Origin of the sequence: Mesorhizobium sp. B1-1-6, assembly GCF_006443035.1 — a bacterium.
Lineage (GTDB): Bacteria > Pseudomonadota > Alphaproteobacteria > Rhizobiales > Rhizobiaceae > Mesorhizobium.
In genome coordinates this window covers 1-230,051 of sequence record NZ_VFWR01000005.1, presented here as the reverse complement: position 1 = coordinate 230,051, position 230,051 = coordinate 1, and the positions used below count along the sequence as shown (strand labels likewise).

Here is a 230,051-nt window from a genome sequence, read left to right as displayed (position 1 = left end):
AACATGTCTATGAGCGGTTTCCCGTCGTTCGCGAGAAACGCGCGCAGCCTGCCGGCCAGCTCTCGGGAGGCCAGCAGCGGCAGGTCGAGATCGCACGCAGCCTGATGGCCGATCCGTCGGTCTACCTGATCGACGAACCGACCGCCGGCGTCGATCCGCAGACCAGCGAGACGATCTACGACATCGTCCGCGATCTTGCCCGCGAACTCGGCAAGGCCGTGCTGCTGGTCGACCAGGATATTCGCGCCGCGCTTGCCATCACCGACTACGTCTATGTGGTCAAGAACGGCACGGTTTTTTCCGAAGGCGCGCGCGCGGATTTCGGTGCCGACACCGACGCTCTTGTCGCACGTTGGCTGTATGCGAGCGGTGAATGAACGGGCAGCTTACGGCGTGGCGTAGCCCGGCGGCTGTTCGAACAGGCCGTCGCGCCGAATCTCTAGCGCCCGCCCGATCCTCAGCGCCAGCGGATCCTGGAAGCGGCGAACCGCGATCTGCAATCCTGCGGGCAGACCATTGACGAGACCGATGGGGACGCTGAGCGCTGCCATGTCGAGGAGGTTCACCATGCGGGTAAACGTCCCAAGCGGCGTCGTTGTCTCATCGATGTCGGCCAATGGCGGCGCGGTAATCGGCGCCGTTGGCGTCAGGAACGCATCGGCGCCTTCGAGATCGCGATGAAACTCGATCTGCGCGGCTCGGCGCCTTGCAATCAACTCGTGATAAGCGGCGAGGCCGATTTCCCTGCCCTTGAGAACCCGCATGCGGATCGCCGTGCCGACGCCGCTGTCCGCGGGTTCCACGTAACGGCCGAGATGATGCCAGGCTTCGACGGCCATGATGTCGCCGGCCAGGGCCTTGTAGGTGTCGTAAGATTGCGGCATCGGCATCCGATCGACATTGGCACCGAGCGCCTCCAGTTCAGCGACGGTGGAGTCGAAGCGGTCCAGGATGCCGGGGTCTACGCCGGCAAGGTCCACGGCCGAGGGGATGCGCAGGCGAAGGCCCGATATGCTCCGCTCGAGCCCGTCGAGCGGCGAGGTCGGCGCCACGCCAAAGGTGGCCGGATCGCCGGGATCGGGACCCTCGAGCGCGGCCAGCAGAAGGGCTGCATCCTCCACCGACCGGGTCATGGGACCGATGCTGTCGAAGGACATGGCAAGCGGCAGCAAGCCGCCGCGCCCGATAAGGCCGAAGGACGTCTTCAGGCCCACGATTCCGCACATGGCGGACGGATTGCGGATGGAGCCCGTAGTGTCGGTGCCGAGCGCGACCGGCACCAGTCCGGCGGCGACGGCCACGCCCGAACCGCTCGACGATCCGCCCGGCGCGCGCGGGATGGCGCTGTCACGCGGGTTCAGGGGCGTGCCGGCGACCGGGTTGGTCCCCCAACTGCCAAAAGCAAATTCCACGGTGTGCACCTTGCCCAGCAGGATCATCCCGGCCGCGACAAGGCGTTCGATTGCCGTTGCCGTGGCGGTTGCGAGTTCGCCCGCAAGCGCTTTCGAGCCTGCCAGGGTCGGATAGCCTTCGACGTCAAGCAGGTCCTTGGCCGCGAAAGGGATACCGTCCAGCGGCCCTTTCGAGACGCCGCGACTGCGACGCTCGTCGGCTTCGCCGGCGGCCTGGAGCGCAGCCCCAGGAAACAGCCGGACGAACGCATGCAGCGAATTGTCATGAACGTCGACACGATCCAGCGCGCGCCGGACGATCTCGGTCGAGGATGTGTTGCCATCGGCGAGCGCGCGGCTGAGTTCGGCGGCGGTGGCGAAGGCGGAAATCCCTTGGGCGGTGGCGTTCATGCTGTCCTACCTGTGCGAGTCGGTGAAATGAAGCATGGAAAACCACGTTGCGGGAGAGCCAATTGGGCCCGGAGATGAAATTGAAGCCGTTGCTGATCATGGTTGCGCCGAACGGGGCGCGCAGAACGAAGGCCGATCATCCGGCTCTGCCGATGACCGCCGACGAACTTGCCGAAACGGCGAGGCAGTGTCTCGCTGCCGGCGCCGCCGCCATCCATGTGCATGTCCGCGATGCTTCAGGCCGGCACACGCTTGACGCCGCGCTTTACCGGGATGCCATCGCGGCGATCCGGGAGCGGACGCAGGGCGTCATGGCGATCCAGATCACGACTGAAGCGATCGGGCTCTATTCGCCACGCGAACAGATGGACCTTGTTCGGGCGCTTCATCCGGTTTCCGTCTCGATCGGCTTGCGTGAGATAATCAGCGATGGCGAGGCGGAGCCGGCCCGCTTCTTCGCGTGGGCCGGTCGGGAAGGCATCGCGGTCCAGCACATTCTCTATGATCGGGCCGATCTCGACCGTTTCATCGATCTGCGGCGGCGAGGCATTCTGGCGGAGCCCACAAGCCCCCGGCTGCTGTTCGTCCTTGGACGCTATGCCGCCGATCAGGAAAGCCGGCCCGAAGACCTCGATGTCTTCCTTGAAGGGCTCGATGCGCATGATCTTGAAGGCGCCGTATGGTCGGTCTGCGCCTTCGGACGGGGCGAGACCTTGGCGCTGACGGCGGCGATCGCGGCGGGAGGGCACGTGCGGGTCGGCTTCGAGAACTCTCTCTGGCACGCCGATGGCAGCCTCGCCCGCGACAATGCCGAACGGGTCGCGGCAATCGTCGAAGCCGCTGGCCGCACGGGGCGCCCGATTGCTTCTGCCGCGCAGGCGCTTGATATTCTCGGAATTGCCCGCCAGCAATGAGGGCCCGCGCGCCTTGTTAGGGGATCGGCCGCGCGCCTGCAAATTCGCCAGGGGAGGACGGGCACGGTCTCGAACGGACCGTCATATCCTTGCATCCAAATCGGGCGGCTTGCCTTGCGAGCCGTCTTCCTTGTGCGTTTTATCGCGGATGGCCCGGAACAATGGCCCCGATGAGGGGTTTGGTCGCGACATAGCGAGCGACGGAGCCAGCGATGTCCGAGCATGTTCCCTCAAACTCCTCCAGTCTCAGCAGACGAAGCTTTATGACCGCGACCGTCTCCGCGGCTGCGGTGACTCCGCTTCTGGCCTCGACAGCCAGGTCCGAGGAGCCTCCGGCTGCTGCCGCCAAGCCAAACGAGCCTGTCATGACAACACTGACCATCAACAAGCAGCCATACAATCTGGCGCTCGACAGCCGAACCAGCCTGCTCGACGCCTTGCGCGACCATGTCGGCCTGACGGGCACGAAGAAAGGTTGCGATCATGGCCAATGCGGTGCCTGTACGGTGCTGGTCGATGGCCATCGCGTGCTCTCCTGCCTCAGCTTCGCGGTGATGAACGAGGGCAAGGCGGTAACCACCGTCGAAGGGTTGGCGTCGACGGATGGCGGCCTGCATCCGATGCAGCAGGCCTTCATCGATCACGATGCGTTCCAGTGCGGCTATTGCACGCCCGGCCAGATCATGTCCGCGATCGGCTGCGTCCACGAAGGACATGCCGGTTCAGAGGACGACATTCGCGAATATATGAGCGGCAACCTTTGCCGATGCGCGGCATACCCGAACATCGTCGCGGCAATCGTCCAGGCCCGCGACCAGATCAGGAGGGCCTGAGATGCATCCTTTCGTCTATGAGAGGCCCGCCAGCCTCTCCGCGGCGGTCGCCGTCGCCTCGCGCTCGGCCACCAGGCATCCGCCGACGCAAGCCCCCGCGCAGTTCATTGCCGGTGGCACCAATCTCGCCGACTATATGAAACTCGGCGTCGCCCGGCCGGAACGCTTGCTCGATCTGAACGGTCTCTCCGAACCGGCATTGCGGCGGATCGAGACCGATGGTGAGGGTCTGCGCCTTGGCGCTCTTGTGCGGATGGGCGACGCGGCCGAGAATGCCGAGATCAAGCGTCGGTATCCGGTGATCGCGGAGAGCCTGCAACTGGCGGCAAGCGGCCAGCTGCGCAACATGGCAAGTCTTGCCGGCAACATCCTGCAGCGCACCCGCTGCGAATATTTCCGCGAAACCTCATGGCCATGCAACAAGCGCGAGCCAGGCTCGGGCTGCGCCGCGATGGACGGGTTCAACCGCCAGCATGCCGTGCTGGGGACCAGTGAGAACTGCATCGCGACCTATCACGGTGACTTTGCCCAGGCCCTGATCGCGCTTGACGCCACGGTTCATGTCCAAGGCCACAACGGGCGGCGAAAGATTCCGTTTGCCAGCCTGCATCGCCTGCCCGAGGACAGCCCTCACATCGAGACCGACCTGGCACCCGACGAGATCGTCACCGCCATAGAGGTGCCCGCCGGCGCATGGACCAGGCGTTCGCGCTATCTCAAGATCCGCGATCGGCAATCCTATGCGTTTGCCCTTGCATCGGCCGCGGTCGCCCTCGACCTCGACGGCGAGACCGTGAACGAGGCGCGCATCGCGCTTGGCGGCGTGGCGACCGTACCCTGGCGGGCAAGAGCGGCGGAGGAGATCCTGCGCGGCAAGGTGCTCGACGAGGCAGCGGCGGCCGAGGCCGCCGAAGCCGCGTTCGCCGAGGCCCAGCCGCGTCGGCACAACGCATTCAAGATAGAACTCGGCAAGCGAACCTTGATCAGGGGGCTGCTCGAAACCCGTGACATGAAGGTGTGATCATGAACGTCGCCGCTCCACAGCCGAAGGAAAACATGGGACAGCCGCTGCCGCGTATCGATGCGCGGCTGAAAGTGACCGGCCAGGCCGAATACGCGGCGGATCTCCCGGCCGCCAACATTGCGCACGCCGTGCTCGCGACGAGCAGCATCGCCAAGGGCAAGGTCGCCAGGCTTTACCTGGATGACGCGCGCTCGGTGCCCGGCGTCCTCGACATCGTCACCTATGGCGACCTCGACAAGGTCGAGACGCCGAAATTCGGAAATACCGGCGCGAGTTCTATCGGGCCGCTGCATGACAAGGCGATCTTCCATGACGGTCAGATCATTGCGCTGGTGGTCGCCGAGACCTTCGAAGCAGCCGAGGAGGCGGCGCAAAGGATCCGCGCGGACTATGCCGAGGAAAAGCCGACCGCCAGTTTCGACATGCCGGGGACAAAGACCATCGACGCCGCCGGCAAAAGCCCGTTGTTCAAGGAGGACGTCAAGGCCGGCGATTTCGATGCCGCGTATGAATCGGCCCCGATGAAGATCGATGCGCGGTATTCGACGCCGACCCAGCATCACAACCCGATAGAGCTGTTCTCGACCACCGCTGTTTGGCATGGCGACCAACTCACCGTTTACGAGCCCTCCCAGAACGTGACCGGCTGGAAGGTCGAGTTGGCGCGGCAATTGAGGCTCGACCCAGCGAATGTGCGCATCGTCTGCCCTAACGTAGGCGGCGCATTCGGCTCGAAGGGGCCGATGACGGCGCGAACGGCCATCGTGGCTGTGGCCGCCAGGCGGCTTGGCCGGCCGGTGCGCTGTGTGGTCAGCCGCATGCAGGCGTTCGGCACCCAGACCTATCGGGCCGAAACCCGGCACCGCATCCGCATCGGCGCCGGCAAGGACGGCCGCATCACTGCTTTCGGCCATGAAGGCTGGGAGGTGACCTCGAGACCCGATTCCTATGTCGTCGGCGGGACTTCGGCCACCGGTCGCATGTATGCTTATGGCTCCGTGCTGACGCATGTCTCGCTGGTGCAGGCGGATCGCAACACGCCCGGTTATATGCGCTCGCCGCCCGAGACGCCCTACGTCTATGCCCTCGAGAGCGCCATGGACGAAATGGCCGTCGCACTCGGCATGGACCCGATCGAATTTCGCCGGATCAACGAGCCCCAGAAGGAGCCGATCGGCGGCAAGCCGTTCTCCAGCCGGTCGCTAATGAAATGCTACGATCAGGCCGCTGATGCCTTCGGCTGGACGAGACGGGATGCGAAAGTCGGCTCGATGCGCGACGGCGACTGGCTCGTCGGCATGGGATGCGCGACGGCAGTCTACCCGACCGCGGCCGCGCCATGCGCGGCCCGCGTGCGCCTGACGGCCGAAGGAGACGTGCGCGTGCAGTGCGGCTCGCATGAAATCGGCACCGGTGTGCGAACCGTTGCCGGCCAGATGGCGGCGGAACGCCTCGGTGTCGATATCGGCAAGGTCGCCGTCGAGATGGGCGACAGTGCCTTGCCGCCGGCACCGGTATCGGGAGGTTCGATTTCCACCGCCAGCGTCTGTTCGGCCGTGCTCAAGGCGTGTGATGCGGTGCGCACGAAATTGTTCGCGGCAGCGGTCGCGGAGAGTGGCCCTCTTGCAGGCTCGCACAATGAGGAACTGGACCTCCACGAGGGACGGATCCTCACCAAGGGCGGGGCGTCGGCAAGCACCGCCGATATATTCAAGGCCATGCAGGTAGGCGCTATCGAGGAATATGCCGAATTCGCGCCGAAGGGCTCGACCCCCGAAGCGCTCAAGAAGCTCTATGCCGGCCAGTCGGAATTCCACGGCGGCGAGTCCGACGCGGATTCGGTGAAATATGCGTTCGGGGCCGAATTCGTGGAGGTGCACATCAACAGCTACACGCGCGAAATCCGTGTGCCGCGCATCGTCGGGGCGTTCGCGGCCGGCCGCATCATGAACACGCGCACCGCGCGCAGCCAGCTGATGGGAGGCATGATCTGGGGCATTGGCCAGGCCCTGCATGAGGCGACCGAGATCGATACCCGCTATGCCCGCTATGTGAACCGCGACCTGCAGGATTATCTGGTCCCGGTGAATGCCGATGTCAGGGACCTTGACGTCATACTGGTTCCGGAGATCGACCATGAGGTCAATCCGGCTGGTGTGAAGGGCCTGGGCGAACTCGGCAATGTCGGCACCGCCGCTGCCGTCGCCAGCGCTGTCTACCACGCGACCGGCAAGCGGATCCGCGACTTGCCGATCAGAATTGACGATCTGATCGTTTGAGGACCGAGACAAAGAGGATTGCTCCGCCGCAACAAGCGTGGGTTTGTCCTCGCCCAGTTTCACTGCCTTGCGGATCGGGATGCTGATGCGTCAGGAACCGACTGTTTCATGCCAGGGTGATCCGGAACAGCCGGAACCCTTCTCGCCCCATCGAACGGAACTGACCGTAGGAGCGCTCAGCCTTGGCCGCGCAGGATGCTGACGACGAGCAGCGTCAGCGCCGTATTCCACAGCGCCGGCTCGGCCCGGTATTTGCACCGGCAGCCACCACGCCCTGCGCCTGGTCGATGGCGTGTCCCAGCAGGCGCGGAATGAAAAGCTGCAGCGTCGCGGCGATGAAGGTCGAGACGATGGTGATGGCGACCTGCCAAGGGTGGCGCAGCGTCATGCGCATGATACGTAGCAAGGTGCCAGGGCCCTTGCCCCAGGAGGCTTGCGCCACATGGGCAAACGATTTGCCGCGCCCCGCCGCGCTGCCGATTGCTTGCGTGTTCAAGGACCTATCCAAACCGATCCGGACTTAGCCCGGACGAATGAAACAGATTCAAATTCAAGTGCCACGATGTTACGCGCCTCCCGCGCGGCCGTTCAAGGGCCAATGACAGCTTCGCGCTGTGCCTGAAATGACACGCCGCTGTTTCGCGCAATGATCGCGCTCATCGTCAGGCTGCCCGCCCAAATAGAAAAATTGTTCGTCCCGGCGGCATCGAAAAGCCGATCGTTCCTTTCCCGGCGCACTGAACTCCGTGAGATTTGGGGCATCGATGGCGGCTTCGGCCGCTGGAAAAGGAGCAGCACATCCACGGGCCCGGGTTTCCGGGCGAAGTTTTCAAGCAGCACCCGGAAAGAACCCGAAAAGGAGCTGACATGCCCAGAATAGTGCCCGTGCTCGATCTGAGCCGTCTCGAACAAGGCGCATCGGAGCGCCGGACGTTTCTGGCGGATCTGCGCTCCGCCTCGCGCGATATCGGTTTTTTCTATTTGGCGGGCCACGGCATCCCATGGGCCGACATCAGCGAGACGCTCGCCGCTTCGCGGCGTTTCTTTGCCTTGCCGGAAGCCGACAAGCTGTCGATAGAGATGGTCAATTCCTCGCAGTTCCGCGGTTATACCCGCGCTGGCGGCGAACTGACCAAGGGCAAGGCCGACTGGCGCGAGCAGCTCGACATCGGCGTCGAGCGCCCGCCCATCGCGCAAGGCCCGGGAATTCCTGCCTGGACGCGGCTGCAGGGGCCGAACCAGTGGCCGTCGGCGTTGCCGGAGCTGAAGCCGGCGCTGCTGGCCTGGCAGGCGAAGGCGACGGCCGTGGCCATTCGTCTGCTCAAGGCCTTCGCGCTGTCGCTCGACCAGGCCGAGGACGCTTTCGATCCGATCTATGGCGGCGAACCCAATCATCGCATGAAGATCGTGCGCTACCCCGGCCGCGAAGCGACCGGCGGCGACCAGGGCGTCGGCGCGCATAAGGATGGCGGCTTCCTGACGCTGCTGCTCCAGGACGACAACAAGGGCCTGCAGGTAGACTATGACGGAAGCTGGGTGGACGTGGATCCGATTCCCGGAACGCTCGTCGTCAACATCGGCGAGCTGCTGGAGCTCGCCTCGAACGGCTATTTGAGAGCCACCGTGCATCGCGTCGTGACGCCGCCCGCCGGCGTCGAACGCATCTCGGTGCCGTTCTTCTTCAGCGCCAAGCTCGATGCCACGATACCGCTGCTCGAGCTTCCCGAGGAACTGGCGGCGCAGGCGCGCGGGCCGGCCAGCGATCCCGACAATCCGCTGTTTCGCGATGTCGGAACCAATGTGCTGAAGAGCAGGCTGCGCTCCCATCCCGACGTTGCGCGGCGTCATTATGCCGATCTGTTTGAGCCCGAGACCCGGGCAGGCTGAGCCATTCGGCAGGTAGAAATTTTTGTAGGGCGGCAAAATTTTAGAATTCTATTCGTCGCCAGCGCGCGAAAATGGGCTCAAGATAAAATTATCGTTCGAGGTTTCCTCCCATTCCTCCGAACGGTGTTCCCCTCTGAAGGTTATGACCTTCTTTCTGGCCGGGCCGTCTTCGCGCCCGGCCATTTTTCTTTGCCGGGAACAGTTTTTGCGGCCTGGGAAGCGCGCCACGACGACACCCCATTTTCTTGGAAATGCTTTCTCTTGCGTTCCACTTGGGAAGGCGCAACCCTGTCCAATCCAGTCACCACCGCGAAAGAGAGATGCTCATGACATCCAATGTCGCCGTCATTGCCGGAGCGGGATCCGGATTGAGCGCCTCGCTTGCGCGCCTTCTCGCAAGGGAAGGTTTTCGTGTCGTGCTGGCCGCCCGCAACGTCGAGAAGCTCGACCCGTTGCTGGCGCAGACCGGCGCCCAAGCCGTGGCAACTGATGTCTCCGATGCCGCGTCGGTGCAGCGCCTGTTCGAGGTCGCTGACAAGGCCGGCCCGCTGTCGCTCGTGGTCTTCAATGCCAGCGGACGCGCCCGTGGCCCGATAGCCGAACTCGATCCAGAGGCTGTCAGGCAGGCCTTGCTGGTGGGGGCCTATGGCGGCTTCCTGGTTGGCCAGCAAGCAGCCAACCGGCTGCTTTTGCAAGGCTCGGGCTCGATCTTCTTCACCGGCGCGACGGCAAGCGTCAAGGGATTCGCCGGCTCGGCCGGTTTCGCGATGCCCAAATTCGGCTTGCGTGGACTGGCGCAATCCATGGCTCGCGAACTGGCCCCCAAGAACATCCATGTCGCGCATTTCGTCATCGATGGTGCCATTGCCTCGACCGTGCCGGGAGAGGCTCCCGACCCGCAGGATCGACGGCTATCGCCGGACGCGATCGCCGAGGCCTATCTCGGCATCCATCGCCAGAACCGCAGCGCCTGGACCTGGGAACTCGAGCTCAGGCCCTGGGTCGAGACCTTCTGATCGGCACGGTGACCTATGCGGCTTTCGCGGGGCTTCCATGCAAGGCGGCGGAGAGAGTCGACATTGCATGGGGATGTCACTATATAGCGGCGGCTTCGATGGCTTGTGCCTGGAAACGGCAACGTCATCGGGCAGCTGTTGTGACAGCCATTGAGATGCAAACGGACCTGAAAACCGTAAGAAGCAAGTAGAAGCAGCCTCTCGAGGCGGGACAGGATTCCCGCCAAACGATACCCGCCCCCCAGAAACAGAAAATGTTCTTCAATCCTCTATTTCCTTTGGCTCTGTGGACCTTGGACGACATCGGCTTGCCGTCCGGTGGCGACTCGGCTGGAATGGGGACATGCATCCTTCACCGGATGCCGACGTTTATGATTACCAACCGGCTTCGCCGCCAGGGAAAAGCAATATGAGTGAGCACGCCATCGAATTCTTGCAGGGATGGATTGGCGAAAAAGTCCATTGCCAGTCCCACGCCAGGATCGAGAAGCAGGCCGAGACGCTGGCCAGGGAATGCGCTGCCAAGGCGGCCGAGGTCGGCATACCGCTGGAGGATATCCAGGAAGAAGTCGGCGATATCCAGGAACTCATCGCCTCCCGGCTCGAGGAAGCGGCCGAGGCCGACGAGCACCAGCAGGCCGCGAGCAAGGCTGCGGAATAATTCAGGAGCAATCCTGTATGAATACGCGGACCATTCGGTCCGCGTATTTGTCTCAGCCGAATTTCTCCTTCAGCCACGCCTTCGGCAGCGCCGGCACGAAATTGCCGTCGCGGCCGGTCATGTCCTCGTTGGCGACCATCGCATTGAGGACGGCTTCCTCGACGCCCTGGACCACGGCATCGAAGAACGGATCGATGTCGCTGTCGGGGATGAACTCGGCGCGAGCGATCCGGCCCGGCGGCGCCAGGGCCGCGTCGGGATTGGCGGTAGAGAAGGCGAGGAAGATGTCGCCGGAACTGTGATAGCCGAAGCCGCCGGTCATGGCGACGCCGAGCGGCACACGGCGGGCCAGCCGCTTCATCTGATGCGGCAGGAACGGTGCGTCGGTGGCAATAACGGCGATGATCGAGCCTTTTTCGGCACGTGGCGTGCCTTCGCGGATCGCGGGTTCGACGAGCTCCGGCCCGGCGCGCAGGCCTCGAAGCGTGAAATTGCGCCGCTTGCCGAAATTCGCCTGCACGAAGGCGCCGACAGTATAGGCACGCCCTTGCCATTCGGTGATGCGCGACGCGGTGCCCGAACCGGCCTTGAAGCCGAAGGCGATCATGCCGGTGCCGCCGCCGACGCTGCCTTCCTCGATCGGTCCGCTGGCGGCACCGTCGAGCGCCTCGGCAACATGCCCTGATGTCACATGGTGGCCGTTGATGTCGTTGAGGAAGCCGTCATAAGTTTCCGCTGCCACCGGCAGTCCCCAGCCGCTGTCGAGTGCGGCTGGCAGCACCTTGCTCATCCAGCGCAGCGTGCCGTCGCGCGAAACGCCGCAGGAATGCGTGTTGGTGACGGTGATGGGGAAGTTGAAGGCGCCGGTCTCCTCGACGATATGCGAGCCGGTCAGTTCGCCATTGCCGTTCTGGCTGAAGATGCCGGCGAAGACCGGTGTGGCAAGGTCGGCCCGCGGCCTGGGCAGGATCGCGGTCACGCCGGTGCGCACCGGTCCCTGGCCCACGACGAGCGGGCCGTCGCCTGAAATCAGCGTGGAATAGCCGACCGACACTCCAGCCACGTCGGTGATCGCGTTGAACGGGCCGGGCGTGCCGTCGAAGCCGATGCCGAAGCTTCGCGCGCGCGGCTTGCCGGAGGGCGTTTTGTGATGATGCGGATTGTCTGTCATGTCACGGTTCAGAATAGGGAGCCCTGGCTGCCGGGCTCCTTGGCCTTGGTCGCGGTTTTGGCGGCCGGTCGTGGCCGCGCCGAGCCGCTGGTCGCGACCGCATCCGCCGTGCCGTCGGCGAACTCCAGGGACAGCGCCATCCCCGCCGACAATTCCGCCGCACGCTTGACGACGGCGCCGTCGGCATCCTTCACCAGGGCGAAGCCGCGTGCCAGCACCGCCTTGTGCGACAGCGTCGCCAGCAAGCGGTCGGCCTGGGCGACGCGACTGCGCAGCCGCTCCAGCCTCAGCGATGCCGCATGCGTGCTGCGCCGCGTCAGCGCGGTCAGGAAATCCCTTTGGGTCCGCTGCCGCCGCGCCGTGGGCTCTATGGTGATGCGGCCCTGCAGCGCCGCCAATTGCTGTCGGAGCCGCTGCAGCGACGCCCGGGCGCATTTCGGCAACTGATCGGCGGCGCGATTGAGTTCCGCGCGCCGGGCCCTCGTCAGCGCGCGCAACGCACCCTGTGCCCGCAGAAGATTGCGCTCGTTGGTCCGCCGCGCCTCGGCAATTCGCTGCGACAGCATTGCCGGCGTCAGTTTCAGGGCGAGGAAGCGTCCCCGCTTGCGTTCGGTCGAAACCATGAGGCCGCGCCCGAGCCGGTTCGCCGCCTCGTCGAGGCGACGCCGTGGCAGCGCCAGCAACTGATCGGGCGAGGGCAGCGCACGCGCCGCCGCGCGCACGGACTGGCGCTTGCGCTCGAAATTGCGCGAAACCGCAGCCTTGAGCCGCGCGCCGAGACTGGCGAGCGTCGCTTCGAGGTCGGCCTTCACCGGAACGGCGATTTCGGCCGCCCCCGTCGGCGTCGGCGCCCTCACATCCGCGACGAGGTCGATCAGCGTCCAGTCGGTTTCGTGGCCGACGGCCGAGATCACCGGAATGGCGGAGGCGGCGACGGCACGGGCCAGGGCCTCGTCGTTGAAGCCCCACAAGTCCTCGAGGCTGCCGCCGCCGCGCGCCACGATCAGCAGGTCCGGGCGCTCGATGGTGCCATCCCTTGCCAGCGCGTTGAAACCGGCGACGGCGGCGGTCACCTCGGCGCCCGCGGTTTCGCCTTGCACCCGCACCGGCCAGACGAGCACATGCAGCGGAAAACGATCCTTGATCCGGTGGATGATGTCGCGGATGACGGCACCCGTCGGCGAGGTGACGACGCCGATGACGCGCGGCATGAAGGGCAGCAACCGCTTGCGGCCCCCCTCGAACAGTCCTTCGGCCTGCAGCCGGCGCTTGCGCTCCTCCAGCAGCGCCATCAAGGCTCCGGCGCCCGCCGGTTCCAGATTGTCGATGACGATCTGGTAGTTGGATTTGCCGGGATAGGTGGTGAGCCTGCCGGTGGCGATCACCTCCATTCCTTCTTCGGGGCGGAATTTCAGCCGGCCCATCGTGCCCTTCCACACCACGGCGTCGAGCCGCGCGCGGTCGTCCTTCAGCGTGAAATAGGCATGGCCGGAGGAGTGCGGCCCGCGATAACCCGAGATTTCACCGCGCACCCGCACGTTGCCGAAGGCATCCTCGACGGTGCGCTTCAGGGCGCCTGATATTTCGCTCACCGTATATTCGGTGGCGTTGCTGCGTGATTCGGATGCTGCTTCGCTCATCGGCCGATTGGGGGGTGGTTGCGCGCCGGCGTCAAGCTGGCTGTTTTCAGGTCGGCGTTCAGGTGCGTCTGATCGCTTACCAGCCCGGCAGGATCTGGTTCGGCTTGGTTCGCCGCATCTTGCTGAAGGCGAGTGCCGCGAAATCGAACGTTCCCGCCTCTTCGCCAAGCGGCACCGAGATGTTGTCCAGGCTTTCGGAAATGTGCCGGGCCAGTGCATCGACGATCTCCGGCCGCGAGGTTTGGCCGCGCATGATGCCGATGCGGCAGTCGGGCAGGGCGCCGAAGCCGTCGGCCTCGCCCAGCACCCGCATGCCGGGCCTGAGCGCGCATTCCGGCAGCACCGAGATCGCCAGGCCCGACAACACCGCGGCGGTGATGACCGTTGCGGAAAAGCTGGTGAACAGGATGCGATAGTCGCGGTTCTGCTGGTCAAGCACGTCGACGGCGGCGCGCCGCCAGATACAGTTTGGCCGGCCAAAGGCCATAGGCAGCGTTTCCTGCTCGTGCGTGGCATGGTTGGCCGAGGTGACCCACAGCAGCGGTTCGCGCCGCACCACCTCGGACTGGCCGCGCACGTCGTTATGCGTCACCAGCGCCAGGTCGAGATTGCCGCGCTTGATGTGTTCGACCAGCCCCGGCGTCGGTTCGCAGACGACGGTCAGTTCGACGCGTGGATTGGAACGCGTGAAGCGCGCCATGATCTCGGGCAGGAAACGGTCGGCGTAGTCGTCCGGCGTACCGATCCGGATCGTGCCTTCGAGCCGCCGGTCGTCGAAGGCGGCCAGCGTTTCGCGGTTGAGATAGAGCAGCCGTCTTGCGTAGGAAAGCAGCTTGTCGCCTTCCTCCGTCAGTCTGTTGCTGCGCCCTTCCTTTTCGAACAGCGGCTTGCCGATCCGCTCCTCTAGCCGGCGCATCTGCATCGACACCGCCGACTGGGTGCGGTGCACCTCTTCGGCCGCCCGGGTGAAACTGCCAGTGTCGGCGATCGAGATGAAGGTCTGCAACTGATCTAGATCGAGCGGCGCTTTCATCGGCATGATCCATCACTAGTGTTGATGCTTAAGATTAGAAACATTCGTTGGATTAATCAATCGAGCAATGGCAAATTACTGATGTCCACATGAAGGCATGTGAATCGAAGCCGGAACGGCCGCTGTCGCCAGCGCCGATCGCCTGGTTTTGCCCGTTCGAGTCTGAAGGAGACCGACATGGTTACGTTTGATTTCGCCACCGAGACCTCGCGCATCACCACGCGTCCGGCCGTTGCGACGCGCGCGATCAATGCGGTCTCCAATGTCTACCAGGCCTGGAAAAACCGCCGTGCCTTCTATCGCCTCGGCGAGATGTCGGACGCCGAGCTTGCCGATATCGGCCTGACGCGCGCCGACCTGCACGTCGCCATCGACGTGCCGTTTGGCCGCGATCCGACGGCGATGCTGCGCGAAATCGCCAGCGATCGCGTCGAAACCATCGAGGACATCGCCCGCAGGGTGGCCTGATCGGTTGAATTTCGGTCCCGCTGAACCTTTTCATCAGTCAGCGCGACCAAGGTTCATGCAGGCTTCCCACTCCCTGCCGGTCCCCCGCCGGCCTGCCTGCACGCTGCCCGGTCCTCCCAAGGACCGGGCTTTCTTTTTGCGCGAGGCAAAAGCCAAAACCTGGGCGACGGCTACCGCCGATCCATGCCGCGCTTGAACTGGTCGAAAATCGACTCCATGCCTTTCTGGTAGTCGTCGCGCTGCTGCGCTCCGGTCTCGAACATCTTGCCAAACAGATCGTCGAACGGGTTCGTCGGCCTGCCGCTCGGATTGGCCTGCGGCTGCGGCGCCTGGGGCTGCCGCCGAGCTTGGGGCTGCGGCGCCGGCTGCTCGCCGCCTGATGCACCGCCACCCTGCCGCAGCATCTCCTCGAAGATCTTGCCTAGCGGACTGTCGCCATAGGGGCTCTGGGTCTGCTGCGGCTGAGGCTGGTCCTGCGGCGGCTGCGCGCCACCGCCGAACATGTCCTGCAGCACCTTGCCGAGCGGATTGTCGCCAAAGGGGTTCTGTGTCTGCTGCGGTTGTGGCTGGGATCGGCTTTGCGGCTGTGGCGCGCCGCCGCCGAACATGTCCTGCAGCACCTTGCCAAGCGGGTTGTCCATCGGGTCTTGCGATGGCGGGCTCGGCTGCGGCGCCGGCGCCTGGGCGCCGCCCAGGCCGCCTCCCTGGCGCATCATCTGCTCGATGATCTCGCCCAGCGGATTGCTGCCGGCGGCGCCGAAGCCGCTGGCCGCCTGCATCTGCCCCCCGGCCAACTGATTGGTGGTCTGCTTGAACAGCCCGCCCATCATCATCGAGGCCAGGGCCGGCAGCATCTGTTGCAGCACCTGCTGGCTGATACCGGTCGCTTGCGCCGCCTGGCCGGCAACCGCGCGCGACAGATCCTTCGAGCCGAACAGATGCCCCAGAATGCCGTTGCCCTCATTGATGCCTTGCGGCGAGAAGGCCCGGGTCGCGTCCTCGAAATACTTGGCGTGCTGACCGCTCGCCATCGCCGTCATGAAGGCGCCGAGCCCATAGGGATCGGCGGTGTTGCGCCTCAGTCCTTGCGAAAAGGCAGGCAGCAACGCCTCCACCGCAGATTGCGTCTGCTGCATCGAGAGCCCGTATTGTTGGGCAAGCGCCTGCATGCCGCTGCCGTTCTGGGCTTGTGCCAGCATGTCGAACAAGGAAGGCATTGGTCTCTCCTCCGGAAATCCCCGCCGGAGAAGCCTAATTCGTTTCCACCGCCGATTGAAGCGGCTTTTGCAGGAGCTCGGCCGCCTCGAAGCCGAGGGTTAATAGGCGTATTCCATGAACACCGGCTCGATCGAGCCGCCCCAGCGTGTGTGGTAGGCCGACAGCATCTCCTCGGCGCTGGTGGTGCCGCGCGCCACGACTTCGTCGAGCGTGTTGAGGAACGAGGTCTCGTCATAGCCGTCGCGGTTCTTCTTGCCGCGGTTCTTCAGCCCCATGCGCGAGGTGGTGAGCACGTCGCGAGCGATGTCGCGCAACGTGGCGTTGCGGAACGGCGCCGAAATGCCTTGTTCGGGCACGGCGTTGCGCATCGCCAGCACTTCCCCGTAGGTCCAGCTCGAGGTCAGCGCCTCCGCCGCATCGAGCGCTGCCTCGTCATAAAGCAGCCCGACCCAGAAGGCCGGAAGGGCGCAGATGCGCCGCCACGGCCCGCCATCGGCGCCGCGCATCTCGAGAAAGCGCTTCAGCCGCACGTCGGGGAAGAGCGTCGACAGATGGTTAGCCCAGTCGCCCATCGTCGGCAATCCGTCCGGGATTTCATTGCGGACGGCCCCGGCCATGAACTGACGGAAGGTGACGTGCGTCATGTCGTGGTACTGGCCGTCGCGGATGACGAAATACATCGGCACGTCGAGTGCCCATTCGACATAGTCGGCAAAACCGAAATCGGGCGAGAAGCAGAATTCGAGCAGGCCCGAGCGTTGGTTGTCGGTGTCGCGCCAGATGTCGCCGCGCCAGCTCTGCAAGCCGTTCGGCCGGCTTTCTGTGAAGGGCGAATTGGCGAACAGCGCCGTCGACAGCGGCTGCAGCTTCAGCGACACCTGCATCTTGCGCCGCATGTCCACCTCGCTCTCGAAGTCCAGATTAACCTGGATCGTGCAGGTGCGGTACATCATGTCGAGGCCCTTGGTGCCGACCTTGGGCATGTAGCGCGTCATGATCTCGTAGCGCGACTTCGGCATTTTCGGCGTCTCGGCCAGCGACCATTTCGGGCTGCCGCCAAGGCCAAGGAAGCGGATGCCCATCGGCTCGGCGATCTCGCGCACCTGCGCCAGGTGGGCATTGCCCTCGCGGCAGGTCTGGTGGATCGTCTCCAGCGGCGCGCCGGAGAGTTCGAACTGGCCGCCGGGCTCCAGCGAAATCGCGCCCTGGCCGGTCGGCTCGACCAGGCCGATGATGCGGCCGTCATCGATGATGGGGTCCCAGCCGAGCTTTGACTGCATGCCTTCGAGGATGGCGCGTATGCCGCGCTCGCCGCCATAGGGCACGGGCCCGTTGCCGTCGACGTAGAACGGGAATTTCTCGTGCTCGGTGCCGATGCGCCACTTCTCCCGCGGCTTGTTGCCCTCGGCTAGGTGCGCGACGAGTTCGTCCATGCCTTCGATCGGCCGGAAATCGGTTGTGTCACGCGCCATCATCAAGCCCCTGCGGCGCAACGATCCCGAAATCGACCTCGATTTTCGAGATATGCGCCAAAATCAAAGTACTACAGCGGCCTTTGCGCGTCGACGCGCGGCACTGCAGGGCGGCCGGACGACCGCCGGCGCTAGATGGACGAAATGTCAGTAGCCGATCAAGCGAAAAATCCTGAGCCAGAGGTCAACAGGAATTGAACGATGCGGCTCTTCCCGTCTCCCTTGTGTGAGAAGGAAGAAACCCTCACCAATCGCCGATTGTGGCCTGCATCACCGCCAGTGCGGCCACGGCGGCCGTGTCGGCGCGCAGGATGCGCGGGCCGAGCGGAATGGCGGTAACGAAAGGCAGAGCGCGCAACACCTTGCGCTCTTCGTCGGAAAATCCGCCTTCCGGCCCGACCAGCAGGCCGAGCTTCCTTTCGCTCACCGCTTGCAGCGCGGGCAGGGGATTGTTGGTCGAAGCGTCCTCGTCGCAGAAGATCAGCCGCCGCTCCTTGTCCCAGCCGGTCAGCAGGCGTTCGAACTTTTCCGCTTCCCGCACCTGCGGCACCGCAAGTATGCCGCACTGCTCGGCCGCCTCGACGACATTGGCGCGCAACCGGTCGATGGAGGGTTTCGCCACTTGCGTGTGCTGGGTAATGACCGGCTGCAGCACGCCGGCGCCCATTTCGACCGCCTTTTGCACCAGATAGTCGAGCCGGCCCTGCTTCAGCGGTGCGAAGCAGTAGACGAGATCGGGCAGCGGCGGCTGCGGCCGTTGCCGCGCCAGCACCCTCAGCTTCACCGCCTTCTTGGATTTGGCCGCGATGGCCGCCGACCATTCGCCGTCGCGGCCGTTGAACAACAGGATCTCGGCGCCCTCGCCAAGCCGCAGCACGTGCAGGAGATAATGGCTCTGCTGGTGGCCGGCGTCGAACTCGATCTCCGGCCCGAGATCGTCGGGCACGAACAGGCGTTGCATCTTGTAGTTGGCGCGCATGGCCGAGGAATGGGCGAGGCGACGGTTGCCGTCAAGCCTTGGCGGAAGGATGCCAGACGGGTTCGTAGCCTCGCCTCAGCACGCCGATCGTGGTCGGCGGCGTCAGCAGCCGCAGCGGCCGATGAGCGAGGTCGTTGAAATCCTGCGCTCCGCAATATCCTGCAAACGACCAGCGCAGCGCCTTGCCGCGACGCAAGGCGTAGGCATTGCCGCCACGGTCGACCATCGTGCCGTCGGGCAGGCCTGCAAGCTCGTCAGCCGCCACCACCGGCGGCTTGCCGCCCGCGGCCAGCCGCTCCTTGTGCAGCCGCTTGTCGACCTGCGGCGCGCGCGGCTCCGTTATGCCGAAGGCTTCGCCGAAGCGACCCACAAAATCCCTGGCCCGTTCGCGCCGGCAGAAGAAGCAGGGCCGATGGCCCGCCGCCAGCGCCGTCACCTCGTCGAGGAAGAACAGTTCCGTCCAGCCCGCCTTGGGTCCCGATAGATCATCACGTCGCCGGTTGCGGCCCATCGGCTCGCGCCGCACGTCGCCGAAGTCGCAGACGCAGATGATCCAGGCGTGAAGCGCCCAGCGTTTTTTCAACAGCGTCCTGGTCTCGGGATCGTGGATGATGCCGCGATTGCCCATGAACAGGCCGCGCTCGGGCACGGCGTGGATAGCGCCGAACGGATCGACCCGGTTTTGCAGTGGCATAGTTTTCTCCGCGCGCCCGCATCTTGGCTGAAATGCCGGCGCCATGATATCGCTCGTCGCATCGTTTTCACGTCAGCAGGGTTTTGCGATGCGGGTGCTGGTGGTCCAGAACTACGACAACACCGGCCTCGGCCAGGTCGGCGCGGCACTTGCGGAAGCCGGTGCCGATCTCGACATCCGCCTTCCTTACAAGGGCGATCCGCTGCCGGATGATGCGAACGGCCACGACGCCATGGTGGTGCTCGGCGGCGGCCAGAACGCGCTGGCCGATGAGGAATATCCCTATTTTCCGGCGCTGCTCGAACTGACCCGCGATTTCGCCGGCAAGAACCGCGCGGTGCTCGGCATCTGCCTCGGCAGCCAGCTGGTTGCCCGCGCCTTCGGCGGCGAGAACCGCATCGGCGGCGCCAACGAATTCGGCTGGCGCGGCGTTTCGCTGACGCCGGACGCCAAGGCCGATCCGGTGCTGGCCGAGCTTCCGGAAAAGTTCCCGATCTTCCAATGGCACGACGACACCTTCGTGCTGCCTGAAAACGCCGTGCGGCTCGCCGGCAATGATGTCGCCGAGAACCAGGCGTTCCGCGTCGGCCGCGCCGTCTACGGCTTCCAGTTCCACTTCGAGGCCGATCGGCCGCTGGTGAAGGACTGGAGCACCTCTTTCGCGCCGATCATTGCAGCGCGCCACCCCGACTGGGCCGGCAAGCTCGATGGCGAAATGGCCCGTAACGGACCGGATGCCGATGCTGCCGGCCTTGCCATCGCCCGCGCATGGGTGGCGACGATCTGAGCATCATCTCTGCGGACCAGGGCGTGGCATAATTGGCACGCGGCGGTGAATCCGCCTGGGGAAAACCGGTTTCGTCCTTGGCTTGTGTACGCCCGCCATCCTAGAAGGCGCGCGCTCTGCATCACCGGTGCAACCGCGATGGACCTTTGTGTGGCCCGTGCGACACACCGCCGATACAGAACGTGCCTAGAAGCGCGAAATCGTCGAAACTTTGAGACGTATTTTCGGTTTCAACGCATTGGTAACCGCCTCGTGCACAGATGCAGGAAGCTCAACAAGAGATGACGTCCGTGAAAGCAGCGCTTCTGTCCTTTGCCATGATGTCCGCCATCGTGATTTGCGGTCTCGGCATCTATGCGGCCGATGCCGCCAACAACCACAACGCCGTCGACGGCTACGGCGTCACCGCTTCGCTGCGCTGAATAGCCGGACCGTTCGCGTCGTTTCCGCGACGCGCGCCACTCAAGCTTCCCTTATTGTCATTGTCAGAATGCGTTTGTCGGCGTCCTCGACAACGAGCGCGCTCAGCATGCCTGATTGCCAGGCGAGCGTATCGACATTGACGCGGTTGGCCATGACCTCCGCCTCGGGAACGGGCGTGTGGCCGTGCACCACGATCTTCGGGAAAAGGCCGGCGTGATCGTGGAAAACGTCGCGGATCCAGATCAGATCCTGCGGATTCTGGTTCTCCAGGGCAACGCCTGGCCGGATGCCGGCATGGCAGAAGAAGAAGTCGCCGAAGCTGATTGAGAAGGGTAGCGAACGCAGGAAATCGATATGGTGTTGCGGTACTGCTTCGAGCAGAGCCTGATGCCCCCGTCTCATCGTCTCCATCCTGCCGAACCAGCCGGCGTCGGCCGCGAGGGGCACACCGTAGGATAGCGCCGTCTGGACCCCGCCATAGCGCATGAAAAGCCCGTCCGGGTCAGGGGTATCGAGAAAATCGAGAAAGCCGAGATCGTGATTGCCGGCAAGCATCAGGTTTCGCGGATCGCGTTTGCGCGCCTCGATCAGGAAATCGACGACGTCCTTGGAGTCCGGCCCACGGTCGACATAGTCGCCGAGGTGGATGACGCGCCAGTCGCGAGCCGGCTTCCATTCGAGCTCGCTCTCGATTCGCTGATGCATGGCGGCCAGCAAATCGAGCCGGCCATGGACATCGCCGATTGCGTAGAGCCGCATGCCGTCCGGTCCGCGCGCGTCCAGGAAATGAATGTCGGGTTCTGCCAACGTATCGCTGTCTCCGTGATCAGGCCGTCGCCGACCTGGCTAGCGCCGGATCTGGTCCTTGCCCATGTCGGTCACCAGACGTTTTCCGCACAGCGCCAGTGTGATGTCCATCTCCTTACGTATGATTTCCAGCGCCTTGGTAACGCCTTCCTTGCCGAGCGCGCCCAGGCCGTAGAGAAACGGCCGGCCGATATAGGTGCCCCTGGCGCCGAGGCACAGTGCCTTCAGCACGTCCTGGCCGGAGCGGATGCCGCCATCCATGTGCACCTCGATCCTGTCGCCGACCGCGTCCGCGATTTCCTCCAGCGCCATGATCGACGAGGATGCGCCGTCCAACTGACGCCCGCCATGGTTGGAAACCACGATCGCATCGGCGCCCGTTTCAGCGGCCATCAACGCGTCTTCCTTGTCGAGAATGCCTTTCAGGATCAGCTTGCCGCCCCAGCGTTCCTTGATCCAGGCGACATCCTTCCACGACAGATGCGGGTCGAACTGCTCCGTCGTCCATGACGCCAGCGAAGCCACGTCGCCGACGCCCTTGGCGTGGCCGACGATGTTGCGGAACGTGCGGCGCTTCGTGCCGGCCATGCCCATCCACCAGCGCGGACGGACCGCGATGTTGGCGATGTTGGCTAGCGTCATCTTGGGCGGCGCCGAAAGCCCGTTGCGGACATCCTTGTGCCGTTGGCCGAGGATCTGCAGGTCGAGCGTCAGCACCAACGCCGAGCATTTCGCCGCTTTTGCCCGGTCGATCAGGTCGAGCACGAAGTCCTTATCGCGCAGCACGTAAAGCTGGAACCAGAACGGCTTCTTCGTCACCGACGCGACATCCTCGATCGAGCAGATGCTCATCGTCGACAGCGTGAACGGCACGCCGAATTCCTCGGCCGCCTGCGCCGCCAGCATCTCGCCGTCGGCATGCTGCATGCCGGTCAGGCCGGTTGGGGCCAGCGCCACCGGCATGGCCACCTTCTCGCCGATCATGGTCGATTCCAGTGAGCGGTTGCTCATGTCGACCAGCACGCGCTGGCGGAACTTGATCTTCTGGAAGTCCTCCTCGTTGGCCCGGTAGGTGCTCTCGGTCCATGCGCCGGAATCGGCATACTCGAAGAACATCCTGGGCACGCGCCGTCGCGCCAGGTCCTTGAGGTCGGCAATGGTGAGAATGTCGCTCATCGTGTCCCCGCTTGATCGATATCGTTCAGGAGCGTTTGCGCGCCGGTTCGGCATCGCCGGCTTCAGAGCGTTGCCTGAGCCTGAGCCGCGATACGCGCTGCCAGTCGCCGCTGCGCTCGGCTTGCGCCATCGACCGCTCGACATAGATCATGTGGTCCATCGCCGCCTGCCGCGCGCCGGCCGGGTCGCCGGCCTTGACCGCGATGTGGATCGCCCGGTGCTGGGCCAGCAGCGCATCGCGCGCGCCGGGCACCGTGAACACCAGCAACCGGTTCTGGAACACGCCTTCCGACAGCAGCCTGTAGCAGGAGCGCAGCGTATGCAGGAGCAGGATGTTGTGCGCGCATTCGCAGATCGCATGATGGAATTCGACGTCGATCTCGGCTTCGTCGTCGAAATCCCCGGTGCGGTGCGCTTCGTCCATGCGTGCCATGATGCGGTCGAGCAGGGCCAGGTCCTCCGGCGTGGCGCGCCGCGCCGCATATTCGGCGGCGATCCCCTCCACCTCGCGGCGATATTCCAGGTAATCGGCCACCGCCTTGCGATGCGTCGAGATCAGGTCCGCCACCGGCTTGGTGAACAGCTGGCCGATGATGTCGGCTACATATGTGCCGCCGCCCGGCCGCGTCGTCAAAAGGCCGCGTCCCTCGAGCGCCTTCAGCGCGTCGCGCAGGATCGGCCGGGACACATCGAACTGGCGTGCCAGCTCGCGCTCGCCAGGCAGCCGGTCGCCGGTGCGCAGCACGCCTTCGAGGACGAGGCTTTCGATCTGCTGCACCACCTCGTCGGCGGTTCGCGAGTGCTCGATTCTGGAAAAAATGTCGCTCAACGGCATGCCTGGGAGTGTTGAACCGGTGTCGCGCAAGATAAAGCCAGCGTCGCCAACTGGTCAAATTATTTATCCAATTGGTCGAAGCGTGTCGGCTTCCCCGCTCGCGCCCCTATCCTCTTCGGCTAAACTTTGCTGTTTGCGTCAGGAGCCTATTGGCTCTAGAGGACGCAACTGCAAGAGGGTTCAAAGAAACCCGGGGAACAAGCCGTGTCGCACGACCCGTCCAATCTCGAATTTCAGCCGCGCGCCAAGGGCAGCGTGCTCGGATTTCCCGCGCATGAGGGACGGCCCGGCGCGCTGGGCGAAGTCCATGCCCGTCCGCACCCGCTGATCGAGAAGCCGCGTGTGCTGATCCAGCTCGCCTTCATGACCGAGGGTGGCGCCGGCGTCGATCATTCGGTGCTTTCCGAGCTGTCGCGCCGGCTCGGCATAGCCGCGCCCGACCGTCAGGCCCGCCATCACGCCATGAGATGGGGCCAGGGCTCGTTGCGCTGGGAGCGGCATACCGAATTCTCCACCTATCTGTGGGAAGGGCCGCTTGCCGAAGGCGGCAAGGGCCAGGAGGATTCGCCGTTCGGCAACGGATTTTCTCCACCCGGAACCGTTATTTCAGGCATCCGGCTCGAGATCCGCAAATGGACGCAGGCGGGCGAGCGGTCGATCGCCGGCTTCGATCCGACCAGCCTCTGCTATTCGCTGGTCGAACGCGGCAATGCTGCAATCGTCACCGATTTCCGCCAGGATGGCGACGGCCTGACCCGTATGCTGATCCTTGACCGCGGCCTGACGCCGGCCAGCACCGGCGCCTTGTCGCAGCGGCTGATCGACATCGAGACCTATCGCACGCTGGCCATGCTCGGCCTGCCGCTGGCGCTGGCCTTGTCCGGCCGCGCCCGCCGTATCGAGGACAGGCTGGCCCAGATCACGCTGGAGATGAAACTCGCCGAGACCCGCGACAGCCAGAAATTGCTTGCCGACCTGACCGAACTCGCGGCTGAGTTGGAAGCCGACGCGGCGTCGAGCCTCTACCGCTTCGGCGCCAGCCGTGCCTATGACGGTATCGTCGGCGAAAGGCTGGAAGCGCTCGAGGAAGAAGCCGTACAGGGATATGACACCTGGGCGGGGTTCCTGCGGCGGCGCATGGCGCCTGCCATGCGCACCTGCCGTTCGGTCGAGGAGCGTCAGGCCAACCTGTCGCGCAAGCTGACGCGCGCCACCACGCTGCTGCGCACCTGGGTCGATGTCGAGGTCGAGAAGCAGAACCGCGACCTGCTCGCCTCGATGAACAATCGCGCCCGGTTGCAACTGCGCCTGCAGCAGACCGTCGAAGGCCTGTCGGTCGCGGCCGTTTCCTACTATGTCGTCGGCCTCGTCGGCTATGTCGCCAAGGGCGCCTCGATCTTCGGCCATGCCTTCGCGCCCGAAGTGGTCACGGCGGCGTGCGTGCCGCTCGCCATCCTGCTGGTCTGGTGGGGCGTGCGGCGGGTGCGGCGCATGCATTCCGAGCCGACGAAACATCCGGGCGAGTAGGCGCGCCTTTACTTCCCACAGGATAAAGCGCACCAGCGGCAGATTGCCGCTACGGAAGGCGTCCGTTGCGTCCGTGTCCGCTCTCGGTCAAAGCGGGGTTTGCAACCGACGCCCTTCACTGGTAAAAGATTTTGACCAGTCACGCGAGATGAGGCTGCCGATGTCCGGCCTTGCCATGCCCAAGCCAGACGACGCCACGATGCGCCGGCGCGGCGAGATCGTCGCCGACATGCGCATTATCGTGCCGGGCGAGGGTGTGGTCGACGCGGCCAACGAAATGCGCGCCTTCGAGAGCGATGGCCTGACCGCCTACCGGCAATTGCCATTGGTCGTGGTGCTTCCCGAAACGGTGGCACAGGTTTCGCGCGTGCTGAAATACTGCAATGACCGCAACATCCGCGTCGTGCCGCGCGGCTCCGGCACCTCGCTGTCGGGCGGTGCGCTGCCGCTGGAGGACGCGGTGCTCCTGGTCATGAGCCGCTTCAACCGCATTATCGAGATCGATTTCCCCAATCGCATCGTCGTCGCCCAGCCGGGCGTCACCAATCTCGGCATCACCACCGCCGTCGAGCAGGAGGGTTTTTACTACGCCCCCGACCCATCTTCCCAGATCGCCTGCTCGATCGGCGGCAATGTCGCCGAAAATTCCGGCGGCGTGCACTGCCTCAAATACGGCCTGACCGCCAACAATGTGCTCGGCATCGAGATGGTGCTGATGAGCGGCGAGGTGGTGCGGCTCGGCGGCAGGCATCTGGACGCGGAAGGCTACGACCTGCTCGGCGTCATGACCGGCTCCGAAGGCCTGCTGGGCGTCGTCACCGAAGTCATCGTGCGCATTTTGAAGAAGCCGGAGACGGCACGTGCGCTGCTGATCGGCTTCCCGACCAGCGAGCAGGGTGGCCAATGCGTCGCCGACATTATCGGCGCCGGCATCATTCCCGGCGGCATGGAGATGATGGACCGTCCGGCGATTCATGCGGCGGAGGATTTCGTCCATGCCGGATATCCCCTGGATGTCGAAGCTCTGCTGATCGTCGAGCTCGACGGGCCGGGCGTCGAGGTCGATCATCTCATCACCGCGGTCGAGGCGATCGCCATCCGCAACGGTTCGACCACCTGCCGCATTTCGCAGTCGGAGCAGGAGCGATTGAGCTTCTGGGCAGGGCGCAAGGCTGCCTTCCCCGCGGTCGGCCGTATCTCGCCCGACTATTATTGCATGGACGGCACCATCCCGCGCAAGGAACTGCCGCGCGTGCTGGCCGGCATGCGCGAGCTCTCCGAAAAATACGGGCTCGGCGTCGCCAATGTCTTCCATGCCGGCGACGGCAATCTGCACCCGCTGATCCTCTATGACGCCAACGTGCCGGGCGAACTCGACAAGGCCGAGAGTTTCGGCGCCGACATATTGCGGCTGTGCGTCAAGGTCGGCGGCGTCTTGACCGGCGAGCATGGGGTGGGCGTCGAGAAACGCGACCTGATGCCGGAAATGTTCAACCAGATCGACCTCGACCAGCAGATGCGGGTCAAATGCGCCTTCGATCCCAATCATCTGCTCAACCCGGGAAAGGTGTTCCCGCAACTGCGCCGCTGCGCGGAGCTGGGGCGCATGCATGTGCATCGCGGACAGATGGCGTTTCCGGACATTCCGAGGTTTTGAGGGTTATGTCAGCGCCTGAACGCCCCCCTCTGTCCTGCCGGACATCTCCCCCTCACGGGGGGAGATTGGCAGCTTCGTCGCTTCGCCCTTCCGCCAACGCTGGAGATTGGCGAGACCCGGCGCGGCATCCAATCTCCACCCTTGAGGGGGAGATGTCCGGCAGGACAGAGGGGGGCGCGAAGGAACGCGGCATTCCCGCATATTGCGCATCGGCGCCATGACCACCTTCACTCCCATCACCCCTTCCGAAGTCCTCTCCACCGTCGCCTGGGCGGCGGCGGAAGGCTCGCCGCTCGAAATCCTCGGTCACGGCTCCAAGCGCGGCATCGGCCGTCCGCTGCAGACGGAGCACACGCTCGACCTGTCGAGGCTCGCCGGGGTCACGCTCTATGAACCAGCCGAACTGGTGCTGTCCGCAAAGGCCGGCACGCCGCTGGCCGAAATCGAGACGCTGCTGGCGCAAAACGGCCAGCAACTCGCTTTCGAGCCGATGGACTACGGCCCGCTGCTCGGCGGCGAGCCGGGCAAGGGCACGCTTGGTGGTGCGCTTGCAGCGAACCTCTCCGGCCCGCGCCGGCTGAAAGCGGGGGCGGCGCGCGATCACATCCTGGGCATCCATGTGGTTTCCGGGCGCGGCGAGGCCTTCAAATCCGGGGGCCGCGTGGTGAAGAACGTCACCGGTTATGACTTGTCCAAGCTGATGGCCAACAGTTGGGGCACGCTGGCCGTGTTCACCGACGTCACCTTCAAGGTGCTGCCGTCGGCCGAGACCGAGGTTACGCTCGCCATCCGCGGCCTGCTCGACGATGCGGCCGCCGCGGCCATGGCCCTGGCGCTCGGCTCCAGTGCTGAAGTATCGAGCGCCGCGCACCTTCCGGAGCGGATTGCCGCACGGGTTGCCGCAGGTGCGCTCGGCAATGATGCGGCCACGCTGCTTCGGGTGGAGGGTTTTGGCCCCTCCGTCGCCTATCGCATCGCCGCGCTGAAGGCGTTGCTCGGAAATGCCGGACCACTGGAGGAGATTTGCAGCGAAGCGTCAGCTGCCCTGTGGCGTGACGTGCGCGATTGCAGGCCTTTCGTGGACAACAACGACAAACCGCTCTGGCGCGTATCGATGGCGCCTGCCCAGGCGCACCAGATGGTTTTGACGCTGCGCATGCAGGTCGCCGTCAGCGCCTTCTATGACTGGCAGGGCGGACTGGTGTGGCTGCGCATGGAGGAGGGTGACCCGGAAGCGACGCTGCTGCGCGGACTTCTGAGAAAACATGGCGGCGGCCATGCGACATTGGTGCGCGCGGCTCCTTCGCACCGCGCCGCCCTGCCGGTGTTCGAGCCGCAGGCTCCCTCACTGGCAGCGCTCAGCCAGCGGCTGAAGCACGAATTCGACCCCAAGAACATCCTCAATCCCGGCCGCATGGCCTAGGACATCAAGAGATGCAGACCAATTTCTCGCCCGCACAGCTTGCCGACCCGCATGTCGCCGAGTCGGAAAAGATTCTGCGCAAATGCGTGCATTGCGGCTTCTGCACCGCCACCTGTCCAACCTATGTGACGCTGGGCAACGAGCTCGATTCACCGCGCGGGCGCATCTACCTGATCAAGGACATGCTGGAAAACGGCCGCCCGGCCGACAAAGAGATCGTCACCCATATCGATCGCTGCCTTTCCTGCCTCGCCTGCATGACCACCTGCCCGTCTGGCGTCAACTACATGCATCTGGTCGACCATGCCCGCGCCCATATCCAGCAGACCTATAGGCGGCCGCTGCTCGATCGCCTGACCCGCGCCATGCTGGCCTTCGTCCTGCCCTATCCCCCGCGTTTTCGCGCCGCGCTCAAATTGGCGAAACTGGGCAAGCCGTTCATCGGCCTGTTCGAGAAGATCCCGGCATTGAAGCCGCTTGGCGCAATGCTCAAGCTCGCGCCGGAATCGATCCCGGGAGCATCGCCGATGGCTTCGCCGGGCACCCATACCGGGCAGGGGGCGAAGAGGGGCCGCGTCGCCATCCTCACCGGTTGCGCGCAATCGGTGCTCGATCCCGCCATCAACGACACGACCATTTCACTGCTGACGCGGCTTGGCGTCGAGGTCGTGGTGCCGCCGGGCGAGGGCTGTTGCGGCGCGCTCGTCCATCACATGGGCCGCGAGCAAGCCGCCCTTGCTTCTGCAAGGCAAAATGTCGATGCCTGGACCCGCGCGATTGAACAAGGCGGGATCGATGCCATCATCATCACCGCGTCGGGCTGCGGCACGACCATCAAGGATTACGGTTTCATGCTGCGGCTTGATGCGGCCTACGCCGAAAAGGCTGCACGTGTCTCCGCGCTGGCCAAGGACATTACCGAATACCTGACCGCTATCGACCTGCCCGAACCGGTGCGCAAGCCGGGCACGGTCGTCGCCTATCATTCGGCCTGTTCGATGCAGCACGGCCAGAAGATCACCCGCCAGCCTAGGGAATTGCTGGCCAAAGCCGGTTTCATCGTTCGCGAGCCGCGCGAAGGGCATTTGTGCTGCGGTTCGGCCGGCACATACAACATTCTGCAGCCGGATATTTCGGCCAGGCTGCGCGACCGCAAGGTGAAAAACATCGAGGCTACCGGCGCTTCGGTCGTCGCCACCGGCAATATCGGCTGCATAACGCAGATCGCGTCTGCCGCGAAGCTGCCGGTGGTGCATACGATCAAGCTGCTCGACTGGGCCTATGGCGGGCCGAGGCCGGAAGGTGTCGCGGAACCCGGCCTGATCGCCGCTGAGTAGGGGCCGCCCCGGCGTTATTCGGCCGCCAGCCTGTCGATCGTGCCGTAGGTCGCCTCGTAGAGCGCGCGCTGGCGGCTGAGCGCCACCATCGTGTTGCGCAGCAGGATCGCAACGGTGATCGGGCCGACGCCGCCCGGCACCGGCGTGATCCAGGAGGCCACGTCCTTCACGCTGTCGGTGTCGACGTCGCCGACGATACGGGTGGAACCGTCCGGCAGCGTCTCGGAATTGATGCCGATATCGATGACGGCCGCACCCGGCTTTACCATGTCGGCCTTGATCAGGCGCGGCTTGCCGACGGCGACGAACAGCGCATCGGCGCGGCGCGCGTGCGCGGCGACCGAGCGCGTCATGTGGTGACAGACCGTGACCGTCGCGCCTTCGCTCATCAACAGGAAGGCGATCGGCTTGCCGACGATCTCGGAGTGGCCGACCATCACCACTTCCAGGCCCTTGAGGTCGAGGCCGGTTTCCTTGAGCAACTCGACCGAGGCGGCCGCCGTGCAGGGCGCCAGATCGAGCTGGTTGTAGACGATGTTGCCGATCGAGGCCGGATGCATGCCTTCGACGTCCTTCAGCGGATGCACCGCCGCCTGCAACGTCCTGATCGGGATATGTGCCGGCACCGGCCGCTGGATGATGATGCCGGTAACGCGCGGATCGGCGTTCAGGCCGTGGATCGCCGCTTCCAGTTCGCCCGCGGTGATGGTGGCGGGAAAGCGCCGTTCGTCGAAATCGATGTCCGCCAGCTCTGCCTTGGCGCGCTGGTTTCGTACATAGACATCCACCGCCGCCGTATCGCCGACGGTGATCGACACCAGTTTGGGCGGGAACCCTTCGGCCCTTGCGATCGCCGCATCCTCGCGCACGGCGGCGATGATGCGCCGGGCAACCGGGCCGCCCTTGAGATAGCGGCTGTCGTCGGACAGTGACATGATCGGACTCTTCTGACCTGAGCGTTGCCTTGCCATAGCAAAAGAACCGCGGCAATGGCAGCACGAATGCGAACCGTCATGCCTTTTGCGCGACGTGCGGGCGCGGCAGTGCTTCGTCCGAAACGGAAAGGGCAGCACGGTTTCCCGTGCCGCCCTTTCTGACCGGCCGCATCCCCATACGGCCCGTCCCCCGTTATTCCTTCCGATCCCGGGAAGCGCTGCGCTTCCGGATCGGGTGATTCGCAGCAACTATTATATCACCTCGACAGTGGTTCCGACATCGACCCGTTCATAAAGGTCGACGACATCCTCGTTGCGCATGCGGATGCAGCCCGACGACACGGCGCCGCCGATCGTCCAGGGCTGGTTGGTGCCGTGGATGCGATATTCCGTACTACCGAGATAGAGCGCGCGCGCGCCGAGCGGGTTCTCCATGCCGCCGGCCAGGTAGGTTGGCAGGTAGCGCCCCTTGGCGGCCTCGCGCTTGATCATCGCGGCCGGCGGGCGCCAGTCCGGCCAGACCCGCTTGTTGGTGATCTTGTGCGTGCCCGACCATTCGAAGCCCGGCTTGCCGGTGCCGACGCCATAGCGCCGCGCCTTGCCGTTCTTTTCGACCAGATAGAGGAAGTTCTGGGTCGTATCGATGACGATGGTGCCCGGCTTCTGGGAGCCGTCATAGGCGACTTCCTGCGGCAGGTAGATCGGATTGATCTGCGGGCGCGCGACCATGCGCTTGGCCGGGGCCTGCACGGCCGCCGTTTGCACGCGGTCGGGCTGCGCATAACGCGGGCGCGGCTGCTGCGCGACCTGCCGGTTCTGCCGCACGATCCCCGGCGCTTGGCCAAGCTGCAGCACCCAGGGGGCGGAAAGGTCGGGGCTCACCATCACCGGCGGTCTGTCGGCATAGCGGTCTCCGGCCGTGGAAGGTGTGACGCCTGCGGCAAACGCAGCCACGGCGCCGAGCACGGAAAACAAAACTCTCTTCATCGGGAAAGCACCTTGATCGTCTGACAAACCGGGTGGAAACCACCTCCCGGTTCAGCGATCATTGGCGCGGGAACAGCAACCGAAACATGAATCGGAATGTGTAAAATGCGGAACTGTCGGTAAACCTTTTGGTGTGGTTACCGCCGCGTTCAGGAATCTGGTAAAGCCAAGGTAAAGCAGCGCAACCAGCGCGTTAACGAATGGAATTCTCGCCATGGACAAGGAAAGAACCGGCCTTCTCGCCGGACCCGACGGTGTCGCGCGCTGCTTCTGGCACGGCAATCTGCCCGACTACCTGCATTACCATGACCATGAATGGGGCCGCCCGGTGGCGGACGACCGCCGGCTGTTCGAGAAGATCTGTCTCGAAGGCTTCCAGTCGGGCCTGTCCTGGCTGACCATCCTGCGCAAGCGCGAGAATTTTCGCGCCGCTTTCGCCGGATTCGATTTCGACAAAGTCGCCGCCTTCACCGACAAGGACGTCGAGCGCCTGCTCGGCGATGCCGGCATCATCCGCCATCGCGGCAAGATCGTCTCGACCATCAACAACGCCAAACGCGCCCGCGAAATGGCCGATGAATTCGGCTCGCTCGCTGCCTGGTTCTGGAAGTTCGAACCCGGCAGGGAGGAACGGCCGCAGGTGGTCGACCTCGCCCATCTGCGCGCCAATCCGACCACGGCGGTCTCGATCCGCATTTCCAAGGATCTGAAGAAGCGCGGCTGGACCTTCGTCGGCCCGACCACGGTCTACGCCTTCATGCAGGCGATGGGCCTGGTCAACGATCATCTCGAGGGGTGTGTGTGCCGCAAGGAGGTCGAGAAGGAGCGGAAGGCTTTCAAACGGCCGAAATAGCCTCAGGCGCCGTTGGCACTTCCCAGGAACAGGCCGGCGACGATCGCGACCACGGTGGCGACGGTTGGATAGATCACCAGCAGGCCGGTCACCAATGCGTCGCGCAGGGAAGGTCCCTTGCCGGTATCGGCGTGTACCTCGAACGGTCCGGCCGGCTGGCCGATCATCCTGGGAGCATGGACATCTGCGGCGCGCAGGCGTGCCGGCATGTCGCCCGCATCCCTGTTGTCGTGAAACTCCACCGCGCTCATCATGTCCCGAACCCCTTCATTGCGGTGTGCTGTATCGGCCTCGATTATGTCGGCACGATGCCGCGCCGATGGCGGGATTGTTTCATTTTCGGTGCGTTTTTGTTTCGGCGAACGCCCGCGTGCCTTCTCGCATGCATGGAGACAGCGCCTGCCGCCGGCCTTGCCCGGTAGGACCTGTTCGGTTAGGACACGCCCGTTGCGAAAATCGCAACGCTGTTGAGTTTTCAGCAACACGAAACACCGGGCGAATCCATGGCCGACAAATCGGAAAAGACGAAAGCGCGGCTGCCGCGCGGTTTTGCCGACCGCAGCGCCGAAGATATCCGCGCCGTCGAGAAGATGATGGCGACCATCCGCTCGGTCTACGAACTCTACGGTTTCGAACCCGCCGACCAGCCGCTGATCGAATACACCGATGCGCTCGGAAAATTCCTGCCCGACCAGGACCGGCCGAACGAAGGCGTGTTCTCCTTCCAGGACGATGACGACCAGTGGCTGTCGCTGCGCTACGACCTGACCGCGCCGACGGCGCGTTTCGTCGCCGAGAATTTCGAGCGCCTGCCAAAACCCTATCGCAGCTACCGTTCCGGCTGGGTGTTCCGCAACGAGAAGCCCGGTCCCGGCCGCTTCCGCCAGTTCATGCAGTTCGACGCCGACACGATCGGCACGCCGGGCGTCGCCGCCGACGCCGAGATGGCGATGATGATGGCCGATGTGATGGAAGCGCTCGGCATCAAGCGCGGCGACTACGTCATCCGCGTCAACAACCGCAAGGTGCTGGACGGCGTGCTCGAGGCGATCGGCCTCGGAGGTGAAGGGAATACGAGTCGTCGGCTGACCGTGCTGCGGGCGATCGACAAGCTGGACAAGCTCGGGCCGGAAGGCGTGCGGCTTCTCTTGGGACCAGGGCGCTGGGACGGCGGCAAGGAAGGCGAGGGCGACTTCGCCAAAGGCGCCGGGCTGAATGATACGCAAGCCGAGGCGGTTCTTCTGGCGACGGCGCGAAACGCGCAGGCCGGCCAGGATGCCAGCGTCGGTGCGAACGCCGTCTACCAGGAGGGCGTTGGCGAGCTCGCGACCATCGAGGCCCTGGTCAGGGCGGCGGGATACGGCGAAGATCGCGTCGCCATGGACCGCTCCGTGGTGCGCGGCCTCGAATACTACACCGGCCCGGTCTTCGAAGCCGAGCTCCTGGCCGAGATCCCCAACGAGGATGGCCAGATCGTGCGCTTCGGTTCAGTCGGGGGCGGCGGCCGCTATGACGGGCTGGTGTCGCGCTTCCGCGGCGAGCCGGTGCCGGCGACCGGTTTTTCCATCGGCGTTTCCAGGCTGATGACGGCGCTGAAGAACCTCGGCAAGCTCGACAACGCCGACGTGATCGCGCCGGTCGTCGTGCTGGTGATGGACAGGGACACCGACAGCCTCGGCCGCTACCAGAAGATGGTGGGCGAGCTGCGTGCCGCAGGCATTCGCTCCGAAATGTATCTCGGCGGCGCCGGCATGAAGGCGCAGCTCAAATATGCCGACCGTCGCGGCTGCCCGGTCGCGATCATCCAGGGCGGCGACGAGCGCGCCAAGGGCGAATTGCAGATCAAGGACCTGATCGAAGGCGCGCGCCTGTCGGCCGAGATCACGGATAATGCCGAATGGCGCGCCGCCCGCCCGGCACAGGTCACGGTGGCGGAAAGCGAGCTGGTGGCGCAGGTGAGAAAGATCCTGGCGGAGCAGGCAGCCGACCGCGCGAAGGGTGGCGCTTGAGCACCCCCCTCTGGCCTGCCGGCCATCTCCCCCGCAAGGGGGGAGATTGGATGTCGCGTATGCTTTCGCCAATCTCCGTCGTGGCAGAAAAGGCGCTGCGCTCGAAGCTGCCGATCTCCCCCCTTGCGGGGGAGATGTCCGGCAGGACAGAGGGGGGTGCCTCGCGCCCATGCGCTCTATGACCTCCCGCTATCCCGCCATCGCGGCCGACATCGCCGGCCTCTTCGCGACCCGCGACACGCATGCGGTGGAGGTCGCCGTGCTGCAGCCGGCCGATCCGTTTCTCGATATGGCCGGCGAGGATTTGCGCCGCCGCATTTTCCTGACCGAAAGCGAGACCGGGCAGACGCTCTGCCTGCGGCCGGAATTCACCATTCCCGTCTGCCTCGATCATATCGCCAGCCAGGCCGGTACGCCGCGTCGCTACTCCTATCTGGGCGAAGTGTTCCGCCAGCGCCGCGAAGGCGGCAACGAGTTCTTCCAGGCCGGCATCGAGGATCTCGGCGACCGCGACACGGCCGCTGCCGATGCCCGTTCGGTGGCCGACGCGCATGCACTGCTGTCGCTGGCGCTGCCGGGCCAGCAGCTCTCGATCACGCTCGGCGACCAGGCCATCTTCGAGGCGGTGCTGGCGGCTCTCGGCCTGCCGCGCGGCTGGCGCATGCGGCTCGCCCGCGCCTTCGGCTCGGCGACGATGCTGGAGGCAGCCCTTGCCGATCTCGCCAATCCGCCGCGCAACAGCCAGCTCTCCGGCCCGGTCGCGGCACTTGTGCTCGACGGTGACCTGGACGGTCTCTCCGCGCATATAGCCGGCGGCATGGAACAGGCCGGCCTGTCGGCTTCGGCCGGACGCGCGCCGGCCGATATCGCGCGGCGGCTGATCGAAAAGGCCGAGCTGCGCAGCGTGCGGCTGTCCAACGAAGCCTTCGCGGCGCTGAAGACCTTTCTGGCGATCGACGTGCCGCTCGACGGCGCGGCCCAGGCGCTCGAGAGTTTTGCCGGTGCCGCCGGGCTATCGCTCGGGGCCGCGCTGGAAAAATTCGCGGCGCGCGCCAAGGCCGTCGAGGCGAACGGCCTGCCGGCGCAAAAGATCCGCTATGACGCCGCCTTCGGCCGCCCGCTCGATTATTACACCGGCCTCGTCTTCGAGATCGCGGCGCAAGATGGTGAAAGGCCGCTGGCCGGCGGCGGCCGCTACGACCGGCTGCTGACGCTGCTCGGCGCCAAGACGCCGATCCCCGGCGTCGGCTTCTCGGTCTGGCTCGACCGCATCGAGGCATTGCGGGAGCACGCGCCATGATCACGCTGGCGATCCCGTCCAAGGGCCGGTTGAAGGAGCAGGCGCTGGAGGTGCTGGCGAAAGCCGGCCTCGCCATCAGCCTGCCCGGTGACGAGCGCAAATATCACGCCCGCGTCGAAGGCATGGACAATGTCGAGGTCGTTTTCCTGTCCGCCTCCGAAATATCGGGCGAGATCGGGCAAGGTGCCGTCGATCTCGGCATCACCGGCGAGGACCTCGTGCGCGAGAACCTCGCCGACTGGGAGGCGCGCGCCGAAATCGTCGCCCGTCTCGGCTTCGGCCATGCCGATGTCGTGGTGGCCGTGCCCGACATCTGGCTCGACGTCGAGACCATGGCCGACCTCGATGATGTCGCCGCCGATTTCCGCCAGCGTCACGGAAGGCGGCTCAGGATCGCCACCAAATACTGGCGGCTGACCCAGCAATTCTTCTCGCAGAAGCACGGTATCCAGGTCTATCGCATCGTCGAGAGCCTGGGCGCCACCGAGGGCGCGCCGGCGGCCGGCCTTGCCGATGTCATCGTCGACATCACCACCACCGGCTCGACGCTGCGCGCCAACCATCTCAAGGTGCTGGTCGACGGCGTCGTGCTGCGGTCGCAGGCGTGTCTTGTCGCATCGCGAAAGACGCGTTCCACGGCCGACGAGACGATGCTGCGCGACATAGCGGCCAGCATGGCCTCGGTGAAGGGATAGCTGGCGGCGGACAAATTTTGTTCTTGCTTTGTGCCGGCCACTATGCTACAAATACCGCTATGGTGATGATTTGCGCCCCCCGCCCTTCGAGGCGGGGTTTTTCGTTCTGCGCCATTCTCACGACCCTGCCATTCTTATGACCGTGGAAGGCGGCGCGGTCCGCCTTCGAAGCTTGGCCCTACCTTCGGCGGGATTTCCACCGTCCCGGCAGGCTGATAGGCTCGGATGTTCTGGGAGGAGAGAGCGATGCCGGTCAATCTCGACGAGCTGAAGAACGCCACCAGTTTGCGCGGACGCGGGGCGCGCGCCGGCAGCGTCTTTGTCGCGCCCGTCGACGGCAAGGCGCACGTCTCGGGCGAGCGTGGCGTGCCGCTGCTCAACAAGACCATTCCCGCACTGTTCTCCGACACGGCCGGCAAATACGGCACGCTCGATGCCGCCGTCTTCGTCGCCCAGGACAAGCGCTTCACCTGGAGCGAGCTGTCCGACACGGTGGATGCGCTGGCCGCCGGTTTCCTGGCGCTGGGCCTCGAAAAGGGAGATCGCGTCGGCATCTGGTCGCCCAACCGCTGGGAATGGCTGGTGACGCAATTCGCCACCGCCCGCATCGGCCTGATCCTGGTCAACATCAACCCGGCCTACCGGCTCACCGAGCTGGACTATGCGCTGAACAAGGTCGGCTGCAAGGCTCTGGTCACCGCGGCCAGCTTCAAGACCTCGGATTATCTCGGCATGATCGAGACGCTGGCGCCGGAGATCGCGACGGCCACGCCCGGCAAGCTCAGGGCACAGAAACTGCCGGCGCTCCGGATCGTCATCCGCATGGGCGAGGAGAACTCGCCCGGCATGTTCAATTTCGCCGATGTGCTGGCGATGGCGGGGCGCGACGAGCATGACAGCCTCGACCGCATCTCCGAAGGGCTGAAGCCGGAGGACGCCATCAACATCCAGTTCACCAGCGGAACCACGGGCGCGCCCAAGGGCGCGACGCTGACCCACAACAACATCCTCAACAACGGCAATTTCGTCACCTCGGCCATCAGGTTGACGGTCGACGACCGGCTTTGCATTCCCGTGCCGCTCTACCATTGTTTCGGCATGTCGATGGGTACGATGGGCTGTGTCACCAAGGGCTCGACCATGGTGTTCCCTGGCGAGGGCTTCGATGCCGGCGCCACGCTGAACGCCGTGGCGCAGGAACGCTGCACCGGCCTCTACGGCGTGCCGACCATGTTCGTCGGCCTGCTCGACCATCCCGATTTCGCCGCCTTCGACCTGTCCAGCCTGCGCACCGGCATCATGGCCGGCTCGCCATGCCCGATCGAGGTGATGAAGAAGGTGGTGTCGCTGATGCATATGTCCGAAGTGACCATCGCCTACGGCATGACCGAGACCAGCCCGGTCTCCTTCCAGAGCAGCGTCGACGACCCCTTGGAAAAACGCGTCTCGACTGTCGGGCGCGTTCATCCCCATGTCGAGGTCAAGGCCGTCGATGCCGATGGCGCAACCGTTGCCGTCGGTGCGCCGGGCGAACTCTGCACACGCGGCTATTCCGTGATGAAGGGCTATTGGGACGACGAGGACAAGACCCGCGAGGCGATCGATGCGGACGGCTGGATGCATACGGGCGACCTCGCCACGATCGATGCCGAGGGCTATTGCAACATCGTCGGCCGGGTCAAGGACATGGTCATCCGCGGCGGCGAGAACGTCTATCCGCGCGAGGTCGAGGAGTTCCTCTATCGACACCCCAAGGTGAGGGAGGTGCAGGTGTTCGGCGTTCCCGACGCCAAATATGGCGAGGAGCTCTGCGCCTGGATTGTGCTTAAGCCCGGCCAGATCGCCACCGAACAGGAGATCAAGGCCTTCTGCGCCGGCCAGATCGCCCACTACAAGGTCCCGCGCCACATCCGCTTCCGCACGGAATTGCCGATGACGGTGACCGGCAAGCCGCAGAAATTCCTGATGCGCCAGGCGATGGTCGAGGAACTGGGGCTGGTGACGCAGAAGACCGCGTGAGGGGAGCGCGGGGCGGGAAGGTGCGGTTGCCGAGACGAGTGTGAATGTCGCATTTCGGGGCCGAAAGCGGACTGGCAGGTTATAGGCAATGCGCCTGCCAAAGTGGACAATCGCTGGGGTGGTTGAATAGCCGATTGCTGCTGCGCCGCGCCGATTTGATCGACCCATATAGCGTGCGAACGGCCGTCCCTCAGCCGGCTTGCAGTCGCCTAGCCGTCTTCCGCGAAGTGGGTGCGAATTTCCGAGCGCGCGAGCCGCTCTGGAAGTTTGCGGTCGGTGGTGGAACCAATTTCTCGGACTTACGTTGCAAATAGCTATTTGCGGCTCTGCCGCGATATCGGGAACTGAGCAGTGGGACTGTCTTGGCAACAAGGTCCTCTCTCGACGGGAGCCGTCGGTCGGTTTCTCGTCCCAGAAGCGTTGCCCAAGAGAATGTTATATGTGGAACGGCTGCGCCGGCGCATGCGCGTATTGTTTGGCGGGGTTTGGGTTGCCGAAAGCGAGGACGTTCTCCTACTGTTTGAACCCGCCCGCTACCCGGTAGCTTATTTTCCGGAGTCCGACATTTCAGCACATGTGTTGGAGCGGACAGAGCAGATCACCCAACATCCTGATCTTGGGTCTACTTCATGGTACACTGTCCGGGTAGGCGAGCAACACGTGGCCGCCAGAGGAGCGTGGCAACACACGAACCTCCCTGCCCATGCAACAGAACTCCAGGGACGATTGGCGTTCGCATGGCGCGCCATGGATGCCTTCTATGAAGAAGACGAACGAATCCTGGGTCATGCTGCCGACCCATACCATCGCATAGATATTCGACAGAGTTCTCGTCACCTCGTGGTCCGCTACAACGACCGCGTCGTTGCGGATACCAGGCATCCATTGGGCCTTTACGAATCCGGGTTCGCTCCACGCTGGTATGTCCCTCGTGATGACATCCACGAGTCCTCCCTCACAGCGGTAAAGCTTCAGACGTTCTGTCCCTACAAAGGGCTCTGCAGCTATTATTCTATTGGCGACGCTCGTCAGGCGGCATGGTCCTACACCGACGCCTATCCCGAAGTCCGCCGCATTGCCAACCTTGTGTCGTTTGAGCCGGACATAGTTCCGGTCTTCCTCGACGACGTTCAGCTTCATCTCGAGCCTGGCCAGACGGTCGTCCCTCACGGTCCTGATCGAAATCTCAATGTGGCCGAGTTGGAGCGGGCACCTGGTGGAGGCCCCGAAATGATTGCCGGCGGCTAGCTACCGGTCGCGATTAAACGGAGCGGAGCATGGCGCGACTATTGTCCGTGAACGTGGGGCTTCCGCGCAACATCTCTTGGAATGACCGCACCGTATACACCGGCATTTTCAAAAACCCGGTAGCCGGACGTTGTCGCGTTGGCCGATTGAATTTGGACGGTGACGGTCAGGGCGACCTCGCCGGGCACGGGGGCGAGCAGCGGGCCGTCTTCGTCTATCAAATCGCATCATATCGCTACTGGCAGAAGCACCTGAACAGGACCGACTTCGTCTATGGTCAGTTCGGCGAAAACTTCACGGTCGAGGGCTTGCCAGACGATGCAGTTTGCATCGGAGATCGATTTCGTATTGGAGGCGCGCTTTTCGAGGTCACTCAACCTCGCGTCACATGCTACCGGGTTGGCATCCGCATGGACGAGCCCCGAATGCCGGCATTGCTGACTTCCAGCGGCCGGCCAGGATTCTACTTCCGAGTTCTGCAAGAAGGCGAGGTAGGAGCGGGCGACGAAATCCTCAAGGTGGGCGAAGCGAATGAACGGGTAACCGTCGCTGAGCTGAATGCACTGCTTTATTCACCGGAACATCCCCGCGTCGAATTGGAGCGCGCGGCGCGGATCAAAGCGCTTTCGCCAGGATGGCGGGGTTCTTTTGAGGCTTTGCTGCGCAGCCAATCGACCGGCGTAGAGAGCGGCAATGCCGGGCTCGCTCCGCCAGCCGCGTTACACCCTGCTGCTCCCGGATTTCAGCCGCTCGCGGTGGCTGATCTAGAGCAGGAGTCCGTGGACGTCGTCTCTCTGTCGATGCGGCATCCCGATGGAAAGCCGCTCCCGCCCGCTCTACCTGGTCAATATATCGTGCTGCGCCTTCGCCCGACCCGTTCCAGTGCTGCGCTATTTCGCAGCTACTCGCTCTCGGGCCCACTCTCGGAAGAGCGCTACAGAATCAGCGTCAAGATCGAACCGCACGGGACGGCCGGCCTTTTTCTGCGGGATCATGTGCGGATAGGCGATCTTGTCGACGTAAGCTCGCCGCGCGGAAGCTTTACATTGCAGCCTGGGCAGAGCCCCGTGGTACTGCTCAGCGCAGGCATCGGCGCGACACCTCTTCTGGCAATACTATACGCGCTGGCGGCAGCCCGGGACACGCGGCAGGTCCTCTGGCTATACGCGGCTCGCGACAGACGGCACCATCCTTTTGCAGCCGAAGTCCGCCGTCTGATGGCCAGTCTCCCCCATGGTCGCAGTTATGTCTGCTATAGCAGGCCAGACCCGGTCGACAGACTCGGCGTCGATTTTGATGCAACCGGCCACCTATCACCATTGGTCTTCAATAGTGTCAGTATCCCGCAGGACGCGGACGTCTATCTCTGCGGACCTGTCGACTTCATGGCAGACATGAAAGAGGCGCTAGCCGCATCGGGCGTCGCCCCGGATCGCGTTCGTATCGAGATCTTCAACGGGAGCGAGCCGCTGAACCCCGGTGTTGTTGCCAGCGAGCGGCGCGCGCCACATCTGCCGGAAGGCGACACCGATGCCGGTCCGCTGGTCTCCTTCGCTCGAAGTGGTGTAGCCGCCCATTGGAACCCTTCAGTGTACCGGAGCATTCTGGAGCTGGCAGAGGCCTGTGACGTTCCCTCCCGGTGGTCATGCCGAACCGGTGTTTGTCACAACTGCGAAAGTGGGTTGATATCAGGCGCGATCGCCTATGAGCCTGAACCGCTTGAAAGGCCGGCCGACGGCAACCTTCTCATTTGCTGCTCGCAACCGACCCGTGATCTAGTCATCGATTTGTAAGCTAATCGAAGGGGACGGACTATGAAGTCTGGCACAGCCGCGTTCGGAATATTATCGCTTGAGGTTGTCACACTGCCGATAAGCGATATCGATCGTGCGCTCCGGTTTTATGTGGACCGGGTCGGCTTTGCGCTCGATGTCGACTATGCGCCGAACACCACCTTCCGTGTGGTCCAGCTCACGCCGCCTGGCTCCCACTGCTCAATACAATTCGGCAAAGGCGTTACGGACGCGCCCGCAGGGTCGCTTCGCAACATCTATCTTGTCGTTACGGATATTGAGACTGCGCGAAGCCGGTTGCTCGAACGCGGAGTCGAAGTCAGCGAACTCAAGCACAAGGCTCCGATCGACGGCTGGGGTGGGGCGTTCGCCCCAGGTTTCGACCCCAACCACCGAGACTATGCCAGCTTCGCGGGCTTCTCGGATCCAGATGGCAACACTTGGGTGCTGCAGGAACGGGGACACCCTGATGTGTGATGCGCGAGCAGCGCTGTGAAATCGCAAAAATGCTGCGGAGTTAGGCCTACTTTTGTCAGTTTCGCCGCGTTTCAGCCATTGGCGGTTCGGGATTCAAATAGCCGAGCAGACAGCAGATGCAGAGACCCAAGCCCGCAAGGGGGTACTTCAGCGCAATCATTGCAGCCACGCCGAAGAGGGCCAAGGTCGTAAAGGATCGGACGCGCATGAGCCTGCGTACTTTGGGCGAAATCTTGACGCTGCTTCGCCGATCGAGCAACTCCCAGATCAGCCCGATGTAGGTTGCATTCACCAGAGAGAAGGCGGCTGCGTAAAAGGCTACGGGCTGCGGCTCGAGTTCGCTCACCGCCATCCAAGCAGTGGATAGCGGAGCAGTGAGATCGAAAACAAATGCGCGAAATTGAACCACATGAGGTGCGGTGTCGTCTCGCGAGCGTAGCGCATGAGGTAGTGGTGATTGGCCCAGACGATGGCGATGAAGATGTAACTCACAGCGTAACTCAGCCACGTCGGCCACAGGGATAGCAACGCAACGAAAGTCGGCTGACCGGGTGGTCTCAACTCCAGCACCAGCACGGTGAGGAGAACGGCGAATACGCCATCAGAGAACATGCTCAGTCGTTTCTAGAGTCGCAGGGCAAGATATTTGCGTCAATTGGCTGTCGACTTACCTATCTCGGCTCGGAGTTCCGGCATTCAGGGTCTTGCGAGATAGCGTCTTCCCGTGCCACTCAAACCAAGCGCCAATCGGGAAGGCAATGAAGATCGATGATCCGCTCGGATCCGGCTCACATCTCTGCCGCCATGAACGCAGACGAAAACGACCACTTTCGGGAACGTTTGAAAGTTTGCTGAATGGCGGGAAAGAGGCGCATAGCAGCCGTCCAACAAACGCGCATTCGCCTTGCGCCGACCTCAAGCCTGAAGGGCACCGCCTCAGCCCCCCACTCCTTCACCGCCCCCTCATAGAGGGGGCTCGACGAAGAATGATAGAGCACCGGCAGCGGATCGATCAGCGCGCCTGCCATTCATAGACGTTCGGGCGCTCGGTAAGCGCGCCAACCGGCACGTCTTGTTTTCGCCTGCCACATCCGCTTCCGAGGCGCTCGCTCCGCGTGAACGGCTGAGCACTTCCCGCGCCGCGTCTAACGCGGGAAGTCTCCGTCTCTCCCGGCCTTACGCCTTGGCGGCGTTGTGTGCAGCCTCGAACACATCGCGTGCGGACGTCGTACCGGCTACGTGCTCCGTACTCGCGACGCCAAGGTCCATCCATCCCGCGTTCACGGCTTCGAACATTTCTTCGGCAGGTCCGGAGTGGCCTTTCGGGATGCCGAATTGCTCGAAGGCTTTCGCCCACCCTGCACGCGGGATTGCAAAGGCTTTCACGTCGCGATTGAGGACTTCACCCAGCTGTCCCGCGACGTCATCGGCGGTGACCATCGAACCAAGCTCGATGACGCGCTGGCCCGACCACGCCGGCCCGGTCAAAAGGGTTGCGACCTCCGCGCCGATGTCGTTCGTCGCGACCATGGTCGATTTGCGGTTTGTCGGATTGTAGTAGACCGGTAGCGTTCCGCCCTGCGCGACCTGCAAGCCGTAGAGGAAGTTTTCGAAGAACCCGCCGGCGCGCACAAATGCGATTGGCGATTTCAGGTCGCGAAAACCTCGCTCCAGAAGCGACAAGGCCGTGATCACTCCGTGTCCGCCGGTTCTGTTCGCGCCCATCGACGAAAGCGCAACCACGCGCGGCGGCGCTGCCTTGGTGAGCGCCTCGACATAATTTGTAATCACGCCCTTTGCTTCCTTGTAATCGGGCGAGGGCGCCCAGACAGGGGGCAACATGACGAACGCGCCTTCGACGCCTCCGAGCGCTTCCTCGATGGCTGCCGAATTATTCCAATCGCCCTCTACCAGCTCCACGCCCTTGCTCGCCCAGTTGGCTGCCTTCTCGCGATTGCGGACAAGCGCGCGTACTTCCTTGCCGTGCGCCAGCAGATGTTCTGCCGTTGCGCCGCCAACTTTTCCCGTGATTCCCATGACTAGAAACATGTGTTTTCTCCTGATGTTGAGGGACAGGGCACTGCCCCGGTTGGTTCAATGGATGAGTGGTAGAATGGCCCGGACTCGGGGATCGCGCAGATAGAGGCCGCCCCATGCCAGCGCGCCCAGAAGCAGGGAAATGATCTCCGGCGGCGACCCCAACTCACCAATGCGGACGTGGGCGCAGATGGCACCGCCCAAAAAGCCCGTCACCAGGATCGCGCCGAGGACGGCGGTGGCCGGAATGGCGTAGAGGATGGCGCAGGCGAGTATGATGGGACCCACGACACGGGTCAGGTCCAGCGCGAACCCGGTTTCCTGCAACATGCTCGCGATCTGTGCCGGCGCAAAAAGCTGGATGGTGCCGTCTGCCACCAGAACGATAACGACAAGCGCGCTCATGATCCGGCCGGTCCACAGGGCGCGATGCAAGGTCACGGTTTCGGCTGTCTGACGCGGGTTCATGGTTTCGGACACTTGTCGTTCTCCGATGGGGAGATCCCATATCCGAAACTTACTGTGCCTCCTGAGTGTGATAAACACCGAGGAAATGAACCAACTGTTCTCTTTCTGGAAAACAATACGAGGCACGAATGCAGAATCTCGAGCACGTCCTCATTTTCATAACGGTCGCGGAAATGGGCAGCTTCACCCGCGCGGCCGATAGCCTGGGCATCCAGAAGGGGAGGGCCTCGACGGCGGTCCGGAAGCTGGAAGAAGATGTCGGTGCCAGGCTCCTGCACCGGACGACGCGCAGCGTGCGGTTGACGGAGGACGGGCGCGCATTTCATGCCCGTGCCCGCGATCTGCTGGCTGAAGTCGATGATCTGCACTCGATGTTCGCGGGCGATCGCGTGGCGCTTCGCGGGCGTTTACGGGTCGATCTCCCGACCGAAGTGGCGCGCACGACGATCGTTCCGGCCTTGCCGGATTTCATGGCGGCTCACCCAGAATTAGAGCTGGAGATGTCGAGTACCGACCGGCAAGTCGATCTGGTTCAGGAGGGGTTTGACTGCGTCTTGCGACTTGGTCCCATCGGGGACGAGACGCTGATTGCCCGCCCGCTGGGCCTGTTGCGCATGGTCAACGCCGCCAGTCCCGCTTATCTGGCGCGCTATGGCGTCCCTCGGTCGCTGGACGACCTCCAGCGCCAGGAACATCGGACAATTCATTTTTCGACGATGCTGGGCGCGAGACCGCATGGATGGGAATATCCGGACGGCGACGGCTACGCGACGCTTCAGTTGCCAGGCGCGCTACACGTCAACAGCGCGCAGACCTACGACGCTGCTGCCGTCGCCGGCCTTGGCCTGATTCAAGCGCCACTCCTGGGGATTGGCCAATACTTGAAGAGTGGAGCGCTGGTGGAGATCATGCCCGATTTGCGTCGCCGGGCGATCCCCGTGTCCTTCGTCGTAGCACATCGCAGCAATCTGTCGCGCCGCGTCCGCGCATTCATGAAATGGATCGAAGATGTACTGGCGCCGTATCTCGAATAGCGGGACGAACATCTTCGTCCCGCCCGAAATTGCCATCCTGAGTATGTCTGCCGGTCGGCGGTCGCGGGCCAACAGAATGCGACACTGAAAACAACCGGGTTCGACATGAGATCTCGCTGCTCGCAGCCTATCCGGAGCCGCCCGTCTGGACGAAATCGAGGAGAGAGGAACCGTCCTCTCTCCCCCAAGTCCTCACGGGCGAACACGGATGACCGTTTTCCCCGCGCGTCGTTCGGTCGAGTTGAAGGCCGCGATCGCCTCGTCGAGGGTCGCGACTTTGCCGATGTTTGTCCGCAGCCGTCCGTCCCGCACCCGCTGGACGATTTCGCTCAGCTGGGCACGATCGGACTCGACGACGAAGTCGACCGCCAGGGCATCCACGGGCCGCGTCTCGGCCGGGCCGACGACGGTCACGAGCGTGCCTCCGGCTCGGATCAGGCCCGCGGACCGCTTCTGGATGTCGCCGCCGATGACATCGAACACCAGATCGACGCCGCGCACGTCTTCCAGGGTGTCGTTCTCGAGGTCGACGAATTCATTCGCACCGAAGTCGAGCGCCTTCTGGCGGTCGGCAGGGCGGCCCGTGCCAATGACGTAGGCACCGGCCTCTCGTGCGAGCTGCGTCACCATCGACCCAACGGCGCCGGCCGCACCATGCGCAAGGACGCTCTGCCCCGCCTGAAGACGGCCGTGCTGAAACAGTCCCTGCCACGCGGTCAGGCCCGAGATCGGCAGGCTAGCGCCCACCGTGAAGTCGACATCGCCCGGCAGTGGCGCGAGGTTGCGGGCCTCGATGGCGATATACTCCGCCAGGGTGCCGTCGCGATACCAATCGGCGAGGCCGAACACCCGCTGGCCTACCGAGAGCCCGGTCGTGCCATAGCCGAGGGCGGTGACCACTCCGGCCAGCTCGTGCCCGGGGATCGATGGCGTCCGGTCGCCGTCGACGCGATCGGTCCAGGTCGAGGGCCACGTCAGCTCGGTCGGGACGAACCCCGACGCATGGATCTCGACGACGACATCGTTTATCGCCGCCTGCGGCTCGGGCCGCTGCACCAATTTCATCCCGGCCGTTCCTGCAGCCTGGTCCGTCACTACGATCGCTTTCATGGGAATTGTCTCCTCAGACATTTGTTGGTTCGGGGTAATTTACGGGCGTGGAAGGTCTTCAATCTCTCACGCAATCAGCCATTGGCGCGGCGCCTTCCACGAGAGCGGCAGTTCTTGCCATCCTTGTCTCCGTAAGATCTGGAGTTGCCGGGGATTATGCAAAGTCCAGGACATCGGCCACCGGCATGCGCGGCTTCTGCGGCCAGTTGCCGGCTCGCTCCGGCCCGACGGTCAGCAGCATGACCGGCACTTCGTCTTCGGCCAGGCCGAACTCGCGGTGCACCGCCTCGGCGTCGAAACCGATCATCGGTGTCGAACCCATGCCCAGCGACCGGGCCGTGTAGATGATCGCCGCGGTGCCGAAGGTCGCGGAGCGTACCGCCTCGTCGCGCTGGCGCTGCGGCTGATCGTCATACAAACCGCGAGCGGGGATCTCCCATTCCGGCACCAGGTGCGCCGGCATGATGCCGGCCTCCACCACGGGCGCCAGGCGGGCTGGGACGGTGCTGGCATCGGCCAGCCTGCCGATGATGATGAAGGTCACGGCCGCATCGGTGATCGCCGGCTGATTCCAGGCGATCGGGCGCAGCCGTGCCTTGGCTTCCGGCGAGCGTACGGCGATGAAGCGCCAGTTCTGCAGGTGGAAGGAGGTTGGCGCGGACGTGCCGATACGCACCAGGTCGCGGATTTGGTCGTCGCTCAGGGTGGCAGCGGGATCGTAGTACTTGGCGGCGCTGCGGCTCAGGATCGTTTCGATGACGGCATTCGTCGCGAAAGCGTTTTCGCTCTTCCCGGTTTGCGCGAAGATCTGGGCGGCTACGCGGGTTGCGGGTCCGGTGGTGGCGAGGCAGTTCATTGGATGGCTCCCTTATCAAGTGATTGCGGAGCCTAATCTACGGGGAGGAGTGATTATCTCGAGACTGAATAAGCTCAATATGATGCGTGAAAGGATCAAATTGCCTTCCAGATACCGAACCGCGCATCTTACTCGCCCTTGTGCACCAGTCGCCGCCACTCCCCCGGCGTCATCCCCATCCTTTCGGCGAAGACACGCCGGAATGCCGAGACGGATTGATACCCGACGGTCTCGGCCACGGCCTCGGTGCTGATCGCCGGCTTCTTCAACTCGTTGGCGGCCAGGCTCATGCGAAGATCGGTCAACAAATCGAGGGCGGAGCGACCCAGCTTGTCCTGGAACTGGCGCATGAACGTAGCGCGCGACATCCCGCACAAATCGGCCAGATAGGGCAGTTTCCAAGGCCGTGCCGCATCGGCGAACATCGCGGAAATGGCTGGAGCAAGCCGTGGATTGCCGGCCAGGGCCAACAAGCCTTCGGGGGCTTTCCCGGATTGGCTCGCCGCGCGCAGTACCAGTGTGAACAGGGCCGAAGAAAGCGCGTTGAGAATGGCGCGTCCTCCGGCTCTGTCACCGGCGGACTCCATTCGCATCAGCGTCACCAGACCGGCCAGTTGGCTGGAGGCGGAGCCGATGCCGTTTTCTTCATCGCCGTCCATGGACCGCGCCACCAGATCCGCAGGCAGGTAGTTGCGGACCAGCCGATCATGGGGCGGTGCGATAAAAAATCGCCCACACAGCAGATCCAGCTGCTCGCCCCGGCCATCATTCTCGCTCAGCATCCATCCGGCAGCCCCCCGGCGTTGCTGGGTAGGGATTGGTATTTGCCCGCTGCCGTCGTGCAGCACATGCGCCGCGCCGTGAGGCAGCAGCACAATATCCCCGCTCACCAGCTCCCTTGCTGCTCTCGTGTCCGGATCCTCCAAAATGGCCCGGCCCCTGACGATGACATGGTAGGGAATTTCGTTTGCGGCAGCCTTGCTCCAGGCAATGCGCCACGGCGCACCGTAGGCGCAGCGGACCTCGAGCTGGCCGGTAACGGTGATGATTTGCAAGAGATGGCTGAGCCAGTCCACTTCAGACATTGGACCTCGAAAACCGGAAATGGTGAAGCATCTTATCGCAATTGTGCACTGGTTCTATCTGTCGCTCACATTTCCAAACCCGGCTACGCTCGCGCCTGGATCGCGAGCGAGCCACCGAGCGCCGCACGATCGGAACAGGGGGCCTGTATCAGGCGCCGCGGCCAAGTGCAGTTTCTTTCGCCTTTCAAAACGGATGCACGACCCAACCGCGCAGGCTATATTGTCGCATCGGGCCGACGTCATCGAAGGGGAGGGCATGACATGCAGGCAATGCCGATAGCGCACCACGTCGCCCAACCCGAGGTCGTGCCCTCCGTGACCGGCTATCCGGCCGCCGTCCTGTGCTGGCTGCTTTCGGCTGGCGTCTATATCGCGGCCAAATGGGTGGCGCCTGAAATGCCGCCCTGGGGCCTCTGCTTCTGGCGGCTGACGCTTGCCTGCGCCATCCTGCTGCCGATCGTGCACCGTCATCACGACGCGATGATCGGACTGTTGCGAACGCGCGTCGTGGAGGTCGTCGCGGTGGGGGCGATCGGCCTCACCCTGTGCCAAGGTATGATCTACCATGGCCTCAACGACACCGACGCCACCACGGCCGGCATCATCATGGCGCTGTCGCCTGTCATGACGATGGTGCTCGCCCGTTTCGTGCTTGGCGAGCCGCTCGGGCTGTGGAAGTCGCTAGGCGCGCTGGTTGCGCTCGCCGGGATGATTTTCATCGTTGCCGACGGCAACCTGACGGCGCTGCTGCAGCTCAAGTTCAACGCCGGCGAGCTGTGGATCGTCGGCAGCGCGTTCTGCTGGGGCCTGTACACCGTGCTTTTGCGCCGTGCCAAATTCGGCATCGAACTCCTGCCGATGGTCGTGCTGCTGCTCGGCGCTGGTGCGCTGGTCGCCTTGCCGTTCCATGTGTGGGAATTGTTCAACGACGAACGCTCCGCCATGGACGTCCACAGCATTCTCGCGCTCGCCTATCTGGCAGGTCCGGGCGGCGCCTTGATGTACTATCTCTACAACAAAAGCGTGGAAACGCTCGGCGCGAGCCGAGCGAGCATGCTGCTCTACCTGCAGACGGTGTTCGTCGCTGTGTTAGCCTATCTGCTGCTCGGCGAGGGCTTGCACGATTACGATCTGGTCGGCGCGGCCTTCATCGTCACCGGCATCGTACTCGCCACCGTGGTCAAACCCAGGCCAGCTCAACCACGCGTGGCGTAGATAAATCGAAGGTCAGGACGGTTCACTGTCGAAACAGGCGCGCAGCAAATGCAACCCTTCTTCGATGCGGGGCGTCGGAATGGCGCCATACCCCAGCATGATGCCGGCTCGCGGTATGGCGTTCACGGCGAACCGTGACAGGATCTGGACGGCGACGCTCCGATCGGCTGCGCGGCGCGCGACCTCGGCGATCTGGTCCGCCGACATTTTCCGGGCAAGAGCGGTGAGATGGAGCCCCGTTGTCGATCGGATGAGTTCGAGATGATCGGCAAAATCATTGGCGATGGCGTTCGCGATGATCTGGTGCCGTTCCCGGTAGATTGCGTTCACCCGACGGATGTGACGCGCAAAGGCGCCCTCATCGATGAAGCGCGCGAGCGCTGCTTGCGCCGGGGTCGATGAATGCCAGTCGCTGACGAATTTCGCTTTGTGCACGGCCGCTCGCAGCGATGGCGGCGTCAATATGAAGCCCAGCCGAAGCGTCGGCAGCATTGTCTTCGAGAAGGAGCCGACGTAGATGACCCGGCCTTTTGCGTCGAGCGTCTGCAACGGCTCGAGGGGACGGCCCCCGAAACGGAACTCGCTGTCGTAGTCGTCTTCGATGATGGCCGCGTTATTTCGCTCGGCCCAGGCCAGCAGCGCCTGCCGGCGCGGCAGCGTCATCGTCACCGAAAGCGGAAATTGATGAGACGGCGTGACATACACGGCTCCGACTCCGCGCGGTAGCGCATCAACGACCAGGCCCTGGCAATCCACCGGTACACCGACCACACGAATACCCAAGGCCTTGAACAAATGCCTCGGAGGACCGTAGCCCGGATCTTCAATGGCAATTGCATCGCCCGGTGCCAGCAGGACGCGGGCCAGGACATCCAGTGCCTGCTGCGTACCGTTTGTGACAATGATGTCGTCCGCAGCCGCCCCGATCCCTCGGGAGATGCCTATGTGCCTGGCGATTGCGACCCTGAGATCGTGATGTCCGGCGGGATGCTCGTAAGTGCCGGCGGTCGCTTCGCCCGAACGCAGCGCCCAAACCACCGACCGCCGCCACGCCCCGTGCGGAAACAGCGAAGCATCGCAAAACCCGGCGTGAAAGTCGAACCGAACCGGCTCGAATGCGGGTGGTGGGCTATCGCCTCCCAGATCTGGCGTGGCTGGAGCACGCCGGTAGATCGGCGTCCGGTCTTTTCTCGCCCGGCCGGCACGACCAATTCGCTGATGAACGTCCCAGACCCCTGCCGGGATGTCACGAACCCTTCCGCGGCGAGCCGTTCATAAACCACGGTCACGGTGGCACGCGACACGGCAAGCGTTCGCGCCAGTTCGCGGCCAGGCGGCAGAGGGTCGCCGGGCCGCAGCCGTCGATCCAGAACGGCGCGCCGTATCTGACGATAAATCTCGCCGCTGAGATTCTTGCGCCCGACCAGGCTTATGTGAAAGGTGGTCATTGTTCAGCAACTGGAATTGGTCTGACGCAGGCACTGGAATTCAGCCTGCCACCAGTCCTCCTGCGTCCTGCCGGCTTAGCGGCAGCGCCTTGCAAGTGTCGTCATGCCAATTGGAATTGGACTGGCCAAGAATCCATGAATTGGCACTTCTATCGGTCCTCTAGCCTCCTTACCATTGCTTCGGCGGCAAGGGAAGAAGCGGATGGCTGGCTATGGGAGGCTGAAATGCCTCGAGCGGAGACTCGAATCCATCACCCGTCGAGCGTGCGACTACCTTGGTCTGTGCCGAAAACCACAGTCGCGGCCCTCAAGACTTGGCAATTATCCGTCTCAAGAGGTCGGGCAATCGCGGATTTGTCCCCCGAGCTGTTGAGGGACATTCGGGTCCATGCCATCGATCTGCCGGACCACGGGGCCGATCCTACGCCGGTCGCCAGGCTGACCCTATTGCGCCCCATCGGCGCGGCCTTGCGAGCACAAGGCCGCCGCCGCGTGCTGGTGGACCATTCGATCGGCGGCATTTTCGAAACCCGCGCCGTCGAGATCACCGCGCGGCTCGGAAGCTGCGGACCAATCGTCAACATTTGGGGAGAGTGCCATGCCCAACCATCAGCGCTCTGCTACGCGCACGACAACACTTGCCCACCAGCCCGGTTCGATCCCGGGCGAGACAGGGCTGCGCGCGGCCGACCGACCAATCGTCACCAAGCAAGAGCTTCCTTCCGCTGTCCCACTGATGGCGCTTTCGACCGGTTTCTGGGCCTTCAAGACTCTGGCCGCCGCGCACGAGTTGGACCTCTTCAGCCGCCTTGCGAGCGGCGCCGCCATCACGGTTGCCGGTTTGGCGGAAGCGCTCGGCCTGCATCAACGACCGGCCGAGATGCTGTTGACCGGCTGCGCTGCACTTGGGCTCCTGGAGAAAACGGACGGCCGCTATCGCAACACGCCCTTAAGCGAAACTTATCTCGTGAAGGGTAAGCCGTATTACTTCGGTGGCTTCGTGCAGATGGCCGACAAGCGACTCTATGCGGGCTGGGGAAGGCTTGCAGAGGCGCTGCGCACGAACCGGCCAACCACATGGGATCCGGCAGTGCAATCCTCGATGTTCGAGGGCGAGGATCCTACGATGCTGGCGCTTTTCTGGGAGGCGATGCATTCGCTTTCCACGATGACCGCGCGCAAGCTCGGCGAAGCCGTGGATCTCAGTCATTTCCGCCGCCTCCTGGACATCGGCGGCGGATCGGGCGCGTACGACATCGAGCTTTGCAAACAATATGGGGCGCTGCGTGCGACCGTGTTCGACTTGCCGCATGTGGCCGCGATCGCCGCGGGAAAGATCGCCGAGGCCGGCTTGACCGACCGCATCGAGACCGCGGACGGCAATTTCTTCGAACAGCTTCCCGGGGATCACGACGTGCATCTCCTGTCGATGATCATGCACGATTGGGACGAGGCGAAGAACCGCGCCCTGCTGCGCCGATCCTTCGAGGCTTTGCCAAGCGGCGGCGCGGTCGTCATCAGCGAGCTTCTCGTCAATGATGAAAAGACCGGCCCGGCGCCGGCCGCGCTGATGAGCCTCAACATGCTGATCGAGACGGAAGGACGAAACTACACCCCGGCCGAGTATTCGGCGTGGCTCGAGGAAGCCGGATTCAGGCACGTCGAGACGGTCTGGTTCGATGCTCCCGCCGCGAACGGCGCCGTGATCGGCCGCAAACCGTAAGGCGCAACGTAGAGCGGATCAGGTGCGCCGCAATCGGCTGGCCGGGCTGCGTAACGGCAGCCCCCGACGGGAGCACGACAAAGGGCATAGGAGAAGCCAAGAACAACCAAGGGAGAAAACCATGTTTCCAGCGTCAGTTCGTCTCGCATTGCTCACGGCCTCGGTCGTCGCCCTTCCATCATACGTCGCCGTGGCCGACGACGCGCAGGTCGCGCGTGGCGAGTACCTGGTCACGATCGCCGGCTGCAACGACTGCCACACGCCCGGCTACTTCTTCGGCAAACCCGATATGTCGCGCTTTCTTGGCGGCTCGGATGTGGGCTTTGAGATACCTGGCGTCGGTGTCTTTCCCGGTCGAAACATCACGCCCGACAGGGAGACCGGCATCGGCAGCTGGACCCCGGAGCAGATCGTCGCTGCGATCCAGACTGGCCAGCGGCCGGACGGCCGCACCCTGGCGCCGATTATGCCCTGGCCTGCTTTTGCGCATCTCACAGCGGACGATGCCATGGCCATCGCGGCGTTCCTGCAAAGCGTGAAGCCGGTAAGCAACAAGGTCCCGGGCCCGTTCAAGCCTGGCGACACGGTGTCGACATCCAGGATGCGGATCATCCCGCCGGGCGGAACCGCTGCCGCTGCACCGAAATAGGCCGAAAACCGGCCTTCCACCGGACGTCGTGTTCGACGCCGCCCGGCGTCGTCCCGGAGCATGGCCAAAATGGCATCCGCGCCGGCCTCGCCATTCGCGGCCAGTCCCCACAACCATTTGCACACGCGGAACTGACGGCGGCAGATGCCGCATCCGCGCATCAACTGCTTCGTGCAAGCGCGCCGATGCTGTCGAGCAGCGGCTGTTGGTCGCCGACCCAAAACCAGTGGTCGTCACCGGCGATCTCGATGAACCGCGCGCCCGGGATCCCGGCGGCCAGGAGCCGCCCTGCCTCGACGCGCACGGCGCGGTCGCCGGACCGGTGCAGGACCACCGTCGGGGCCGAGACTTTTGCGAGCAGGGAACGGACATCGGTATCACGCAGCGCTTCGAGCAGACCCGCGACCGCGCCGGGGCTGGAGGCTGCCCTGAGCAATCCCGCCCACCAGGTCTCCGCCTGGCGGTCTCCGGAGAGGCTGGGGGCGAAGGTCTCGATTTCCGCCGGGCCGCCCCAGCCGGCGATCAGCCGCTGCTTCCACAGATCGTATTGCGCGGCGGTCAAGGCGAAGGGATAGTCCGACGCGCGGCTGCCTTTCGCGAGCGAGCCCCACAGGACAAGGCCGATGAGCCGATCCGGATGATCGATGGCGAAACGGACACAACCCGGCCCGCCTTCCGAGGCGCCGATGAGCAAGGCCCGGCTGCTGCCGGCCGCGTTCATGACTGCCAGAATATCCTGCGCTGTCGTTTCGACTGTGGCACGGACACCGACACGGTCGGAAAGTCCCATGCCGCGCCGGTCGAACAGGATCAGGCGGCCCAAGCGCGAAACCGCTGATATCCAGGCGCGGCAGCGTCTGTCTTCCCAGATACGCTCGACATGCGAAATGAAGCCGGGAACAAGCACGATGTCCGTCGGTCCGCTGCCGACGATCTGATAGCCGAGATGGATGCCGTCTACTTCGACGTAGCGCGTCCTGGGCACGTCCAAAGTGACATCTTGAGTTGGCTCCCGCACCAGGGCAAGCGTGGCCGGGTCCGGCGCTACGCCGAGTTCGTCTCGTAACAGCCGGACACAGCTTTCGGCCTGGCGCTCGGCTGCCGCCCTGTCCCCGGCCGCCAGGTGGGCGCGGATCAGGTGACGGTGCGCACTTTCGCTCAAGGGGTCGAGTGCCGCCAGGCGCGTCGCATGCACCACCCCGCTGCGTGGTTCGCCGCCGGCGATCTTCGCTTCGATGGTACGCTCCAGCGTCTGCACCAGTCGGCTACGCAAGGCCTCGCGCCTGAGACCCATTCGTCGAATTCCGGACAATCCGGGAGTGAGAAGCCGCCGAGATAGTCGCCCTTATAGATGTCGGCCGCCTCGTCGAGCGGGCCGACATTGCAGGCATGCTCGAAAATCTTGGAGTCGAGCTCGACGAAAAGCGCCGGGTGTAGGCTGAGGGATGCCCCCGTGGCGGCGATGACCTCCGTGCCGAACGCGATGCGAATTTTATGCAGTGTGCGCCGAAGGCGTGCTCGTGCGGCTTCTTCGTCGGTTTCGGGCCACAGAAGCGTGGCGGCGACCTCGCGCGCCACGGGCCCGCCGGCCTCGGCGACATAGATGAGGAGCGCGGCCGCCTTGCGCAAGGCGAGCTCCACCGGCTGCCCGTTCAGACGGAACTCCGGAAACCCCAGAAGTCGGAACTCCAATCTTTCCATCGACCCGTACGCGGCCGAGCGGGGACGTTCAGGGGACGCCGGCCTTCTATCCATCCCACGACGTCGGGCCGATCGGGCCCGATCAGGAGACTCCTTGGAGCGAGGAATGTCACCGGTCAATACTCTCAGCCAGCATTGCACGTCCGAGGCCATTGCCGGGGGTGGCGTTCCCATCGGCGTCAAGAACGCAGGGAAAGGAGGCTGAGACATGTGCCAATCCTGTCTCTCCTGGTACGCACGCTGCATTGCTCCCTACCTCGTCCACGCCGGCTGTTCGGCAAACGTGTTCGCGCGCATGCGAAGGCGCCTGATCCCGCGGGCGCAGGGCATTGTCGTCGAAGTCGGCTTCGGGTCCGGCCTGAACCTTCCCTATTACGACGCCGCCAGGGTGGAGCGGCTGGTCGGCATCGATCCCGACGGCACAATGCTTGGCCTGGCCGAACCGAAGATCCGTTCCCTGCCGTTCGACGTCGACTGCATCCGGGCCAGCGGCGAAAGGCTGCCCTTGATCGATGACCTCGCCGACACGGTCGTCGTCACCTATGCCTTCTGCACCATTCCCGACCCTGACGCGGCGCTGACCGAGATCCGCCGCATATTGAAACCTATGGGCCGGCTGATCTTCATCGAGCACGGCCAGGCCGAGGGGCCGCGCGGCCGCAGATGGCAGGAGCGGCTGAACAAGCCGTGGGGACAGATCGCCGGCGGCTGTCATCTCAACCGCCAACCGCTGCACTTGATCCGAGAGGCGGGCTTCCGCATCGTTGAAGAGGAGCGCGGGCGGTTCCCGCTGCCCTTCTGGCAATTGGGAAGCCACTACGCCGGCGTCGCGGTGCTCCGACAGGGTGACGGGCCATCACCCCAGGCCAGATCGTGCATTACGAGGTCCCACGCACATCCGCTTCCGCGCGGAATTGCCGATGACGGTCGTCGGCATCCCGTTCCTGATGCGCGAGGTCACAGAAGATGGCGTGAGGGACAGCTTCTCGCACCGGAGTTAGCCGACATTCAAACCGGGTGCATCCACGTCTCAGATGGGGCTTTGCAACCCTTCTGTTATCAGCGTTCCGATCATTGAATCATAAACCGCGAGCTGAACGGCAGGCTGGCTGCGCCGACGGCTTTCGGGCTGATGGTCACCCGCGCTGGCAACGCTTGGACAGCGGCAAATTCCCGGCCGATATCGGCGCACAAGGCCTTGGCGATTTTCTGCGGCGCATAGCTGGACAGGAGGACCGTCCTGAACTCGACAAACTGGGTCAGCGCCGAGATCGATGCTTTCAGGCGGTTTGAGCATTCCCCCAGCCATTCGGTGTAGGCCTCTCCAAGATCAGGCCACTCAGGGCTGCTGCTCCAGATGATTTCGGACGAGCGTCCGCGCATGGCCAGTTCGCTTTCCAGGCGCATGAGGCCATGATCGAAGCTGGCACTGGAGTTTCCCTTATAGATCTGGTGGTTGAGGATGAGCCTGCTCTGCAGCCTAGCTCCGAGATAGAAGAACAAATAGTCGTTCAGCGGCTTTGCGACGCCGAACATGCTCTCGCCGCCGGCCGCCGCGGTGATGTCGTTCTGGACGAAGACCGGCAGCTTGATCTGCTCTTCGATCTCGCTTTGCAAAGCCTTCAGGGACGTGCTCGATCCGTTGCCGGTTGCAGCCATGGCGTCGACCTCATCGGGAACGGCCAGCCCGATACCCGCGACCCGGCTGCGCGCCTCGACCGGCAGGCTCGTCATGGCTTGCCTGATCGTCGCAAGCAAATCGCTGCTTTGCGGAAACGGATTGGCTTCATCCGCGGGCAACTGCGTGTGGAAGCGCACGGTGCCGATGAAGTCGATGAGCGCGATGTCGATCCTGCGCCGGCTGAAGCCGACGCCGACCGCGTAGGCGCCTTCCGGGTTGAGTGAAAGCGGGATGGTGGGGGGCCCGACACGGCCGCGCTGCGCCTCGCCCTGCGAGACCAGCCCTTCCTGTTCGAGGGAGCGGACGATGACCGAGGCCGTCTGCGCCGACAGACCGGTCTTCTCGCCGATTTCCATCCGCGATATGCCCTCGTTCTGAAGCAGCAGCGACAGCACCAGACGCTCGTTGTAGCTGCGCACGCTCAACGCGTTCAGCCCGCTCGCACGATCGGCGATGCGCAAGGGATTGGGTGGTGCAAACCTCATGTCAGGCAAGGGTCGCCCCATCGGTAAGAGCGCATTGCCGGGCGGCGGTATGGTTGCTCATGTCGAGCGGCTCCAGCCGATCGCATCGACCGCGCGGGCGAGTGCGATGCCAAGCAGTCTGTGCGCTTCGGCATCGATGTGAAATCCGTCCGCTTCGCTGCAGGACACCACCGAGCCAGCATCGAAAAAGTGCAGTTCGAGCGAATCCGCCAGCACCTCGAACTCGAGCGCCAGCAGCCGCGATTTCTCCGGTGCGCCGGCGAAGATGGACTTCCACTCCTTGACGTCGTCCTGCATCGGCGGCGGTGCGACGATCATGATTTCGGGTGTGGTGCCGCCCGGACCGGGCGCCAGTTCCTTGATGTCGTAGACAAGGCAGCCGATGCCCATAGCCACTTCCGACGGCGGTTTGTTGAAGCGGATCTTGAGGTCATTGGTGCCGAGCATGATGATGACGAGGTCGAGCGTCGCATGGCTCTGCAGACAGGGGCGGAGATAGGTTCTACCGTTCTTGTGTGTCCCCTCGATCGGATCGTCGTGGACGGTGGTTCGACCGCTCAATCCTTCCTCGATGACATACCAGTCGGGGCCTAGCTGAGCGCGCAGTATCCCCGGCCAGCGCTCAGCCGGGCCATAGCGCTCGAGCGGCCCCTTGCCGGGGATCTGGCCGTGCGTGTTGGAGTCGCCGTAGCACAAGACTGATCGCATGATTTTCCCGCCGGGACTGACCGCGCGCCGGTGCAGGACGAGCGCTCTTCATGATGAATAGCGGAGTGGCGAAAGGCAAGCAACGGAATAGTCATTCAACATGACTAACTATTGACAGGTCAAACCCACTATGCTTCTAAAGTGCCCGGAGGAGTTCTCGACCGTCATCATTGTCCAGCCGAAATTGGGCCTCGACACACATGTGTTCGGGGGCGGGAGAATTGCGTGCATAGGTCGGTTCGCGACGACAAGCATGCATCGGGAGAGCGTCTCGCGGCCCGTGCGCGTCCGTACGGCCGGAGCAACCACAAGGAGGAGTTCAATGTTAGGATTGCTGAAAACCGTCGGGCTGGGGATGCTCGTTGTATCAGCGCTTGCCGTAACGTCCCTGGCGCACGCGGAAGATGTCAAGCTGATGGACGGCGTCGCGCCGCGCCCCGACGACACGCGCATGACCGAGGCCGGCGCATTCAAGAAGGATCCCCCTTGGGTCATCGGAATGAGCGACTTCGGCGTCAACGCCAACACCTGGACCGTGCAGGTCGCGCATGAGGCGGAAAATGCCGCGGCAAAGGACAAGCGCATCTCGAAGTTCATCCTCCTCGATGCCGGCTTCGATCAGAAGAAGCAGGTAGCCGATATCGAGGATCTGATCGCCCAGCATGTCGACGCGATCATCGTTCAGCCGGTGACCAGCACGTCGGCCAACGCCAGCATTGCCAAGGCGGTCGCCGCCGGCATCCCCGTCATCCTTCACACCGGCCGCATCGATTCCGATGCCTACACCACCGAAATCCAAGGGGGAGCCGAGCACTTCGGCAAGGTAATGGGCGACTGGCTGGTGAAGACCGTTGGCGACAACGGCAAGATCTGGGTCCTGCGCGGCCTTGCCGGCCACCCGGAAGACACCAACCGCTACAATGGGCTACTGGAATCGCTCAAGGGCACACATGTGCAGATCATCGCCGAGGAGCATGGCGACTGGCAGTATGACAAGGCCAAGAAGCTGTGCGAGACGCTCTATCTGAACAATCCGCAGGTCGACGGCATCTGGTCGTCCGGCGCCGACATGACGCGCGCCTGCGTCGATGTCTTCAAGCAGTTCGGCACGCCGATCCCGCCGATTTCGGGCGAGGGCAACAATGGCTATTTCGGCCAGTGGATCACGGATGGATTCAAGTCGATCTCTCCGGAATACAGCCCGGCCCAGGGTGCTGCCGGCGTGCGCGCCGCTGTAGCCCTGCTCGAGGGCAAGCAACTCTACAAGCGCTATGTCTACAACCCTGATGGCTGGGACAAGGACAAGGCCGCGAAATACTATCGCGACGACCTGACGGCCAATGTCTGGTGGCCGAGCGAACTCCCCGAAGACAAGCTCAAGGAATATTACGGCAAGAAGTGACACGCCGTGGCCGGCGGGGAGTGGACAAGCGTCCCCGCGGGCCCTTCCAGTGGTGAAGCGAGGGTTTAGTGGCCAATCTTATCGAGATGTCGCACATTTCGAAGGCATTCGGGGGAAGCAAGGCGCTCCACTCCGTTTCCCTCGATCTGAAGGCCGGCAGCGTTCACGCCCTGATGGGCGAGAACGGCGCCGGAAAATCGACCTTGATGAAGATCCTGGCGGGCGTGTATCAGCCCGATTCCGGCGGGATCTTCATGAATGGGGAAAAGCTCGATCTGAAGTCACCGCGCGCCGCGCTCGATGCCGGCATCTCGACCGTTTTCCAGGAACACTCGCTGCTGCCTAATCTGTCGATCGCCGAGAACATGTTTCTCGGCCGGGAGCCGACGAACCGGTTCGGCTCGATCGACTATTCCGCGATGAACAGCCGAACCGCCAAGGCACTCGGCGAACTCGGTCTCACGCTAGACTCCTCGCAACTCGTTTCCAACCTGACCATTGCCGAGCGGCAATTCGTCGAGATCGCGCATTGCATCCAGGCCGACGCCGGCGTGCTTATTCTCGACGAGCCGACAGCGGCGCTCAACGCGGCCGATGTCGATGTGCTCAACCGCAATATCCGCCGCCTGCGCGATAGGGGAAAGGCAATCGTCTACATTTCGCATCGCATGGAGGAAATCTTCGAGCTGTGCGACACTGTGACGGTGCTGAAGGACGGCGCACTGGTCGGCACCAGAACGGTGTCCGAGATCACCGCAGACGAACTCATCGCCATGATGGTCGGGCGCGAACTCCAGGACCTGTTCCCAGATCGCACGGGCGACAGGGGCGGCGAAATCCTGCGCGTCGAGAATCTCAGGATCACCGAGACATCGCAGCCTCTGTCGCTGACGTTGCACAAGGGCGAGATCGTCGCCCTCGCCGGGCTTGAGGGACAGGGCCAGCAGCGCTTCTTGCGCTCCCTCATCGGCCGCTACCATCCTTTTGCCGGGACGATTTCCATCAACGGCAAAACGCTCGACATGCCGCTCTCGACATCATCAGGCGTTCGCCATTTGCAGCAGCTGAAGGTCGGTTTCGTCCCCGAGGACCGCAAGGAGGAGGGGCTCTTTCTCGCTTTGCCGATCGCCCACAACATCGCCATCGGATTGCATTCGAGGCGACGCGAACTTGCGCCGGCGCGGCCCTATCGAAGCGTCATCGCCCGCATGATGGATGTCATGAACATAAAGGCGACAGGGCCGTCCGCTCCGGTCGGTTCGCTGTCGGGCGGCAATCAGCAAAAAGTGCTGCTCGGCCGCTACCTCGCCGCGGATCTCGATCTTCTCCTGGTGGAAGAGCCGACCCGTGGCGTCGACATCGGCGCCAAGTCCGAGATCTACCATCTGCTGCGCGACTTCACCCGCAAGGGTGGCGCGGTGCTGGCGCTGTCGCGCGAGACGATCGAACTGATCGGGCTGTGCGACCGCATCTATGTCGTCCACCACGACACAGTCGTGGCCGAAATGCCGGCAGCACAGGCGACGGAGCACAAGATCCTCGACGCGGCCCTGACGGGCGGCTCGGCGCGCCGGCACTAGGGGCCTTCCATGTATCGTAGCCTGTCCAACATCGTGAGTGGCCGGAACACACGGCAGGGCCAATGGGGCCTGCCATTGTTGGTTGCCTTGCTCATTTCGCTGTGGCTGTCGGTTCAGACGACGCAGTTCGCAACGGCCGAAAACCTTTTCAACCTGGTTGCGCAGGCGATGCCGCTGGTCATCGCGGCGGCCGGACAACTCGTTGTCGTGCTCGTCGGCGGGCTCGATCTATCGGTCGGCTCGGTCATCAGTTTCACGACGGCGGTGCTGGCGCTCGACCAGCCGGCGATCGTGCTGATCCCGGCGGTCTTCGTGCTGGCCGCATTCATCGGGCTGATCAACGGCCTGGCGATCACCCGTTTCAACGTCCATCCAATCATCGCCACGCTATCGACGCAGTACATTGTCCTTGGCATCACGCGCATCTTGCGTCCCGTCTCCGGCGGCACCGTTCCGGAGATCGTCATTGCTGCCGTCTCAGGCAGTTTCCTCGGTATTCCTTATCCGGTCTTTTGGGGAATCGTCGTGATGCTGTTGGCCTGGAAGCTGCTCTACGGATCGCGATACGGCCTGCATCTGTTTGCGATCGGCGGCGGCATCGCGTCGGGGGCCGAAAGCGCTGCCCGCAATTTCGGCGTCTCCGATCGCCGCAACATCATCCTCGCCTATGTGGTCTGCTCCTGTTTCGCGGCCGTTGCCGGTGTCTTCCTGGCCGGGCGCATCGTGTCGGGTGATCCAAATGTCGGGTTGCTTTTCGAACTCGACACGGTCACCGCCGTGGCACTTGGAGGCACCCAGCTTTCAGGCGGAATCGGCAGCCTGCACGGCACGGTGATCGGCGCGCTTGTGATGGCACTGCTGGCCAATGGCATGAACCTCGCCAACGTCTCGCCCTTTGTCCAGACGGCGATCAAGGGCGGCATTCTCTTGGCCGTGGTCGGGCTGCAATCCCGCAAGAAGATGGGGCTCTGAGCGATGACTGCCGTTCTCGCAAACCCGATCGCCCGGCGTCTGCTTCGCATACCGCCGTCCTACTTTGTCTTCCTCGTGCTTCTGGCCACGCTGTGGGTCGCACGGCCGAACATGCTCAACCTCAACATCATGGGCATCTTCATCAGGCAGATCGTTCCGCTCGGCATTCTCGTGCTGGGGCAGCTCGTCGTCATGCGCGTGAAGTCGATCGACCTCTCCGGCGGCGGCATCATCCTGCTGATCAACTATTTCATCTCGTCGGGCAGTTTCCCGGGCGCGTCGCTGCCCTTCTTCGTCGTACTGGCGCTCGCCACGGGCCTCGTCATTGGCCTGTTCAACGGCTTCATGATCGGCATCCGGCGGGTGTCGGCCGTCATAGTCACGCTGGCCGTCAGCATCATCCTGGTCGGACTGGTGCAGTTCCTGTCGAGCGGCAATCCACCCGGCGATGTGCCGAGACTGTTCAACGACCTCTACAACACGAAGTTCCTGTCGGTTCCGACGCCGGTGCTGTTCTGGATCATGCTGACCGCCGCGGTGTGGCTGCTTCTGTCGCAGACAGTGTTTGGTCGTTACGTGGCCTCTGTCGGCGAGAATGCCGAAGCGGCCCATTTTTCCGGCGTGCCGGTCCAGCGCACGGTCATCCTGGCGCATACGCTCGCCGGCCTGATCGCGGCGATCGCGGCCCTGGTACAGACAGGTTCAATCGCCGTCGGCAGCGTGCGCGTCGGTCTCGACCTGCCGATCCTGGCAGTCGCGGCGACGATCCTTGGCGGCGTCGCCTTCGGTCGCGGCGACGGCGGCGTCTGGGGACCTTTCTTCGGCTCGCTGTGCTTCGCGCTTTTGTTCGTCGTGATGACGGTGCTCGGCATCGACGAACCCGGCAAGCTCATCGCCCAGGGCGTCATCATCCTCGGTGCGGCGATCTTCTACGGAGTGCGCGTGCGAACCTCCTGAATCGAAACAAGGCAAGCCGGCACCGGCGTTAGGGCTGGATCGATAGATCTGCACGTTCAGACAACTGCAAACAGATGGAGAAACATGGATGTCACCGCCAAAAAATATCATGTGCTACGGCGACTCGCTGACCTGGGGCTGGGTTCCGGTCAAGGAAGGGTCGCCGACCTACCGCTACCCCTATGATCAGCGCTGGACGGGTGTTATGGCGGCGGCGCTGGGAGCGGGCTACCACATCATCGAAGAAGGTTTGAGTGCGCGCACGACCTGTCTCGACGATCCCAACGATCCGCGCCTCAATGGCGCCAATTATCTGCCCTCGGCCATCGCCAGCCATCTGCCGCTGGATCTGGTCATCGTCATGCTGGGCACCAATGACACGAAGTCCTATTTTCGCCGGACACCCTACGAGATCGCCAACGGAATGGCGAAACTGGTCGGGCAGATCCTGACGAGCGCCGGCGGTATCGGCACGCCTTATCCGGCTCCGAAGGCGCTGGTCATCGCGCCGCCGCCGCTGACCCCGATGCCCGATCCCTGGTTCGAGGGTATGTTCGGCGGCGGCCACGAAAAGTCCAGGGAGCTGGCCAGGCAGTACAAGGCGATGGCGGATTTCATGAAGATCGACTTTCTGAATGCCGGCGATTTCGTCACCACGGACGGTATCGACGGCATCCATTTCACCGCTGGCAACAACGCCGATCTCGGCCGCGCGGTCGCCGACAAGGTCAAGTCTATTCTTGAGCCAAGCCGAGCCAGCACCGCCGCCTGAAGTCGCGACGCCCGCCGGCTTGCGCAACAGGCCGGTTTGCAGGCGTGTCGCATTCTTCCTGTATGCCATTATGGACCCAACGATGAGCCCGGTCCGTAATTCTGCCCAACACGTTCCGTGGCACTTGACCCACTTGCTTTTATGAAGACGAGCTATCCACTCAAGCCGTTCAACAAGCGCACATTCGAGGTTTGCCTGGGCTGATAGCCAGCTTGGGCTCTTCGTCCTTCACACCGCCTGCACCGCCGCCGCCAATCCTCGTATGATCTTCGCCAGCTCCCTGCACTCATTGTGCAAGGTGCTGTTGCGCCGCCAGGCAAAGCAGATCGTGCGCTGCGGCATGGGTTCCTGGAACGGCACGATCTTGAGATCGGGGATAGTGCCGGCAGGTCCCGTGGCCATTTCCGGGATCAGCGTCACGCCGAGCCCGTGCGCCACCATCTGCAAGAGCGTGGTCAGGCTGGTGGCGCCGTAGCTTGCCATCGCCACCGGCCGCACATTGCCGCAGACAGCCAGTGCCTGTTCGCGCAGGCAATGGCCCTCCTCCAGCAGCATCAGCCTTTCCAGCGCCGGGCTTTCAGGCGGCACCGGCGGCGAGGCGAAAGCCGGATCGCCTGACGGCACGGCCAGGAAAAACCGGTCGGGGAACAAAGCCTCGGTCACCAGGCCGGGATGGTCGAGCGGAAGCGCGGCGATGAAAGCATCGAGCTTTTGCGACGCGATGTCCTCGACGAGCGAGGCGGTCACCGCCTCGCGCAGTTCGAGCATCAAGTCCGGGAAATGCATTTTCAGCTCGGGCAGCGCACGCGGCAAAAGGTAGGGCGCGACGGTCGGAATGATGCCCAGCCGGAAGCGCCCTCCCATGGCAGGGCGGCCACGCCGGGCGATGGTCTCGACCTCGCGTATGTCGGAAAGGATGCGTTCGATGCGCGGCAAAAGGGCTGCCGCCTCGTCGGTCATGCGCACCGATTTGCCGCCGCGTTCGAACAGCCGGCAGTTCAGCCGCTGCTCCATTTCCGCGATCTGCGAGGACAGCGCCGGCTGGCTCACGCCTGCAAGTTTCGCCGCACGCCCGAAATGCAGCGTCTGCGCAAGTGCGTCGAAATAATGCATCTGGCGGACGGTTAGGCCTATCATAAGAAAATCCTATTGAAAGGAACAGGAAAGGCAATTTGTTTTTATCGGCAGGCTGGCCTAGTCTGGAATCATTCCAGGATGGCGGCGCTGGCTGCCCGGAACCCTCGGCAAAATTGGAGTGCAAGATGGACGCGAAAACCGACGACAACAGCGCGGGCAAATGCCCTGTCGCGCATGGACCCGGTGCCAGGACCAACCGTGACTGGTGGCCCAACCAGCTGGACCTCGGCGTTCTCCACCAGCAGTCGAACCTCTCCGACCCGATGGGCGAGGACTTCGACTATGCCAAGGAATTCGCGAGCCTCGATCTCGACGCGGTGATCAAGGACCTGCACCATGTCATGACGGATTCGCAGGATTGGTGGCCGGCCGACTTCGGCCATTACGGGCCGCTGTTCATTCGCATGGCCTGGCACAGCGCCGGCACCTACCGTATCGGTGACGGCCGCGGCGGCGCCGGCGCCGGCCAGCAGCGTTTCGCACCGCTCAACAGCTGGCCTGACAACGCCAATCTCGACAAGGCGCGCCGCCTGCTGTGGCCGGTCAAGCAGAAATATGGCCGCAAGATTTCCTGGGCCGACCTGCTGATCCTCACCGGCAATGTCGCCCTGGAATCGATGGGCTTCAAGACCTTCGGCTTCGCCGGCGGCCGCGCCGACGTCTGGGAACCCGAGCAGGACGTCGATTGGGGATCGGAAACCAAATGGCTCGACGACGAGCGCTACTCCGGCGACCGCGAGCTTCGCGGCCATCTCGGGGCCGTGCAGATGGGCCTGATCTACGTCAATCCGGAAGGCCCGAACGGCAAGCCTGATCCGCTTGCCTCGGCACGCGACATCAGGGAAACCTTCGGCCGCATGGCGATGAATGACGAGGAGACAGTGGCGCTGATCGCCGGCGGCCACACCTTCGGCAAAACCCACGGCGCCGGCGATGCCTCGCTGGTTGGCGCCGAGCCGGAAGGCGCCGGCATCGAGGCGCAGGGCCTCGGCTGGTCGAGCAAGCACGCGTCGGGCATTGCCGGCGATGCCATCACTTCGGGGCTCGAGGTCACCTGGACCACGACGCCGACCAAATGGAGCAACAACTTCTTCGACAACCTGTTCAATTACGAATGGGAATTGACGAAAAGCCCGGCCGGCGCCCATCAGTGGACGCCTAAGGGCGGCGCAGGTGCCGGCACGGTGCCGGACGCGCATGATCCCTCCAAGCGCCGCGCGCCGGCCATGCTGACCACCGATCTCGCGCTGCGGGTCGACCCGGCTTACGAGAAGATCTCGCGGCGGTTTCACCAGAATCCGGATCAGTTCGCCGATGCCTTCGCCCGCGCCTGGTTCAAGCTCACCCATCGCGATATGGGCCCGGTCGTTCGCTACCTTGGCCCGCTCGTGCCGAAGGAGGAGCTGATCTGGCAGGATCCGATCCCGGCCGTCGACCATGAACTGGTCAGCGAACAGGATATCGCATCGCTGAAGGCCAAGATCCTGGCCTCGGGCCTGTCAGTTTCCGAACTGGTCTCGACCGCCTGGGCTTCGGCCTCGACGTTCAGGGGTTCCGACAAGCGCGGCGGCGCCAATGGCGCCCGTATTCGGCTGGCGCCGCAGAAGGACTGGGACGTCAACCAGCCTGCTGAATTGGCCAAGGTGCTTGCCACGCTCGAATCCATCCAGAAGGCGTTCAACGCGGCACAGACCGGCGGGAAAAAGATCTCGCTGGCCGATCTGATCGTGCTCGGCGGCGTCGCCGCGGTCGAGAAGGCGGCAAAGGATGGCGGCAACGAGGTGAAGGTGCCGTTCACGCCGGGCCGCATGGATGCCTCGCAGGAACAGACCGACGTCGCCTCCTTTGCCGCGCTTGAGCCGAAAGTCGACGGCTTCCGCAACTATGTCCGGGGGCCGCAGCCGATGTCGATCGAGGCGATGCTGGTCGACCGGGCACAGTTGCTGACGCTGACCGCGCCGGAGATGACGGTGCTGGTCGGCGGCCTGCGGGTGCTCGGCGCCAATACCGGCAAGTCCAGGCACGGCGTGTTCACCGACAGGCCGGGCACGCTGACGAACGACTTCTTCGTCAACCTGCTCAGCATGAACACGGTCTGGGATCCGGCCGCCGGTTCGGATGAGATCTACGAAGCGCGCGACCGCAAGACCAAGGCGGTCAGGTGGACCGGTACCCGCGCCGACCTTATCTTCGGCTCGCATGCGCAGCTGCGTGCGCTGTCTGAGGTGTACGGGTCCGCGGATGCCGGGCAGAAATTCGCCAGGGATTTCGTCGCGGCGTGGACCAAGGTGATGAACGCCGACCGGTTCGACATCGCTGCCTGATCCGAGCAAGGACTTCTCGACCCAAGAAAAAGGCGCGGGGCTTGGCCCCGCGCCTTTTTCTTGTCCAGGCTTCCGAAGTCAGTCCTTTTCGAAGACGCGCGCCTTGGCGACGACGCCGGCAATGGCGCCGCCGATCAGCGGCGCGACGATGAACAGCCAGAGCTGGCTGATCGCGGCGCCGCCCGAAAACAGCGCCGGGCCAATGGAACGGGCCGGATTGACCGATGTGCCGGTCACCGGGATCATGGCGAAGTGGATACCCGCCAGCGTCAGGCCGATGACCAATCCAGCGAAGGCCGTCGCATGCCTTTCCGCGGTAACGCCGAGGATCACGGTGACGAAGGTGAAGGTGCCGATCAACTCCCACAGGAACGCGGAAGAGACGCCCCATTTCGTCTCGTCCCAGCCATTGGCGCCGAAGCCGCCAGTGTGTCCCCCGACCTGGCCGGAGACGATGATCCACAGCGCCAGCGATGCCAGGATGGCGCCAATGATCTGTGCGATCCAGTAGGGGATGACGTCCTTGGCCGGCAACCGGCCGGCAAGGAACACGCCGAGTGTCACAGCCGGGTTGAGATGCGCGCCCGAAATGGGGCCGATCGCGTAGGCGGCCGCGATAAGGCCGATGCCGAAGGCCAGCCCGATGCCTTCCTGCCCGAGCGGCAGCGCGCCGCCGAAGCCACCCGTCACCACCGACGCGGTACCGATGAACACCAACAGAAATGTGCCTAGAACTTCCGCCAGATAAGTCTTCATTGCCATCTCCTCGTGACGATCCGCCGGTCCACGCTTTCCGCGCCGCGAATCATGGCGGCAAGAGTATTCCCAACCGAAAAACTTGGAAAGCTGAGCTGTCGCATCCCTACCGTGCTTGCAGCCGCCAGTTAAGAACATTAGAGAGCTTGCATCTATTGACGATCTGCTGTTGACCGCACCGGAAGATTTACTGCTCGAGCGGTTTTCGCCGATCCCAACAGGCGGCCTGCCGTCGCGAGAGGGGGCGGGGTTCAATCTCACCGTGAAAGGCTCTAAGAGCAGACCGAGATGATGCGCTCGATTTGGTGGACTGAAGAATGCGACTAGGCGGACGGCTGGCTGCGGCCATCGAAGTGCTGGAAGACATTGGCCGGCGTCACCGGCCGGTGGCCGATGCGCTGAAGGACTGGGGCCTGTCGCACCGTTTCGCCGGCGGCGGCGATCGTGCGGCGATCGGCAACATCGTCTACGATGCGCTACGCCGCAAGCGCTCGGCAGGCTGGCTGCTGGGCGAGGACACGCCGCGCGCCATCGGCTTCGGCGCCCTGCTGCTCGAATGGGGCCAGACCGCGCGCTCGCTCAACGAAGCGCTCGACGGCGACAGGTTCGCGCCGCCGTTGCTGACGGCTACCGAACTCCAGGCAACCGACGAGCGGCGGCTTGCCGACGCCTCGCCCGCGGTGCGCGCCGACATACCGGATTGGTGCGAGCCGCTTTTGCAACGCGCGTTCGGTGAGGCCTGGGTCGAGGAGGGCGCGGCGCTCGCCACCCGCCCGCCGCTCGACATCCGCGTCAACACTTTGCAGGCCGATCGGGCCAAAGTGCTGGCGGAACTTGCCGAAACCGGCGCCAAGCCAGCCCAAATCGCACCCCAAGGCATTCGCATACCGCCGATCGACGGCGACGGCCGGCATCCCAACGTGCAGGCCGAGCCGGCTTTCCAGAAGGGCTGGTTCGAAGTCCAGGACGAGGGATCGCAAATCGCCGCCGCTCTTGCCGGCGCCGAGCCTGGAATGCAGGTGCTCGATTTCTGCGCCGGCGCCGGCGGCAAGACGCTGGCGCTGTCGGCGGCGATGGGCAATACGGGTCAGGTCTTCGCCCATGATGCCGAGAAGGCGCGGCTGGCGCCGATCTTCGACCGCATCCGCCGCTCGGAAAACCGCAACGTGCAGATCGTCACCAAGCCGGCGGAATTGTCGCCGCTCACTGGCCACATGGACCTCGTCCTGGTCGACGCGCCTTGCACCGGCAGCGGCACCTGGCGGCGGCGCCCGGACGCCAAATGGCGGCTGACGCAAAGGCAGCTCGACGCCCGCAAGGGCGAGCAGATGGCGATCCTCGATGCCGCAAGCAGCTTCGTCAAGCCGGGTGGCCTGCTGGTCTACGTCACCTGTTCGGTGTTCGACGAGGAGAATGGCGACCAGGTCGCAGCGTTTTGCCAGCGCAATGGCGGTTTTGCCCCGGTCGACCATCGCCGGCTCTGGGACAGCCGTTTTCCCGGCCATGAAACGGCGATGCGGCTCGGCGCGCTGGGCGGTATCTGCCTGTCGCCGGCGCTGAGCGGCACCGACGGTTTCTACATCTGCGCGCTGCGTAGGGCTTCCTGAATGGAGCGGAAGCGAAACTTGCGCTTCCGCTCTCGAGATCAAATTGCTGCAGTGCAGCATTGGATGATTGCTTGCCGCTCACGCCTCTGCAATAAGCTTTTCCGGCAAAGGTGAAAGCAGCGACGGCCATGGCAGCAAAGATCGTACCCGCTCCGGACTATGAGGACCGCGTCAGGGCGTCCTTCGCGCGCCAGCAGGCGATGGCGACCATCGGCGCCGAATTGACGCTGGTGACGCCCGGCATCATCGAAATCGAAATGCCCTATTCGGCCGCACTCACCCAGCAGCATGGTTTCCTGCATGCCGGCGTCATCTCGACCGCGCTGGACTCGGCTTGCGGCTATGCGGCCTTCTCGCTGATGCCGGAGAATTCCGGCGTGCTGACCATCGAGTTCAAGGTCAATCTGCTGGCGCCGGGCAGGGGCGAGCGCTTCCTGTTCCGCGGCTCGGTGACCAAGCCTGGCCGCACCATCATCGTCGCCGACGGCCAGGCCTATGCCTTCGCCGCCGACGGCGAAGCCAAGTTGATCGCCACCATGACCGGCACCATGATGACGATGGTGGGCCGCGACGGGATTGCTGGGTGAATGGCCGGTTCGCCGCAGGCGAATTCATCGTGCCAGTGGCACGATGAAAGGCCACGAACGCCGGGAGCTGCCGGAGGCAGCGGGTCCCGGCGAGCAGGTGGTGGAGACAGCAGGACAGGGAGGAGTAAATCATCATGACCGATAAAGTGTCGCGCCTGTCCGGCAAGAACGTCCTCTTCGTCATGGCGGTGCAGGCCGAATACGGGCCGCATCTACAGCGGCTGTTTACCCCGCTGATGACCGGTGTCGGCCCGGTCGAGGCAGCCGTCCGGCTTGGCGCCGAATTGTCTTGGCTGAAGTCGCAAGATGCGCTGCCGGACCTCGTCGTGTCGCTCGGCTCCGCCGGCAGCCGGACCTTGGAGCAGACGGAGATTTACCAGGCCATCTCGGTCAGCTATCGTGACATCGACGCCTCGCCGCTTGGCTTTGAGAAAGGCGCGACGCCGTTCCTCGACCTGCCGATGACGGTGTCGCTGCCGTTGCGGATTCCGGGGATAAAGCAAGCCACGCTGTCGACCGGCGGCGCGATCATCACCGGCGCGGCCTTTGATGCAATTGCGGCAGACATGGTGGACATGGAGACCTTCGCCTGCCTGCGCGCCTGCCAGCTGTTCGAGGTGCCCCTGATTGGGCTGCGCGGCATTTCCGACGGCGCGGCTGATCTCAGGCATGTCGGCGACTGGACCGAATATCTGCACGTCATCGACGAAAAGCTGGCGGATGCCGTCATGCGCCTCGAACAGGCGATCGGCTCGGGCTTGCTTTGGACGGGTTCTCCTGGTGACGTGGCGGGACCGTTCTGAAAGTCGGGTTCGCAACCCATTGCGTCGACTCGTTTCTTTCTCTAAACGCTCGCCATGAAAACAGCCAATCAACCCGACACCGTCCTGATTGTCGATTTCGGCAGCCAGTTCACCCAGCTCATTGCCCGCCGCATCCGCGAGGCCGGCGTGTTTTCCGAGATCGTGCCGTTCCAGTCGGCCGAGGCGGCATTCAAGCGCATCAATCCAAAAGCCGTGATCCTATCCGGCGGTCCGGCCTCGACCACGGATATCGGCAGTCCGCGGGCGCCGCAGATCGTCTTCGAGGCCGGCGTGCCGGTGCTCGGCATCTGCTATGGCCAGATGGCCATGTGCGTGCAGATGGGCGGCGTTGCCGAAAGCTCCAATCATCGCGAATTCGGCCGCGCCTTCGTCGAGATCGAGAAGGAAAGTCCGCTGTTCGAGGGCCTCTGGGCAATCGGCCAGCGTCACCAGGTGTGGATGAGCCATGGCGACCGCGTCATCTCCTTGCCCAAGGGGTTCGAGGTGTTCGGCAAGTCGGAAGGCTCGCCCTTCGCCATCTTCGGCAATGTCGAGCGCAAGATGTATGGCATCATGTTCCATCCGGAAGTGGTGCATACGCCCGACGGCGCCCGGCTGCTCAGGAATTTCGTCCACAACATCGCCGGCATCGAGGGCGACTGGACGATGCGCGCCTACCGCGAGCACGCGGTCGAGGCGATCCGCAAGCAGGTCGGCAAGGGCAAGGTCATCTGCGCGCTCTCGGGCGGGGTCGACTCCTCGGTCGCCGCGCTGCTCATCCACGAGGCCGTCGGTGACCAGCTCACTTGCATCCTCGTCGACCATGGCCTGATGCGTAAAGACGAGGCCGCCGGCGTCGTTTCGATGTTCCGTGAACATTACAATTTGCCGCTCATTCTGGTGAACGCGTCGGATCGCTTCATCGGTGCGCTCGAAGGCGAGGCGGATCCCGAGAAGAAACGCAAGACCATTGGCCGGCTCTTCATCGAGGTGTTCGAGGAAGAGGCCAAGAAACTCGGTGGCGCCGATTTCCTGGCGCAAGGCACGCTCTATCCCGACGTCATCGAAAGCGTCTCCTTCACCGGTGGCCCGTCGGTGACGATCAAGTCGCACCACAATGTCGGCGGCCTGCCCGAGCGCATGAACATGAAGCTGGTCGAGCCGCTGCGCGAACTGTTCAAGGACGAGGTCCGCGCACTCGGCAAGGAACTCGGCCTGCCCGAGAGTTTCATCGGCCGCCACCCGTTCCCGGGCCCGGGTCTTGCCATACGCTGCCCCGGCGGCATCACGCGCGAGAAGCTGGAGATCCTGCGCGAAGCCGACGCCATCTATCTCGACGAGATCCGCAAGGCCGGCCTCTATGACGCCATCTGGCAGGCCTTCGCCGTGCTCTTGCCGGTGCAGACGGTCGGCGTCATGGGCGACGGCCGCACCTACGAATTCGTCTGCGCGCTGCGCGCCGTCACCTCGGTCGACGGCATGACGGCAGATTTCTATCACTACGACATGGCCTTCCTGGGCGCCGCCGCCACCCGCATCATCAACGAGGTCCGCGGCATCAACCGCGTGGTCTATGATGTGACGTCGAAGCCGCCGGGAACAATTGAGTGGGAATGATTCAGGCCCACTCAAACGCCGCCGAAAATACGCCAATCCGCGACTTAAGTACGTCGGAGCAATGAGGCTCGTGACGGTGTTTTTTGCCTAAGGCATAGAGGAAAAAGGAATTTCCTGCCACGAGCCTCCAAATTGTACTGACGGTACTTTTCAGGACGCAGTAGGGTTGTTGACGGATGCCGCCCTTAAGGCGCTGGAACCACAGAATATCTACAAGATTGCTGGCCGAGATGGCCTATATGTCCGGGTCATGCCCGGTGGGGCGATCTCATTTCGGCTTGATTACAGGCGCCGCCTGAACGACGCCAAGAGTTTTGGCGAGTAGCCTAGGTCATCCCGAACGCGGCAGATCCGCTATCGACCGGGTGTTCTCGCGCCTCCTGTCTGGCGTGGATATCGGCTCCGCCGGGGCCGAAAGCGTGCCGCGCCAAGCACGCGCACTCAGGCCTCTAGTGGTCGAAACGCTTCATCCATCCGAACGAATCGGTGACGGGGCGATATTCGGCGCCGAATGCACCATCATAGCCGGCGTCCGCGATTGCGCGCAGGAGCCAGCCATAGTCCACCTCGCCGTGATCGGGCTCGCTACGATCCGGTACGGCGGCGAATTGGATATGGCCGATCTTGTCGGAAAATTGCCTTACCGAGTTAAGCAAATCGCCTTGAATGATCTGCATGTGATAGCAGTCGAACATTACCTTTACCGCACCGTCTGTCGCATCGATCACACGCAATGCGGTGGAAAGGTCGGAGAGGAAATAGCCCGGCGCATCGCGCGGGTTCAGGGGCTCGATCAATATGCCGATGTTGTGCCGTGCCGCCGCCTTCGAAGCGTACCGCAAATTGCCGGTGAACGTCGCGAAGGCTTCGTCACCGATTGCCTTTCCTGCCATCACATGGATGTTGCGACAGCCTGTTACGGCTGCCCATTCAATCGCCTGGTCGATCGCCGCGCGCGCTTCCGTTTCACGGCCCGGCAGCGCGGAGAGGCCGAAATCACCCGCCCCGACATCCCCCCGGGCCGTGTTGATGCCAAGCAGCGGAAGACCGGTTTCGGCGAGCAGCGCCGCGACCACCGATGCGTCGGTATCGTACGGCCAATGCATCTCGACCGCCGCGAAACCGCGCCGCTTGGCCGAGCGGATCGCATCCGGAAGCGCTAGGTCACGAAAGAGAAATCCCAGATTGGCCGAAAGTTGCATCAGTCGTCCCACTCCACGTCAAAGTGTTCCACCAACTCGCGAATTTGCGGAGCCGCGAGGATCCTGGGCCGCAAGCCCTGGGTGAGAAGCGTGAGCTTGGCCGTTTCCTCAAGTTCCTCCATCGCGTAGGCGGCGGCTTCGATATCCTTGCCGGCGACGACGGGTCCGTGGTGGGCCAGCAATACGGCCGACCGTTTCCCAGCGAGTCCGCGCACGGCGTCTCCCATCGCCGGATCGCCGGGCCGGATGTAGGGCAGCAGTTTCACCTTTCCCAGCCGCATGATCGAATAGGCCGTCAGCGGCTTGAAGACGCTGTCGGGATCGATGTCGGGCAGAAGCGAAACCGCGACAGAATGGGTCGAATGAAGATGGACGACCGCTCCGGTGCGCGCGCCGCGTGTCTCGTAGAACGCCTGATGCAGCGGCATCTCCTTCGTCGGCTTGTCGCCGTCCAGGAACCGTCCCTCAGCGTCGAAGAGCGACAGGCGGGCGGGGTCGAGCGCGCCAAAGGACGATCCTGTCGGCGTGACGAGCAGCCGACCATCGCCGAGGCGGGCGGAGATGTTCCCCGAGCTTCCCGCAGTGAGGCCGCGCGCGAACATGGACGCAGCGATGCTGCAGATCTGATCCCTGAGTCTTGTTTCATCGCTCATCGTAGAACGCCTCCCGTAAGGACGTCGGCTGCCTTTTCGAAGAACCCGGCCGAACCGAAATTGCCCGATTTAAGGGCGAGCACCATATCCGGGTCACGGGCCTTCAACGCCGGAACACCGGGGTCGATCTCCGGTCCGATCTCGAATGACGAAATGTTGAGCGCCGATACGACGGCCCCCGATGTCTCGCCGCCCGCCGTAACCAGCCGGCGTACGCCACGCGCCGAAAGCTGACGCGCCAGTTCGCCGAAAAAACCTTCAACCGCCGTCGCGACGCGCTCCTTCCCGTAGCGGTTCTGTGCGGCGGCGACGGCTTCGGGATCGGCCGACGAGAACACCAGTGGCAAGCCGTGGTGCTGATGGCCGATCGCCCACTCGGCATATTCAACAGGATTGGCCGTGCCGTCCACGACCGCATCCACCTCCACAATGCGCGTCGGATGGTTTTTCCGGTGCTCGGCAATCTGGCGCCGGCTCATGGTCGAGCACGAACCGCAAAGCGCGGCCCCTGGCCCCTGTATTCCCTTCCAATGCGTGGCCGCCGTGCCGATCAACCCGGCCCGACGAAAGTTGGCCGGAAGTCCCAGCGCTATTCCCGAACCGCCGCTGAGCAGGACATCGGCTTCGGCAGCCTCGCCAATGGCGATAAGGTCCTTGTCCTGGATGGCGTCGACCACGACGTAGCGAGAGCCGCTGGCGGATGCCGCCTTCAGAGCATCCCTGATCGGGAGGGGGCCTCCCGCTACGACATCGTAGGGGGCATGGCCGATCCCGCGCGCAGTCTGTCGCGCAAGCCAACGCCGCAGATCGGGATCCGTCATCGGCGTAAGCGGATGCTTCTCCATGCCGGATTCGCTCAACAGCCGATCGTTGACGAAAAGATGCCCCTGGTAGATCGACCGGCCGGTTGCGGGAAACGCCGGACAGACGATCGCGCGTGCCGCTCCCAACGCGTCGCCAAGAGCGTCCAGCACGGGACCGATATTGCCTTCGGGCGTCGAGTCGAATGTCGAGCAGTACTTGAACAGATATTGGCGGCAGCCTTGGCGTCGAAGCCATTCCAACGCCGCGAGCGACTGCTTCACCGCCTCCGAGGCGGATATCGTTCTGGTCTTCAGGGCAACGACGCCCGCGTCAACCGAGCGGTCGGAGGCGGTGTTGGGAACGCCGTTGTACTGGACCGTGCGCATGCCCCCCTTGGCAAGCGTGTTGGCCAGGTCGGAAGACCCGGTGAAATCATCGCCTATGCAACCGAGAAGCATCGGAATTTCCCACATTCAACTTTCACGAAATGCCCGCGATCGTGCGCTGCCTCAAGGGGTGGTTCGAGGGGCGTCGTCCGCCAGGTAAACCGCGATCAGTTCGTCGACCGTGCTTTCGGCCACAAAGCCCAGACTGGTGGCCAGCCTGGGCGTGAAGGATTTCGGCCAGCCGGCAATGATTGCCTCGATCGCCTCGTCCGGCGTGCGGTCTATCAACGCCTCGGCTTCGGCCCCTGCCACGCGGCGGAGCGCGGCAATCTGGTCGGAGACCGTGGCCGCGACACCCGGCATGTTCAGCGTGCGCCGGGCACCCAGCGCGGATGTATCGAGCATCGCGGCATGGATGAGGAAGGCTACCGCCGAGCGCGGGCTCGCCAGCCAATGCTTGACGGTCTCCTTCACCGGCAGCACGGAGCGCTGCCCGGCGAGTGGCTCGCGCAGGATGCCGGAGAAGAAGCCCGAGGCTGCCGCGTTGGGAATGCCGGGCCGAATGACGATCGTCGGCAGGCGTATCCCGACGCCGTCGAGGAAGCCGCGGCGCGAGTAGTCGGCCAGCAACAGCTCGGATATCGCCTTCTGGGTGCCGTAGCTGGTCAGCGGGGCAAGGATGTAGTCGTCGGGAATAGGGTCGGGCAGAGGCGCGCCATAGACAGCAACCGAGGAGGTGAACACCAGCCTGGGGATATATTTCCGCCGGGTTCCTTCCAGCCGGATCGCCTCGAAAAGAGCGCGCGTGCCGTCCATATTGATGCGATAGCCCTTCTCGAAATCGCGTTCCGCTTCGCCGGACACGATGGCAGCGAGATGGAAGATCACATCCGCGCGGCGCGCGGCCAGATCCTGCGCTGTGCCGGGAGCGGAAATATCGGCGGCAATGGCTTCGACAAAACCTATGTCACCGGTTGGCACCGGCGGCTTCGTCACGTCCGCCAGCGTCATCCGGTCGATCTTTCGATCTCCAAGCGATGCTGTCCGCGAAAGCTCGGCCGCGAGTTTGCGGCCGATCATTCCACCAGCGCCAATGATGAGTATATGCATGGATGCTCCGTTCTCTTCCGGGACTGGTTTGTGATGCCGCTTCAGACCTGCCTGAGCGCGCGCACGACTGCGTAGGCTTCGAGCGACAGGGTTTGCGTTCCGTCATGCGTCAGCCGATCGAGCAGATCCGGTTGGCGCGATGCCGCGACGAAAGATGAGGCGTCAAGAATTGCAGCGCGCGCGAAGCCTTCGGGGAGGCGCACCTCCAGCGCGTTGGGCGAGGGGTTGCATAACCACAGCTCGGTGCCTTTTTCGGTAACCGCCGCGATCCCTCGCACTGCGCCAGGGACCGACGATTGCGGCGGACGGAGCGGGCAGCCTTTGAGCTTCGCCAGGCCTCGCACGATGTGCCAGACAGGATAGAGCTCGCCCTTGCCTTCGAACCAGGGCTGCGGAAACGACGTCGGCACGGAGAGGACGCCGAACGGGCCGACCGCGGCGCCGAGCGCGATGGCCGCCGCGCCGCCTTCCGCGAAGGCGGCGAAGTAGCCGAGGTTCCAGGCCGCTCCCATGACGCCCCGCTGGCGCGGATCATTGAAATTGACCGCCTGCCGGATGTTGGCGGGATTGGCGACCGGCGCTTCACCATAGGGATTGTCGCGCAACCCGATTGCGGACGGCCCAACGGAATATGGGCGGCCCTTGGCGATCGCCGGCACGGTCCTGGCAATATGCGGCAGGCATTCCAGCGTCTCCATCAAGGAGCGGTCGTCACCAGCATGAAAGATCGCCGCCGTCGTGAATGTCACGAGGTCTATCGCCTCGGCCGGGGGACGTTTGCGGTTGAGCTCGGTGAAGAAGCTGAACATGCCTCCGCCGATGCGAGATGCGGGGAAGGCCGCGCGCGCGGCCGCATAGAGCTTCGCCGCATCCGGCGCTGGCGGCCAGATGCTGCCGGGCAGCGTGCATTTGAGATCGGGTGCGGGCGACACCAGAACCGTCGTGAAGCGATGATCGAGTCTCGCGGCCATTTTGCCCAGGGAGTCGATTTCCGCCGCGGCGCCAGCATCGTCGACGTGCTCGACCACGGCTTCGAGCCAGGGTTGAGCGCCCATTGCGACGGCGACCTCGACCTGCCTCGCCAGCGTTTCGGCATCATGGCCGCGCCGCGGATCGTGATGGCAGATAACATGGGCAACGCCGAGCTGGTGCAGCGTGTCGAGATGCCGCAATGCGGCCGAAGCATCCTCGGGCTGGAGCCCGATGCCGAGAGGGGGCATTGCGCCCTCCGCCTCGCCAAGCGTCAGGGCGGCGACGCCTCCCGCCTGACGCAACGGACCCTTGGGAGAGCCCTTGACGGTCAGGGTGATCTTCTGTTCGACGACCTCGCCGGGCTCGATCCTGTATGGCCAGGGCAGAGCGAGGGGACGAACATAGGTCTTGTAGGAGGCGTCGGTCCAGTTCCGCTGGTCCTCCATCTCGAACGCGTCGCCCTCCATAAGGCAGCTGACCTCCAGCCCGCCGGGAGTACGGTGCGAGATTTCACGCAGATCCATCATCGGCTGCACCGGATCGATCTCCACAGGAAACCGTGTCTCGACCCTCTCGCCGCTTATGTGCGTGATCGTGGCGGCCGCGCCGCTTATGCCCTCTATGGGATGCAGGACGACAAAGCCGGTCCGGTTCGTGAGAAGCCCGGTCGGCGTGGTTCCGCGAGCCGAATAGGTCAGAACGCCTGCCGCGGTACCAGCGATGCCCACGTCATAGCCGAAGGTCTCGCCTTTGCTGGCAACGCTTGCGCGATAGGCCACACGAAAGCGATCGTCGTCCTTTTCGACGACCAGGTCGGTGATCTTCGGAATGAGCGTCGCCCAGTCCTTGTCGCGGACCACGAACGAGATTGCGCGGATCACCTCTTCGCCATGCATGCGGCAGTCGCGCAGGTTCGCGCCGTCGAAAAGCACGCTGAGGGGCCCGGCGCTCAGTAGCCGCTCCTCTGCCGGTAGTTCTTCGGTGCCGTAGAGGCGGACGGCGCGGGAAGGATCGGACTGTGTCATAGGATTCTCCCGGTCTCAAACGCGGCGCGATTTCCAGGTGATGAGGCGCTCGGCCAGCAAGGCGAGGATGATGATGGCGCCGATGGCGGTCCCCTGCCAGAACGGCGAGACGCCGAGCAGGTTGAGGCCATTGCGGATCATCACCATGATCAGAACCCCCATCAGCGTGCCGAATATCGTGCCTCGTCCGCCGTAGAGGCTCGCGCCACCGATGACCACGGCCGCGATGGCGTCGAGTTCAAGCTGGTTCCCCCCGATCGGGTCAGCCGACATGATCTGCGCCAGCGAAAAGGTCATCGCCGTCGCCGAAAGGGCACCGGACGCCACGTAGGGAAAGATCGAGTAGAAGAGGGTGTTGAGGCCGGCCGCCCGGGCGGCTTCGATGTTCGAGCCGACCGCGTAGATGGTTCGCCCGCCCTTGGAATATGTCAGCCACGCCCAGGTGGCGAGGTAGAGCGCGATGAGGAAGATGACGTTGGCGGGGATGCCCAGCAGGTTCGTGTAGACGATATTCTGCAGCCCCATGGGCAGTCCCGAAATCGAGCGCTGTCCCGACACGATGTAGGCGAGACTGCGCCCCATCGCCATGACCCCGAGCGTCACCACGAAGGGCGCCAGGCCGAACACTGCGATGAGAACGCCGGAGAAAAGCCCGATCAGGGCGCCGCAACCTATGGCGAGCGCGATCGCCACCGGAATGGGGAATTCCTTCAGGAGTAGGGCGAGGATGATGCCGGTCACGCCCGCGACCGACCCGACGGAAAGGTCGATGCCGCCAGTCAGGATCACCAGGGTCATGCCGACGGCAACTATGCCAAGCACCACCGATTGGTCGAGTATGTTGAACATGTTCCGCTCGGTGAAGAAGTGCGGCGAGATGAACGACAGGATCACCGCAAGCACCATGGCGAGGCAGAGCATCCGGAACTCAAGCGTGCTGGCGAATCTGGGCATCGCAAAGGATCGTGTGGGCGCGTTCATGCGTCGATCTTTTCGTCTTGAGGTGTATCGAACAGGCCGGCGATCCGGGCCGACAGGGCCCCGGCGTCCGGCAGCCTGGAGCCGGCCGGCAGGCTGAGCCCGATCCATCCCAGATCGTGCCCTCGGCGATTGGACAGTGGTGCAAGCAAGGTAGAGCGGCCGTCATTCTCGGTCACGATGCCGGGTTGACGCCTTCCAAGCGCGAGGGGGATTGCCGTCTCCTGCGCAAGATAGACATGCCCGGCCGCGAGTCCCATCGTTGCACCCGGCGTACCCTCGGCGAGGGCGAGGCAGACGAACCGGTCGTCGTCGATCAATCCCCAAAATGCCGTGCCGCCATGGCCGGCGACAAGATCGCGCAGGAATGCCGTGTTGCGCTCGGCTGAGCTTCGGGGCGCGGCGAGCAGCGTCAGGCTCTCTTCGCTCAGTCGCGAGGCGGGCAGGTCGGCGATGGTATAGCCGTCACTCACCACGACGACCCGCTCGCAGATCCCCAGTAATTCCTGGAAATCCGAGGAGATCACGACTACGGCTATCCCCCTTTCGGCCACCTCGCGCAGCAGTTCGTAGATTGCCTGGCGTGTCCCTATGTCGACGCCTTTCGTAGGCTCGTCGAGGATGAGCACTTCGGGCTCGATCAGCAGCCAGCGCGCGATAATGATCTTCTGCTGCATGCCGCCGGAGAAGTGCAGAAGGTTTGCATCCATGCGGTCGGTCGGAAGGTCGAGACGCGAAATCAGCTCGCTGGCCTGCTTGCGGCGCGCCGAATGGCCTCGCCCGAAACCCCTGTGCTTGCCCATCTGGGCGAGGAAGAGATTTTCGCCGACCGTCATGTCGGGCACGATGTTCTGGGCCCGCCGGTCCTCGGCGACCATTCCGAGACCGGCGCGGATTGCCGCGATAGGGCTGTTGGGGGCAATCTCCTTGCCGCGGACAAGGACGCGCCCGCGGCTGCGGTGGCGCAGTCCGAATATCGCTTCGGCGCTCTCCGAGCGTCCAGCTCCGACAAGCCCGCCGAGGCCGAGAATTTCACCCCTGCGCACCGTGAACGAGACGTCACGCACGAAAGGCGGGGCTTTGAGCCCAATTACCTCCAGAGCCACCGGCTGCTCGTTAGTGGTCACTCGCGAGACGGCCTTTCGATACACATTTCCGATGTCGCGTCCCACCATGTGGCGGATGACGTCGGCCTGCGTGAGCCCCGCCGTGGGCACGCTTTCGGCCACGGTCTTGCCCTCGCGCAGGATTGTGACGCGATCGGTGACTGCGAAGACCTCCTCGAGCCGATGCGACACGAAGGCGAGTGCCTTCCCGCTGTTTTTCAGCCGCCCCATGATCTCGAACAGCCGGTCAACCTCGATCGGCGAGAGGGAGGCCGTCGGCTCGTCGAAGATGACAAGATCGGCGTTGAGGGCCAGCGCCTTGGCTATTTCGACGAGTTGGCGTTGCGCTGCCGAGAGCCGGCGCACCTCGATGTCGAGTGGCAGTACGTGGTCGTGGCCAAGTTCCGACAGGATGGTCTGCGCCCTGTGTCGCAACTGGCTGAAAGACAGACGGCCCGGCATCGCGTAGCTGGGCAGGAAGATATTCTCCAGCACGCTCATGTCGGGCGCCAGGCTGGTTTCCTGTGCCACGAGGGCAATGCCGGAACGCAGCGCGTCGCGCGCGGATCCGACGGTCAAGGGAGCACCCTTGAAGAGTATCTCGCCCGACGAAGGCGGCAGGTGTCCGCAAACGATCCGTGACAGCGTCGATTTTCCCGCGCCGTTCGCGCCCAGCAATCCGCAGATCTCGTACCGGCAGAGCGCTATCGACGCGTTGCTGAGCGCGTAGGCGTTCCCAAACAGGCGGGTGACGCCACGAGCCACGAGAAGCGGCTCGGGAATCTTGCTGCTGTCTACCATCCGAGGACACACTCCAAGTGGTACGAATAAAGCGTCCGGGGGAGGGTGCCCCCGGACGGCCTATGTCGGCCAGGCCCCGATTACATCTCGTTGGCGAAGACCGTTTCCTTGATGGTTGGAAGCTCCTGCTCGATGTTCTTGCTGGTCACGATCTTGATCGGCACGAGGATTTTCTTTTCGGGAGTCTTGCCGCCGAGATGGTCGACCATCGCGCGTCCCGATTCCTGCCCCATCAGATATGGCTGCTGCATGCCCGAAACGACCAGTTCGCCCGACTGCAGCAACGGCACGAATTCCGGCACGCCGTCGAATCCGGCAACCAGCACGTCGCCGGTGAGGCGGGCCGCCTTGATTGCCTGCAAGGCGCCCAGCGTCGGGCCGTCGGTCTGGACGAAGAGGCCCTTCATGTCCGGATTCGCGGTCGTCATATCCTGCGTGAACTTGAAGGTTTCGTCCGCGGTGTAGGTCTGCATCTGCTGCAGCCCGGCTTCCTTGGTGATGCCAGCCTCTGTCATCGCGTCCTTGAAGCCCTTGGTGCGGGCCTGGCCGTTGAGGCGGGCCTGGCTGATGCCGACAATGCCCACGCTGCCGTCCTGCTTGCCGGCGGCCTTCATTGCCTCGGCCAGCGCTTTGCCGACGCCGTTCGCGCCCTGATAATTGTCAGAGATGATGAAGGACACATAGTCGCCGCTGTCCGTGCCGATGTCGGCGATGACCACGGGAATGTTTGCCTGCTTGGCGAGATCGAGCACGGCCGGCGCGGTCGAGCTGTCTGTCGGAGAGATGATGATCCCGGCGACGCCGCGGGCGATCGCGTCCTTGGCATTTTTAAGCTGGGTCTGGGCATTGTTGCCCGAATCCAGCGCCTGATAGGTGTAGCCTCCCTTGGTTGCGACATTCTCGATGCCCTTGGAGAGGTATCGCCAGAAGGCAAGATCAAGGCCTGGAGTCAGATAGACCAACTCCTTGGATTCGGCGAGAGCGGCGGTCGCCGTCCCGGCAATGCCGGTCAGCGCGACAACGCCCGCGAGGGCTGCGGTGGCAAAAAGGCGTCTTGTCAGCATGGGAACTCCTCCTGTTGTGCTGCATGGTTGCCCGGCAATCCGCCCCTATTCTTATCCCTTTCGAGCGGATTGCGTTAAAAGCTGCTTGGTCGTGGTGTAGATGCGTGTTTCGTGGACCGCGAAGGCCCTTGCGGCCGCCTCGGAATCGCGCGCCTCAAGTCCCGCAAGAATGGCACGGTGATCGGCGATGCTCGTTGCGATGCTTGAAGGCTGGGCGACTGCTCGCCGCCGATGGTCGAGAAGGTAGGAATAGAGATCGGCGGCGATATCCGCCAGCGCGGCATTGCCGCCCGCCCGATAGATGGCCGTGTGAAATTCGCGATCGCAAATGAGGAAGCGAACGGGATCGTCGATCGCCGCTTCCTGCGCCTCGATCGACTTTTGCAGGGTCTCGAGCGTCGCGGCTTCAACCCGGACGGCCGCGGCCCGCGCCACCTGATCTTCGATCAGCAACCGCGCCTCATGCACGTCGTCAAGACTGTATCTGGAAATGTCGCGATAGCGGGCCGATTGAACCGCGAGTTCCCCGACTTCCGTCGAGGCCACCACTGTCCGCGTGCCCTGGGCGACGGAAAGGATGCCCTTTGTGGAAAGGATCAGGATCGCGCCGCGCACCGTCTCGCGGCTTACCGACAAAGCGCCCGCAAGTTCACGCTCGCTTGGCAACGGGTCCCCCACGTCAAGAATGCCGGTCGCAATGAATGTCGCGATCTTCTGGACGACGAAGTCCTTCATCGAATGCTTCGGCACGCCGCCAAGCGCACTCCCGTCGTCGGTCAGAATCGCTCGTAGGTCCATCCGTCCTTACATCCGAAGAGGTCTAGTGGTCCGGTATATGTACCAGTAGGCCTGCTTCAGCTGTGCGTCAATAGCGAGACGCGGCCGTCAAATCTCGGTCGACAACACGATATTGTTTGTGAGCGGTGAGAACGTTCTCAGCCCGCATGCTCTCCGGCACAGCTTCGCCACTCACCTGCTTGAGCAGGATGTCGACATCAGCGTCATCCAGGTGCTGCTCGGGCACAGCAAGCTCGAACGACAGCGCTCACCGGCGGAGCGGGAGTCTTCCTTTCCATCGATTTCAGGCTGCTCGTGTTCTAACGCTAATAGGGCCAACTTCCGAATAAATCGATATGAACGCCCGATACTCGTGATGGATAGGAGTGGCGGGACCATGCTAGCCACGAGGCAGACAGACCGCAGGCCTGTCGTGCTTCACTCCAGCTTAAGCGCTTCGGCTCATATCGAAGGTCGCCGCCGGATGGCGTGAGGTTTATTCGAAAGGGAGAGTCTCGATGTCTGGACACGGGTATGAGGGCGGGCGGCTCGATCTCCCCTTCGTTGGGCTTAGCACCTTCGGTAAACGGCCGATCTGCCTTGATTGGGACAAGATCGATGCGGATGTCGCCGTGCTGGGTGTGCCCTTCGACATGGGGACCCAGTACCGCTCCGGTGCACGTTTCGGCCCGCGCGCCATCCGCGAGGCCTCGACGCTGTTTTCCTTCGGTCATGCCGGCGCTTACGACCATGAGGACGACCAGATCTATCTGCCGCTCGACAAGGTACGGATCGTCGATATAGGCGACGCGGATATCGTGCATACCGATACCATGGCCAGCCACGCGAATACGGAAATGGCGGTCCGCAAGATTCTTGAACGCGGAGCGCTGCCCGTCGTTCTGGGCGGCGACCATGCCATCAACATTCCCTGCGTCAGGGCGTTCAGCGAACATGGCCCCATTCACATCGTGCAGATCGATGCGCATCTCGACTTTGTCGACGTGCGTCATGGCGTGCGCGAAGGACACGGCAATCCGATGCGCCGCGCGGCCGAACAGTCGCATGTCAGCGGTCTCAGCCAGATCGGCATCCGCAACGTCTCTTCGACCGCCCGCGACGGTTACGAGGATGCGCGCCAACGCGGCTCGACGATCCTTTCCGTCCGCCAGGCGCGCAAGCTCGGGGTCGAAGGTGTTCTGGCGACCATTCCGGAAGGCGTACGCTACTATGTGACGATCGACATCGACGGTTTCGATCCGTCGATTGCGCCGGGCACTGGCACGCCTAGCCATGGCGGCTTCCTGTATTATGAAGTAATGGAAATGCTCCGGGGCCTTGTGAAGCGCGGCGACGTCGTCGGCATCGACCTCGTCGAGGTGGCCCCGGCCTACGACCCTTCGGGCATCACCGGCTTTCTCGCAGCACAGGTACTCCTGAACTTTCTCGGCTATATCTTCGTCGAACACGAAGCGCGCGGACGCTGAACGAAAGGAATTCAACGATGCCAACAAACGCAAGTAACGGTCAGGTTCACGTCATTCCTGCCCGCCAGGGCGTGGCGACGCGCGTTGCCCAAGGCCAGGTGATCACCGTCATCAACACCCACGGCACCCAGGTGGTGGACACCTGGGCCTTCTGCGCCGACGATATCGCGGAATTCATGTCGATGGAGCACAGTCGTGGAGCCATGCTCAAGGTGAACCCGAAGAACGGCGACACGCTGTGCAGCAACAGGCGGCGTCCGATGCTGACCCTGATACAGGACACGTCGGGTGGCGTGCACGATACGCTGATCGCCGCCTGCGACCGCTATCGCTACCAGCAGTTGGGCCATGTCGGGCACCACGACAACTGCACCGACAATCTGGCGACGGCCCTCGGCGCGGTCGGGCTGACGCCACCCGAAACCCCTTCGCCGCTCAACCTGTTCATGAACATTCCCGTCGGCGAAGACGGTTCGGTCACCTTCGAGGCACCGGTGGCGGGACCGGGCTCCTATGTGTCGATGTGCGCGGAAATGGATTTGATCGTCGCGTTCTCAGCCTGCCCCCAGGACCTCATTCCGGTAAACGGTCAAGGCTGCGTTCCAACCGAAGCGCATTATCGGATCGACGCCAAGGCGCCGCGCCTTCAAAGCGCAGCCCAGCATTCAAACCATTGATCCCGAAAAGCGGCTCCCGCTTTTCGGGATCAATGCATAAAGGAGTTTTTACATGCCGCGTACCTTGGGCATCGTGTTTTTTGCGTCGGCGGCTTCCCCTTTTCCGGCGGATTTTTCGGCGCTCCCCACCCTTTTGCGCAGTTCCTGAAAAAAAATCCGCTGCGACAGCGACGCTTTCTTGTGCTTTGGCGCGATGATGACGAAGGGCGAGCGGATCTGCGCCTCGGGAATAAGCAGCGCCTTAAGCCGGTTGTTCTGTCTAAACGTGACGGTCATGTGATCCGGCAGATAGCCGACGAAGTGGCCGCTCAGGATATACATCGCCTGCGCCTCGATATTCGAAGCATAGGCGCCGACATGCGCGTTGGGGAAATGCTGCAATTCCGACTTGTTGGCATAAGGGCGCACCACCATCTGCGATGCTTCCACATCAGCCTTTGTCACCAGCTTGCGGGAAAACAGCGGGTGGCGCTCGCTGCAGTAGAGCGAGTTGATTTCATAATGGAACTCGGTCTGCGAATAGCCGGGCAGCAATTTGATGCGGGGGGAGATCGCGAAGTCGATCCCGCCCTTGGCGGTTTCCGCGATAAGCTGTTCAGGCGAGCCGATGGTGATGCGCAGATCGACTTCGCTGGCTTTCTTGATGAACTGATGAATGACGTCATCGAGGCCCAGGGCTGAATCGGTAACGGTGGCATCGACGATCCCGACGCGCAGCACACCCGTCGCCTTGGAGCGCAGTTCGCCCAGCTGCATCTCGAACGCCGACAGCGCTGAAGTCAGCGAATGGGAATATTCATAGACCGCGGTGCCCCTATCGGTCAGTTCGAAGCCGCGCCTGCCGCGTTGGCACAGCGAAAACCCCAGCCGTTCCTCCAACGCATTGATTTGGAAACTGATCGTCGACTGGCTCATCGCCAAAGCAAGCTGCGCTCCGGTAAATCCGCCATGCTCGACCACCGAGCGGAAAACCCTGAGCGCACGAATGTCGGCAACCGACAGACGCATTCTGACACTCCTCCCTGAGTCTCTCAGACGGTGTCGGGTATCAGCCTTACATCGCCAACTTCGATGTATAGTCTATTCCTTCCATGTTTATCAAAGATTCAATCCTGCCATGCTGCCCTACCAGATGGTGCCGTGCCGTCATGCCACTGGGGAAGCAAACAATCGGGCCGGCATTGCAGCCGGCTGACGACCTGGAGGTTTAAGGCTCGTCACGTATGCGAGATTCCTGAGCGCGTACAGAAGCCTCGGACTCCAAATAATCCATAATAAACGGGAACATACGAAACTGGAGGAAGTTATGCGATCCGCTTTGAAACTGTGCACTTCGACGCTGTTGGCCGCGTCGCTCTCGCTCGCCGTGGCGAGCTTTGCCACCGCCTCCGATCTTCTGGATCGGATCAAGGCAAAGGGGGAAATCACCATCGCGTCCGAGGCCCGCTACCCGCCGTTCGAATATGTCGAAAACGGCAAGATCGTAGGCTACGGAGTTGACCTCTTCGAAGAAGTCATGAAGGCGCTGCCGGACGTGAAGGTGAACCGGCTCGACCTGCCGTTCCAGGGCTTGCTGCCCGGTTTGCAGACGGAGAAGTTCGATGCCATCATAACGTCCGTCACCGTTAACAAACAGCGCTATGATACCTACAGGCTGTCTCTGCCAATCGCCGACGCGTCGTTCTCCTACGTCAAGCGCAAAGGCGACACCGCCTTGAACACGCCCGAAGACCTGAGCGGCAAAAATGTCGGCACGCAGGCCGGCTCGGCACAGCTCAAGGGCACCGAGGCCTTTTCCGAGGATTTAAAGGCAAAAGGCCTAGCGCCGATCGCCAACATCCAGACCTATGTCGACTTCAATGAAGCCTATGCCGATCTCGCTGCCGGGCGCACGGATGCCGTCGTGAATTCCCTGCCCAATCTGCTCTACCTGCAGACGCAGCGCGGCGACGTCTTCGAAACCATCCGCACAACGTTCGGGGACCCGACCTATTTCAGCTGGGCCTTCCGCAAGGACGACGACAGCAAGGCGCTTGCCGACTTCATCGATGACCAGTTCCGCAAGCTCGCCGCCGATGGAACCATGGCCAAACTTCAGGAAAAGTGGTTCGGCTTCACCATGAAACTGCCGACGGACGCTCTGCCCGAACCCAAGAGCTGACGAGTCGGCATCCAACGCCCGGATAAAGGTGAGGCTTTCCAGCCTCGCCTGCCTAACAACGCACAGGCTGCAAGCCTGGCCTCAAGTCCATAAGGTCTGACGACTTGGCAATGTTCGCCCTCATCCAGAACAACCTGCCCATCATGCTCTGGGGCGCGGGCATGACCATCCTGGTGTCGGGCGTCGCCATCATCCTCGGCATGCCGCTCGGCCTCGTCCTGTGCTTCGGCGTCACCTCGAAGAAGACGTGGCTGCGCTACTTTTCGCGCATCTATCAAAGCGTGTGGCGCGGCACGCCCATCCTCGTGCAGTTGCTGATTATCTATTATCTGCTGCCGCTCATCGGCATCAATGTAGCGCCCATCCTCGCGGCCATCCTCGCGCTGACCCTGAACACGATCGCCTTCCAGGCCGAGATATTTCGCGGCGGACTTTTGGCCATTCCACCAGGGCAACTGGAGGCGGCGCGCATGGTAGGCATACGCAAATGGGCGGGGCGCCAGCATATACTCGTGCCCCAGATATTGCGCCTCGTCATCCCGTCGCTGGTCAATGAGACCATCAGCATCCTGAAAAACTCATCGCTGGTCTCCGTCATCGCGGTGACGGAACTGATGCGGGTAAGCCAGCAGATCGTCGCGACCACCTATCGCCCGTTCGAAATCTACATCACCGCCGCCGTCATCTATATCGTCATCAATTTCCTTCTGTCGCTGATCGGCCGCATGGCCGAGCAACGGCTGGCGCAGAGGGCCTGAGCCATGGCGCAATTCTTCGACCTATGGGTGCAATACGGACCGCTGATGCTGGCCGGCCTGGCGACGACGGCCTGGATCTGCGCACTTGCCACAGCCCTCGGACTGGCGATCGGCCTGTTGCTCGCCTGCCTCGAGAGCACGCCGTTCACGCCACTGCGCTGGGCCGTTCGTGCCTATATCGAGATCATGCGCGGCCTGCCGATCCTGATCCTGCTGTTCGTGCTCTATTATGGCGGCCCGAGCATAGGCCTCCGGCTGAGTGCCGAAGCGGTGGGTGTTTTCGGCCTCGGCTTCTATGGTGCCGCCTATTTCGCCGAAATCTTCCGCTCCGGTTTCCAGTCGATCTCCAAAGGCCAGATCGAGGCGGCGCGCATGGCCGGGCTCTCAGGCACGCAGATCATCCGCCATATCAAGCTGCCGCAGATGCTGGTCATGATCACGCCACCGATGGTCAACCAGATCATCATCCTCATCAAGGAATCCGCGGTGCTGTCCATCATCACCGTTGCCGAGCTGACCAAGAACACGACGCAATTCGTCAACGAGACCTACGCGGTCATCGAACCTTATCTCGCCGCCGCCCTACTGTACTGGCTGCTGGTCGAGGCAGTCGCGCAGCTCGGCAAATATGTTGAGCGCCGGGTGCGGTTCTAGGCCGCTCAACCACCAATTTGGGAATAAACGATGGCCACTGAAACCACCGAGCCCGTCATCAAGATCCGGAATCTGACCAAGGATTTCGGCACATTCGCGGCCCTGTCCGGGATCTCGCTCGACATCAACCTCTCCGAGGTCGTCTGCATCATCGGACCCTCGGGGTCGGGCAAGAGCACGTTGCTGCGTTGCGCGAGCTTCCTCGAGGAATATACGAGCGGCGAGATCGAGATCGAGGGCCGGTTGCTCGGCTACAAGCGCGGTGCCGAAGGACTGGTACGAGAAAGCGACCAGAACATCGATTCCGTGCGCCGCAACGTCGGCATGGTGTTCCAGCACTTCAACCTATGGCCGCATATGACAGTGCTGGATAACGTGACGCTGGGATTGCGTCTTTCCAAGCGCGCTCCCGCCGCCAAGGCGAAGGAAAGCGGGCGCCGTGCGCTGGCCAAGGTCGGCCTCGCGGATTTCGCCGAGCGCTACCCCTCGCAGCTTTCCGGCGGCCAGCAGCAGCGCGTCGGCATCGCCCGGGCGGTCGCGATGGAGCCGCATGTGATCCTGTTCGACGAACCGACCTCCGCACTCGATCCCCAGCTCGTCGGCGAGGTTCTCGACACCATGAAGCAACTGGCCGTCGAGGGCATCACCATGGTGGTGGTGACGCACGAGATGGGCTTTGCCGCCCAGGTCGCCGACCGTGTCGTCTTCATGGACCGCGGCAAGGTGATCGAGCAGGGCCCGCCCGCCAAACTCTTCAACGATCCGCAAAGCCCGCGCTTGCGTGAATTCCTCGACACTTGGAGACAGCGCAACATGCTGTTCCAGAGCGAGCCCACCGCCGGCCAGTAGGGCAGCGGCACAATCGACACGACAAGACGGAGGACCGTACCATGAGCGAAGGTTTGAGCCCGGCAGGTGTTCCCCGCATGTATGGCGACGTGCCACCCTTCATGGCATTTCCCTATGTGCGCGATCTGGCAGGTCTTTCCGCCGACGCTGTGGTGGTGGGCATGCCCTATGACGGCATCGCCACCTTTCGCGGCGGCGCGACCCGCCGCGCCCCGCAGGAAATCCGCAAATACTCGCTTCTTTATGGCAGCTACAGCTTCGACTGGGACCTCGACATGCTGGCCCATATCACCGTCGCCGATGCCGGCGACATCGATGTAGTGCCGGGCGACAATGCCGCCAGCTACGCCCGCCTCGAAGCGCGGCTTGCCGCGGTGCTGGTCAACGGGGCGGTGCCGCTGACCATCGGCGGCGATCACGGCATCAGCTATCCGGCGGTACGCGCGGTCTCCGATGCCGGCGACACCCCGGTCGGGCTCATCGTCTTCGACACCCATCTCGATCTCAGCGAATCCTTCGGCGGCGACCGCCTCACCCGCGCCTCGCCCCTGCTGCGCATTGCCGAACTCGACAAGGTGGCCCCTCGCCGCATCGTTGTCATCGGCGCGCGCGGCCCCCGCAACCTGCTCGAATGGACCCCGCTCTACCGCAAGCTCGGCATCACCGTGTTTTCCATGGAGGAAGTCGAGCGCCTCGGCATCGAAACGGTTGCCGAACGCGCACGCGCCATCGCCAGTGCCGACGGCGCGCGCCTCTATATCAGCCTCGACATCGACGGCGTCGATCCAGCCTTTGCCCCGGCAACCAACAGCCCCGAACCAGGCGGCCTTACCTCGCGCGAGATCATTCGCGGCGTAAGGATAGTGGCCCGCGACGGCTTTGCTGGGTTCGACCTCGTGGAGGTATCGCCGGATTTCGATGCTTCCAGCGGCACCACCAGCATCCTGGCCGGCCGGCTGCTGGCCGAGGCCCTGTTCTGCCTCGCGGCCAAGCGCGCCGGCAAGCAGAACGCCTGGCGCGACGCCCACAGGTCCGACTTCCAACAGAAATAGCACCACCTTCGGAGTGCGCCTCGCGGTCAAGCGACCCGATGCGCCAACAGGACACAAGACCATGAGCATTACAAATTTCCAGCCACTCGATTCCGGCAGCGTTCCGCGTTTTGCCGGCCCTTCAACCTTCATGCGCCTGCCCATGGCTACCCCCGAGCAGGTCGACATCGCGCTGATCGGCGTCCCCTTCGACGGCGGCACCACCAACCGGCCGGGCGCGCGCCATGGACCGCGCGAAATCCGCAACCAATCCAGCCTGGTGCGGCGCGTCCACCATGTGACGGGCGTCTCGCCTTTCGAACAGGTGCGTGCCGGCGACTGCGGCGACGTGATTGTAAACCCGCTCGACCTGCCCGGCTCGCTGGACACGATCAGCGCCTTCTTCGAAAACGTCCACCACTCCGGCGCCCGGTCTCTAGTCGTCGGCGGCGATCATCTGATCACGCTGCCCATCCTGCGCGGCATCGCCAAGGAACCGGCCGGCCTCATTCACTTCGATGCCCATTCCGATACCTATGACGAGTTCTTCGGCAACCGCTATAATCACGGCACCCCGTTCCGCCGTGCCGTCGAGGAAGGCCTGCTCGATCCCAAGCGCATGGTCCAGATCGGCATCCGAGGAGCGATCTCCGATGTGGAAAACTACGATTTCGCCCGCGAGGCCGGCATCCGGATCATCTTCATCGAGGAATTCATGGAGCGCGGCGTGGGCACGGTGATGGCCGAGGCGCGCTCGATCGTCGGCGACGCGCCGACCTACGTCTCGTTCGACATCGACGCGCTCGATCCGTCTTTTGCCCCCGGCACCGGCACCCCGGAGATCGGCGGCATAACGACGCGCGAGGCCCAGAAGATGATCCGAGCGCTGGCCGGCGTCGACATCATCGGCGCCGATCTGGTCGAAGTCTCGCCGCCGCTCGATCCTTCGGGCGTCACCGCGCTAACCGGTGCCACCCTCCTGTTCGAGCTTCTCTGCGTCATGACGATGCAAATACCGGCTAAATGAGACCCATGTGTGGAGTGCGCCCCTCGGACCGGACAGGATGAACAAGCAGAATTGACTTGGAAGCCGGGCTTTCGAAGGATGGAAGCCCATGGTGGCTTATCGCACGCACAGCATCGAGTTCAAACGTCAGGTAGTGCAGGAGTTCCTGTCCGGCGAGACGCTGCATGGTCTCGCCAAGCGGCACGAACTGCCGCGTAACCTGATCCGCATCTGGGTTCAGAAATACGAGGCCGGCTCCTTCGACGAAGACGTGGCGGCGGCCGACACGATGCAGACCTATGAGGCGCGGATCGCAGCGCTGGAGCGGCTGGTAGGCCGGCAAGCCTTGGAAATTGAGTTTCTAAAGGGGGCTCTGAAAAGCGCACCACGTCCGAGAAGCGGGACTACATCCGGATCAAAATTTCTCCCGCCTCCAACGCCCCTGCTACCGATTGAGCCCCGGAGGCGGGGCAAGGAAGCCATAGTTGCGTCGGGAACAAGCGGCGAGACCGATCCGCCGATCTCGAATTCCCATCCGAAGAGTTCCGCGTAAAGCGGCGCAGGTTCGCAGGATCACGCCCTATTATTTCAAAGTGGATGATTGGCTTGGCCATGATGTCCAACCTTTTAGACGGTTCGCAAAACAGTCGCAGCCCGAGCGGCAGCGGCTGCTGGCTCGGCAGGTGAAACACCTCCCAGGTCGCCCGCATCTGGCCACAATCGTTCTGTGCGACAACACCGCGGGACCGTCAGATCGGGGCGACGATGCGGAGAAGGCAACGGTTCACCGACAAAAAAGGCACGAGAGAAAAGAGCGCACCTCGGATGTTGCGCGCGAGTCGATCGAGGTCGAGCGGGCGGCACGGGATGCGAAGACAGCTCGGCTCCGAGAGCAAGGGCTGATGACTGAGATTCGCAGCTCAGCACCTAAGAAGGTGCAGCCCCGATAACTGCTTAAGGGAGGCAGCGATGCTCGATACCCATACAGACATTGCGCGGGCGGCTATTGAAGCCACCTTCCTGCCACGTCGCGCCGCATTTCCGCGCGATATTGATCACTCCCGACGCGTGCTCGCGACATCACGCGAGCTTCTGAAACGCCTGCGCCAAAGCCATGGCGATGACACCTCCCGAGCTTGGGAGGATGCAGACCCGGTTCCCTTCGCTATCTCAGCGTTCGATGCCGATGTTCTCCGGGCAGTGTTCAAAGATTTGGTGTTGGGAACATACGCGCCCAAATGTCGATGGCGCGATCTGGCTAAGACCCTGGTACTCGAATACGCCGGGTGCGATCAGGTCGAAGTTGGCTTGCTGGATTGGATCACCAGGAAGTAAGTACCTTGTGCCAAGTCGAGTTGAGCGCGTGTTCTAGAGATCCACCAGGCGCGCCACGAGGGGGTTGCGACGTCTCGACTTCAGGAGTTTATCTCAACTGTCCGAATGGCGATTTGACATACCCAACCCGCCGCCAGCTATGGCGGAGGTCGGGTTCGTTCTAGGTCTCAGTCGTAGACTTTGACGATCTTGCGGGTGCCCGGGTCCACCAAAACCGTGCGGTTGTCGATCACCACATACCGGTATTTGACATTGGGGACCTCATGGAGCTCGACCGTGTCCGGCAGAGCCGTGCCGACATTCAGCTCAAGTCCGAGAAGGTTCACGGAAGCCAGCGGTTGCTTCTTCACGTATTTGCGCACGACGGTGTCCTGTTCCGGTGTGATGACAACATCCTGTGCCGCAACTGCGCCGACGCCGGCCAAAAGCAATAGCGCGGCAGCGGTGCTGGTAAGGTGGATCCTCATGGTTTTTCTCCTGTTGTTCCGGCGACAGCACAAGTCTTCTGTGCGCCAGGCAACTGAACACGTCGGCAGGCCGAACGTTCCTCGATCAGGCTTCAGTCGGAATCCTGACCAGACCAAAGGCCGATCACAAAACGCAATGGTCTTATCTCTTGAGACTAGGCGGAACGGCTTAGGGCTAGGCTAGTTGCTTCTCCAGACTCGGAGAAAGCAGATGGATAAAAGCATTGGCCAAGCGCGTTGGTTGCTCGCGCCAACTTTCGCCGCAGCCGTCACATTTTTGGTGATCGGCATATTCCTTGGCTGACATGTCGTGGATCGGCACAGCTACGTCCCTTCCTGTGCTGATAGGGCCCGCAAGCCGCTTCGGTGGCTGGCGGGCCCTCTATTTCCAGTATGTTTGGTGAGCAAAAGACAATGACATCGATCCAGAGAACCAATGAGAGTGGCAACGCAAACCAACCGGCAAATGACAACGATGATCATGCGCCTGCGCTACTGGACGCTGCTTCTTTGACGAACGAGGAAAACATTGCCGACCTTGTCAGGCGAACCGAGCGCGTGGCGATTTTGGTGGTGTTGGGAATGGGGGGCTGGTTGATGTTAGTCCCCGCTATCTACCTTGTACTGAGCCACCGAATATGAATGAACAATTACGCCAGCATATCCTAGGATCGCGCATCTTATTGGGCTGCAGCACCTGATCTGGAACTCGAGCGCGGCCCATTGTTGACCGGCTCGCTATCGTCCATACGCGCAGCAGACGTAGCGCCGGAAACTTCAGCGCACCTCTGCCGCCGTCAACGCAAGCTGCGCCGCGATGGACTGACGCGACGTGGTCCAACCTAAAACACACCACCAATGCCTATGCCGCCACTGATGTCCGGTGGGGGAGGCGCGGGACGTCTCGGGGCGGCCTGCGAGCGTTTCGCAGTCGTCCGTACGGAGCCGTTTCGTGAAGGGGCGGCGTCCGACGCTATCTTAGCCGGCTTGGCCTTCACGATGACCGGCTGCTTGCAGATTCTGCCTGAGCGCAAAAAGAGATCGCCCAGCAGTCCGACGCTCGGCTCCGTCGTCGCCGCGACTTGCTTGGTATTCTTGTAGTAGTCGGTGAGAGCACGGATTGAACCCGTGCCCCAATCTCCATCAATCTGCATCCGGTAGCAACCCAAGCGACGAAGTTCGGTCTGAACGTTGCGCGCAAGATCGGCTGTCTTGTCTTTGTCCGCCTCGCCCATGGATGCGCCGACAATGAGCGTTTCGAGACCGGAGACGACGCTTTGGCGAGCGTCCTCAACCCTTTCGGTCGGAGACAGATTGGCGACCTGTGTGCCAACCGGCTCCGGTGAACTGGCGGACGGTGCCGGAATCTCGACCGACCGCAACGTCTGTCCGACGATTAGCACGGCGGTCTGCAGGTCATTGGAGGCAAGCTCGACTTGCAATCTCTTCTTTGCCGCGGGGTCCGCAAGGATGCGTGAAAGGCTTGCGCTCAACTGTCCCGGATCGAGTACCTGTTGCTCCGTGAAATAGAACTGCTCACGCAGGTTCGATTGATCCCACGGCACTTGACGGCCAACCGTCAACGCTTCGGTTTCGTTGCGGACGCGGATCATCATATCCGAAATGCTGAGCCCGGGGATCTCGAGATTCTTCAGCAGCGCAATGGTGAACGGGCTGTTTTCGCCGCCGCCATCGGCCGTGACATTGCCTGGCTGGGTGGCAAAGGCAACGAACGTGTTTTCACCGACTTCAACTTGCGCCAGACCATTGCCGGCACCGGCACCGAGCGGATTGTTGCGGCACGCGTCCAGGAATATGAACGTCTGGCGGTCGCGGCGCGCGAACCGCGCGATCACATCATTCAGCTTGATGGCCGTGGCGGTGAGTTTTTCCAGGCTTTCAGGATCGGGCGTATCGACCGGGAGCAGGTAGTTTTCGCCGTTCAACTGCACGCCATGACCGGCGTAGATAATCAAAACTGCGCTGACGGTAGGCAGCCTTGCATCAGCTTCTCGAAAGATTCTGGAAAAATCTTGGGTCGAAAGATCGGTGCCCGTCAGGACCTCAAAATTTAGCCGCTTCAAGCTCTCTGAGAGCTTTGCGGCATCATTTGCGGCATTGGGGAGATGCTCAAGTCGGCTGCTTTGATAGTTCGAATTCCCGATGACGATCGCTAGCCGGTTGCGTGGCTGCGGCGCCGCGCTCGGCTCGACCGCGGCGCGAGCACCAGCTGAGCCAAGAAGCAGAAAAATGAGAAACAGTGGGACACGAAACAGAAGTCTGTTGCAGTGGGTCATATCAGCATGCTCGCTCCGGCCTGCCTCAATCTTGGTCCAGCAACTTCCCAACGCACCACGACGCAACCACAATCAGCCTGAGCGCCTGCCCTCATACCGGCGAAGGTCACCAAAATTTATACCAAGAATCCTGTCAAAGATAGGGAAAAGGGATTTGTATGCGATCAGTCATTGGACTGTGGAGGACAAGATGCCGACCAAGATCAATCTTGCGCTGCCGGTTTATGGAGCAGCCTACAAAAGCGTGTTCGTTCGCAGCTTGTTCGCGGTCTTAACTCATAAGAGCCTGTCCAACTACGCCTTCACGTTGTCGGAAATCGAGTACACGGATATTCCATTTTCGCGGAACTATCTGCTCACGAATTTCTACTACAATAAACCGGATTGCAGCCACATTCTGATGATCGACAGTGACATGGGCTTTTCACCTGATCTTATCGCGGCGATGCTGGCGCTGGACAAGCAAGTCGTCGGCACCCTGTATCCGCGGCGCCGGATCGATCTGCGCAAACTCCACTCCCTCTCGACACTGCCCTTCGACAAAGCCTTTGCGCAAAGCCTGGAGTTCATCGGAACCGTCGTCGAACCTCGGCAAGAGCAAGAAGGCTTTGTCCGGGTAACGTCATGCGGCACGGGCATCTTTCTGGTCTCCCGCGACTGCGTGACGGCCATAATCGAGAAGTTACCCGAGACGGTGGACCGGTCTCGTTACAGAAAGAGCAAGTACACCGCTCAGTTCGAGAATTTCCTGACGCCGTTTGCGAAGATTGTGACGCCGGAACTGGACCTCCCTACCGACTTCTCGTTCTGCTACCGCTGGGTTGAGCAGTGTGGTGGCGAAATATGGGCAAGCTACCATCGCAAGATTGCACATGCGGGAGATCTGACTGTTTCGGCGGCCTATTCTGATCTTTAAAGATGCCTTTGAAGTTTGGCCACTGCTTTTGACAGGCTCATTTAAGTTTACGATAGTGTCCTTGTCGCCACAGATAGCCTTATAGTCTCCTGAGAGCGAACGCCAAACCATTGCCGCCCAGCAACGCGACGCGTACAGTGCCGGTTAAGCAGTCAACGATCCCATGAGATGGATCGTTGATCTATTTAATTGCCTTGATTTGTGACGGTATCGATTTCTCGTAAGGTGGGGTCGAATGAGAGTGTCGCGCGAGGCCTATCAATTGACGGGAGTCTCGTTGCTCGCCTTAGCGGCGGCGTCCACGTTCCAAGTCTCTGGCGCGGCGGCCTGCTCCGCTACTGCAAACGGCGGCGGCACTCCCTTCCAGGCGACATCGGTTACCGTGAACTGCACGACGACCGGGGATTTTCAGGACGTCGATGGCGTATTCACCACCCGATTTAGCGGGTTCGAGAACTCGTCGGAAGTCATCGTCAACGACTACGACGGCAATGGCGACGACGTCGTGAGAATTTTTGGCGGCCTCCTGACCGATAAAGCGGCGACAACACCCGGTGTAGGCGGCCTGCCTGCGGGAGGGTCGACCTCCTTACAGCCGGCGGACGGTACAATCGAACTCCTCGGCGGCAACGACCGGTTTGAGATGTTCTATGGGGATTTCTTGGGGGTTCCGTACGCCCCAACCGTCGCGGCCAATCTCAATACCGGGGCCGGGGATGACCTGGTCGTCATTCAGGCCGGCAGTATTCAGGACATTGACCTTGGAGATGGTGCCGACAGCGCCGTGATATTCGGCGACGGTACACAGGTTGGCAATGTGACCGGCGGCAGAGGTGACGACCTGTTATCGATCGGCATCCTCACTACCGAGGAGGGAATTTTTTTCAGCGCGCCGACCGTCGGCGTTCTCTCCGGGGGCGATGGCAATGACACCATCATCATTGCGGGGGGCACAGTTGATGCCCTGGATGCCGGGGCTGGCAATGACCGGGTCAGCGTCAGCGGCAGTGCCGCGGTCGACCTCGACCTCGACGGAGCTGCCGGAAACGACACGATAGTGGTCGCTGGCAACGCCACCATTGGCGGCAGCATATTCGGCAATGACGGCGACGACACCGTCAACATCAACGGCGGAACCATAGGCGCCACGACAGGCGGCAACATCACCGGCGGCCTAGGCTTCGACAGCGTCTCGGTCGTCGGCGGCGACATAAAGGGCGGCATCGACGCCGAACATGTCCATTTGTCGGGTGGCACGATCGAGGGTGACATTACCGGCCTTGGACCCAACACGCTAACCATCGATCATATCGGCGCCGTCGAGCCGCTCATCCTTAGCGACGGGGTGCTATTCAGCGGTACAGGCGCCAACGGCACAGTCGTCGGCACCGACCTTGCCGCCGGCGGCAAGAGCCAGAACTTTGCCGGCTTCGACAATTTTTCGGCCGACCATTCGACCCTTCGCTTCAGCGGTGGCACGCAGGGCATAAACCAACTCAACCTCGGTAACGGTTCAACGCTGTTCATCAACGGCAACGTCACTATGCCGGGTTCGATCATCGCGACAAATTCCCTGATCAACATGATGGACGGTGTCGCCGGTGACGTGTTGACGCTCGGCGGCCTCGCCCTCAACAGCGCCGCCATCAGCCTCGACATCAACCAACAGACGCTACGGTCGGATCAACTCGTTGCCAATGCGTTTTCGGCCGCCGGCACCAGCACCATTATTGTCAATCTGCTGGGCACCCCCCAATTCGCCCAAGTGACCAATATCCCGATCATCGTCTCGGCCAGCGGACCGGTTGCCGGCACCTTCCGTCTCGGAAGTATTTCCGGCACGCCCGGTTCGCTTTTCAGCTATGAGATCGTAAACGGCCCGAATGGCGGCTTGTTCCTGCGTGCCACGCCGGCCAGTTTCGGCATTGCGGCGGCGCCGACCAGCGCGACCAACGCGGGCGCGGTCGAGGTGGCACTCGACGCTCTCTACGGCATAAACCGCGACGCGATAGATGCTGACCTCCACCTTTCGCCTGCATCCGGATCTGGAATGGTACCGGTTTCTTCGAGTTTCGGGGTCTTTGCTTCCGGCCAGTTCGCTCATACCGAGCATGACGGCTATAACATCAGTGGCGGCGGCTTGAATGGCCCGGGCCCGAGCTTCGATGCCAATGATTTTTCGGCCGCCATCAGCCTGGACTTCAATGCCGCCAAGCATTTCCAGTTCGACAATGAGTATGGCCTGAACATCGGTGTATTCGCCGGCTACGCCTCGACTGACGTCAATCTCGGGGCCTTCCAGGGATTTGATGCCATAGGGGAAGGTAACAACAAGGCCGGACTGTTCGGCGGCTACGCACTGTTGCGCAAGGACTACAATTACGCGCTGGTCTCGGCCTCCGGTTTCTTCGGCCGAAGCGACGTGATGAACGGGGTGCTTGACACCACCGGCAGCTATGACACCGAGGGCTACGCGGTCACGGGATCTGTCGGCCACATCTTCGCGCTGGGCGAACGCACCCGTTTCGATCTGCGTGGCGGCCTGCTTGGTGTTTCATTCCGCGGCGATCCCTACACTGACAGCGGTGGCAATCAGTTCGGCAAGAGCCGGCTTTCATTTGGCGCCATCAAGTTCGAGCCTGGCATTTATGGCGATTACACGCTGAGCAACGGTATGGTGTTCAGCCCCTATGCGCGTGGCGAATTGCAGCAGCGTTTCGGTTACAAGAACACGACCGAGATCGGTACCAGGACGATCGCCTTCGACGATGCGGATTTTTCCGTGGCGCTATCGGCGGGGTTCAACCTGAAAGTCTCGGAGTTGACGACCGTCAACGGCGAAGTCCGTGGTAAGGCGTCGTCGGATAGCTCCACTATTGGCGCCAAGCTCGGACTTAAGATAGCTTTCTAGCGGTTCCTCGATCCGCGGATCATCCGCGCCCGCGCTGAGTTCCTGACGTGTCTGGGATGGGAATAGCAGGACCTTCAAATCCCCCCGCACTCAGGCAAGGTGCGGTATCGCGATGCCGGGATCGCGGGCTGGCCAAGCACACCAACCGGGATGCTCGCCAATTGGCAGCAAGTGCTCTATGCTCTGTGGAGACACCGCATGGTCGTGATGTCGATACGGGGTTCTGTTGTCGTAGGCAGGGGGAGCCATGTTCGAAGTTCTCGGAGTCTGGCGCAAAGCACGGTCAAGAAGCAGAGTCGCCGCGAAGACGCTTGGCTTGATCGTTTCGTTGTTCGTGTTGTTTTTGCCCGGACTGGGAACGGCGAACGCGCAGACGAACTGGGCGCTCGATCCGACCGCTTCGGTCCTCACCTATCAGTCGGTCAAGAAGAACACGATCGTCGAAACCAACAAGATCAGGAATATTTCCGGCAGCCTCACTTCGACCGGCGACGCCAAGGTCTCCTTTGACCTCAACTCAGTCGATACCGGGGTCGACCTGCGCAATGTCCGGATGCGGTTCCTCTTCTTTGAGACCTACAAGTTTCCAACCGCCGAACTGACAGCGAAAGTGGATCCGGCGGCATTTGCCGACCTCGCCACCAAGCGACGTATGAAGGCGGTTCTTCCATTCCGTCTCAACCTGCATGGGGTCGACAAGGATCTTGAGGCCAATGTCGTGGTGACCATGGTCAGCGACACCATGGTGTCGGTCGCCTCGGAGGCCCCTGTCGCGGTGCATGTGGAAGACTTCGGTCTATTGCTCAATGTCGACAAACTCCAACAGGCGGCCAGTGTGACCAACATTGTTCCTACCGCATCGGTGTCGTTCGATTTCGTGTTCACGGCCGACGGAAGCAAGCCGCCCCCCGCCCAGACCGTTGCGGCAAGCACCGAGGTCGGGCCCGTCGCCACCGATGCGACGAAGACCAACTTCAACGATGAGGAATGCCTCAACAGGTTTGCGGTGCTGTCCCGTACCGGGGCGATCTATTTTCGCCCCGCGAGCGCGCGGCTCGATGCCCAAAGCCGCCCGCTCCTCGCTGAGGTCGTCGGTGTCGTCAGCAAATGCCCAGGCCTAAAGGTCGAAGTTTCCGGACACACCGATGCCGATGGACCGGTTGCAGAGAACAAGCGCTTATCGGAGCGCAGGGCCCAGGCAGTGGCCGACGCCATTGTTGGAGCGGGCATTCCGCGCACGCAGATTACGGCGACCGGCTACGGCGAGGAACGCCCAGTCGCCGGCAACGACACGCCGAAGAACAAGGCGCTCAATCGGCGGATCGAGTTTTCCGCCACCAAGCTCGTCAACTGAGGAAGGATCTGTTGTCCCGGTGGGTTTCGATCTGATCGCCCGTCGCAGTAGCCTTCTGCGCGCAATCGGGCTCGCGGCAGTTGCGCTGCTTTTCACTTTGACGGCAGCCGATGCCGAGCGCCGTACAGCGCTGGTACTTGGCAACTCCCAATATCTGCACGCCCCGGCACTCGCCAATCCGGTGCGCGACGCCAAAGCCATCGCCGAAAGCCTGAAAGATCTTGGTTTTGAAGTCGTTTCCGGCTTCGATCTGACCAAGTTGCAGACCCAGACGACAATAGCGCAGTTCGCAAAGCAGGTGCGCGGGGCGGACATCGCGCTTTTCTTCTATGCGGGCCATGGCTTGCAGGTTTCAGGCAGCAACTATCTTCTTCCGATCGATGCCGCCCTGGAGGACGAGACTTCGCTCGACTTCGAGGCGGTGCCTGTCGATTTCGTTCTGCGACAGATGTCTCGCGAGACCAGCATAAGGCTTATTTTCCTCGACGCCTGTCGCGACAATCCTCTAGCCGAGGTGCTGGCAAAGACCGCCGGCGTCAGGGGAGCAAAAAGCGGCCTTGCGGAAATCTCGATCGAGAATGGCGGTGCCGGTACGCTTGTCGCGTTCGCCACCAGTCCAAATCAGGTCGCCTACGACGGATCCGGCAAACATTCGCCGTTCACCTCGGCGTTGCTTGCGCACATTGGCGAGACAAATGTGTCCATCACTGAGGCGATGAACCGTGTTACCGCCGATGTGTTCAAGGCAACCGCTAGCAAGCAGCGCCCCTGGAGCAACGTCTCGCTGACCACCGAGGTCGTCCTGCACAAGGTTGATCTCAACGCACCGCTGATCGTCGGTGAGGCGGGCGTTCCCGGACCGCAAGGCGACTCGGATACGCGCAATGCCACTGCTAATCCGTCGAGCTCCGCCAATGACGCCCAACTCGCACTCAATGTGCTCCGTCAGAAAATCCCAAAACTCGCCTCTGACGACCCGATCTTTTTCGACGTTCCGATCGATTTCGGCGACCCCGAAATCGATGGGAAGAGTATTGCGGAGCTCATAAAAGGCGAGCCACGCTTCAGTCCGGTGGAGGGCCTCGACAATTCGGTATGGCAGGGCAAGCACTGCGACGGCTGCCATGAGTGGAACGAGACCCGACTGTGTGATCAGGCGAAGAATTTCGCCGCCAACGATGTCTCCGTTCTGCGCTTGCAGCATCCGCTTGGGACACGCTTCAAGGTGGCGCTCGCCAAATGGGCTCAAGGGGGTTGCAAGTAGGCGGGACGGAGGGCGTCCTCCAGTTCTGTGGGTGCCGGTCGTGTGGGCGAGTGCCCCTAAGATGCATCCGTTGACTGGTGGAGGGCCTCGATCTCGGCCATCTGGATACCGATTTCGACGAACGCCGACAGCACCGAGAAACGGTCCACGAGCGCCACGCGTGCCAGACCGGCCAGAATTCCGGCATTGATTGCATAGGCAGCAGGAGAATGCTGCAAATCCAGTGCCGGCATCGCGGCCACGGCTGACCGATCTTCACGCGATCCCGCAGCTAGGATAATCCAGCCGACCGGGGTTGTTGGCGATTTTGCCGCGGCGGCTCTGACGTCTGTTCGATGGCGGGGGCTGTCGGGTTCGCTCACCCAGTCGCGGACAAGACCGAGCAACCGGTGATCGGTCTCATCGAAGAGGTCGCTCAGATGGCTTAGGCATTCGTGGGCCCACCAGACTGCGGCCCGCTCGGGAAGCAGGTAGGCGCAAAATGTAATCGCTTCCTCAGGAATGCGCCCGGCGAGGAGGTCGCGGCAAAACGCGATCGAGTGCTGTTCGGTCGGAGGAGTGCGCATGTCCCTGGTGATAGCGGGACAAGCTGCGAAAAGATCCCGTGCCGTTTTGAATCGGAGCCCATGGGCCATGAACGCCGCGCTTTCATCGAGGAACTTTGGCCACTCAAGCCTCAGGCACGGCGCGGGTCAAGTCTCAAGCCGTGCCACGGCCAAAACAGTCGCGATGATCGCACCTCCAACGTTTGGCCACAGACAATTGCGCTGGAATTTGATATGTTCGCGGTCGATCAAAATCGGATACTCAAACAGGAGGAGCGCTATGCAGTGGAGTCGTTCAGCCTTTGTGTTGGCGGTCGTGTTTTTCTCGAACCATGCTTCCGCCGATCCGGCTCGGAAATCAGAAGACATCGTGAAGTTTTTTGCCGGCGCAGCCGATCTTGGCAAATCTCGAGGAATTTGTGTCGGTTCCGAAGAGGAGTGCAACAAGAGCAACACCAATGGGCAGCAGGAAGGCAGATCCAACCTCGACATGCTGATCAATTTCGGGCTGGATTCGGCCCAACTCGACGCAACCGCGCGCGCTGAGCTCGAAGAGTTTGCCAAGGCTTTGAAAGACAACCGGCTGAGCACGTTCAACTTCGTCGTCGAAGGCTACACCGATGCGACGGGCACGCTGCGCTACAACGAAGGTCTGTCACAACGAAGAGCGAAATCGGTGGCAGCTTTCCTGACGGCCAGCGGTGTCGAGGCCGCGCGCATCAACGCCGTCGGCATGGGCGAGAAGAACCCTCGCAACGCCAACCCGTACGATCCTGCCAACCGCCGCGTGGAAATGCGGATAAAAACGCAATAACCGTCGAAACTGCGCGGCAAACCGAGGGGGAACCCTTCTGCGCAAGAAACTCATGCCAGACCTGACGCTCAGAGCGTATTTGGGATCGAGCCCATGAGAGCAGTGATGGCCTGTTTGTATTTTTCGAACTCCGGCGACGTCTGACGGATTTCGGTGGTCGTTGTCTGTGACCCGGCGTCGGTTGCCAGATGAGTCAGCTTCTGGCCCATTTTTCTTTCGGCCCAGTCCACCACGTAGCTGGCTGTCTTGCCGGTGAGGAACGGGTTGGCCTGGATGACGGCCGACCCCAGGACAGCGCTCAGCTGCGCCGAACCTGATGCCGACAGAACCTGATGCGCGCCTTCCATTCCAAGGAAATGACAGAGATAAAGCCGGCCGGCCGTGATTTGGTGGCCGCGCTGGCGCAGGTAGGCCTCGCCTTCGCGCGCCAGGTTGCGCACCATCTCTCGCGAGATCGTGGCGTCGTAGCGCAGGGCGAGTAGGTCGTCGGTCGACAGCGTGCGTGCAAGCTCCGGGCGGTAGGTATTCATCATCCTGATCCAGGTCTTGGTTATGAACTGGCCGGCGCCCGTCGCGGAAGAATTAGGATTCTTGGCGCGAGCACTACCGCCACTTTCGACGTGAACGATGCGCTCGGTGAGCGTTTCGACCGCGGAATCGTTCGATGCGACCGCGGTAACCGTGCCCAAGGGGTCGATCGCCTCGCCGTTTTGGTAAAGCTCGAAATGCAGGTGAGGGCCGGTCGATAATCCGGTGGTGCCGATATAGCCGATGACGTCGCCTGCCTTGACCTTGGTGCCGACGCCGGCTTCGATTGCAAATTTCTGCATGTGCGCATAACGCGTCTCGCGGCCGTTTTTGTGCAAAATCTTGACCAGATTGCCGTAGCTTCCCCCATCGCCCTGGAAGGTGATCTCGCCATCGAAGGCGGCTGCGATCGGCGTGCCGACGGGTGCCGCCCAATCGACGCCCTTATGGATGCGCACGGTCCCCAGAATGGGGTGCTTTCGTGGTCCGAAGGTGGAGGTCATGACGCCATTCACCGGCGTGACCATGCCGTTGGTGACTGTCAGCGAGCGTACCTGATCGTCACCTGTAACACACGCAAACTGGCCGTCGCTTTGCTGGAAGACAAAACAGTCGAGGCTTTTCTCGCTCCCCTGCACGCCCACATACAGAACCCGTCCCGCGCCCTCGTCCTTGCCCCTGGGCGTCTGTGAATAGATCATCACCAGACGCTGGTCCTCGCTTGCAAAGGCGTCCAGATCCTGTCCTCTCGAAAGATACATGATCGCCTCGCCGATCACGCCGGTTGGAACATTGTTGCGGGCTGCCGTCGAATAGATGGCGTCGAGCAGACGATACTGTCGTTTATGCGTACCTTCTTCCTGTGCGCCCGAATAGTTGAACAGATCTTCGCGAACCCAGGGATCAACACCCGACACGAAGGCGCCCGCGCCGTTGCGCGTCAGCGTACCGACGAACAGGTTCTTGGCGTAGATCGAAACCTGCATCAGGGACATTGCGCTCGTGTCGCGCGTCGGCCTGAACCCTCGCATCGCAACGACGTAACCCGCTGCCAGGCCGTCCCGGTGGAAAAGCGCGCTCAGGGCCTCGCCTGCCAGCTTGGCATCCTGCGCGGAGAAGTGCGCATCCAACGCTACGCTGTCCAGACTGCGATCATTGAGAACCTTCACGAACGTGTCTTCGGTCGCCGCGAATCGCTGGTACTCATTGGTGACGGCTACGACGCTCGTGTTGTTCTCGATCTCGGTCTTCTGGAATGCCGGCAGGGCTGCATCGCCCGCATCGATCGTCTCACCCCATCCGGCTTCGGGATCGTCGCTGTCGGCTTTCTGACCGGAAGCCGCTTCAAGTTCCCTGGCGGGAGGCGAGGGTTGAAGATCGTTCTCCAGATCGCCCGATGGCGCGGCAGCGGTTTTTCGTTGCGCTTGGAAGAATGCGAAATCCTCCTGCGTCGACGGTATCGTCGTCATGAATTTTTCGCTGGCGCTCAGCATGACGTCTGACAGGACTTCGAGCTGGGGAGAAACGTCGGCCTGATCGAGTTCTGCCGGACGCGGGACCACTCGGCCTTTGGTTGCGGCGCCGGCATCTGGCGCAAGGGTGATCCACATCGGGTCCCCCGCCAGATCGATCAGCGCTGGCACGTAGACGGATGCGTCGGCCGGCACATCGTCCGCCCCCTCGACCGCATGCAACTCCTCGTCTTCGTCGCCGAATGACCAATAGTCCGCGGTCAGGTAAAAACCGGCGGCCACGCAAAGCAGCACAGCCGAGGTCAAACCCACCATCAATCTACGCCATAGCGTGCGCCTGCGAAGGGCGGCGCGCGCCTGCTTCTTCTGTCTGAAGCTCGTGTCGATATGGTGTGTCACGGATTGCTTGCGGTCAGAAAGAAGGTCCACCGCACCTGTTCGAGGGTGTCGACTTCCAGAAACCGGGCGGTGATGTGGCCGCGCTGCCAGCATTCGTCACTGCCGCGGATCGAGAAACGTCGCCGTTCGATGCACATTTCGGTCAATCCGGCGAGGATGGCATGACCAAACACGTCAGTTGCATAGATGTAGACGTAGCGGTTGGTCAGTTCCTCCCGGATAACGTTCACGCATTGGTTTGCGCCGATGGTCCACCATCCATCGGTCTGGTCCGCATTGTCGACCTTCTGGCCGACGGCGAGATTGACGACATCGAGTGTCTGATTGCAGACCGTGAACTCGGCTCGCGCTTGGCTGGACAACAGCAGGGCGAGGGGAGCGCCCAAAATAATCGCGAGTTTCATGCGCGCCCTCGGGGCAGATAGGGCTGGAACCGGACCTGCTGCTTTTCGGGCAGGGCAGACCAAGCGGTCAAACACCAGCGGTGGCGTTCCATGCTAGGCCCACGCTATCCGCCGAGCCGGAAATACTTGGCAGTGGCTGAGAACCGAGATCCGTCGGTCTCGACTTCCTCGATGATTTTGGGCAACAGCGCCGAAGCCGGCGTGGGATCGGAGAAGGCAGCCGACTGAATGTCGCGAGGGCCCGTGATCACCAGTATTATCTGCGGCACGGACTTTCCAGCAGCCTTATCGGCCGCGCCGAGACCAATCGGGATCCTGAAGGTCGCCTTGTCCGACCCGGTGACGATGCGGTCGTCGAGATTGAACACCATGCCTTTGTGGTCGATCAGCAGAACGCTGGAGATGAGTCCTCTGCGCGTTACCAATGTACCGCTAATCGGCGTACCGTTCGGCACGGATGTTCGGTCGAGAACAAGCTGCGGCTGGTCGGCCGCGGTCTGTCCCAGAAAGCGCAGAAAATTGGTTACCTCGCATTGGCTTGGCTCAATGAGGCGGACGCTGATGTCTGGCTCGACATGGAATTTTGCCTGGAAATCGCCGAGCATGCGTTCGAATGGCTGGACGGCCGTGCCAAATCCTTCGATTGCGGCGGCCTTGTCGGTAGCAGATGTGACGGCGGCATAGAAACAGTCGCCGCCGCCGAAGGCGCGAACCCAGGCGACGCGTTGAGCGATATCGTCGACCGCCGGGGGGATCGCTGGTTTGGGCACGTTCAACGCTACAACGCGTTGGTTCGGCTGCTTGCCTGTCGGCAATGCAGAAATCTGGCTGTTGCCGTTGGCATCCACCGCTGGACCTGCATTCGATTTCAGTTCCGGGATTGGGGCGGCCGGCGGGCTGGCCCGTGGTTCGGGCTTTTTGGTCTCGACAACCTCCGTCTCAGCCGGCGGCGGAGTTTGGACCGTTTCGGCTTCTGGCGGGGTTGGAGCGGTCGTAGCGGGCGAAGTCGGCTTTTGCCTATCGCTGGCCGTCGTGTCGGGCTGGATTGCCGGCGATGCCCTTTCGGGCGGCGGCGCGTTCGTCGCGATTGGCTTCGGCGGCGCCTCGGTTCGTAGAGGTATGTCGACGGGCTTGGCCGACGGCAGTCTTTGAGCTGCCACAGCATGTGGCTTATCCTCGGCGGGCGGTGTGCCGGCCTGCGTTTCCGGCTGCGCCGGCGGAACAACCTTTGGCGGCTCGGGCGCGTTCGCTACATCCTGCGTAGCGGCGGGCTGTGACGTTTGGGGCGTGGGCTTTGCTGGCTCTGCCGCGGAAAGCGACGTCTTGCCGACAGTCGGCGTCGCGGGCGTCATGACGCCGCCCAGATAAAGGCCGCCTCCAGAGGCCACGGCTAGCGCCGCCAAGGCACAGAGCGCGATCGTTCGGGTCCTTGTGGATTTGCCAGGCACCTCGGCCATGGCCGTACGTGCAGCGCCGAGGGGGGGCGGGCGCGGCGGTCCAGACAAATGCGCGGGCCGCACATGCTGGACGAAGCGCGGCCTACCTGAACCCGTCGCGTCTGCGTCGTCGTGCCGCTCGACCTCATTCTTGCTGGCTGGAGCAGCGGCTTGCCCTATCGGCGGCAAACCCGGCCTAACGCGGGGTGTGAGGGAAGTCGGCGGGATTGTCTCCTCGTTGTCGTCACGTGTCATCCTGGCGATTTCGGCCATGCTGACGGGCCGGTCTCGCGGATCCGGTTGAAGCATGGCTTCGACAATGCCGCGAAAATCGTCATCGATATCGGAGAGATTAGGCACGGTCCGGCGCTTTTCGATGACTTCGAACTGCGAGCCGCTCATATCGACCGGCTTGCCGCGCAAGGCGGCAACCAATACCAGCCCAAGGCTGTAGATGTCGGACTGCTCTCTGACGTCGCCGCTGTAGAGCCCGAGTTGTTCGGGCGAAACATAGTTGTACTTTCCCGCGAACCTTCCGCCTATCAGGGTCTCTCCGCCCACCGTCGCCGAGCGTGCGATGCCGAAATCGATGATCTTCGCACGGTCAACCCGGTCCCCCGGCAGAATAATGTTATCCGGCGAGAGGTCGCGGTGTATTGCTCCGGCCTGGTGCACGGCGCTTAGACCGGAAGCGAGGCGATGGCACAGCTTTCGTACCTCTCCCGTCGGCATCGCCCCACGTCGCATGATGTCGAACAACGACGCTCCATCGACGAATTCCATGGCGAGGTAGGGACGACCGATCCCCGGATCGATCGTGAAGACGTGATAACGCACCACCGCGTCATGCGACAGGTGGTTCAGGATAGTTGCCTCTTTGCGAAACAGGGACAAGATCGTTTGGTCGCGCGCGAATTCCGGCAAAACGATCTTGATCGCGACATGGTCGCCGGTCTGGATGTTGTGGCCCCGGTAGACTTCGCCCATGCCCCCGAATGCGATCCGCTCGTCAAGTTCGTAGATACCGCTCAGTTGCGTGCCCACGGCAGTGTTGGCCGCGCCTGGCGATATCCGCGTCTTGTCGTCGGCGCTCATCAGCCCCGCCCCCGCGCTTTGTACAGAGCTGGACGGGGCGACTGGCTATCGTATCCGCCCGCGACCCTGACAAGCACGATGGTCACATTGTCTGTTCCGCCACGCGCCAGAACCGTTTCCAGCAGGTTTTCACACGCCGACTGAGGTGTCGCGGACACTGTCGCAGCCTTGATCTCGGCATCGGTGACATGCGCCGTCAGGCCATCGGTGCTCAGCACAAAGATGTCCCCCGGCAGGATTTCACCTTGCTGGAAATCGATGACAATCTCGTCGCTGACGCCGACTGCCTGCGTGATGACATTGCGGCGCGGCCAGGTGAGCGCTTCGGCTTCGGTGAGCATGCCTTTATCGATGAGTTCCTGAACCTCGGTATGGTCCTTCGATATTTGCGAGATCGAGGCCTCGCGGATCAGATAGACGCGGCTGTCACCAGCCCAGAGGCAGGCGAACCGCCCGTCTATGGCAAGCAGGGCGGCAAAAGTTGAGCCGATTGTTATCCCGCGAGACTGGGATATGCGGCGGATCTCGGCATTAGCCCTGCTCAGCCTGTCTTCGAAGCGCGCCCGAAGATCCGGTGCGGAGCTGGCAATCCCGATCGTTGCCAGATGATTGACGATACTGGCTGAAGCGACTTCTCCGGCGTCGTGACCACCCATCCCGTCGGCGACCAACCACAGGCCAGCCTGGGGCTCGACCAGGTAGTTGTCTTCATTGAGCTCCCGCACACAGCCTCTGTGGCTCACGCCGAAGCTTTCAATGGGAAGGGCGACATTGTTCAATTTGCCACCAAACGCTTCACCCAGCGTCCTCCGCGGCGCACCTTCGGGCGCGTTCGTGCCACTTTGCCACAGGCTCAAACATTAGAGTATCGAAAACTAAAATATGTGTGTGCCTGGTTTTGCGCTTCTGCGGCTTACTGCCCAGGATCATCTCAATCTCAGAACGCCTTGGGACAGGTGAACCCGGAAAGGGCCGGGAGCAGGAAGGGGTTGGTGCCGGACCCTGTCTGGATCGTGTAGGTGACGTCGCGCCCGCCGATCACGAAGCGGGCCTGCATGCTGCCCTCGTTGCCCGTGATAGCCGCCTTGCTCAGAAGCCGCGTCAAGGCCCACGGCCCTTCGAACGTGATGGCGGACTGGCGCCCCGGCATTTCTGGCGTCAGGCTGAGGCTCGCGGATGGGGTAGCCGTACCGGTCGGCCAAGTCACCGTGCTCGGCCCATTTCCGGTCTGGTTGCTCTGAACGGTCTGGCCATCGATATCAAGTACGGCCATGTCGGCATCGCCATGCAGCGAGAAGGGTGTAAAGGTGACGCTAACGGAGGGTACTGAAGCGCCCGATGGAAAAAAGGCAATGCGGATTTCCGCAGCCAACTGGAAGTCCTTCAAGGTCGATTTCGACAAGTTGCGTCCAAAGCGCGTATCCTGTTTCCAACGCCAGTCCTGGCCGGTCATGTCGATCAGCGAGGCCAGATTTTGTGCAAAGAACCGGTCCATCAGTCCGCCTGGGGCGAACAGCTTCGCGAAATCGGTCATGACGACATCCTCGGTGCTGCTCCCGTCGAAGGGGTAACGGCCGTTGATCGCTGCCTCGCAGGGGGCTGTGACCGTCTGGTCGAGTATCTGGTTCAAGTTTGTCACCGAGGTTTCGGCGACGTTACCTTCGAACTCATCTGCCGTCGTGTTGACCATCCGGCCGAGTTGCTTGGGCAGACGCGAGACATTGGCGCGAAGGGTGGCAATCTGTAGCTGCAGATTACCGTTGAGCCGCTCCACCTGCGAAGGAACTTCGGTGGCCAGTCGCAGGCTTTGATAGATGTCGCTGAAGTTCTGGGTTAGTGCGTCGATCGGGCGATGTCCGGTGGGCCCGTTCACCAGGACCTGGAATGATTTGAATCGCGCTTCAATGTTCGCGCCCGGATTCAAGTTCTGTACGTCAGCGGGCTGTGCGCCGGCGCGGATTTGCGATTTGCCGTTGGCTATGTGTATGCCGATACGGGCTAAGCCCTTGGCTAATTCTGCGGCGCTGCGTTGCTGGTTTTGAGCCGCGGATTCTGTCTCGGCGCCAGGACCGTCACCTGGGTCCCGTGTCAGCGCCGTCTCGTTGGCGATCGCCGAAAACAGCCGCTTTATCGGCGAATTGGGGGAGGCAGCGGCTGAAAGCGCGGTATAGTGCGGCTTGTCTGTCAGCATCGCCTTGAATTTCAACTGGTCGAGAACGCTGTTCCACGCCGCGGCGAACGCCTTGCCGTAGCGATCGAGAAGTTCCGGGCCGAGCCTGAGCAATTGCTGATCGATGTCGCCTTGCTCTCCGCCACCACCGAGAACCCACTGCTCGTCAACGAGCATCTGCGCAACGCGCGAGAGTTGGGCAAGGTAGAACCTGTTGAAGCCGGCATTGGTGTAGAGACCGGGAACACGAAGGTCCGCCAGATCGCTGCCATCGATACGTTCGAACAGCAGTTGCGCTTCGGGACCACCTTGCTTGGAAATGGAAAAGTCCTCCAGCGCCGCCGCGTAGATCGCCGACTTGATCAAAGCGGTCGCTCGATCGGCAAGGCTCATGCGTTCGAGAGAGCGTTGTGCGGCTTCAACAAGTGGCTGGTTCAGTTCGAAAACGGGGTCATAGGCGTCGTCCAAGGCGAGCATGGCGCGCAGGTGCTTTTCGAGGTGCGCTCGTCCCTCGCGGTTGTTTTCGCCCGGGTATCGGTTCTTTTCCCAATCTTGCTTCATCCAGGAAACGATCAGCGCGTCATCGACCTTCGGCGCCTTGCCACCAAGCATCAGGTAGATTTTCAACGGCACGTAGAGTGCGGCGGGATCGCCCATCTTGGCTTGGATCGTTCGCTCGGCCTGGATCAGCAGGCGCGAGCGCAACATGCGTTCCAGGCCTTTCCGATAAGCGGTCCGGGACGCGGAAAGAAGTCTTTCCCGCTGACTGAGGCCGAACGTCTCCCCGATCGGTGTCGCTAGCTCAGCGGCTTCGAATCCGGCCGGCAGGTCGCGCAACTGGTCGAGCGGGCCGATGACGTTTTCAAGGTCGACATCGGTAACCGTGGCTGCCTTGAGCAGCGTTTCCGCCGTCGCGCGATACTGGCCCATGGCAACCGTTGCGGACGCGATCAGCGAGCGGTTGGCCGCGAAGCTCAGAGCGAGCGTACCGAGTGCGGCAGCAGCGATCAGCGCTATCGTACCGAGGCCGCCAAATCTGGCCACCGCCGCCCGCCTCGCAGCTGATTTGTCATACGAAACCCATCCGGATTCGGCAAAAATGACGTCCGTCAGCAGATCATGCAAAAAGAAGCTTTTGCCGGTTCCGGAAAGATGCGGGCGGGAATTGCCCCCGAAATTGCGGCCGATTGCGCCCAGCACCTGATCGATGGGCGTTCCCTCTTGCGTGCCTGACGAAAAATAGAGTCCACGCAGGCTGGCGTTCACCTGGCTGCGGGACGGGTCGAATAGACCGGCGACAAAACTGGTTATGCGCCCCCTCAGCGCGCCGAACTGAGCCGGAAAGCCGAAGATGGAGATGCGCGTGACCGGATCAGCCTCTTCCTGGAGGCGGTCGGCCATCTCGTCCGCCAGTCGTTCCGCCAGCCCATCGAGTTCGGCAGGAGCCGCGGCGGCCATGTTCCTATCGCGCTCCGCCGTCTGGAATGTCGTGCCCCATACCTTGCGTCTGCGCGCCTCGTCGAAACCGCCGAAATAATCCGTGAACCCTGAAACCAGATCGGCCTTGGTGAAAAGCAGATAGACGGGAAACTGGATCTTCAGCGTCTCGTGAATTTCTCTCAGGCGGCTGCGTATCTCGACGATGTGGGCATCAAGCTGCTGATCATCGAAGCTCATCACATCGGCAAGGCTGATGGCCAGGATGACGCCGTTTATCGGTTGTCTGGTGCGGTACCTCTTGAGCAGTGACAGGAATGCGAGCCAGCTCTTCTTGTCAATCTCGGGATTGGAGTCCTGCGTCGTATAACGACCTGCGGTGTCGATCAGCACGGCCTGATCGGTAAACCACCAGTCGCAGGCACGTGTTCCGCCAACACCGGCCACCGGTTGGGCGTCCCCCGAACCGGCAAGCGGAAAATTCAGGCCTGAATTGACCAGAGCCGTTGTCTTGCCGGCACCCGGCGGGCCCATGACAACGTACCAGGGGATCTCATAGAGAAAGTTGCGCTTGCCGCTCGACCGTTTGAGCGCCGCCACGGCCTCGTTCATCCGCGCTTCGAGCACCCGAGAATCGTCATCGCGGTCGTCATTGTGCGCAACGACGGCTTCGAGCGCTTTTTGCGCCTTCCTCGCTTTCCAGAAACGCAGCGCGTAAAAAAGCGCCAGCAGCGCGAGGATCACACCAATGATCGTCGCGCGCAGCCACCCAGGTCCGAGCGGCCGGATCTCGGTGAAGCGGATCAATGGCCCCGCAAACCACACTGCCGCGGCGAAGCCGACCAGCGCGATCACGCTGAATATCCGCAACAGCCAACGCGTCATGGGTGGTTCCAGCGGGCCGTGCTCACAGTGTTTCCTCCCGGGGGATCATCACATCGACACGGCGGTTCTTGGCGCGGCCATCCAGTGTCGCATTGTCGGCGATTGGCTCGTCCTCGCCTTTACCCTCGACCGTCAGTCGCGAGGGATCGCTGAATTTCACTGCCATCAACACTTCGACTGCCTTCGCCCGGGCGACGGAAAGGTCGAAATTGGATTTGAACGCGCTCGACTTTCGTGGCTTCACATTGTCCGTGTGGCCGACGATCCGGATTGGTCCAGGCTCGTGTTCCAGAGCCGCGGCGATGTCGGTGGCAATGGGCTGGAATTCCGGCCTCGCCTCGGCCCTGCCGGACTGGAACAGCAGGAGATTGTTGATCTCCACGACGATGAAGTCGCCCTTGGTGCCGATGGTCAGCCCGCCGCCTTCGAGATCCTTGGCCAATGCCGCACGAATACGATCAATCTGCGCGGTGGCCGCTGGTGGGGTGACTTTCGCCGGCTCAGCCAACGGCGCCACGCTGGCGCGTTCTATGACGACTGGTGTTGATGGGTCGAGCGCCAGCAATTCACCCGCGACCGCCTCGCCTTCATTGGTTATGAAGACCCGCAATGCGAAGAACGCCGCTGTCAGCAACGCGGTCGCCGCTGCCGCGACGACCCAAAGCGGCAGGCGGGCGGAGGACTGCGCCATCGTCGCCGCTACGCCCTGCCAATGCGGCGAGATGTCTCCACTGGAACGCGGCCTGAAATAGCGAAGCGTCTCGTAGACGTCGCGACGAACGCGTTCGAGATTGTTGTCTTGTCGCGTCACGCCTCGATACTGGCCTTCGAAACCCAGCGACAGGCAGGCATGCATCAGTTCGAGCAGATCGTAGTGTTTTTCGGGACTGGCCAGGATCTTGTTCAGCGCTTCGTAGAAGCCGGTGCCGGTGGGCTCGAGGTGAAAGAATTGCCGCAGCATCCCGTGTGGCGCCCAGGCGTCATTCCTGGGCCAGGGCAGGTTACCGATGAGATCGTCGGCGGTTTCGCAGAGGGCGAATTTCGCGATCCGGGCATCCTCTTCGGCAACCCCTGACTTCTCAACTATCCGGTCGAATTTCTCAATCGCCTCGGTGACATGTTGCGCCAATGGCGCCGCCTGTCTTTCAACGGGCAAGAGCCTGAACTGTCCGAGCAGCATCAGCAAAGGTGCCGCCGCGGCGAGAATGGGGTTTGCCGCGGCGTATTTGATGCCGCTCCCGGCGTTGAATAGGCTTTCCTGCTCGATCCCTGTCGCCGGCGCAGTTCCAGCAGAGCCTGCCGGCGCCCCAACATCGCCGGGGCCACCTTGATAAATCACGGTTCCGGATGCCCAGCCTGGCGACCGCCCGCCGCCTGGATCGAACACCGTCGAATCCTTGATTGGAGAGGACTGGCCTCGGTCCGCGACGGGCAGCTCGGGAATTAGCGTCGATTTTTGCTTGCTCCGCGGATTTGCGCGAATGACCGTCTTGCCCGCCGGGCCGAAGGGGTCGTCCTCCGAACTCATCGCAGATCGTCCGTGCAGGCGGGGCGCCGGCGATGGGGTGAGATGGGCGCAGAACGGTTTCCAGTCGGGTAAAGGAAAAACAGCCGCTGCCGGCCGTGGCAGTGGCTAGAAGATGCTATCCCGCCGTGGCATGACATTTGCCGCAGACCCCCAGCTTAATGAGTCTTACCCGCTTGGCGAACTGTCTTATGCGATCGTAATCTCAGAAATCGTCGATTGGAACCGGCCGCCGGCGTCAGCGAGACTTTTCTTCGCCGACTGCCGTGCCATGCATTTTTGGCCATGTGCCATACGTTTCCCGGGGCCGTGCCTTCCTGGGGTCTCCTATTTCTGCTTGCCGGCCTTGGCGTAGGCCTCGCTGAAATAGGCCAGGAATATATCAAGCATGCCGTTTTCATGTGCCTCCTCCATGGTCCGCCATGTCGCGACATAGACGTCCCAGGCTTGGCTCTTCTTCCTCGTAAACGAGGTAGGCGGGAGTTTCCTGCCGATCGCCTCGGGCGACAGGTCGTCAAGCAGCCGGGAGAGCGCGGTTTGCATCGCGGCATAAGTGGCAAACTCGTGAGTCTTGAGATCGCGGAACGCATCTTCGATGCTGCGCCTGGCATCAAGATAGCCGGTCCTGCGCCGGGCGAACATGATTTCCAGGATGTCGTCGGTTCCTGGAACGAACTTCATCGGATTGTTGTCGGCGGCGCTGATCATCGTTCGCTGTGTGCTTTTGGCCAACATTTTCGCGGCCGCGCGTGCTTTCAGCAGCAGGGTCAGCTCCTCGACCACGTCCCGCAAGACCGCGCCGATTTCGGCGGCAACTTCATGGGGGTCGCGCGATTGAAGCAATTCCGGCGAAATGCCGGCTGCGATCGCGATCTCCCGCAGCACCTCGTCCCTGGTTGAGGGCAGGGCGGGCGACGGGAATGTCGGCGCGGAAATGCGCTGTGCCGACCGTTGCTGCGCGGGCTCGAAGAAAGGCCCATCTCCGAACTCCAGCGGCCGGCCTGTCGCGACCGGCGTTTCCCGCTGTGTCGAATCGCGGCTGGGGTGGTCTGCCGTGGCGCGCTCTTCTTCGACCGATACCAAGACGACATAGCGGCCGATCAGCATCCGGTCGCCATCGACCAGCCGATGCGGGCCACTCATGCGCTGGCTCGATCCATTGATGAAGGTCCCGTTGCGCGAGATGTCGTACAGCCAGAACGCGCCCGCCTCGTATCGAACCTCGCAGTGCCGACCCGAGATGAATTTGTCGGGGTCGGGCAAGGTCCAGTCACAAGCATCGCGCCCGATTTCGAAGCCGCTATCACGCGCCACGTAGCTGGTCGAGGTGCCAGCGAGCAGGGCGTCGACATTGTTGATCCGCAGACTGATGTACATCCAAGATCGCCGTCGATCGTTGATCGATACTCCAACATTCTAGCAGCTTGCAGGCAAAACAGGACAGCGGCGTTTCAAGCCGACGAGTCGAGGGGTAAGATTCTGTCGCCCGCCCGTCCTCTTTGGTCAGCGGGAAAACATGTGGTAGGCTAAGCATGGCCTGGCGTGGCGGATTTGGAAAGTTCCTGAACGTAACACCGCTAATGACACCGTTGATATAGCGGGAACTTCAAATCCATCACATTGGCGGCCGCGTCCAGGAGGGGGCTCGACCCATGCCGAATGAACGTGCCACCGTTGTCCGCACACCGGTTGGCTCCGACTTGCTGACCTTCACGCATCTTGTCGGACGCGATGAGATCAGCCGTTGCTTTGCCTACACGGTCGGGTTCGTGAGCACAGACTCCGATATCGACCCGTTGAAGATGCTGGGCGGGCCTGTCTCGATCGAAGGTGAATCCGATCCAAAGCGCTGGCTCAGTGGAATCGTGTCGGAGTTTCGGCTCACCCGCATGGAGGACCGGCTAGCCTACTACGAGGCCGTCATGAGGCCGTGGCTCTGGTTTCTCGGCAACACCACAGATTGCTATATTTTCCAGAACAAGAGCGTCGTTGACATCGTCAAGGATGTCTTCAAGAAATACGGCATCTCCGAATTCGATCTACGCCTGCAAGGGTCCTATCCGGCGCGTGAATATTGCGTGCAATACGACGAGACCGATCTGGACTTTGTGCAGCGGCTGCTGGAGCACGAAGGTATCTTCTATTTCTTCGAGCACGATGACGGCAAGCATACGCTTGTCCTGGCTGACGCGATGAGCAAGCTGAAGCCTGCGCCGGGCTACGAGAAAGTGCTCTATAACTTTGAAGGTCAGGGCTCCCGGCGCGACGTCGAATACATCACCGAATGGATACCGGGCAGCTCGGTGCGCCCAGGCGCCTATGCCCACACCGATTATGATTTCAAGAAGCCGGGCGCCGACCTTATGGCCAAGTCGGCCCAGCCGTTCAGTCACAAATTGTCCGCGGGTGAGAACTACCGCCAGCCGGGCGCGCATCTCGAAGTAAGCCGGGGCGACAGCCTGGCTTCGATCCGGCGCGAGGAGATCCAGGCCTTGCACCAGCGCATCGCCGCGGCCGGCACCGTGCGGGGCTTGTATTCCGGCTGCACGTTCAAGCTGGACGGTTTTCCGCGCGAAGACCAGAACCAGGAATATCTGGTGGTCAGCGCCGAATACAGGCTGTTTGACCCCGGCTATAGAGCCCAGGCCGACGTCGAAAGCGAGAGTTTCAAAGTGGTCCTCGGTGTGGCGCCGACAGCCTTGCCCTATCGCCCGCCGCGGACCACGCCACGACCGATCATGCGCGGCCCGCAGACGGCGACGGTGGTCGGTCCATCCGGCGAGGAGATATTCACCGATAAATATGCGCGGGTGAAGGTCCAGTTTCATTGGGACCGCGTCGGCAAGAAGGACCAGAACAGTTCCTGTTTCGTACGGGTGTCGCAGAGTTGGGCCGGCAGTGGCTGGGGGTTCATCCAGATACCGCGCATCGGCCAGGAGGTCATCGTCGACTTCATCGAAGGCGACCCGGACCTGCCGATTATCACCGGCCGGGTCTACAATGCCTCGCAGATGCCGCCCTACGGCCTGCCTGGCAACGCCACACAATCGGGCTGGAAGTCGGATTCTTCCAAAGGCGGTAGCGGCTACAACGAACTGATGTTCGAGGATAAGGCCGGCTCCGAACTGGTCAATTTCCAGGCGCAGAAGGATCACAACCTTCTGATCAAGCATGACCGCACAAAGCTGGTCCAGCACGATCAGTCCGACCGCATTGACCACGACGCCAAACACTCCGTCGGCCACAACCTCGACGAGGACGTCGGCAACAACAAGACGGTCAAGATCGGCGTCGACCAGACCACCAACATCGGCTCGAACGACACCGAGACAGTGGGCGCCAACCGCTCGCTGACAGTCATGGCCAACGAGACCATTCATGTCGTGTCGAACTCGACGGAGAACATCGACGCCAATCATTCTCAGACGGTGGGGATTGTACAGACGATTACGGTGAAGGCGGCGCGTATTGACACTGTCGGCGCAGCCGAGACCCGCAGCGTTGGCGCCGTCCAGACGAACACCATCGGCGCGTCAAGGTCTGTGACAGTTGGGGCAGCGCAGGACCACAGCATAGGAGCGAGCGACAGCTGGCAGATCGCCTCCGACCAGAGCGTGTCCATAGGCGGCGGCCATACCGAGAGTATCGCGAAGGATCAAGGCTCGACGGTCGGCGGCGGACGCACCGCTTCGGTGGGCAAGGACGATTCCACATCCGTGGCCGGCGCGCATTCGCTTTCCGTCGGCAAAGACAGTGCCATTTCGGTCACCGGCAATGGCACGATCAAAATCGGCAAGAAGCTGGTGATAGACGCAGGCGACGAGATCCTGATCCAGACTGGATCGGCAAAGATCATGATGAAGAAAGACGGCACGATCGGCATTGAGGGCAAGGACATTTCGGTCAAGGCGTCGGGCAAGATCAGCATCAAAGCATCGAGCGATATCACCATGAAGGGCTCGAAGATCAGCGAGAATTGAGGGTGCAGCGATGAGCGACGTTCGCGAACGCATTGACGGTGTGGTGATCGGCATCTTTCTCGGTTTCGATGATGCCGCGTCGCCGCTGGTGGTATTCCCCGGCAACCCCGAAGAGACGGCTTTGCCTGCGCGCAGCCTGACCGAACTGACATCCGATATGGTCGGCTCAGAGGTGGCTTTGCTCTTTCAGGAGGGCGATCCCATCAAACCGCTGATCGTCGGCCGCATCGTCGAGCCGGCGCGCAAAACCGCCGCACCGCAGGTCGTGCGCGACGGCGAGCGCATTCGCATCATCGGCGAGGAGCGCATCGAATTGCGTTGCGGCAAGGCGACGATCCTCATGGAAAAAGATGGTCGCATCACCATTCGCGGCACCTACGTCACCAGCCAGGCGAGCGCCGCCAACCGCATTCGCGGCGGATCGATCGATCTCAACTGATGTTGGCGGCAACGGGAAAGCCGAAATTGGAAGGCGCGCCGGAGCGGCAAATAGTACCGGATGTCGTCAGACAGCACGCCGAGCAGGCCGCGTTCTTCTGGGCGCAGCGCGACACGCTTATGGAGGATGATCCGCCGGATCTTCATGTGGTCGCCGGCGTCGACCGGCGCTTGGAAGCCAACCTGGATGGTCTGCGTATCGCTGGACCGGCCGCTTGGCCGTTTGTAGTGGCGGCGTATGAGGACTTCCCAGAAAAGGGCGAATTGTTCCTCTATGGATGGATGGCGATCGAGCAGAACGACGGCCGCCGCGTGGCCGACGCGGTCGAGTTCGGCCGTCAAAGCCAGGACGGCGCTCGCGGATTGGTCGGCGCTCTGGCATGGCACAAGCCTGTAACCATCGCACCGCTGGTACGGGATTGGATCGGGGCGCCGGATGCGTTCAAGCGATTTCTCGGCGTATCGGCCTGCCTTGGGCACTGCGTCGACCCCAAGCAGATGCTGGCGCGGCTCGTGCGCGATCCGGATGCGCGCGTTCGCGCCACCGGTTTGCGCCTCGCCGGGAAACTGAAGCGTGCAGACCTTGCCAATGAATTGGCTGCAGGCTTGAACGATGCCGAAGTGCGCTCGCGGTTCTGGGCTGCCTGGTCGCTGGCTGAACTCGGCTCGGGCGACCTAGCCAGTTCCGAATTGCGAAAGGTTGCGGCCAGCAACGGCCCTGACGCAATGGTAGCCTTGCGCGCGGTGGTCAAAGCTGAGCCCGACAAGGATGTCCGCGCCTGGATGGGCGGATTGCTCAAGTCGCCTGAAACCGCGCAATTGGCGGTGCGCGGGGCGGGGATGTTGGGCGACCGCACGATCCTGCACTGGCTGATCCATCAGATGCGCAATCCGGCGCTTGCGGTTGCTGCCGGCAGCGCGCTGCTGGAACTGTTTCCGGAAGCGAGGGAGGCAGACCTGTTTACCACCGAGCCAAGCCAGGTCAGCCCGGCATTCGAGGATCATTTCGGGGAGGAGGTCGCAAAGGTGCCATTCGCGGACAAGGTGAAGGCATGGGGAGTTGCCTTGAAATTGGTATCCGGTTCCTCCCCTTGATCAGGTGAGGAATCTTCGATGCCACGCTCGCTGGAGTTCGGGGTCTCCAGCGCCCTGGCCATCCATGAAGTACACCACCTTTTCGGGAGAATGTAGGATGCCCAAGCTATCAAGCTTCGACGCTACGAAAGAGTAGATGGAATACGGATCACGCGCGTTTTGGTCAATTAGGGATGGAGCGTCACCAATTTGAAAATAGATGCCATGTCGAGGTCCTTCCGACACGGACAAAGGCGCGGTGCCATCGGAGGGAACCGCGTCAAAATTCAGTTCGCCCAAATGGCTCTCAAAGCTTAGGTAATTAAGCCAATATACGCCCGGAGAGTCATGGGCCAATTCGATCGCGACAACCTCGGGGTTGGCAATGTCGATCCCACGAAATCGGTTTGCGACTGCCTGCTTTTCCCTCTGCGTCCCACTCACGAAGGCGGGCGACATATAGGCGGACGAAACCGGTAAACGATTGACGGCGTCCTTGAAGAAAGAGACAAAAGCTTCCGGCTTCTGTCCGAAGGTAGAGAAGGGCAGCCAGAAACAAAGGAAACTGACCTCGCCCGAATCCTGCATCAATTCTCTTCCCCAATACTCTATTCCATACCCCGGATAGTCTGGGTCGTGCCCCTGAAGGATCATGGTAGCGTTCGGGTAGTCTCCCAGACTGCCGTGGAACCACAAGTCCAAAAAAGCTTCGAACGAGGTCCTGTTTACTGGCTCTGGATCTCCCTCTACATTGAAGTAATAGCCAAACGAGGACAAAGAAACGAGTTGAACGTACGATCTTATTGCGGCCTCTATGGCAAACTTGATTTCCTGGTGGCTCGCACTCACGTAGAAAATCATCCGAATGGAAGTTCGGCTGATGACATAGTCAAGGCGGGACGAAGGATTTTGATCGATCATTTGCAAGTTTCGCTGTTGGGATGGATCATCTTCGGGTGAGCGCCGCAGGCGCGGCCAGCGACTTCTTGCTGGGTGCGACCATGCCAGGATCGATTTGCTGCGTATCGTGTATAGTTTGAGCCATCGCCATAGACCGGCCATCTCGGTGCGGGCGCGTCGGGAGGTAGGTTCGGACAGCTGGTCTTGATGTCATAAGCCGCAACGCAGTTGGGAGCCGTTCCTACGATAACATCAGGTATGCATTCTCCACCAAGCCCTGGGACAGGCAATTTCTGCTGCGTTTTCACCTGTTTTGATAGTTCAGTAGTCGACGTTGCTTTCCCTTTATCAATTTTTTTCTCGACGCATTTGTCAACTGCGTCTCCACGTTCGGCGGCTTTGGACGGAAACCTTCCAGAACCTTTGGTATTGCACCAGTTTTTGGTCAGGGGATCCGGATTTCCCTTGTCAACTTGTGCGGTGCAGTCTTTCACCATCTTACAAAGCGCCTTCTCGAAATTAGGAAGCGCTGCGACGACTGGATCGACATCGCCTGCCAGATTCACCGTGTTCTTGTCGTTGTGGAATTTCTTGTCAGTATGTCGGCAGGCATTCTTGCCGTCCATCTTCACGTCGAACGAATACGTGATCCAGTCCGTCGCCTTCTTGAAGACGTTGGACTTTACGCCGCCGACGGTGCCTGGCTCATCACCGGAACTCATTCCGTATTGCGAGCCTTTGATGGCGATCATCTTGCCGCCTTTGGCAAGCACGGTCGTCGTGCCATCCTTCAGTGTGCTCTGCGTGGCGATGTTCGGATAGGGCAGGGGGATCGGTCCCCCTGGGCTGGGCGTCTTGCAGACATCCGGGATCGTCGCGATCGAGAGACCGATAGTGCCTTTATAGGTCAGCCCGAGGCCGTTGACCGTGATGTGGCTGGGCATCAGGCGGCGCTCCTGGGGCCGCCCAGCAGTACAGCCGCACGGGTGCCGTTTTCGGACCCTGCCCAGATCAGCGACAGCGGCGTGCGCTGGTAGTTTCGCGCTTCGGCCTCGGTGATTAAGCTCACGAACAGCGGGCCCGACGCTGCACCGACATCGCCCCAACAGTCGGCTGGCGTCTCGAAATCCGCGGCATCCTTGAAGCGGCCCGGGTTGCGGATGACGGCAAATCCGTATTCGTTGCCGCGATAGCGTTCGCCGTTCATGTCGCAAATGATTCGACCCACCGGATCGATCGGCGCATCCTCAAACAGGAAGCGGAAGGCCGCCCCCAAGCCTTCACCGAGCACAACCGTCTCGGTCTTTATCCTGTTTTCTTCGCTGGCTACGGAGGCACCCACGACCTCAAGGAGAGCTTGCAGCCCAAACGTCCGCGCTATGGTCAACGTCGTCAGCAGACAGAATCCCGCCGCCTCTCCGGGGCAGAAACCATAGATATTGCCCTCCGAATGGAGTTGCTCGTTTTCATCCAGCCATTCCAGGGTTTCCGGCTCAAGATAGGTATCGACCCCTCCTGCCAGGCAGAATTCGGCTTTTCCGTCTCGCAATGTTTTGCAGGCATGGTAAATCGCAAGCAGTCCCCCGGCGTGACCGCCCGCGGTCGACCCACCAGCTTCGAGGACGATATGCTCAGCCAGTCGGCTGCGCAACTTGGCGCTGACCTGTGCGGCGAACCCCTCCTTCTGTCCCGGTCGGGACTCACCGGTCGAGAGGATGAGCGAAACCTTGGCTGCCTGCCGCGCGACAGCTAAGGACTGCAACGCGTCCAATGCCGGCGACAATGCGATTTCCACCGCACGCTCCGGGCCGGCAAGGCTCATATCGATGCCCGTATCGCGGGCGACCTTCATCCGCTCGCCGAAACGGTCGATCATATAAGGGTGGTCCTGAATGGCGGAGATGCCAGCACGGATCGCCGCCGCACTTGAGGCGGCATCGAAGCCCAGCGGCGTGCGCGCGCCTGTCCCGACAACGACGATCGTCTCTCTTTTGGCCATCATGATTCTTCTTCCGCCAGCCATACGCCCGTCGCCGCGATCGTTGGCGAAATGCCGGTACGCCCGCGGATGCCAAGGTTCGTGCGTTTCAGGCGTTCCTCGTCGAAAGGCACCGGCAGCACCGACATCCACGTAATCGAGAACTGTCTGAGATCAGGCTTGATGCGAAGGGTGTGGATACTGGTTTCACCGTTTTGGCGATCCGGACGGTTGTAGAACTCGGTGGTCATGTCGAAGGTGATGCGCGGAAGAAGGAATTGCCAGAAGCCGTCTTCAGTGAAGTTGCCCAGCCTGACGTCCTCGTAGCCGATCAGCGGCGTGCTGGTTTGTTGATCCTCCGGAGCGCATTGGTAATACTTGCGGCTAAAATCGCGGGGCAAAAGCGGGTCGCGCGTTTTCTCCCATTCGGCGCCATAAGTGCCGGCATACTTCATGCGCGGCTGCCAGTGCCGCGCCACCGGCCCGAAGCTGGCCGGCTTGCCGCTTCTGTGGTCGCGATAGGGCGCATCGGGATACTCAAAGTTGGGCGCGGTTTTGCCAATCAGCCGCTGTGGGTCGACTGCAAAGCCCGTGCCGACTGGGTTTCGCTGGTCCCAGTTCGGCGTCGATGCTTCCACATCCGTACCGCCGTAGGTGCGGCGCCAGCTGATCGGAATTTTCTTGAATGGTTCCGCCCGGCTCATCCGGACCGACACCGGGCCAGGCACAAACACGCGGTCGCCGACCACCTTGATGGTCTTGTCGACGTCTCCGACTTTTATGCGCGCTGCACTCTCAATGTTGGGACTGCCGCCGGGTGAATAGACATGGCCCTTGACCAATACGTCGGTATGCCTTTTTTCAAGATTGAGGTCCGTCTCGTCGAGAAGCTCGTTCGGATCCGCGCCGTGAATGGGCGCCAGATTCACCGGCGTCTGATCCTTCAGGAGCCGCTGTTTGCCGTCGGGATCGATCTCGAACGACGCCTTGATCGCGATCAGCCAGACCTCATGTCCGCGCTCGTCACGCGTCCAGCTTTCCTGGGCAGCGAATGGCGTCTGGTTGGATAGTATCCACATTTGAAACCACGCATCCTTACGCGATGGTGAAACCACGGGGCTTCAACTGTCTTGGCAACATCTGCATCAGATGGTCTCCCAACTGGCCGCAAAGATCTTTTCCAGCGTCGCTTGCGGCGATTGCGGATCGATGTCGAAAATATCCGAACGGGCGGTCCACACCACCATGCCGCTTATGACCTCTTCGCTTGGCTCGACAGGCGGTACCAGCAGGGTGCCCAGCGCGGCATCCAGTTCTTCGGGTGTCAGCTCGCCGTGTTGGCCGGCGATGGCCGCGTCTTCGATGCTGGAAAACCACGCCTCCGCATCGGCCAGCTGAACGGGCGCTTCAGAAAGCCGCGCCACGATGGTCAAAGGGAATTGTCTGCCAACCCTGTCGGCACTCTGCACGATAATGCCTGCCGACGCACCGAAGGAAGCCGGGCCGGCCAGGAAGCGCAGCGCGGTTGTGCTTGGCCAAAATTCCGAACCGATCAGCGGCACGAAATGCTGCGCCAGCCAGCGGTCCCAGACGCGCACAAAATCGCCCGGCAGCCGCCGGGTGACGAAATCCCCCGTCGCCGGGATCTTGCCGTAGAAGCCGGGCGCGTTCATATCTGCGGTGGACATGTGAACTTCTTGAACATTTCCAGATTGTAGGGGTTTTCGACGCTGGCGGCCTTGAGCTCGAAATCGGCGTACATGCCTTTCGTGCCCAGGCGCAGACTGTAGACATCCGAAAGCGAGGTTCCGGTGAATCGGCCGCTGCGCAACATCCTCAGCCACGCCCAGCTGCCGGTCTCGTTGAGCATGATTTCGGGCGATCCGTCGATCGGCTGGAAGGCGAGCGAAATGACCCCGGTGCCGTCCTTGCCGGGCCAGGTCATCGGTTGCGGCCGCGTTGCGTTGTTGTAGTAGACGAGGCTCTGGCCATCGAGATTGAGCGTGACGCGCGTGAGGTTGGGAGACAGATCCTTCGGTTCGAGCGTGAAGCTCATCACCGGTCCGGCACCCCCGGGGAAAAGATCGTCGCGGATGTGCCTGGCCTGCTCGAACGCCGCCAGCGCCGAAGGGTCGAGGCCGAAATCGGCGCGCCACTTCCAAGGCTCGCCGGTCGTGTCGACATAATTGATCAGGTGGTCGTTGATGAAACCGTCGATCAGCCCGGCGGGCCCGAACAGGCGGGCGAAATCGCGCACGTTGACGTCGACCGCACTGGCTTCGCTGAAGGGATAGCGATTGTTCAGCGCCGCCTGGCAGAAAGGCAGTATGTCGGCCCGCCAGATGGCGTTGAGTTCCGAAGTGACCGCCTTCTGAGTCAAATTGCTGGTGTCGCCGGCTATCCCGCCCAACCAGCTGTTGATGGGATCGGGCAGGATCTGGGCCTGCCTTGCCACCGCGCCCGTCAGTTCGGCAAGGCCTCCCTGTTTCTTGATGGCATCCTGTGGATTGGGGTTCGCGGTGACCGTTTGCAGGACGTTCGAAAGCGCGGTCAGTGCGACAACGGCAGCATCCAGCGCCGGTGGCTGGCCGTCGACCTCTGCGATGGTGCTCTTCAGCGGTTTGAAATGTTCGGCCACCAGATTGCCGGTCAGGTCCACCTCACTGGCGGATCCGGCGCGGGGAAGTAGTTTCGCACCCGATGTCGCCAGCTTGCCAAGCTTACCCAGCTTGCCGAGCAGTTTCGAAGCGCCCTTGGCTGCCGCCTTGTCGTCGGCAGGCGCTTCGTCGGAACGGGTCAGTTCTGTCTCCTGGACGACCGCCGTAAGCAGCCGCTTCAGCGCTGAATCAGCACTCGAGAGATCTTTCAGATTTTCGCCGGCGACATTGAGATCGGTCAATGATGCAAGCCTCATGTCGCGCAGGAAGCTGTCCCATTGCGCGATGTAGTCGTCGTAGTAGAGCTTCAGAATATCCTCGGACAGCGCCGAGACGGATGTCTCGGAATTTTCCGAGCAACCGCCGGCGAAAACCGCACGATCGAGCGCCGCCTGGGCGGCGACATCGTCGATGCGGTCGAGAATGACGTCGTGAAAGCCGGAATAGGTGAAAGCGCCCGAAATGCCGACGCGTAATGTCTTGCCCGAACGCCGTGCAAACACCTTGCCGCCGTTTGGGCCGGCGAAATTGGCCGGTATCCACTCCTTCAGCTCGGCCACTGCCGGATCGGCCAACAACTGCTTGTAGCCACGCGCCGGCAACGAAATCGTGCAGACCGTTTTCAGAGCTTCGGCAACCAGGGCCTGGTCCGGCGCGACATAGCTTTCGTCGACCGTCATCCGGCGGATCGCGGCAAGCTGATGCTCTTCGGCGTCGGCTGTCGGAAATGGCGCCACGGCCGCGAATTCGGGCAGACTGTTCACCCACCAGTTCTGGGCGTAGTCTGGATCCATCTGCGACAGGCCCGTCATCATGCGATAGGTCTTGAGCGCACCGAGCATGAAGTCGGGATCGCGGATCTGGCGCCACATCGTCGCCTCGAGCAGGGCCACCATCCGGGGCTCGAGCACGTTGCGGAGGGCGTGGTCATAAGTGTCGGCCTGTGCCCTGACCAGTTCCGCCGAGGCCGATGGGCCAAGCAGATCGTGGGCAGCGCCCGGCGGTGCTGTCCGGGCATTTGCGACCGCGTCCATCGCCTCGAGCGCGCCGTCCATGGCAGGCCGCTCCACCGATGCCGGGGTTGCGGCAGCGGAGGTCAGCGGCGTTTGCAGCGCTTCGAACTGGCCTGCCTGCGCCGAGATCGCATGGCGGTTGTCAAAATAGGACCAGGTGAACAGCCCGCCGGCCAGCAACGTCGCCGCCGTGCATGCTGCGGCCGCACCCCGCCACATCCAGGCGCGGCGGCGTTGCGCCAGCGGGTCGAATGTACCGAGGCCTGCTTCCTTGAAGATGACTTCAGTGAGAAGGTTCTTCAGGAAGAAGCTGCGTTTCTCGACCCGAGATGCGGGCAGGGCGCGCCGCGGCGGAAGACCGAAGGAGGAAGACAGCGCGGCGGTCAGCCGGTCGATAGGCGCCCCTTCCTGCGTCGCCGATGTCAGGTAGAGGCCGCGCAGCCAGGCAGCCTCCTCATACCGGCTTTCGCCGAACATGGCTTCGACCAGCACCTGTATCGGTTCAGACAAGCTTGCCAGTTGGGCGGGAAACCTGAAGATTTCGGCACGGGCGGCGAGTTTGTCCTCGTCCTCCAGGCGCGTCACCAAGCGCCGCTCGAGTTCGGTCGCCAGCGTCGCGATTTCTCGTTCGATGGTCTTGCCATCGACGCGCACATCCAGCGCGAAGGTCGTCCCCCACACCTGTTCGCGCGAGGCGGTGGACAGACCGCCGAAGAAGGGCTCGAAGCCCTTGATCAGGTCGGCCTTGGTCAGCATCAGATAGACCGGCAGGCGGATTTCAAGGCGGTCGTTGAGCTCGGCCAACCGGCGGCGGATCTTGCGCCCGTGCGCCTTGATGGCCTCGTCGCCCTCCGAAAGGACGTCGATCGAAAGCGCGACGATCACGCCGTTCAGCGCACGGCGGCCGCGATGTTTCTTCAAGAGGTCGAGGAAACCGAGCCATTCGGCCGCGTCGACATCCGGCTGGCTCTCCTGCTGGACATAGCGGCCGGCAGTGTCGATCAGAACCGCGTTTTCGGAAAAGAACCAGTCGCAGTTGCGCGTGCCACCGACCCCCTGCAAGTCGTCGGTGAGATCGATCGGAAAATTCAGTCCGGACTGCCGCAAGGCGGTGGTCTTGCCGGTCGCCGGCGGCCCGACGATGACGTACCATGGCATCTCGCGCAGGAACTTGCGCCCGCCCAGCTTGCGGCGCCTCAGTTCGGTCATCACCTCGGCAAACTTGGCGCCCACGGCGGCGACGTTCTCCTCGCCTGGGCTGAGCGGCTTTTCCACCGCTGGCGCGGCAATCTCGGCCACGAACATCCGGTTGGCGCGGATCGCCCGACGCTGGGCAACGATCAGCCAGACCAGCCAGAAGATGACCAGCAGCGCGATGATGACGATGCGCACATTTTCGGAGGCGAAGGGCTCGTAGGGACCGACCCTGACGATCGGACCGAAGATCCAGATAACCAGGGATAGCAGCGTCAGGCCGATCAGCGTCCACAGCCAGCGCGATGTCAGGACCGCCCAGAGGAAGCGCAGGATGAACATCTCACAGCCTCTTTTCGACGAGCACCTCGACGCGGCGATTCAAGGCTCGCCCCTCGCGCGTGCTGTCGCTGGCCACAGGATCGGTGGCTGCCCGGCCCTCCGAATGGACGCGATCCTGCGGCACTCCGTTTTGAACCAGCATGTCGGCAATCGTCCGGGCGCGAGCCTCGGATAGGCGCTGGTTGGTCGACAGCGGGTTGGTCTTTTGCAAAGGAACGCTGTCAGTATGGCCGACCACCGTGATGTTTCCGATCAGCTCCTGATTGGCGAGGATCACCTTGGCGATCGAACCGATCAAGGGTTCGAAATCATCGGTCAGTTGTGGCCGCGATGACTGGAATAGTTCGGGGTTGGAGGCCTGGATGATCAGCTTGGCCAGTGAAACACTCTCGGTGCCGCTGAGAGCAGATTTGAGCTCGGCCGGCGCCCCCGCCTGGAATTCCGGCAACAGCGCAAAATCCACTTTTTGCGGTGGCGGGGCGTCGACTTTGGGCGACGCGCGGGTGATGTCGCCGCGGGCAGGCGGTGGCAGGGCACGAACAAGTGCGGAAAGCTCGACCGCCTGGCTGCTCAGTCCCATTGACAGCCCGATATGGATCGCCGCGGCTGCAACCGCAGCACCGAGCGCCATGACCCAGATCGGCACGATGAAGCGCTGCGGCTGGTCGGAGGCGATGACACCTTTCCAGTTTGGCGCTAAAGGCGCGCCTTCGGCGTCGGCATTGCGCAGGAAGCGGGCCGCCGCCACGCGAACCGCATTGAGCGAGCGGTCGCCTGAGCGGCCGGGCACGCGATATTTGCCACGGAAGCCGAGCGCCAGGCAATGGTACTGCAGTTCAAGCAATTCTCGGTCCCGGTTAGGATGTCGTTCCAGTTCGTCGAGTCGCGTGAAGAATTGCGTGCCGGCATCGACATCGCCGCGCAGCATGACGACGAGCGGCTGCCGCGGCCAGGCGCTGGCCCCGCCCCAAGGCGTGTTCAGGGCCAGATCGTCGAGCAACGCAGCCACCACCCAGGCTGCCTGGTCGGCTCGCTCCATCGAGGACCCCGTCGACATAGCCGTGTCGCGTGCCCGAACCAGTTCTTCGAGCAAACGGGTGCGCAAGACTTCCGGATTGTCTGGCGGCATTGCGCTTTCGAGCTCGGGGGCGAACTCGAGCAAGGGCGCAAAGGCGTTGACAAGCGCGTTCGGGTGGGTGCGAGAGCGTTTTACCAGTGCGCCCGGCGAAAGTGGCGCCATGGGCCTTGGCATCGGCGCGCCGCTCAATCGTATGCGAGTGCGTTCGCGATCCTCCGACAGTCCGAAAGGATCATCGCGGCTCATGATCTCACCTGTTCACCGAATAGCAGTCCACCTGCGGCTCGCTTGGCAACACGCCCGAAACACCGATGACGAAGCCTGGTGCGTCGAGCAGCGAGGCCCAGTGTTCGCTTTTCTGATCCAATTCGAGGCACAGTCGATCGCCGTCGTAAGGGATTTCGCGTGGCTGGGAATGAAGCGGTTTTAGCGGAATGCCGGGCAAGCGCGATTTCCACAGGCCCTCGAACTCGTCGGCCGAGCCGACGGTCGCCTGATTGACGAAGATCTTGCGCAGGGCATCCTCCGACAGCTCCGAGCCGACCCGGATGACGATGCGGCTGGCCACCAGCAGCTTTGGGTTGTCGATGCGAATTTTCCAGACATTGGTCGAGTGCCGCATGACAGGCAGCGCACGCGATTTCGGCTCGATGTAACGAAGGCTGAGAATGAGCGAGCGCAGCGCGTCCGCCAGCGCCGAATAGGCAGGGCCGGGCGCCATGTGATCGTAAGCGGGCAACTCGCCCAGCCGCCGCGCGCTCGATCCGTAAGTTGCCATCGAACCGGCGAGCCCGGCAAGTTCCAGGTAAAGCTCGGCCGGATGGAAGACATCCTGCGCCAGCATGTGAGCCAGACGCGGACGCGCCGCATTGGCGAGATTGAGCATCAACAGATCTTCGACGCTGCGCCCAGGCCCGCCCATGACCATCTTGCCATGCGCCTCGGCGATCTGGTCGAGGCCGGTGACAACTTCCAGAAGCAATTGCCGATACCAGGCCACCGCGCCGGTAACCAGTGCCGGTGGCAGGAAGGTCTCGTCCAGAGAGACGCCGCCATCGGCTCGAACTCCGTTGAGGTCGGCTATCGGCAAGGCGGTGTAGCCACCAACCGACTTGCCAGGTGCAAGCAGCAGCGCCTGCGGACGGGCGATTTCTATTTCTTCAGGATCCGAACCGCCCTGGACAGCGTCGCGCACCGAAACGATCCGCCCGTGATATCGCGCTCCAGAGGCGACGGCGTGTGCCGGATCGAAGCCGACACCACCGGGAGGCTCCAGCGGCAAGGCGACCAGCACCGGCCCTGCGCCCGTCTCGGGGGTGACCGGCAGCGGTCGCGGCGCGTCCATCCAATCCGGAATGGAAAAAGGTGTCCCATCCGGGAAGATGCCCCGGGCCGACAGGATCGCGACCTGGCCGGATTCCAGCAATGCCTGGTCCAGCGTCAGCTGTCGAAAGCCGAACGTATGCAGTTGTCCGGCCTGCAACGCGCCGCGCACCGTCGCCTCGAAGAAACGATCCTGCTGCTGGAAATGCTGGGTTCGCAGGAAAAGTCCTTCGGACCATAGCACCCTGTTTGCATCGCTCATGCCGCTACTCTCTGCATTGAGCTCCCTTACCTTGGCTGCTAGGCGGAGATGCCGCCGCTGCCCAACGTGACATTGATGGTGAACTTTGATCCCGGCGACACCGACTTGGTTGTCCGCCAGTTCCTGCCGCCAGGTTCGCGGATCAGTGCAACGAAGCCCAGAGCCGTCGCGTCCGGCTCGACAGTGATGGTCTTGGATGCGGATTTTCCGGGCCCGACGGCGATCTGGTCGGAACCGATAAGATCTCCTGCGAGTGCGCTGCCGGCATCCCCCTGCAGCGCAAAATAGTCGGCGGAATTGAATTTGCCGGTGCTTTTTAACCGCATCACGAGAACCGTCACCGGCCGGTCGCCGCCACCTGGCCCCGGATTCATGCCGGCCCCGCCGGTCACGTTGACGGTGATCACCGACGGCTTTGGCGGACCGCTCTGGCACGCTGCAACCAGCCCGGTCGCGCCCAGGGCAATCATCAATTCACGTCGGTCGATCATGGCTTACTCCTCCTCATATGCATCTCGAAAATCAGTGCCGATTTCGCCAAGGAAGCTTTTTTCCGCGCTTTCGGCGATTTCGCGATGGCGTTTTTGATAGAGCTCCCACAGCTTGGCGCCGCGCCCGCCCGAAAGCAGGGTGCCGATCGCCGAATTCGATTTCAGCTCGTCCTCGATCGCTGCGGGATCGAAACGATCGATCATCCGTCGCAAAGCGGCCTGTATGCCTCGCCAAGCGCGCACGTGATGTTGCGCGAGATCGCGAACTGCATCGGCGATGGCCGCCTCCCCGGCGAGAAATCCGGGGCTGCGCTCGGCGATCAGCGTCACGATGGCGTCGTCGACCGACGGCAGAAATTTGAGCGGATTGACTTCGGAGGCACCGACCATTGTCTGGGCGACGCGAGCATTTCCTTTCTCCTCGGCCCGCTTGCGCAGAAGCTGCATCAGCCCTTCCATCATCAGCCGGTATTCGCGGCCGAACTTCTCCATTTCCACGATGCTGTCGCGCCCGGGGAAATCGGCTTCCTCGACGCCCATGCCGCGCAAGAAGGCGGCGCGGAGCGCCATCTCGGCGGGCTGCGCGCTTGCCGGCGGGCGGGCAGGTTTGGAAGCAGCACCCATGCGCGCTGGAGGCAGGACATCGGCCGGTTGCGCGGGAATATCCCAGGGATTGGCGGATGGTGGCCGTTGGGCAATGCGCTCGCGCTGGCCGGTCGAGGCCGAGTTATTTGTCGAACTGGGCGAGGAGACCGGTCCGAAACCAAAATCATCGTTGAAGTCGGACAGCTTTCCCGCTGCGGATTCAGCTCCGTGGCTGGGAGGGGGGGGCCGGTCGAGGCTGAATGGATCCGCCCGGCTGCCCACCCCGCCCTGCTCGACATAAACGGCGGCGTTTTTCGACACCGGCGTTGAAACCGGATCGAGGCTGAACGGGTCGTCGAAAGCAGGCGAGTTGCGCTGGCCGGAGGACGCGCGCTCGAACGCCCCTGGGATCGGCTGCTCGAATGGGTTCGGCAGATCAGCAGGTCGAGGCCGTTGCGGCGCTTCTTCGACCTTGGCGGAAAAGAAGTCATCGCGGCCGATGCTTACCGGCGCCCGCGATGCCGCTGGCAGACGTTCTGGTACCGGCTGGATGACTGCGGGCGCTTGAGCGGCCGCGATCTGCAGGTCGACACAGACGACGTAATCGCCCAGCCTGAGCCGCATGCCGCTTTGAAGGCGTGCGGACTTGCCTGGACCAAGCGGGCTATCGGAATCGTTTATGAACAAACCGCTGCTCGATGTGTCGGTGACGAAATATCCATCTCGCCCGCCAGAGATTTTGCAGTGAGCGCGTGAAACGAACATGTCGGGATCATCGATCTGCCAGCCTGCATCGGCGCTGCGGCCGATCACCAGCTCACCTTCGTCCAGGCGAGTTTGCCGCACCGCCTGGGTGCGTGGCCCTTGCTCTAGCGTTAGCAGCAGACTCATGCCGCGCCCCCCGCCATTTCCGGCCGCCATCCGACGATTGTGCGCAGCCGCATATCATCAGCATCTCCCCTTTCAGCGGGTCGCGCAAGCCAGGCGGTTCGGCCGAGCTGCACCGCTCCAATACGGGGCGGCGGCACTGCTTCACGCGCAAGCACGATACGCAGATCGACATCGAGAGATTCTCCGACCATGTCGCGAACCGCGTGCTGGAACAGTTTGAGCCGCTGGCTGCCCGGCAGGAATGTCTTGAAATCATCATACTTCAAAGGGCCGACCCGCAGTTCGATCCTGCTTTGGCGGGTGAAAACGCGTGGGCCGATCGTCGCCCCCCGACCGAGCACAGCAAAGGATTTTGCGAGGCGGGTCTGGAGGCCTGCTGGTATGATTGTCCAGGCAGCGACGAATTCCTTGATCTTTACCGGCACCTTGAAGGCTTCCGCCAGGAACAGTGTCAGTCGTTCCGGGCCCTCGACCTGGCTGGCGAGCGAAGCCGCCTGGCGAAGCTTCACCATGTCGAGATCGATGTTTCGGGTGCCGGGAAGTCCGATACCGGCCATGGCCGCAAGCATGGCGCGAACCCGGCCACCGACCGCGCGTTCAACCTGAACGGCCGGATTCGCATCCGCCCACGCCCGATAGTAAAGGGCGATCATGCGGTGCTGCAGAATGTTGACGAAATCGACGAAAGTAGTGTCGCTGGTCAGCTGTGCGTTGGCCCCGGCGAACCACCGCTGCGACAGCCGGTCGAGCACCCAGCGCGTCAGATGCAGCGGCATTGGACCCTCGGGGCCCAAGAGACCCAGATTTGCAATCGTGACCCGGGCCGGCTTGCCGTTGTCGGCTTCGCGGAAATGGACCAGGTCCCTGGCCGAGAAGGCGAGGCGCACATGCTGGCCAAGCCTTGCCGGCTCACGGTCGGGACGGCCGGAATGGCCGAACACGGCATTTTGCTGTTCGAGACGGCGCAGCAATTCGAAAAAGTCGAACCCTTCGGACAGACCTTCAGCGGGGTTTGGGCTGGGCTTGTCTAGATCAGGGAGCGATTGCCGGGCGTCATCGGCCATGGCACATCCTCCTGCTTCTGCAGCAGCCGCGTGCGGGTCCGCACGAAACCGTTTATTCCGGCATATCGGGCGAACAGCCGCGCCAGCAAAGCCGAAAGCAGCAAAGTGCTTTGGCCAGCCAGGATGGATTCATCGACATGCAACGTCACCTCGGTGCCGCGTCCGAAGCACATCGGCCCCTCGATCTGAAGCCGCTCCACGACGGGCCGCGAGTCGATGCGGGCGATCGAATGTACATTGCGAGCCAGGCTGGGATCGCCTCGGTCGGCATAGATATCGAGAAGCGCATGCAACGGGTCGACGCCGCGGCCCTCCTTGGCAAGGCTGAGGAAGTTGAGCATGAGCTGTGCCACCAGCCGCCAGGCGAGATCGTCGGCGCGCGATTCACCCTCGGCCCCTGTGGGCAGTGCTGCGGGGATCGCCGGCTGCGGTGGACGCAGGGCTCCAAGGAGCCTGACGATTTCGACCGGGTCGCCGGCCTCAAGCGTCAATGTGGGATTGTCATCGAGGATCGGCAGGTCACGATTGGTGCACAGTGCTACGACGTCGAGACGCTTCAGAGGTCGGTACGCCGGGCTTGCGAGCGGTCGCGATACGGCCAGGAAAACGTCGTCGCCGGTGTATGACGTGCGCGTTAGACCGTCGCGCCGTTCGTCTTCGGTCGCGCGCCGAGGGCGCCGCTCGGTTGAGTAGACCCACCCACTGCCGCTGTTCTGCCCCAGGCTGAACAGTTCCGGAATTTCGGCGTCGTTGCCTTCGGTGTCGGCGTCCTCAACACGAATGATCCGATAGATTTCAAAGTCGCGCGCCCTCGTGCGGTCTGCATGCAAAACCTGGCGTGTCTTACGCGCATCGATCTCGACGACGTTGCACTCACGTTCGAAAAGATTGATGATCGGCGTTGCGAAAAGTTCGAAGTCGGCCGATGTCAGATCGGCCAACTCTGGCACCGGACGCCTGAATTGGAAGACGATCTCAAGCCCTCCGTCGCATCGACGCACGACAGGCTGTAGCCCCGAAACCCGCACATAGTGGAAGCGCTCGGGCATTATGAAGTATTCTCGCAGGAGGCGATATCCTTCGAATGTCGGGCGGGTACGCGGCATCAAGGCTTCGTCGTCGCTGATGCCAACCATTTCGGGCGCTGGCAAGGGCGACAACGGGTTGCTCTTGCCCTCAGCGCGTGCGCCAACGGTTGAGCAAGTGCCGAAGATCGCGTCGAATAGCAGCGGCGCCTTGGTTCGCCCGGCAAAATAAATATCGAGCCGGTCGAGCGTCAATTCGTGGAGCTTGCCTTTTCCGGTCGGGGCCAGCGTGATGCGGAGCGCCGCCTCGCCGCGCACACCGCCGACCGTGGCCATCCCGGCCGCCGCCAACGCGCTGCGGTCCTGAAAATAGCTGACCGAAGTGATTGCTATCGGCCACAGGGTCGTCTCTTGCGCGGTCGAGAAAGTGCAGCGCGTCGAAAGGCCGGGCCGCAGGCTGGAAACCAGCCGGGTGTTGCGCCTGACGACGTGGCCGTCGAGCATGGTCTGGACCTGCTGGCCTGGTTTGAGCACCACCATCGCCGTTGCCGGCGCCGGGGTGACCAGATCGGGATAAAGAACGTCGAGCACACTGCGCGAAAATCGCGAACGCTCGGCGTCGACCTTTAGCCGGGTGCGCGCCGCGAGGAAAGCCACGCCATCCAGCAGCCGCTCAACATAGGGGTCCGGACAGGGGACCGTGTCGAGGGAAAGGTTGCGCGCGACCGCTGGATGCATATCGGCAAATTCGGCCGCAAGGCCGCGGATGTGGGTCAACTCCTCCTCGTAATATTCGACGAAGACCCGATCCATCTCAGGCGTCCCTGATTTCGGTCCGCGCCGCGCCGTTATCGAGATTGATCGTAGTGCGCAGGCGCATGCGTTCCGGTGTCGGGGTTATGATCAGCACACCGTCAATCTCGATCTTGAGGCCGGCGGTCTTGTCGCCAAGCGTCACTGTGACCTTTGTTGCGCTTTCCTTGAGGCGGGGCTCGAAGGTGGCGAGCACCGCACGGATCTCACGCGCCAGCACATCGCGATCAAAGTCGCGCGAAGACCTGCCCGAGAAGGAGGGGACGCCGTAATTGACCACGCTCCGGCGCACCTCCGGGAAATCTGCGAGCGACGGTGGGTTGTCCGATACCTGTTCATTTTCCAGATCGGACAGGAGCGGCGTGGCCTCGAAGCGCTCGGTGTTGAAGAGCGCCTCGACGTCACGCCGCACTGCTTCTCTGAGCACGCGGGCTGACACCACAACGCCGCGACTTTCGATCTCGACCCGATGCTGGGTCTGAAAGGCCAATCGATGCAGACGCCGTTTTTGCTCGGCTGTGAGTTCGGCATCAGCGTCGATGGCCCGCGCGCTGGCGCCAACGAGGGCGTCGACACGGTCGGCGCCAAGCTCGTCGAGCAAGACATGGCGCAGCCCGTCTATCTCCGAGGTCAGACCAGGCAGGTCATTGACGAGGCGATCCCAAAGCGACGGCTGGACGGCCTCGCTTTTTGCCCGCAAGCTGCCGGTACTGTGCTGCTTGCCAGCGTCGGGTCGCCGACCCTCACTTGCCGACATAGACATCCATTTCGGCTTCATCATTGCCGTCATAGACGAACTTGATCTTCTTGTAGGCGAAGCTGACCTCTTCCTGGATCAGGTCTTCCTCATCCTCGGCCTGCGACATGTCGTATTCCATGATCGAGGCGTCGGTGAGGGTGACGACCAGATAATCCTTAGTCTCGCCATCGATCGTCCGACGTGCCGAGAACACCACTTCATCGAGGGCCTTGTTCTCGAACAAGGCTTTCTTGAGATAGGGCGAAGATTTGTCGTAGTGTTTGATGAACTTGATCATGCCCATGGACACGCGGCCCCGACGTGAGAGCGAATTCGGGTCATAGGGTGCGACCATCTTGTAGTCGACGCCATGGATTTCGATCTCATCATCGTGGCCGTCGCGGGTGCTGGGGCCCTTGATATCAGGAACCTTCAGAAAACCATCAATCTTTACTGGCATTGTCTCTCTCCACCATTGTCAAAAAAAAGATTGTTGTTGCTGCAATCAAGTCTTAACGGACGGCAGTTCCGACACCAGTCGAAGCGAGGCATTGATGCCCTCCAGCTGGTAATGCGGGCGCAGATAGAAGCGGGCGTTGTAGTAGCCCGGCCGCCCCTCCACGCTGTCCACTTGGACCTCGGCGGCGGCGAGCGGGCGCTTGGCGCGCGCCTTGTCGTCGGCAAAGGCCGGGTTGGCCAGCACGTAGCGGTTGATCCACTCGGTCAACCAGATCTGCATGTCGGAGCGTTCCTTAAACGACCCGACCTTGTCTCGCGCTATGGCTTTGAGATAGTGCGCAAAGCGCGAAACCGGGAACAAGTAGGGCAGGTTGGCGCTCAGCCGCTCATTAGACTGCGCATCGGGGTCCACCAGCCGGCCGGCGCGCGTTTCGTCGTCCTGTAACGAATGGGCACCGATGAAAGCCGCAAGATCCGTGTTCTTCCGGTGCAGGATCGGCATCAGGCCAAGCTTGGCGAGTTCCGCCTCACGCCGGTCATCAATGGCGACTTCCGTGGGGCATTTCATCGCTATCGACCCATCATCGGTCGGGAAGCTGTGCACCGGCAAATTAAGCACCGTTCCGCCGTTCTCGACGCCGCGGATCTGGGTACCCCAGCCAAACAGCTTGTGGCTGCGGTTGATGTTGACGCCCATCGGGAAGGCGGCGTTCATCCAGACATACTTGTTGTGATCGCCCTGCACCTCTTCCTCGAAGGTGAAGCCCTTCACCGGAACGGTGTCCGTGCCATATGGCAGCCGGGCCAGGACGCGAGGCATGGTCAGCCCAATGTAGCGAGCATCCTCGCTTTCGCGCAGCGACTGCCAGGAGGCATAGGCCGGGTTGGAAACGATCTGCTGCAGATCCTGAGGGTTCGGCAATTCCTGCCAGCTATCCATACGAAACAGTCGAGGCGAGGCGGCCGCGATAAAAGGCGTATGCGCAGAAGCGCAGATGCCGGAGATGTTGCGTAGCAGACCGACGTCGCGCGGGTGGTTGGAAAATTCGTAGGCGCCGATCACGCAGCCGATCGGCTCACCGCCAAGCATCGAATATTCGTCTGTGTAGACTTTCTTGAAGATCGGACTCTGATCCCACATCTGGCCTTCGTAGTCTTCGAGCGTGTCGGCCAGCTGCTCCTTAGAGATGTTCATCACCCGGATTTTAAGCTTCTGGTCGGTCTCGGTGTTGTTGACGAGGTACCACAGGCCGCGCCATGTGCCTTCCATTTCGCGCACTTCCGGCGCGTGCAGGATCTCGTTGACCTGAGCCGTCAGCATCTTGTCGATACCGGCGATCAGCGACTTGATCGACTTGATGGCATTGGACGAGATGGTTGTGGTGTCGGAACGGGACTGCGCTGCGAGCGCGAGATTGCGCACGAGTTGCTGCAGCTTCTCGCTGTCGTCTTTCTTGACCTTGAAATCCTTTTCGAGGAGTCCACTGAATTCTCCAAGGTCTATGGCTTCGGCCTCGGCGGCGAGGGTGGCGGTCTTTTGCTGTTCGGCCATGGTTTATTCTCCCGCCTTGTCGTCGTCAGTCAGCGCCTGGCTGGCGATCTTGCCAAGAAGTGGCTCGTTGTTCAGCAACTGCGCGATACGCTTTTCGGCGTCTACGCGGCCATCCATGAAGCCCAGCAATTCCTCGAGCTGACGACGCATCTTGAGGATCTCGGCCAGTTGCGGAACCTGCTCGGCGATCTTGTCGGGGGCGAAATCGCCCATTTTGGTGAAGGTGAGATCGAGCGCCAGTTCCTCGTCGCGCTCTTGGCCTTCGGCCTGCGGCAGCGTGTTCTTCACCCGCGCTTTGACGCGGGGTCCGAGCGCCTCCATGAACTTGGGGAAGCGGTTCGCGTCGGTCTCGACGAAGGAGCGGTCCAGAACCGACTTTGACGCTTCCTTGGTTTGCGAAGCACCGGAAAGGTCGGCCATCACGCCCATGACAAACGGCAGTTCGATCGTCGTCGGGCTGCCGTAGGTTTCCACGTCATAGGCGATCTGCACCCGTGGCGCGCGATTTCGTTCGATGACCTTGGCTTTGCTTTCGGCTGGCATGTGTCTTACCTTTCATCTTTCTGTGCCGTCTTCTTGACATCGGGAACGCCGGCAAGAAGCCGAAATTCCTTCAGTCCCGACGGGGCGAGATCTTCCATCAGTTCAACGAAATCCATATGCACCATTCGGCGCACGCGCCGCGCCAGGTGCGGGATCGGGCTGGACGGTTCGGTGCTGTCATAGAAGGCGACGACGAGATCGAGGCATTTGACGACATCGTCGCGCGAGGAGATCCGGTCGGGCAGGCCGCTGTCGCCGGATTCTGCGTAGCTTGCCACGCTTGCCATCGTATCGGCTCCATCGCCGTTGCGAACACGTGCTGCCGGTTCTGCTGGCGTCGCGACCGGCTTTGCGAGGCCGTTCGCGGCAGTGGCACCGGTCGCGTTTCGTTCGAGGGTCGTCAGCAGACGCTGCAGAAACCGCTTTAACTCGGGAAGCGTGGCGCCAGCGCCTTCGAGGCGGGAGTTAAAGGCGGCTTCGACGCTCTCGAGAGCGGCGATCGCGGCGCGGGCGTCGGCTATGAGCAACGTCATTTCTGGCCCGGCCTGATCAATCAGCGCCGCGCATGCGCTGCGCACCCGGTTCACCAGTTGGCTGTGCTCGCTTGCCAGCTTCGCCTTCTCGGCCGCATTCAGTCCCGAAGCAGCCTCCTGCAGCATGACCCGCTCGTCAAGCGAACCCTTCTCCAGATCCGCGCCCAGGATCGGCCCAATGGCGCGCGGCGCAAAGAATGTCATTTTCCGCAAATCTTTGAGTAGACCGTCCTGGCCGTTCTGAAGGTCGGTAAGCGCATTGATGCGGCGCAAGGCTGCTTCGCGCGGCGTGGCACCGGACCGCAGGGCCGGATGCATGGTCGTCCAATGCTGATCGACAGTTTGCGCGATGAGGGTCAGGCCGGCAGCCAGGCCGGCCAACCGATGCTCGTTGGCCAGTCCACGCGTAACAATGACGAGAAGGCGCAGGTCACGGCCGTGAGACCGCAGCTCTTCAGCCCTGGTAAGCACGGTAGGCCAGTCTATCGGAACGTCGACTTCAGTGTTTTTGCTGCCTTGGAACTCGACTTTCTTCTGCTGTTCCGTCAGTCGCTCCAGCTCATGAAAGGCCGGGTCGTTGCGCAAATCCTCCCCTGACGGATTTTCACCGTCGAGCGGAGTAAGCCAAAGTGCGACATCAATCACACAGACCCCCAGCGACCGGCCCTCAACGGCACCTGACCCAAGGTTACCACACTGATGTGCCGTACGCCAATTAAAGCCGCTGCTTAAAAGCTAACGAAAGCTGACCACCGCGTGTTCGCTATGGGATGGCTTGGCGAGACTGCCGAACCCAATCGGCAAAATACACCACACGGATGCGCGAATTCTTCTGCCGCCAGTGGTTCGGGCTTCCAAAGGCTGACGGCCCCGCGAACGGCCTTGGCGACGCCGTCCATCGGGCGCTTTGTCAAGCGACGGCTTATGTGGCAGGTTGTCGACTGGCAGATTGCAGGAGCAGGTTCGATGGAACAGCGCCGGTCGTCACAGAGCTTCAAGCGTAAGGAACTGGTCGGCAAGCTCAATCCTGTCGGCGTGCGCGCCTTCAAGGCAGCCGCGGACACCGCCAAGCTGCGCGGCAACCCTTACGTCGAACTCGTCCACTTCATCGAGCAACTGGTGCTTTCCGATCGCTCGGACGTGCAAATGATCATCGCCGATGCGGGAGTGGATGCCAGCCGGCTCACGGCCGATATGACCCGCGCCGTGGACAAGCTGCCATACGGCGCCACATCGATCGAGGAATTTTCCGACCACATCTTTCATGCCATCCAGGAGGCCTGGAACTTGGCGACGCTTGAGTTCAGCGTCGAGGAAGTCCGCAGCGCGCATATTCTGCTCGCTTGCCTGAAGACCCCGGTCCTAGAAGGCCTGCTGTCGAAGATCAGCGGCGCATTCGACGAGATCGACGCCGACGCGGTGATCGCGCGGTTCGCCGATGTCATGGAGGGCTCACTCGAAGCTGGCACCTCGACCACGGTCTCCGCAACGGAGATGCCACGGCGGGCTCCGGGTGGGGATTCGGCGCTGGCGAAATACGCCACCGACCTGACCCAGCGCGCCCGCGACGGCAAGATCGATCCCGTCGTCGGCCGCGACCCCGAGATCAGGCAGATCGTTGATGTGCTGATGCGGCGGCGGCAGAACAACCCGATCCTGACGGGCGAAGCCGGGGTAGGCAAGACCGCGGTCGTCGAGGGCTTCGCCTTGCGCATTGCCCAGGGCGATGTACCGCCGATGCTACAGGGCGTCAGCGTGCGCATGCTCGATGTCGGTTTGATGCAGGCCGGGGCAAGCGTGAAGGGCGAGTTCGAAAAACGGCTTAAGGCTGTAATCGACGAGGTGCAGTCGTCCGAAACACCGGTTATCCTTTTTATCGATGAAGCTCACACCTTGATCGGCGCAGGCGGCCCTGCTGGAACCGGCGACGCGGCCAATCTCCTGAAGCCGGCGCTGGCACGCGGTGAACTGCGTACCGTCGCGGCAACGACCTGGGCTGAATACAAGCAGCACATAGAAAAAGACCCGGCGCTGACCCGTCGGTTTCAGGTGGTAAAGATCGACGAGCCTTCCGAAGCTGTGGCCGTTCTCATGTTGCGCGGGGTGGCCGGAGTTCTCGAGCAGCACCACCAGGTGCAGATACTGGATGAGGCGATCGAGGCGGCAGTGGGCCTGTCACACCGCTATATCCCGGCGCGGCAACTACCCGACAAGGCGGTAAGCCTTCTCGACACCGCTTGCGCCCGGGTCGCAATCTCGCAGCATGCCACGCCGGCCGAGCTCGAGGATATCATACGGCGTCGCCAGGCGCTGGAGGTCGAGCGCGGCATCATCGATCGTGAGGCGGCGATCGGGATCGAGGTGACCGAACGGCAGGCACGGGTCGACACCGGACTTGCCGAAACAGGGGTCGCGCTGGCTGCCGCGCAACAACGTTGGGACCGCGAAAGAGTTTTAGTTGCCGAGATACTCGAATTGCGTGCCCGGCTGCGCGGCGACGGTATGCCGCTCGATGCGATGGAAACGCCAGCGGATGCCAACGCCTCTGAGTCTGAGTTGCCTGAGATCCAAACGCCCAAGGACAAGGCATCCGATCCCAAAGTGAAAACGGCTGTTGCCGATGGACTTCCACCTGATCCGGTCGCCGATCTTACCCGGTTGCGCGAACGCATGGCTGAACTGGCCGAGGCGCAAGGCGAGGCGCCGCTGATCCTGCCCTCGGTTGATCGAAATGCCGTGGCCGCGGTGGTCCAGGACTGGACCGGCATCCCCACGGGGCGCATGCTGTCGAGCCAGACCGAAAAAGCCCTCCGGCTCGCGGCCACTCTGTGCGAGCGCGTGGTTGGCCAAGAGCATGCCATGGAGATGATCGCCAAGCGTGTGCAGACCAGCCGCGCCGGGCTCGGCGCGCCGGAAAAGCCGGTGGGGGTGTTCCTGCTTTGTGGCCCCTCCGGCGTCGGCAAGACCGAAACCGCGCTGGCCTTGGCGGAGACGCTTTATGGTGGCGAACAGAACCTGATCTCGATCAACATGTCGGAGTTTCAGGAGGCGCATACTGTCTCGACTTTAAAGGGAGCGCCCCCCGGCTATGTCGGCTACGGCAAGGGTGGCATCCTGACAGAGGCGGTTCGGCGCAAACCCTATTCGGTGATCCTGCTCGACGAGGTCGAGAAGGCGCATCCGGACGTCCACGAAATCTTCTTCCAGGTTTTCGACAAGGGCATGATGGACGACAGCGAAGGGCGGCGCATCGATTTCAAGAACACATTGATCCTGCTCACCTCGAACGTCGGCTCCGAAGTCATCATGGACCGGACGAGGAACGGCACGGTTCGGACCGGCCTCGAAGATCTGGATACGGCCTTGCGCCGGCCGTTGCTGAAGGTTTTTCCGGCGGCGTTTCTTGGACGGGTGGTAACCATTCCTTACTACCCGCTGTCGGATTCGATGATCGAGGCGATCACCCGTCATCAGTTCGCCAGGATCGCTCGCCGGCTGCGTGCAACCAGTGGCGCGGAACTGGTGATCGGCGACGGCGTCATCGATCTGGTCAGGGCACGCTGCACGGAAATCGAATCCGGCGGGCGGATGATCGATGCCATCCTAACCAACACGCTTCTGCCGGAATTAAGCCGCGGCGTGCTCAACCGGTCGCTTGACGGTGAAAAGATGACGAAGGTGACCGTTGGAACCTCCGACGGGGGCTTTACTTATTTCTTCGAGTAATTTGGGCGGATGGTACCGGCGCATCAAACGGCTTTGCATCCGCGCGGTGGATTGAAGGATGTCTTCCACGGCATGGCGCAAAGAGCGCGGCGAGGCTTTTGTCCGCGCTTGCCTGCAAAAGGCAACCAAGCACGCAAAGGAGTTCCTTTGGGCTGCTAGACCGCTCGCCGTCGCTTGCCGTCATAGTCCCCGGGTGTGCTCATTCTGGCCCCTGGATTATACTGAACGTGAATATGCGGAAACATAGGCCCTTGATCGTTCACCAGGACTAAATACTTGGCCTTGCCAAGTTCAGAGTTAAGTTCCTGCTGCAAAAAGTATCCTAAAAGGATTGACAACATACCGGTCCCGCGATCCGCCAGCTTTTTCGTCCTAATATCAACCGCATTGCCGGAATGATGCAGGGACCAGCGGGAATGATTATACCACTCTTTTCCAGCAGTAAGCTCAAGCTCAAGCCGCCTCGGCGCATGTTGTCTGAAAACGCGTCGAATTATCGGAATGGCCTCCTGCATTTGCGGGCTGAGGCCGCTTTCAATCGTTCTCTCCCTCATCGCAATCTCCATGAAAAGAAAGCGTCATTCCCTTACCACAACCATCACACGTACGCCTCATCCATGAATATCGTAGGGCCGAGATGGAGCTTTTTGTGAGTGCAAACGTGACGCCTCAGATCGTATGCAGCCGGTGCACCATGCCATGTTGCCGTCGTCGCCCATTTTGGCGAGCGGTTCTCTGTCATGCATCGTGGCGGGATTGTCGAGTTCGGCCCACTACCCGATCATTACTGACCCCCACTCAAACGCCGCCGAAAATACGTCAATCTGCGACGCAACATACTGAAAACAAAAGTAAAAAAATTCCATAGATAATCAGCGACAATCGGCACGCAGATAGCTACTTCGTCGGCAGGTAGTCGTGCCGAAACCACGTCCCAATTCGCCAAGCGCCCGATGGGCTTACGGCAATTGGGGATTGCTGGTGGATTGCGGTAATTCGTTTGGTCGTGCTGGAATTTGATACGAGTGTCATTCCAAGTACCTGGCGACCATCGGCCACGCCGCAAGTTGGCGGCTATCTGCAGCCAGCTTTAAAAGCCAATGACCATCCACGGATCGGTGTCGTATCCGAGGCGCGGCTTTTCCGGGGTTGCTCCATCCGGCATTTTGGCCGTGCCAGTCAAACCGCAGTCCAGATCTCTCACCTGCTTCTTGGTCGAATGCTTCGTAGAGCACAGGGCCGCAGCATCACCGACCACCACTTTCTTTTCCTTGGCAATGGTGCCACCAGTCGCAGCGATCATGATAGCCGCGCAAAATATAGCAACTCTCATCGTACTCCCCCACGGTTGCGCATCCTCAAGATGCCGGACATTACGTTACGTCATTTTTATATTAGCACAAGCGTATATTTAATCCTCACGCCCGCCTCCTGCCAATGGCCTCGAGGCGGGCTGCTCTTCCATTTCGCGATGGCCTTCACGCCAAGCTCGTCCGCTGGATCATCGCCACGAGCGATGCCGACAACGTGATGACCGTCGGCGGCGAGCCGCGCCGAGAGCGCGCGGCCGATGCCCTTGCTGGCGCCGGTGACGAGAGATGTTCGCTTTGTCATGATGTTTCTGCCTGTAGTGAAAGAAGGGCGGTCAGGCGCACCCAGATCCAGGATCTGCGCGGGCACAGGGCGACTCCGCCGGAACCTATGGAGGTCGTCTCGACCGGCAGGAGTGCGTGGCGCTGCGCCGGACTCCTGCTCGGCCTATCGTCGTGTCAGGCGGCCCTGCTTGCGGCGCCATTCTTCGAATAGGTGGGGAAGTCCGTGTACCCCACCTCGCCATTGCGGGTGTAATAGACGGACCGGTCCGCTACGGCCAATGGCCAGCCGCTCCGAAGACGCTCGACGAGATCCGGGTTCGCGATATACGGCCTGCCGAAGGCAATCAGGTCCACCAGCCCGGTATCGAGCGCTGCCTGGGCGCGCTCGACGTCATTGAAGCCGCCGCACCAGATGAACGCGCCGGGGAACGACGCTCGCGCCTTGGCGAGCATGTCGTGGTCGAGATGGCGCGCCTCGAACGTGGCCGATTCCATGTTGCCGTCGGGCAGCAGTTCGTAGAGCAGATGGACATAGGCCACGCCACGGCGCCCGAGCTGCTCGACGATGTACAGGAACGTCTCCTCGACGAGCGGATCAGCGGGCATTGAACCATATTTGCCGAACGGTGAGAGGCGAACCCCCACGCGTCCCGCGCCGAATTCCGCCACGACCGCGTCGACGACTTCCATCAGGAAGCGCGCACGATCTTCCATGCTGCCGCCGCCGTAGCGGTCGGTGCGGGTGTTGAGCACCGAGTTCATGAACTGCTCGATCAGATAGCCGTTGGCGGCATGGATCTCGATGCCGTCAAACCCGACCTCCCGCGCATTGGCGGCGGCTTTGGCGAAGGTTCCCACCATGGCCGTCACTTCCTCGGTGCTGAGCGGCCTCGGCGTCTCTGCCGCCATGAAGCGCAACCGGCCGTCCGGGCCATGGGCGAACACCTCTGAGCCGACGGCCTGTTCCGCGGTCACGCCCACTGGCGCCTGGCCGTTCGGCAGAAGCGAGGAATGCGCCAGTCGGCCGACATGCCACAGCTGCATGAAGATGGTGCCGTCCTGACGATGAACCTCTTCGGTCACCGGGCGCCAGGCCTGCTTCTGGGCTTCGGAGTGAATCCCGGGAATGCGCGCGTAGCCGTGGCTGGATTGATCCACGTCGTTGACTTCGGAGATGATCAGGCCGGCGCTGGCGCGCTGACCGTAATATTTGACGGTCAGTTCGTTCGGGAGGTCGCCATCTGTCGGAAGGGCGCCCTCGGAGGTGCGGGTGCGCGTCATTGGCGGCATGACGATGCGGCTCGTGAGGTGGACGGGACCTAGATCGAAGGAATCGAATAGAGAGGGCATGGGGCGGCTCCTGTGGAGAATTAAAGCTCCGAAAGATATAAAGGGATACTCCTCAGCAGATTAGTGCCGGCCTGGTGGACTCACTAATGCATCTGAAGCTACAATAGGCGGATGAACTCGCGTTTCGATGGCATCGCCGAATTCGTCGCAGTGGTTCGGCTCGGTAGTTTCACGGCGGTTGCCGCGGAAATGGGCATGGCCAAGTCCGCGATCGGCCGGGCGGTGTCACGTCTGGAGGCGCGCTTGGGCTCCAAGCTGCTCCACCGGACGACCCGCCGCCTGACCTTGACGCCTGCCGGAGAGGCCTGGCCGGAGCACTGCGTCGCGGCACTCGACGAACTTGAGCGTGGCGAGAGCGCCCTCGCGCTCGCGCGGGACACGCCTGGCGGCGAAGTCCGCATCGATCTCCCGACGGCGTTCGGTCGACTGCACGTCATGCCCGTACTGTTAGGGGTTGCGAAACGCTATCCGGCGCTGAACCTCAATGTCAGCTTCACCGACCGGCGGGTCGACCTGATCGGCGAAAACATCGACCTCGCCGTGCGTATCGGCAATCTTGAGGATTCGACCGACCTCGTCGCGCGACAGATTGGGGTCCAGCAGACGGTGATAGTCGGAGCACCTGGCTATCTCGCACGGCGGGGCGTTCCGCGATCCTGGAGCGATCTTGCCGGACACGATTGCATCGTCGGACGACGGCAAGGCAACCGCATCGCCTGGCTGATGAAGCAACCCGACGGCTCGACAGCGCGGCAGGCCGTCCCCGTCAAGCATGAACTACAGGATTTCGAGACGGTGCTGATGGCCGCTAAGGGAGGACACGGTCTGACGCAACTTCCGTCATGGATGGTGGAAGGCGATCTTCAAGAAGGAACCCTTCAGATTGTCCTGGATGGCCTGTCAGGCGGCGAACTGCCGATCAGCGTCCTGTGGCCGCAGACAAAGGCGCTGCCGGCGAAGATTCGCGTTACCATAGACGGCCTCGTTCAGTGGTCGCTTGTTTCAACGAGTGTCGCTGCCTAGCAACGTCTTACTTGGAGCAGTCTCAATCGGCTGTCCGCCGTCGATCCGCCTAATCGCCTCGAAGAGCCGATCACAGGATTTTGCCAGGTTCTTGCCCGGCGTGGTGGCGACCCCGAGCAAGAGGCCGGATTCGGCGGTGGCGGGCGACGCATACCACGCGGAGAGCGGTGCGGGCGACATGCCGAAGGCCGAAACCTCGCGCGCCACGGCAATGTCCGATATTTCCCTCGGCAGCTTCAGCAGCACGGCCAGGCCCGGCGTTGCGATCTGGTCGGCATTCACATTAGCCTGCAGCTGCTCGAGCAACGCCGCGCGCCTTGCCACATAGGCGCGCTTCGTGCGACGAAGATGGCGAATATAGTGGCCCTCCCGCATGAATTCCGCGGTCGCGAGCTGCACAGCCGGTCCCGGGGCCGGCGCCAGGCAGGCTGTGACCTCTGCGAAGCCACAAACGAGGTCGGCGGGCACTATCACGAAGCCCAACCGAAGGGTCGGGCTGATCGTCTTGCTGAAGGACCCGATGTGAATGACGCGCCCATCGCGGTCGAGCGACGCTAGCGCCGGCGCGGCCCTGCCGCTCAGCTGAAGCTCGCTCAGATAATCGTCTTCGATCACCCAGGCCTGGTTCGAGGCTGCCCATTCGAGCAGCCGCAGGCGCCGCTCGAGCGACAAGGTCGAGCCGAGCGGCGCATGTTGGCCCGGTGTGACCAGGGCAAGCTTCGCGGTCGGATGCTGGCACAGTGCGTCATCGAGATCGATGCCGTTGCAATCGACCGGGACCGGAGCGAGAGACAAACCGGCGAGTTCGAGCCCCTTTCGGGTCCATGGGAAACTGGGCTCCTCGATCAAGGCGGTCTCCCCCGCCAGCTTCAGAACGGATAGCGCCAGGCCGAGCCCCGCACCGAAACCTCCAGTGATGATGACCTGCGACGGCAGACAGGTGATGCCGCGCGCTACGGCGAGGTAGCCAGCGATTTCCCGCCTCAACTCAAGTTCGCCGCGAGGATCGGGGTAGAGGGCGGCGGCAGCGGCTTCGGCGCGGATGGCGTGCGCGCGTATCCGCGCGAACAAGGTGGCGGGGAAGATATCGCTTGCGGGGATGCCCATCTGGAAGATCCGGGGACCCTGCGTCATCTCCTGATAAATCCGCATGAAGGAGCCTTCATCCGGCACCGGCTCGGATTTCGCGACGGTGCGGGGGCGCTGTGCGACGCGCGTTCCCTCAGCTGGCGTTGCCTCGACCAACTGGGCGGCCGCGAGCTTCTCATAGGCGGTCCGGACGGTGCCGCGCGCGACACCCAGCTGCGCCGCCAAGTCCTGCCATGAGGGCAACCGTGCGCCTGGTTCCAGAACGCCTTCCTCGATTGCGACGGCCACGCCCTTGCGAATTTGCTCCGCAAGGGAAGTCTTGGCGGCGCGATTCAGATCCAGGTTCAGCGGCTTGCTCATGAAGTATCAGTACACGATTTTTTTGCATTCTTGGTGCTTTTTTCTGGCCCGATTCGCCGGCATCTATCCGTGCAAGGAGATGCAAATGCGAATTCGTGTCATTTTCGCCGCCGCCTGCGCCGCGATTGCCATCGTCGGGCCGGCCTGGGCGCGCGACGACCAATCGGAGACGGTCACGCCGAAGTTCGAGCAGGTGATCCCCAACATCCCCGGCAAATCGATGGTCGTCGTCGAAGTCGACTATGCGCCGGGCGCCGCTTCGCAGCCGCACCGGCATGCCAGGTCCGCCTTTATCTTCGCCTATGTCGTCTCGGGCGAGATCGAGTCCAAGGTGAACGATGGCGAGACCCGCATCTACAAAGCGGGCGAGAGTTGGTCGGAGCTGCCCAACGCAACCCATTCGGTCAGCCGCAACGCCAGCAAGACCAGGCCAGCGAAGCTGCTTGCGGTCTTCGTCGTCGATTCCGACGACAAGGCCCTCACTACTCCCCTCAATTAAACGGATCGGAACGATGGCCAAGAGGCTCGACTACAAGCAGATCGCCCCGAGCGGCGCCAAGGCGCTCGGCACCGTCTACGGCTATGTTCTCCAGAGCGGCTTGCCTGCCGAACTGATCGAGCTCGTCTATCTGCGGGTCTCCCAGATCAACAACTGCGCCTATTGCCTTGACATGCACACGCGTGACCTCGTCAAGAAGGGCGTGAAGATCGAGAAGATCGCGCTGGTGCAAGCCTGGCAGGAAGGCGGCAGCCTGTTCAGCGAGAGAGAGCGCGCCGCGCTTCGCTGGGCCGAGAGCGTGACCAATGTTGCACAGACCGGGGTTCCGGACGCCGCCTATGAAGCCGTGCGTGCCGTCTTCGATGAAAAGCAGCTCGTCGACCTGACGATCGCGATCAGCCTGATGAACAGCTACAACCGAATGGCCATCAGCTTTCGGAATACGCCCCAGGCCGTTCTCGAGAATTGATGGAGCAGAATAATGAATGGTAACGTGATTTCCAGGATCAAGATCCCGGACAGCAAATTGGCGCGCGAGGCATCGCAATGGACCGTGAGGGCCATTTCTGATCACCAGATTGGCGCTTGGCGCATCGTCTCGGGCACGACCGGTTCGAATTCTCCGATAGATCTCCGTGCCTGACATATCGCCGCGTCCGGCTGCCATGCAGCTGTATTTTCGGCGATTGCTTGCCTGTGGTCGATCACTCGGCATGGGGTTCATCGATATCTCTATTCCCACAATGAATTTGCGAGCGAAGGAAAGAGAACGAAAATAAACGAAACAAAACGGATATGGGGAGGCGCATGGACGCGCAGACTAATCCAGAAAGCAGGCAGTGGATCCAGGCGATCCGTGCCGACAGTCTTTCCGTCGACGATGCGACGCGCATCGAGCACCAGGGGGTATGTATCGCCATTTTTAATCTTGCCGGCAAGTTCTACGCCACTTCAGGCATTTGCACGCACGCCCACGCCTTCCTTTCGGAAGGCTATATAGACGGCCAGACGGTGGAGTGTCCTTTGCATCAGGGACTGTTCCACATCCCCACCGGCACACCGCTTTCACCGCCCGTCACCGAGCGGCTGAAGACCTACGAAACCAAGGTGTCGGACGGCTACGTCCACATCCTGGTGGAAGGAGGAGTGACTTGAACTTGTCGGGACATATCCCGGGCTGAAACCAAAATATGGGAGGAGACCTAAAATGCTGAAATTATCACGTCGCCATCTGCTGAAGACAGCCGCGGCGCTTTCCGTTCTCGCTGCTGCACCGCTGACGACAGTTCCGGCCTTCGCCGAAGACTCCGTCCACGCCGTTCTCAATGGCCTGATCAAGAAATACTCCGACGAAGCCAAGGCGGGCATATCGAATGCCGACGTCAGTGCGCTGTTCGAAAAGGACGGTTTCCGGGACTATCTCGACGTCTATCCGGTCGGGGACCTCGCCGGCGGATTCGTCTGGAAGCCGGGCATGGGCGCCAGCTTCGTCGGCCCTTACAGCAAGCTGCAGATCAAGGCGCCTTTCACGGATTATCTGCCGCTGCCTGAAGGTCCGGTGCTGGACGCCAGCAAGAAATATCGCATCGGCCTCGTCTTCCATGGCTTCAACCATCCCTGGCTGATCAGCCTCGCCGACACCGCCGCCTGGGAAGCCAAGCGCCATCCGAATATCGAACTGGAGGTGATCGACGCCGAGTTCGACGACAACAAGATGGGTCAGGTGATCGATACGTGGATCGCCAAGCAATATGATGGCATCGTGCTGTGGCCGAACCGTGAAGCGCCGATGGGCCCGCCCGTGGACCGTGCCATCGCCGCGGGCATTCCGGTCGTCAGCCTCGACCGCCGCACCTCGTCCGAGCAGATCAGCTCTGAGGTTCTGGGCAACTTCTATGCAAACGGTCTCCAGCAGGGCCTTTACCTCAAGCATGCTGCTCCGGACGGCAATATCATATTCAATCGCAAGGATCTCGGCAGCACCGCGGACTCGATCCGTACCGGTGCTTTCCTCGAAGCGATCGGCAACACGGCCGGCTACAAGGTGCTGGCCAACTACCACACCAACAGCCAGCGCACGCTGGCGTTCAAATCGACAGCGGATGCCCTCCAGGCCTTTAAGGACATCTCGGTGTCGTTCAACACCGGCGGCGAGGAGGCCATGGGTGCGCTCGACGCGATCCGCGAAGCCAACCGGCTGAACAGCGCGCCGGGCGGCAAGAAGATCATGATACTCGCCAACGACGACGCCCGCGAGGTGTTGAAGGAGATCAAGGCCGGCAATATCGACATGGTATCGCCCTACACGCCCTTGATCGGCGACATCGGCATCCGCGCCGTCGTCATGCACATCGGCGCCAAGGCGAGCCTCAACGAAGCGCCGCCCAAGCTTATCATGACGCCGAACCTGCCGATGATCACCAAGGAAAAGATGAACATCGAAGGTATCGAGACGCTGACGCCCGACGAATGGCCCTATGCATATGGCCCGGAGGTCTCGGGCTGATATCCGCTCCCAGGACGACCGCCGGCCCTCTCGCGGGAGGGGCGGCGGTTGCTGATCCAAGGCAGGCGAGTGCGTCATGACGATGAATACTCTTGAGACAAAAGTGGTCGAGCCCGCGTTGTCGGCACGGCCTTCCGATGCTTGTCGGCATCTGAGCATCGGAGCGATAAGCCGGGTGGCGGTGCTGGCAGCTCTCGTCATCCTCGGGCAGGTGATCGCGCCGTCCTTTCTTTCCCTTGCCAATATCCACGTGATCCTGCTGGCTGTGGCCGCGATCGGCATCATGGCCTATGGCATGACGCTGGTCGTCATTACCGGCGAGATCGACCTTTCCGTCGCCGGCGCGGCCATCCTCTCTTGTGTCGTGGGAGGGCTGCTGATTCCGACCGGATCGGCGGTGCTGGTCATCGGCGCTACGCTTCTCACCGGGCTGGTCGTCGGCTTGATGAACGGCGTGCTTGTCGCCGTCTTGGGCATTCCGTCGCTGATCGCTACGCTTGGCATGCTGGGGATAAGTCGCGCGCTCGCCAACATAGCGTCCGGCGGGCAGGCGCTCTATCCCGAAGCCATTAGTGCTTACCTCTGGTTTGGCCGTGGCAATATCGCCGGCATTCCGGTCCCGGTCGTGCTGCTTGTCGTTCTCGGCGTCGCCGCGATCGCGCTGACCAAGTATTCGATCTTCGGTCGCGAACTCTACGCCACCGGCGGGAACGTCAGGGCCGCCGCGCTGTCAGGCATCAATGTCGTAGGCGTACGCACCACTGTCTTCATTATCTCGGGCGCCTGTGCCGCGCTCGCCGGCATGCTGGAGAGCGCACGGCTGTCCTACATCAATCCTGCCGGGCTTGAAGGCATGGAGCTTTCGGTGCTGGCGGTGACGGTATTGGGCGGCGCGGCACTCGCCGGCGGTTCAGGTTCCATCGCGGGCACTTTGGTTGCCGCCCTCATCATCGGTATCGTCAACAACCTCCTCAACCAGTTTGGCGTCAGCATATACCTGCAGCAGGTGGTAACCGCGGCGGTCATCCTGGCGGTGGTCTTGCCCGGCATGCGGCAGCGGGGGATCGCGAAATGAGTGCCATTGAACTGTCCGGTCCGTCGTCGTCCCGTGCAGCCCCATTTCCGCAGGGTCTGCTCCGCGACCCGATCGTTTGGTTGATCGCTGTTATCTTCCTGGTCGGCGCGCTGACCTCCGAATACTATTTGACCGCGCTGAATCTCGAAAACCTGATGCGCAACGTGGCCGTCATCGGACTGCTGTCGCTCGGAATGACGGTGGTGCTGCTCACCGGCCGCATCGACCTCTCCGTGGCGGCGCTGATGATCTTTTCGATCATTGTCGGCGTGGTCGTGATGGCGGAGATCGGGCCGATGCTGGGCAGCCGCTGGTTGGTGCGCGGCAACACCTATGCGGGGCCGATCGTGCCGGTGATTCTGATCGCGCTTGCGACTGGCATCATCGCCGGCGCTATCAACGGCGTCGGCGTTGCCTACTTGAAGGTTACGTCCTTCATCATGACGCTGGTCTCGTTGACCGCGCTGCGCGGCTTCAACTACGTGCTCACCAACGGCCATCCCTATTACCTCAAGGCGCCATTCTATGGCTGGATCGGCGACAGCAAGATCCTCGGTATGCCGGTGAGCTTCCTGATCTTCCTTGCGGTGCTCTTGGCGCTCATCGCCTTCGTCAACGGAACTGTGCGCGGCGCTCGCCTCTACGCCATCGGCGGCAACGAGAAAGCGGCACTCTATGCCGGCATCAAGACGGATTGCTACGTACTGCTGGCCTACGTCATCAGCGGGCTCTGCGCCGCCATTGCCGGCGTCGTCTTTACGGCGCGGCTGAAGTCGGTCGACGCACCGCTTGCGGCAGGCTACGAACTGACGGCCATCGCCATCGCCGTCATCGGTGGAACAGCGCTTTCAGGGGGCGTCGGGTCGCCATGGCGCACGTTGCTCGGCAGCGTTGCCTTTGCCGCCGGCTTGAACCTGCTGGCGATCTGGGGCGTCGGCACCTGGTATCAGAACCTCGCGGTCGGCATCGCACTCATCGCATCGGTCGGCCTGTCGAAGATGAGCCGCAAGAAGACACATCCATAATGGGGAGAGGCATTTCATGGGCGGACATCTAACGCTCGGCATCGACATCGGCACGACCAACGTCAAGGCGGCGATCCTCGATACCAACACGGGAAAGGTGGTGGCGTTCGGCTCGCAGGAGCATCCGTTGTTCCATCCGTTCCCCGGATGGGCGGAACAGGAAGCCTCGAACTATTGGGGGGCGGTCGTATCAGCCGTCAGGCAGTGCCTGGAGCAGGGCCGGTTTTCCGACGACATCGCGGCGATCGCGCTGTCTGGCCTGGTCGGCGTCACGTTGCCGGTCAGCGATCAGGGCAAGCCGCTGCGTCCGGCGATGATATGGATGGATTCCCGCTCGGAAGAAGAATGCGAGGATATTCGCCGCAGCGTCGGCGAGGCGACCATCAACAAGAACAACGGTAACCGCGTCGCCCCATGGTTCATCGATCCCAAGGCGTTGTGGATCAAGAAACACGAGCCCCACATCTTCAACGCAACGCACAAGTTCCTGTCGCCATCCGGCTACTGCACCTACCGCATGTGCGGCAACTTCACGATGAACACCGGTGACGCCGGCCTGGCCTATGCGTACGAGTACCAGAAGGAGCGTTGGAACGAATCCATTGCTACGGCGATCGGCATCCCACTGGAGAAATTCCCACGCCTATACCAGTCTCACGAGGTGGTGGGCGAAGTCACCAGGCAGGCGGCGGAAGAGACCGGACTGCGCCCCGGCACCATCGTGGCGGCCGGCGGCACCGACATCAGCTCGGCGGCACTGGGCGTTGGTGTAACCAAGGCCGGCGAGGCCTATTATTCGATGGGCACTGGCTCGAACCTCGGCATCATGATCCCGACCGAGCAGGACGTCCACGAATATCGCATCTTGAAATGGCCGCACGTACTGCCCGGCCTGACCATGTTCGACGGGCCGATGGCCTTCACCGGCGCATCGCTGAAATGGTTTCGCGACCAGTTCGGGGATTCCGAGTTCCGGCTGGCCGAGCGCATGGGTCACAATGTCTTCGATCTTTTCACAGAGCAGGCCAAGCATGTGCCCGCCTGTTCCGACGGTCTGCTCTATTTGCCGTATCTCGGCAATACGCTGTCGCCGAACTGGAACAGCAGCGCCGCGGGTGTCTTCTTCGGCGTGCGCCCGACGACGACGCGCGCGCATTTCATTCGGTCGCTTATCGAAGGCGTTGCATTCGACCTGTACTCGAACGTGCGTATCGCCAATCAGGCCGGCGTGAATGTCGATGGGCTGATCCTGAACGGCGGCCCGACCAAGAGCCGTTTCTGGAACCAGATCACCGCCAGCGTCGTGAATCTGCCGCTCAAGGTGCCGGACATCGGCGAAGCAGCGCCCATCGGCGACGCCATCCTCGCGGGCGTTGCGGCTGGCATATACAAGTCGCCGATCGAGCCCCTCGAAAGCATCGTGCGTATCAAGGAGACAATCGACCCGGATCCGAAGCTGCACGAGCGCTACCAGGATTTCTTCGAGGTCTGGTCCTCGATTTATCAGAATTTGCGTGGCGACATGGATCGTCATCGCGCCCTGCTCAACCAATACCATTCGGGATGACAGCGATGGATACCCCGCTGCTCGAGGTCCAGTCGATCCGCAAAACGTTTCCCGGCGTGGTCGCGCTGGCCGACGTCACCTTCGACCTGAAGGCCGGGGAGGTGCATGCACTGGTTGGCGAGAACGGCGCGGGCAAGTCGACGCTGCTGTCGGTCATGAACGGCCTGATCGCGCCGGACAGCGGGGAGATCCGCATCGATGGCCAGCCGGTCGTGTTAAGCGATCCGACGGTCGCGTTGGCGAACCGACTGTCTCTGGTCCACCAGGAACTGGTGCTGTGCCCGAACCTCAGCGTCGCCCAGAACATCTTCCTCGGCCGCGAGCCCGCGGCCCGCTTCGGCCGCAACAACCGGGCGGCGCTCAACTGCATGGCGCGGGAACTCCTCGACGAAATCCATGTCAGCCTCGATCCCTCGCGTCCGGTCGGCGAACTCAGTCTGAACGAGCAGCAGATCGTCGAGATCTGCCGTGCGCTGGCAAGCCGGCCGAAAGTGCTGGTTTTCGATGAGCCGACCGCTTCGTTGAACGATGATCAGGTGGGTCACCTGCTTGCCGTCATCCGCAAGCTGAAGGCAAGTGGCCTCGGCATAGTCTATGTCTCGCATCGGCTCGGCGAGGTGCTGGACATAGCCGATCGCGTGACCGTGCTGCGCGACGGCCGTGTCGTTGGCACGCGCGACGTTGCCGACCTCGACGAGACGGCGCTCGTCTCTCTGATGGTTGGGCGCGAGCACAAGCCGGGCCAGAGCGCTTACAAGGAGCGCCGGCAAGGTTCCGTCGCCCTGGAGACCAAGGCGATCGGCAAGGCCGGGGTGTTTGACGACATATCCCTTGAGGTGCGTGCCGGCGAGGTCGTCGGCATCGCCGGCCTGCTTGGCTGCCAGCGTGAAGCCGTCGCGCGTGCGATCTTCGGCGCCTCATCGATCGACCGCGGGGAAATTCTTGTGCACGGCAAGAGCGTGGCGTTTCGCTCACCGCGCGATGCAATCGTTTCCGGCATCGCCTTCATGCCGGCCGACCGCAAGGGTGAGGGGCTGGTCCTGCCGATGAGCGTCGGCGACAATCTCGGGCTGACGGTCCTGCGCAGCTTTGGCCGCCGCGGCTTTCTCAAGCGCCGACGGAAAAATGCATCAGCCAATGACCTGGTGCGCAAGCTTGCTATCAAGGCCAGCGGCCTGTCGCAGCCCGCTTCCCAGCTCTCGGGCGGAAACCAGCAGAAGATCGTCATCGGCAAATGGATTGCGCGCGGCGGCGATATCGTAATCGCCGAAGATCCGACGCGGGGTGTCGATGTCGGCGCGAAATTCGAGATCTGGCGTGCGATCCAGGGCCTTGCCGATGAAGGCAAAGCGGTGCTGCTGCTCACCACGGAGCTGCAGGAAATGATGGACGCTTGCGACCGTATCCTGGTCATGAGCCGTGGTCGGATAACCGGGCATTTCCAGCGCAAGGAATTCTCGGCCGAGGCGATAGCTCATTGTTTCGTCGCCTGAACGCAGGATCGATAACGGTATGGAAACAATGAATTTTCTATTTCCCATCCGGGTCGGTAGGTCTCCTCGATAACGATTAATTTGAAGGAGGATCGGCATGCAGGGCGATAATTCTGCCAGCTATGCGGGCATCGGCGGCATCGGCAGCAAGATTTGGCCGCTGACGGGACCCGAGATCATTTCGCGTGACAAGCTGAAAAGGCTTCGCACGCGCACCAACGGACCGGGCCTTGTCCGGCTCGCGGTGCACATCAGCGCGTTGGTGCTTGGCGCTCTCGCCGTCTATCTGTCGTCAGGCACGCCATGGCTCCAGATACCGGCGATGTTCGTCTACGGCGTCGTTATCGTGCTGTTGTTTGCACCGCTGCACGAATGCTCGCACGGCACGGCCTTTCACTCGCGCTGGATCAATCACCTCATTGGCTTCGCCGTCGCCGCGTTCACCTTCCGGCCCTTTCTGTATTTCAAATACCGCCATGCCGCGCACCATACCTACACCCAGCACGAGGACCACGATCCCGATATCGTGCCGTTCCCCACCTCGCTGCGCGACTATTTCGGGCAGATACTCGGCCTGTCCTTCTGGCCCAAGCTCGCCGGTACCCTATGGCGTGGCTCGATCGGGCGCTTCACCGAAGAAGAGCGCGAATTCCTGCCGGAATCCGTCTGGAAGCAGGTGATGTTGGAGATCCGGCTGCTGGTCTTGGCTTACGTCGTCGTCGCTGTCTTCTCGATCTACTACGGAAGCACGATCGCGTTGGTCTACTGGCTGCTACCGCGCATCATGGGCGAACCGGTGCTGCGCGCCATACGCATGGCCGAGCATACCGGTGCGGAAGAAAGCCCTAACCTGCTCGCCAACACCCGCACCACCCTGGCGAATCCGGTCCTGCGGATGCTCTATTGGAACATGCCGTTCCACGCCGAGCACCACTTGGCCTCGTCCGTGCCGTTCCATGCGCTCGGCGACCTTCACAGTGAGGTTTCGCCGCATCTGCAATGCGTCAGCAAGGGATACATCCAGGTGCATCGCGAGATAATCCGCGAAGTGCTGAAGAACGATCGTCCCGGCGCCGCACCAGCCGGCCAGGAGGCTTGATCGGCCGTGGCTGGTTTGGGACGAACGGCCGGCGTGGTGATCGTCGGCGCAGGACATGGCGGCGGTCGTACCGCCGAGCGGCTGCGGCACGGTGGCTTCGTTGGCCCGATCGATGTGATCGGGATCGAACACGAGTTGCCATATGAGCGCCCGCCGCTATCGAAGAGCGTGCTGACCGCGGCCGAGGTTCCGGCGAACGCCTATCTTCTGCCGCCGGCTCGCTGGAGCGAGCTCGGTGTCAGGTTTCATCTCGGTGCCGAGGCGACCAGCATCGACCGGCAGGCCAAGGCGGTGATGCTGGCCGATGGCAGCGGGCTGTCGTACCGCAAGCTGGTGCTCGCGACCGGGCTCTCGCCGCGCCGCATCGAATCGCTGGAGCCGGTCGCGGACCGGGTCGCCTATCTCCGCTCGTTTCAGGACGCGCTCGACTTGCGCGACCGCATCCTGCCCGGCTCTTCGGTGGTGCTGGTGGGGGCAGGGCTCATCGGTTTGGAAGTCGCGGCGAGCGCAGTGAAGCGCGGTGCGACCGTGACGGTGCTGGAAACAGCGGATCGTCCGCTGAGCAGGCTGCTCCCGCCTTATATGTCGCAATGGCTGGCGGGCGTTCATCGGCAGGCGGGCGTCAGGATTCTCTGCGGCAGGCAGGTCGCTGCTTCCGAGCCGTTGGGCGGCAAGACATTGCTCCGACTGAACGATGGCACCCAGATCGAGGCCGACGTCGTGCTTGTCGGCATCGGTGGAACACCGAACGATCAGCTCGCCCGCGATGCCGGGCTCGACGTCGACAACGGCATCGTGGTCAACGAGTTCGGCCAGACCAGCGATCCCGATATCTTCGCCGCCGGGGACGTCGCCTCGCATGAGAATCGTCTGTTCGGTAGGCGCTGGAGGCTCGAATCCTGGAAGAACGCCGAAGACCAGGGCGGCATCGTCGCCGCACAGATCTGCGGCACCCCGGCGTCATATGACGAGGTGCCGTGGTTCTGGACCGACCAATACGACCTGAACATCCAGATTGCGGGAATACCAGGCGATCGGGAACCCGCCTATGAGCGCGGCAGGCCGGGCGACCGCACCTATCTCGCCTACTTTGCCGATGCGGAGCGTCTTGTCGGCGCTATCGGCGTCGCCTGCGGACGCGACATCCGCATCGCTCGCGAGACGATCAGGACCGGCGGCCGACTGAATCCTGCCGAACTCGCAGGGAAGGGGTTTGCGGCATTTGGCGCAGCTCAGCCTGAAAGGCTGGCATTGTGATCCGCTCTGTCGCCGCGATCTGTTTCGAGCCGAACAAGCCACTGGCCGTCGAAGAGGTCCAGGTGGCGCCGCCCGGCCATGGTGAAGCACTGGTCGAGATTGTCGCTTCCGGCCTTTGCCATACCGATCTGACCGCGCTGGAAGGCGTCAACGCGACCTGTGTCTATCCATTGATCCCGGGCCATGAGGGCGCGGGTCGCGTGCTCGAGGTGGGCGAGGGGGTTTACGACCTGAAACCCGGCGATCACGTTATCCCGCTCTACGGTCCCGAGTGCATGCATTGCCGGATGTGCCGCAGCGGCCGCACCAATCTCTGCTGGACGATCAAGCCGACGCGCGACAGAGGCGTGATGCCGAATGGCACGTCGCGTTTCGCATTCGAGACCCAGCCCGTGCATCATTTCATGGGAACATCGACACTGTCTCGTTATACGGTTGTCCCGGAGATCGCACTGGCCAAAATACGGCCGGATGCCCCGCTTGATAAAGTCTGCCTGTTCGGCTGTGGCGTCACTACCGGCGTGGGCGCCGCGCTGGCCGAAATTCGCGAAGACGACGCCGTCGCCGTTTTCGGTCTGGGCGGCATCGGCATCAATGTCGTGCAGGGTGCGCGGTTGGCGGGCGCCAAGACTATCATCGGCATTGATGTCACCGATCGCAAGAACGCGCTTGCCCGAGCCTACGGCATGACCGACTTCGTCAATGCCGGCCGCGAAGGCGCAAAGGTCGTGCAGGCGATCCGCGACTTGACGGACGGCGGCGTCGACGTGGCTTTCGAATGCACCGGCATTGTCCCGGTCATGCGCCAAGCTTTCGACTGCTGCCAGCCTGCCTGGGGTACGGCGGTGCTGCTCGGTGTCGAGCCTCCAGGTACGGAACTGGGCTTTCCGCCGGTCGGTGTCCGTTACGGGAGGAGCATCCGCGGCAGCTATTTCGGCGGCGTCAAGGGGCGCAGCGGGCTCGGCCGCCTGATCGACTTCTATATGGAGGGTCGGCTGGATCTGGACCGGCAGATCACCCACACGCTTGCGCTCGATGAGGTCAATCGCGGCTTCGACCTGATGCGGGCGGGAGAAACTGTTCGCAGTGTCGTCCACTTCGAGTGAGCGGCATGGGGCTTGCCAATGAAGCTGGCTACGTCTTCCGCGACCGTTATCCGGAGCGCGAGCATGTTTATCGCCGGTTCGACGAGGCGAGCGCCGCAGCGCGCGCTTCCTTTCCATGCCGCCGCGACGTGCCCTATGGCGCGCATCCTCGCCAGATCTTCGACTTGTTTCCAGGAAGTGACGGCGCGCCGCTGGTCGTCTTTGTTCACGGCGGCTATTGGCAGAGCCTCGACAAGGATCGCTATTCGTTCGTCGCGGCGGCGCTCGTGCCGCGTGGTTTCTCGGTGGCGCTGCTCAACTACCCGCTTGCGCCGGCTGCCGGCGTCGCGGAGATCGTCGAAAGCGTCCGCGGCTGCCTGCCAATGGTCCTGGAAGCGCTCCGGCCGCCGCCGCCGTTCTGGATCGCGACTGGCCATTCGGCGGGAGGGCATCTCGCCGCGATGCTGGCAATGACGAGCCTCGCCGCGAATGTGGCGCTCGCGGCCTGTGCGCCGATCAGCGGCATCTTCGATCTCGAGCCTCTGGTGGAAACGTCGCTCAATGCGGCTCTGGAGCTGGATCAGGAGCGAGCCGCAAAACTCAGCCCGATACGCCGCCGGCCGATGGCTTGCCCGTTGACGGCCTTTGTCGGGGCCGCCGAAACATCGGACTTTGCGCGGCAGTCGCGACAGTTCGTCGAATATTGGCGTGCAGCCGGCCAGCATGCCGAACTGGTTTCGCTGCGGGACAAAAACCACTACACGGTCCTATGCGATCTGCTGGAGGAGCGGTCGGAAATAGCCGAAGGGATCATGCGGTTGGCGCAAGCGTTCCGCAGGGAGGAGAAACGGGTTGAGTGGCTCTAACAAGCTGCATTTCGTCAATTTCAGCCAGCTGCGTTCATTTTATGCGGTGGGACGCGAACTGAGTTTCACCAAGGCGGCCGATCTGCTGTGTGTCGGTCAGCCGACAGTGACGACGCAAGTGAAGGCGCTGGAGGAAACATACGACGTTCAGCTTTTCCTGCGTTCGCCGCGCGGCCTCAAGCTCACCGACGCAGGCGAAGCGCTGCTTATCGTTGCCCGCCAGATCTTCTCGCTGGAGGAGCAGGCGGTCGGCATTCTGCAGGCCGAGGGCAACCAGATATCGGGCAAGCTGCGCGTCGGCACCGTTGGCCCGTTCTTTGTCATGGAACTGCTCAGTGCCTTCCACGCGAAATACCCGCTGATGCAGGTCTTCCTCGAGAGCGGTAATTCCGATGTCATCTATAACAAATTGCTGAACTACGAGGTCGACGTCGCCATCATCGGCCGCGACTATGATGATCCGCGTCTCGATCTTGTCCAACTCGGCAGCCATGAAGTGATCATCTTCGTGCATCGCGACCACCCCTGGGGCGGGCGCCAGCAGATCGAGTTGGAGGAACTGGACGGGCAGCGCCTGATCTTCCGCGAACCGGGCTCGATGACACGGCGCGCACTGGAAGAGGTACTCGATAGGAATCGCGTGCGGCCCAATGTGGTGATGGAAATTCCACGCGACGGCGTTCGTGAAGCTGTCGCCGCCGGCCTTGGCGCCGGCATTGTTTCCAGGACCGAGTACCTTCCGGACGATCGTTTGACGGCGCTTTCGATCTCGGATCACAAGCCGTTCACGCAATCCTTCGCGGCGTGTCTGAAGGTTCGCCAAACGCTACGTCCGATAGAGGCTTTCATGCAGCTGGTCAGGGATCATTAGACTGACCGCGGTACTTCCGCCCTTTTAGGGCGTTGCCCAGCAACCAAGTGCCTTTTCGCGCCGCCGCATGGCATTGCTGCCGGCGCAATCGGTCAGTCCGCAGCCCAAAGCTCTACGACCAATTGCGGCCGCCGCATGGCGCACGCTTGGCCGCTCCCCGCTCTTCGAACGGCGCCCATACGCCGTCAATCCCACGCCAGCCTTCGCGACCTTGTGGTCTTCAAATATTCGGTCGCGCGCTGCTCGAAGAAGTTAGCGCGCGACCAGCGTCGATCACGCGGTCGTAGATCGATTACTGCTCCTTCTTGAACAAATCCTGGAAGATGAGATGGCCCCAAGTGCGGCCGCGTGCGTGCACAAGCGCGCCACCCTCGTCGAGTTTTCCCAGCTTGACGGGTGCGAACCCGAGTTGTTTGGCCAAGGCCGCCACGGGAGCGGTCGTGTCCTCGTCGTCGCTCGACAGGAAAACCACGCGGTGGCCGCCCTCGACGATCGGATCGGCAGCCAGGGTGGCCGCAGCCAGGTGATTGAACCCTTTGACGAGCTTGGCGCCGATGAACGCCTTCGCGACGAAGGCCGAGGACGGCAGACCGTCCAGCTCTTCGGGGAGAACTCCAAAAGTGTTCATCGCGTCGATGACCGTCTTGCCTTCCCAGTTCGGCAGGGCTTTCGCGACCTCGCGATGCTCCCAGAACGGGACCGCCAAGATGATTGTGTCGGCCTCGAGCGCATCCCGCAGCGACTTGGCGATGACCGTGGGTCCAATTGCCCGAGCCTGCGGCGCCAATGCCTCGGGCGGCCGGCGACTTGCGACGGCCACCTTGATGTTCTTACGGGCGAAGGCCTGCGCGAGGGCCTGGCCTATTTTACCGAATCCTACAATCGCATAGCTCATAATACTTCTCCGATCCGTGTTGATGTCGATTCCCGGCCCTCAACGGCGCTGGTTAATTGAATGGAGTGCCGGCCGGGCGTGGCGCCTCAGAGTTGCGCAAGGCCGCCGTCGACGGCGACCTCGCTGGCGGTCATGAAGCTGCTGTCCGACGACGCGAGAAAGGCGGCGACGGCCCCGATCTCCGCCGGATCAGCCATTCGCTGGAGCGGTGTCATCGCGGCGAAGACCTTCTGGCCCTCCTCGCCCAGCGCTTCTTTCGCGAGTTCGGTGGCGGTCGCCCCGGGCGACAGCACGTTGACCCGGATGCCGGTGCCCTTCAGGTCCTCCGCCCAGGTCCGCGCGAGGTTGCGCACTGCCGCCTTGCTCGCGCTGTAGGCGCTCATTGCCGGGGCGCCCGTGGTGCCGGCGCTCGATCCGGTCAGGATTATCGAACCGCCTTGGCCCATCAGCGGCAGCGCCTTCTGGACAGTGAAGATCGTACCCTTCACATTGGTGTCGAAGGTTTCGTCGATGTGCTCGGCGGTGATCTCGCCGAGCGCAAGCTGGCTTCCCGCCCCGGCATTGGCGAAGACAATGTCGAGGGTTCCGCGCTCGGCCTTCACCGTCGCGTAGAGTCGGTCGAGGTCGGCCTCATCCGAGACCGAGCCCGTCACCGCGCGGGCATTTGGCCCGAGCTCGGCCAGAGCCGCGTCGAGCGTTTCCTGCCGGCGGCCGAAGATGAAGACGAAGGCGCCCTCCTCGATGAAGCGCTTTGCCGCGGCGCGGCCGATGCCGGTAGCGCCGCCGGTGATGACTGCAACCTTCCCGTTTAGCTTTCCCATGACTTTTCCTTCCAGGCTCTGCCTTTGATCGTTCGGGAAGAACCCCGAGAGCCTGGAAATAAGTCTGCAGGGGTCAGGCTTTGAGTGCGGAAGTGCGCACATCGGTGGTGCAAAATCGATCCGGTCGGACGACTGCCGCCAGCCGCGACGAATCGGTGTCCGTCGTTCGGAATTGGGCCGCGCTCGTCGACATAAGCTATGATAACCGCCCACACTGGTGTACGACTGCGTTGGATACGGGCTTTGGAAAGCGCACCGCGCGGTGCGGGATCGCGCCATGATCGACTGGGATGATGTTCGCTATTTTCTGGCCGTGGCGCGCGGAGGCTCGGTGCGGGCCGCCGGCGAGCGCCTCGGTGTGAACCACTCGACCGTGCTGCGACGCGTTGCACAGCTCGAGGAACGCCTTGGGGCGCAGATGTTCGAAAAGCTGCCTTCGGGCTACCGCCTGACGGCTGCGGGCGAGGAGGTGCTCGAGCTCGCGAACCAGATGGAAGCGTCGTCGCACCAGTTGGAGACACGCGTCTTCGGGCGCGACCAGAGCGTGCGCGGGCTTCTGCGGGTGACATTGGCTCCGACCCTTGCGACACACCTGCTCATGCCTGATTTCGCCGAGTTCGCGCGTCTGCATCCGGACATCGAGATGGACGTCTTGTCGTCCGGGGAGCTGGCAAATCTGACCAACCGAGAGGCCGACGTGGCGATCCGCGTCGTCTATGACCGCAAAACCCTGCCGCTCAATCTTCACGGCCTGAAGGGGCCAGAGTTGTTCGGCGGCGTCTATATGTCCCGCGATCGACTTGCCGCCTGGCATGCGGGCGCGCCCGATCCCGTCCGGTGGATCGTCATAAGCATTCATGGAATTCCGGACTGGGCTCGCGAGGGCGAGGTTCGCACCACGGAGGTTCCATTCAGGACCACGGACGCCGAGGCACAGATCGTTGCGGTACGGCGAGGGCTCGGGATCACGACACTGCCGTGCTTCGTCGGAGATGCCGACCCCCTGCTGGTGAGGGTGCCGGGTACCGACCTGCACATGTACGGAACGCTCTGGCTTCTCACGCAGGGGGAGACACGCAAGACGAAGCGCGTGCGGCTCTTCACGGAATTCGTATCCCGCAGGCTCGCCGCGTACGCTCCGCTTCTCGCGGGACTGTCCATATCGCGCGACCGACGCCTGGCGGGTTGACGGCCTGCCTTGCCGACGGCTTTCCGGGGGGCTTGCCGGCTGCTTATGATTGCCGCTTTCCGGCTATCATTGGCGCCGCCTCAGGTGGAAAATGCTTCGATGGAAACTGTCCGATTTCCCAAGCTCACGACACCAAGGCTCGTGCTTCGGGCGCCGAGAAAACGGGATATCCCGGCATGGTTTGCGCGCGCGACGGATGTCGAATCCGCCTCTCTTGCCGGCGATCCTGTTCCCGACGACATAAGCGCGGGCGAGCGATGGTTCGCCCGTTCGCGTCAGCGTTTCGCTGACGGTACGGCGATCCAGTGGTCCATAGATCAAGTAGGAGTTTCGGAAGCGATCGGGACAATAACCCTGTCCTTCGGCGCAACCGACGCCAAGGCAGCCGCATTGGGATTTGTGCTCGCGCGTGCGCATTGGGGGCACGGACTGGGCAGCGAGGCGGCGCGCGAAGTTCTCCGCTACGCTTTCGAAACTCTGGCGCTTGAACGGGTGACGGGCGAAGCGGCGGCGCGCAATTTTGCCTCGGTGCGGATATTTGCGAAGCTTGGATTCAAACATGTCGAGAGCTTCATCGATGAGTCCGACGGCGAGCGTTGCGAGCGCTTTACGCTCGACCGAGACATCGGGCCGTCACTGTTGGCAAGCAACGCGATGCGGACTGCTAGGGCTCTGAGCCATGCCCAATAGCGTTGCTCCGGCGAGTCGATACTGAATCTGCGCTTGCGCGCCATTCTCTCGACAAGACCAACGGCTGGACGCGATCGAGCGCAGGCAGGTTCAATTGGTGCTGGTTGTGGCAGTGAACCCGCACTGCTTCTGTTCCATATCGATCTGCTTCGTGATGCGGACGGCGTTCTGTGCGTAGGCTTCCGTCACGGAGCCACTATTCACGGTCTTGTCCTTCAGCGGACTCACGCCTGCGCAGAGGTGGAAAACATGCGGCTCGGTGGACTTCGCGGCTCCGTTTTCGGGCGCGATCCAGTAGACGACATCCTGACCTGCGGGGTGGCTCGCGTCTCGCGTCGCCGCCGCCACCGCCGCGGTGTCCGTCGCGATCGCCTGCGCCTGAGCGGCGACGTCGGGGGAACAGGCGGTGGTGGGCTGCCCCGACTTGATCTGGGCTGCGCATGCGTTCATATCCTGGGTGTATTGTTCGACCGACGGGGGTTTGAAGCTGATCCCCATGACCGTCGCGAGCACGGCCAGCGCAGCGCCGACGCCGCCGGCAACCTTCTTGGTCCGCGGATCCATGTTTTTGTCGGTGAGGATCAGGAAAACCAGCGGGAGAAAGGCAATCAGCGTGATGATTGCGCCGAGCTGGTTTTGGAAGAAGAACCTGGCCGTGTCGGATGCACGGGCCGGATCATGCCTGTTTGCCGCCTTCCACAGCAAGTTGCCGGCGATTGCGAAAATCGCGATGCCGACCAGAAGGCCGATGATCAGCGGCAGGTGTGCCTGATCGAATTTGTTCTGGCGAAGCAGCATAATCCCGTAGATTTCGCCGCCAATGGCGACGATCCACGAGAGTGCGGCGAAAAGACGAAGACGCGTGGCGGAGGACTTCTGGCCCTGCGTCGCTTGCCAATCCTTGGTAACGTCTGACTTGTTGTCGGTCATTGACCAGATCCCCTGATATCGACACTTAGGCGGGCGGCGTTAGCAGCGTCATTGAACGAGCATTACTTGCCTTAGCGATGCGGGCAAAATGTGAGCGCCACGGCAGGCTTAATCCTCATACATATTGCGCATGAGTGAATCCGTCCATACTCATTGAGGCAGACGCCTATGCAGCGATGGCTCCGTTAATCTCTGGCCCGAACTGACGACACCAGCCGAAAATCGAAATTGCCATTGCCATCTCCGTGGTTCCTTCCTCGGCGGCTTTCGCACACCCTGCGGCGCCCGAACATTCGCTTCTCGCACTGTGGGGTTATGATAGCCTGGGCGACCGAAAGATCGAATACGACGCGAATTCCACAATGACGATGACCACGACACCAACTGCGGTATTGCGTGGCATGGAGCTCAGCATCCCTCGCGAGAATGCACCCGGCAGACTATGTCCGAGCGATCACCAGGGAGGCGTGGCGTCGATGCTCGCCGCGCTCGCCCGATGAACCGTTGGCAACTTGCTCATGGACGGTATCTCGATCTTGGTGCGAGATCGTTACTGATGGGGATCTTGAACGTTACGCCGGACAGTTTTTCCGACGGTGGAGAATTCGATCGGCCGGAGCGGGCACTCGAACAGGCACGGCGTATGATCGGCGAGGGCGCGGCGATCATTGATGTCGGGGGCGAGTCCACCAGGCCCGGCGCCGGCAGCGTTTCGGCGCTTGAGGAACAATCGCGTATCCTCCCGATCATCGAGGCGCTGTCGTCGGACGGCGACTGCATCGTTTCGGTTGACACCTATCGGGCCGAGACGGCGCATCTCGCGGTCGCGGCGGGTGCACATATCGTCAACGACGTACACGGCCTGCAGCGCGAACCCGACATTGCGCACGTCGCAGCGGAAGCCGGCGCTGGCCTCGTCATCATGCACACCGGGCGCGACCGGGAAAAATTGGCCGATGTAATCGCCGACCAGTTCCTGTTTCTGAACAGATCGCTGGAGATCGCTCGCAACGCCGGCATTCCGGACGACTGCATCGTGCTGGACCCAGGCTTCGCTTTCGCCAAGAGCGGAGAGGAGAACCTTGAACTCATGGCTCGCTTCGGCGAACTGCGCGCTCTTGGTTTTCCATGGCTCGTCGGCACCTCGCGCAAGCGCCTTGCCCATCACCTGGTCGGCGAAAGCGACGAAGGGCGGGACGTTGGCACAGCGGCAACCAGCGTCATCCTGCGATTGAAGGGTGCTTCGATTTTTCGTGTGCACAATGTCGGGATCAATCGCGATGCCCTGGCTTTCGCCGACGCAGTGCGCGAGCGCGAGAATACGGCGGAATGAAAGAACCTGTCAGGCGGGCTCGGTCACGACGCCGATACGCCTGTAGGTGAATGGTTCGTCCTCCGAAGGAACTGTCGCGGTGCGCTTGGCTTCGTCGATCAGCATCGCCATGCGCGCGTGGATCGGCGATTTCGCGCAAGCCGGATCCGTTGCGGCGGCATCGCCGGCGATCGCCATCGCCTGGCAGCGGCAACCGCCCCAATCGATCTCGCGTCGTTCACAGCCGCGACAGGGTTCCTGCATCCAGTCCGTGCCGCGGAAGGCATTGAACGCCGGCGAATCGGCCCAGATCGAGGAGAGGGTGTGTGGTTTGAAACGCTCGAAGCTGAGCGCCGGGATCGTCTGCGCGGCATGGCACGGCAGCACGGTGCCGTCAGGCGCCACCATGAACGCGTCACGCGCCCAGCCACCCATGCACGGTTTGGGGTAGATGGCGAAATAGTCTGGTGTCACGAAATCGATGTTGATAATGCCGGCCAGCCGCTCGCGTGCTTCCGCGACGATTTCCGCCTGCCGGTCGACTGCTGCACGCTCGGGCATCAGCTGATCGCGATTGATCAAAGCCCAGCCAGCGTACTGGACGTTGGCGATCTCGAGCCTCTCCGCGTCCAGCGAAAGGGCAAGATCGATGAACTCCGGTACCTCCTCGATGTTATGGCGATGGATCGGCGCGTTGATGGTGAGAGGCAAGCCGGCAGCTCGCGCGCGGCGTGCCGTCTCCAGCTTCTTGTCGTGGCTGCCTTTGTGGTTGCCGATGCGTTCGGTGGTCTCAGGCCGTGCGCCCTGAAAGCTCAATTGCAGATGGTCGAGCCCGGCTTCGGCAAATGCTTCGATGCGGCCTTCGGCGATGCCGACGCCCGCGGTAATCAGATTTGTATAGACGCCGCGCGCTGAAAGTCCGGCGATCAATTGCTCGAGGTCGCGGCGCAGCGTCGGCTCACCGCCTGACAGATGCACCTGCAGAACACCGAGATCGGCGGCCTCCGAGAACAGGCTGAGCCAGGTCTGTGTGTCGAGTTCGCGATTGGCCTTCTGCAATTCGAGCGGGTTGGAGCAATAAGGACATTGCAGCGGGCAGCGATGTGTCAGTTCCGCCAGCATGCCGATAGGAGGGAGGAGGGGCGTGTTCATAGCTTCACCAGCAGCTTGTCCGACCACTCTTGCAGGAAGGCGATGACGTCGGCCGCCACGGCCTCCTCCTCGGCCTCATAATCCGTGGCAAGGCCGGCGATGATTTCGCCGACCGTGGACCGTCCGTCGCAGCGCCGCAATATGTCGAGGCTGATATCGTTCGGCCAGAATATTCTCTCCGGTGAAAGCACGGCGAACGCCTGCCGCACGGAATCGTACTGTATGCGCACGTGCTTCGGCAGGAAGGGTATCGATCGCAGCGACACCAAGGCTCTTTCGCGCAGCATCATGGGGCTGCCTCGGGGCGGAAGGCGCCGGGCGGTATGTTTCCCGGCTCGCCATAGGCGTGTTGAAGCGCATCAAGCATGGCCCAGAGTATATCGCATTTGAACACCAGCGCATCTATTGCCTGCTGCTGGCGTTCCGCCGTATCAGCATGGCTGAGCACGTAGGTGAGGGCGAAGTCGGCGTCGCGCGAGGCTTGTTCGGGCCGTTGCTTGAAATAGGCCAGCGTATCCTCGGTGATATAATCGTATTTGGCCAGCATCGCCGGTACGCGCTCGCCGATGATAAGCGGTGAGAACATCTCGGTCAGCGACGACGCGACCGCCTCGAACAGCGTCCGGTTGGTGCAAAAGGAGAGGTAGGCCCCCACGGCGAACCGTGTCGCCGGCAGTGCCAGCCTTTCGCTCTTCACGGCCTCGGCGTCCAGACCGAGTGAGGTTGCCAGATGCAGCCAGCGCGCGATACCGCCGCTCCAGCCGTCCTCGCCATCATGGTCTTCGATACGTTTGCGCCAGGCGGCGCGAAACGCCGGATCCTCGGCATGTGCGAGGATCATGGCATCCTTGCGCGGGATGACAGCCTGGTAGCAATAACGGTTCAGCGCCCAGGCCTTCATCTCGGCCTTCGACAGCGCGCCGCTGGTCATCCTGTGATGGAAGGGATGATGATTGTGGTAGCGCTCGGCGCCGACCTGCCTCAGCACGGCTTCGAGATCGCTCGTGGACAGGCCGCCTTTGGCCGCATCGCGGAAATCGTTCAAAATTCCATCTCCATGCCGTCGCCTGCGACTTCCCAGCCTGCCGCCTTGACCGCCGCGTGTTCGGCCGAATTCTCGTCAAGGATCGGATTGGTGTTGTTGATATGGACGAAGACGCGGCGGCCCAGCCTCACATCGGCCAGGCTGGCGATCGAACCCGCGTCTCCCGAAATCGCCAGATGCCCCATGCGCGCGCCGGTTTTCTGACCGACGCCGGCGACGATCATCTCGTCGTCGGTGTAGACAGTGCCGTCGAACAGAAGACAGGCTGCATCGCAAAGACGCGCGCGCAGCGTCGCATCGATGCGCGCGCAGCCCGGGATGTAGAAGACAGAATCGCGGCTGCCGATACCCGCAATTCGGACTCCAATCGTGTCACCGGCGTCGGAGCTGAAATTGGCATCCGGATGGTCTTTGTCCTCCAGATAGAGTGCTATCTTTCCAGGCACCGGAAAGCTCTCGATCATCACGCCGGTCTCGCTGCCTTCCGCATCGCAGATGACCAATTCTTTCGCTGTCGGCAGGATGCGCCGCGGCACGACCGCCGGATCGAGAACGTTGAAAATCGAATTCGCCTCCAGCGTCGCCAGAACCTGCGCCGTTGCATAGATGGCGAAAGGCTGCCGCTCGCGCAGGCTGAGCAGTCCGGCGATATGATCGACATCGGCATTGGTCAGCACCACCGCGCGGATAGGCGTCGAACGCAGCGGCGCGTCGCGCGCAGGTTGCAACTCTGGCGTTGCCGCGATCTGCTGGCGAATGTCGGGTGAGGCATTGAAAAGAACCCAGCCGACGCCATCCGTCGAAGCGATGACACTTGATTGGGTTCGTGAATGCACGCCAGCCATCCCGGAGCGGGCCGCACGACTGAGACGATAATTACAATTCCATTGCGGAAAGCCGCCGCCTGCCGCCGATCCGATGATCCTCAAATGCATGAAAACGCCCGCCCCGCGGCTTCTCTGACCAGCAGGCAATTTGCAGCCCTGAAAAGTGCCGCGCGCGCCCTACACGCGTCAAAACCTTTCGCCAAAACCCTTGCGGGGATGCGTGCCCCTGTTGCCAGGGACACGCACCTCTGCGGCCTACCTCTTGGGAGTAATTTCGGCAGGCAGATACCGAGAAATTTCCATGCCCGCAGCAACCTGGCACATGGTCGGTTTTTTCCAGTTCTTCTTCATGACATTTCTCCTCTTATACCAGTCCGAAGGGACCGATCCCTGTTGTTAGCCAACCATTGCAGGGCACCGAAGCAATGGCTCGTCCATCACGTCTCAAAATGGACAAACGAAAAAGTAGGTTTTGAAAAATCGAAAAGCAAAACTACCGGGAATAATAGCAAAACCTTCCTTCAATTGCTCGTTTCATATGGTCTTTTCACCTCCAGCGGAAGATTTGCACCTTCCCACCCATCAGCGCCGAGTGGATACCAGATTACCGAACTGTAGCCCCACTCGATCGCCCGTTTGGCGGCATTCCAGGACATCCAGCAATTCGTCATGCAATAGAACAGAATCGCTCGCGATTTGTCCGTGCCGGCCTTGGCTTCGAGGCCTTGGCGAAAATAGCTGGTGGTCTCTTGCGAAATAGCGCCGTATCCCACGTTGGCCAGCCATGTACTGCCTGGAATGTCCTTTCTAACCTTGTCTCTCCATATCGTTCCTGCCGGCAAATTGGTCGGCTTGGGCGTGTTCGGCATCACGTCGAAGAAGACTGCTTTCTTCGCTCGCCACAGCGCTTCAGCTTCCGCCGTCGTCACCACCCTGGCGCCTTGCAGCGTCGGCGGCACCGGCGCCCGATAGTCGTCCATCCGGTACCCCCTGGGTTCGGCGATCTCGCCAGCCCGCGTCGGTTCGGCCAGACCCATAAGGCTCGCAGCGACCAGCAAAAAAACAGCCTCCTTTCCCTTCATTGGGTGATCGGATTGTCGTGTTCATCGATCAGCGGCACGTTGTAACTCAGCAGGAGCCTGTTGATCTCCGCCTGGTTTTCCCTGATCACCCGGTTGAGCGTCCGCTTCCATTCCTGGTCGGACGGACGTACGCCCATGGTGATGCGGTAGGACATCCGCGAGCCGGTTTTTTCCTTTACCAGCGGAACAATCGCCACATCGGCTCCAAGTTGCTTGGCATAGTAGCCTGCCATCGGTCCCCACAGGACCGCCGCGTCGATCTTGTGGGCCAGCATGTCCTTGATCATGACCTCCCCCATGGAGGGGGTGACACGCGTATCCACCGCAAGCGGATAGATCTTGGCGGTCCGCAGAAGCTTGTTGGCGGCCATGTTGGCGGTTGGCGGCGTGCGCTCGACAACCCCGATCGTCTTGCCCGTGAGTTTGGGATCCTCGATCGTTTCGACGCCCTCCATATCGTTGCCCTTCGGGTAGACCAGCACATATGTGGAGCGATAATAGGCGTTGGTGTTCTGCACCAGTTCATCGCCTTGGGCATAGCCCATGATGATGTCGCATCGGTTCGCTCCCAGCGTGTTGCGAACGAAGCCGGTGACAAGTGGAAACCAGGTATAGGCGACGGACTTCCGTCCGGTTTTCGCGGCTACCAGTTCGGCGAGTTTGTTTTCGAAGCCTTCGCCGCTCTTGTCGGTGAAGGGCATATTCGAAGGATCGGCGCAGACGCGCAGAATGTCGGGATCGACCAGTTCTCCCGCCGCGCCGAGGCCGGCGCCTTGCGCCTGCGCGTTCGATGGCAACAAGGCCAGTGCGCCGAGAATCGGCAGAACGACGCGCAGCTTCAATGCACCGCAGCCGTTCATGTCATCCGCCCATGCAGGATGCTTCGGCATCCTTCGCCGCCTGCGGCTTGTCTTCGTGCTTGGGCGGCCTGCCGCGTGGCGCCGCACCATCGGCGCGCGCGCGCAGGTAGACATAGAGATCGTCCAGGTAGCAATAGACGTTCTTGTTGTCGCCAAAGGCAGGCATGACGTTTTCCTTGCCGCCGCCGACATTCTTGCGGCCCTCGGCGACGATCGAGAGGAACGTGGCGTAGTCCATGGTTTTCAAGCTGTTGACCAGGGCCGGCGCGTAGCTCGAACCTGTCGCATCCTGTCCGTGACAGACATGGCAATCGGAGTGATACCGGCGGTAGCCGCTGAACGTGTACCAGTCGACGGTTCCGTTCTCGATCTTGTAGGTCGGATTTCCATCCGCATCCAAATACTTGCCGCCTTCTTGCTTCACCGCCTTGGCTTTTTCCATGCTGTCCTCGGCCCACGCCACGCCTGAGCTTGCCAGAGGCAGCAGAGCCAGGACGAAAGCCGAAATTACAATGCGAACGGACATTCAAACGCTTCCTTCATTTGCCGTGGACACGGTTTTGCTGCCGTGGCCGGCATTGATCGGTGTGTCGGGGGTGCAACCGCATCGAGAGCCCGGCCATGGTTTCGGATGATCCGGGCTCTCGTTTTTCAAACCTCCGGTCCAACAAGACCTGAGGCGTGCTTAAGGTTCCCCGCCCGTCAGTCCGGGAGACCGAAGACGGTGAGCTGACCGCCCAGCGTCGTATAGTCGGCAAGTGCCGCGTAGCCGCCGACGGCACCCAGACCAGCGGTACCAACGACAGCGGACTGATCGCCTTGCGCACGGCCCTGATCGACGGCGCCATGCCAGGCAGCAGCGTTGTCAGGCGAAAGCAGACCGCCTGCCAGACCGATACCTGCCCACCCACCGACGCCGGACAGAACGGCGATGTACTGCTTGCCGTCATGCTCGTACGTGGTGATGTTGCCGATGATGCCGGACGGGGTCTTGAACTTGTAAAGTTCCTTGCCGTCCTTATCGACCGCCTTGATGTAGCCTTCGAGCGTGCCGTAGAAGACGACGTCGCCATCTGTCGCCAACGCGCCCGACCACACGGAGAACTTCTCAGGCTTCGACCAGACGATCTCGCCCTTGGCCGCATCCCAGGCAATGAAGTTGCCCATGCTGCCGTCGCCGCCAGGTGCCGGGTACATCGACACTGTGGCGCCAACATAAGGCTGACCGGCGGTGTAGCTTACCTTGTACGGCTCATAGTCCATGCAGACATGGTTGGTCGGAACATAGAACAGGCCGGTTTTCGGCGAATAGGCAGCTGGCTGTTGATCCTTCGTTCCAAGCGCCGCCGGGCAAATACCCGTCGAGTTGGTGTCTTCGCCGTTCTGCTGGGTCGAATATTTCGCCACGACCTGCGGGCGACCATACTGTTCGCTCTTTGGGTCCATGACGACTTCCGTCGCCCAGTTCACCGCTGGATCGTATTTCTTGGCGACGAGAAGCTCGCCGGTGGCGCGATCCATGGTGTAGGCGAAACCATTACGATCGAAATGCACCAGCACGTCGTGTTTGGCGCCATTGACCTCCATGCCGTCGACGAGGATCATCTCGTTGATGCCGTCATAGTCCCATTCGTCATGCGGGGTCATCTGGTAGAGCCATTTGGCAACACCGGTATCGGCATCGCGGGCCATGATCGTCATTGACCAGCGGTTGTCGCCAGGCCGTTGGACCGGGTTCCATGTCGAGGGATTGCCGGTGCCGTAGTAGACCAGGTTCAGCTTGGGATCATAGGAATACCATCCCCATGTCGTGCCGCCGCCTGTCTTCCATTGCTCGCCTTCCCAGGTGTTGGTGCCGGAATCCTTGCCTACCGGCTTGCCCAGCTGGGTGGTTTTCTCGGGATCGATCAGGGTGTCGGCGTCGGGACCTTCCGAATAGGCTTTCCAGGCAAGTTTGCCGTCTTTCAGATTGTAGGCGGCCAGCCAGCCGCGAACGCCGAATTCGGCGCCGGACACGCCGATGAGTACCTTATCCTTGACCACGACGGGGGCAGCCGTGCCGGATTCGCCTTTGCCGCCGTCGGTCATGTCGCCATTCTTGACCGACCAGACGACCTTGCCGGTCTTTGCATCGAGGGCGACGACCGTGGTGTCCGCCTGATTGAGAATGATCTTGCCGTCACCATAGGCAACACCGCGATTGACCGTATCGCAACACATGATCGGAATGACATTCGGATCCTGCTTGGGCTCGTATTTCCAGAGGATCTTCCCGTCATTCTTGAGGTCGAGCGCAAAGACATTGTTTGGGAAGGGCGTATGGACATACATCACATCGCCGATGATCAGCGGTCCACCCTCATGCCCGCGCAGCACGCCGGTGGAAAAGGTCCATTTGACCTGCAGGTTCTTCACATTATCCGCAGTAATCTGGTTGAGTTTGGAATAGCGGGTGTTGGCGTAGTCACCCGTCTGCATCGCCCAGTTCTTCGCATCCGAAGCGAGCTTTGCAAGATCCTCGTTGGCCGACGCCGTATAGGCCGCGCCGAGCGACAGAAACGCCGCAGTGGTTAGAATATACGTAGCTTTCGTAAGTACACGCATCCGAATTCCTCCCGGGGTTCACAGTGATGAATCGACTGTCAGGCCCACAAGGGCTCGCCCAAGCGATTCACGGGGGGGAAATATTTCCGGCAGCGTGTCACGACCTAAGCCAGATGTGCAGAGGGCACCGTTACTGCCCACCTCACTTTGGCCTACGAAAGACTGTCGCCGCTCCCTAATGACGGTGACGCCCTTGAAGCCGGAAACAGGGAAAGGCTATGTCATCCCAAAAGGCTAGGCAAGCAAAAAAGGCCTAGTGCATTGTTGCACCGCAATATTCTAAATGATGCACTGCAATATACAGAAATGAACAGAACTACAAGATTAATATGAAGTGTTTTATGCCTCCGTGGAGACCGAGAACGGTATTAAGATAGTCTTACGGTCGATCTTTTGATTTAATATACAACAAGGTTATTTGATAATGTTTATCGGCGCCCATCTTGGATGGCATGTAAAAAGTCTCGCCGTTGCCCGGTATTGAGCGAGATGCGAAGCGGTCGTAGGAGCCTGGGCGCGGAGCCGGTGATCAAGTCGTCATCCGCAGCTATCGCTCGTGGACAGCCCTTTCCTCCTTTGGTCGTATACGGAACTCATGGGTGCTTGACTGGCTTTACGGCGCGTTGCCAACTGGCACGCCGATCCCGTCCGGGCGCATCGAACCCGGACCAACCGGAGGTTCCTCATGATCAGATATGTTGGATTTTCGACCTTGCCGCTGCTCTTCACCGCGACGCTGGCCATCGCAAACCCGGCGGGTGCTGCGGGAGATTATCCCACGGTAACGGTTGTCGACTACGTGCTCGGCTGCATGCGAACGAACGGCCAGACGCGTCAGGCGCTGGAAAGCTGTTCCTGCTCGATCGACGTCATCGCCTCGATCCTTCCCTACGACCACTATGAGACGGCTGAGACCTTCAAGAGCATGTCTTTGACGACGGGGGAAAACGCGGGGCTGTTTCGCGAAAGCGCACCGGCGAAGGCAGCCCGTACAGAGCTGAAGCGTGCGCAGTCTGAAGCCGACGTGCGTTGCTTCTAAAGATCAAGCGTGCCCATCGCGGTGGCAGTGCGGCATACCGTATTTCGAGACTTCAGAGCCCCGTTTTCTCCAGCGGCCACTGATTGCGGAATACCTTGCCATCCGTGTCGATCGCTTCGACCTGGATTTCACCATTGCCGTGCGCCGTGAAATCGAATCGGAAATTGGGGTCTTCCGAAATCGATATTCCACCTTCCATCGAGAGGATCGGCCGGCCGGCCTGCGAGATCGACAGCTTCTGAACAAAATGCGCGGGAATGAAATACTGGGTCAGTGGATCCCGCTGCAGGCCCGAATTGTTCGGGTGGCGGATCATCAACTGCAACTCCTCTGCCTTGCTCATCGTCTCTTGGGGTGGGAACTGGCGCAACTTCATCTGCCCCATCGTCGCCATGGCCTCGTCCTGGTTCTTGACCGCAGGGGCGGAGCAGCCGCCTGACGCCTTGACGAAGGTCTGAGCCATGTGGAGTTGGCCGCCTTGAGTCTCCGCTATGGCACGCAAATAGGAATAATCGTTGACGCGCACGCGTGTCGACAGATGTGTCACCCCGGCGTCCTTGCCGATCTGGAACGTTGCCGCCACCGGCGCAGGATTGGCGTCGATGATCAAGGTCACGGATTTGATGCCGTCCGGCGCCTTGGCTGGGTCGACATAGATGTCGACAGGCACGATGGCGGCATCTTGCGCCCGCTTTGGCGCTTCGATCCTGACCACGCCGGTATCGACCAGAATAGCTCGGTCGCCGAACACGTCGCCTTTCAAGTCTTCCCAGATCTTCTCCGAAGAAGCCGTTGTTTGCTGTGCGTTGGCGGCTGAGGAGACGCCGAACAGCGTACCGATGGTCAAGATGATTGCGGCCAAGAATGGTGCAAGCGACAAGGCGAACTGCCTGCTCGCGTAAGCGTGATTTTGCATTTCGATGCCTCCACCAATGCAACAGAGGTGGTGCCCAGGCTGGCGTTTAGAATATGCCTTTGACGACGCGTTGGCAAATCGCCCCACTTCATGATCTCTGGCGCATGTCGGTGTGGTCTATTCCCATTCGAGTTCAGCAAAAGCAGCCGTTGCGTTGCGCTCATTGTAGTCGTCGAACAGGTGCCATTTGCCCCGTTCGCTTCCGGCGGCGGTTTTGACGGCCTCTCGGAGCGGCGTCCCGTCGGCGATCGCCTTGCGGATATCGCGCGCCAGAATCTCGAAATAGCGCCGTTCTCCTGCCAGCGCCTGCGGCCAGTCGGCCGGCACCGGACCATGACCCGGAACGACGCGCGCGGCGCTGATCGCGGCGAGCGCATCCATCTGGCGGAGCCAGCCAAGCAGCGATCCGTCGAGCGTCGGCAAGGAGCCCATGAACACGAGATCGCCGGCAAAGAGCGTGCTGGTCTCGGGGTCGAAGACGGTCAGGTCGTTGTCGGTGTGCGCAGCCTTCCATGCCCGCAGTTCGAGCATGCGCCCCCCGAGATCGAGTTCCAGGCGATCATCGACCAGCATCGCCGGCGAAACGATCTCGACTCCGTTCATAAGCGCTTCGCCGACCTGTTCGCGATAATTGTGCAGATAGAACGCACCACGCGCCTCGAGGGCACGCGGCAAATTGCGATGGCCAACAATGGTCGCGCCGATCTCCCGGAATGCCGCATTGCCGAAAATGTGATCGGGATGCATGTGGGTGTTGATCAGGAAGCGAACCGGTTTTGCGGTTATCTTTCCGATCGCGGCGAGCAAGGCGTGCGCCTCGGTCAGGCTGCCGCCACTGTCGATGACGGCAACCGCGTCGGTGCCGACGACGACGCCCAGATTGCAGATGGCACCGTCGTTTGTTGCGGTCATCAATTCATCCACGCCCTGAAAGGCGAAGACGCCGTCGGCGATTTGGCCAACCGAGAACCGCAGGCTGCCAGCCGCGGCCAAGGCGGCTCGTCCGAGGCAGCATGGCAGCAAGGCAGCGCTGACGGCGGTGCAGGCAAAGCCACTCATAACCCTGCGTCGTAGCCGATCAATCGACATGGGGTCCTCCGATATGCATTCGCCATCAGGGCGTTCAGGTGACGCCCGGGAACCTTTGCCGGAACGACCGCAGAAGGTCACTCATCACCTGTGAATTGCGATGTTGCCGAGGCAACCGCACGTCGAACACGCCGAGCACATGTGCTGGTCGCGGCGCGAGCACGATGATGCGATCCGACAGCATCAGCGCCTCGCGTAGATCGTGCGTTATCATCAAGGCGGTCGTGGGTCGTGCCGACCATACCGACAGAAGCAGGTGACGAAGCCGCTCGGCGGTCTGGTGGTCGAGCGAGACAAAGGGTTCGTCCAGGACAAGCATCGCCGGCTCGGTAGCGAAGGCCCTGGCAAGTGCTGCCCTGCGCGCAAGGCCGAGCGACAGTTCCGCAGGATAGAGAGAACGCATGCCGGCGAGGCCGAGAGTTTCAAAGAGCCCGTCAAGATTCTTCGTTCTCAAGCTTTTCGGCAAGGCCAACCTGACATTTTGCTCCACCGTTCGCCACGGCAGCAAGATCGGCTCCTGGAACACGGCCGCAATGCGGTTGGAGCCTCCTTGCGGCAACTGGAAGGATCCGGAAAAATCCTTGTCCAATCCAAGCAGGATACGCAGTGTCGTGGTCTTGCCGCAGCCCGACGGTCCCAGCAAGCAGGCGAACTCGCCTTGCCGGACCTCGAAGGAAAGGTCCTGAAGCGCCGTGATCGAGACGCCTTGCGCGGACCTGAAAGTCTTTTCAGCGATATCGACCCTAAGCGGGACGACGGCGCCAACGGGTTGCATGTCGTTCAACGGGTTGCACCAAAAGAAGTTCGATGACGAGCATCACCGCCACGAAAGCCAGTGTGTAGGCAAGAATGGCGGCGACGTCGAAGAGCTGGAAATAGAGATGGATTTGGAAGCCGACGCCGTTCGACCGGCCGAGCAGTTCGACGACCAGGACGATCTTCCAGATGAGGGCGATGCCGGATCGTGACGCGGCGGCAAGATAGGGTTGCAATTGCGGCAGCAGGATGTGGCGGATGCGATCGAGAGGACCGAAGCGATAGACAGTGGCCATTTCGGCGTAGCTCGGATCAAGCGCCCTGGCGCCCTCACGCATCGTCACCACGACATTCGGGATTTTGTTCACCGCCACCGCGCCGATCGCCGCCGCCTCGTTGAGGCCGAACCATATGTAGCCGAGGACGATGACCACCAGCGCCGGGATGTTGAGGAATAGAATTACCCATGGGTTGAAAAAGCGGTCGGCGCGACGATAGCTGCCGAGCAGAACGCCGATCACCGATCCTATGATCATCGCGACGATATATGCCGCGGCGACCCGGCCGAGGGTCGCGCCGAGATGATAGAAGAGGTCGCCGCTCGCAGCCTCCCTGAGGAGCACCTGCCAGACCTGTCCCGGCCCCGGGAGGGCACGGCTCCGCCAGACACTCGCCGCAAGGCTCCACAGCAGGCAAAGCCCGAGCAAGGAAACCGCCACGGTCAGCGCGGGCATCAGCGTTGTCGCCAAGCTGGATCGCCCGGACATGCTCGTCGGGGCACCTCGCGTGCCGTTGCTGGTTTCCGGTGCGGTCATTCCGTGCGGTCCTGCCAGAATGTGCCGGGCGCCATCTCGGGCGCGCTGCCGACCAGCTTCGCGCCACCGATCGCCGCCAGCACGTGATAGAGCTTGCCGGCGTCGGCCGCTTCCTCGGCGACCGCCCGCCTGGGGATGCCTTGGCGGTAGCGGTCGCGCAGTTTTTCCAGCTCTTTGCCTTCCGCGCGAATGATCGGCGCCAGGCGCAGCCACTCCTCGTCGGATCTGGCCAGCAGGTCCTTGGCTTGCGCGGAGGCCCTGACGAAGCCCCTGGCGGCCTCCGGGTTCTCGTTCGCCCATTGGTCGTGGAAGACGTAACCGAGTGCCGACACAGGTCCCAAGGCGCCGAGCTCACGCGTCGCATCGTTCACGCCCATCAATCGACGAAAGCCGTTGGCCTCGAGACGGGCGCAGAAATGCCAGAAATTCAGCACCGCATCGAGTTCGCCCTGCATGGCCTTTTCCGAAATCAGCGGTGGCGCGCCAAAGATGATGTCGCTGGTTGCCAACAGGTCGATCCCGTAGTCGCGTCTGGTCAGAGCCTGTATCAGGAGCCAGCTCTTGTCGAGCGGGCCGCCGGCGACGCCGATCTTCCTGTGCTTGAGGTCGGCGACCGTCTGGATCGGCGACCCCTCCTTCACCATGATCGCCCCCACGGCGGTCGAATAGGGGGCTAATGTGAGGTCGCCGCCTTCCGACCGTTGGCGCGAGACCCACAGCCAGTCGGAGACGATCATGTCGATCGCACCGGCCAGCAAGGCGACGTTGGTCGCGTCCTCCCCGGCGAAATCGATGATCTCCAGATCGATCCCGTTCGCCACATCGAATTTGTGTTCCGTCAACGTGTCGAGTTCCCAACTCACGGTTCCAAACTTCAGGACACCGATGCGAATCCTGGCTGCTGCAAAGGCAGGCCTGGCGGCGAGAGCAGCAACTGTGCCGAGAACCGCCAGACGCAGCGTGTTGCGCCGTGAAATCATCATGACACCTTCTCCCTGGGCTCCAGGACGTCAATCAGATCGATCGTTCCTTGCTCGGAAATGCGCATTTCCAGCGCATGACCTTGAGGGTCGGGTGTTCCTGAGACCATTTCGCGATCTCGCTGGGTGCAAGGAACATGCATTGGAGCAGAGAGCCGCGGCTCTCGAAATAGAGGTGTTCGTCTCGGCAATTGCCCGGATTGGTGCTGAGGCACACCGTTAATATGAGATCGACCATATCCATTTAGCACCTCTTGCGCTCCGGGACGCCTGTCTCGACTGGTCCGGCCCAATGAGGAGCCTGGACAAAATCGCCAGTTGCCGGATTCCCGAGGTGCCAGTGGAGAAACCGGATGTCTTGAAGCTACGCATTCGCCCGATAGCCGTCAACAAAGACGAATACCGGTACCCTGGGTACCCAAGCCTCTATACCTTTATACGATTGACTTTCACCCCACGCCAACTAGCTTTTCGATTCGCGCGGCGCCGCTTCACAAAGGGAAAGCGGATACTCCACCCCACCGCGTAAGGTGCATGCCAATGGATGAAAGATCGGCATGCGCAAAATCGTCCAGGGCACCCAGACGATCCATGAGGAAATGCCATGCGCGCAATCGCATTTTTCGCAGTCGTGTTTGCTGTGTCCTTCATCACAAGCCAATCCCAGGCACAGGATGCCGCGGCGGGTGAGAAGGTCTTCGCCAAATGCAAGGTCTGCCATGTCGCCGACCAGGACAAGAACAAGGTCGGCCCGTCGTTGAACGGCGTCATCGGCCGGACGGCTGGCACACACCCGGGGTTCAGTTACTCCCAAGCGATGGTCGCGGCAGGCAAGTCCGGCGTCAAATGGGACGAACCCACGCTGACGACTTACCTTCGCGATCCCAAGGCCATGGTCAAAGGAACGAAGATGGCGTTCGTCGGCCTCAAGCAGGACCAAGACATCGCCAACGTCATCGCCTATTTGAAGCAATTCTCGAAATAGCGGCGCCGCCGGCCGTTCGAACTTGCGTCCGGCCGGCGTTCGCCCCGATCAAGCACCGGCTTGCAGCCCCTGCATCGCCGCAGGCAGGTCGAAAAGGCTGTCGCAAACCTGGTCGGCGCCAAGCTCTTCAACCGGAAAATGGGTGTATCCGCCGCGCAGCAGAATGACGGGCATGCCGGCGGCGCGTGCGGCGCCTGCATCGGCGCCACTGTCTCCGATCAGCAGCGCGTCACAGGGGTCGACTCCAAGCTGGGCTAGCGCCAGCAGCAGGGCATCGGGCGCGGGTTTCAGGCATGTCACCGCGTCTCCGCCAATGATCGCACGGAAATATTCCGTCAGTCCGAAATGCAGCAGGATCTCGCGAGTCGCCAACTGCGGTTTGTTGGTCGCCACGCCCATGGCCATTCCCTTCGCGTAGAAGTGTGTGAGAACCTCCCTGACGCCAGGCATCAGTCTTGTCAGGCCGGTCAGATGTCGGCTGTAGATCGGCGCCATGACGCGGTTGGCCTCATCGAGCGCGTTGCCGACGAGCGGCGCTCCCGACGCCGCGAATGCCCGCTCTATCAATTTCCTGACGCCGCCACCGATCATGGCCTTGACCTGGTCCAGGCGCAACGGCGGCAGATCGCGGCTGGCCAGCAACTCGTTGACGGCGGCCGTTATATCAGGCGCCGAGTCGACCAGCGTGCCGTCGAGGTCGAACAGGATCGCCTTTGGCGGTCGAAGCGACCTACCTGCGCCGACATTCATGCAGCATCCTTCCACTTGATCGAGCAGCCGATCGAGGCGATCTGGTCGAACGGACCATCCCCGGTTCGAGCAACCTGCTTCATCGCCTCGAACAGATCGCGTCGCAGCCCGAGCGGTCCGGATTCGCGTCGCGACGCGTCCAGCCGGCCGCGATATTGCAGTCTCAGTTCGCTGTTGAACCCGAAGAAATCGGGAGTGCACACCGCTGCGTAGTCGCGCGCTACGGTCTGCGCCTCGTCGTGCAGGTAAGGGAAGCTGAAGCCGTTCGTCATGGCGAAGCGCTTCATGTGGTCGAAGGAATCGTCCGGGTAGGTGTCGGCATCGTTGGAGTTGATCGCGACGAAGCCGATGCCTTCGGCCTTGAGGTCATTGGCGTCGCGTACGATGCGAGAGATCACGGCCTTCACATAAGGGCAGTGATTGCAGATGAAGGCCACGACCAGGCCATTCGGGCCGGCGTGACCGAAGATGGAATGCGACGTGCCGTCGACGCCGGGCAAAACGGCATCGATGGCGGGCCAGCCGAAATCGCATACAGGTGGGACCGCAGCCATGTTCGTCTCCCCGACAACGGTTTACGCGGCTTTCCGGATCGCGCCATCGGCCGCCTGTCTGATGGCGCCGATATTGGCACGATAGGCTGCCTCGGTGCCTCCCTTGAATACAGCCGAACCGGCGACCAGTACGTTGGCGCCAGCCGCGGTGACCAGCGGGGCGGTTTCGGCCGTGACTCCGCCGTCGATCTCGATGTCAATCGGGCGATGGCCAACCAAGCCCTTGATCCGTCTGACTTTCTCGACGATCGCTGAAATGAAAGCCTGGCCGCCGAAGCCTGGATTGACCGTCATCAGCAGCACCAGATCGAGCCGGTCGAGCACATACTCGATGACACTCTCCGGCGTCGACGGATTGAGCGACACTCCGGCCTTCTTCCCAAGATTCCTGATCGCCTGCAATGAGCGGTCGAGATGCGGTCCAGCCTCGGCATGCACCGTGATGATGTCGCAACCGGCATCGGCGAAGGCGGCCAGATACGGGTCGGCCGGTGCGATCATCAGATGGCAGTCGAAGACCTTGTCCGTTCGGCCACGGATCGCCTTGATGACCGGCGGACCGAAGGTGATGTTGGGCACGAAATGCCCGTCCATCACGTCGAGATGGATCCAGTCGGCGCCCGCCTGAACGACAGCTTCGACCTCGTCGCCGAGCCGCGAGAAATCCGCGGAAAGCACGGAGGGCGCGATGATTGTCCTGGTGACCATGGTCGTCGTCTCCAATTTCTGTCTTTCGTCTCGGGGCGCCCGCCAGCCGGCTTCGTCCTGTCAGCGCGCCTTCGTCTCCGGTTCGCCTTCGAGCTTCCCTTCCGCGAATACGCGGCTGCCGCGGATATCGGATTCCTCGATGGTGATAAGGTCTGCCTTGGTCAGGGCACGGCTTCGCGATGCGAAAAGCCGATTGGCCTGGCGAAGCCGCGCCCGGTCCAGCCCATTGCGCACCGAGCGCGCGTTGGAGAAATGCGGCAGCCTCATGCGGATCGGAAGATACTCTTCGAGGGCCTGGGCGGCCGCTTCGCTGAGGCGGTAATTCTGCTCCGCCAGCATGATCTCGGCGATCGATTTCAGCTCGCTGACGCCGTAGTCGGGAAAATCGAGGTGGTGGGCGATGCGCGAACGCATGCCGGGATTGCTGTCGAAGAAACGATCCATCTTGTCCTTGTAGCCGGCAAGGATCACGACCAGGTCGTCACGATTGTTTTCCATGCATTGCAGCAGGATCTCGATCGATTCCTGGCCGTAGTCGCGTTCGTTCTCGGGCTTGTAGAGATAATAGGCCTCGTCGATGAAAAGCACGCCGCCCATGGCGCGCTTGATCACGTCGCGCGTCTTGGGTGCGGTGTGGCCCACATACTGGCCGACGAGATCGTCGCGTGTCACCGCGACCATGTGCCCCTCCCGGATATAGCCGAGGCGATGCAGGATTTCGGCCATCCTCAGCGCCACGGTGGTCTTGCCCGTGCCGGGATTTCCCGTAAAGTTCATATGTAGCGTTGGTGCGCCCGAGGTCAGCCCGAACTTGCGGCGAAGCCGGTCGACCAGGAGAAGAGCCGCGATCTCGCGGATGCGGTTCTTGATTGGCTTCAGGCCAATGAGTTCGCGATCGAGCTTGTCCATCACCTCGTCGATGTTGGACGCTTCGAACTCGGCCTGCAGATCAACCGATTCGTCCTGCGCGCCAGCGCCCTTTGCTATCGTGTCCAGCATGGCTCAGCTAGCTCCGCTCGCCCTCGGGCCTGTCGGTCGCATAAGGCACGATCGAATAACCCTGGCTGCGGCCGTCACGCTCCTGGCGCAGCAGCCGGAACCCGGGTTCGCTGGGTGGCCGGTTGACGATGAACGACATGCGCGGCGCTTCCCATCCCTTGGTCGAATCGAAGGCGGTTACCCGGACATACATGTTCGGACAGGCTTTCCGGCAAGCGTTGACTTCGAGCAGGATGCCCGCCGGGTCTCTCAAATCGAACATCGGGTTGCCGTACATTTCCCAATAGGTGTTTCGCGGATGCGGATCGTCCGTGTACTCGACGCTGACGGCCCAGTGGTTCTTCAGCGCATATTTGATCTGCGCCGAAATCTGCTCATCAGTGAGATCGGGCAGGAACGAGAACTGTCCCTGCGTGACCTTGTTTCCCGGATTGGTCATCATGGCGACGGTTCCTTTCTTCTAGAAGCTGGGCGTTGCGGTTGGCACGAAGTCGGCCGTGTCGGTCGATTCATAGTTGAAGGTGACATCCTTCCAGGTCTCCAGGGCAGCCTTCAGCGGGGTGCACCATTTGGCCGCCTGTTCGAGGATTTTGGTTCCTTCGCGCAAATAATCGCGTCCCTCGTTGCGGGCCAGGATCATCGCTTCCAATGCAACGCGATTGGCCGTCGCGCCTGCCTGGATGCCGTCGGGATGGCCGATCGTGCCGCCACCGAACTGCAAGATGACGTCCTCGCCGAGATAATGGATCAACTGGTGCATCTGGCCGGCATGGATACCGCCCGAGGCGACGGGCATCACCTTGTTGAGCGAGGCCCAGTCCTGATCGAAGAACAGCCCGGTTTCGAGGTTCTGCGGCGTGCGTTCCTCGCGCAGCGTGTCATAAAACCCCTTGATCATGAGCGGGTCGCCTTCCAGCTTGCCGACCACAGTGCCGGCGTGGATATGGTCGACGCCGGCCATGCGCATCCATTTGCAGATAACGCGAAAATTCATGCCGTGGTTCTTCTGGCGCGAATAGGTCGAATTGCCGGCGCGGTGCAGGTGCAGGATCATGTCGTTGCGGCGTGCCCACTTGGCCATCGACTGGATCGCCGTGTAGCCGATGACGAGATCGATCATGATGATACAGGAGCCAAGCTGCTTGGCGAATTCGGCGCGCTCATACATCTCCTCCATCGTGCCGGCGGTGACGTTGAGATAATGGCCCTTGACCTCGCCGGTGGCAGCTGAAGCCTTGTTCACCGCCTCCATGCAGTAGAGGAAGCGGTCGCGCCAGTGCATGAAGGGCTGCGAGTTGATGTTCTCGTCGTCCTTGACGAAGTCGAGGCCGCCCTTCAGCGCCTCGTAAACGACGCGGCCATAGTTGCGGCCTGACAGGCCGAGCTTCGGCTTCGTCGTCGCGCCGAGCAGCGGACGGCCAAACTTGTCGAGCCGCTCACGCTCCACCACGATGCCGGTTGCGGGTCCCTGGAAGGTTTTGAGATACGCGACCGGGATACGCATGTCTTCCAGTCGCAGCGCCTTGACCGCCTTGAAGCCGAACACGTTGCCGATGATCGATGCGGTCAGGTTGGCGATCGAGCCCGGCTCGAACAGGTCGAGGTCGTAGGCGATGTAGGCGAAGTACTGTTGCTCGGTCTTGGTGCCGGGACCAGTGTTTGGAACCGGCTCGGATCTGAACGCCTTGGCGCGGTAGAGCTCGCAGGCTGTCAGCCTGTCGGTCCACACCACGGTCCACGTCGCGGTCGAGGATTCACCGGCGATGGCGGCCGCTGCCTCCTCGTGGTCGACGCCGGGTTGCGGCGTGATCCGGAACATGGCGATCAGATCGGTCTCCTTGGGCCTGTAGTCCGGCTCCCAGTAGCCCATCTTCTTGTAAGGGATGACCCCTGACTTGTAGCGTTCCTTGCCTTCCTTGAGCGTACCCGCTGGCAGCATATCGATCTTGTTCATGACAGGTCTCCTGTTTGTTGCTCAGGCGGCTTTCGCGGTTGCGATATGGGGCGCGAGTTTTCCCGCGGCATAGCGTTTGGCCATCTCGTCCATGGCGATGACCTTGATCTTCGAGGCGTTGGACGCCGTGCCGAAACGCTCGAAGCGGTCTCGGCAAAGATCGTGCAAGGCATCCATGGCGGGCTTCAGGAATTTTCGGGGATCGAACTCGCGCGGATTCTCCGTCGCGACGCGGCGGAACTGCCCGGCCATGGCCATGCGGCAATCGGTGTCGATGTTGACCTTACGCACGCCGTAGCGGATGCCGCGCTCGATTTCCTCCACCGGGACGCCAAAGGTCTGGGGCATCTCGCCGCCATATTTGTTGATGATGTCCTGCAGTTCCTGTGGCACGGAGGAAGAGCCATGCATGACCAGATGCGTGTTGGGTAGCTTCTCGTGGATCGCCTCGATCACCTGCATTGCCAGTATGTCGCCGTCCGGCTTGCGGGTAAATTTGTAAGCGCCGTGCGAGGTGCCGCAGGCGATCGCCAGCGCGTCCACCTGGGTTGTGGCCACGAAGTCGACCGCCTGATCGGGATCGGTCAAGAGTTGGTCGTGGGAGAGCGCGCCCTCGACGCCGTGGCCATCCTCGGCCTCGCCCTGGCCGGTTTCCAGCGATCCGAGCACGCCCAGTTCGCCTTCGACGGAAGCCCCGACCCAATGCGCCATGCGTGTGACTCGTTCGGTTACGGCGACGTTGTAGGCATAGCTTGCCGGCGTCTTGGCATCTGCCATCAGGGATCCGTCCATCATCACCGAGGTGAAGCCGTGGCGGATCGCGGACAGGCAGGTGGCCTCGTCGTTGCCGTGGTCCTGATGGATGCACAGCGGAATGGTCGGATGCATTTCAGTCAATGCCTCCATCATTTTGGCCAGCATGACGTCGTTGGCGTAGGACCGGGCCCCACGTGAGGCCTGGATGATGACAGGCGCGTCGCAGGCTTTGGCCGCTTCCATGATTGCGAGGCCCTGTTCCATGTTGTTGATGTTGAATGCAGGGACGCCGTAGCCGTGCTCGGCGGCATGGTCGAGAAGCTGGCGAAGGGTGATGCGGGCCATTGTGGGTCCTCCTAGATGATGATCTTCAGCGCCGCCGCAGCAACCGCTTCGGACGTTATGTTGAAATGCCGGTACAGATCGGGGGCAGGGGCGCTGGCGCCGAAACCGGCCATGCCGACGACAGCGCCCGTCTCGCCGACCCAGCGGTCCCAGCCCAGCCGGGCCGCCGCTTCGACCGCGACGCGCGGCGCGGAGCCGAGAACGGCCTTGCGGGTGGCGCTTTCCTGCTCCTCGAAAAGCTCCCAGCATGGCATCGAGACGACCGCGGCGGCGACGCCATGCTCGGTCTCCAGCCTTTCGGCGGCGGCAACCGCGATCTCGACCTCCGAGCCGGTTGCGATCAGGGTGACGGCGCGGTGCCTGGCTGGCTCGCGCAGGATGTATGCGCCCTGGCTGGAGCGGTTCGCGTCGCTGTGCGCCTCACGCAGCATCGGCAGGTTCTGGCGCGACAGCACCAGCACGCTCGGCCGATCCCTGCTCTTCAGCGCAAGTTCCCAGCATTCCGCCGTTTCGATGATATCCGCTGGGCGAAAGACATTGAGGTTCGGCGTGGCACGCAGCATCGCCAGGTGCTCGACCGGCTGATGCGTCGGGCCATCCTCGCCGAGGCCGATGGAATCATGCGTCATCACGTAGATGACGCGCTGGCCCATGAGCGATGAGAGCCGTATCGCACCACGCGCATAGTCCGCGAAGCAGAGGAACGTACCGCCATAGGGCACGAAGCCTCCATGCAGTGCGATGCCGTTCATGGCGGCGGCCATGCCGTGTTCACGAATGCCGTAGTGAATATAGCGGCCGGCATAGTCGCTCGGCGCAATGCGGTTCATGCCCTTGGTGATCGTCAGATTCGAGTGCGTCAGATCGGCCGAGCCGCCGACGGTCAATTCCGTGGCGCCGTTGATGACCTCCAGCGCCATTTCGGAAGCTTTTCGCGTTGCCACCTTGGTTGCCTTCTCGACATGCCCTCGCCGAAAGGCATCGAGCGCTTCGAAGACCGCGTCGGGCAGTCTGGCGGCGACCGCGTTCTCGAAGGCCTCTCGCTGCGGCGAGGCGGCAAGCCGCTGCTCCCAGGCGCCCCGCATCGCTTCGCCGCGGCCGGCAATTTCGCGCCAGGCGAAAAGCACGTCGTCCGGCACCTCGAACGGCGCGAAGGTCCAGCCGATGTTCTCGCGGGTCGCGGCGATCTCTGCTTCGCCCAGCGGCGCGCCATGCGTCTTCTCCGAACCGCCGAGATTGGGGGCGCCCTTGCCGATTACAGTGCGGCAGGCAATCAGCGACGGTCGATCCGACTGCCGCGCCGCCTCGATAGCCGCGGCGACAGCTTCCATGTCGTGGCCGGAGACCGTTTGGACATCCCAGCCGGCGGCTTTGAAGCGCGCCGGCTGGTCCATCGACGTGGACAGGGAGGTTGGCCCGTCAATGGAGATCGCATTGTCGTCCCAGAACACGATCAGGCGGGAAAGCTTCAGGTGGCCGGCGAGGTCGATCGCCTCGTGGCTGATGCCTTCCTGCAGGCAGCCGTCGCCTGCAATCACATAGGTATGATGGTTGACCAGATCGGCACCGTAGCGGGCAGCAAGCATGCGCTCCGCCAGCGCCATTCCGACCGCCGTGGAAATGCCTTGTCCGAGCGGGCCGGTGGTGGTCTCGACACCAAGCGCGTGGCCATATTCGGGATGTCCGGCCGTGCGGCTGCCCAGTTGCCGAAACCGCTGCAACTCCTCGATCTGCATGTCTTCATAGCCGAGCAGATAGTGCAGCGCGTATTGCAGCATCGAGCCATGGCCGGCTGAAAGCACGAAACGGTCACGGTCGGGCCAGCCCGGCCTGGAAGGATCGATATTGATGAAGCGGTTGAACAGCACCGTTGCGACATCGGCCATGCCCATCGGCATGCCGGGGTGTCCCGAATTCGCTTTTTGGACGCTGTCCATCGCCAGCACGCGAATGGCGTTCGCCATGTCGAGCTCCGAGACGACGGCGGCGGCGGCAGGCTTTAGTGCTGTTTGGCTGGTCATGGCGTCCTCCTCACGACACACGGCTCTTGCGTTCGATCAATTGCAGGATGAGGGGCGTCAGGATTAGCTGCATGGCAAGGTCGAGCTTGTTGCCTGGCACCACGATGGAATTTGGCCGCGACATGAACGAGTCGTGGATCATCGACAGCAGATAGGGAAAATCGATGCCGCGCGGATTGGCGAAGCGGATAACCAGCATCGATTCGTCGGGCGTCGGAATCCAGCGCGCGATGAAGGGGTTGGACGTATCGACGATCGGCACGCGCTGGAAATTGATGGCGGTCTGTGAGAATTGCGGGACAATGTAGCGGACATAGTCGGGCATTCGGCGCAGGATCACGTCCATCACCGCCTCGGTGGAATAGCCGCGTGTCGAACGGTCGCGATGGATCTTCTGGATCCATTCGAGATTGATGACCGGCACGACGCCGATCTTGAGATCCGCATGCTTCGCCAAATTGATCGTGTCGGTGACGACACAGCCGTGCAGCCCCTCGTAGAAGAGCAGGTCGCTGGGACCGAACTCGCGCCATTCGGTAAAGCTTCCCGGTGGCGTGCCGTACTGCTTTTCCTCTTCCTCGTCATGGATGTAGGTGCGGGTTCTTCCGGATCCCCGGCGGCCGTATTCCGCGAACACCTCTTCGAGAATCCCGAGTTCGTTGGCCGCGGCATGGAAGTGGGTGAAGTTCGGATTGCCGGCCTTCTCCTCTTCGGCCACCTTTGCCTTCATCGCAGCGCGGTCGTAGCGGTGGAATGCGTCGCCTTCGATGAACGCGGCCTCGATGTTCTCGCGCCGGAAGATCAGCTCGAAGATACGTTTGACCGAAGTGGTGCCGGCGCCCGACGAGCCGGTGATGGTGATGATGGGGTGCTTGGCTGACATGGTGCTGCTCAGGCTCTGAAGAGGCCACGGCGGCTGAACAGCGGCGCTCGTTCGCCGATGTTGCTCGGCTCGGTGTGGTAGCGGGTGACGCGCGCGACCTCCCGCGCCGACCCGAAGACCATCGGCACGCGCTGGTGCAGGCTGTCGGGTTCGATGTCCAGGATGCGGTTGATCGTATCGGTGGCCGCACCGGCAGCCTGTTCTATGAGATAGGCAATCGGGTTGGCCTCGTAGACCAGGCGCAGCCGTCCCTGACCGTAGCCCTTGCGCCGGTCGCCGGGGTAGAGAAACACGCCGCCGCGCATCAATATGCGGTAGCAGTCGGCGACCAGGGAGGCGATCCAGCGCATGTTGAAATCCTTCTCTCGCGGTCCTTCGGTGCCCTCCAGGCAGTCGTCGACATAGAGCCGCACGGCCTCGTCCCAGTGCCGGTAGTTGGCGGCGTTGATGGCGAACTCCTGGGTGCGTTGCGGAATGATCCGGCTCTCGTAGGCCTGGACGAAGGTGCCGAGCCTGGCCGACAGGACGAAGATATGCGTACCGCTGCCGAGCGACAGGACGAGCGCCAACTGCGGCCCATAGATGAAGAAACCGGCGCCTAGCTGATTCACGCCCGCCTGCAAAAAAGAGGCGGCCGGATCGGCATCCGGCGCGCCAGTTGCGGGCAGGAGCGAGAAGATCGTTCCGATCGACACGTTGGTGTCGATGTTGGAAGAGCCGTCGAGCGGGTCGATGGCAATGGCGAGTGGTGCTTGCCTGTCGAGCAGGACCGGCTGCTCCAGCTCCTCGGAAGCGTAGAGCGCGACCGGAGCGTGGCGCATGGCGTCGAGGAAGATGTCGTCGGAGAAGACGTCGAGATCCTTCTGGACATCGCCGTCGGCGTTGGCGCCACGGGTCCCGGCAAAGGCGGCGCCGAGCACACCTTGATTGATGGTATTGCGGATCTTGCTGGCGGCCTGTGTCAGCTGACGGACAGTCGTTACGACCGCGGAGCGAAGTTCGTCCGGCTGGCCGAGATAGGAGTTCAGAAAAGCGTCGAGCGTTGCCGCTGGCATCGTAACCTCCCGATCCAGCCGCGTCTCCTCGGATCGGCTGGATCGGGGGAATGAAAACAAACGACACTTGATAAGTAAAATTCAATAACTTTACGTTGGTACTAAAAATAATTTAGTATGAGACATGAGAAACCTCACGCTCAAGCATTTCAAGACCATCCAGGCCATCATCAGGCACGGAAAAATTGTGAGTGCGGCCAAGGCGTTAGGTCTGTCTCCTTCAGCACTGACAATTCAGTTGCGGCAAATGGAGGAAGAATTCCAACTGGCTCTGTTCGACCGGACGTCGGACGGCATGCGTCCCACTGCCGCAGGTTTGGCCGTCGTTGAGGCAGCGCAAGCTATCGAGGAGCATCTCGGTCTGCTCGAAGACAAGATCGATGCCATCAAGGGCGTTCGTACGGGTAGCTTGAGGCTCGGCGTCGTTTCCACCGCCAAGTATTTCGCGCCGCGGTTGATGGCTGCGTTCATGAAGGAACATCCCGACATCGACATGCGGCTTGCCATCGGCAATCGTGCCCAGACGATCGACAACCTCAAGAATCACGACATCGACATCGCGCTGATGGGGCGCCCGGCGAAAGAGGTCCCGGTGCGTGCTTCGGTCTTCGGCGACCACCCGCTGGTCATCATCGCACCGCCCGAACACCCGCTGGCGGCGGCACGCGATATCTCCAAGGAGCGCATTGCCGAGGAGCATTTCCTTATTCGCGAGCCCGGCTCCGGAACCCGCATCTCGCTGGAAATATTCCTGAGCGACGTGCCTGGCCGCATCGATGAACTCGGCGTCGAGATGGGCTCGAACGAAACGATCAAGCAGGCGGTGATGGCTGGTCTGGGCATCGCCTTCATTTCTGCCCACACGATCGCCGCGGAAACCGAAGCTGGCCGGCTCGTCATCCTCGACGTTGTCGGCATGCCGATCCGCCGACAGTGGTTCTCGGTGATACGAACCGATCACGCAATCTCGCCGGCCATGGCTACGTTCAACGACTTCCTGATGCGCAAGGGCGCGATGTATCTGCCCCTGTTCGGTAAGCTTTATCCCGATTCCTGAGCGGGATGACCGACGGATGGCGCTCGGAATCGACCGGAGCGAGACGCCGGACGTGTCGCCTGCCAAGAGACGTGAAATCCGTCGCAAGGTCGACTGAAGGTCTATTTCTTCCGACCGAGCGTTTCCGAGACGGTCCTGGACAATTGATAGAGCCGCTGCTCGATTATCGTCGGCACGTCGCAGACATAGGTCAGCGACTGGACACGTTCGTTGAAAATGCGCGTCGCGAAATTCAACTGGTCGGCACGCCGTTCGACTTCGTCCGGATCGGCGTCGGCTTTGGCACGCAGGGCGTCGACGTCGGATGCTTCCTTGCGCAATTCAGCCGCCATTTCGAGCTGCTTGTGGGCATAGCGGGAAATGCCGGAAATCACGTGCGAACGCTCGGCGTCCATGTGATCGAACATTCCCTGCACCAGCATCGCCATCTTTGGTGCGACCTGCTCCGCCGGCAGGGAAGCCGCGAAGTCCTTGATCTCCTTCTGGGCTTCGGCAATCGGCGTCCGTCGGGCCGCCACCGCCTCGACCAGCGCGGAGACGCCCGAATCCTTCGACCAATCCTTCGCCGCCGGGGGAAGCTCCGGCCCATTCCAGATCTGGCCGAGCGAGAGCTGCGGCACCTTGCGCTGCATGCAGGGCCAGTCGGGATCGGTGTTTGCCGCCCTGGCGTCCATCGGGACAAGCATGGCGACCAGAACCAGGGTGTGCACAAGTCTCATTCGCGCCATCAGCCGTTTCCTCCCGTGTCCTGTTTGCGGGTCATCAGGCCGCGCGAAGGATCGTACGCAATGATGGCGCCGCCCAGAAACAACAGCGTGCAACCGGCGACGACGCCCAGCGACAGCCAGTCGATCTGCCCATAGAAGGCGAAGCGGATCAGTTCGACGGCATAGGTGAACGGATTGGCGAGGCAGATCTTGTAGAGCAGGGGGCTTGCCTCCTGGATACGCCACAAAGGATACAGCGCCGGCGACGCGAAATAGCCTGGAAAGATGACGAAGTTCATGATGCCGGCGAAGTTTTCGAGCTGCTTGATCATGGACGACAAAAGCATGCCGAGCGCGCAAAGCATCATGCCCGACAGGAACAGCGCCGGCAGCACGTAGAGATAGCCGAGCGGCGGCGCCCTGACGCCCCACAACCAGGCGACGATCAGGAATGCGTAGACTTGCACGATCGACACGGCCACGCCGGCCAACATCTTCGACACCAGCAGGAACCAGCGCGGAAATGGGCTGACCAGCAGGATGCGCATGTTGCCCATCTCGCGGTCGTAAACCATCGACAGTGAAGACTGCATGCCGGAAAACAGCAGGATCATGCCGCACAGACCCGGAGTGATGTAGACCTCGTAGAGCACATAGGTCTTGTAAGGAGGGATGATCGACACGCCGAGCACCTGGCGGAAGCCGGCGGCGAAGATGAACAGCCAGACGAGCGGCCGCACCAGTGAGGAAATGAACCGTTCGCGTTGGTGCAGGAAGCGCAGGCACTCGCGCAGGACGATGCCTTTCAGGCAAATGAGATGGTGGCGGAGGCCGAATGGTTCAGACCCTACCGGTTTGATGCCGACGACTTTTCCGGGCATCGCAGGAGCGCTCATGACGATGTCTCCGCCATGCCCGTCGCGTCGACGCGGCTGAGCTTCGAAAAGGCATCGCGAATGGAATTTCCTCCATTTGCCTGGACGACATCCGACACCTTGCCCCTGGCGACCAGGTCACCCCGCCGCAGCACGACGACATGATCGGTATCGTCGGCTTCATCGATCAGATGCGTGGCCCAGAGCACGCCGATACCATCGGTTTCGACGAGCTTGCGGATGGTGGCGAGGATGCCAGCACGCGACTCGATGTCAAGGCCGACGGTCGCTTCGTCAAGCAGGAGCAGGGAAGGTCGGTGAAGCAGCGCCCGGGCGATCTCGATGCGCCGCATCTGACCGCCGGAGAGGCTGCGTGCCTTGTCATGCTGGCGGCCCTGCATGTCGACTGTGTCAAGCAGCGCGGCGATGCGCTGCCGGGCTTCGCGTCCGCCAATGCCATGCAGCGAGGCATGGTAGGAAAGATTCTGATAGACGCTGAGATCGAGGTCGAGCGTGCGCGCCTGGAACACGATGCCGACCCGTCTGAGCGCTTCGCCCGAAGCGCTGCGGATGTCGTGGCCGAAGATGCGGATCGACCCGTGACGCGTGTCATAGAGGTGGCTGATCAGGGAGAACAGTGTTGTCTTGCCGGCCCCGTTGAGGCCGAGCAGGACGGTGAACGTCGCCGGCAAGATCGAGAACGAGACCTCTTTGAGTGCCCGCTTCGGTCCATAGGAGTGGCTGACGGCACTGACGTCGAGTGCCGCCGCCTCGTCTCCCGGTCCGCTTGTTCTCACATGCTGCATGCCCGGATCGCTCCTTCAGGACGCGTTGGCAGGACGCACTGCTATCTAGCGCGCCTGATTTCCTTTGGTCTCACTTGATCGTGATCTTGCCCTTCAGGCCCTTGTCGGCGAGGTCGGGAACCGACCAGGTATACTCGCCGGGGCGAACTGTGTGGAATTGCACCTGGATCGTTCCCGCGTCGTCGAATTCCAGCCAGGCCGGTCCGCCGTCCATATGCACCTCCAGATCGTCGATGACGATCTGGTCCATCCACACATTGCGGAACAGGTCGGTCACGAACTTGTATTCGAAACCGCCCTTGGAGGTGATCTTCCAGCGATAGCCTTGGCCGGCGATCAGCTCGAAATCCTTCTGATTGACGGCATAGGTGGAATCGGCCGAGCCGATAATCAATTCCGGCAGGTTCTTGCTGGCACGCGATGGTTTTGGCGTTGCATCATCCGCGCTTGCGGCGATCGGAGCAAGCACAAATCCGGCGAGCGCGGCGAAGATAAACCTATGGCGAAATTTCATGTCGCGATCCTCCCCATGATCAATGTCTGCTATTTGGGCGAAATGGCCACACCCCAAGGCTGCTGGCCTACGGTGAGCGATTGGACCGGCTCGTCGGTCGCCGTATCGATGAACGTGATGTCGTTGGAGTTGCCATTCGTGGTGATCAGCGTTTTCTGGTCGGGTGTGAAGGCCAGGTGCCAGACGCGTTGCCCGACGAGGATGTATTTCTCGACCTCGTAGGTGTCGGTATTGACCACGGCGACATGGTTCGCCGGGCCGAGCGCGACATAGGCTTTCTTGCCGTCGGCGCTGATGGCGATGCCTACCGGCTGGATGGTCTCAGCCCGCAATCCCTGGATCGCGAACTGGATCTTCTTCACCACTTCGCGTTTGGCGTTATCGATGACGCTGACGGTGCCGCCCACTTCGGCGCTGACCCAGACCTGCGAGCCGTCCGGCTTGAATTCGGCAAAGCGCGGGCGCGTGTCGACCAGCACATTGTCGGTTACATCGTGGGTGCCAGTGTCGATGAAATGCGCCATGCTGGTGGTTTCCGAGGTGTTGACCATGGTCTTGCCATCAGGGCTGATACCCATGCCTTCCGGTTCCACGCCGACTGGAATCTCGGCCATGACCTGCTTGCTCTCGACGTCGATGGCGGTGACGAGGTTGTCATCCTCATTGGCGACATAGAGCGTCTTGCCGTCAGGCGAGAGCACGAACAATTCGGGATCGGGGCCAGATGGCAGGGTGCCGACGATCTGCAGCGTCGCGGTGTCGATGATTTCGACCGTGTCGTCGTCACTGGCGCAAAGATAAACGAGTTTGCCGTCATGCGAGATGGTGATGCCGCGTGGCCTCTGGCCGACCTCGACGGTCTTCACCACTTGCATGGTGGCCGTGTCGACGACCGTCATCGTGTTGTCCTTCTCGTTGGAAACGTAGGCCGTATAGGCCGATGCCGGGCTGGCCGTGAGGCCGGCCGCGAGAATGGCCAATGCACAAGCTCGTGTCTGCACGCAAATTCCTCCCCTTTGGCCCTACTTGAGAACGCATTTCGTTTCCGGCTGATCGATACCAAGCGTATCGAGTTCGGAGAATTGGTGGAGATAGCCCTCCTGCGGCGATGTCGACACGACCGACTTGGTGTCGCCAAGCAGGATCGGCTGGCGAAGCTGGAGGTTCCATTTGCGGAAGGTGAGCTTCTGTCCCTTGAAGGCGGCAACCGAGAAATCGCCCGATCGGATGTAGTCACTGATCTTTTTGGCATCGTCGCCTTTGGTGCGCGTGGTGGCTTCGCCGACGGCACGCACTGCTGTCCACGCCGACATGTCCTTGGAAAGCATCCGCCGGCTCGTCGTCTTCAGGAAGCGGCTCTGCATCTGGATGCCGCCCCATTGCTCGCTGGCGGGATGCCACGACGATGCAACAAGCCCGGCCGTGCCGGCGACCAGCCGCGGCGTCCAGGTGCGGTAGGGCACGTAGGTGCCAAACACCTGGCTTTCGTCGGCGACAAGCACAATGTCGTGCTCCGGCAGATTCTGCGTGAATACGGAAATCTGCTGCTGTATCTGCGTGGCGCCGGTGTCGGTACGCCTGGCCGTGCCGGTGTCCTTGAATTCCTTCTCGGCGACGATCTGGCCGCCGAAACGGGTTGCCGCGCGGCGCAACGCGTCGGCGTAGAGATGGTCCTGCTCATGCGAGCCGTAGAGCAGCACCCAATTCGGCCACTTCTTCACCATGAGATACTGCGCCAGCGCATCGGCAAGCATGCTGCGCGTCGGCGCGATATGAAAAACATTGATGCGGCAGTCCTCCTCGCGCAGGCTGTCGTCGGTGGCGCCGATGTTGAAGATCAGCACGCCCTTGTCGCGGGCTATATCGGCGATCGACAGCAATTGTTTGGCCGAGAGGTCTGCGACGACATAGTGGTCACCTTTGGCGATCAGGTCCTCGAATGCCTGAACCGCGTCGGCTTCGGGTTCGATCTCGGTCACGTCGAGGCTGAATTTCTGGTCGGTGAACTTTCCGGTCGTGTTGTTATCGCCGATTGCCACATTGGCGCCGGCGACACCTTCGTCACGCGGCGGCAGGTCGAGCATGGAAAGCGTCAATTGCGGCGCGTAGGCCCGCAAATACCCTATCTTGATTTCAGTGACCTTTTTTTCCGGCTTCGCCACCGCTTCCTGGGCTATCGCGCCCGGAGCGTTGACGGTCAGGGAAAAAAAGCACAAAAAGGCGGCGAGAGTGCCCGGCACCGCGCTCGTCATCGATAGTAATTACCCATTCTTGCGCTGAGGTCCGACGGTTGTCGGAGCAGCGCCAAGTCCAGGTGCCCATGGTCAACTTAGCCGACCCGCAAAATTTATCAAACCCTATCGGACGACTTTTCGCGTCTGCCCTGGCTCGCTGTCTTTTTGACAAACATGCCATGGCGGCTGAAAAGATTGCCATCTTCGATTTCGAGGTCGTTCGCAGCTATGTCATCCGCGACGTGCGTGAGAATCGAGCGGACGAAATCTTGTCCTCCAAACTGGAGAAACTGTTCAAATGACCAGAATGCTGGCCAGCGTCACCGGCATCGAAGAGGCGGAGATCGTTCTTTCGAGCGGCGCCGACATCGTCGATCTGAAGGATCCGAAGGCGGGAGCGTTGGGCGCGGTACCCACGGAAACCATCCGCCGAACGATTTCGTTCATCGCTGGTCGGGCTCCGGTCAGCGCGGTCTGCGGCGACCTGCCGATGGAACCCGAAACGATCCGCGCCAAGGCTGAAGAGATCGCGGCGACCGGCGTCGATTATGTCAAGATCGGGTTTTTCCCATCGGCTCACATCCCTGCCTGCGCGGAGGCGCTCGAACCGCTGGCCGCGCGAACGAAGTTGATCGCTGTGCTCTTTGCCGATCTGGCGCCGGACTTCGAGCTCCTGCCGGTATTCGGCAGGCACCGCTTCCACGGCGTGATGGTTGATACCGCGCAGAAGGGAAAGGGCCGGCTGCTCGACCATTTGCCACCGGAGCGGATTCCGGGATTCGTCGATCGAGCCAAGTCGCTCGGTCTGATGGTTGGCCTGAGCGGATCGCTCGAAGCCCCGGATATTCCACGTCTATTGCCTTTCGCTCCCGATTTCCTCGGCTTTCGCGGCGCGCTGTGTGGCCATGCCGACCGCGCGGGTTCAATCAGCGCCGAGGCGGTCTCGCAGATTCGCGAATTGGTCCCGGCAGAGCCTGGGACGGGCGGTAAATCGAGCATCGACTATCGCCTGTTGGCAGCGAGAGGCTATTCGCCGGGCACCGATCCGACACTGGGCACGGACAGGATTTTCGTGCGGGATTTTGTTCTGCCGGTCCAGATCGGTGCCTACAGCTTCGAGCATGGTCATACTCAAAAGGTGCGCTTTGATGTGATCGCCGACGTGCTGCAAGTCACCGACCATCCCGAGGACATGCGCCATGTGTTCTCCTATGACATCATCATGGATGGCATTCGCACCATCGTCGCGCGGGGGCACATTCAGCTCAGCGAGGCTTTGGCCGAGCAAGTGGCGGCGCACGTTCTGGAGAACCAGCGCGTCGTGCGCGTCACGGTAAGGGTGGAAAAACTCGAGCTCGGGCCTGGCGGTGTCGGCGTCGAGATCGAACGCAAGCGCCAATCGGCAGGACGCGGTGTCGCCTCCGGCTCTGCCGGCCGAAAAGACAGAGGCAGTGTTTCCCGGCCGCGCCAGCAAGGCTCCGACGTCCTCGGGCGGGCCGTCGTCAAGCTTGGCGGCAGCACTGCCCATGCGGCGGAAATGACGAGCTGGATCGCGGCGCTGGCGGGTTCCAGGTTACCGATCGTCATCGTGCCCGGCGGCGGCCTGTTTGCCGATCAGGTGCGCGAGACGCAGACCCGCATGGATTTTTCCGACACCGCCGCACATGCCATGGCGATCCTCGCCATGGAGCAGTTCGGCCAAATCATCCTCGATCGGGACGAAAGACTGACGCCGGCACGATCGCTGGAGGAGATTGTGCGAGCATTGGACGAAGGCAAGGTTCCGGTGTGGCTGCCGTCGTCACTTGCGTTGCCGGCACCGGACCTTCCGGCCTCTTGGGACATTACCTCCGATTCCCTGGCTGCCTGGCTTGGCGGGAAGCTTGGCGCGAACGCGCTGTTGCTTATCAAGCAGACCGATGCATTCTTCGACAACGATACCCCTGACAGCCTGAAGGCCAGGGGCATTGTCGACCCAGGCTTTGCCGCCATGCTGCCCGACGGCATCGATTTCCGTCTCGCCGGTCCGAAGGATGCCGCCGAGGCGGGCGCGCTACTCGCATCGGGCAAGCTGCCCGGCATCGGGATTGTGGCTTCGACCCGCTCGGCAAAGAAGGCAGGATAGCCGATGGTGAAGCTGCACGTGCCGCGCTGGGCGTGGGTTTTGACGGGGTCCGGGCATTTTTTCACGGAGAGCTTCGCACTTGTTCGCCAACTCGAACATTGCGATGTCTTCGTGTCGAAAGCCGCCAATGAAGTGCTGCGCATGTACAAGCTCAAACTCGATTTTCCGGAGACGACGCGCGTGCTGCACGACAAGACGGCGAGCGCCATTCCCGTCGGCGAATTTTACCACGGCGTCTACCACACGGTCGTGGTGGCGCCTGCCTCGTCCAACACGGTTGCCAAATGCGTCTGGGGTATATCCGATACGCTTGCCACCAACGTCTTTGCGCAAGCCGGAAAGTGCCGCGTGCCGATCATCGTCTTTGCCTGCGACACCGCACCCGAACTCGAAACCATGGCGCCGCATGGCCTGGTCAAAGTCTATCCGCGCAGGATTGACCTGGAAAACACCGAGCGGCTGAAGGGGTTCGAACGAACCCAGGTCGTCGAGTCGCTTGCGGACCTCAACGCGGCGGTTCAGCAACGCCGGGCCGAGCTGTCCGGCCATGGCTGAGCGGCTGGTCTTTCTCACGGGACATCTGGCCAGGGCACGGTTGGAAAAGCTGCTATCCGGTCTGGGCGAGACGGAGTTTTCGTGGGAGGTGGTCGACATAGGTGTCAAGGTCGCCGCACTGATGACCGAAGACATCATAAAGCGGCGTCTCATCGCGCCCAACGCCGTTGACCGCTTTATCCTGCCAGGGCGCTATCGCGGCGATATCGAGCAATTGTCGAACCATTTCGGCGTGCCCTTTGCGCGCGGTCCTGACGAGATCGCGGACCTGCCGGCCTTTCTCGGCCGTGTCGGCGAGCCGCCGGATCTTACGCGTCACGATATGCGCATCTTCGCCGAGATCGTCGATGCGCCAATGCTGTCGATCGAAGCGCTCACGCTGCGGGCGGGGACGCTAGCTGCGGCCGGCGCCGATGTCATCGATCTTGGCTGCCTGCCTGAAACGCCATTTCCGTTGCTGTCGGAGGCTGTGCGCGAGCTCAAGGCACAAGGATTTCAGGTCAGCGTCGATTCGGCCAGCGCGGACGAACTGTCGATCGGTGCACGCGCCGGTGCGGACTATCTTCTCAGCCTCGACGAGAACACGCTGCCGTTAGTGTTCGGCCATGGGGCTACGGCAGTGTTGATCCCGTCCGCCCCCGGCGATCTGGATTCGCTTGGCCGCGCTATCGATGCGGCGCAAAGGGCTGGCATTTCCTTTATCGCCGATCCCGTGTTGGATCCGATCCACTTCGGCTTCGCCCAATCGCTCGGCCGCTTCATCGAGGCGCGCCGCCGCTGGCCGAAGATCGAATTGCTGATGGGCACCGGCAATCTCACCGAACTTACCGACGCCGACAGTTCTGGCGTTACGGCCGTTCTAACGGGGCTCTGCTCGGAACTCGGGATTCGAAACGTGCTAGCCGTACATGTCAGCCCTCACACGGTGCGGACGATCGAGGAGCACGACATTGCCCGTCGCATCATGTTCGCCGCCCGCAATGACGGTGCACTGCCGCGTAGCTATCACCCAGGCTTGCTGCAGATCCACGATCGCAAGCCCTTCACGGCCTCGACCGATGATATCGCTGGATTGGCGGCCGAGGTGCGCGACGCCAACTACCGTATCGCGGCAGCGGAGGACGGCATTCATATTTTCAACGGCAAAGGGCACGCGGTTGCCACGGATGCGTTCGAATTCTTCGCCGGACTTGGCGTGGAGACCGATGGTGCGCATGCTTTCTATCTGGGCGCGGAACTGACGAAGGCCGAGATCGCGTGGCGCCTCGGCAAGCGCTATGTTCAGGACGAGCCGCTCGCATGGGGCGTTGCCGCACCGGCTCCCGAAACCGACCGTACCCGTCTTGCCAAACCGGGCGAAACGCTTCGCGCGAAGAAGGAGGGCTAGGTGCCTTACATTCGCGAGACAATCATCACCACTGTCGACAAGACAGGAAAGGTCCATATCGCGCCGATCGGCATAATCTTCGAAAAAGACGGCTGGGTCATCGCACCGTTTCGTCCCTCGGTTACGCTCGACAATCTGGCGGCGGTGCCGTTCGCCATCGCCAACTACACCGACGACGTGCGCGTCTTCGCTGGATGCCTGACCGGGCGCAAGGACTGGCCGACCGTTCCCGTCGAAGATTTTCTGGTTCCCCGGTTGGCGACTGCGCTGGCGCATTCGGTTCTCGAAGTCGAGAGCGTTGACGATGATGGCGTGCGCCCTCGCCATTTCTGCCGCGTGGTTCGAGAGGAAATGCATGCGCCCTTCACCGGCCTTAACCGTGCCAAGGCGGCTGTTCTGGAACTGGCCATCCTGGTCAGCCGGCTCGGCATGCTACCCCGCGACAAGATCGAGGCCGAGATCGCGTATCTTTCGATCTCTATCGAAAAGACAGCCGGCGCCGACGAACGGGAAGCCTGGGGTTGGCTGATGCAGCGTGTCAGCGATCACCTGGCCGTCAAAGGGTCCAGCAGCGAGGACGCGTGAGCGTGACGACGCGAGCGCCGCTACGCTGCTTGCGATCGATATCCAGCCAGCAGCGCCACCGCCGATGCTGGTGCGGCGCGGCTGGCCTCGCCGCGAACAGCGTCATGGGCGGGGACGATGTCGGCGAAATCGACAAAGCGACGTTCCATGCGCTCGGCCAGCCGCCTGATCTGCCAGCGGCCCGTTCCGGCGCCGACGATCGGAACATCTTGAGCAAGACCCCAGGCAACCAGGGATGCTGCGTCGTGGATTTTCCGCAATTGCTGCTCGCTGAACCAGCGTGCGACTTCACCCCATTCCGGCGGCGAAAGTTCAGCGGCGTCGCGCCCGACCATGCGCGCCAGTCGCGCGATTGAGCCGTGGACGGTCTTTTCCTTGCCGTCGGCGGAAGGGTGCATGTCGTCCTCCTCATCGAGCACACCCAGGATCCGGTGCGCGTCGGCGATCGAGGCGAAACACTCGTTCATCAATGGCGTCAGTCTTCGATGGACAGGAGCAGACGAGGCTACGCCGAACAGAAATGTCCTGGTAAATCCCGTATAGACCAGTTCGCCAGTCAGAAGCCGTCCGGCATCGGTGTAGCCCTCATTGACGACGGCGCCGTCCTTGATGGCGATAATGTCGGTGGTGGTGGAGCCCATATCGACGAACAGGGCATCGCCGGCCAGTTTTGCCACCAAAGAGGCTGTCGCGTGCCAGTTGGCGGAGGCGACATCAGTGCTCAGCCGCGCTGCCTGCTCGACCTCGACAAAGCCGGATGATCCGGCATAGATCAGCTTTTCGCCTGTGGGAAAACGATTGGAAATCTGACCCAGCAGCGTCGTCACGCCGATATCGCGGGACGCAAAGATGTCCGACAGTTCGCCCGTCATGGTGAACGCGTTGAGATCGGCTTCCGCATAGATCGGGGCTGTTTCGTCGAGGGCCGAGGTCAGGCTATGCAACCCTTGCCAAAGCGGCGTGGCGATCGTTACCGCGCCGATGATGCGGCCGCCTTGCGCGCGCGTCACCTTCAGATGCGCGCCGCCAATGTCGAAGCCCGCAATGATGCTCTTTCTTTTTTCCACACTTCAAGCTTTCATGACAGCAGTTGGTCGGCGAGAAAAACGTTGCGCATCATTCCGGTTCTCGACTTGAAAGGCGGCGAGGTCGTTCGCGCCCAGCAAGGAAAACGCGATCGCTACCGGCCGATCGTTACGCCGCTCAGCCGAAGTTCCGATGTCCTCGCCGTCGCCGAAGGGTTGCGCACGCTTTATCCCTTTTCGACCTTCTACATCGCCGATCTGGACGCCATCGGAGGCGGGTCTCCAAACAGTGACGCACTTGCCCGGCTGAGGGCGATGACGCAGCCGCCTGAGCTCTGGGTCGATGCCGGCGTAGCAGACAGGAAAACGCTTCTGGCGGCGCTTGCTGAACGTTCGGTGCACCCCGTGTTGGGCTCCGAATCGCAGCAGGACGATGTGCTGCTCCGGCATTTTCGCGATCATCCCGATCTCATCCTGTCCCTTGACTTCTTTGGCGATGATTTTTGCGGACCGCGTTCTCTTCTCGCTGAGCCCGAGCTTTGGCCGCAAAAGGTGATCGTCATGACGCTGGCCAAAGTCGGTGCGGCCGCCGGCCCGGATTTCAGGCGGCTGGAGGAGGTCAAGGCCAAGGCGGGAAGTCGGGCGGTCATCGCGGCCGGCGGCGTCCGCGATGACAACGATATCCACGCATTGTCAGCGATGGGCATCGCCGCAGCGCTGGTCGCAACCTCACTGCACAACGCCACGCTCACACCTAGTCACCTGGCGTCGTTCGGCGCCTGATCACAGTTGCTCCTCACCCCCGAAAGGCGGGCGCCCTTCGGGAGTGTCGCTTCAAAAGCCCAGAACCCTTTTCAGCCGGCGCAACAGACCATCCGTTTCGGAAGATGGCTTTTCCTGTGCGGGGCTGTCTCTTGTCTAGGCCGCGAACGGATGCTTGACGTTGTCGCGCTGAGCGGTGGCTTCGGCGGCGGTCGGGGTTCCTGCGATAGCGCGCTGGATGGCCTCCTTTGTCGCCTCGTAGTTGTATTTCTGGATCTTGGCGTCGTCGGCCGCGTCCCAATGGATGAATACGCCAACGCAAATGAACACGTCGTCCGCTTCGTTTGCCGGAATTGTCCCGTCCGCGACGCTGTCCTGCACTGCCTTTGCAACGGCGTGCTGCGCCGGGCCGAACATCTGTACAGCCTGCTTGGCGCCCTTGATCGTGACCTTGTTGAACATCACCGTATTGGGCTTGCATTGAAGATTGGGCGCGATCACCGCCAAAAGCGAGGTAAAACCGTCCTTGTTGTTGGTGAGCGCGTTGCAAAATGCCGTTTCGACTGCGCTCCCTCGCGGCCCGATGAGCAGGTCGACATGCGCGACTTCGTTGCCGTCCCCGACCAGCGATTCACCGACCATTACCTTCGAGATTTTTGCCATGCCAATTTCCTCCAAGACACAATTATGATGTCCACGGACGCTGCAACCGAGCAGGCGCTCGATGGACAGCTATCCTTGTTGGCAGCGCCCGGATTGCCCGGACCGGTTGGCTAGATAGCCGCGGAAGCACAGCTCCCGCTTTTGGAAGTCAAGCACCAACGCCGCGATTATGCAAGCGAGTGCCTAGAGTGTGGACTAAAAGAGTAGCCACGGTCAGATCGGCCGAGGTGCCGGGGTTTACTTTGTCCGCCTTCAGCCGGCGGTCGAACTCCATGAGCAGGCGAATGCGTGACGGCTCGTCGCCGTTGGCATGGAGCGTCGCCTGAACGGAAAGAGCGTCCTGTCGCACCTGATTTGCGACTTCAATTCCGTGATTGCGCACCACGTGACTGTCGGGGAAGCCTGCGAGAAACGCCATATAGGCGAACACGGTCGGCCACATGCCGCTTTCTCCGCGAGCTAGCGCCCCTACCAGCGCGGCCAGCCCTACCCCGAACACGTCGCCGAAACAGGTGTCATACTGGCGGGCGATCATATCGCGGTCGGCAGCCTCCCGCATTGCTTCCAAGAGATGAACCTTCGGCTCCTGCCGCACATCATTCGCGGCATCTCCCAGGCCGCCTGGCGCTGCCATGGCGATCGCCTCGAACACTGCCCTGGTATCGTCCATGCTCAACGCGCGCAGCAGCGAGTCGAGATTGTCCTGCAAGCTGCCACTCCTCATTTCGGCGGCGCCTATCAGAGGCCCCGCCAGGAGGACGATGCCGAGATTGGTGTTGGTTGCTACCGCCAGGCGTGTCGCACGCACCGCCTCCAGCATGCGCTGCCCGACCGAGAGGCGAGGATCGGTCAGCGGCTCGGACGAAACCTCGGCACTCATCATGAACTGGGCGGCGGACATGCCGTGTCCGTCGGCGAACAGGTGGACGTTGCCCGGCTTCAGAGCTTCGATCTCCATCCGGCAGGCATCCTTGTAGCTAGCCCGGAGGCGTTCACGCGATAACGCCATCCTGCCGCTCCGTTACGAATTCGCCGGCGCGGTGAAACGGAAGGGCCGCGGCGCGGCGGTCGCTTCGGTGCGGTCGGCCAGGAATTTCAGCAGGGCATCGGCGATCGCTTCGGCGATGTTCACAGCGACCACCGATTGCAGTCCTGACCAGGCGGGCATGCTGTTCACCTCGAGTACGAACAAGCTGCCATCGTCGGCTCGCACGATGTCCACGCCGGCGAAATCCGCGCCGACGGCGGCTGACGCGGCGACAGCCAGCGATGCCAGCTCAGCCTTGCCAGGTCCCGAAACCGGCTCCGGCACGCCACCCCGGTTGACGTTCGTGATCCAGTCGTCGCTGCTGCGGCTCATCATCGCGACTGTTTCGCCGGCGCAGACAAAAACGCGGAAATCCCGGAAGGGCGGGCCGGCGCGCGACACATAGTGCTGGAGATAGTAGACGCTGTTCACCTCGTCTGCGGCGGGAAGGTCGGAGAGCGTACGGATCAGCCTTATCCCGCGGCCTTGCGCCCCGAACAATGGTTTCAGCACCAGCGGTCCCTCCCGAAGCTCCTGCGCCGCGATCTCCTTGGCGGCGGCAAGTCCTTCGACGGCGAATGTCGGTGGCGTTGGCAGGCCAGCATTTTTCAAGAGGAAAGTCGTCATCGACTTGTCGACGCAGCGTTCGACCGCCTGCGCCGAATTCCACACGGGAACCGACAGCCGGCTCAGCGCGTGCAGTACCCCGAGGCGCCGGGTGATCGCTTCGAACGATCCTGCGGCGATCGAACGGACGAGCGCGGCATCGGGCAGCGCACCGCCGAAACCGGGGATCGAAAGTCCGCCCGGGCTGCCGGTGTCGAACGCGATCGCCGCCAGCGGCACGGTTGCAACAATAGCGCCCCGTCGACCAAGCCTTGCCGCGAGGCCACTTGAGCCGGTGTCCGAATTGTCGCTGACGATCAGTATGCGAGGGATCATGTGGTGCCTCGGATGTGGCGGATGACGGACGGGTCTCTTTGTGCCGCCATGCTAACCGAGGCTCCGTTCGAGCATCTTTGGATCACGCCGGCCAGCGCGAAACGTGTCGCCGGTTTCGATCGCCGTCACGATCACTTCGGCCGGGCTGAACAACAGTGGATCGATGGCATAGAAATCCCCCTTGAACCGCTTGAAGATCTCGGCAAAGGGTTGACCGTAGTCCCGTGAGGCGCGGCTCGGAAGTTTCTCCGCGAGGTTGCTGGCCTCTTTTGCCGACCCTTTTACGAAGAGCTGGACGCTGCCGCCATAGATGATGGCATCGTTCGTTCTGCCCATGGCGGTCAGGAAATCCGGGTGGGGGGCGGGGATTGGCGCCGCTCCGATGCCGTCGACAACGTTCTCCAGCGGAAATTTGAGATCGTTGGCCTTGTGCAGGGCAACCTCGAGCGCGCGCGCAACGATCTGCAGGCTGCCGGCAAGGCTTTGCGTCGGCGCGTAGAGGAAGGTGAGCTTGTCGGTTGCCAGTCCGGTTGCCTTGCTCACTTTCTCGACGATTGCTGGGGGAGGCGGTTTGGCAGTCTCCAGGATAAGCACGGCGGACGATGCGGTGTCTCGATAGGAAAGCGCGTCGAACAGGGGTTCGACGCGGGCGAGTGCCCGCGCCGGTCCCGATCCCATGGCGAAATAGTCCTGGGCAGACAGGTTCCAGCCCGCATATTGACTGCCTAGGCAGGCTAGTACCGGCTGCGACGAGCGCACCTCGACGGTGAACGGCCATTTCCGCTCCGTGCGGTCCATAAACACCGACACGCTGCCGAGACCGCCCATCGCCGCCTCCGCCATGCGCAGCCCGGCCTCGACGCTGCCGGGCGCCTTGGCGCCGACATCGATAAGGAGCTCGCCCAAGGTTCCCTTGGAAGCGGCGATCCGCAGCCGTTCGGCGTCGCTGATCATGCCGTCAGCGATGCGCTGTGCATTGTCGTTCAGGAATGCCGAACCGTCTTTCATGTCCGGTCTCCTTCCCATTGGAGTTGCAACCGGCGGGCTTGCCCCTTGATGAGCCGCCTGGTCAAATCGGCGTTCGGACCGCGCGCGAAGACGGTGCAGACGGGGTCGCCGGCAATCAGAGGGGTGCCGGGCGACTGATGGTCAGCGGTCCATTCGGGCCACGCAATCGACGGAAACCGCGCGATTGGCGTCGCGGCGTAGGTCACCATTGAAGCCATCGAATCGACGAAGCGTGGCAAACGGTAAGTTCCGCCGGTTGCAGCTCGCAGATGTGCTTCGATCAGCGGCGCGTCGGCCTCGTCAAAAATGTCCAGCGTGGCGCCTGGCCGCGGATTGATCTCGATGAGCTTGTAGCCATCCGATCCGCGAATGAGATCGGCGCTGCACAATCCAACCAGGCCGGCACGGCGCGTCAGGGCTGAAAGCCAGCCGCCGATGACCGCCGCCTGCCTGCGGTCGAAGCGTCTCAGCCGCACGGCCCCGCCATAGCGGTAGGGCGCCGTGGAGACGGGGGAAGTCCATTGTTGGCTGAAGCCGACGATGCGCGCGGCCTGGCCGTCGCCGACGAACAGGGCCGAGATGCTGCGTCCGGCGACGAAACGCTGGAAATAGCGGCCGGTGGTCTGGCTTTCTCCGGCCGCCTGTCTGATATGCCCACCCCCGGCGCCGCCCACGGTCTTGGCCACCCAGCTGTCTGGCTCAGGCGGTCGATCCCACCGGAATTCCGGATGTGGGATGCCGAGTTCGGCACAATCCGCGGCCAGCAATTGCGGGTCCTTGATCCTGCTGATCGCCGCGCCGCGATTGCCGGCAAGCGGAAAATGGCGAGCGACGGCGTCGACAGTCTCCGTCATCCGCTCAAAACCCGAGCCCAGGACGACGGCGACCGGCTGGTCTTCGCCGACCAGGTCCCGAAGCGTCTCGATGATGCGCTCGCCGTCGATGCCGTCCTGTAGGTTGCCCGGCAGCTTGGTCGTTCGTTCTGCCAGCGCAACCGTATCGGTATCGCAGAAGAAATCAGCGACCAACGGACGATAGCCCGCACGCCGCGCAGCCATGGCCAATGCCCGGCCTGAAATCGCCGCGATCAGCAGAGATCTGGCGCTATTTGGCAATCTCGCGTGCAAGGGAAAACGCTTCCTGGAAATCGAGCGCGATCGTTTTTTCGGATTCGATCATTCTTTTGAAAAGGCCAGACTCGACCTTATATTTGACGTTGCCGATGGCTAGCGGGCCAATCCCGACGACCTTTGCCGCTTCTAGCGGGTCGCCATTGGCATTGACGGCCAATCCTTCGATGCCTGCGGGCGGGACCGCGTTGACGTCGGCGGCGATAAGCAAGCCGCTTCCTCTCAACTGGGCCTTTGAAACCACCTGGACGCCGGCTTTCGCACAAGCCAATATGACCTCACTTGCTTCGACCAGATCGGCTTTCCGGGCATCGCTCGATCCGTCAGCCGCATCGACACCGATCTTGAATCGGCTTTTGATCTCGGCAGCGATCTGCTTCACCCTTTCGATGCCGTCATGGCCGACAAGCGTGACGCGGGCGCCCTCCCTTGCCGCGATGACGGCGGTGCAGAAGCCAACCACGCCGGTGGCGCCGAAAACAGCCACCCTCGTGTCCTTCAGCCCGCGCTCGAATTTCTTCTCCAACGCCTTTTCGACCTTGGCCACCATCGCCGCGGCCGTGGTGAACGAGCCGGCGGGGTCGGCAAATACCGAAACCTGGAAAGGCGGCACCATCGCCTTCTTCGCGGCATCGAACATGTCGAGCGCCAACGAAGCATCCTTCCCGGCGATAAAGATGCCGGTATCGACACCCGCATCCGGCGGGCGCGAAAAGATCGCGTCCTGAACCAGGCCTGTCACCTCACCAAGGTCGACATCGACATAGGGGACCACGCTATCGAAGCCAGCGTCGAGCGCCATGTTCACGTCGAACGGGCTCATGTGCTTCAACGGCGTCAGCATATGCAGGATATGTTTGCGGGCCATTTCTCGCCTTTCTGCTTGGAATCTGAAGCGTCAGCTGCCGACGAGACCGAGTCCGGTCGAACTGATCTTCGCGCCGGAGTTCCTGCCTTTGACGATCTTGATCTGAAGGCCGTCTTCAACGGCTGTCTTCTGAACCGCGCCGACGAATTTGAGCGCGGCGTCATGCGACGGCGCGAAGGCAAACCCTGTGGGTCCCCAGGAACTCTGGCCGATCCCGACGGCGCCCGCTTTATTGAGACGGTGAGCGACCATCTCGACCCGCTTTGAGGTGAACACACCGCCCTGCGCCGGAGCGAAATGGCTGCCGATCAGCATCTGTATCGCGGTGACGGCAGCGCCGAATGCCGCAAGATCGCGCTCGACCAAGGCCGGCATGATACCCATCAGTACCCTCCGGCAGATCTCGCCGCTGCCCGCCGTCGGGAAGGGTGGCAGTGAACGGAACGCCGCGACCTCTGCCTCGCCATGCAGTCCATGCCCGGCATGGTCGAGGATGAGGATGACGCGCCATTCTTCGGGAAACGGCAGCCGCGCCACGACCGGAGGCGGTCCGCCACGCTCGTCCTTGCCCGCGTCGACAATCACGCCGCCGTCTTCGAAACTTGCGATGCCGATTCCAGATCGGCCGCCTCGTTCGAGCAGGGTCGCGTCGCCGGCGACATCGAGAGGCAGGTTGTGGAGCGTTCGCAGTGCCGAGGCGACGGCAAGGGCGATCTGCGTGCCGGACCCAAGGCCGGCGTGACTCGGGATCGACTGTTCGATCACCAAATGGTGCTGGCCGCGAATGCCGAGATGCCTGCAGAGCGTCGACAAGTGCTCACCGGCGCGAACGCTCTCGGAACCTTCGACTATGGTCTCGCCGGACCGCGACAGGGTGACAACGGTTTCGGGTTCACTCAACGGAAGCCCAACGCTGCCAAAGCGACGTCCGGCATCGCCATTGAGATCGAGGAAGCCAAGGTGAAGGCGAGCGGGCACTCGTACGGTAACAAAATTCGACATCTGCCCCCCGATGGGTGCATCATGGATGCATCATGGAAGTTTAGGTGCCCGCCACGATGATAACTGTTTTCGTCGAGGGAGCAAGCCAAAGAGAGTGCATTCATGTTTCTGCTTTGGCCTGTCGTGTTGACGGACCGAGCAATTCGGGGAGGTCGAGATGAGCGAAACGGTCAAGGAGAAGGTCTATTCGGACGCCGAGATTGCCGACCGGCTTGAGAAGGAGTTGCCGAAATGGCGCTACGAAAACGGCTGGATACGGCGCAAATACAAGACCCACAGCTGGAAGTCGACGCTGATGGTCATCAACACGGTTGGCCATCTCGCCGAGGCGGCGTGGCACCATCCCGATATCACCGCTTCCTATGCCTGGGTCGAGGTACGCCTGATGAACCACGCGGCGAAGGGTATCACCGACAAGGACTTCGAGTTGGCGAGAAAGATCGAGGACGTTGTCCAGTGGCAGCCGGCCAAGGAAGGCGGAGCGCTGGAGGGAACTCCGGCGACCGATCAACGCTTCGCTTACATCAAATATGATTAAGCGCGGTCGGAGTTTGTTGATAGCGTATGAAAACATTCGTTAATCTGCTGGCAAGCGGGGTTCACGGCCAATCCAGTTTCGTCTAGGATCGGGCCGGCACCAGAAAGTAGTGTAGCGAATGGCGGTTGCTTGGATAGGCAACCGGGAAGCGCTGGTCGAGCGCGCGGCTGCGCATGCCGCGTCGCTGTTATCGTCAAGCCGGTGCCCGGTTTTCAGCTTTGATACGGACATACACGGCACGAGGGCGGCGATCGCGCTGGCCGAGCGGCTTGGCGCGGCATACGATCACACCGACGGCGCGGCACTTGCCCGAGAGACCCTGCTTTTTACCGACAGGGGCGCGATGACCGTCGCCCCTGGGGAGACGCGCCGGCGTGCCGATATCGTGGTGATCGTGGGCGAACTCGCACAAACCCATCATGACCTTGTTGCCGAACTCGCTGGCACGGTTCCCGATCTCTCGACCAGGCCCGATCTCTCGACCGGGAATGAGCGCGAGTTCTTCCTGGTGGGATCGAACGGGGTGTCCGCGCCGCCGCTGAAAAACGGGCGCAAGGCAACGCTCCTTTCCTGTGGCCAGGCTAGCCTCGGCGCCACGCTGGCGGCGCTGAGGGCGCAGTACAAGGGGCGGCAAACATCGCGACCGGTGTCGAACTTCAACGATTTCGCCAAGGCTCTGGCGGCTGCGCACTTTCCCGTGTTCCTGTTTTCAGGCCATGCCACCGATGGGTTGGCGTTGGAGATGCTGCAGGGGCTGATCGCCGATCTCAATCGCAAATCACGTGCATCTGGCCTTCATCTGCCCGCGAGCGAAAACGGGTGGGGAAGCGTGCTCGCCTCGACCTGGATGACAGGTTTTCCATTGCGCACGGGCTTTGCGCGGGGCTTCCCGGAATTCGATCCCTGGCGTTACGATGTGGCGCGCATGATCGCCGCCGGCGAAGCCGACCTGCACCTGCGGATCTCCGCCACGGTTGCCCAACTCCCGAGAAAAAGGGGACACATGGCACTGATTGCGCTGGCTAAAACGGAAGAGCCGGTCACAGGCGCCGCGGTCACCATCGCCATTGGCGAAGCTGGAGTCGATCACGATGCGGTTGTCTATTCCAGCCGTACCGGCTCGCTGAAGTCGACTGATACCCGCGCTGCTTCGAAATTGCCCTCCGCCGCGACGATCATTCGCCTGGTCGCCAGTCGGGTTTTCGCCGAGGCATTGCCATGCTGACGAAAATTGCCAACGGCGACATCGTCGACCCCGTCAACAGCCGTCTCGGCAAGGGCGACCTGTGGATCAAGGACGGCAAGATCGTCGCGGCGCCGGCTGAGGGGGTGGCCGACCGGACCATCGAAGCCGCCGGCTGCATTGTGATGGCGGGCGCCATCGACATCCACTCCCACATTGGCGGCGGTAACGTGAATACCGCGCGGCTTCTCTTGCCCGAACAGCATGCCGCCCATCAGGCCCGACCGGCGACCACGCCGCTCTCCAATGCCGGCTGGTCGACCTTCCAGACCGGCTGTCTCTACGCCAAGATGGGCTTCACGACGGTCGTCGAACCGGCGATGTCGCCGGGATCTGCACTCCACACCCATCTCGAGCTGGCCGACATCCCGATCATCGACAAGGCGACGCTCGCCATTCTCGGCAACGACGACTTCCTGCTGTCAATGATCCGTGACGCCGCCACACCTCAAATGATCGAGGACTATGTCGCCTGGACGGTCGCCTCGACGCGAGCGCTCGGGGTCAAGGTGATCAACGCCGGTGCAGCGGCCGCCTTCAAGGAAAACGCACGCACGTTCGCGCTGGACGATGTGGTGCCTTCCTACGGCGTCAGCTCGCGCAACATCGTCAAGACGCTGCAGGCCGCCGTCGACAATCTTGGCCTGCCGCATCCTTTGCATGTCCATTGCAACAATCTGGGCATTCCCGGATCTGCGGACACGGCGGCCGCGACGATTGCGGCGGCGGATGGGCAGCCGCTGCACCTTGCCCACCTCCAGTTCTATGGCTATGGCACGGAAGGAAAGCGAAGATTTTCCTCCGCTGCCGCGCGGCTTGCCGAACTGGTCAACACGACGCCGGAAGTCACCATCGATATCGGTCAGGTGATGTTCGGTCAGACGGTCACGGTCTCCTCCGACGTCATGCGGCAGTTCTCGGCGCGGGGCAACGCGCATCCGAAAAAGACCGTCATTCATGACGGGGATGGCAATGGCGGCGGCATCGTGCCCTACAGCTATGGCAAGGACTTTTATGGCACGATGCAGTGGGCGATCGGGCTCGAGCTTTTTCTCCTGATCGACGATCCCTGGCGTGTGTTCTTCACCACCGATCACCCCAACGGTGCACCCTTTACCGCTTATCCGGCTCTGTTCGAGCTGCTGATGAGGCGGGAAGCACGCACCGAAATGGCCGCTGGACTTTCACGATCCGCCTTAGCGCACTCTACCTTGTCCGCAATCGATCGCGAATACACGTTCGAGGAAATAGCCATCATGACGCGCGCAGCGCCGGCCAGGCTGCTTGGGTTGACGGATCGAGGCCATCTCGGCGCCGGCGCGATAGCCGATATTGCTGCCTATCGCAGGAACGAAAGTATCGCGAAAATGCTCGGACAGGCGGCATATGTTTTCAAGGATGGCGATCTCGTCGTGCAGGACGGGGAGATCATCCATTACCGCTGGGGCAAGGCCCTCAGGCTTAATCCACCTGTGGACAAGGCGATGGTGCGGCGTCTGGAGGACTATCACCAGCAGCGCTACGGCCTGTCCTTAGATTGGTTCAATTTCCCGGATTCCGCGATTGCGCGTGAACAGCCATTCGGCGAGGTGCCATGCCGAACGTGAGCGTAAATGGCGTAACGATCGACGATACTTTTGCCGAAGCCTTTGGGATGCGGGCAACCGCCATCATCATCACCGCGCCGAACCGGAAATGGGCACGGCAGGCGGCGATCACGATGACCGGCTTCGCCACCTCGGTAATCGGTTGCGGCTGCGAAGCGGCAATCGATGCCGACCTGCCGCCGTCAGCCACCCCGGATGGCCGGCCCGGCTGCCGCGTGATGATCTTCGCGATGGGAACCGATGAATTGCAGAAGCAACTGCTCAATCGCGTCGGGCAGTGTGTTTTGACTTCGCCGGGCTCCGCTTGCTTTGCCGGGCTGGAGGGCAGCGCCAAGCTCAAGCTCGGTTCGGCACTGCGTTATTTCGGCGATGGCTGGCAAATCTCCAAGAAGATCGGCGACAGGCATTTCTGGCGCATTCCCGTCATGGATGGTGAATTCCTCTGCGAGGCGACAACCGGACTGACGAAGGAAGCCGTCGGCGGCGGCAATTTCTTTGTCATGGCCGAAAGCAGCGCCAACGCATTGGTCGCGGCCGAGGCCGCGGTCGCCGCGATCGGAATGGTGCCCGGTGCCATCGTGCCGTTCCCGGGCGGCATCGCCCGTTCGGGTTCCAAGATAGGTGGCAAATACAAGGGCATGATCGCCTCGGCCAACGAAGGCTACGCGCCGACACTGCGCGGTGTGGTTGCGAGTGAGCTCGGCCCCGACATCAACGCCGTCCTGGAAATCGTCATTGATGGTGAGACCAATGATGCCGTTGCCGCGGCGATGAAGGCCGGCATCAAGGCCGTCCTCCAGCTCGGACCGAAGAAAGGCGCGGTTCGCATCGGCGCCGGCAATTACGGCGGCAAGCTCGGTAAGTTCATCTATTCGCTGAAGGATATGTTGCCATGAAGGCGCTGACCTTCACTCTTGTTGCCGAACCGCCTGAGCGCCTCGACCTGTCGCCGCTGACGCCGGAGCGGCTTGCTGGGAGCGAAAGACGGGATATCGAAAAAATCCGAATCGGCATGTCGAAGCACGGATCGAAGGTGGGCGACATTTTTCGCCTCGCCGGCAGCGATCCGCTAAGCATCGTGTTCGAAGGAGGAAGCGCGCGCCTCGACCGGGTGGCGCAAGGCATGGGAGGTGGATCGGTTCGCGTGATCGGCAATACTGGCGCGCAGGCCGGGCGCGCCATGCGCGGCGGCAAGCTGACGATCGAAGGCAATGCGGGGCCGCACGCCGGCTCTGGCATGCGCGGCGGCAGGCTGGAGATAACAGGCAATGCCGGCGATCACCTTGGTGCGCCGCTCGTCGGCGAACTGGCCGGCATGAATGGCGGCGTGCTGATCGTCAGGGGCAGGGCGGGCGCCTTCGCCGCGGACCGCATGCGGCGCGGTCTGATCTCTGTGCTGAAAGGCTCGGGCGACTATGCCGGCAGCCGCATGATCGCAGGCACGCTGGTGGTAGCCGGGGGCATCGGTGAAATGCCCGGCTACCTGATGCGCCGCGGTTCGATCCTTCTCGATCGCGCGCCAGGACATCTGTCACCGAGCTTCGTCGAGTGTGGCGCGCCGGAGAGCGTTTTCGCCACCGTCATCGATCGTCATCTGATCGCCGAAGGCATTTTGAAACGGCCGCTGCTGGGGAGCGCACCACATAAATATGGCGGCGACAACGCGGTGCTTGGAATGGGCGAGGTTCTCTTTCCGCGCCGATGAGGTTTCCGGCAACGAGATCGATCAAGTGCTTGTGCCTGTCGAGCGGCCCTGCTCGCTGAGCTTTAGGAATGTGTCCAAACGTCGATTTGCCGCCGGTCATTGGCTTCGCCAAGGTTGAAGCGGCCTACTGGAGACCTGTAGGGCGCGTTTCGGCGGATGCGCGGGCGGATAATTGTGCTTCCGCTGAGCGAAACATGTCCTCGAATCCAAGCTCGGTTTCAAACACGGTGCTTCCCAGGCTGATCGCCAGAACGTCCTCGGTCCCCTTGGGCGCGAAATAGACCCGCGCGACGCTTGCCCGAATGCGCTCGCCAATTTCCGCGGCCTCCGCTTCGGTCGTACCTGGAAGAAAGACTCCGAACATCGATGTTCCTATGCGACCTACCATATCCTCCTTGCGGACCGAAGACTGAATGGCCGAGGCGACGAGCCGCAAGGCCTCATCGCCCCAATCTGGACCGAAGCGAAGATTTATGGAGCGAAGGTGTTCGGCATGAATCACCAGGAAGGCACCCGAGCGCGGCCCTGGCGCTGACGGCCTGGCCGCGCGCCGCTCGACCATCGAGGTGAAAACCGGGCCGTTCAGGCAGCCTGTCACCCTGTCATAGGTCTCGGCCCTGTTGAGCTCCCGCCGGTAGCCGCGGATCTGGGCCTGTTTCAAGCCGATCAATACGAAAAGCGGCAGACCGATGATCAGAGGCAGCAGCAGCGCAGTGACCATGCTGCGCCCGAACGGCGTCAAGACATCGCTGAACAACAGCAGGTAATTGAGGCCCACGGAGAGGGCAAGGCTGCCAACGGTCCCCAGGAAGGCGAGCCACGCGACACCCTTCCATACCGGCTCTGTGGCGGTCGTTTCGGCTTGTGCCATTACCAATCTCCTGTCAGATCGGCGAGCATAGCGCCGGCATGCGCAATTTCAGTTGCGGCAAACCATACAATTTGATCGATGTGCGAAACGTGAATCGATTTTCGCCTATCGCGGCGGGCCGAAAATTCCCACCTCCGCGTCCTCGGCGACTGCTTGCGCCTTGCCATAGATGCCGGTGGGCAGCGTGATCGCCCAGCCGTTGGACACAAGCCAGGCGCCGACATCCTGCTTGCCAAGGTTACACGGCGCGGCAATGGCAAAACGCTCGACCTCCGGCGGCACGACACACTTCAGCGCGCGTCCACGCAGCCAGGAATTGAAGGCGGCGCGTGCGTGCTGGCCGCAAGACCAGGCGACATCGTGAAACGAGCAGGTGGCTTCCGGTTCTATGCTGGCCACACCACTGATGGCCACTTTGCGTCCCATGGATTCGAAAGTCGCCGATGACGTTGCTATTGGCCGGAAGAGCAGGGTTTCACCCCAATCGCCTGGCATCGGCGTTTTAGGGGGCACGGCGAGGCCGAGATCGCCGAGCGGAGGCCGGGCTTCGATCCGCTCGATCTCGGACAGGTCAATTGGCGGCGGTGCGACAACATCCTCGGCAACCCTGCGCGCTTCTCGCCATCTTCCGACGAGAACAGTCGCCTCCGACCGGGTTGCTTGCCCGGCATTCTCGACACGGGTCGCAAGGGCAGGCCGGTCGGTCGCAAGCAAGGCTCCGGCATGCATGATCAGGGCAATCCCGAACAGCAGCTCGAGGCCTCCGACCGCAATGACCAGGCGGGCACATCCTGGCACGTCCATCACGCCGGCGCAGCGTTCGTTAGCGGGCGGTCAGAACCCCGAGGTCGATTTGGCAACCAGTTTGAGCGCACCCTTTTCTATCCGGTAGAATGGCATCGATCTTTGGCTGGATCCATCGGCGCGAAAGCGGAACAGGCCGGTCGATCCGCGAAATCCGCTCGGATTTTCGAGCACCTGTTTGCTGAAGCCGTCAGGTCCGACCGCGCTGGCAATCCCTGCCGTCAGCGCAACCATATCATAAGCGTAGGCTACGTTGACGTCGGCCGGATAATTGTATGTCGTCCTGAAGCGGTCGGCGATCGGCCCGGTTTCGCCCGGATCGAGCGTTGCGATATAGGCTCCCTCGAAAGCTGGGTCCATGGGATGCTCCAGCCAACGGCTGGTTCCGACGACGGAGGTCGCTTTGCTCGCAATGCCCTTTGATTTGAGGGCGGCAAGTATAGGCGAGGGGCTGGCCTCCCCGCTGGCAATGATGACCGCGTCGGGAGTGTCCACGAGCGAGGCCATTTCGTCGACCGCCTTGGCGGCGCTGTCGCCGGCCGAATATGGAACAGTGACGGCGAGCGTCGCGCCATAGATGCTGAGACTGTTGCCGACCCGCTTCTCGACCGTGCTGGCGTTCGAGCCACCCGCGACAAACAATACGAATTTTTTTCCGCCTTTCGCGGCGATGCCCGCGGCACCCGCCGCCGCACTGTCCGCTTCGCTGAGGCGCACGGCATAAACACCGGCGCCGCCCGCGAAATTGTCGGCAAGCGCCAATACGGGCGGCCGCTTCGATCCCGACAATGTGGCGATATGCTGCGCTGCCGGCAGTTCGGTCGGGCCGATGACGACTTTCGTGCCGGTCGTCAGGGCCTGCAGCGCCAATTTGCCGGCCTGTGCGTTGTCGCCCTTGGTGTCCTCCACGGTCAGCGTAAGCAACCCATTGCCGATATCGGTCATCGCGAGCTTGGCGCCATCGAGCATCTTGCGGCCATTTTCCCCCGCCGTTCCCGGGGCGGATAACGGCAGCAGCATGGTAATTTTCGTCGAACCGGTACCCAGCGACTGGGTTGCCTGGGCCGGGCCGGCGCCCTCGGCGCCATCCTGCCCGGCAGGCGCGGCAATCGCCGCCGGATCGAGCGCTTCGGTAACGCCCCCCTTCGACTGGCAGCCCGACAATACCGCAGCGAGCGCGAAGGCGGTTGCCCAAATCTTCAGCCCACGGACCCGTCGGCCAGCTTCCATGATTGTCCCACCCTGTTCACCGCCGGTTTATTATTCCCGGTCTGGTCTCCGACGCATGTTACGGCGAACTGGTCGTGCCGTCCTGTTTTTCTTCAGCCGCCGAAGAGCCGAGCCCTCAGCGCCCCGATCCGTCGCGCTTGCCCTGAGAAGGTATCGCGGTCCGACGAAAACGCGGAAACGCCGAACGTCGCCATCGGCAACGGCGCGGTCGGCTGATAGCTCGCGAACGCCTTGAATGTCTGTCGCATGCCACACTGCGGTTGCGTCACAATGGATCGGCTGCGCCGAGCCGGACGACGTTGTGCCATGGGAGGCTGCTCCAGCCGGTCGGCGCAAGCCAGCGTGACGACTTGGCCAATGCCGGCCACGGCGATCGCCTTCAGGAGTTGATCCGTCCGCTGCCATGGTGGCCAACAGGCGCAGGTTGCCTATCCGGTCAGTGCATGTACTCGACCATGCGATCGTGGAAACACTCGCATTTGTTGAGCGTGTCCTCGTCCTTGTAGTTCGTCTTGAGATAGCCGTAAGCCATGCCGCAGGCGACCTTGGCTTCCGAGGCCCAGACGAAAACCGGCCGGGACGAATTGATCCACTCCGAGCTGTTGGCGACGGCGACCGACTCGTCCATCAGCTTCACCACCTGATCCCTGAGATCGACGATGTTGTCGTTCAGCACCAGGTTGGAGGTGCCGACGACACCGCAATAATCGCCCGTGGGTCCTTCGATGATGTCGGCGGCATTGAGGCCCGTCGACAAGATCGACAGCAGCCCGGCCCCGAAAGCCACCCGCAAGATTCTGTTCATGTTGCTTACCCCGTTCCTTTCGCCCCTTAGGCTACGTCCTGCTTGGTACCATGGCTGTCGTCATAGAGTATTTTGACCGCTTCGGCGGCACTGTGGAACGTATAGTTCTCCAGCACCGCCACCGTGTGATAGTTGTCGCCGCCGCCATTGGTGTCGACCTTGACCTCGGCGTTCGCCGCATTGGCGGAGGACTGCGCGATCTCCACGAAGCCGCCGGCTTCGAGATCGGTGACGCCGGCCAGGCCCTTCAGCAATGCCGTAAGATCGATCTGGTCGCCCTTGGCCCCGTCATGGAAGTCGGCGATCAGGTCGGTCACCTCGAGAGAGCCGATGGCGAAGGTCTTCGTGCCGTCGGAGGCGACGGTCGGCTGTGCGGGGGCACCGAGCGAGGTGTCGAGTTCGACCTCGACATAGTTGCCGGTGGTGCCGTCGGCCATCTGGAACGTGCCGTTGCCTGTCACGGTCTGCCCGTCGATTTCGCCCACGGCGGGGCTGGCCGCCGTGCTGATCGAGACGATACCGTTATCCGCGAGGTGCGACAATTCCCCGGCATCGCTGATGCCGTTGGTATTGGCGTCCTTCCAGATCAGCAGACTGCTGAACGCCGCGTCATTGTGGTCGATGAGGCCGTCATGATTGCCGTCGAGAGAGGCCAGCGCGGCCGCGCCGCTGGCGAAGTTGCCGCCGCCGAAGCTCGGCGTGAACAGTTCCTTGCCGTCATCGATCTTGCCGTCATGGTTGAGATCCATCGCCAGCATGCCGTCATTCGAGGTGTTCCAGGCGATCTGGTCCTTGGCCCCATCGCCATTGATGTCGAACTGGACGCCGTGGCTGAGGTCGGAGAAGGTGAAGCCGTTGTGGTTCAGATCGAGGATGATCGGGTCGACGGTGCTGTTGTAGGCGACGAAGTCGGAGGCGGTGAGGGCCGTTAGCTGCGCCAAGCTGGTGATGTTGTTCAGGGACGCCACTTGGATGCGGCCGGGGCTGTTGTCCCAGTCGGTATCAAACCAGACTTCGCCGTGGCTAGTCGTTGAGTTGAAAACGACAATATAGCTGTTCTGAGAGTTGTTGCCTCCAGTGTCTCCGGTGATTTGAGCCGTTGTCTGAGCACTGCTTATCAATATCACCTTGGTGTCGTCAGCCCCCACAATGCTGTCGACGTTCGAACGCGTGACGAAATCGCTGCTATTGAGGGCCGTTCCTGCCGAGCTGCCAATGGTATTTGCGAAATCGACGCTGCCGCTTCCGGTCGAGCCCGTATCGAGGAAGCCGATTTTGTCGACTCCAGTTTGGAAGTCGGTAATCGCATCCGTTCCGGAGTTGGTGGCCAGCCGGAACTGATCCGTCCCACCATTGCCCGTGAGCGTGTCATTGCCCCCGGCGGCGTTGATGGTATCGGCGCCTGCACCGCCAATGATCGTGTCGATTCCCGAAGAACCGATGATCTTGAAACCCTCTGTCTGATTGGACAGGTTGAGGGTTGCGGCCGAGGTCAACTGTATCGTCTCTATGCCAATGATCTGGGCATCGCTTGTGCTCGTGAAAGCCGCGCCGATCTGCAGCGTGTCCGTGCCCCCACCGCCGGCTAGCAGCGTGTCGTTCTGGGCACCGATGATGGTGTCGTTGCCGGAACCGCCGGTGATCGAATCAGCACCAGCCGAACCAGTGATCGTGAACCCTTCAGTCTGGTTGGACAGATCAAGAGTCGCCGCTGCCGTCAGCGTCACATTCTCGATATTGGCAAGCTGTGCGTCGGACGCACTGGTGAAGTTTGCCCCAACCTGCAGGGTATCTGTTCCGCCGCCGCCGTTGATCAACAGATCGACCTGATCCGCGATGATCGTGTCACCGGCGGAGCCGCCGAGGATGACGTCGCTGCCGCCTGCACCGTCCAGCGTGCTCGCACTATCGTTGCCAACGACGATGTCCCTGCCGCTGGTTCCCGATACGGTGCCAGCTGTGTCCTGCTGGTAGGTGACTGTACCTGTATCGGTCAGCGATCCATCGCTCACTGTATAGGTAAAGGTCCCACCGGCGCTGTTGTTGTCGTCTATATTGATCTGGCCAGAGTTGTGATTGAGAGTCGTGAATCCGTTCTGTGCAGACGCGCCGGTGATGCTAAGCGTGTTCCCATCTGGATCGGATGCAAACGCCAGCAAGGCAACGTCCGCCACCGCGAATGCACTCCCACCGTAGTTTGACACCACTGTCAGATCAGCCGCAACGGGCGCATGGTTCAGAGGAGCAATGCTGATCGTCGCCGTATCGCTGGCGCTGAGATCTGCGCCACCAGTATTGCCGTTGTCATGTACGGTGAGCATCAGTGTGGCTGTCGAAGCCAGATTGTCGACATAGGTGATAGACCCGGCCGAGCCAGAACCTGTGCTCACACCGCCGAGCAGATTGTTGATTTGCGTCACGGTGCCGGTGATCGTCAGCGTTGACGAACCGCTGCCTGAGACAGCCGCGCCACTGTTGCCGGCCGACCCTGACAGCGTGCCCTCGGTGACCGACAGGGTCACCGTCATCGAACCGCCGCCGGCGTCGACGTCACCGATAGACAATCCGGTTCCCGAAAGGGTGAGACTCGTCTGCGCGGTGGCCGCATAGGTCGTCGGCGTTATCGTCGACGTCGGTGGATCGTTCACCGCCGTCACACTAATCGTGGCCGTCGCCGGGGTGCTGTCCTGCAAGCCGTCGTTATCAACGGCGGCATAATGGAACGTGACCTGCCCATTGTAGTTGGCGGTAGGGGCGAAGTGGATCGTCGATGTACCCGCCGGCACGGATCCATTGAGCGCGATCGCCTGGGTATGTGCGGCATCCAGATAGAGCGTGCCATTGGTCGGCAGGCTGGTGATCTTGAAAGAAGTTACCGTCCCATCGCCGTCGGAGCCCGCCAGCGTGACCGCAATATCCAATGCGTCTTCTGCGCCGCTGGCTGAAACAGCGTTCGTTTCCGGATGCGCCGGCACCACCACATTGACCGTCAAGGTCGAGCTCGCCTTGTCGCCGTCGCCATCCACCAATGTGTAGTTAAGGCTCTCGGTCGTATTCGAGGCGACATTGGTCGGGCTGGTATAGGTCCATGCGGCGGTGTCGAAATGGAATGAGAAATGTCCGCCGATTGCCGTGGCAATGCCCGTCACCGTCGTCTGGCCGGTGATTGTGCCGGTGATCGCACCGGTCTCCGTGATTTGCGAGCCCGCCCCCGTCGCACCGTTCCAAGTGTAGGTCGTACCATTGACCGTGATCGAATAGACATGCCCGCCATCGGCGCCGAAATGGTCGTTGCCGAGGAGATTGCCGTTTACCTCACCAGGTAACGAAGCCGACAGCGTGGCCGACAATATGGTCGGATCCTTGACGATCTGCGTGCTGTCTTCATCACGCTGCGCGACTTCGTCAAGGAAGCTCGTATTATTGATATCGCTGAAGCCGACGGCATAGACGTGATTGACCGCGGGATAGTCCGGGTCGTTCCCGCTGTCGTTGAGGAAGTTGGTCCATGCCGCCTGCTGTGCCGAGGTCAGGTGGGTGCCGCCAGTCGGGTCGCCGTCGGTCAGGAAGTACAGATTGGTCTGGTCCGCCGCGGGATGGCTAAGATTGGCGTAACCATTGCCCGTCGTGCCGCTGACCAGACTCACGGCGCTCGCGTAGTTAGTGCCGGCCGAGGTCGAGTTGATCGCTGCAATGGCCGAAGCCGCTGCTGCCGGATCCGAATACTGCCCGATGAAACTGCCGCTGACTCCGAAGGTATAAACCGTGATCTGCGTGAACGTGACATCGTTGCTCGCGAGGAAATCCGCCACGGCCGACTTCATCAGCGCGAGGCGCGTTTGCCCTGTGCCCGGGACGGTATCGTTCATGCTCTGCGAGAAGTCGAGCACAAGGATCGCGTTCATGGTCGGCTTGGTGCCAGCCACGGCCGTCGCGGTATCCGCTGCGACAGTCGGCATATCGTCGTCGATCTTGATGCCGACCGTGCCGTTGGCGTGGTCGCCATTGGAGTCGGTGATGGTGTACCCAAGCGAAAGATTGATGTCGTTCTCGCCGCCGCCTTGCGGGTGATCGACCTCCTGCAGCAGCGTGAAGTTATAGGTCGCCGCTGTCTGGTTGACCTCGATCTTGAAGGCGGCGTGGTTGGCTGCGGCCGTCGCGCCGGACGTGTCGGTCGTGCCGTACAAGGTGTGTGAGGCCGTGTCGTAGTAATAGTGGAGCGCGACACCGTCATGCTTCACTGTGAAAGCGCCGTCCATGACGGTGTCGCCATTGGCAACGTCGAAGCTGAGCGAGCCATGCCCGTCCGGCCCATAGCTGCCGAGCGATATGTCCGCGGGGTTCGAAGTCGTATCGTCGCCCGTGCTATTGGTGTTGTGGACGCCCGCGGCAAGATCGTCTTCGTCGACCACGATGCTCGACGAGGTGGCGGTCGGCTGACCGGTGCTGTCGAGCCCGACGGTCAGCGTCGCGGTCGAGGTGTCGCCGTCGCCGTCCTTCAGCGTGTAGGTGAACACGTCGCTGCCGGCCAGGCCGGAGACACGGGTATAGACGTAGCTGCCGTCCTCCTGCAGAGCCAGCATGCCGAATTGGCCGCTGACGACGAAGCCGCCGCCAGCCACATCGGTGTCCGATCCACCAGAGCCAGTGACGCCGCTGATCTTGGCGCCGTCGGCACCCAGGGTGTCGATACCGGTGCCGTGCAGACCTTCGTTGGTGCCGGCGCCGTCTATCACATTGCCGAGGATCGAGCTGCCTATGATGCCAGTGCCGAAGGAATCGGTGTCATTGTGGGCCGTTGGGCCATCATCGCGTATCGCGATGTCGAGCGAAGAGGTGGTGCTGCTGCCGTCGGTGTCTGTAACGACAACACCGTAGTTCGCAAACACCTGATCCTGGAGGCCACGGTCACCGGGCGTCGCATCCGCCGTTGTATTCGGATGAGTGACATTGTCGAGCAAGGTGAACTTGTAGGTCACCGTGCCGCCGGTCGCGTCTCCGACAAAGCTTGTCACCTGGAGCAATCCGTAGGCCGGGCCGCCCAAGATGGTCACCGGCGCTCCAGGCGAGGCGGCCTGTAACTCCGACAAGGTCAGCGCTGTGGTCCCGATCGTCATCGTGACCAGGCCGTCGGGCGATGTGAAACCGAAGGCGCCGGTGTTGCTTTCCGACGGATCGAAATTGGTAGCCGGATTGTTGTCGTTTTCGCCAGATCCCGCAGGTTCGCCGCTACGGATATCCAGGCCCTTTTCATCGACGAACGTATCCCCGCCCGAAGCTTGCAGCGTCAGACCGGTAAGCGTCGTCAAGTAGTTGACGTCGACAGTGGTCGAGCCCGCCGTGACCAGATGCTCGTATTCGCTGCCCCCCGACTGCACCGACGCGATCGAATTGGAAATATTCGCCTGGTCGGTGATCTGGGCGTCCGTGTAGGTGTGGGTCACGGATCCTGTTGTAGCGCCGGTGGCGACTGTCACTGTCTCGCCATTGGCCAGCGTGAAGGTCAGTGGTGCGGTCGGTGCGACCGAACCAGGAGTGCCGGTCAGCGTCACCGTATAAAGGATCGAGCCGCCATTTTCCGAGACCGAGATTGTTGAGGACGTGAGCGTCGCCGTCACCGTGTTGGTAGTGTCAGTGACCTGCGCCGTCGCCGTTGCGGCGCCGACCAGGAGATGCTCGAAATTGCCACCGCTGGTGTTGATGATGGTCGCGGTCCGGCTCGACGCGTCGAGATAGACGTCCTCATCATTGCCTGAGGCAATCGTCAGCGTGCCGGTGGTCTGGCCGTTCGCGATCGTGATGTCGCCCTGGTTGGTTGTGATCGTGGTCACGCCCTGGGAGGCGTTCGACAGTGTTGCCGTGAAGACGTAGTTGGCCACCGCTCCTTCCGACACCGTCGAGGCGCTAAGGTTGACCGTCGTGTCGTTGGTGGTGTCGTTTATCGCAAAGCCGAAGTTGGCGGTCGACGTATCGCCGTCGCCATCCTTTACGGTGAAGGTGCCGGTTGCGGTGCCTCCAGTAAGATAGACGTCGTCGCCTTGCGCGGTGAATGTGTAGCTGCCATTCGCCATGACCGCCATCGTGCCGTGCTCGAAGACGATTGGCTGCGAGTAGCCATCGGCGCCGAACACCAGGGTCTTGCCGTTGATCTGCGTCACCGTCGCACCATCGGCGCCGGCGACGAAGTCCAGCACGCCGGTGACCGTTGTGCCCTCGGCGACGTTTTGCGAGGCACTTACACTTGCCGTCGGCGTGTCGTCATCGACATCGATCGACAGCGTGCCGGTGGCCGTGTCGTGGTCGCCGTCGGTGACGGTGTAGTTGACGCCGAACTGCAGATTGTTCTCGTCGTCGCCGGCAGGGTGCTCGATCGCATGAAGCTGCGTGACCGTGTAGGCGCCGGATGTGGTGTCGGCCAGATGCACCTTCAGCACGTCGACGACGACGCTGTTCTGCACCTGGCTGATGATCAGGTCGGTTCCTGAGTTCGAGGTCACCGAGAACCCGCCCGCAACCGGCAGCGTCGCGCCGGTGAGCAGCGTCGTACCGGCGCCGTCGGCGCCATAGCTGTGACCGAGCGTACCGGATGTGTGGGCTGTGTCGGGAGTGACATCGCCGGTGCCATCGGGATTGCCGCCCAGCCCGTCGTCATCGAGCTGGACCTGTGCATTCATCGCTGCGGCCGGCACGTCGTCCGCGACATTGACCGTAAAGCTCTGGGTGACGGAGTCGCCGTCGCCGTCGACGGCCTTGATGGTGAAGCCGAGCGGCAGCGAGGCGTCGCTGCCGCCGGTGTGGTCGTGGTCAAGCGGCTGCCAGAGGGTGAAGACAAAGGTCGGGGTGCCCACGCCGTTCAGGGTCACCATGAAGACGGGATTGGATACGGTGTCGCCTTGCTTGAAGGCGACGAGTTCCTCATCGACGCCATTGGCGGCAAGACGGACTGTGTACTCCAGCGAAACGCCGCCCGAGGTCAGCTCTTCGGGCGCCATGAGAGTGTTGCCGGGACCGCGCGCGAATTCGAGGTGGCTCGATCCCTTGTCGTCCGCATTCCAGTCGATGTTGAGATCGCCGGATGTCGGCTGTACCAGGGGCAGCAGGCTCTCCGACACATTGCCCGTACCCGCGGGGCTGGTGACGACCGGAATGTCGTCGGTGACATGCACGGTGAAGGTGGACGACGTGCTGTCGCCATCCGAATCCGTCGCGGTGAAGTCGAAGGACAGGGCCTTGTCGTTGTGGTCGGCTCCAGCCGGATGGTCGATATTGTCTTGCAGGTTGAACGAATAGTTGCCGTTAGTCTGATCGTTGATCGACACGGTGAAGATGGTGCGGATGACCGAGTTGTGCGTGGCGGTCGCCGTCAGCACGGTGTCGTTGCTGGACAGAGTGTAGGTGATGGCATCGCCATTGGACGTCAGGCCAGCCTGGACGCCGGCCAACGCCGGATTGAAGGTAACCGAGCGGTCGTGAATGCCGCTGTTGGGATTGGCGTCGTCGGCTCCCCACGAGATTCCCAGCGAGCCGGTCGCGGAGGCCGCGTTGAATGCGTTTGTGGAACCCGCTGCGGTGCTTTCCGCCACGGTGGCCTCCGCCGCAGCGATCACTGGCCTGTCATTTTCGACCACAATGTTCAACGTGCCGGCCAGGTTGACGCTGTCGCCGTCGAAGTCGGTCGCCTTGAAGAGCGAGCCGATGTCGATCGCCATCGTCCCGCTGTCGCCGGAATTGAGGCTATGGTCGAGGTGATCGAGCAGCGTCAGCGTAAAGGTGCCGTTGTTGTTGTCCGCAATCGTGAATACGGTGCGACCGTCCGCCGCGACACCATCGACGGCATCGACACCCACAACGAAATGAACCGCCGATCCCCCCGACGACACGCCCGCCTGAGTTCCATTCTTTTCGACGTTGAAGGAGAAAGTCGCGTCGTCATCAGCGCCGATCGAAAGCAGTGGGACGAAGGCCGATGCCCCAAACGTAACCGAGGTTGGCTGGCTGCCGCCTTCCGAATTTCCGCTCGACAGGCCGGTCAGCGTGTCTTCGTAGACGGTCGGAAGATTGGCGCTGCCGTTCAGCGCTACCGGAATGTCGTCCTCGATGCCAATGGTGAAGACGCCGCCGCTGGTGGTGGTGGTCGACGTATAGAGGAAATTTTCGGCGCGGATCTTGTCGCCGCTGTCGAGATCGAAGCGGATCACCAGATGGTCGAACGTGCCCGCCGGGTCGATCGTGACGACTGAGCCGTTGGCCGGCACAGTCATCGTTCCTATCTGGAAACCGGAGCTCCCGGAAACCGGCACGCCGGCGCCATTGTAGGCTTCCCAGGAAATTGTGCCCGAACCGTTGCCGTTGATGGTGAAGCTCACCGCGTCGGTGCCGGGCCGCGAGAAGATGAAGCCCTCATTGTCATGGATATGATTGTCGCCGATGCCGACGCCCTGACCCGAAACGTTGAAGGAATCGCTCCCGGCGCCATTGTTGAAATCGTGAGCCAAGGCTCCATTGAACGTTAGTCCGTCGAACGTAACGCCGCCCACGGTATAGGTGCCGTAATGGCCGGAATGCAGGCTCATGCCTGTTGTGGCTGTCGTGGTCGTCGTCTCGCCGGTGATCGCGATCGTGTCGCCGTCGGCGTCGGTGAACTGGAGCGCATGTGTGAAGTCGAGCACCAGCTTCTGGTTGTCATCGTTGGCGGGGGAGTTCGGCAGGTGGTCGATCTGGTCCAGCAAGGTGAAGGTGTAGGTGCCGTTCGGCTGGACATCGAGGGTGAAGACTTTGCGGTCGCCCGCATCGAGGCCGGGTGTTCCGCTCTCGACATAGCCGGTCAGCACCGTGCCGTCGACGTGGTAGACGATCGCCTCGCCCTTCGATGTCGCCGCCGGCAAGCCAGCGGGGTTCTGGATCAGCGAGAAGGAACCGGGTTCGTCCGCCCCGGCGGAGACCAGCGAGCTCAGCGAACCGGTCGCGACCGTGCCGAGGCCATCTCCGTCGGGATTGCCGACGGAATGACCATTCGAGTTCGCCAGCAAAAGCGCGTCCTCGCCGACATTGCCGGAGACGGTGGCGCTGGTCTGCACCGGAATGTCGTCGAGGACCTGGATCAGGAAGGTCCCGGCGCCAAGGGAGATGGAGTCGCCGTCACCGTCGGTCGCGACGATATACGAGGAAAGATCGATCGGGCTCGTCAGCTGGTTTTCGCCATTGTCTCCGGCCTGGCCGTCCAGCGTGGGATGATCGATCTGATCCTTGAGCGTGAAGACGTAGGAGCCGTCGGCACTCACGGTCAGCCGGAAGACCTCGCGGTCGCCGTCCGAGAATCCGGCGCCGTTTCCTGCCTCGGCATAACCATGCAAGGTGCTCCCATCGGATACGATGAGCACATGCGCGCCCTGCGACGTAAGGCCGGAATCCGCCGGCACGGCCGTCGAGGCAAGATGAAACGCCTGGGCGCCCGGGCCGTCGGCGCCGAAGTCGACGAGCGCGGTCAGCGCGCCGGCAGCGCCCGTGACGGTCGCGGAAAGGCCGATCGCTCCCGTCTCACCCGGCCTGCCGGCATCTGGGTTGTGTCCGGCAAGCCCGTCTTCGTCGACATTCGCCGTGATCGAGGCGGTTCCGACGGCCTTCGGCCCATCATCCTCGAAGACGATGGTCTGGGAGATGTCGGCGCTTTGTGTGACGTGGTCGCCGTCGCCATCG

At 62.2% G+C, this 230,051-nt stretch carries 205 protein-coding genes and 5 pseudogenes (1 of these 210 running past the window's edge); 90 read left to right on the top strand and 120 right to left on the bottom strand.

Annotated elements, in window-relative coordinates:
* Window positions 1–377: the final stretch of an ABC transporter ATP-binding protein gene (locus FJ979_RS12475; RefSeq protein WP_140498392.1), read on the top strand. The gene continues 382 nt to the left of window position 1, outside the view; only the last 377 of its 759 coding nucleotides appear in the window; its start codon lies beyond the left edge, outside the window; its stop codon occupies window positions 375–377.
* A 9-nt stretch (window positions 378–386) separates the two neighbouring features.
* Here the strand turns inward: FJ979_RS12475 and FJ979_RS12470 are convergent, their stop codons facing one another.
* A complete protein-coding gene (locus FJ979_RS12470; RefSeq protein ID WP_140581235.1) occupies window positions 387–1,802 on the bottom strand; it encodes an amidase in 1,416 nt (471 codons plus the stop codon).
* Between the two features lie 80 nt (window positions 1,803–1,882).
* Here FJ979_RS12470 and FJ979_RS12465 point away from each other — a divergent pair, with 80 nt between their 5' ends.
* From FJ979_RS12465 to FJ979_RS12450, 4 genes are all read left to right on the top strand, one after another.
* Window positions 1,883–2,716: a 3-keto-5-aminohexanoate cleavage protein gene (locus FJ979_RS12465; RefSeq protein ID WP_224519174.1), complete on the top strand. Its 834-nt coding sequence runs from the start codon at window positions 1,883–1,885 to the stop codon at window positions 2,714–2,716.
* 212 nt (window positions 2,717–2,928) lie between these two features.
* Window positions 2,929–3,549: a (2Fe-2S)-binding protein gene (locus FJ979_RS12460; protein ID WP_140558654.1), complete on the top strand. Its 621-nt coding sequence runs from the start codon at window positions 2,929–2,931 to the stop codon at window positions 3,547–3,549.
* A 1-nt stretch (window position 3,550) separates the two neighbouring features.
* Window positions 3,551–4,570, top strand: coding sequence for a xanthine dehydrogenase family protein subunit M (locus FJ979_RS12455; RefSeq protein WP_140498388.1), 1,020 nt, complete (start codon window positions 3,551–3,553; stop codon window positions 4,568–4,570).
* Between the two features lie 2 nt (window positions 4,571–4,572).
* Entirely contained in the window at window positions 4,573–6,852 is a 2,280-nt protein-coding gene (locus FJ979_RS12450; RefSeq protein ID WP_140581230.1) for a xanthine dehydrogenase family protein molybdopterin-binding subunit, read from the top strand.
* A gap of 214 nt (window positions 6,853–7,066) precedes the next feature.
* Here the strand turns inward: FJ979_RS12450 and FJ979_RS12445 are convergent, their stop codons facing one another.
* Entirely contained in the window at window positions 7,067–7,348 is a 282-nt protein-coding gene (locus tag FJ979_RS12445) for a hypothetical protein (RefSeq protein WP_224619155.1), read from the bottom strand.
* Window positions 7,349–7,440: 92 nt separating this feature from the next.
* Window positions 7,441–7,656, bottom strand: coding sequence for a hypothetical protein (locus FJ979_RS12440; protein ID WP_140498386.1), 216 nt, complete (start codon window positions 7,654–7,656; stop codon window positions 7,441–7,443).
* 63 nt (window positions 7,657–7,719) lie between these two features.
* Here FJ979_RS12440 and FJ979_RS12435 point away from each other — a divergent pair, with 63 nt between their 5' ends.
* The 3 genes from FJ979_RS12435 (at window position 7,720) to FJ979_RS12425 (ending at window position 10,416) form a co-directional block, all read left to right on the top strand.
* Window positions 7,720–8,739, top strand: a complete 1,020-nt coding sequence (locus FJ979_RS12435; RefSeq protein ID WP_140515014.1) for an isopenicillin N synthase family oxygenase — start codon at window positions 7,720–7,722, stop codon at window positions 8,737–8,739.
* Between the two features lie 326 nt (window positions 8,740–9,065).
* The gene (locus FJ979_RS12430) at window positions 9,066–9,755 is read left to right on the top strand and encodes an SDR family NAD(P)-dependent oxidoreductase (protein WP_140498384.1); all 690 of its coding nucleotides are present in this window, start codon (window positions 9,066–9,068) and stop codon (window positions 9,753–9,755) included.
* A gap of 409 nt (window positions 9,756–10,164) precedes the next feature.
* Window positions 10,165–10,416 (top strand): DUF768 domain-containing protein, encoded by a 252-nt coding sequence (locus tag FJ979_RS12425; RefSeq protein ID WP_140498383.1) that lies wholly within the window; start codon window positions 10,165–10,167, stop codon window positions 10,414–10,416.
* Between the two features lie 52 nt (window positions 10,417–10,468).
* On the opposite strand, the gene FJ979_RS12420 is transcribed toward FJ979_RS12425, so the two are convergent.
* The 3 genes from FJ979_RS12420 to FJ979_RS12410 form a co-directional block, all read right to left on the bottom strand.
* A complete protein-coding gene (locus FJ979_RS12420) occupies window positions 10,469–11,587 on the bottom strand; it encodes a P1 family peptidase (RefSeq protein ID WP_140558658.1) in 1,119 nt (372 codons plus the stop codon).
* An 8-nt stretch (window positions 11,588–11,595) separates the two neighbouring features.
* Window positions 11,596–13,227 (bottom strand): exodeoxyribonuclease VII large subunit, encoded by a 1,632-nt coding sequence (xseA, locus tag FJ979_RS12415; RefSeq protein WP_140581227.1) that lies wholly within the window; start codon window positions 13,225–13,227, stop codon window positions 11,596–11,598.
* A 76-nt stretch (window positions 13,228–13,303) separates the two neighbouring features.
* The gene (locus tag FJ979_RS12410) at window positions 13,304–14,260 is read right to left on the bottom strand and encodes a LysR substrate-binding domain-containing protein (RefSeq protein WP_140498380.1); all 957 of its coding nucleotides are present in this window, start codon (window positions 14,258–14,260) and stop codon (window positions 13,304–13,306) included.
* 177 nt (window positions 14,261–14,437) lie between these two features.
* On the opposite strand from FJ979_RS12410, the gene FJ979_RS12405 reads away from it, so the two are divergent.
* Window positions 14,438–14,728, top strand: a complete 291-nt coding sequence (locus FJ979_RS12405; protein WP_140498379.1) for a DUF1127 domain-containing protein — start codon at window positions 14,438–14,440, stop codon at window positions 14,726–14,728.
* A gap of 170 nt (window positions 14,729–14,898) precedes the next feature.
* Here the strand turns inward: FJ979_RS12405 and FJ979_RS12400 are convergent, their stop codons facing one another.
* The 4 genes from FJ979_RS12400 to FJ979_RS12385 all read right to left on the bottom strand — a co-directional run bounded on the left by FJ979_RS12400 (window position 14,899) and on the right by FJ979_RS12385 (window position 19,091).
* Complete coding sequence (locus FJ979_RS12400; protein WP_140581224.1) at window positions 14,899–15,945, bottom strand: DUF937 domain-containing protein; 1,047 nt, start codon at window positions 15,943–15,945, stop codon at window positions 14,899–14,901.
* Between the two features lie 99 nt (window positions 15,946–16,044).
* Entirely contained in the window at window positions 16,045–17,418 is a 1,374-nt protein-coding gene (locus FJ979_RS12395) for a glutamate--cysteine ligase (protein ID WP_140581222.1), read from the bottom strand.
* Window positions 17,419–17,662: 244 nt separating this feature from the next.
* Window positions 17,663–18,397 carry a 16S rRNA (uracil(1498)-N(3))-methyltransferase gene (locus FJ979_RS12390; protein WP_140581219.1) on the bottom strand — a complete coding sequence of 245 codons (735 nt, stop codon included), beginning with the start codon at window positions 18,395–18,397 and terminating at the stop codon, window positions 17,663–17,665.
* A gap of 31 nt (window positions 18,398–18,428) precedes the next feature.
* Window positions 18,429–19,091 carry a hypothetical protein gene (locus FJ979_RS12385; protein ID WP_140581216.1) on the bottom strand — a complete coding sequence of 221 codons (663 nt, stop codon included), beginning with the start codon at window positions 19,089–19,091 and terminating at the stop codon, window positions 18,429–18,431.
* 88 nt (window positions 19,092–19,179) lie between these two features.
* Between FJ979_RS12385 and FJ979_RS12380 the strand changes: the two genes are divergently transcribed.
* Window positions 19,180–19,878 carry a type 1 glutamine amidotransferase gene (locus FJ979_RS12380; RefSeq protein ID WP_140515250.1) on the top strand — a complete coding sequence of 233 codons (699 nt, stop codon included), beginning with the start codon at window positions 19,180–19,182 and terminating at the stop codon, window positions 19,876–19,878.
* A gap of 281 nt (window positions 19,879–20,159) precedes the next feature.
* Window positions 20,160–20,300: a hypothetical protein gene (locus FJ979_RS12375; protein WP_181165325.1), complete on the top strand. Its 141-nt coding sequence runs from the start codon at window positions 20,160–20,162 to the stop codon at window positions 20,298–20,300.
* A 40-nt stretch (window positions 20,301–20,340) separates the two neighbouring features.
* Here the strand turns inward: FJ979_RS12375 and FJ979_RS12370 are convergent, their stop codons facing one another.
* Genes FJ979_RS12370 through FJ979_RS12360 form a run of 3 tightly spaced genes read right to left on the bottom strand, consistent with a single transcriptional unit; the run spans window position 20,341 to window position 23,113 of the window.
* Window positions 20,341–21,108 carry a metallophosphoesterase family protein gene (locus FJ979_RS12370; RefSeq protein WP_140498373.1) on the bottom strand — a complete coding sequence of 256 codons (768 nt, stop codon included), beginning with the start codon at window positions 21,106–21,108 and terminating at the stop codon, window positions 20,341–20,343.
* A 39-nt stretch (window positions 21,109–21,147) separates the two neighbouring features.
* Window positions 21,148–22,284 carry an alpha-hydroxy acid oxidase gene (locus FJ979_RS12365; RefSeq protein ID WP_140524799.1) on the bottom strand — a complete coding sequence of 379 codons (1,137 nt, stop codon included), beginning with the start codon at window positions 22,282–22,284 and terminating at the stop codon, window positions 21,148–21,150.
* A gap of 25 nt (window positions 22,285–22,309) precedes the next feature.
* On the bottom strand, window positions 22,310–23,113 hold the full coding sequence (locus tag FJ979_RS12360; RefSeq protein ID WP_140515030.1) for an FCD domain-containing protein: 804 nt from the start codon (window positions 23,111–23,113) through the stop codon (window positions 22,310–22,312).
* A 210-nt stretch (window positions 23,114–23,323) separates the two neighbouring features.
* Between FJ979_RS12360 and FJ979_RS12355 the strand changes: the two genes are divergently transcribed.
* The 4 genes from FJ979_RS12355 (at window position 23,324) to glcF (ending at window position 29,063) form a co-directional block, all read left to right on the top strand.
* Window positions 23,324–24,646 carry a DUF3422 family protein gene (locus FJ979_RS12355; RefSeq protein WP_140581214.1) on the top strand — a complete coding sequence of 441 codons (1,323 nt, stop codon included), beginning with the start codon at window positions 23,324–23,326 and terminating at the stop codon, window positions 24,644–24,646.
* A 160-nt stretch (window positions 24,647–24,806) separates the two neighbouring features.
* Window positions 24,807–26,303, top strand: a complete 1,497-nt coding sequence (locus FJ979_RS12350; protein WP_140581211.1) for an FAD-linked oxidase C-terminal domain-containing protein — start codon at window positions 24,807–24,809, stop codon at window positions 26,301–26,303.
* A 217-nt stretch (window positions 26,304–26,520) separates the two neighbouring features.
* A complete protein-coding gene (gene glcE, locus FJ979_RS12340) occupies window positions 26,521–27,726 on the top strand; it encodes a glycolate oxidase subunit GlcE (RefSeq protein WP_140581206.1) in 1,206 nt (401 codons plus the stop codon).
* Window positions 27,727–27,737: 11 nt separating this feature from the next.
* On the top strand, window positions 27,738–29,063 hold the full coding sequence (glcF, locus tag FJ979_RS12335) for a glycolate oxidase subunit GlcF (RefSeq protein WP_140566456.1): 1,326 nt from the start codon (window positions 27,738–27,740) through the stop codon (window positions 29,061–29,063).
* Between the two features lie 14 nt (window positions 29,064–29,077).
* On the opposite strand, the gene FJ979_RS12330 is transcribed toward glcF, so the two are convergent.
* Window positions 29,078–29,998 carry a bifunctional 5,10-methylenetetrahydrofolate dehydrogenase/5,10-methenyltetrahydrofolate cyclohydrolase gene (locus tag FJ979_RS12330; RefSeq protein WP_140498366.1) on the bottom strand — a complete coding sequence of 307 codons (921 nt, stop codon included), beginning with the start codon at window positions 29,996–29,998 and terminating at the stop codon, window positions 29,078–29,080.
* Window positions 29,999–30,250: 252 nt separating this feature from the next.
* The gene (locus FJ979_RS12325) at window positions 30,251–30,985 is read right to left on the bottom strand and encodes a L,D-transpeptidase (RefSeq protein ID WP_140498365.1); all 735 of its coding nucleotides are present in this window, start codon (window positions 30,983–30,985) and stop codon (window positions 30,251–30,253) included.
* Between the two features lie 214 nt (window positions 30,986–31,199).
* Between FJ979_RS12325 and FJ979_RS12320 the strand changes: the two genes are divergently transcribed.
* Complete coding sequence (locus FJ979_RS12320; protein ID WP_140498364.1) at window positions 31,200–31,838, top strand: DNA-3-methyladenine glycosylase I; 639 nt, start codon at window positions 31,200–31,202, stop codon at window positions 31,836–31,838.
* 2 nt (window positions 31,839–31,840) lie between these two features.
* On the opposite strand, the gene FJ979_RS12315 is transcribed toward FJ979_RS12320, so the two are convergent.
* Window positions 31,841–32,092: a hypothetical protein gene (locus FJ979_RS12315; RefSeq protein WP_140515041.1), complete on the bottom strand. Its 252-nt coding sequence runs from the start codon at window positions 32,090–32,092 to the stop codon at window positions 31,841–31,843.
* 249 nt (window positions 32,093–32,341) lie between these two features.
* Between FJ979_RS12315 and hisS the strand changes: the two genes are divergently transcribed.
* The 7 genes from hisS to FJ979_RS12280 all read left to right on the top strand — a co-directional run bounded on the left by hisS (window position 32,342) and on the right by FJ979_RS12280 (window position 41,379).
* Window positions 32,342–33,847, top strand: a complete 1,506-nt coding sequence (hisS, locus tag FJ979_RS12310) for a histidine--tRNA ligase (protein WP_140581203.1) — start codon at window positions 32,342–32,344, stop codon at window positions 33,845–33,847.
* A 178-nt stretch (window positions 33,848–34,025) separates the two neighbouring features.
* The gene (locus FJ979_RS12305) at window positions 34,026–35,147 is read left to right on the top strand and encodes an ATP phosphoribosyltransferase regulatory subunit (protein WP_140524793.1); all 1,122 of its coding nucleotides are present in this window, start codon (window positions 34,026–34,028) and stop codon (window positions 35,145–35,147) included.
* Window positions 35,144–35,842 (top strand): ATP phosphoribosyltransferase, encoded by a 699-nt coding sequence (gene hisG / locus FJ979_RS12300; protein WP_140498360.1) that lies wholly within the window; start codon window positions 35,144–35,146, stop codon window positions 35,840–35,842. The genes FJ979_RS12305 and hisG overlap by 4 nt, the downstream gene beginning before the upstream one ends.
* Window positions 35,843–36,088: 246 nt before the next feature.
* Window positions 36,089–37,861 (top strand): AMP-binding protein, encoded by a 1,773-nt coding sequence (locus FJ979_RS12295; protein ID WP_140581200.1) that lies wholly within the window; start codon window positions 36,089–36,091, stop codon window positions 37,859–37,861.
* 432 nt (window positions 37,862–38,293) lie between these two features.
* The gene (locus FJ979_RS12290; RefSeq protein ID WP_246679304.1) at window positions 38,294–39,109 is read left to right on the top strand and encodes a DUF427 domain-containing protein; all 816 of its coding nucleotides are present in this window, start codon (window positions 38,294–38,296) and stop codon (window positions 39,107–39,109) included.
* Window positions 39,110–39,138: 29 nt separating this feature from the next.
* Complete coding sequence (locus FJ979_RS12285; protein ID WP_140581195.1) at window positions 39,139–40,902, top strand: MOSC and FAD-binding oxidoreductase domain-containing protein; 1,764 nt, start codon at window positions 39,139–39,141, stop codon at window positions 40,900–40,902.
* Window positions 40,903–40,923: 21 nt separating this feature from the next.
* Window positions 40,924–41,379, top strand: coding sequence for a VOC family protein (locus FJ979_RS12280; RefSeq protein WP_140515048.1), 456 nt, complete (start codon window positions 40,924–40,926; stop codon window positions 41,377–41,379).
* 55 nt (window positions 41,380–41,434) lie between these two features.
* Here FJ979_RS12280 and FJ979_RS32970 read toward each other — a convergent pair whose 3' ends face one another.
* From FJ979_RS32970 to FJ979_RS12260, 5 genes are all read right to left on the bottom strand, one after another.
* Entirely contained in the window at window positions 41,435–41,725 is a 291-nt protein-coding gene (locus FJ979_RS32970) for a hypothetical protein (protein ID WP_224684699.1), read from the bottom strand.
* Window positions 41,722–41,991 (bottom strand): TMEM175 family protein, encoded by a 270-nt coding sequence (locus FJ979_RS32965; protein ID WP_224684700.1) that lies wholly within the window; start codon window positions 41,989–41,991, stop codon window positions 41,722–41,724. The genes FJ979_RS32970 and FJ979_RS32965 overlap by 4 nt, the downstream gene beginning before the upstream one ends.
* Window positions 41,992–42,167: 176 nt before the next feature.
* Window positions 42,168–42,407, bottom strand: coding sequence for a hypothetical protein (locus tag FJ979_RS12270; protein WP_140566483.1), 240 nt, complete (start codon window positions 42,405–42,407; stop codon window positions 42,168–42,170).
* Between the two features lie 148 nt (window positions 42,408–42,555).
* Complete coding sequence (locus FJ979_RS12265) at window positions 42,556–43,428, bottom strand: NmrA family NAD(P)-binding protein (RefSeq protein WP_140557292.1); 873 nt, start codon at window positions 43,426–43,428, stop codon at window positions 42,556–42,558.
* 45 nt (window positions 43,429–43,473) lie between these two features.
* Entirely contained in the window at window positions 43,474–43,896 is a 423-nt protein-coding gene (locus tag FJ979_RS12260; protein ID WP_140581192.1) for a DoxX family protein, read from the bottom strand.
* Between the two features lie 116 nt (window positions 43,897–44,012).
* Here FJ979_RS12260 and FJ979_RS12255 point away from each other — a divergent pair, with 116 nt between their 5' ends.
* The gene (locus FJ979_RS12255) at window positions 44,013–44,918 is read left to right on the top strand and encodes a LysR family transcriptional regulator (RefSeq protein ID WP_140581190.1); all 906 of its coding nucleotides are present in this window, start codon (window positions 44,013–44,015) and stop codon (window positions 44,916–44,918) included.
* Between the two features lie 192 nt (window positions 44,919–45,110).
* Here FJ979_RS12255 and FJ979_RS12250 read toward each other — a convergent pair whose 3' ends face one another.
* The 3 genes from FJ979_RS12250 to FJ979_RS12240 all read right to left on the bottom strand — a co-directional run bounded on the left by FJ979_RS12250 (window position 45,111) and on the right by FJ979_RS12240 (window position 47,969).
* Window positions 45,111–46,028, bottom strand: coding sequence for an NADP-dependent oxidoreductase (locus FJ979_RS12250; RefSeq protein ID WP_140581187.1), 918 nt, complete (start codon window positions 46,026–46,028; stop codon window positions 45,111–45,113).
* A gap of 154 nt (window positions 46,029–46,182) precedes the next feature.
* Entirely contained in the window at window positions 46,183–46,884 is a 702-nt protein-coding gene (locus FJ979_RS12245; RefSeq protein ID WP_224655865.1) for a nitroreductase family protein, read from the bottom strand.
* A gap of 128 nt (window positions 46,885–47,012) precedes the next feature.
* A complete protein-coding gene (locus FJ979_RS12240; protein WP_140581184.1) occupies window positions 47,013–47,969 on the bottom strand; it encodes an AraC family transcriptional regulator in 957 nt (318 codons plus the stop codon).
* Between the two features lie 261 nt (window positions 47,970–48,230).
* Between FJ979_RS12240 and FJ979_RS12235 the strand changes: the two genes are divergently transcribed.
* On the top strand, window positions 48,231–49,184 hold the full coding sequence (locus tag FJ979_RS12235) for an EamA family transporter (protein ID WP_140581182.1): 954 nt from the start codon (window positions 48,231–48,233) through the stop codon (window positions 49,182–49,184).
* Window positions 49,185–49,196: 12 nt separating this feature from the next.
* Here FJ979_RS12235 and FJ979_RS12230 read toward each other — a convergent pair whose 3' ends face one another.
* Window positions 49,197–50,222 carry a PLP-dependent aminotransferase family protein gene (locus tag FJ979_RS12230; RefSeq protein WP_210241469.1) on the bottom strand — a complete coding sequence of 342 codons (1,026 nt, stop codon included), beginning with the start codon at window positions 50,220–50,222 and terminating at the stop codon, window positions 49,197–49,199.
* A 1,008-nt stretch (window positions 50,223–51,230) separates the two neighbouring features.
* On the opposite strand from FJ979_RS12230, the gene FJ979_RS12225 reads away from it, so the two are divergent.
* Both FJ979_RS12225 and FJ979_RS12220 read left to right on the top strand, forming a co-directional pair.
* Complete coding sequence (locus FJ979_RS12225) at window positions 51,231–52,355, top strand: acetylserotonin O-methyltransferase (RefSeq protein WP_224619146.1); 1,125 nt, start codon at window positions 51,231–51,233, stop codon at window positions 52,353–52,355.
* 121 nt (window positions 52,356–52,476) lie between these two features.
* Window positions 52,477–53,004: a cytochrome c gene (locus tag FJ979_RS12220; RefSeq protein WP_140581179.1), complete on the top strand. Its 528-nt coding sequence runs from the start codon at window positions 52,477–52,479 to the stop codon at window positions 53,002–53,004.
* Between the two features lie 160 nt (window positions 53,005–53,164).
* Here the strand turns inward: FJ979_RS12220 and FJ979_RS12215 are convergent.
* Window positions 53,165–54,705, bottom strand: a pseudogene (locus FJ979_RS12215) (alpha/beta fold hydrolase).
* Window positions 54,706–54,988: 283 nt separating this feature from the next.
* Here FJ979_RS12215 and FJ979_RS12210 point away from each other — a divergent pair.
* Window positions 54,989–55,783 (top strand): class I SAM-dependent methyltransferase, encoded by a 795-nt coding sequence (locus FJ979_RS12210; protein ID WP_246679302.1) that lies wholly within the window; start codon window positions 54,989–54,991, stop codon window positions 55,781–55,783.
* Here the strand turns inward: FJ979_RS12210 and FJ979_RS12205 are convergent.
* Both FJ979_RS12205 and FJ979_RS12200 read right to left on the bottom strand, forming a co-directional pair.
* Window positions 55,777–56,847: an ROK family transcriptional regulator gene (locus FJ979_RS12205; RefSeq protein WP_224684945.1), complete on the bottom strand. Its 1,071-nt coding sequence runs from the start codon at window positions 56,845–56,847 to the stop codon at window positions 55,777–55,779. The genes FJ979_RS12210 and FJ979_RS12205 overlap by 7 nt on opposite strands.
* Before the next feature lie 81 nt (window positions 56,848–56,928).
* A complete protein-coding gene (locus tag FJ979_RS12200; RefSeq protein ID WP_140566495.1) occupies window positions 56,929–57,579 on the bottom strand; it encodes an SGNH/GDSL hydrolase family protein in 651 nt (216 codons plus the stop codon).
* Between the two features lie 322 nt (window positions 57,580–57,901).
* Between FJ979_RS12200 and FJ979_RS12195 the strand changes: the two genes are divergently transcribed.
* From FJ979_RS12195 to FJ979_RS12175, 5 genes are all read left to right on the top strand, one after another.
* Window positions 57,902–58,981 (top strand): substrate-binding domain-containing protein, encoded by a 1,080-nt coding sequence (locus tag FJ979_RS12195; protein WP_140560417.1) that lies wholly within the window; start codon window positions 57,902–57,904, stop codon window positions 58,979–58,981.
* A gap of 68 nt (window positions 58,982–59,049) precedes the next feature.
* Entirely contained in the window at window positions 59,050–60,561 is a 1,512-nt protein-coding gene (locus FJ979_RS12190; RefSeq protein WP_140581177.1) for a sugar ABC transporter ATP-binding protein, read from the top strand.
* A gap of 9 nt (window positions 60,562–60,570) precedes the next feature.
* Window positions 60,571–61,533 carry an ABC transporter permease gene (locus FJ979_RS12185; protein WP_140515064.1) on the top strand — a complete coding sequence of 321 codons (963 nt, stop codon included), beginning with the start codon at window positions 60,571–60,573 and terminating at the stop codon, window positions 61,531–61,533.
* 3 nt (window positions 61,534–61,536) lie between these two features.
* Window positions 61,537–62,490 carry an ABC transporter permease gene (locus FJ979_RS12180; RefSeq protein ID WP_140524777.1) on the top strand — a complete coding sequence of 318 codons (954 nt, stop codon included), beginning with the start codon at window positions 61,537–61,539 and terminating at the stop codon, window positions 62,488–62,490.
* A gap of 88 nt (window positions 62,491–62,578) precedes the next feature.
* The gene (locus FJ979_RS12175; protein ID WP_140498341.1) at window positions 62,579–63,262 is read left to right on the top strand and encodes an SGNH/GDSL hydrolase family protein; all 684 of its coding nucleotides are present in this window, start codon (window positions 62,579–62,581) and stop codon (window positions 63,260–63,262) included.
* A gap of 228 nt (window positions 63,263–63,490) precedes the next feature.
* Here the strand turns inward: FJ979_RS12175 and FJ979_RS12170 are convergent, their stop codons facing one another.
* The gene (locus FJ979_RS12170) at window positions 63,491–64,399 is read right to left on the bottom strand and encodes a hydrogen peroxide-inducible genes activator (protein WP_140515065.1); all 909 of its coding nucleotides are present in this window, start codon (window positions 64,397–64,399) and stop codon (window positions 63,491–63,493) included.
* Window positions 64,400–64,524: 125 nt separating this feature from the next.
* Between FJ979_RS12170 and katG the strand changes: the two genes are divergently transcribed.
* Entirely contained in the window at window positions 64,525–66,723 is a 2,199-nt protein-coding gene (gene katG / locus FJ979_RS12165; protein ID WP_140581174.1) for a catalase/peroxidase HPI, read from the top strand.
* 78 nt (window positions 66,724–66,801) lie between these two features.
* Here katG and FJ979_RS12160 read toward each other — a convergent pair whose 3' ends face one another.
* On the bottom strand, window positions 66,802–67,479 hold the full coding sequence (locus FJ979_RS12160; RefSeq protein ID WP_140581171.1) for an MIP family channel protein: 678 nt from the start codon (window positions 67,477–67,479) through the stop codon (window positions 66,802–66,804).
* A 317-nt stretch (window positions 67,480–67,796) separates the two neighbouring features.
* Between FJ979_RS12160 and FJ979_RS12155 the strand changes: the two genes are divergently transcribed.
* The 5 genes and pseudogenes from FJ979_RS12155 to FJ979_RS12135 all read left to right on the top strand — a co-directional run.
* Window positions 67,797–69,086 carry an RsmB/NOP family class I SAM-dependent RNA methyltransferase gene (locus FJ979_RS12155; protein WP_140566501.1) on the top strand — a complete coding sequence of 430 codons (1,290 nt, stop codon included), beginning with the start codon at window positions 67,797–67,799 and terminating at the stop codon, window positions 69,084–69,086.
* A 128-nt stretch (window positions 69,087–69,214) separates the two neighbouring features.
* On the top strand, window positions 69,215–69,673 hold the full coding sequence (locus tag FJ979_RS12150; RefSeq protein WP_027146613.1) for a PaaI family thioesterase: 459 nt from the start codon (window positions 69,215–69,217) through the stop codon (window positions 69,671–69,673).
* Between the two features lie 134 nt (window positions 69,674–69,807).
* Complete coding sequence (locus tag FJ979_RS12145; protein WP_140524774.1) at window positions 69,808–70,476, top strand: 5'-methylthioadenosine/S-adenosylhomocysteine nucleosidase; 669 nt, start codon at window positions 69,808–69,810, stop codon at window positions 70,474–70,476.
* A 54-nt stretch (window positions 70,477–70,530) separates the two neighbouring features.
* Window positions 70,531–72,093, top strand: a complete 1,563-nt coding sequence (gene guaA, locus FJ979_RS12140; RefSeq protein ID WP_140498335.1) for a glutamine-hydrolyzing GMP synthase — start codon at window positions 70,531–70,533, stop codon at window positions 72,091–72,093.
* 166 nt (window positions 72,094–72,259) lie between these two features.
* A pseudogene (locus FJ979_RS12135) lies at window positions 72,260–72,405 on the top strand (Arm DNA-binding domain-containing protein); the annotation flags it as partial.
* Between the two features lie 137 nt (window positions 72,406–72,542).
* Here the strand turns inward: FJ979_RS12135 and FJ979_RS12130 are convergent.
* The 9 genes from FJ979_RS12130 to FJ979_RS12090 form a co-directional block, all read right to left on the bottom strand.
* Complete coding sequence (locus FJ979_RS12130; RefSeq protein ID WP_140581166.1) at window positions 72,543–73,295, bottom strand: TIM barrel protein; 753 nt, start codon at window positions 73,293–73,295, stop codon at window positions 72,543–72,545.
* Window positions 73,295–73,948, bottom strand: a complete 654-nt coding sequence (gene otnC, locus FJ979_RS12125; RefSeq protein WP_140581163.1) for a 3-oxo-tetronate 4-phosphate decarboxylase — start codon at window positions 73,946–73,948, stop codon at window positions 73,295–73,297. The genes FJ979_RS12130 and otnC overlap by 1 nt, the downstream gene beginning before the upstream one ends.
* Window positions 73,945–75,210, bottom strand: a complete 1,266-nt coding sequence (gene otnK, locus FJ979_RS12120) for a 3-oxo-tetronate kinase (protein WP_140581160.1) — start codon at window positions 75,208–75,210, stop codon at window positions 73,945–73,947. The genes otnC and otnK overlap by 4 nt, the downstream gene beginning before the upstream one ends.
* A 51-nt stretch (window positions 75,211–75,261) precedes the next feature.
* Window positions 75,262–76,248: a D-erythronate dehydrogenase gene (gene denD, locus FJ979_RS12115; RefSeq protein ID WP_140581158.1), complete on the bottom strand. Its 987-nt coding sequence runs from the start codon at window positions 76,246–76,248 to the stop codon at window positions 75,262–75,264.
* Window positions 76,249–76,289: 41 nt separating this feature from the next.
* Complete coding sequence (locus tag FJ979_RS12110) at window positions 76,290–78,245, bottom strand: hypothetical protein (RefSeq protein ID WP_140581155.1); 1,956 nt, start codon at window positions 78,243–78,245, stop codon at window positions 76,290–76,292.
* Between the two features lie 15 nt (window positions 78,246–78,260).
* The gene (locus FJ979_RS12105; protein ID WP_224619126.1) at window positions 78,261–79,199 is read right to left on the bottom strand and encodes an ABC transporter permease; all 939 of its coding nucleotides are present in this window, start codon (window positions 79,197–79,199) and stop codon (window positions 78,261–78,263) included.
* 23 nt (window positions 79,200–79,222) lie between these two features.
* Window positions 79,223–81,130: a sugar ABC transporter ATP-binding protein gene (locus tag FJ979_RS12100; RefSeq protein ID WP_140581153.1), complete on the bottom strand. Its 1,908-nt coding sequence runs from the start codon at window positions 81,128–81,130 to the stop codon at window positions 79,223–79,225.
* A gap of 80 nt (window positions 81,131–81,210) precedes the next feature.
* The gene (locus FJ979_RS12095; RefSeq protein ID WP_140498327.1) at window positions 81,211–82,194 is read right to left on the bottom strand and encodes a substrate-binding domain-containing protein; all 984 of its coding nucleotides are present in this window, start codon (window positions 82,192–82,194) and stop codon (window positions 81,211–81,213) included.
* A 51-nt stretch (window positions 82,195–82,245) separates the two neighbouring features.
* Window positions 82,246–82,992: an FCD domain-containing protein gene (locus FJ979_RS12090; protein WP_140498326.1), complete on the bottom strand. Its 747-nt coding sequence runs from the start codon at window positions 82,990–82,992 to the stop codon at window positions 82,246–82,248.
* A 139-nt stretch (window positions 82,993–83,131) separates the two neighbouring features.
* Between FJ979_RS12090 and FJ979_RS12085 the strand changes: the two are divergent.
* From FJ979_RS12085 to FJ979_RS12075, 3 genes and pseudogenes are all read left to right on the top strand, one after another.
* Window positions 83,132–83,230 (top strand): annotated as a pseudogene (locus FJ979_RS12085) (tyrosine-type recombinase/integrase); the annotation flags it as partial.
* Window positions 83,231–83,489: 259 nt separating this feature from the next.
* Window positions 83,490–84,458: an agmatinase gene (gene speB / locus FJ979_RS12080; RefSeq protein ID WP_140581150.1), complete on the top strand. Its 969-nt coding sequence runs from the start codon at window positions 83,490–83,492 to the stop codon at window positions 84,456–84,458.
* 17 nt (window positions 84,459–84,475) lie between these two features.
* A complete protein-coding gene (locus FJ979_RS12075) occupies window positions 84,476–85,135 on the top strand; it encodes an urea carboxylase-associated family protein (protein ID WP_140581147.1) in 660 nt (219 codons plus the stop codon).
* 48 nt (window positions 85,136–85,183) lie between these two features.
* Here the strand turns inward: FJ979_RS12075 and FJ979_RS12070 are convergent, their stop codons facing one another.
* Window positions 85,184–86,143 (bottom strand): LysR family transcriptional regulator, encoded by a 960-nt coding sequence (locus tag FJ979_RS12070; protein ID WP_140581145.1) that lies wholly within the window; start codon window positions 86,141–86,143, stop codon window positions 85,184–85,186.
* A 298-nt stretch (window positions 86,144–86,441) separates the two neighbouring features.
* On the opposite strand from FJ979_RS12070, the gene FJ979_RS12065 reads away from it, so the two are divergent.
* The 8 genes from FJ979_RS12065 (at window position 86,442) to FJ979_RS12030 (ending at window position 92,929) form a co-directional block, all read left to right on the top strand.
* Window positions 86,442–87,296: a transporter substrate-binding domain-containing protein gene (locus tag FJ979_RS12065; RefSeq protein WP_140581142.1), complete on the top strand. Its 855-nt coding sequence runs from the start codon at window positions 86,442–86,444 to the stop codon at window positions 87,294–87,296.
* Between the two features lie 110 nt (window positions 87,297–87,406).
* On the top strand, window positions 87,407–88,054 hold the full coding sequence (locus FJ979_RS12060) for an amino acid ABC transporter permease (RefSeq protein WP_140581140.1): 648 nt from the start codon (window positions 87,407–87,409) through the stop codon (window positions 88,052–88,054).
* Between the two features lie 3 nt (window positions 88,055–88,057).
* Window positions 88,058–88,708: an amino acid ABC transporter permease gene (locus FJ979_RS12055; protein ID WP_140498320.1), complete on the top strand. Its 651-nt coding sequence runs from the start codon at window positions 88,058–88,060 to the stop codon at window positions 88,706–88,708.
* A 30-nt stretch (window positions 88,709–88,738) separates the two neighbouring features.
* Window positions 88,739–89,557 (top strand): amino acid ABC transporter ATP-binding protein, encoded by an 819-nt coding sequence (locus tag FJ979_RS12050; protein ID WP_140498319.1) that lies wholly within the window; start codon window positions 88,739–88,741, stop codon window positions 89,555–89,557.
* Between the two features lie 41 nt (window positions 89,558–89,598).
* Window positions 89,599–90,609 (top strand): agmatinase family protein, encoded by a 1,011-nt coding sequence (locus FJ979_RS12045; protein WP_140498318.1) that lies wholly within the window; start codon window positions 89,599–89,601, stop codon window positions 90,607–90,609.
* Between the two features lie 61 nt (window positions 90,610–90,670).
* Complete coding sequence (gene speB / locus FJ979_RS12040) at window positions 90,671–91,615, top strand: agmatinase (RefSeq protein ID WP_140524765.1); 945 nt, start codon at window positions 90,671–90,673, stop codon at window positions 91,613–91,615.
* Window positions 91,616–91,703: 88 nt separating this feature from the next.
* Window positions 91,704–92,147 (top strand): transposase, encoded by a 444-nt coding sequence (locus tag FJ979_RS12035; protein WP_224681797.1) that lies wholly within the window; start codon window positions 91,704–91,706, stop codon window positions 92,145–92,147.
* Between the two features lie 416 nt (window positions 92,148–92,563).
* Window positions 92,564–92,929 carry a hypothetical protein gene (locus FJ979_RS12030; RefSeq protein ID WP_140524764.1) on the top strand — a complete coding sequence of 122 codons (366 nt, stop codon included), beginning with the start codon at window positions 92,564–92,566 and terminating at the stop codon, window positions 92,927–92,929.
* 167 nt (window positions 92,930–93,096) lie between these two features.
* On the opposite strand, the gene FJ979_RS12025 is transcribed toward FJ979_RS12030, so the two are convergent.
* Both FJ979_RS12025 and FJ979_RS12015 read right to left on the bottom strand, forming a co-directional pair.
* A complete protein-coding gene (locus FJ979_RS12025; protein WP_140498315.1) occupies window positions 93,097–93,396 on the bottom strand; it encodes a DUF1236 domain-containing protein in 300 nt (99 codons plus the stop codon).
* An 842-nt stretch (window positions 93,397–94,238) separates the two neighbouring features.
* Window positions 94,239–95,693 carry a caspase family protein gene (locus FJ979_RS12015; RefSeq protein WP_140581134.1) on the bottom strand — a complete coding sequence of 485 codons (1,455 nt, stop codon included), beginning with the start codon at window positions 95,691–95,693 and terminating at the stop codon, window positions 94,239–94,241.
* 190 nt (window positions 95,694–95,883) lie between these two features.
* On the opposite strand from FJ979_RS12015, the gene FJ979_RS12010 reads away from it, so the two are divergent.
* From FJ979_RS12010 to FJ979_RS11995, 4 genes are all read left to right on the top strand, one after another.
* Window positions 95,884–96,609 (top strand): hypothetical protein, encoded by a 726-nt coding sequence (locus tag FJ979_RS12010; RefSeq protein WP_140581131.1) that lies wholly within the window; start codon window positions 95,884–95,886, stop codon window positions 96,607–96,609.
* A gap of 235 nt (window positions 96,610–96,844) precedes the next feature.
* Window positions 96,845–99,520, top strand: a complete 2,676-nt coding sequence (locus tag FJ979_RS12005; protein WP_140581128.1) for an autotransporter — start codon at window positions 96,845–96,847, stop codon at window positions 99,518–99,520.
* Between the two features lie 247 nt (window positions 99,521–99,767).
* Window positions 99,768–100,874: an OmpA family protein gene (locus FJ979_RS12000; protein WP_140581126.1), complete on the top strand. Its 1,107-nt coding sequence runs from the start codon at window positions 99,768–99,770 to the stop codon at window positions 100,872–100,874.
* Between the two features lie 19 nt (window positions 100,875–100,893).
* Window positions 100,894–102,138: a caspase domain-containing protein gene (locus tag FJ979_RS11995; RefSeq protein WP_140515089.1), complete on the top strand. Its 1,245-nt coding sequence runs from the start codon at window positions 100,894–100,896 to the stop codon at window positions 102,136–102,138.
* 56 nt (window positions 102,139–102,194) lie between these two features.
* Here FJ979_RS11995 and FJ979_RS11990 read toward each other — a convergent pair whose 3' ends face one another.
* Window positions 102,195–102,704: a hypothetical protein gene (locus FJ979_RS11990; protein ID WP_224519101.1), complete on the bottom strand. Its 510-nt coding sequence runs from the start codon at window positions 102,702–102,704 to the stop codon at window positions 102,195–102,197.
* 259 nt (window positions 102,705–102,963) lie between these two features.
* On the opposite strand from FJ979_RS11990, the gene FJ979_RS11985 reads away from it, so the two are divergent.
* Window positions 102,964–103,497, top strand: coding sequence for an OmpA family protein (locus FJ979_RS11985; RefSeq protein WP_140498307.1), 534 nt, complete (start codon window positions 102,964–102,966; stop codon window positions 103,495–103,497).
* Window positions 103,498–103,565: 68 nt separating this feature from the next.
* Here FJ979_RS11985 and FJ979_RS11980 read toward each other — a convergent pair whose 3' ends face one another.
* The 8 genes and pseudogenes from FJ979_RS11980 to FJ979_RS33440 form a co-directional block, all read right to left on the bottom strand.
* A complete protein-coding gene (locus FJ979_RS11980) occupies window positions 103,566–105,896 on the bottom strand; it encodes a M23 family metallopeptidase (RefSeq protein ID WP_140581344.1) in 2,331 nt (776 codons plus the stop codon).
* Window positions 105,893–106,375 carry a DUF1036 domain-containing protein gene (locus tag FJ979_RS11975; protein ID WP_224646917.1) on the bottom strand — a complete coding sequence of 161 codons (483 nt, stop codon included), beginning with the start codon at window positions 106,373–106,375 and terminating at the stop codon, window positions 105,893–105,895. Before FJ979_RS11975 ends, FJ979_RS11980 begins: the two co-directional genes overlap by 4 nt.
* 29 nt (window positions 106,376–106,404) lie before the next feature.
* The gene (locus FJ979_RS11970; RefSeq protein ID WP_140498306.1) at window positions 106,405–108,831 is read right to left on the bottom strand and encodes a serine/threonine-protein kinase; all 2,427 of its coding nucleotides are present in this window, start codon (window positions 108,829–108,831) and stop codon (window positions 106,405–106,407) included.
* Window positions 108,831–109,610, bottom strand: a complete 780-nt coding sequence (locus FJ979_RS11965) for a protein phosphatase 2C domain-containing protein (protein ID WP_140581123.1) — start codon at window positions 109,608–109,610, stop codon at window positions 108,831–108,833. Before FJ979_RS11965 ends, FJ979_RS11970 begins: the two co-directional genes overlap by 1 nt.
* A 158-nt stretch (window positions 109,611–109,768) precedes the next feature.
* The gene (gene tssM / locus FJ979_RS11960; RefSeq protein ID WP_140581120.1) at window positions 109,769–113,323 is read right to left on the bottom strand and encodes a type VI secretion system membrane subunit TssM; all 3,555 of its coding nucleotides are present in this window, start codon (window positions 113,321–113,323) and stop codon (window positions 109,769–109,771) included.
* 22 nt (window positions 113,324–113,345) lie between these two features.
* The gene (tssL, locus tag FJ979_RS11955) at window positions 113,346–114,710 is read right to left on the bottom strand and encodes a type VI secretion system protein TssL, long form (protein ID WP_348640085.1); all 1,365 of its coding nucleotides are present in this window, start codon (window positions 114,708–114,710) and stop codon (window positions 113,346–113,348) included.
* Window positions 114,711–115,175: 465 nt separating this feature from the next.
* A complete protein-coding gene (gene tagH / locus FJ979_RS11950) occupies window positions 115,176–115,955 on the bottom strand; it encodes a type VI secretion system-associated FHA domain protein TagH (RefSeq protein ID WP_318013162.1) in 780 nt (259 codons plus the stop codon).
* Window positions 115,956–116,225: pseudogene (locus FJ979_RS33440) on the bottom strand (FHA domain-containing protein); the annotation flags it as partial.
* Window positions 116,226–116,500: 275 nt separating this feature from the next.
* Here FJ979_RS33440 and tssI point away from each other — a divergent pair.
* From tssI to FJ979_RS11935, 3 genes are read left to right on the top strand one after another with little or no spacing between them, the layout of a single operon-like run.
* Window positions 116,501–118,828 carry a type VI secretion system tip protein TssI/VgrG gene (tssI, locus tag FJ979_RS11945; RefSeq protein ID WP_140581117.1) on the top strand — a complete coding sequence of 776 codons (2,328 nt, stop codon included), beginning with the start codon at window positions 116,501–116,503 and terminating at the stop codon, window positions 118,826–118,828.
* 10 nt (window positions 118,829–118,838) lie between these two features.
* Complete coding sequence (locus FJ979_RS11940; protein WP_140581114.1) at window positions 118,839–119,267, top strand: DUF6484 domain-containing protein; 429 nt, start codon at window positions 118,839–118,841, stop codon at window positions 119,265–119,267.
* A gap of 26 nt (window positions 119,268–119,293) precedes the next feature.
* Complete coding sequence (locus FJ979_RS11935) at window positions 119,294–120,361, top strand: HEAT repeat domain-containing protein (protein WP_246679301.1); 1,068 nt, start codon at window positions 119,294–119,296, stop codon at window positions 120,359–120,361.
* On the opposite strand, the gene FJ979_RS11930 is transcribed toward FJ979_RS11935, so the two are convergent.
* From FJ979_RS11930 to tssA, 17 genes are all read right to left on the bottom strand, one after another.
* Window positions 120,362–121,261, bottom strand: coding sequence for a type VI immunity family protein (locus FJ979_RS11930; RefSeq protein WP_181168591.1), 900 nt, complete (start codon window positions 121,259–121,261; stop codon window positions 120,362–120,364).
* A complete protein-coding gene (locus FJ979_RS32960; RefSeq protein ID WP_224684531.1) occupies window positions 121,258–122,184 on the bottom strand; it encodes a DUF4150 domain-containing protein in 927 nt (308 codons plus the stop codon). The genes FJ979_RS11930 and FJ979_RS32960 overlap by 4 nt, the downstream gene beginning before the upstream one ends.
* Window positions 122,184–123,242, bottom strand: a complete 1,059-nt coding sequence (locus tag FJ979_RS11920) for a beta-ketoacyl synthase N-terminal-like domain-containing protein (protein ID WP_224684529.1) — start codon at window positions 123,240–123,242, stop codon at window positions 122,184–122,186. The genes FJ979_RS32960 and FJ979_RS11920 overlap by 1 nt, the downstream gene beginning before the upstream one ends.
* A complete protein-coding gene (locus tag FJ979_RS11915) occupies window positions 123,239–124,297 on the bottom strand; it encodes a DUF2169 domain-containing protein (protein WP_140581108.1) in 1,059 nt (352 codons plus the stop codon). The genes FJ979_RS11920 and FJ979_RS11915 overlap by 4 nt, the downstream gene beginning before the upstream one ends.
* 66 nt (window positions 124,298–124,363) lie before the next feature.
* Entirely contained in the window at window positions 124,364–124,891 is a 528-nt protein-coding gene (gene tagF, locus FJ979_RS11910; RefSeq protein WP_140581105.1) for a type VI secretion system-associated protein TagF, read from the bottom strand.
* Window positions 124,888–128,424: a type VI secretion system membrane subunit TssM gene (tssM, locus tag FJ979_RS11905; RefSeq protein WP_140581103.1), complete on the bottom strand. Its 3,537-nt coding sequence runs from the start codon at window positions 128,422–128,424 to the stop codon at window positions 124,888–124,890. Before tssM (FJ979_RS11905) ends, tagF begins: the two co-directional genes overlap by 4 nt.
* Window position 128,425: 1 nt before the next feature.
* Window positions 128,426–129,748, bottom strand: coding sequence for a type IVB secretion system protein IcmH/DotU (icmH, locus tag FJ979_RS11900; protein ID WP_140581100.1), 1,323 nt, complete (start codon window positions 129,746–129,748; stop codon window positions 128,426–128,428).
* A gap of 4 nt (window positions 129,749–129,752) precedes the next feature.
* Window positions 129,753–131,087, bottom strand: a complete 1,335-nt coding sequence (tssK, locus tag FJ979_RS11895; RefSeq protein ID WP_140581097.1) for a type VI secretion system baseplate subunit TssK — start codon at window positions 131,085–131,087, stop codon at window positions 129,753–129,755.
* A 38-nt stretch (window positions 131,088–131,125) separates the two neighbouring features.
* On the bottom strand, window positions 131,126–131,578 hold the full coding sequence (gene tssJ, locus FJ979_RS11890) for a type VI secretion system lipoprotein TssJ (RefSeq protein ID WP_140498291.1): 453 nt from the start codon (window positions 131,576–131,578) through the stop codon (window positions 131,126–131,128).
* A gap of 3 nt (window positions 131,579–131,581) precedes the next feature.
* Window positions 131,582–133,054, bottom strand: a complete 1,473-nt coding sequence (gene tagH, locus FJ979_RS11885; RefSeq protein ID WP_140515106.1) for a type VI secretion system-associated FHA domain protein TagH — start codon at window positions 133,052–133,054, stop codon at window positions 131,582–131,584.
* On the bottom strand, window positions 133,051–134,118 hold the full coding sequence (tssG, locus tag FJ979_RS11880) for a type VI secretion system baseplate subunit TssG (protein WP_140557374.1): 1,068 nt from the start codon (window positions 134,116–134,118) through the stop codon (window positions 133,051–133,053). Before tssG ends, tagH (FJ979_RS11885) begins: the two co-directional genes overlap by 4 nt.
* The gene (gene tssF / locus FJ979_RS11875) at window positions 134,082–135,956 is read right to left on the bottom strand and encodes a type VI secretion system baseplate subunit TssF (protein ID WP_140560454.1); all 1,875 of its coding nucleotides are present in this window, start codon (window positions 135,954–135,956) and stop codon (window positions 134,082–134,084) included. Before tssF ends, tssG begins: the two co-directional genes overlap by 37 nt.
* A 1-nt stretch (window position 135,957) precedes the next feature.
* Complete coding sequence (tssE, locus tag FJ979_RS11870; protein ID WP_140498535.1) at window positions 135,958–136,713, bottom strand: type VI secretion system baseplate subunit TssE; 756 nt, start codon at window positions 136,711–136,713, stop codon at window positions 135,958–135,960.
* Window positions 136,700–137,155 (bottom strand): Hcp family type VI secretion system effector, encoded by a 456-nt coding sequence (locus FJ979_RS11865; protein WP_115143971.1) that lies wholly within the window; start codon window positions 137,153–137,155, stop codon window positions 136,700–136,702. Before FJ979_RS11865 ends, tssE begins: the two co-directional genes overlap by 14 nt.
* A 45-nt stretch (window positions 137,156–137,200) precedes the next feature.
* Complete coding sequence (tssC, locus tag FJ979_RS11860; protein ID WP_140498288.1) at window positions 137,201–138,706, bottom strand: type VI secretion system contractile sheath large subunit; 1,506 nt, start codon at window positions 138,704–138,706, stop codon at window positions 137,201–137,203.
* A 3-nt stretch (window positions 138,707–138,709) separates the two neighbouring features.
* The gene (gene tssB, locus FJ979_RS11855) at window positions 138,710–139,249 is read right to left on the bottom strand and encodes a type VI secretion system contractile sheath small subunit (protein WP_140498287.1); all 540 of its coding nucleotides are present in this window, start codon (window positions 139,247–139,249) and stop codon (window positions 138,710–138,712) included.
* A gap of 5 nt (window positions 139,250–139,254) precedes the next feature.
* Window positions 139,255–140,427, bottom strand: coding sequence for a type VI secretion system protein TssA (gene tssA, locus FJ979_RS11850; protein WP_140557377.1), 1,173 nt, complete (start codon window positions 140,425–140,427; stop codon window positions 139,255–139,257).
* Between the two features lie 321 nt (window positions 140,428–140,748).
* Between tssA and tssH the strand changes: the two genes are divergently transcribed.
* Window positions 140,749–143,508, top strand: a complete 2,760-nt coding sequence (gene tssH / locus FJ979_RS11845) for a type VI secretion system ATPase TssH (RefSeq protein ID WP_140581094.1) — start codon at window positions 140,749–140,751, stop codon at window positions 143,506–143,508.
* A gap of 155 nt (window positions 143,509–143,663) precedes the next feature.
* On the opposite strand, the gene FJ979_RS11840 is transcribed toward tssH, so the two are convergent.
* The 4 genes and pseudogenes from FJ979_RS11840 to FJ979_RS11825 form a co-directional block, all read right to left on the bottom strand.
* The gene (locus FJ979_RS11840; protein ID WP_140498284.1) at window positions 143,664–144,062 is read right to left on the bottom strand and encodes a hypothetical protein; all 399 of its coding nucleotides are present in this window, start codon (window positions 144,060–144,062) and stop codon (window positions 143,664–143,666) included.
* Window positions 144,063–144,598: 536 nt separating this feature from the next.
* Window positions 144,599–144,811: a hypothetical protein gene (locus FJ979_RS11835; RefSeq protein WP_181168590.1), complete on the bottom strand. Its 213-nt coding sequence runs from the start codon at window positions 144,809–144,811 to the stop codon at window positions 144,599–144,601.
* Window positions 144,812–145,005: 194 nt separating this feature from the next.
* A pseudogene (locus tag FJ979_RS11830) lies at window positions 145,006–145,122 on the bottom strand (SDR family NAD(P)-dependent oxidoreductase); the annotation flags it as partial.
* A 155-nt stretch (window positions 145,123–145,277) separates the two neighbouring features.
* On the bottom strand, window positions 145,278–146,453 hold the full coding sequence (locus tag FJ979_RS11825) for an alkene reductase (protein WP_140581091.1): 1,176 nt from the start codon (window positions 146,451–146,453) through the stop codon (window positions 145,278–145,280).
* A 111-nt stretch (window positions 146,454–146,564) separates the two neighbouring features.
* Here FJ979_RS11825 and FJ979_RS11820 point away from each other — a divergent pair, with 111 nt between their 5' ends.
* Window positions 146,565–147,476 carry a LysR family transcriptional regulator gene (locus tag FJ979_RS11820; RefSeq protein WP_140581088.1) on the top strand — a complete coding sequence of 304 codons (912 nt, stop codon included), beginning with the start codon at window positions 146,565–146,567 and terminating at the stop codon, window positions 147,474–147,476.
* Here FJ979_RS11820 and FJ979_RS11815 read toward each other — a convergent pair.
* Window positions 147,456–148,925, bottom strand: coding sequence for a PLP-dependent aminotransferase family protein (locus FJ979_RS11815; RefSeq protein ID WP_140581086.1), 1,470 nt, complete (start codon window positions 148,923–148,925; stop codon window positions 147,456–147,458). The genes FJ979_RS11820 and FJ979_RS11815 overlap by 21 nt on opposite strands.
* 85 nt (window positions 148,926–149,010) lie before the next feature.
* Here FJ979_RS11815 and FJ979_RS11810 point away from each other — a divergent pair, with 85 nt between their 5' ends.
* From FJ979_RS11810 to FJ979_RS11750, 13 genes are all read left to right on the top strand, one after another.
* Window positions 149,011–149,424, top strand: a complete 414-nt coding sequence (locus FJ979_RS11810; protein ID WP_140581083.1) for a cupin domain-containing protein — start codon at window positions 149,011–149,013, stop codon at window positions 149,422–149,424.
* A 13-nt stretch (window positions 149,425–149,437) separates the two neighbouring features.
* Window positions 149,438–149,893, top strand: a complete 456-nt coding sequence (locus tag FJ979_RS11805) for a carboxymuconolactone decarboxylase family protein (RefSeq protein ID WP_140581080.1) — start codon at window positions 149,438–149,440, stop codon at window positions 149,891–149,893.
* A 338-nt stretch (window positions 149,894–150,231) separates the two neighbouring features.
* A complete protein-coding gene (locus FJ979_RS11800; protein ID WP_181165314.1) occupies window positions 150,232–150,579 on the top strand; it encodes a non-heme iron oxygenase ferredoxin subunit in 348 nt (115 codons plus the stop codon).
* A gap of 52 nt (window positions 150,580–150,631) precedes the next feature.
* A complete protein-coding gene (locus FJ979_RS11795) occupies window positions 150,632–151,930 on the top strand; it encodes a sugar ABC transporter substrate-binding protein (protein WP_140581075.1) in 1,299 nt (432 codons plus the stop codon).
* Window positions 151,931–152,006: 76 nt separating this feature from the next.
* Window positions 152,007–153,005: an ABC transporter permease gene (locus FJ979_RS11790; RefSeq protein WP_140581072.1), complete on the top strand. Its 999-nt coding sequence runs from the start codon at window positions 152,007–152,009 to the stop codon at window positions 153,003–153,005.
* Window positions 153,002–154,030, top strand: a complete 1,029-nt coding sequence (locus tag FJ979_RS11785; RefSeq protein ID WP_140581069.1) for an ABC transporter permease — start codon at window positions 153,002–153,004, stop codon at window positions 154,028–154,030. Before FJ979_RS11790 ends, FJ979_RS11785 begins: the two co-directional genes overlap by 4 nt.
* A 16-nt stretch (window positions 154,031–154,046) precedes the next feature.
* The gene (locus FJ979_RS11780) at window positions 154,047–155,597 is read left to right on the top strand and encodes an FGGY family carbohydrate kinase (protein WP_140581066.1); all 1,551 of its coding nucleotides are present in this window, start codon (window positions 154,047–154,049) and stop codon (window positions 155,595–155,597) included.
* Window positions 155,598–155,602: 5 nt separating this feature from the next.
* The gene (locus tag FJ979_RS11775; protein ID WP_181168589.1) at window positions 155,603–157,090 is read left to right on the top strand and encodes a sugar ABC transporter ATP-binding protein; all 1,488 of its coding nucleotides are present in this window, start codon (window positions 155,603–155,605) and stop codon (window positions 157,088–157,090) included.
* Window positions 157,091–157,187: 97 nt separating this feature from the next.
* The gene (locus tag FJ979_RS11770) at window positions 157,188–158,189 is read left to right on the top strand and encodes a fatty acid desaturase (RefSeq protein ID WP_140581060.1); all 1,002 of its coding nucleotides are present in this window, start codon (window positions 157,188–157,190) and stop codon (window positions 158,187–158,189) included.
* 6 nt (window positions 158,190–158,195) lie between these two features.
* Complete coding sequence (locus FJ979_RS11765) at window positions 158,196–159,446, top strand: FAD-dependent oxidoreductase (protein ID WP_140581057.1); 1,251 nt, start codon at window positions 158,196–158,198, stop codon at window positions 159,444–159,446.
* Window positions 159,446–160,552: a zinc-binding dehydrogenase gene (locus FJ979_RS11760; protein WP_181165318.1), complete on the top strand. Its 1,107-nt coding sequence runs from the start codon at window positions 159,446–159,448 to the stop codon at window positions 160,550–160,552. The genes FJ979_RS11765 and FJ979_RS11760 overlap by 1 nt, the downstream gene beginning before the upstream one ends.
* Window positions 160,553–160,557: 5 nt before the next feature.
* A complete protein-coding gene (locus tag FJ979_RS11755) occupies window positions 160,558–161,397 on the top strand; it encodes an alpha/beta hydrolase (protein WP_140581052.1) in 840 nt (279 codons plus the stop codon).
* Entirely contained in the window at window positions 161,384–162,268 is an 885-nt protein-coding gene (locus tag FJ979_RS11750; protein ID WP_140581050.1) for a LysR substrate-binding domain-containing protein, read from the top strand. The genes FJ979_RS11755 and FJ979_RS11750 overlap by 14 nt, the downstream gene beginning before the upstream one ends.
* Window positions 162,269–162,560: 292 nt before the next feature.
* Here FJ979_RS11750 and FJ979_RS11745 read toward each other — a convergent pair whose 3' ends face one another.
* Both FJ979_RS11745 and FJ979_RS11740 read right to left on the bottom strand, forming a co-directional pair.
* Window positions 162,561–163,163, bottom strand: coding sequence for an NAD(P)-binding domain-containing protein (locus tag FJ979_RS11745; RefSeq protein WP_140498270.1), 603 nt, complete (start codon window positions 163,161–163,163; stop codon window positions 162,561–162,563).
* 86 nt (window positions 163,164–163,249) lie between these two features.
* Window positions 163,250–163,984, bottom strand: coding sequence for an SDR family oxidoreductase (locus FJ979_RS11740; protein WP_140498268.1), 735 nt, complete (start codon window positions 163,982–163,984; stop codon window positions 163,250–163,252).
* 277 nt (window positions 163,985–164,261) lie between these two features.
* Here FJ979_RS11740 and FJ979_RS11735 point away from each other — a divergent pair, with 277 nt between their 5' ends.
* A complete protein-coding gene (locus FJ979_RS11735) occupies window positions 164,262–165,173 on the top strand; it encodes a LysR family transcriptional regulator (protein ID WP_140581047.1) in 912 nt (303 codons plus the stop codon).
* A 99-nt stretch (window positions 165,174–165,272) separates the two neighbouring features.
* Window positions 165,273–165,863, top strand: a complete 591-nt coding sequence (locus FJ979_RS11730) for a GNAT family N-acetyltransferase (protein WP_140557397.1) — start codon at window positions 165,273–165,275, stop codon at window positions 165,861–165,863.
* Between the two features lie 90 nt (window positions 165,864–165,953).
* Here the strand turns inward: FJ979_RS11730 and FJ979_RS11725 are convergent, their stop codons facing one another.
* Window positions 165,954–166,793, bottom strand: coding sequence for a hypothetical protein (locus tag FJ979_RS11725; RefSeq protein WP_140515124.1), 840 nt, complete (start codon window positions 166,791–166,793; stop codon window positions 165,954–165,956).
* A 556-nt stretch (window positions 166,794–167,349) separates the two neighbouring features.
* Here FJ979_RS11725 and folP point away from each other — a divergent pair.
* Window positions 167,350–168,126, top strand: coding sequence for a dihydropteroate synthase (folP, locus tag FJ979_RS11720; protein ID WP_246678461.1), 777 nt, complete (start codon window positions 167,350–167,352; stop codon window positions 168,124–168,126).
* Between the two features lie 9 nt (window positions 168,127–168,135).
* Here folP and pqqE read toward each other — a convergent pair whose 3' ends face one another.
* From pqqE to FJ979_RS11675, 8 genes are all read right to left on the bottom strand, one after another.
* A complete protein-coding gene (gene pqqE, locus FJ979_RS11715; RefSeq protein ID WP_140566564.1) occupies window positions 168,136–169,257 on the bottom strand; it encodes a pyrroloquinoline quinone biosynthesis protein PqqE in 1,122 nt (373 codons plus the stop codon).
* Window positions 169,254–169,547: a pyrroloquinoline quinone biosynthesis peptide chaperone PqqD gene (pqqD, locus tag FJ979_RS11710; RefSeq protein WP_140498256.1), complete on the bottom strand. Its 294-nt coding sequence runs from the start codon at window positions 169,545–169,547 to the stop codon at window positions 169,254–169,256. The genes pqqE and pqqD overlap by 4 nt, the downstream gene beginning before the upstream one ends.
* Window positions 169,544–170,302, bottom strand: a complete 759-nt coding sequence (gene pqqC / locus FJ979_RS11705; protein WP_140498254.1) for a pyrroloquinoline-quinone synthase PqqC — start codon at window positions 170,300–170,302, stop codon at window positions 169,544–169,546. The genes pqqD and pqqC overlap by 4 nt, the downstream gene beginning before the upstream one ends.
* Window positions 170,299–171,237 (bottom strand): pyrroloquinoline quinone biosynthesis protein PqqB, encoded by a 939-nt coding sequence (gene pqqB, locus FJ979_RS11700; protein ID WP_140498251.1) that lies wholly within the window; start codon window positions 171,235–171,237, stop codon window positions 170,299–170,301. The genes pqqC and pqqB overlap by 4 nt, the downstream gene beginning before the upstream one ends.
* Before the next feature lie 413 nt (window positions 171,238–171,650).
* Complete coding sequence (locus tag FJ979_RS11690; RefSeq protein ID WP_140581044.1) at window positions 171,651–172,211, bottom strand: PQQ-dependent catabolism-associated CXXCW motif protein; 561 nt, start codon at window positions 172,209–172,211, stop codon at window positions 171,651–171,653.
* Window positions 172,208–173,101 (bottom strand): substrate-binding domain-containing protein, encoded by an 894-nt coding sequence (locus FJ979_RS11685; RefSeq protein WP_140524717.1) that lies wholly within the window; start codon window positions 173,099–173,101, stop codon window positions 172,208–172,210. Before FJ979_RS11685 ends, FJ979_RS11690 begins: the two co-directional genes overlap by 4 nt.
* Window positions 173,073–173,597 (bottom strand): c-type cytochrome, methanol metabolism-related, encoded by a 525-nt coding sequence (locus tag FJ979_RS11680; protein ID WP_140515133.1) that lies wholly within the window; start codon window positions 173,595–173,597, stop codon window positions 173,073–173,075. Before FJ979_RS11680 ends, FJ979_RS11685 begins: the two co-directional genes overlap by 29 nt.
* Window positions 173,598–173,773: 176 nt before the next feature.
* Window positions 173,774–175,675 carry a methanol/ethanol family PQQ-dependent dehydrogenase gene (locus FJ979_RS11675; RefSeq protein WP_140498243.1) on the bottom strand — a complete coding sequence of 634 codons (1,902 nt, stop codon included), beginning with the start codon at window positions 175,673–175,675 and terminating at the stop codon, window positions 173,774–173,776.
* Between the two features lie 685 nt (window positions 175,676–176,360).
* On the opposite strand from FJ979_RS11675, the gene FJ979_RS11670 reads away from it, so the two are divergent.
* Window positions 176,361–176,714: a hypothetical protein gene (locus FJ979_RS11670; protein ID WP_140498241.1), complete on the top strand. Its 354-nt coding sequence runs from the start codon at window positions 176,361–176,363 to the stop codon at window positions 176,712–176,714.
* 52 nt (window positions 176,715–176,766) lie between these two features.
* Here FJ979_RS11670 and FJ979_RS11665 read toward each other — a convergent pair whose 3' ends face one another.
* From FJ979_RS11665 to FJ979_RS11640, 6 genes are all read right to left on the bottom strand, one after another.
* Entirely contained in the window at window positions 176,767–177,630 is an 864-nt protein-coding gene (locus FJ979_RS11665) for a quinoprotein dehydrogenase-associated SoxYZ-like carrier (RefSeq protein WP_140515257.1), read from the bottom strand.
* Between the two features lie 117 nt (window positions 177,631–177,747).
* Window positions 177,748–178,689, bottom strand: coding sequence for a quinoprotein relay system zinc metallohydrolase 2 (locus FJ979_RS11660; protein WP_226880619.1), 942 nt, complete (start codon window positions 178,687–178,689; stop codon window positions 177,748–177,750).
* 64 nt (window positions 178,690–178,753) lie between these two features.
* Window positions 178,754–179,494, bottom strand: a complete 741-nt coding sequence (locus FJ979_RS11655) for an ATP-binding cassette domain-containing protein (protein ID WP_140498534.1) — start codon at window positions 179,492–179,494, stop codon at window positions 178,754–178,756.
* Window positions 179,463–180,209: an ABC transporter permease gene (locus FJ979_RS11650; protein WP_224519073.1), complete on the bottom strand. Its 747-nt coding sequence runs from the start codon at window positions 180,207–180,209 to the stop codon at window positions 179,463–179,465. Before FJ979_RS11650 ends, FJ979_RS11655 begins: the two co-directional genes overlap by 32 nt.
* A 77-nt stretch (window positions 180,210–180,286) precedes the next feature.
* The gene (locus tag FJ979_RS11645) at window positions 180,287–181,273 is read right to left on the bottom strand and encodes an ABC transporter substrate-binding protein (protein ID WP_140524715.1); all 987 of its coding nucleotides are present in this window, start codon (window positions 181,271–181,273) and stop codon (window positions 180,287–180,289) included.
* A gap of 31 nt (window positions 181,274–181,304) precedes the next feature.
* Window positions 181,305–181,514 (bottom strand): hypothetical protein, encoded by a 210-nt coding sequence (locus tag FJ979_RS11640; RefSeq protein WP_140524714.1) that lies wholly within the window; start codon window positions 181,512–181,514, stop codon window positions 181,305–181,307.
* 360 nt (window positions 181,515–181,874) lie between these two features.
* Here FJ979_RS11640 and FJ979_RS11635 point away from each other — a divergent pair, with 360 nt between their 5' ends.
* Entirely contained in the window at window positions 181,875–182,255 is a 381-nt protein-coding gene (locus FJ979_RS11635) for a cytochrome c family protein (protein ID WP_140498230.1), read from the top strand.
* A 48-nt stretch (window positions 182,256–182,303) separates the two neighbouring features.
* On the opposite strand, the gene gph is transcribed toward FJ979_RS11635, so the two are convergent.
* From gph to FJ979_RS11585, 10 genes are read right to left on the bottom strand one after another with little or no spacing between them, the layout of a single operon-like run.
* Window positions 182,304–183,005, bottom strand: coding sequence for a phosphoglycolate phosphatase (gph, locus tag FJ979_RS11630; RefSeq protein WP_140581041.1), 702 nt, complete (start codon window positions 183,003–183,005; stop codon window positions 182,304–182,306).
* Entirely contained in the window at window positions 183,002–183,559 is a 558-nt protein-coding gene (locus FJ979_RS11625; RefSeq protein ID WP_140524712.1) for a thioredoxin family protein, read from the bottom strand. Before FJ979_RS11625 ends, gph begins: the two co-directional genes overlap by 4 nt.
* A gap of 21 nt (window positions 183,560–183,580) precedes the next feature.
* A complete protein-coding gene (gene rpe / locus FJ979_RS11620) occupies window positions 183,581–184,267 on the bottom strand; it encodes a ribulose-phosphate 3-epimerase (RefSeq protein WP_140581038.1) in 687 nt (228 codons plus the stop codon).
* Between the two features lie 60 nt (window positions 184,268–184,327).
* Window positions 184,328–185,266: a CbbX protein gene (gene cbbX / locus FJ979_RS11615; RefSeq protein WP_140566596.1), complete on the bottom strand. Its 939-nt coding sequence runs from the start codon at window positions 185,264–185,266 to the stop codon at window positions 184,328–184,330.
* Between the two features lie 7 nt (window positions 185,267–185,273).
* A complete protein-coding gene (locus FJ979_RS11610; protein WP_140498220.1) occupies window positions 185,274–185,708 on the bottom strand; it encodes a ribulose bisphosphate carboxylase small subunit in 435 nt (144 codons plus the stop codon).
* Between the two features lie 18 nt (window positions 185,709–185,726).
* Window positions 185,727–187,220 (bottom strand): ribulose-bisphosphate carboxylase large subunit, encoded by a 1,494-nt coding sequence (locus tag FJ979_RS11605; protein WP_140498217.1) that lies wholly within the window; start codon window positions 187,218–187,220, stop codon window positions 185,727–185,729.
* Between the two features lie 21 nt (window positions 187,221–187,241).
* Complete coding sequence (gene fba / locus FJ979_RS11600) at window positions 187,242–188,321, bottom strand: class II fructose-bisphosphate aldolase (protein WP_140581035.1); 1,080 nt, start codon at window positions 188,319–188,321, stop codon at window positions 187,242–187,244.
* A gap of 11 nt (window positions 188,322–188,332) precedes the next feature.
* Window positions 188,333–190,342 carry a transketolase gene (gene tkt, locus FJ979_RS11595; RefSeq protein ID WP_140581032.1) on the bottom strand — a complete coding sequence of 670 codons (2,010 nt, stop codon included), beginning with the start codon at window positions 190,340–190,342 and terminating at the stop codon, window positions 188,333–188,335.
* 10 nt (window positions 190,343–190,352) lie between these two features.
* Window positions 190,353–191,225 carry a phosphoribulokinase gene (locus FJ979_RS11590; protein ID WP_140498210.1) on the bottom strand — a complete coding sequence of 291 codons (873 nt, stop codon included), beginning with the start codon at window positions 191,223–191,225 and terminating at the stop codon, window positions 190,353–190,355.
* A gap of 8 nt (window positions 191,226–191,233) precedes the next feature.
* Entirely contained in the window at window positions 191,234–192,280 is a 1,047-nt protein-coding gene (locus tag FJ979_RS11585; protein WP_140515144.1) for a class 1 fructose-bisphosphatase, read from the bottom strand.
* 124 nt (window positions 192,281–192,404) lie between these two features.
* Between FJ979_RS11585 and FJ979_RS11580 the strand changes: the two genes are divergently transcribed.
* Window positions 192,405–193,337 (top strand): LysR family transcriptional regulator, encoded by a 933-nt coding sequence (locus FJ979_RS11580; RefSeq protein WP_140498205.1) that lies wholly within the window; start codon window positions 192,405–192,407, stop codon window positions 193,335–193,337.
* Window positions 193,338–193,438: 101 nt separating this feature from the next.
* Here FJ979_RS11580 and FJ979_RS11575 read toward each other — a convergent pair whose 3' ends face one another.
* The 6 genes from FJ979_RS11575 to FJ979_RS11550 form a co-directional block, all read right to left on the bottom strand.
* Entirely contained in the window at window positions 193,439–194,065 is a 627-nt protein-coding gene (locus FJ979_RS11575; protein ID WP_140581029.1) for a hypothetical protein, read from the bottom strand.
* Window positions 194,065–194,925, bottom strand: a complete 861-nt coding sequence (locus tag FJ979_RS11570) for an ABC transporter permease (protein WP_181168592.1) — start codon at window positions 194,923–194,925, stop codon at window positions 194,065–194,067. Before FJ979_RS11570 ends, FJ979_RS11575 begins: the two co-directional genes overlap by 1 nt.
* 11 nt (window positions 194,926–194,936) lie before the next feature.
* Window positions 194,937–195,725: an ATP-binding cassette domain-containing protein gene (locus FJ979_RS11565; protein WP_140581023.1), complete on the bottom strand. Its 789-nt coding sequence runs from the start codon at window positions 195,723–195,725 to the stop codon at window positions 194,937–194,939.
* Window positions 195,726–195,795: 70 nt separating this feature from the next.
* Window positions 195,796–196,239 carry a hypothetical protein gene (locus tag FJ979_RS11560; RefSeq protein WP_140557423.1) on the bottom strand — a complete coding sequence of 148 codons (444 nt, stop codon included), beginning with the start codon at window positions 196,237–196,239 and terminating at the stop codon, window positions 195,796–195,798.
* A gap of 29 nt (window positions 196,240–196,268) precedes the next feature.
* Entirely contained in the window at window positions 196,269–197,219 is a 951-nt protein-coding gene (locus tag FJ979_RS11555; RefSeq protein ID WP_224681759.1) for a YVTN family beta-propeller repeat protein, read from the bottom strand.
* A 42-nt stretch (window positions 197,220–197,261) separates the two neighbouring features.
* Window positions 197,262–198,491: an ABC transporter substrate-binding protein gene (locus tag FJ979_RS11550; RefSeq protein WP_140581020.1), complete on the bottom strand. Its 1,230-nt coding sequence runs from the start codon at window positions 198,489–198,491 to the stop codon at window positions 197,262–197,264.
* Between the two features lie 38 nt (window positions 198,492–198,529).
* Here FJ979_RS11550 and FJ979_RS11545 point away from each other — a divergent pair, with 38 nt between their 5' ends.
* From FJ979_RS11545 to FJ979_RS11525, 5 genes are read left to right on the top strand one after another with little or no spacing between them, the layout of a single operon-like run.
* Complete coding sequence (locus tag FJ979_RS11545; protein ID WP_140515152.1) at window positions 198,530–198,775, top strand: hypothetical protein; 246 nt, start codon at window positions 198,530–198,532, stop codon at window positions 198,773–198,775.
* A complete protein-coding gene (locus tag FJ979_RS32955; RefSeq protein WP_140560485.1) occupies window positions 198,772–200,598 on the top strand; it encodes a (5-formylfuran-3-yl)methyl phosphate synthase in 1,827 nt (608 codons plus the stop codon). The genes FJ979_RS11545 and FJ979_RS32955 overlap by 4 nt, the downstream gene beginning before the upstream one ends.
* A 3-nt stretch (window positions 200,599–200,601) precedes the next feature.
* On the top strand, window positions 200,602–201,153 hold the full coding sequence (locus FJ979_RS11535) for a flavoprotein (protein WP_140515154.1): 552 nt from the start codon (window positions 200,602–200,604) through the stop codon (window positions 201,151–201,153).
* Window positions 201,146–202,540, top strand: a complete 1,395-nt coding sequence (locus tag FJ979_RS11530) for a DUF6513 domain-containing protein (RefSeq protein ID WP_140560486.1) — start codon at window positions 201,146–201,148, stop codon at window positions 202,538–202,540. Before FJ979_RS11535 ends, FJ979_RS11530 begins: the two co-directional genes overlap by 8 nt.
* Window positions 202,541–203,125: a DUF447 domain-containing protein gene (locus FJ979_RS11525; RefSeq protein WP_140581018.1), complete on the top strand. Its 585-nt coding sequence runs from the start codon at window positions 202,541–202,543 to the stop codon at window positions 203,123–203,125.
* A 20-nt stretch (window positions 203,126–203,145) separates the two neighbouring features.
* Here the strand turns inward: FJ979_RS11525 and FJ979_RS11520 are convergent, their stop codons facing one another.
* Complete coding sequence (locus FJ979_RS11520) at window positions 203,146–204,192, bottom strand: hydantoinase/oxoprolinase family protein (protein ID WP_140581015.1); 1,047 nt, start codon at window positions 204,190–204,192, stop codon at window positions 203,146–203,148.
* Here FJ979_RS11520 and FJ979_RS11515 point away from each other — a divergent pair.
* Window positions 204,142–204,933 (top strand): HisA/HisF-related TIM barrel protein, encoded by a 792-nt coding sequence (locus FJ979_RS11515; protein WP_140581012.1) that lies wholly within the window; start codon window positions 204,142–204,144, stop codon window positions 204,931–204,933. The genes FJ979_RS11520 and FJ979_RS11515 overlap by 51 nt on opposite strands.
* A 135-nt stretch (window positions 204,934–205,068) precedes the next feature.
* Here FJ979_RS11515 and fae read toward each other — a convergent pair whose 3' ends face one another.
* The 7 genes from fae to FJ979_RS11480 form a co-directional block, all read right to left on the bottom strand.
* On the bottom strand, window positions 205,069–205,575 hold the full coding sequence (gene fae / locus FJ979_RS11510; RefSeq protein WP_140498176.1) for a formaldehyde-activating enzyme: 507 nt from the start codon (window positions 205,573–205,575) through the stop codon (window positions 205,069–205,071).
* 148 nt (window positions 205,576–205,723) lie between these two features.
* Window positions 205,724–206,584, bottom strand: a complete 861-nt coding sequence (locus tag FJ979_RS11505; RefSeq protein ID WP_140515159.1) for a triphosphoribosyl-dephospho-CoA synthase — start codon at window positions 206,582–206,584, stop codon at window positions 205,724–205,726.
* Between the two features lie 12 nt (window positions 206,585–206,596).
* Window positions 206,597–207,544 (bottom strand): RimK family alpha-L-glutamate ligase, encoded by a 948-nt coding sequence (locus FJ979_RS11500; RefSeq protein WP_140581010.1) that lies wholly within the window; start codon window positions 207,542–207,544, stop codon window positions 206,597–206,599.
* 51 nt (window positions 207,545–207,595) lie between these two features.
* Window positions 207,596–208,552, bottom strand: coding sequence for a methenyltetrahydromethanopterin cyclohydrolase (gene mch, locus FJ979_RS11495; protein ID WP_140515161.1), 957 nt, complete (start codon window positions 208,550–208,552; stop codon window positions 207,596–207,598).
* A complete protein-coding gene (locus tag FJ979_RS11490; protein WP_224655934.1) occupies window positions 208,549–209,610 on the bottom strand; it encodes an ATP-grasp domain-containing protein in 1,062 nt (353 codons plus the stop codon). Before FJ979_RS11490 ends, mch begins: the two co-directional genes overlap by 4 nt.
* A gap of 46 nt (window positions 209,611–209,656) precedes the next feature.
* A complete protein-coding gene (locus FJ979_RS11485; protein ID WP_140566625.1) occupies window positions 209,657–210,550 on the bottom strand; it encodes an NAD(P)-dependent methylenetetrahydromethanopterin dehydrogenase in 894 nt (297 codons plus the stop codon).
* Between the two features lie 30 nt (window positions 210,551–210,580).
* The gene (locus FJ979_RS11480; RefSeq protein ID WP_140524695.1) at window positions 210,581–211,552 is read right to left on the bottom strand and encodes a beta-ribofuranosylaminobenzene 5'-phosphate synthase family protein; all 972 of its coding nucleotides are present in this window, start codon (window positions 211,550–211,552) and stop codon (window positions 210,581–210,583) included.
* Window positions 211,553–211,709: 157 nt separating this feature from the next.
* On the opposite strand from FJ979_RS11480, the gene FJ979_RS11475 reads away from it, so the two are divergent.
* The 5 genes from FJ979_RS11475 (at window position 211,710) to FJ979_RS11455 (ending at window position 216,645) form a co-directional block, all read left to right on the top strand.
* Complete coding sequence (locus tag FJ979_RS11475; RefSeq protein ID WP_140498164.1) at window positions 211,710–212,090, top strand: 4a-hydroxytetrahydrobiopterin dehydratase; 381 nt, start codon at window positions 211,710–211,712, stop codon at window positions 212,088–212,090.
* A gap of 118 nt (window positions 212,091–212,208) precedes the next feature.
* On the top strand, window positions 212,209–213,315 hold the full coding sequence (locus FJ979_RS11470; RefSeq protein ID WP_140581008.1) for a tungsten formylmethanofuran dehydrogenase: 1,107 nt from the start codon (window positions 212,209–212,211) through the stop codon (window positions 213,313–213,315).
* Entirely contained in the window at window positions 213,309–214,940 is a 1,632-nt protein-coding gene (locus FJ979_RS11465; protein ID WP_140581005.1) for a formylmethanofuran dehydrogenase subunit A, read from the top strand. Before FJ979_RS11470 ends, FJ979_RS11465 begins: the two co-directional genes overlap by 7 nt.
* A complete protein-coding gene (gene fhcD / locus FJ979_RS11460; protein ID WP_140560495.1) occupies window positions 214,928–215,836 on the top strand; it encodes a formylmethanofuran--tetrahydromethanopterin N-formyltransferase in 909 nt (302 codons plus the stop codon). The genes FJ979_RS11465 and fhcD overlap by 13 nt, the downstream gene beginning before the upstream one ends.
* Complete coding sequence (locus FJ979_RS11455; protein ID WP_140581002.1) at window positions 215,833–216,645, top strand: formylmethanofuran dehydrogenase subunit C; 813 nt, start codon at window positions 215,833–215,835, stop codon at window positions 216,643–216,645. Before fhcD ends, FJ979_RS11455 begins: the two co-directional genes overlap by 4 nt.
* 124 nt (window positions 216,646–216,769) lie before the next feature.
* Here FJ979_RS11455 and FJ979_RS11450 read toward each other — a convergent pair whose 3' ends face one another.
* The 6 genes from FJ979_RS11450 to FJ979_RS11425 form a co-directional block, all read right to left on the bottom strand.
* Complete coding sequence (locus tag FJ979_RS11450) at window positions 216,770–217,516, bottom strand: GGDEF domain-containing protein (RefSeq protein WP_140580999.1); 747 nt, start codon at window positions 217,514–217,516, stop codon at window positions 216,770–216,772.
* A 105-nt stretch (window positions 217,517–217,621) separates the two neighbouring features.
* A complete protein-coding gene (locus tag FJ979_RS11445) occupies window positions 217,622–218,320 on the bottom strand; it encodes a thermonuclease family protein (protein WP_140580996.1) in 699 nt (232 codons plus the stop codon).
* Between the two features lie 30 nt (window positions 218,321–218,350).
* Window positions 218,351–219,550, bottom strand: coding sequence for an ABC transporter substrate-binding protein (locus tag FJ979_RS11440; RefSeq protein ID WP_140580993.1), 1,200 nt, complete (start codon window positions 219,548–219,550; stop codon window positions 218,351–218,353).
* A gap of 92 nt (window positions 219,551–219,642) precedes the next feature.
* Window positions 219,643–219,918 carry a hypothetical protein gene (locus FJ979_RS11435; RefSeq protein ID WP_140498147.1) on the bottom strand — a complete coding sequence of 92 codons (276 nt, stop codon included), beginning with the start codon at window positions 219,916–219,918 and terminating at the stop codon, window positions 219,643–219,645.
* Between the two features lie 68 nt (window positions 219,919–219,986).
* Entirely contained in the window at window positions 219,987–220,355 is a 369-nt protein-coding gene (locus FJ979_RS11430; RefSeq protein WP_140498145.1) for a hypothetical protein, read from the bottom strand.
* Window positions 220,356–220,381: 26 nt separating this feature from the next.
* On the bottom strand, window positions 220,382–229,957 hold the full coding sequence (locus tag FJ979_RS11425) for a DUF5801 repeats-in-toxin domain-containing protein (protein ID WP_246679305.1): 9,576 nt from the start codon (window positions 229,955–229,957) through the stop codon (window positions 220,382–220,384).
* Window positions 229,958–230,051: the final 94 nt, after the last annotated feature.

Coding starts and splice junctions, on each gene's coding strand:
- FJ979_RS11605 (WP_140498217.1), bottom strand. CDS start 187,220: ATGAACAAGATCGATATGCTGCCAGCGGGTACGCTCAAGGAAGGCAAG.
- FJ979_RS11680 (WP_140515133.1), bottom strand. CDS start 173,597: ATGTCCGTTCGCATTGTAATTTCGGCTTTCGTCCTGGCTCTGCTGCCT.
- gph (WP_140581041.1), bottom strand. CDS start 183,005: ATGAATGTCGGCGCAGGTAGGTCGCTTCGACCGCCAAAGGCGATCCTG.
- FJ979_RS12235 (WP_140581182.1), top strand. CDS start 48,231: ATGCAGGCAATGCCGATAGCGCACCACGTCGCCCAACCCGAGGTCGTG.
- FJ979_RS12240 (WP_140581184.1), bottom strand. CDS start 47,969: ATGTCTGAAGTGGACTGGCTCAGCCATCTCTTGCAAATCATCACCGTT.
- folP (WP_246678461.1), top strand. CDS start 167,350: ATGGGGATCTTGAACGTTACGCCGGACAGTTTTTCCGACGGTGGAGAA.
- FJ979_RS11550 (WP_140581020.1), bottom strand. CDS start 198,491: ATGACGAGCGCGGTGCCGGGCACTCTCGCCGCCTTTTTGTGCTTTTTT.
- tssM (WP_140581120.1), bottom strand. CDS start 113,323: ATGACGCGTTGGCTGTTGCGGATATTCAGCGTGATCGCGCTGGTCGGC.
- FJ979_RS12030 (WP_140524764.1), top strand. CDS start 92,564: ATGCTCGATACCCATACAGACATTGCGCGGGCGGCTATTGAAGCCACC.
- FJ979_RS11505 (WP_140515159.1), bottom strand. CDS start 206,584: ATGGCGTTATCGCGTGAACGCCTCCGGGCTAGCTACAAGGATGCCTGC.
- FJ979_RS12035 (WP_224681797.1), top strand. CDS start 91,704: ATGGTGGCTTATCGCACGCACAGCATCGAGTTCAAACGTCAGGTAGTG.
- FJ979_RS11690 (WP_140581044.1), bottom strand. CDS start 172,211: ATGAAGGGAAAGGAGGCTGTTTTTTTGCTGGTCGCTGCGAGCCTTATG.
- FJ979_RS12365 (WP_140524799.1), bottom strand. CDS start 22,284: ATGAGCGACATTCTCACCATTGCCGACCTCAAGGACCTGGCGCGACGG.
- hisG (WP_140498360.1), top strand. CDS start 35,144: ATGATCACGCTGGCGATCCCGTCCAAGGGCCGGTTGAAGGAGCAGGCG.
- FJ979_RS11930 (WP_181168591.1), bottom strand. CDS start 121,261: ATGATCGATCAAAATCCTTCGTCCCGCCTTGACTATGTCATCAGCCGA.
- FJ979_RS11490 (WP_224655934.1), bottom strand. CDS start 209,610: ATGGCTGCGCGGCGTGCGGGCTATCGTCCGTTGGTCGCTGATTTCTTC.
- xseA (WP_140581227.1), bottom strand. CDS start 13,227: ATGAGCGAAGCAGCATCCGAATCACGCAGCAACGCCACCGAATATACG.
- FJ979_RS11500 (WP_140581010.1), bottom strand. CDS start 207,544: ATGATCCCTCGCATACTGATCGTCAGCGACAATTCGGACACCGGCTCA.
- FJ979_RS11570 (WP_181168592.1), bottom strand. CDS start 194,925: ATGCCCGGAAAAGTCGTCGGCATCAAACCGGTAGGGTCTGAACCATTC.
- FJ979_RS11840 (WP_140498284.1), bottom strand. CDS start 144,062: ATGAGGGAGAGAACGATTGAAAGCGGCCTCAGCCCGCAAATGCAGGAG.
- FJ979_RS11795 (WP_140581075.1), top strand. CDS start 150,632: ATGCTGAAATTATCACGTCGCCATCTGCTGAAGACAGCCGCGGCGCTT.
- FJ979_RS12110 (WP_140581155.1), bottom strand. CDS start 78,245: ATGACACAGTCCGATCCTTCCCGCGCCGTCCGCCTCTACGGCACCGAA.
- FJ979_RS11610 (WP_140498220.1), bottom strand. CDS start 185,708: ATGATGACCAATCCGGGAAACAAGGTCACGCAGGGACAGTTCTCGTTC.
- FJ979_RS12200 (WP_140566495.1), bottom strand. CDS start 57,579: ATGCGATCAGTCTTGTGCTACGGCGACTCCAACACGCACGGCCAGATC.
- FJ979_RS12090 (WP_140498326.1), bottom strand. CDS start 82,992: ATGGACCTACGAGCGATTCTGACCGACGACGGGAGTGCGCTTGGCGGC.
- FJ979_RS11465 (WP_140581005.1), top strand. CDS start 213,309: ATGCTGACGAAAATTGCCAACGGCGACATCGTCGACCCCGTCAACAGC.
- FJ979_RS12295 (WP_140581200.1), top strand. CDS start 36,089: ATGCCGGTCAATCTCGACGAGCTGAAGAACGCCACCAGTTTGCGCGGA.
- FJ979_RS11665 (WP_140515257.1), bottom strand. CDS start 177,630: ATGCAAAATCACGCTTACGCGAGCAGGCAGTTCGCCTTGTCGCTTGCA.
- FJ979_RS11685 (WP_140524717.1), bottom strand. CDS start 173,101: ATGCCGAAGCATCCTGCATGGGCGGATGACATGAACGGCTGCGGTGCA.
- tagF (WP_140581105.1), bottom strand. CDS start 124,891: ATGAACGCGCCCGGCTTCTACGGCAAGATCCCGGCGACGGGGGATTTC.
- cbbX (WP_140566596.1), bottom strand. CDS start 185,266: ATGCTGGACACGATAGCAAAGGGCGCTGGCGCGCAGGACGAATCGGTT.
- FJ979_RS12070 (WP_140581145.1), bottom strand. CDS start 86,143: ATGCGTCTGTCGGTTGCCGACATTCGTGCGCTCAGGGTTTTCCGCTCG.
- FJ979_RS12385 (WP_140581216.1), bottom strand. CDS start 19,091: ATGCCACTGCAAAACCGGGTCGATCCGTTCGGCGCTATCCACGCCGTG.
- FJ979_RS11815 (WP_140581086.1), bottom strand. CDS start 148,925: ATGAGCAAGCCGCTGAACCTGGATCTGAATCGCGCCGCCAAGACTTCC.
- FJ979_RS11865 (WP_115143971.1), bottom strand. CDS start 137,155: ATGCCAGTAAAGATTGATGGTTTTCTGAAGGTTCCTGATATCAAGGGC.
- tssJ (WP_140498291.1), bottom strand. CDS start 131,578: ATGATCGACCGACGTGAATTGATGATTGCCCTGGGCGCGACCGGGCTG.
- FJ979_RS12170 (WP_140515065.1), bottom strand. CDS start 64,399: ATGATAGGCCTAACCGTCCGCCAGATGCATTATTTCGACGCACTTGCG.
- guaA (WP_140498335.1), top strand. CDS start 70,531: ATGAAAACAGCCAATCAACCCGACACCGTCCTGATTGTCGATTTCGGC.
- FJ979_RS11770 (WP_140581060.1), top strand. CDS start 157,188: ATGCAGGGCGATAATTCTGCCAGCTATGCGGGCATCGGCGGCATCGGC.
- FJ979_RS12015 (WP_140581134.1), bottom strand. CDS start 95,693: ATGACCCACTGCAACAGACTTCTGTTTCGTGTCCCACTGTTTCTCATT.
- FJ979_RS11455 (WP_140581002.1), top strand. CDS start 215,833: ATGAAGGCGCTGACCTTCACTCTTGTTGCCGAACCGCCTGAGCGCCTC.
- FJ979_RS12145 (WP_140524774.1), top strand. CDS start 69,808: ATGACCGATAAAGTGTCGCGCCTGTCCGGCAAGAACGTCCTCTTCGTC.
- speB (WP_140524765.1), top strand. CDS start 90,671: ATGAGCATTACAAATTTCCAGCCACTCGATTCCGGCAGCGTTCCGCGT.
- FJ979_RS11835 (WP_181168590.1), bottom strand. CDS start 144,811: ATGATCGCTGCGACTGGTGGCACCATTGCCAAGGAAAAGAAAGTGGTG.
- FJ979_RS12025 (WP_140498315.1), bottom strand. CDS start 93,396: ATGAGGATCCACCTTACCAGCACCGCTGCCGCGCTATTGCTTTTGGCC.
- FJ979_RS12395 (WP_140581222.1), bottom strand. CDS start 17,418: ATGGCGCGTGACACAACCGATTTCCGGCCGATCGAAGGCATGGACGAA.
- FJ979_RS11675 (WP_140498243.1), bottom strand. CDS start 175,675: ATGCGTGTACTTACGAAAGCTACGTATATTCTAACCACTGCGGCGTTT.
- speB (WP_140581150.1), top strand. CDS start 83,490: ATGTCTGGACACGGGTATGAGGGCGGGCGGCTCGATCTCCCCTTCGTT.
- FJ979_RS11430 (WP_140498145.1), bottom strand. CDS start 220,355: ATGAACAGAATCTTGCGGGTGGCTTTCGGGGCCGGGCTGCTGTCGATC.
- FJ979_RS11990 (WP_224519101.1), bottom strand. CDS start 102,704: ATGCGCACTCCTCCGACCGAACAGCACTCGATCGCGTTTTGCCGCGAC.
- tagH (WP_318013162.1), bottom strand. CDS start 115,955: ATGCTGATCGGCCGCTATGTCGTCTTGGTATCGGTCGAAGAAGAGCGC.
- pqqE (WP_140566564.1), bottom strand. CDS start 169,257: ATGAACACGCCCCTCCTCCCTCCTATCGGCATGCTGGCGGAACTGACA.
- FJ979_RS11650 (WP_224519073.1), bottom strand. CDS start 180,209: ATGCCCGCGCTGACCGTGGCGGTTTCCTTGCTCGGGCTTTGCCTGCTG.
- FJ979_RS11785 (WP_140581069.1), top strand. CDS start 153,002: ATGAGTGCCATTGAACTGTCCGGTCCGTCGTCGTCCCGTGCAGCCCCA.
- glcF (WP_140566456.1), top strand. CDS start 27,738: ATGCAGACCAATTTCTCGCCCGCACAGCTTGCCGACCCGCATGTCGCC.
- tssH (WP_140581094.1), top strand. CDS start 140,749: ATGGAACAGCGCCGGTCGTCACAGAGCTTCAAGCGTAAGGAACTGGTC.
- FJ979_RS11735 (WP_140581047.1), top strand. CDS start 164,262: ATGATCGACTGGGATGATGTTCGCTATTTTCTGGCCGTGGCGCGCGGA.
- FJ979_RS12155 (WP_140566501.1), top strand. CDS start 67,797: ATGCGACTAGGCGGACGGCTGGCTGCGGCCATCGAAGTGCTGGAAGAC.
- icmH (WP_140581100.1), bottom strand. CDS start 129,748: ATGAGCCGCGATGATCCTTTCGGACTGTCGGAGGATCGCGAACGCACT.
- FJ979_RS11940 (WP_140581114.1), top strand. CDS start 118,839: ATGAGCGACGTTCGCGAACGCATTGACGGTGTGGTGATCGGCATCTTT.
- FJ979_RS12280 (WP_140515048.1), top strand. CDS start 40,924: ATGAAGTCTGGCACAGCCGCGTTCGGAATATTATCGCTTGAGGTTGTC.
- FJ979_RS11725 (WP_140515124.1), bottom strand. CDS start 166,793: ATGACCGACAACAAGTCAGACGTTACCAAGGATTGGCAAGCGACGCAG.
- FJ979_RS11475 (WP_140498164.1), top strand. CDS start 211,710: ATGAGCGAAACGGTCAAGGAGAAGGTCTATTCGGACGCCGAGATTGCC.
- katG (WP_140581174.1), top strand. CDS start 64,525: ATGGACGCGAAAACCGACGACAACAGCGCGGGCAAATGCCCTGTCGCG.
- FJ979_RS11915 (WP_140581108.1), bottom strand. CDS start 124,297: ATGTGGATACTATCCAACCAGACGCCATTCGCTGCCCAGGAAAGCTGG.
- FJ979_RS12130 (WP_140581166.1), bottom strand. CDS start 73,295: ATGCAACTTTCGGCCAATCTGGGATTTCTCTTTCGTGACCTAGCGCTT.
- FJ979_RS11660 (WP_226880619.1), bottom strand. CDS start 178,689: ATGAGTGGCTTTGCCTGCACCGCCGTCAGCGCTGCCTTGCTGCCATGC.
- FJ979_RS12285 (WP_140581195.1), top strand. CDS start 39,139: ATGGCGCGACTATTGTCCGTGAACGTGGGGCTTCCGCGCAACATCTCT.
- tssG (WP_140557374.1), bottom strand. CDS start 134,118: ATGGCCGATGACGCCCGGCAATCGCTCCCTGATCTAGACAAGCCCAGC.
- FJ979_RS12270 (WP_140566483.1), bottom strand. CDS start 42,407: ATGGCAGGCGCGCTGATCGATCCGCTGCCGGTGCTCTATCATTCTTCG.
- FJ979_RS11530 (WP_140560486.1), top strand. CDS start 201,146: ATGGCTGAGCGGCTGGTCTTTCTCACGGGACATCTGGCCAGGGCACGG.
- FJ979_RS11790 (WP_140581072.1), top strand. CDS start 152,007: ATGACGATGAATACTCTTGAGACAAAAGTGGTCGAGCCCGCGTTGTCG.
- FJ979_RS12265 (WP_140557292.1), bottom strand. CDS start 43,428: ATGTTTCTAGTCATGGGAATCACGGGAAAAGTTGGCGGCGCAACGGCA.
- FJ979_RS11450 (WP_140580999.1), bottom strand. CDS start 217,516: ATGGCACAAGCCGAAACGACCGCCACAGAGCCGGTATGGAAGGGTGTC.
- FJ979_RS11740 (WP_140498268.1), bottom strand. CDS start 163,984: ATGGGAAAGCTAAACGGGAAGGTTGCAGTCATCACCGGCGGCGCTACC.
- FJ979_RS12305 (WP_140524793.1), top strand. CDS start 34,026: ATGACCTCCCGCTATCCCGCCATCGCGGCCGACATCGCCGGCCTCTTC.
- FJ979_RS12400 (WP_140581224.1), bottom strand. CDS start 15,945: ATGCCTTCCTTGTTCGACATGCTGGCACAAGCCCAGAACGGCAGCGGC.
- FJ979_RS11480 (WP_140524695.1), bottom strand. CDS start 211,552: ATGTCGAATTTTGTTACCGTACGAGTGCCCGCTCGCCTTCACCTTGGC.
- FJ979_RS12290 (WP_246679304.1), top strand. CDS start 38,294: ATGTTATATGTGGAACGGCTGCGCCGGCGCATGCGCGTATTGTTTGGC.
- FJ979_RS11590 (WP_140498210.1), bottom strand. CDS start 191,225: ATGTCAGCCAAGCACCCCATCATCACCATCACCGGCTCGTCGGGCGCC.
- fba (WP_140581035.1), bottom strand. CDS start 188,321: ATGGCCCGCATCACCCTTCGCCAGCTTCTCGACCATGCCGCCGAGCAC.
- FJ979_RS11655 (WP_140498534.1), bottom strand. CDS start 179,494: ATGCAACCCGTTGGCGCCGTCGTCCCGCTTAGGGTCGATATCGCTGAA.
- FJ979_RS12255 (WP_140581190.1), top strand. CDS start 44,013: ATGCAGAATCTCGAGCACGTCCTCATTTTCATAACGGTCGCGGAAATG.
- FJ979_RS11515 (WP_140581012.1), top strand. CDS start 204,142: ATGCGCGCCGCCAATGTCGAAGCCCGCAATGATGCTCTTTCTTTTTTC.
- otnK (WP_140581160.1), bottom strand. CDS start 75,210: ATGCTTCTCGGTTGCATAGGCGATGATTTCACCGGGTCTTCCGACCTG.
- FJ979_RS12105 (WP_224619126.1), bottom strand. CDS start 79,199: ATGCCCAGATTCGCCAGCACGCTTGAGTTCCGGATGCTCTGCCTCGCC.
- FJ979_RS12330 (WP_140498366.1), bottom strand. CDS start 29,998: ATGTCACTGTCCGACGACAGCCGCTATCTCAAGGGCGGCCCGGTTGCC.
- FJ979_RS11730 (WP_140557397.1), top strand. CDS start 165,273: ATGGAAACTGTCCGATTTCCCAAGCTCACGACACCAAGGCTCGTGCTT.
- FJ979_RS11985 (WP_140498307.1), top strand. CDS start 102,964: ATGCAGTGGAGTCGTTCAGCCTTTGTGTTGGCGGTCGTGTTTTTCTCG.
- FJ979_RS12320 (WP_140498364.1), top strand. CDS start 31,200: ATGGACAAGGAAAGAACCGGCCTTCTCGCCGGACCCGACGGTGTCGCG.
- otnC (WP_140581163.1), bottom strand. CDS start 73,948: ATGAGCGATGAAACAAGACTCAGGGATCAGATCTGCAGCATCGCTGCG.
- FJ979_RS11780 (WP_140581066.1), top strand. CDS start 154,047: ATGGGCGGACATCTAACGCTCGGCATCGACATCGGCACGACCAACGTC.
- FJ979_RS12045 (WP_140498318.1), top strand. CDS start 89,599: ATGAGCGAAGGTTTGAGCCCGGCAGGTGTTCCCCGCATGTATGGCGAC.
- FJ979_RS11640 (WP_140524714.1), bottom strand. CDS start 181,514: ATGGATATGGTCGATCTCATATTAACGGTGTGCCTCAGCACCAATCCG.
- FJ979_RS12450 (WP_140581230.1), top strand. CDS start 4,573: ATGAACGTCGCCGCTCCACAGCCGAAGGAAAACATGGGACAGCCGCTG.
- tkt (WP_140581032.1), bottom strand. CDS start 190,342: ATGACCAGCCAAACAGCACTAAAGCCTGCCGCCGCCGCCGTCGTCTCG.
- FJ979_RS12060 (WP_140581140.1), top strand. CDS start 87,407: ATGTTCGCCCTCATCCAGAACAACCTGCCCATCATGCTCTGGGGCGCG.
- FJ979_RS11825 (WP_140581091.1), bottom strand. CDS start 146,453: ATGCCCTCTCTATTCGATTCCTTCGATCTAGGTCCCGTCCACCTCACG.
- tssI (WP_140581117.1), top strand. CDS start 116,501: ATGCCGAATGAACGTGCCACCGTTGTCCGCACACCGGTTGGCTCCGAC.
- tssB (WP_140498287.1), bottom strand. CDS start 139,249: ATGCCAGCCGAAAGCAAAGCCAAGGTCATCGAACGAAATCGCGCGCCA.
- tssE (WP_140498535.1), bottom strand. CDS start 136,713: ATGTCGGCAAGTGAGGGTCGGCGACCCGACGCTGGCAAGCAGCACAGT.
- tssC (WP_140498288.1), bottom strand. CDS start 138,706: ATGGCCGAACAGCAAAAGACCGCCACCCTCGCCGCCGAGGCCGAAGCC.
- FJ979_RS11445 (WP_140580996.1), bottom strand. CDS start 218,320: ATGGACGTGCCAGGATGTGCCCGCCTGGTCATTGCGGTCGGAGGCCTC.
- FJ979_RS12055 (WP_140498320.1), top strand. CDS start 88,058: ATGGCGCAATTCTTCGACCTATGGGTGCAATACGGACCGCTGATGCTG.
- FJ979_RS11810 (WP_140581083.1), top strand. CDS start 149,011: ATGCGAATTCGTGTCATTTTCGCCGCCGCCTGCGCCGCGATTGCCATC.
- FJ979_RS11575 (WP_140581029.1), bottom strand. CDS start 194,065: ATGGCGCGAATGAGACTTGTGCACACCCTGGTTCTGGTCGCCATGCTT.
- FJ979_RS11585 (WP_140515144.1), bottom strand. CDS start 192,280: ATGCCAGCGGCAACGCTCGACGCTTTTCTGAACTCCTATCTCGGCCAG.
- FJ979_RS12000 (WP_140581126.1), top strand. CDS start 99,768: ATGTTCGAAGTTCTCGGAGTCTGGCGCAAAGCACGGTCAAGAAGCAGA.
- FJ979_RS12455 (WP_140498388.1), top strand. CDS start 3,551: ATGCATCCTTTCGTCTATGAGAGGCCCGCCAGCCTCTCCGCGGCGGTC.
- FJ979_RS11560 (WP_140557423.1), bottom strand. CDS start 196,239: ATGAAATTTCGCCATAGGTTTATCTTCGCCGCGCTCGCCGGATTTGTG.
- FJ979_RS11635 (WP_140498230.1), top strand. CDS start 181,875: ATGCGCGCAATCGCATTTTTCGCAGTCGTGTTTGCTGTGTCCTTCATC.
- FJ979_RS32965 (WP_224684700.1), bottom strand. CDS start 41,991: ATGTTCTCTGATGGCGTATTCGCCGTTCTCCTCACCGTGCTGGTGCTG.
- FJ979_RS11535 (WP_140515154.1), top strand. CDS start 200,602: ATGGTGAAGCTGCACGTGCCGCGCTGGGCGTGGGTTTTGACGGGGTCC.
- FJ979_RS12065 (WP_140581142.1), top strand. CDS start 86,442: ATGCGATCCGCTTTGAAACTGTGCACTTCGACGCTGTTGGCCGCGTCG.
- FJ979_RS32955 (WP_140560485.1), top strand. CDS start 198,772: ATGACCAGAATGCTGGCCAGCGTCACCGGCATCGAAGAGGCGGAGATC.
- tssF (WP_140560454.1), bottom strand. CDS start 135,956: ATGGATCGGGTCTTCGTCGAATATTACGAGGAGGAGTTGACCCACATC.
- denD (WP_140581158.1), bottom strand. CDS start 76,248: ATGCATATACTCATCATTGGCGCTGGTGGAATGATCGGCCGCAAACTC.
- FJ979_RS11800 (WP_181165314.1), top strand. CDS start 150,232: ATGGACGCGCAGACTAATCCAGAAAGCAGGCAGTGGATCCAGGCGATC.
- FJ979_RS11820 (WP_140581088.1), top strand. CDS start 146,565: ATGAACTCGCGTTTCGATGGCATCGCCGAATTCGTCGCAGTGGTTCGG.
- FJ979_RS11745 (WP_140498270.1), bottom strand. CDS start 163,163: ATGAGCTATGCGATTGTAGGATTCGGTAAAATAGGCCAGGCCCTCGCG.
- FJ979_RS12470 (WP_140581235.1), bottom strand. CDS start 1,802: ATGAACGCCACCGCCCAAGGGATTTCCGCCTTCGCCACCGCCGCCGAA.
- FJ979_RS11470 (WP_140581008.1), top strand. CDS start 212,209: ATGGCGGTTGCTTGGATAGGCAACCGGGAAGCGCTGGTCGAGCGCGCG.
- FJ979_RS12460 (WP_140558654.1), top strand. CDS start 2,929: ATGTCCGAGCATGTTCCCTCAAACTCCTCCAGTCTCAGCAGACGAAGC.
- FJ979_RS12245 (WP_224655865.1), bottom strand. CDS start 46,884: ATGAACTGCCTCGCCACCACCGGACCCGCAACCCGCGTAGCCGCCCAG.
- FJ979_RS12180 (WP_140524777.1), top strand. CDS start 61,537: ATGACTGCCGTTCTCGCAAACCCGATCGCCCGGCGTCTGCTTCGCATA.
- FJ979_RS12220 (WP_140581179.1), top strand. CDS start 52,477: ATGTTTCCAGCGTCAGTTCGTCTCGCATTGCTCACGGCCTCGGTCGTC.
- FJ979_RS11670 (WP_140498241.1), top strand. CDS start 176,361: ATGATCAGATATGTTGGATTTTCGACCTTGCCGCTGCTCTTCACCGCG.
- FJ979_RS11805 (WP_140581080.1), top strand. CDS start 149,438: ATGGCCAAGAGGCTCGACTACAAGCAGATCGCCCCGAGCGGCGCCAAG.
- FJ979_RS12160 (WP_140581171.1), bottom strand. CDS start 67,479: ATGAAGACTTATCTGGCGGAAGTTCTAGGCACATTTCTGTTGGTGTTC.
- FJ979_RS12195 (WP_140560417.1), top strand. CDS start 57,902: ATGTTAGGATTGCTGAAAACCGTCGGGCTGGGGATGCTCGTTGTATCA.
- fhcD (WP_140560495.1), top strand. CDS start 214,928: ATGCCGAACGTGAGCGTAAATGGCGTAACGATCGACGATACTTTTGCC.
- FJ979_RS11625 (WP_140524712.1), bottom strand. CDS start 183,559: ATGGCTGCGGTCCCACCTGTATGCGATTTCGGCTGGCCCGCCATCGAT.
- FJ979_RS11755 (WP_140581052.1), top strand. CDS start 160,558: ATGGGGCTTGCCAATGAAGCTGGCTACGTCTTCCGCGACCGTTATCCG.
- FJ979_RS12420 (WP_140558658.1), bottom strand. CDS start 11,587: ATGACAGACAATCCGCATCATCACAAAACGCCCTCCGGCAAGCCGCGC.
- FJ979_RS12410 (WP_140498380.1), bottom strand. CDS start 14,260: ATGAAAGCGCCGCTCGATCTAGATCAGTTGCAGACCTTCATCTCGATC.
- FJ979_RS11920 (WP_224684529.1), bottom strand. CDS start 123,242: ATGATGGCCAAAAGAGAGACGATCGTCGTTGTCGGGACAGGCGCGCGC.
- FJ979_RS32960 (WP_224684531.1), bottom strand. CDS start 122,184: ATGCCCAGCCACATCACGGTCAACGGCCTCGGGCTGACCTATAAAGGC.
- FJ979_RS11645 (WP_140524715.1), bottom strand. CDS start 181,273: ATGATGATTTCACGGCGCAACACGCTGCGTCTGGCGGTTCTCGGCACA.
- FJ979_RS11565 (WP_140581023.1), bottom strand. CDS start 195,725: ATGCAGCATGTGAGAACAAGCGGACCGGGAGACGAGGCGGCGGCACTC.
- mch (WP_140515161.1), bottom strand. CDS start 208,552: ATGAAAGACGGTTCGGCATTCCTGAACGACAATGCACAGCGCATCGCT.
- tagH (WP_140515106.1), bottom strand. CDS start 133,054: ATGAGTCTGCTGCTAACGCTAGAGCAAGGGCCACGCACCCAGGCGGTG.
- tssK (WP_140581097.1), bottom strand. CDS start 131,087: ATGAGCGATGCAAACAGGGTGCTATGGTCCGAAGGACTTTTCCTGCGA.
- FJ979_RS12405 (WP_140498379.1), top strand. CDS start 14,438: ATGGTTACGTTTGATTTCGCCACCGAGACCTCGCGCATCACCACGCGT.
- FJ979_RS11580 (WP_140498205.1), top strand. CDS start 192,405: ATGAGAAACCTCACGCTCAAGCATTTCAAGACCATCCAGGCCATCATC.
- FJ979_RS12315 (WP_140515041.1), bottom strand. CDS start 32,092: ATGATGAGCGCGGTGGAGTTTCACGACAACAGGGATGCGGGCGACATG.
- FJ979_RS12100 (WP_140581153.1), bottom strand. CDS start 81,130: ATGGTAGACAGCAGCAAGATTCCCGAGCCGCTTCTCGTGGCTCGTGGC.
- FJ979_RS12325 (WP_140498365.1), bottom strand. CDS start 30,985: ATGAAGAGAGTTTTGTTTTCCGTGCTCGGCGCCGTGGCTGCGTTTGCC.
- FJ979_RS11970 (WP_140498306.1), bottom strand. CDS start 108,831: ATGAGCGCCGACGACAAGACGCGGATATCGCCAGGCGCGGCCAACACT.
- glcE (WP_140581206.1), top strand. CDS start 26,521: ATGACCACCTTCACTCCCATCACCCCTTCCGAAGTCCTCTCCACCGTC.
- pqqD (WP_140498256.1), bottom strand. CDS start 169,547: ATGATGCTGCGCGAAAGAGCCTTGGTGTCGCTGCGATCGATACCCTTC.
- FJ979_RS12380 (WP_140515250.1), top strand. CDS start 19,180: ATGCGGGTGCTGGTGGTCCAGAACTACGACAACACCGGCCTCGGCCAG.
- FJ979_RS12225 (WP_224619146.1), top strand. CDS start 51,231: ATGCCCAACCATCAGCGCTCTGCTACGCGCACGACAACACTTGCCCAC.
- FJ979_RS12050 (WP_140498319.1), top strand. CDS start 88,739: ATGGCCACTGAAACCACCGAGCCCGTCATCAAGATCCGGAATCTGACC.
- hisS (WP_140581203.1), top strand. CDS start 32,342: ATGGCCGACAAATCGGAAAAGACGAAAGCGCGGCTGCCGCGCGGTTTT.
- FJ979_RS12010 (WP_140581131.1), top strand. CDS start 95,884: ATGCCGACCAAGATCAATCTTGCGCTGCCGGTTTATGGAGCAGCCTAC.
- rpe (WP_140581038.1), bottom strand. CDS start 184,267: ATGGTCACCAGGACAATCATCGCGCCCTCCGTGCTTTCCGCGGATTTC.
- pqqB (WP_140498251.1), bottom strand. CDS start 171,237: ATGCATTTGAGGATCATCGGATCGGCGGCAGGCGGCGGCTTTCCGCAA.
- FJ979_RS12185 (WP_140515064.1), top strand. CDS start 60,571: ATGTATCGTAGCCTGTCCAACATCGTGAGTGGCCGGAACACACGGCAG.
- FJ979_RS12435 (WP_140515014.1), top strand. CDS start 7,720: ATGCCCAGAATAGTGCCCGTGCTCGATCTGAGCCGTCTCGAACAAGGC.
- FJ979_RS11485 (WP_140566625.1), bottom strand. CDS start 210,550: ATGGCCCGCAAACATATCCTGCATATGCTGACGCCGTTGAAGCACATG.
- FJ979_RS12095 (WP_140498327.1), bottom strand. CDS start 82,194: ATGCTGACAAGACGCCTTTTTGCCACCGCAGCCCTCGCGGGCGTTGTC.
- FJ979_RS12390 (WP_140581219.1), bottom strand. CDS start 18,397: ATGCGCGCCAACTACAAGATGCAACGCCTGTTCGTGCCCGACGATCTC.
- FJ979_RS12350 (WP_140581211.1), top strand. CDS start 24,807: ATGTCCGGCCTTGCCATGCCCAAGCCAGACGACGCCACGATGCGCCGG.
- FJ979_RS11775 (WP_181168589.1), top strand. CDS start 155,603: ATGGATACCCCGCTGCTCGAGGTCCAGTCGATCCGCAAAACGTTTCCC.
- fae (WP_140498176.1), bottom strand. CDS start 205,575: ATGGCAAAAATCTCGAAGGTAATGGTCGGTGAATCGCTGGTCGGGGAC.
- FJ979_RS11440 (WP_140580993.1), bottom strand. CDS start 219,550: ATGGAAGCTGGCCGACGGGTCCGTGGGCTGAAGATTTGGGCAACCGCC.
- FJ979_RS12430 (WP_140498384.1), top strand. CDS start 9,066: ATGACATCCAATGTCGCCGTCATTGCCGGAGCGGGATCCGGATTGAGC.
- FJ979_RS12425 (WP_140498383.1), top strand. CDS start 10,165: ATGAGTGAGCACGCCATCGAATTCTTGCAGGGATGGATTGGCGAAAAA.
- FJ979_RS12005 (WP_140581128.1), top strand. CDS start 96,845: ATGAGAGTGTCGCGCGAGGCCTATCAATTGACGGGAGTCTCGTTGCTC.
- FJ979_RS12075 (WP_140581147.1), top strand. CDS start 84,476: ATGCCAACAAACGCAAGTAACGGTCAGGTTCACGTCATTCCTGCCCGC.
- tssM (WP_140581103.1), bottom strand. CDS start 128,424: ATGTTCATCCTGCGCTTCCTCTGGGCGGTCCTGACATCGCGCTGGCTG.
- FJ979_RS12375 (WP_181165325.1), top strand. CDS start 20,160: ATGACGTCCGTGAAAGCAGCGCTTCTGTCCTTTGCCATGATGTCCGCC.
- FJ979_RS12250 (WP_140581187.1), bottom strand. CDS start 46,028: ATGAAAGCGATCGTAGTGACGGACCAGGCTGCAGGAACGGCCGGGATG.
- FJ979_RS12150 (WP_027146613.1), top strand. CDS start 69,215: ATGGCAGCAAAGATCGTACCCGCTCCGGACTATGAGGACCGCGTCAGG.
- FJ979_RS12175 (WP_140498341.1), top strand. CDS start 62,579: ATGTCACCGCCAAAAAATATCATGTGCTACGGCGACTCGCTGACCTGG.